Here is a 230,686-nt window from a genome sequence, read left to right as displayed (position 1 = left end):
TCTGGCAATCCACACCTGGTACTCGGCTTGTTCCCCACCAGCACCAACAATCAACCTGTTGCTCTCCTGTGCCAGGGCGAGCAACCCTATAAGCTTTCCGGCTAAGGTACACCTGATCAGGATAGGTTGGTAAACGTTGCGGTATACATGGTACCAAGTGGCAACATACGTGTAGCTTTGGAAGGCCGTACCCCAGGGACATGCATCATGTAAGGCTTCCCATGCTAACTGAAACTCTTCCTTCTGCATCAAGGATAACACATCCTCCCCTGTCAGTACATCAAGCTTAGCTATACCACTGGATACTATGTGCTTAGGTGTGGCGCCCATCGTTGTGAATTGGAACATTCTCTACTGTATTAAAAGAACTTATCAAGAAACTAAATATTAAACAGTAATATACTTAGCACACCGTAGCACTACGTGCTTAGGGCACAGGGTGCCATATCCTATCGAGAGAGATCACCGCTGCACATACTTTGCACATACACCGGTGCTTGGTTCTCCTTTTGAATACGACGGGCAACTGCAGAAAGAAAAGCAGGCAGTAGCGCCTTTGCCTCGGGCTGGCAATAGATTAGTTCCAGCATTGGTGTTTCGGCAGGTGCTGATACTTCTGAACCCACCGCCGAACCAATAAGCCAGGCGCAAGCCTTCAGCTGTCCGGCACTGCTCCAGGTATAGCAGGTATCCCCTGCTTCCAAACGGTGCATAGCTGACTCCAGAAATTCCCATCGCGACAAATCATACTTGGAAGGCTTATATACTAACAACGCTTTCAAATCGTTTTCCTGAACTTTGATTTGAGATTCATCACTCCTGTTCATCTCCGGCCTTATTTGAACCGACTCTGTTTGTTTTGTCAGAAGCTTTGAAATAGCAAGACTTGGCGAGAGCACTGATCTTAACTTTACCTTTAGAACATATGCTTCCTTCCTAAGCGCCAACTCTACACTCATAGGCCTTTTCCCGGCACGCACAAGTCTGTTAAACAAATATTTTTTAACTTGCCTTTTGGCTCTGCTGACAGCATTGCCGGGGAGTACCATCTCATAGACAAGGTCATGATCAGTAGCCAAACGCTCCTTATAGGCGTCTCCTCCTGGAGTGAGATCAAACACAGCGCCCCCACTATCCGCCAACTGTTTCCCCAGCATAATAAAATGCACAAAGCCTGGCGAGTAATATCTAGCCTTATACGGTGCATGGGTGTTTATCCCGCCTAAGTGCACCCATCCTCTGCCAGCCACTGCAACAATAGCTGCCATTATTTTTTGGTCCACCTTAAGCACAGATACATGCAACAGGTTCTTTTCGAATATGGCCAGAAGAAACCTGGTTTTAAGGGGGTTCTCTGAGAACTGATTTTTATTAAACATAGCCCCCTGCCTGAAATCATACTGTATAACAAGTTCGGGTAGGATCTCTTCAAAGCAACTCTTCTGTGTAACAACCTCAAAGCAAAACTTTCCAAGGCGCCTCAGGCGATTAGCTTTATTCTTAAACTCAGGTTTTGTAAGGAGCTTTGAAAACTGAGGCGACCCCGTCACCATTAAAGGTCTGCTCGCTGGTTGTATGACCAGCTTACTTCGCCAGTAAGCATCTGCTCTGGCCCACGCTAAGGGAACAGTCGGGGGCAGGTACCTGAAATGGATGTCACAGCCCCTGAAATTACTAACTATCTTCCTGAGCGCCTCCTTTATAAACCCCTCCCCGTGTTCCTCATCAGAAAGCCAGCATTGGTATTCTGCATCATACTGCCCGGCCCCCACAATTCTTCCCGGCTTCCGAAGTATACCATGCTCATCTACGCAGATCCTTGGCAGGGCCATCGCCAGCAAGCCCACCAGGTGCGTATCTTGAGTGGCAATAACAAGTACGGGCACGTATTCTTCTCTGTATATTTCGTACCACGTTTCCACAAACTCACGACACTGGAAAACGGTACACCACGAGCATGCCTCGTAGAGCAAGTCCCACTTACGTTTAAATGTCGGCTCTGAAAAAACAACAAATGCCTGTTCCCCTACTAGCAGTTCTGTTTTCAAAAAGGCACCTCCCTTTTTGTCCTTCAAAGGAATATCTTCTCCATCATACATTATTACCGCTGCCATCGTTTGAAAATTTTTCTTGCCCAGCGCTTCCGGGCAAGTATACCAACGTTTGCGATTTCTTTAACCCGCCGCAACAAACTCTGTTGGAAGGGGTGCCCGGCATTCATGCACAGCCCTCACAATCCTTCTCATGTCCTGTTCGGTCAGCTCCTGATGAACTGGTAAGGCCAACACCCGTTCCCGAAGAAAACGGCTGCGGGGAAAATCGTCAACAGGCAGGGAGGGGTGCGGGTTAATCCAGAAAAGTAAGCCTAGAACCCCCTTTCGGTGCAATCTCTCTAAAAACAGCCTTGCATCCTGAACTTCAAGTGGGAAAGCGAAGGGACAAGCTCCACTTGGCAGCCGAGCGAACTGACTTGGGACCATTTCGCCAAGGTGCTCCAGCAAATACCGGTAGTTCTCCCTGCGCTTTTGGGCGGTGTCTTTACTCAAGAGTCTAGGTAATAACTTTATTGTCATAACGGTGGGTGGCGTGTCAGGGTCCCCCATGTCGAACTCTGCATGGGGCTTATCATTTGTGCGCTTCCACCAGGCAAGTGTTGGTTTAACAAGAGCATGGAGAAGGCCTACTTCCCCCCTTTTTGTTGCCACCCAGTTCAGGTGTCTTTTCAGTATGCGCCAGTAGCCCACCACCGGTTGCAGGCGAGGCGGTGCAGGTGGCTTTATTGATACTACGGCCCCTCCGTCTGGTATTCCGTATGTTTTATACAGGCAAAAGACAGTCATGTGGCCATAGGAACCTACAGGTCTTTCATCCCTGGTAGATAAAAATGCCTGCGCCGCATCTTCAATCAACAGTAGGTTTCTATCGTCGCACCACTTACGCCACCAAGATCCATCTTGCGGAAAACCCAGGTAGTGTATCAGGTATAATGCCTTTACCTGATCGTCCAGAAGTGGAAGCAACGTATCTTCATCCGGCTCCAAAGCACTATCAATTTCATAGTATTTGATATTCAGACCGGCCTGCAGGAGGGCTTCAACCTCTGAGCCATGATGGTATGCTGGCACAAGTATGGTATCCCCGGCGCCGAGGCCCAGCGCCTTGCACGCACTACATATGGCCTGCCTGGCACGCGAAAAGATCCTGCAGTTTTCCTGGTTTAAAGGGAAAGGGCGCCACTCGGTTTCTGATCTGGAATGTACATCAGGGGGGAGTGTGGGCCATATGGCAAACCTGGGGGCGAACATAGCGGATAGCTTCTTCATACCTTCACAAGACCATGTTAATATTACTCTAGTCAGCGCTTCTCGAACCCTGCGCCTTACTCTATCAAGGCTACTAATTTTAACCTGCTTATACCCGCAGCTAACTTCACTTGAATGCGACCCCTGATGTGGCAAGCGGAGGGGAGGCCATACTTACCGAGTCCTCATTGTTTCTCCTGGTAGGGTACCTTAGTTTTCGCAAGGTGGCTTGCCAGACTCCCGTCATCCTGCAAATATTTTCGGCAAATGAAGCGCCCTCTCGAAAGCCCAGCCGAGGCAACATGAACTCATGTCGTAGATCATCCGAAGCGATGGGCTTAGCGTTACAAGTGAAGGCTAAGCTGTAGCCTAACTCCTCTAAAACTGTTATTTCTCGTTCGCTAAAATTTCCATTGGGATAGGTGAAGTAGATGATGCTTTGCCCTGTCCAACTCTCCAGCGTCCTCTTGGAGTGTAGCAGCTCAAAGAAAACCTGCTCGTCCGTACAATTTGTAAGTATAGGGTGGGAATGCGTATGTCCACCCAGTGTTATGTACTTCGATTTAGAAATTTTCCGTACCTGCTCCACAGTCAAGGCTTCCCGCACGAGGTTAATCTTCTTTTTGTATTCTTCCACCCTGAGCAGGCGCTCCTCATTGCGTACTTCTTTGAGTACCTGCACTGGTGGCGGGGAGAGGTTTAACTTCTTTGCTTGGGCAAGGTATGACCACCAGTATGTGCCGTCCTGCACAGGCTGCGTGGATATAAAAATCGCTACTGGAACCTTGTAAGTCTCGGCTACACTAACAATATTAGTTTCATTGCCTTGCCATCCATCATCTACCGTAATAACAGCCCCTCCCTTTGGAAAGGTATGCTGCTTTAACATGATCTGCTCTAAATCAGCGATGCTCAACAATTGTAGTCCTTGTTGTTGCAGCCATTTGATGCTCGTTTCAAATTCTTTCTTAGAAGGATTGTGAAAGTATATTGATAGCATATACTCTCCTTCCAAGGCTTTCTTCAAAGCTTTCCTTACAAACCCCAGCCTGATCAGCATGCATGCCAATAGCCATCCCAAAATGTTCCTTGCTGTAAACTTCATAATCGATGCACTAGGTATAGTTATCCCTGTCTCTAAAACTTAGAATCACCAAGTCTTAGATTTGATCTCGCAACATACTATTATAGTGGAATGCACTTAGCGGTATAGACTAAATTTATCTTCTATTTATACCATATACTAGGAGATCTAAGCAAAGGTTATGGAACTTCTATATAAAAATGACAAAGATTAAATTTAAAATCTGACGCAAGGGTCTAACGGAAAGAAAGCTCAAAATCAACGTAAAGAGAGGGAGTTAATTAGTTTCGCTTGAGCCGGGGTCTAAACTAATTAATCTCACATTATCTATGAAATATACTCTTCTATCGGTATCGGTAGTCCGACTGTGGTTCCAGTCATCTTTATATATCCCCACTTTCCAGCGCGGGTACCCAAATCCTGAGTACATGGTGGGGCCGATGTAACTTAATACTTTGTCTTCGTTCAACCACACCTCGACAAGACCGTCATTGCCGGAGGAATGAACGATATGGATAGCAAACGTGTGCCACATGTCTTTCCGGACCCTTCCCAGTACATACCGCTGATGCTTTTGCTCTTTCCCCTTTAAAAACATGATAAACTGATCATCTTCCGTAATCAGCATCAGGGCCGGACTACCTGACCCTTTGCCTTGGTGCCACTGGTTTATATGATCCATGCTTGAGTCCTTTTTAAAAGATTTCGATGGAAAGTAGGCGGCGAACGTATAGAATCCTTCCCTCACTTTTGTCTCTTCCGGGAACAGAAACTCCGCTCTTGTTCCGCCACTAGCCTGCGCATCCGTATCCCTCAGCTCAAAGCGGCCTGATTTGGCCCCCTTGTAAACGGGCTGATCAGCTACACGGAACCCATAGGAAGTAGCAGCCTGTAGCTTAGCGCCTTTAAAGTATGACTCCCCCTCAAATGTTTCCTCCACCAGAAGCCCCATAAAGCTTCGCGGTGTAGAAGCCGGGAAAAAGCTCAGCAGCCCATAAATAAGGAATAGATAAATGTATAGTTGAAGCTTAACCGCCATACGCTTAGGGCTTTATACGCTGTTCTGTCTTTCAATAGTACGAATGACCGCACCGACAGTTAGCCTAGTAATACATTACTTCAGGTATAATAAAAAAGGGCTCAGGTATAACCTGAGCCCTTTTTTATTTATGGCTTATTGTAGGTATTCCCTACCTTAAGCCGTTAATTCTTTAAACGCACTACTTTTTGATCGTGAAGGTGATTGACACTGGCGTTCCAGCTTGACCATTCTTGTACGGGGTAGCCTTCAGGGTGTAAGTGCCGGCAGCAGGCGGATTCCAGTTGCCGTAGTAGAAGTTGCCGTTGCCGTCGTCGCCGTGCAGGGCGAATGGAGCCGCCTTGTCGGTGTAGGTCTTGCTCTGGGCACCGCTCAACTCAAACTTCACGTTCTCCACTGAGGAAGAGGCGTTGGCCTGGATGTTCAGCTTGGTGTAGGCCAGAGAGCTGAGGGTAATTACAGAGCCGTCAGTAATTGTCTGCACACCTTTTTCATAATGAGAGTCAATCAAGGTGAAGCCAGTTATATCTGAGCTAGCTGATGGCTGGGCAGTTTCTGTGCTTCCGCTTGAAGCACTCTCGTTTTCCTGCGGGATAATAGTCTCACCAGAATTTACAATCGTGAAGGTGATAGACACCGGCGTTCCGGCTTGACCGTTCGTGTACGGGGTGGCCTTCAGGGTGTAAGTGCCGGCAGCAGGCGGGTTCCAATTGCCGTAGTAGAAGTTGCCGTTGCCGTCGTCGCCGTGCAGGGCGAATGGAGCCGCCTTGTCGGTGTAGGTCTTGCTCTGGGCACCGCTCAACTCAAACTTCACGTTCTCCACTGAGGAAGAGGCGTTGGCCTGGATGTTCAGCTTGGTGTAAGCCAGAGAGCTAAGGCTTATTTGTGCCCCGTTCGTGATAGACATCACTCCCTTCTCAGTGTGCGAATCAACTAGGGTGAAGCCTGAAATATCGGCACTAGATGATGGCCCTGTAGTACCGGCATCCGGAGAGGTTGGCTCAGATGGGCTTGTGGCTGGAGTTTGATCAGAAACTGATCCTGATCCTGATCCTGAGGTCATCTCGCTCAGGGACGCTTTGCTGTTGCCCAGCTTCACGTTATCGATGTACCACACTCTCTTCTTAGTGTTGGTTGTCTCGCTGCCGTTCCAGTCCCACTTGTAGATACCTACCTTCCAGCGAGGAAGCTCAAACCCTGCCTTGATAGTGGCACCTGATCTGGAAGCAACTTTCTTATCGTTCAACCATACTTCTATCAGACCATCAGACCCTCCAGAGTGTACCATGTGGATCACAAAGTTGTGCCACACGTTCTTAGTCATTTTACCGAGTGGCAAGCGGGCTTCCCCAACGTGCATAATAAACTCGCCATTCTCTACTACCAGTACGGTGTGCGGTGAACCGGATCCACCACCCTGGTGCCACTGGGTGATAATATCTCTGCTCTTCTCGTCGGCATAATCCGACGAAGGAAAGTAACCGGCAAAGGAGTACCAGCCTTCTTTTGCTCTTGTGCTCTCCGGGAACAGGAACTCGCTTCTTGTTCCGCCGCTGGCCTCCGCGTCCGAATCTCTCAGCTCGAAACGGCCTGCTTTAGAACCCTCAAAGGCGGGGCTGGAAACTACACCGAAGCCATAGTTCGTACTTGCTTGATGCTTTATGCCGTCAAAGCCTTTTCCATCTTCGAAGGTCTCGTTAAACAGTAAGTTGGCAGAGGTTGCTAAATCAGTAGCTTCTGTGCCAAGTTCGGCAGTTGGTGTCATGTCTTCCAGGTCTTCTTTCTCGCATGACATAGTGATTGTACCCACAAGTAGGGGCATAAGGATATACTTGAATCTTGAATTCATTTTTTTTGGCTAAAAGTGTTTGGCTAAAAGGTGAAATTTACTACCAGGCTATAAAATCAATACTTCAATTATCATATTTCTCCTCTTTTTTATAGTGCTGGCGTATTTGACTAATTCTACAGTTTAAGTATTAAACAAATTGAATATAAACAAATCTAAAGCTTTCTTCATAGGCAACTCAACTCCCTAAAATTCAACATTATACCTACTATCATCTTTAAATAACCCGTCTGGTCATTATTGGATATTTTATCCATTCGACTGCGACAAAGATATGTTGACCCGTTTCAGATTAAAAAACCGTTTACCAATTTTTTACCTAAAAACTTTATAAATAACCACAACTTCTTTATTATATTACACTTTCTACAACTTGTGGAATAAGATAAATTATATATACTCAACAATACTTTCAATTATTGATTATTAAATTTCTAAGGATATCTTTACATTACATTGATTTATATAGCACTAAGGGATTTTTATTAAAAGCAATACTTCTCTCCCTTGCATGTAGAACGGTATCTCATCTAGAGCCCTTTAAGCAAAACAGTATTATTCAGGTTTATCAAAAGAATACAACACTAAAACATACACAAATTTCATAAAAACCTAATAATCAACATATTAATAATTTCAATATAATGGAACAGAGGAGGGCATTTCTTCAGTAAAACTGAGTAAATGGAAATGCTGTAAGACACAGAGCGGCTTTAGCAAAGAAGGCAAGTCCTGGATGGATGGCTAGAGATGCGATCAGTACAGCCGCTGACAGCTGTAGAACAGGAGAGGCAGGTGCGGTATAAAAAGCAGTTAATTCGAAAAGTAGCATCGTTTGGAACAACAGAAAGCTGCTCTTCGAATTAATAATCTCTCTTTTGATTACACCCCACGTATTATTATTAAATTTTATAATCTAATAGTTAAATAAATTTCTTTTCTTCCGTATAAGTCTCCATGAAAAGGGACTCAGGTGAAAAGCGATAGAGTACCTGCGCCCAAGCAAGCATCTTTGCCTTAAACATAACCTCATATGTAGCTGCTTTATGAAAAAATCATTTACTCCAGTACTCCTATCCCTTTTACTTATTTTTCTGATCCACGCACCCACTGTTGCAGAGGGTAATCAAAGCACCCTTGTCTCTTTTAACTCAGGCTGGGAATTCCTGGACAGCGACACAGACATCGAAGGCAAGGCCGGAAATCCTACAGATTCAGGCCATACTTTTTCCGGGGAAACCTACGTGGCACAGCCTATGCTAGAGGGGAGTGCGGAAGGCTTTGTCTCCGTTACCCCACTAAGCCCTTTGCCTATACACACCAGCCTGGGAGATCAGCCTCAATCTAAAGTATGGAAGTATGCAGGTAAATGGTGGGCCGTGCTGCCTACCACAGACGAAGGCACACACATCTGGAGGTTAGATGGAACAACTTGGACAAAGACGCTATTACTATCAGACAGCGATTTCACGAGAGCAGATTGCAAGGTACATGGTGAAAACGTCCACATCTTATTATTCAGGGGCGCAAACCTCCCCTCTCAACTGATTTCTGTAGAGTATGAGTCGACTGCAGGCGAGTATACCCACTGGTCCCAGAGAAGCTCTAGCGTTAGCATTCCACTGGACCCAGGCGTTGAGACCGCCACCATCGATATTGACGGGACGGGCAGAATGTGGCTTGCCTCAAATGGAAAAAACAACGCCATGGTAAGGTGGAGCGATACCCCGTACAGCACCTGGAGTGCCCCCATAGCAGTAGCTAGCGGACTTACGGACGATGATATCTGCGCAGTGGTGTATATGCCGGCTTTAAATAAAATTGGCTTGCTATGGTCTAACCAGAATACCAAGCGGTTTGGCTTCATGACCCACTCTGATGGAGACTCCCCTACCACCTGGTCTACTGATGAGGTACCTGCCTCCCAGTCGGCTGTAGAAAGCGGGGACGGAATGGCCGACGACCACTTGAACATGGCCGTAGCCGCTGACGGAACTTTATACTGCGCGGTTAAAACAGGATACAAGACAGGGTTGCCAAGAATCGCTCTGCTTGTCAGACGCCCTACCGGAACCTGGGATAACCTGTATGAGGTTGCCAAAGCGGGCAACCGCCCTATCGTGATTCTGAATGAGCATGTCGGCAAGGTAAAGGTCATATATGCTGCTCCAAGTGCCGGAGGGATATATTACAAAGAGGCATCCACCTCTGACATTCAATTTGGCTCTGAGCTCTCCCTCATCAATGAATCCAGCGACTATGCCACCAGCAGCAAAAACAACTACACGGGTGAAATCGTACTGTTTGCCTCTACCGGAAAGCAAGGTTACTCCGTGCTCGCATCCGATGACACTTCGATTGTCACCTCGCACCCAGAGGAGACGGAATTAAACAAAGATAGTTTAAGGCTAATGGTATACCCAAATCCCTTTCAGGGCAAGGCAAACCTCAGCTTCGCTTTACCTAACAGGGGTTCTTACTCTCTACACATTTATGATGCAAAAGGTAACATGGTCGAGAAAATGAAGGATGGCACTAGCAACCCGGATGGGAAGGTAAACCTGGAGTTGAACTGGGCAAACCGGGCCAAAGGTCTTTATTTGATAAAATTGATCACACCTGCCGGATTTAGTACGCATAAAGTGCTTCTAACTAAATAAAGCTGTTTTAAGGAATGCCGGCTGGGCATTTGTCATACTTGTCTTCGACCATGGTTAGTTCTACGCACCCTACGTAATATTTCTTATGTATGAGTACAGGCATAAGCCTTATTGTTTGCACCTATAATGGGGCTGCGCGCCTACCGGATACTATCCGGCACATCGCCGTGCAGCAGGTGCGCCCGGAAGTTCTCTGGGAGGTTCTGGTGGTGGATAATGCCTCCTCGGACCGGTCTGCCGCGACCGCAGCCGCCGCTTGGCGTCAATTCCGTTGCCCTGCCCCGTTCAGGGTCTTATACCAACCCCGGAAAGGCCTTGCGTATGCCCGGGAACTTGCCCTACAGGAAGCGGCGTATGACTTCGTGTTATTCTGCGATGATGACAATTGGCTATCGCCCGGCTACGTTAACCTTGCCTATGACCTTATGAAGGAAAATCCTACGGCAGGTGTGTTAGGGGGGTACGGCGAGCTGGTGTTTGAAAAGGACCCGCCTGCCTGGATGCGCAACCTTACCGCGTTGGCCAGCGGCCCGCAAGCCGCAGCCTCTGGTAAAGCAACCTATAACGCGGTGTACGGTGCTGGTTGTGTCATCCGCAAATCAGTCTTTCGAAAATTAGCAGCGGCTGGGTTCAAGCCCCTCTTGTCCGATAGGAAAGGCAAACAGTTAAGCGCGGGAGGGGACTACGAACTATGTTATGCCATTGCCTTGGCAGGTTATGACATTTGGTATGACGAAAGGCTCAGGTTTAAGCATTTCATCCCTCAGCATCGCATTTCATCGGACTATTACAGGCAGCTTCTAAAGGAGGGGGCCGAGAGCCTCGCCGTACTCATTCCCTACCGGCTTAGGGTTAATCAGAATTGCAAGGGGATGGTGTACTTTAACATAAACCTCCTCAAGGTCTTCGTCTTTTACTTTAGAAGACTTTTATGGGTGTTGCTTGGGAAGGTAGTTTCAAGGAGCCGAAATAAGGGAACTGTGCATCAAAGGCTTATGCTCTTATCACTCTTTTATAAATTATACGCCCTGAGGAATTATACTTCTATGAAACATAATTTCAAGAAAGTATTGGAGCTTGAAAAAAGGCTATATCAATTTAGATCCTGATTGAAGCCTGCCGATCTGGAGCAAAAAAATAGCTAGGCAAGCTGTAGTATTACACGATTTCCTTGGTCAACACCTCAGCGTTCCACAAGCTCCTATGTCCGTACTCACGTTGGCAATAGCAAACACCGCTTCAACAGCTGCCTTACAATTAATATGAATATAAAACGATTTATTTAAAACATTTTTTCTTTTAAAGCATATAGTACTAGTAAGGTAAAAGATCATCCCTAAACTACGAATGCATCTCCTGCAGCTATGACGCATAGCTTATACAATGACTCTTTTAGTTGAACCAGCATTTAAAGTGGTTTAAAAATCTGGCAGTAAATAAACCCTTATTCCTATGATCAGAATATTTACCATCATAAGCCTTCTGTTCCTTTCATACACTTCTACAACAGCTCAGGACCCGGCTGGATTTCTTTCGGTCAGGGAGCTTACAGCCCTACCCGTTACCAAGGACACCGGAGAAACACCGCAATCCAAGGCTTGGGCATATGGTGGCCATTACTGGGCTGTGCTACCGGATGCCACCGGCACGCATCTTTGGCGGCTTGAGGGGGATGGTTGGGTAAAGCACCTTAAGCTTTCGGATATACTTTTCAAAGCCGATTGTAAGGTAGACGGCAACCTGGCGCATATATTACTTTTCAGGGGGCGGGATATTATCAGCATGGCCTCACTGGAATACGTCTCAGGGGCCGGCACCTATAAGTTCTGGTCGAAAAGATCGGAGAACGTAGACATTAACATTGGCAAAGAGGCCTACACGGCGACGATTGAGGTTGACAGTAAGGGCAGGATGTGGCTTGCCTCAGATGCAGAGACAAGCATTGATATACGCTGGAGCGATATACCTTATACCACCTGGAGCGAACCTGTTAGCCTGGCAAGTGGTGTAACCAATGATGACCAATCTGCCATCGTCAAGATCCGGGACAAGATAGGCGTGATGTGGACAGATCTTAACAAAAAACGGTACGGATTCAAAACACATGCTGACGGCGCCGACCCCACTGCCTGGTCAGAAGAGGAAATCCCTTCTTCCCAATCAGCGCTTGACTTAGGGGGCGGCATGGTGAGCAACTCCATAAACCTGGCTTCCACCAGCGATGGCACCTTGTATGCCGCTATCAAAACAAGCTTTAACACACCAGGCCACCCAAGGCTGGCTTTACTCGTCAGGCGGCCGTCCGGCAACTGGGATGATCTCTACAGTGTCTCCGGCTCAGGCGACCGGCCAGTTGTTATCCTAAATGAGGAGGCCCAGCTAATCCGGGTGGTGTACAATACCTCCCGGGCAAATAACAATGATATCGTCTATAAGCAATCTCCTATGAGCGGGGTTACCTTTACGCCAGAGCAGCTTTTGCTCAAAGGCCCCTATACAGACATTTCGAGCACAAAAGATACCTTCACCGAAGGAGTCGTGATCCTGGCTTCGAATGAAACCCATACGGCTGGCGTGATCGCCTTTGATAAGTTACCGGAAGAGGACTGCTGTGACTGGACCTTGTATCCCAACCCCTTCAACGACATCACCTCGCTCTACTTTAAGACTACGGCAACCGAGAAGTATAACCTGACCATTTATAGCAGCACCGGCGAACAACTGACATCTTTATCAGGCGATACAAAAGCCGGAGAAGTAAACAGAATTGAAATCGATGGGGAAAAGTTTGCCTCAGGGCTTTATATGGTCAGGTTGCAGACCAAAGCGCAAAACAGAGTTTTTAAGGTGATCATAAGTAAATAAATAATAACCACCTCAGCCCTATCGAACTAAAAAATGCTTCTCAGTAATTTAGAAGCCTCTCCCGCCGGCCTTGGCGCGAGAGGCTTCTTTATGGCCCTTCTGCTCAACTTTACACCGCCACCGCATGGTCGCGCAGCACGTCGTTTAGCGATGTTTTCAGGTCTGTACTCGCCTTGCGTTGCCCGATGATGAGAGCGCAGGGCACCTGGAACTCTCCTGCAGGGAACTTCTTTGTGTAAGAACCCGGAATCACCACGGAGCGCGGCGGCACATAGCCCTTATACTCTTTCGGCTCGCTGCCCGTCACGTCGATGATCTTAGAGCTGCCTGTGATGGTAACGCCGGCCCCGATCACGGCCTCCTTACCGATACGGCAACCTTCCACCAGTATACTTCTGGATCCGATAAAAGCACCATCCTCTATGATAACAGGGGCGGCCTGCACCGGCTCCAGCACACCGCCAAGGCCCACGCCACCGCTCAGGTGCACGTTCTTACCCACCTGTGCACAGCTTCCTACCGTAGCCCAGGTATCTACCATCGTACCGGAGTCTACGTAGGCGCCGATGTTCACGTAGGACGGCATCATCACCACACCCCTTGCCAGAAAGGCTCCGTAACGCGCCACCGCATGCGGCACCACGCGCACGCCCAACTGCTCATAGTTGCGCTTCAGCGAGATCTTATCGTGAAACTCGAACGGACCAACCTCAATAGTCTTCATCTGCTGGATCGGGAAGTATAAAAGCACCGCTTTCTTCACCCACTCATTCACCGTCCACTCGTCGCCACTCGGCTCGGCCACGCGCAGTACACCTTTATCTAAATCCTCAATCACAGCACGGATAGCCTCCACCGTGGCAGATTCTTTCAGCAGTTCACGGTTATCCCATGCCTGCTCTATTATTTTTCTTAGCTCCATTTTCAGAATATGCTTATTACTCAATATTGCGTAAAAGTAAGTATTTTTGGTGGATGTCCGAAACCAGAATCCTGCTAGCCTCCCTGTTAAAGCCCATCAACGATACACGCATGTACGAGAAACTGGGCGTATCGGCAAGCAAATTAACAGGAACCGAAATTCATATAGCTGGGTTCCAGGCACCCATTCCCGCAACGGCACCAGCCAATGTATACTTCCACCCCATCTTCGATTTTAAACGGCTGAGCTTGGGCCGGCTCCTGGCACAGCGAAAGTATAAGCAGCTGCTCCATCAGCTAAAGCCAGACCTGATCATTGCCTGCACGCACGAGCTGTTAGGGGCAAGCAGGCACTACTGCAAGAAGTATGGCGCCAGGCTGATGTACGACGTACAGGAGAACTACACTTTGAACCTGACTTCGCAGCAGAACTACCCGCCCCTGCTCCGGCAACTGCTCGCCTTGGGGGTAGCCAGGTCCGAGAAAAACGCCGCGCCAGGTATAACGCACTTCCTGCTGGCTGAGGAAAGTTACGCACTCGAATTGCCGTTCCTGCCGGAGGGAAAGTATACCGTGATCGGCAACAAGTATAAACCGGCACCCGGTTATACATTACCCGCCACGCCGGTGCAGTTAAAGCAACAGCCGCTGCGGCTGCTCTACTCCGGCACCATCGCAGAGGTATACGGTGTTTTCGAGGCGGTAAGCCTGGCCGAGGCGCTGCATCAGCTGGAGCCCTCCACCACCCTCACCATCATCGGCTACAGCTCGCGCAGCCAGACTCTAAATCAGCTGCAGGAGCGTATCAAAGGCAAAAGTTTCATCACCCTTATCGGTGGAGATAGGCTGGTGCCGCACCAGCAGATCCTGCAAAGTATAAAGGAGAGCAACCTGGGACTGTTGCCGTACCAGCCGCACCCCAGCACCAAACATTGTATCCCTACAAAGCTTTACGAGTATATGGCCTATGCCCTGCCCGTGCTGGTGCAGCAAAATCCGCTCTGGCAAAGTATAACAGAGGCATACCAGGCGGGCATCTCCATCGATTTCAGGCAAGCGCGCCCGCAGGAGTTACTGCCACGTATATGGCAAGGGCTCTTCTATACTTCCGGAATTCCAGCTGACATCTTTTGGGAAGCGGAAGAGGCAAAGCTGCTCCAAATAGTTAAGGATGCCTTAAGCAGCAACCCCAAAGTATAAATTTTATTTTTAGATGAATCTAAAATTCAGATAAAGCAGTATATTTGAAACTAAACGAGACGAAAAGATGCGTAATTCTAGAATTGGTGGCGTTGGCCACTACGTACCGGAGAACGTGGTAACGAACAAAGACCTGGAGAAGATCATGGACACCTCGGATGAGTGGATCCGGGAGCGCACGGGTATTGTGGAGCGGCGCTATTTTCAGGAGGGTGTGGACACCACAGCCAACATGGGGGCTGCCGCTGCCCGCAAAGCCATACAGATGGCCGGTCTGGAGCCAACGGATATCGATATGATCGTGTTTGCTACCCTGAGCCCGGACTATGTTTTCCCAGGTTCCGGCGTGCTGTTGCAGCGTGAGCTTGGCTTAAAGGAGATACCGGCCCTGGATGTGCGTAACCAATGCTCCGGTTTTATATACGCCCTCTCGGTGGCCGATCAGTTCATCAAGACCGGCATGTATAACAACGTGCTGGTGGTCGGTTCCGAGATCCACTCCACCGGACTGGATTTCTCTACCCGTGGCCGTGGCGTTTCGGTGATCTTTGGCGATGGCGCAGGGGCTGTGGTGCTGGTGCCTTCCGAGAGCAACGACCGAGGCATACTTTCTACGCACCTGCACGCCGACGGGGAGTTTGCCGAGGAGCTGGCCGTTATTAACCCGGGCAGCAACAAAAAAGAACGCCTGACGCATGAAATGATCGAGGATGGCAGCATTTACCCCTACATGAACGGCAACATGGTGTTTAAACACGCCGTTACCCGTTTCCCGGAGGTTATTGAGGAGGCTCTGAGCAAGAACGGCTATAAACCGGGAGATATTGACCTGCTGGTGCCGCACCAGGCCAACCTGCGCATTACCTCCTACATCCAGCAGAAGATGGGCCTGCCTGCCGAAAAGGTGATGAGCAACATCCAGAAGTATGGCAACACCACGGCCGCCTCTGTGCCTATTGCCCTGAGCGAGGCTTTTGAAGAAGGTCGTATCAAGGAGGGCGACCTGGTATGCCTGGCGGCCTTCGGTAGCGGCTTTACCTGGGCTTCTGCGTTGATTCGCTGGTAAGTATAAATTTTGAATTTTGAATGAGTGGATGAGTGGATGAGTGAATAATAGAAAAAGTTCGGTTACAATAAAAGCAGGTATGAGCGCAACTTACTTCTACATTTTACCCAACACGAACAACTACACACTCACCCACTCATTCACTCAATCGCTCATTCACCCTTTGTTAATATGTCCCACAGTTATACCGAAGAGAACTACATTAAGGCAATCTATAAGCTGTCGGCTAACGGCGCGCAGGAGGTGAACACCAACGCCATTGCGGAGGTGCTCGAGACCAAAGCGGCTTCGGTGACGGACATGCTCCGCAAGCTGAGCGCCAAGAACATCGTCAACTATAAAAAGTATAAAGGCGTGTCGCTGACCCCGCAGGGGGAGCACGTGGCACTGCAGATCATTCGCAAGCACCGGCTGTGGGAGACGTTTCTGGTGGAGAAGCTGCGGTTTAACTGGGATGAGGTGCATGAGGTGGCGGAGGAACTGGAGCATATCTCCTCTACCCTGCTCACCAACCGCCTCGACGAGTTTTTGGGCTTCCCCAAATTCGACCCGCACGGCGACCCCATCCCTTCCGAAACCGGCGAGATGAAGCAGAAGAAGCAGCGGCTGCTATCGGAGATGGAGGTGGACGACGCCGGCGTGGTGGTAGGCGTAAACGACTCGCAGCCACTCTTCCTGCAGTACCTCGACAAAATGGGCATCTCGCTGGGCTCAAGTATAAAAGTCATCGACCGCATACCTTATGACAACTCCCTGGAGATACACCTGGAGGACAGTAAAAGCCTGCTCATCTCCAGCGAAGTGTCCAGGAATATTTTTATATCGGCCTAAAGGCTCCGCACAAACTATGAGATCGATCTACTTACTGGCCATACTTTGCCTCACCCTACTTGCCGGCGCCTGTACGCAAACAGAAACCAAAGGCGCCATGGCAGCGGGCAAGCGTATGAAAATACTCACCACCACCAGCATCCTCAAAGACGCCGTGGCCAACATCGTGGGCGACGCCGCCGAAGTGGAGTCGGTGATGGGCAGCGGCGTAGACCCGCACCTCTACAAGGCCACCCAAGGCGACCTGCAGAAGCTGATGGAGGCAGACGTAATTATCTACAACGGCCTGTACCTGGAGGGCAAAATGGGCGAGGTGATGGAAAAGCTGAGCCGCCAGAAAACGGTTGTAACCGCCACGGCAAGTATACCGAAAGAAAAACTCCGCGCCTCTGAACAGTACGCCGATAGCCAGGACCCGCATGTATGGTTCGATGTGACGCTGTGGCAGGAGGTAGTGAGGCACCTGAGCCAGGAACTGCAACAGAAAGATCCTGCCAACGCCGAAGTATACATGCAGAACACCCAAGCCTACCTGCAGGAGCTCGACACGCTTCACCAGTGGGTAACACAACAAATACAGACTATACCGGAGCAGCAGCGCATCCTCATCACGGCGCACGATGCCTTTGGGTACTTCGGTGATGCCTATAATATAAAGGTGCGCGGGCTTCAGGGTATTTCCACGGTATCGGAGTTTGGCTTACAGGATGTGTCGTCGCTGGTAAAGTATATCGCTGAAAACAAGATCAAAGCCGTATTTGTGGAGTCATCGGTCTCGCCGAAGGCCATTGAGGCCGTGGTGGTTGGAAGCAGGGAACGGGGGCATGAGGTAATAATCGGCGGCACCTTATACTCAGATGCCTTGGGAGAGGAAGGAACAGCAGAGGGCACTTACATTGGTATGGTGCGGCATAACGTGAGCAGCATGGTGTCAGCTTTAAAATAAAAGTACAAACAGATGATACTTCAAGTAGAGAACCCGGTGGTAGAGGTGCACGACCTGACGGTGAGTTACGACCGGAAGCCCGTGCTGTGGGGCATCGACCTGACCTTACCGGCCGGTGCGCTGGTAGGCGTGATCGGGCCGAACGGAGCGGGCAAGTCTACGCTGATCAAAGCGATGATGGATTTGCTGCCGGCAGGCAGTGGCTACGTCAGGATTTTTGATAAACCTATAAATGAGGTGCGCGGCCGCATCAGTTACGTGCCGCAGCGCGAGTCGGTGGACTGGGATTTCCCGGCCTCGGTTTTTGATGTGGTGCTGATGGGCCGCTACGGCAAGCTGGGGCTCTTTAAACGGCCGCGCAAGGCGGATAAGGACGCTGCCATGGACGCGCTGCAGAAAGTAGGTATGCAGGGCTATGCCAACCGCCAGATCTCGCAACTGTCCGGGGGGCAACAGCAGCGCGTGTTCCTGGCCCGTGCGCTGGCGCAGAACGCCGATATTTACTTTATGGATGAGCCCTTTGCCGGGGTAGACATCGCCACCGAAACGGCCATTATCGAATTGCTGCGCACCATGCGGGAGCAAGGAAAAACCGTCATCGTGGTGCACCACGACCTGCAATCCGCCACAGAGTATTTTGACTGGGTAGTGCTGCTGAACCTGCGCCTGGTAGCCTCCGGCCCTACCGAGCAGATACTCACGCAGCAACTGCTGGAGCAAACCTACGGCGGCAAGCTTACCGTGCTCACCAAAGTAGGCGAGTTGCTCAAAAAACAGGAGTTTCCGTCAAGAGAGAGATAAGGAGTTTAGGAGTTAGAGAATTAGAGAGTATGAATTCATCCTTTCAATCACATAACAACCCAGCAGTCATCAATTAAAGACCGGCATGAACGAGTTTTTTGAGTTCTTTTCTTTTGCTGATGCCAACGTACGGTATGTCACGCTGGGCTCGGTGCTGCTGGCGGGCAGCTCGGCGGTGGTGGGCTGTTTTACGCTCCTCCGCAAACGGGCGCTCGTGGGCGATGCCGTGGCGCACGCCGTACTGCCCGGCGTTTGCCTGGCATTTATACTTTCCGGCACCAAGAACCCATTCATACTTCTGTTAGGGGCTTTTATCACCGGATGGATCTCCCTGCTCACCATAGATTTTATCACCTCCCGCTCCCGCATTAAGGAAGACACGGCCATTGGCCTGGTGCTTTCCGTGTTCTTCGGCATCGGTATACTGCTGCTGACGGCCATACAGCACTCCGGCAACGCCGCCCAAAGCGGCCTCGACAAGTTCCTGTTCGGCAAGGCCGCCTCTCTGGTGGGCGAGGATCTGATCGCCTTCAGCCTGGTGGCTGTGCTGCTGCTGGTGGCTACGCTCCTGTTTTACAAAGAACTCACCCTCCTTTGCTTCGACCAGGCGTATGCCAAAACCATAGGTTACCCGGTGCGGGCGCTGGAGCTGTTGCTAACCACACTCACCGTTTTTGCCGTGGTGGTGGGCATACAGGCGGTGGGCGTTGTGCTGATGGCGGCCATGCTCATCACTCCGGCTGCTGCGGCACGCTTCTGGACCGACAGACTCAGTCTGATGCTGGTGCTGGCCGCCCTGATCGGGGCCTTTTCGGGAGTGGCGGGTGCCTACGTCTCTTATACAGCCCCAGCCATGCCAACCGGCCCTTGGATCGTGCTGATCGTGTCAATGATCGCCATACTTTCTTTTGCCTTCGCGCCGGGCAAAGGGTGGGTATCGCGCCTGCTGCGCCAGCGCCGCAACAAGACGCTGATCCTGGAGGAAAACCTGCTGAAGCTGCTCTACCAGTTAGGAGAGCAAAGGCAGGGCACGCTGGCACCACATACCTTCCAGGAGATACTGGAGAGAAGGGCTATCCCCAAAAAGCAGGCCGCCGCGGGCTTAAGAAAACTGAAAAACCAGGGATACCTAATGAAGACGCCGGAGGGCTGGTTGCTCACCGGCCAGGGCCAGCGCCGGGGCGAACGTGTGGTACGGCTGCACCGTCTTTGGGAGCTATACCTAACCCAGTACCTGCACCTGGCCTCGGACCACGTGCACGAGGATGCCGAGACCATCGAGCACATTATCACTCCTGAACTGGAGCAGAAACTGATGGAGGAACTTGGCTTCCCCGTTCTAGACCCGCACAGCGCCCGAATTCCATAGGGGAGTTTGGGAGTTAAAGAGTTAGAGAGTTTGGGAGGTAAGAGTTAGAAAGTTGAAGACTATAGAATCCAAGATAAGAAGATAATAACTAAACAACCATGTAGCTATCAAACATTTAACCATACAACCATTTAACAATCAGCAATTAACAGTTAAAACCTTTGAACGCCTTTTGGATCATACTTACCGGATCGTTGGTAGCTACCTGCTGTAGTCTGCTGGGTTGTTACCTCATCCTGCGGCGCATGGCCATGGTGGGCGATGCTATCTCGCATGCTGTGTTGCCGGGCATTGTCATTGCTTTCCTGTTCACTGGCTCGCGGGAATCGGTGCCGATGCTGATCGGGGCCGGTTTACTGGGCGTGCTGACTACGTTCCTCATTGAGTTCTTCCACCGCTATGCCCGCGTACAGGCCGATGCCGCGATCGGTGTCACGTTTACCTGGCTGTTTGCCATCGGTATCATCCTTATCTCGGTATTTGCCGGCCAGGTGGACCTAGACCAGGACTGCGTGCTCTACGGTGAGATTGCTTACGTGCCGCTGGATCTATGGATTACAGAGGGAGGCCTAAGCCTCGGCCCCCGCACCGTCTGGACCTTGGCTGTGGTAACTATGTTGATCATACTTTTCATCATACTAGGGTATAAGGAGCTTTTTCTCACCACCTTCGACCCAGCCTATGCAGCGGCCATAGGCATCTCCACCACGGTCTGGTATTACTCCCTCATGACGGCCGTCTCTATCACCACCGTGGCCTCCTTTGAGTCGGTGGGTGCCATATTGGTGGTGGCGCTCCTGGTAGCCCCTCCGGCTACAGCCTACCTGCTTACCGACAATTTTAAGCATATGCTCCTGCTGTCGGTGCTGGCAGGTATACTTGCCTCCGCAGCCGGCTATTACCTGGCCGTCTGGATTGACGGTTCCATTGCCGGGGCCATTGCCACTGTTACAGGTATGGAATTTATGTTGGCATTCCTCTTCTCCCCAACCCGGGGTATACTTGTCAAAAGGAAGCAACTACAGCCTGTGCAGCATTAAGCTGGAATTTATACTTGGCCGATCCTGTTAAACCCTTATTCATGATGCTACACCACCTCCATTAAGTATGATTAGAAGAGCAGCTATACTTTCGGCCTTTGCCCTGGCCCTCTTTGCCGGTTGCAACAACCGCAATACCTCAGCCTCCCTACAGGCCTCAACCACTGAAGCCACACCAGTTCAGTTAACCGCGCTGGAAGGCGCTGCTAAAAAAGCAGAGAAAATTCAATGGATGACGATCGAACAGGCTGCCGCACGCATGGAGAAGGAGCCGCGTAAGATCGTGATAGATGTTTATACCGACTGGTGCGGCTGGTGCAAGAAAATGGACAAAAGCACATTCACGGACCCGAAGGTAGTAGAGCTGGTGAACAAGCATTTCTACCCCGTAAAGCTGAACGCCGAAGGCAAAGACGCCATCACCCTCAGGGGCCAAACCTTTACGTATAAGGACGAGTACAGGTCGCATGAACTGGCAGTGGCACTACTGCAGGGCCAGATGAGCTACCCTACCACCGTGTACCTGGACGAAAAAATGAACATGCTGGCCCCTGTGCCCGGCTACCTCGACGCCAAGACCTTCTCCAAGATCCTGCGCTATTTCGGCGAGAACCACCACAAGTCGATGAACTTCCAGGAGTACGAGAAACAGAATTAGCACGTCCTACTCGTGGCTTATAGGGCTGCTAAAGTATGAGTCTTCGCAACCTGGCAAGTATAAATTATACTTCCGGATAACAGCTGGACAAAGCCTGTAGCCGGAAAATCTCCTGAAACTCGGGCCGCCTCCCTTGCCTCCTGATTCTGTTAATAAATCCGTAAATTTGCAGCGCAAATAATCTAGACCTGAATTGATCCAGCATATTAATACCGATACCATTGTAGCCGTAGCTACCGCCCCGGGCGTAGGCGCCATTGCCGTCATTCGCCTGTCGGGTCCGGAAGCTATCCATATTACCAACTCCGTTTTCAAAGGAAAAGATCTTTCCACACAAGCCAGCCACACCATTCATTTCGGTACTATCCGCGATGAGGGGAAGGTGCTGGACGAAGTGCTGGTTTCTTTGTTTGTGGCACCGCACTCCTACACGAAAGAGAATGTAGTAGAGATCTCCTGCCACGGCTCCGATTTCATCGTGCAGCAGATCGTGAAGCTGCTGCTGAAGCATGGCGCTCGTCTGGCGAATGCCGGAGAGTTTACCAAGCGTGCTTTCCTGAACGGGCAGTTCGACCTGGCCCAGGCCGAGGCCGTCGCTGACCTGATTTCTTCCGACTCCGCCCTCTCCCATGAGGTGGCCATGAAACAGATGCGGGGCGGCTTCTCACAAGAAATAAAGCGCCTGCGTGCCGAGCTGGTGCATTTTGCTTCCATGATTGAGCTGGAGCTGGATTTTGGCGAGGAGGATGTGGAGTTTGCAGACCGCCAGCAGTTGCGCTCTCTTATACTGAATATTCAAGGCATCATCCGGGAACTGCTCAAGTCTTTCGAGCTGGGCAACGTGATCAAAAACGGTGTGCCTACCGTGATCGTGGGCAAACCAAATGCCGGCAAATCTACCCTGCTCAACAAACTGCTGAACGAGGAAAAAGCTATTGTTTCGGATGTACCCGGCACCACCCGCGACTTTATTGAGGATGAGATCAACATTGAAGGTATCACCTTCCGCTTCATCGATACGGCCGGCCTCCGCGAAACAACCGATAAAGTAGAGGCCATCGGCGTGGAGCGTACCATGCAGAAACTCAGCCAATCATCGCTGATCATTTACCTTTTCGATATTACCGAGGTTTCGGCAGAGGAAGTACAGGCCGAGCTGGAAAGGCTGAACCCAAAGAAGCTACCGATGGTAGCCGTGGCCAACAAAATTGACCGTGCCCCTGCCGATAAGGTCAAGGCCTTCGAAAGTATAGAAAACCTGGTGACTATATCCGCGGCCGAGGGGGCCAACCTGGACGACCTGAAGCAGGCGCTGGTGGAGAAAGTAAACCTGGGCAAGCTTAATACTCAAAGCCAAACCATTGTAACGAACCTGCGCCACGTGGACAGCCTGAACAAAACCTACGCTGCCCTGGATGATGTACTCAATGGCCTTGGCTTAGGGATGAGCGGAGATCTGGTAGCGGCTGATATCCGCAGATCACTCTACAGCCTGGGCGAGATCACCGGTGAAATCACAACAGATGATTTGCTGGACAATATCTTCACCAAGTTCTGCATCGGCAAATAGCATCTTAAAATTAGCCAATAGTATAATTATCTAAGGCCTGCCCCTATATACACAACAAAGACCAATGCCCCTACTTTCGCCAACCTGAACAGGTCCTCCGGCAAAAGTAGGGGCATTAACGGGCAAGTCTGTAGAAACTAAACACCTAATAGTAGATCACTTTACACCTGAAGAAGGATTTCTTCAACAGACGATGCCTTCGACTAAAATATGTGCAAAGCAATCTATTACAGTAGAAACCTTTTGCCTTGCCAAATGCAGGGTGTAGGGTTCCTTAGGTTAGCATAGGATTCCTAAATCAGGGTACTCATGCCAACCTGAACATTTTCTTTATGCAGGCCTTCCAAAACACCGCCCAGCACACAGGACACGATGAAGGCTCCTACCTGCTCCGTCGAATAGGCCAAAGTCGGGGCTATCAGATCCTGTGTCAGAATCTTTTTGTCCAACGCCTCTTGTACCGCATAATGCACCAGGCTTGCCTCCTGGTACAAACCAAAGTGTTCCAGCATCATCGCCCCGGAAAGAATCATAGCAATAGGGTTGGCTATGTTCTTGCCCTTGGCCTGCGGGTAGGAACCATGGATTGGCTCAAACAGTGCAGCCTCTTCTCCAACAGAGGAAGAAGGCAGCATACCCAGCGAGCCTGCGATCACAGAGGCCTCGTCAGATAAAATATCCCCGAACATGTTCTCAGTCAGGATTACATCGAATTGGCTGGGCTTAAGAATTAGCTGCATGGCCGCATTGTCGACAAACAGATAATCAACGGCTACGTCAGGGTAGGAAGCACTAACCTCCTGCACTACCTCCCGCCATAGCCTGGAGGTTTCCAGCACATTAGCCTTATCCACCAGGGTAAGCTTACGGCGGCGGTTCTGAGCGGCCTGGAAGGCAAGATGGGCTACGCGTGCTATCTCATACCTGCTGTACGTGCAGTGGTCGTAAGCACTGTCAGCCAGGCGGCCTTTCTCCCCGAAGTATATGCCACCGGTAAGTTCCCGGAAGAACAGCATATCGGCACCCTTGATGCGCTCTTCCTTCAGGGGAGATTGCGGCAGCAGTGCCTCATAGGCTTTTACAGGACGAATGTTGGCGTAAAGGCCAAGCGATTTTCTAAGCTTTAGCAGGCCTTGCTCCGGCCGTACCTTGGCGGCGGGGTTGTTGTCATACTTGGGGTCTCCGATCGCTCCTAAAAGTATAGCATCCGACTGAAAGCAAGCCTCCAGCGTCTTGTCAGGTAGCGGCTCTCCGGTAGCGTCAATGGCGCAGGCACCCATCAGCTGCATGTCGAACGAGAATTCATGCCCGAACCGCTCTCCTACTGCTTTCAGAACCCTGATGGCTTCCTGGCATACTTCCGGCCCTATACCATCCCCGGCCAGCACTACAATCTTTTTATTTAATATACCCATACTCTGTTTTTTTCGAAGGCTTCAATCGCCTCCTTCTGACTTACTAAATAATCAATGTCATCATAACCGTTCAGCAGGCACTCTTTTTTATAAGAGTCGATCTCAAACGGAATGCGCTGCTCCCATGCCGGCACATACAGTTGCTCAGCGGGCAGGTCGATGATAAACTCTGTCCCGGGGTCTTCTTCGATCTGCTTCAGGAGCCGCTCCAGTACCGAATCCTCCACCTGTAGCGGCAGAAGCCCGTTATTCAATGCGTTGCCCCGGAAGATGTCAGCAAAATAACTGGAGATGACCACCTTAAAGCCAGCATCGAACAAGGCCCACGCAGCATGCTCCCTGCTGGAGCCACAACCAAAGTTCTTCCCTGCCACCAGGACCTGTCCCTGGAACCGTGAATCATTCAGCACGAATTTCTTATTAGGTTGCCCGCTACTGTCGTAGCGCCAGTCCCGGAACAGGTTCTCTCCAAAGCCCTCCCGGGAGGTGGCTTTCAGGAAGCGGGCAGGTATGATTTGGTCTGTATCGATGTTCTCTATCGGTAACGGCACGGCCGTCGAATGGAGCACGTTAAACTTTTCCATTAGCTCAAGTATTGAGATATGTCCGTAATCTTTCCTTCCACCGCTGATACCGCTGCTACCAGTGGGCTGGCGAGCAAGGTTCTGGACCCTGGCCCCTGACGCCCCTCGAAATTGCGGTTAGAGGTGGAGACACAGTAAGCCCCTGCAGGGATCTTGTCTTCGTTCATCGCCAGGCAGGCACTGCACCCGGGCTCCCGCAACTCAAAACCGGCCTCTGCCAGAATTTTGTCCAGCCCCTCGGCTTTCGCCTGCTCCTCCACCTGCTTGGAGCCAGGAACGACGATGGCCTCCACGTGGCTGGCTTTCTTCTTGCCCTGCACGTAGTTTGCCACCAGCCGAAGATCCTCGATCCGGGAGTTGGTACAGCTGCCAATAAATACATAATCCACAGGCTTTCCTAAAAGGGACTCTCCGGGCGCGAAGCCCATGTACTGCAGCGACTTCTCGAAGCTTGCCTGCTCACTGGCTTTCACCTTTTGAGGAACACTTGCGTTCAAGGAAATACCCATACCCGGATTGGTGCCATAGGTGATCATGGGGGTGACGGAGGCAGCATTGAAATGGTACTCCACTTCGAATTGCGCGTCTTCATCAGAGTATAGCGTTTCCCAATAGGCTACAGCCTTTTCCCATTGCTCCCCTTGCGGGGCAAAAGGGCGGTCCTTCAGGTAAGAAAAGGTTGTCTCGTCCGGGGCTATCATACCGCCACGCGCGCCCATCTCAATGCTCATGTTGCAGACCGTCATACGTCCTTCCATGCTGAGAGAGCGGATGGCACTTCCCGCATACTCTACGAAATAGCCTGTGGCTCCGCCTGTTCCGAGCGATGCGATAATGAAGAGGATCAGATCTTTGGCCGTTACGCCGGGCCTGAGGTCACCCTCCACGGTAATGCGCATGCGCTTTGGCCGTGATAGGAGCAGGCACTGCGAGGCCATCACCTGCGCTACCTGGCTCGTACCAATTCCGAAGGCAATCGCCCCAAAGGCACCATGGGTAGAAGTATGGCTGTCGCCGCAGACCATGGTCATACCCGGCTGGGTAATGCCAAGCTCAGGTCCGATCACGTGCACAATGCCCTGATACGGGTGGCCCAGGCCATAGAGCGATACTCCATGCTTCTCGCAGTTTTCCGTCAGCCTGTCAACCTGAGAGCGTGAGAGCGGCTCCTGGATCGGGAGGTGCTGGTTCCTGGTCGGTACGTTATGGTCAGCGGTGGCCACTATCTGGTTTCGGCGGAACAGGGAAAGGCCCCGGTTCTCCAGCTCCTCAAAGGCTTGCGGGCTGGTCACCTCATGGATCAGGTGCTTGTCGATATAGAACACGTCCTGCCCCCCCGGTAAGGATCGCACCACATGGGCGTCCCATACTTTATCGAATAAGGTCTTTTTTTTCATCTCAGCCTGCTGTCACTAGATTTTGCTTCTCTACCAACACATGAAGGTCTGTGTCCCGCACCTCCTTCTTTTCATCGGCCACTTTCAGAAACGAGCCATAGGCTTTATCCAGCGTCTCTTTATCGAAATTATAGCCTAGCTTCTGCAGTCGGTAAGCCAGGGCGGCGCGGCCTGAGCGGGCGGTCAATACAATCGAGGAGCTGTCTACCCCCACATCCCGCGGGTCGATGATCTCATACGTTTCGCGGTGCTTGATCACACCGTCTTGATGTATGCCGCTGGAGTGCGAGAAGGCATTGGCGCCCACAATAGCCTTGTTAGGCTGTACCGGCATCCGCATCATGTGCGAGACGAGCGTAGATGTCTCCGTGAGCAACTTGCTATTTACGCCGGTGGTCAGGTTCAGGTACGGATGCTGGCGCAGGATCATCACAACCTCTTCAAGGGCAGTATTCCCGGCACGCTCCCCTACTCCGTTTATGGTGCACTCTATCTGTCTGGCACCGTTTACCACGCCGGCAATGGAGTTGGCCGTGGCCAGCCCCAGGTCGTTGTGGCAGTGTGTGGAGAGGCAAACATTTTCAATGCCCTTCACATGCTCGTAAAGGTACTTTATCTTGGCACCGTACTCCTCCGGCAGGCAATAGCCGGTGGTATCCGGGATGTTGAGCACCGTTGCGCCCGCCTTCACCGCCAGTTCACATACCCTGGCCAGAAACTCGTTATCCGTTCTTCCGGCATCCTCGGCATAAAACTCTACATCTTCCACAAAACTCTTTGCCAGTTTTACCGCCTCCACAGCTCTGGACATGACTTCTTCCTGGGTAGTGCGTAACTTGTAGCGCACATGCAGGTCGGAAGTGCCGATACCCGTGTGGATTCTGGGCCGGCGCGCCCCCTTGAGTGCTTCGGCAGCCGTGCGAATGTCATTCTCCACAGCCCTGGATAAACCACAGACGGTAGACTCCTTTGTCTGTTTTGCGATAGCCTTCACAGCTTCAAAGTCGCCGGGGCTGGATATAGGAAAACCAGCCTCGATAACGTCCACACCCAAAAGCTCCAGTTGTCTGGCAATGACTAGCTTTTCCTGCGTGTTGAGTTTACAGCCCGGCACCTGCTCCCCGTCCCGTAAGGTGGTATCAAATATTTGTATTTTCTGAACAGACATCCTTTATTTGGTCTTTAACAGTTAGAGTATTGTTTTAAAGGTCTTACTTGATTAGTGGCAACAAAAACAAATTTCGATGTTTAGCTACCATTTCTACAGGCCATTTTTTAACAAGTAACTCACTGTAAGCCATTATTTTACAAAAGAACAACCTACTATGTCCAACCTGAGCCCCGATCCTGTATTTCAGCTGATAAAGTCTCTGACCCGTTCCGAGAAAAGGCACTTCCGTCTGTTTACCAAGCGGCAGGGAGCAACGCAGGGGCTAAAGTTTCTGCAACTTTTCGACGCCCTCGACAGCTTGGAGCAATATGACGACGAGAAAATCCTGGAACAGGTAACGAGCATCAAGAAAGTACAGCTGCCGAACCTTAAAGCGAACCTGTACCGGCAGCTGCTTGCCAGCCTGAGGATCTACCACACAGGTCAGAACCTGGACATTCAGTTGCAGGAACAGCTAGGCTATGCCCGGGTTCTCTACAACAAAGGGCTTTACCAGCAATGCCTGAAGATGCTGGATAAGGTAAAGGCTGCCGCCCGGCATGCCCAACTGCAGCACATCGCCTTAACCGCCATCGACTTTGAGAAACAGATCGAGTCGCAGTATATCACCAGGAGCCTCAGGGGCAGGGCAGACCAGCTTTCTGATGAAGCCGTAGAACTGGCCCTGCATGTTTCGCAGGCGCATACCCTTTCTAATCTGGCACTGCGGCTGTACGGGCTGTACCTGCAGGCGGGGCACGCCAAAACGCAGGAAGACGCTACCCGTTTCAGCGCCTTCTTCCGGGACAACCTTCCTGTGGTCGATCTCACCGCCGCCAGTTTTATGGAAAAGCTCTATTACTACCAGGCACACGTGTGGTACCATTACCTGGTGCAGGATTTTAAGTCCTGTTACCGCTATGCCCAAAAGTGGGTGGATCTTTTTGAGGATAGCCCGGAAATGAAGTATAGCCAGCCTTCCCTCTACCTCAAAGGGATGCATAACCTGCTGGCCGCCCTGTTTAACCTGCAGTACTATACCAAGTTTGAGCAGGTGCTGCAAGATATGGAGCGCTTTGCCGCCGATACCAACCGGCGCGACACCCCGAACACCGAGGTGCTGCTTTTTCTCTATATCTACACCAACAAAATCAATTTATACTTTATGCGTGGTGAGTTCTCCGAGGGCGTGAACTTGGTACCAGACCTGCTGCGGAACCTGGAACAATACGAGCTGCAGCTGGACCCGCACCGCAGACTCATCTTTTACTTTAAGATTGCCAGTTTATACTTTGGGAGCGGCGATAACCACACAGCGATAAAATACCTGAACAAGATCATCAATTACACCGATACGAACCTGCGGGAGGATATCCAGTGCTTTGCCCGTATTCTCAGGCTGATTGCTTACTATGAGGAGGGGGATGATTATGCGCTGGAACTGCAGGTTAGATCGGTTTACCGCTTCCTGGGGAAAATGAACGATCAGCAGCAGATGCAGGTAGAGATCTTCCGTTTCCTGCGCAACCTGGGGAAGGTAACGCCGCAGGAGCTTCGGCCTGCCTTTATGACTCTGAAAGAAAAACTGACTTCCATTGCAGAAAACCCCGCTGAGCGCCGGCCCTTCCTCTACCTGGACATTATCTCCTGGCTGGAAAGCAAGATAGAGCGCATCCCGGTTCAGGAAGTGATCAGACGAAAATTCCGGCAGCTAAAGTAGGCAATTATTGCAGACACGGAGGAGCAACCATTGCTTACTGTCACAACTCCGGAAGCAAAAGAGGGGGCAAGTATAATTTTATACTTTGAAGACAATTGCTTTCATTTGTATACACGCTTTGCTATACTTCATGAAACACGTTCTCCAGAAATTCTTCAGTTCCCTTCTCCTCTTCTTCTTAGTTGCGGTAAGTACTTATGGTCAGGTGCAGAAAGCCGAAGAGGCAATACAGGCCATCATGCAGAAGCACGATGTGGTGGGCCTTTCCGTTGCCGTCGTGAAAAAAGGAGAATTAGCCTACGTAAACGCTTTTGGGTTGAAGGACGTGGAGACGGGCACGAAGCTTTCCCCGGACGACATCTTTCGGATAGCCTCCATCTCCAAATCTTTCTCTGCCACCGCTATCATGCAATTGGTGGAGGCCGGCAAGCTTTCGCTGGAAGATGACATGAGTAAACTGGTGGGATTCAAGGTAAGAAACCCGAAGTATCCCGAGACGCCCATCACGCTAAAAATGGTGCTGTCTCATACCTCCAGCATAAACGACAGCCAGGGCTACTTTACGCTGGATGCTATTAACCCCGCCAAAAACCCGGACTGGGCCCAGTGCTATAATGCCTATGAGCCCGGCAAAGGCTACGAGTACTGCAACCTGAATTTCAACATGGTGGGCACCATCATCGAGAAGATGTCGGGAGAGCGTTTCGACCAGTATGTAAAGCAGCACATTCTGGACCCTTTGGGCTTGTACGGCGGCTATGCGGTTGATTCGCTGGATGCTTCCCTTTTTACCACCCTGTACGCCTATGATCCCCTCACGGGCCAGTTCACTCCGTCGCCCTCTGCTTATGCTCCGCGTAGGGAGGAGATCCGGAACTATGTCATGGGCTACAGTACGCCTGTATTCTCCCCGACAGGGGGCATGAAGCTCTCCGCTCCGGACCTGGCCAGGTACATGACGATGCACATGCAGCAAGGCAAGTATAAGGGAACTCGCATCATCTCAAAGAAGAGCGCCAGGGCAATGCAGCAACAGATTGCCCAAAACGGTTACGGGCTGGCGCTTATGACGGAAAGCAACCTAATCCCCGGCAAAACCCTAAAGGGGCACACAGGCTCTGCCTATGGCCTCTACAGTGCTATGTTCTTTCACCCGAAGGAGAAATTCGGGATCGTTGTCATCACAAACGGTTGCAGCGCCCCGGAGTCTGATGAGCTCAACAAAGTAATTGTAGAAACAGTCAACAGCCTGTATCAAACTATAGTTAAGTAAGGGGCTCGATTCGAAGTATTATTAATGCGTTTCTAATCCAGGATGATCAGAAATAAAGTATAAATATCCCACCGGCGTACTTGCCTGATTTATACTTTAAAACTCAAGTTGCAATTAACCTACCCCTGCCACTCCGAGGAGGGGAATTTTGCAAAAGAGCAGGTGATTCACCTCCTCTAGGTAGGGCCGTTCCATTCTCTCTTTTTTGTCATCCTGCAAGGATCTTGTGGGCCAGTAGCAATGGCCTAACCTCTCTTCTACCAAGTTTCTTAACAGAATGACAGTAATTTTTGAGCCTATTTTGTTAGGATGAAAGGATCCTGCTCCTCTGAGGGGTTAGGGGTGTATACCTGCACTGCATGAGTAAATCGCAACTTGGGTTTTATACTTTATACTTTACTCCCGCCGGTAAATCTCCAGTACTTCCAGGCCGGTAACTTCCCTCCAGCCAACATTACGGCGTTTCCGCTACTTCACGCCGCAATGGCAGAAGCAGCACTGGAACCCGTCTTTTTCGCACCCGGGCCAGGGAAAAATCCAGCGGAGCTATACTTTGAAAAAGTGGGCTGCGGCCTGCTTTCCTCTATACTTTCTTTCTACGCCTTTGCCATCAGCCTTTCGTTACCTGAGAAAGGGCTTTACAGGAGCAGAAGCCAAGGCCAAGCAACATTCATTGAAATAAAGCCACAAAAAGATGGATTACTTGTATGAATAATCGTATAATGCTATGTTTAATAGGATCAGAAACAAACCCTTAACCACTTGTGTCTATGCATAGTAACTATGAAAAAGTAAGAACCCGGAAATACCGGCTGTTGCCGCTGGTGTTTGGCATGGGGCTGGTGCTGGCTTCGTGTAGCCAGAAAACCACGGCTCCGACAGCAGAAACCACCGCCGCCACGCAAACCACCGAGGCCGTGGAAGCTACTGCGCCCCCTGCGTTTGAGGTGCCGGTAGAATACTACACGCTGGACAATGGCCTGAAAGTGGTGCTCTCGCCCGACAAGACGGCGCCCATCGTTACCGTAGCCGTGTACTACAATATCGGCTTCAGGATTGAGCCCAAGGACCGCACCGGATTTGCTCACCTGTTCGAGCACATGATGTTCCAGGGATCGGAGAACCTGGGCAAGATGGAGTTTATTCAACTGGTGCAGAAAAACGGCGGCATCCTGAACGGCAGCACGCGCTTCGACTATACCAACTACTTCGAGATCGTGCCGGCGCACAAGCTGGAGACCATGCTCTGGGCCGAGGCCGACCGCATGAAAGGCCTGAACATCACGCAGGAAAACCTGACAAACCAACAGGGCGTGGTAAAAAACGAGGTGAAGGTGAACGTGCTCAACCAGCCTTACGGCGGTTTCCCGTGGCTCGATATGCCGCAGTACGCCAACAAGAACTGGTATAATGCCCACAACTTCTACGGTGATCTGGAGGACCTCGACGCTGCCAGCCTGGAAGATGTGCAATCGTTCTTCAAGACGTACTATTCTCCGAACAACGCAGCCCTGGTGGTAGTCGGTGATTTTGAGCAGGCCCAGGCAAAGCAGTGGATAGAACAATATTTTGGCGGCATTGCCTCCGCGAACCTACCCGAACCGGCCAACCTGACCGAGCCGCGCCAGGAGAGAGAGCAGCGCTTTACCAAGGACGACAAACTAGCTAACAAACCGGCACTGGCCTTTGCTTACCACATGCCCGAGCGCAACACGCCTGCCTACTATGCCATGGGCCTGCTGGACCAGATACTGCTGCAGGGCGACGATAGCCGCCTGCACCAGGCACTGGTGCAGGACCGGGGCTACACCGGCTCTGTGAGTGGCGGCATTAACGCCTATCTGGGCAATATGTACAACTACAACGGCCCGATGCTGTGGATGGGCGACCTGGTCTATGACAAAGACGTGGCCGCTGACTCCATCATCAACGTGCTGGACCATGAGATCGCTAGGCTACAGCAAAACGGCATTACGCAGGAGCAACTTGACCTGGCCCTGGTTAAAATACGCTCCTCCCTCTACGACCAGGTAAGCCAGCTCTACGGCTTCGGCAAGGCTGACCTGCTGGCGAGCTTCGCGCTGTTCGATGATAATCCAGCACGCATAAACGAGCTGGAGGAAGAGTTCAGGAAGGTGACACCGGAGCTGATGCAGCAAACTATTCAAGAGTACCTGCGACCTACAAACCGCACCATTCTAGTTATAAACCCACAGGCACAGATATAAAGCATCATGAAAAAGCTACTGACACTATCGCTGAGCGTGCTCCTGGCCATGAGCGCAAGTATGGCCCAGGCGCAAAAGCAAACGCCCCCGGAAGGCGGGTCGCCTCAGAACTTTAACCTGCCTGCCAAGCAGGAGTTCACCTTACCAAATGGCCTGGAGGCAACCCTGGTGCCCTACGGTGAGATCCCGAAGGTAACCATAAGTATGATTGTGCAGGCCGGCAACGTGCACGAGCAGGCAAACGAGAACGGCCTGGCCGACATAACCGGTAAGCTGATGGAGGAAGGGACCGCCACCAAAAATGCCAAACAGATTGCCGAAGAAGTGGCAAGTATGGGTGGCTCGCTGAGCATCAGCATCGGCCCTAATCAGACCTACATCAGCGGAGATGCACTCTCTGAGTTCGGCCCGGAACTGGTACGGCTAATGGCTGACCTCCTGAAGGAGCCGGCCTTCCCGGAATCGGAGCTGGAGCGGGTAAAGAATGACTTCAAGCGGCAGATGAACCTGTCCAGGGCGCAGCCGGGCACGCAGGCGTACATGAAGTATAACAAGGCCCTTTACGGCGACCACCCCTATGGCCGCGACCTGCCCACCGACAAGGAGATAGACTCCTATACCTTGGAGCAGGTAAAGGATTTTTACCAGAAGCAGTTCGGAGCCAGGCGCACCGATGTATACGTGGCCGGAAAGTTTGACGAGGCTTCTATGAAAGAGGCGATCACCGCATCGCTGAGCGACTGGACAGAAGGCCCTGCCCCCGCCATACCTGTAGCCAAGCCCGTTACTAAAAGCGATATGATCGTGGTGGACCGCCCGGGAGCCCCGCAGTCCACCATCATCATTGGGTTGCCGGTAGTAGACCCCTCGCACCCGGATTACATGGCCCTGCGCGTTACCAACTCCCTGCTGGGTGGCTCCTTCGGCTCCCGCATCACCCGCAACATCCGCGAAGACAAAGGCTATACTTACTCTCCCTCCAGCTCGTTAGCTGCCAAGTATAAAGTCGGCGACTGGTCGGAGCAGGCCGATGTGACGACCGAGCACACGGGCAACTCCCTCAAAGAGATCGTTTACGAGATCGAAAAGCTCCGGAGTGAGCCGCCATCTGAGGAGGAGCTGAAGGGGATCAAGAACTATGAGGCCGGGCTTTTCGTGCTTCGCAACTCTACCCCCGGCGGCATTATCGGCCAGCTCAGCTTCCTGGACCTGCATGATTTGCCGGAGACCTTCCTGACCAACCAGGTTCAAGCCATACATGCTGTCACACCGCAGAAAGTGCAGCAAACGGCCAACACCTACCTCCGCCCCAAGGACATGACGCTTGTGGTGGTGGGGGATAAAAAACAGATTGACAAGCAGCTGAAGAAGTTTCAGGAAGACCTGAAAAAGGCACCCGTCACGCAATAACTGTTTTCAGACTTCCCGAAAAAGATCAGGCCCGGAGCTAGTTCCAGGGCCTGATCTTTTTATTTGATTGATACTTAATAAGTGCCGGCAGCGCATCCTGTAGCTACTGACAATGGAGTTTTGACAATGGACTATTGGACAATAGACAAAAGAGAAGTTAGAGTATAAGCCTACCCCGGCGCGCTCCCGAAAGAACAGGTAAGGGAGCTTTGCCGGATTTAACTGCCCCTATCACCCCACCCCTCTCCTAAGAACATGAGAGGGTGCTTACCTTTATAAGGTCCAACCACCCCTACCCCTCCTTAACCAAGGAGGGGAGCCTGTAACGGCTTTAGCTGAAGTATAAGTTTCATATTTGCTGTTCTCGCACGGACAGGTCGCGACCTGTCCCTACAAGTATAAACCCACCCCTAGAGAGCTACGCTCGCTAGCTCAAAACTCACGTTTTGGCTAGTCCAGAGGAGGGGAATTATACTTGCCCCTTTCTCTGTCCTCTCGAGTAGGGCGAGAGATCTATCCGAAATTCTAAAGAGATTTCTCCCATAGGTCGAGATGACAAATAGCGGTGGCTATCGAATCTGATCCCAGTCCTTGGGTGGAGCGCCTTGTAGATTTACGGTTTCGCTTTAGCGAAATTGCGGAGACCGCAGGTCAAGCAAAGGAAATGTACACCGCGCGATGCCAAAGGACGAGCCCTCTCGGGCTGGAGCGCACCAAAGCCGGAAATGAAACGAGCCGCATGTAAGTCTGGAGGTTCAGCAGCAGCTAGCAAGGATATCTTGTGTCAGGTTGTAGGAAGCGGCGGCTGTGGAAGTATAGCCAAAGTTGAAGTATGACTCTCCGAGCCAGTCGAGTTACAAACCCAACGAATAGGAAGGCACGAGTTACAAACTCGCGCCAGCGGAGGCTACTAGAGGCACAAGCGGACGCTTGCACCAGGGAAAGTATAAAATCTGCCAGTTTCTACAGCCAAACAGCCGGGTTAGGCGATTTTTCCGTTCCGGAAAGCAGAAGGTGCGGCGGCAGCTCATTGCATACTTGCGATAACCTCCGCCGCACCTTCGGGCTAACGACTTATACTTTGAAATCCAGAGTTATACCCTCTCCAGGATAACAGCATAGCCCTGCCCTACGCCCACGCACATGGTAGCCAGGGCATAGCGTTTCTGCAGGCGCTGCAGCGATAAGGCGGCGCTGTACGCAATGCGCGTGCCGGACATGCCCAGCGGATGGCCAAGGGCAACAGCGCCCCCGTTCATGTTAACCCGCGCGTCATCGTCTGCCAGCCCCAATGCTCGGGTGCAGGCCAGGCTTTGCGCCGCAAATGCCTCATTCAGCTCTATCACACTGATGTCTGAAAGGCTCAGGCCCGCTCTCTCCAGCGCTTTCTCGGTAGCCGGTACCGGCCCGATACCCATGATGCGCGGCTCCACTCCCACCACCGCAGAACTCACGATTCTGGCCAGCGGCTTCAGGTTAAACTTCTCTACCGCCTCCCCCGACACCACATAAGTAGCGGCCGCGCCGTCGTTGAGCCCGGAGGCATTGCCTGCCGTCACCGTTCCGTCTTTCTTAAAGGCCGGGCGCAGCTTCGCCAGCGTTTCCACGGTGGTGTTCGGGCGCACAAACTCATCCTTGCTCACCACCACCGGCTCTCCCTTGCGCTGCGGTATACGCACCGGCATGATCTCCTCCGCCAAGGTGCCGTTCTCCTGCGCCATCGCTGCCTTGCTCTGGGAATGGTAGGCAAACAGGTCCTGGTCCTCGCGCGTAATCTCGTACTTCTCCGCCAGGTTCTCGGCCGTGATGCCCATCGGGTCCACACCGTACATTTCCTCCATCTTCGGGTTCACGAAGCGCCAGCCAAAACTGGAGTCCTCCATCTTCGAATCAGTGCCAAAGGCTTTGGAAGGCTTTGAGACAACCAGTGGGCCGCGCGTCATATGCTCCACGCCCCCGGCAACGAATACGTCGCCATCTCCGGCCTTTATGGCGCGGGCCGCATGTATTATCGCCGACATGCCCGAGGCGCATAAGCGGTTCACGGTCTCGCCAGGCACTGTAACCGGCAGGCCGGCCAGCAACGCCGCCATGCGCGCCACATTGCGGTTGTCCTCCCCTGCCTGGTTGTGGCAGCCAAGTATAACATCGTCTATCACTTCCTTCGGAATGTTGGGGTTGCGGTCAATGAGTTCTTTGATCACCATTGCCGCCAGGTCGTCGGTGCGGACGGCCGAAAGGGCGCCGCCAAAGTTCCCGATCGGGGTCCTGATGCCGTCTATGATATAGGCTTCTTTGCTCATACTTCCATTTTTAAACTTTCAAACTGCGGACAGGTCGTCTCCTGCCTATCCTAACTTCTCTACAAACCGGGCTGTGGTTTTAGCCCTCACGTCCTCCAGCGTTGCCCCTGGCATCAGTTCTATCAGTGTCAGCTCCCCCTCTACGAACCTGAACACGGCCAGGTCAGTGATGATCAGATCCACGGCCTGCAATGCGGTCAGGGGCAGGTTGCAGCTCGGAACGATCTTAGAGGTGCCGTTTTTGTTCGTGTGCGTCATGGTGATGATGAGCGTCTTGGCCCCCGATGCCAGGTCCATGGCACCGCCAACGCCCAACAGCGGCTGACCCGGTACAGCCCAGTTAGCCAGGTTTGCTTTCTCATCTACCTCCAGTCCTCCCATCACCGCCACGTCCACATGCCGGCCGCGGATCATGGCAAAGGAGTCGGTGGAGTCGAAGTAACTGGCCCCCGGCAGCGCGGTTACCGGAATCTTGCCGGCGTTCACGGGGTAATCCATGGCGCCTCCGCCGTCTGTCGGGGCAGGGCCAACGCCCAGCATGCCGTTCTCGGTGTGCATCACAATACCATCTTCGGGTGTGATCAGGTCTGCCACCAGCGTCGGAATACCGATGCCCAGATTCACCACGTCGCCTCTTTTGAGCTCCTGTAAGGCACGTCTGGCCATGTTCATGCGCGTCTCGTCCACTTTCCTCGACGAGGCCACGGAGGCAGAAGAGCCCAGGTCCTCCTTGGTTAGCTTTGCTTCCACGAGGTAGTCGACATAGGAGCCTGGCGTGTGCACGTGCTCCGGCGCGATCTCCCCTACCGGCACGATCTCTTCCACTTCCGCTATCACGATATCTGCGGCGGTAGCCATGGCGCGGTTAAAGTTCTGCTCCGTCATGCGGTAGGTCAGGTTACCAGCGGTATCCGCCTTCCAGGCCCGCACGAAGGCCACGTTCCCGCGGATGCCTTCCACAAAGACCTGCTCCTTCCCCTGAATCATTTTTGTCTCGCGGCCCTTGGCCAGTTCTGTTCCGGCCGATGTGGGGGTGAAGAAACCACCAATGCCTGCCCCGCCGGCCCGTATGGCCTCGGCAAGGGTGCCCTGCGGCAGCAGCTCGTACGCCACCTTCCCCTCCTGGGCCGCTTTCACGGCCTCCGGGTTACTGGTAAAGAAAGAGCCGATCATCTTTTTGATCTGCCCGTTGCGTAGCAGTTTGCCGCCGCCAATGCCTGCCTCGCCAACATTGTTGCCGATAAAGGTCAGGTCCTTGGTTTTGGTTTCGGCCAGCGCGTGCATCAGGTGTACGGGGTTACCCGTCATCCCGAAGCCGCCCTGCAGTAGTATATCGCCATCCTTTACCAAAGCAACGGCTTCTTCAAGGCTTATCTGTGGTACCGATTTCATATTTTTATCTTGAGATTGATTATCGATTAAATGCCGCCTTCGTTCATGGTGGCAGACAGCAGGCTCTCCGCAAATGCTTCGGGCAATTCCACGCTGGACAGATGGTTGGCGGGAAGCTGCACGTGCCGTGACCGGGGTATGCTGTTAGCTAAAAAGTCGCCGTCTGCAGGTGTGGTCACTTCATCCTGGGTGCCGCTGATGACCAGGGTCGGGACGCTCAGTTTTGGAAGCTCTTCCCGGAAGTCTGCATCGCGCACGGCGGCGCAGTTGGCCGTGTAGCCTTGCAGGGAAGTTTGTTTGAACTTCTGCAAAATCGCGCTCACTTTCTCCGGGTACTTATCCCTGAACTCGGGGGTAAACCAGCGCTGCGCCGTACCGTCCAGTATACTTTGCAGGCCGTTCATCACGACTTGGTCTATGCGCGCATTCCAGCCTTCGGCAGTACCGATTTTAGCCGCGGTATTGGCAAGGATGATTTTCCTGAACCGCTCCGGACGGTGAATGCCCAGCCACTGGCCAATAAGTCCGCCCATCGAGAGGCCGGAGAAGTATACTTTATCCAGCTTTAAATGGTCCAGCAGCTCGATCACATCCTGGCCCAGCTCGGCTATACTTACCACATCCGCATGGATGGTGCTTTGCCCATGCCCGCGCGTATCGTAACGCAGTACGTTGAGGTGCTGCTTGATTATTTGCGCCACCTCGTCCCACATGGTCAGGTCTGTGCCTAGCGAATTCGAGAACACAATGGTATCCTCATGCCCCAGGTCTTCATAGGTATAAAAACAGGTGTTAAGGGCGATCTTTATAGTTGGCATGCGTTGTTGTTTCTATGCTTGTACCTTAGCTCTTCTCCGTTACTTGCCCAAGTATGACTGAACGACTCCAAGGCGCGGAGGAAAAATGCGAGATGGATCTAGAAAGTATAAACCCATCTCATCCAGCGATTCTCCTTATCTCGGACCGTGGGTTCTTTCAATTTCTGCATCGAACACGCCTTCTTTCTCCCTGTGTATCTCAAAATCGAAATCGATAGAGGCAAACGGCTCATCAATACCGAACTTCTCCCTGGCCTCCGCCTCCGAGTAGCGCGTAATGTGAGGTACCAATTCTTCGCGGGTGGCAAAGGCAAAGTCATCCCAGATAAGCGGGTCGCCTTCTATGTTGATCTGTGTAGTTAGCTTTCGGTATCCCCGCGCTGTTACAAAGAAGTGAATGTGTGCCGGACGGCTGCCGTGGCGGCCAATGGCTTTGAGGAACTGGTCTGTAGCACCGCCAGGAGGACAGCTGTAGCCCACCGGGAGAATGCTCTTGAACCTGTAGCGGCCATTCTCGTCGGTGATGATCGCTCTGCGCAGGTTGTAGGGCGGCTGCGACGAATCAAAAATGGAGTACATGCCTTTCAGGTTGCAATGCCATACTTCCACTTTTGCGTGCGGTACCGGCTTGCCATCTTCATCACGCACCTGGCCTTGCATGTATAGTCGCTCGGCGCCGACCTCGGGCACAGTTTCCAGCTCGGCATAGCCTACCGATTCCGGTGAGCCTGGCACGTAGAGCGGTCCTTCTATCGTTCTCGGGGTGCCTCCGGTTATACCGGCTTTGGCCTCGGCCTCGTCCATGCGCAGGTCCAGGAAGTGCTCCAGGCCAATACCGGCAACGACCAGTCCCCATTCGTTGTTTTTACCAGTTAACGTGAGCCAGTCCACCGCCTTCCAGATCTCTTCCGGCTGTATGTCCAGGTCCTCGATAGCGTAGAACAGGTCGCGGGTGAGGCGGTTTACGATCTCTTTGATGCGCTCAGAGCCCCGGCCCTGTGCTTCTGTAGATTCAATTTTCTCGATAACGGCATCTATCTGACTTCTTTCCATGGTGGTATCGGATTTAAGGTTGTTAGTTAATTTGCTTTAAGATGATAGTAATGATGAGGTATAATCGGATTCGTTAGTGGGCTTCCTCTTCGTCTTTAACAGATGAATAGTGCTGGCACAGGGCAGTTACCTCTACTTCCATAAAAGGGTAAAGCGGCAGCGACATCAGGATGTCGTGCAGCTCGCCGGCGCTGGCTACGTTAAAAATGCTGATGTTGGCATACTTGCCGGCAATACGCCAGATGTGCGTCCATTTGCCCTGCCGCTGCAGTTCCTGCGAGAGTGCCTTCTCTTTTGATTTCAGCTCATCCACGTAGGTTTTATCTAGATCCAGGGGGATGTTCACTGTCATGTGCACGTGAAATATCATAGTTTATCGTCTTTTATACTTTTCTACTTGGTTCATATCCAGCTCAATGCCCAGCCCCGGTCCCTGCGGGATTTCTAGTTTGCCGTTTCCATAGGTGATGCGGGATTTAACAATATCGTCGGTGAGCAGGAGCGGGCCGAAGAGCTCGGTGCCCCAGTCGAGGTTCGGGAGGGTGCTGAAAACGTGCGCCGAGGCGACGGTGCCGACCGTGCCTTCGAGCATGGTGCCGCCGTACAGGCTAATGCCCGCGCCCTGCGCAATGGCCGCCTGTTTCCGGATATTGGTTAAGCCGCCAGCTTTTGAAATCTTAAGGGCAAACACGCTGCCGCCCCCGATCCTGGCCAGTTTAAAGGCATCGGAAACCGTGGCAACCGCCTCATCGGCCATAATCGGCACGCGAAAGTATTGGGTAAGCCGGGCCAGCCCCTCAAAATTTGTCTTGACAATGGGTTGTTCGATCAGGTCGATGCCGGCGTCCTGTAGCCGGGCGATTCCCTGCTTGGCCATACTCTCTGTCCAGGCCTGGTTCACGTCCACGGTTACCTTCACATCCGGCCCAACGGCTTCTTTTATGGCGGCTACGTGAGCTACATCTACTTTCCAGTCATTTCTGCCGATCTTTAGCTTAAAGGTATTGTGCCGGCCATTGGCCAGTAGCTCCTGCGCCTCCTTAATGTCTTTGGCGGTATCACCGCTAGCCAGGGTCCAGAGCACAGGCAACGTAGGGGTAACAGCACCGCCAAGCAGCTCCGAAACCGGCACCCCCAGGCGCTTGCCCTGTGCATCCAGCAGGGCGGTTTCGATGGCCGATTTTGCAAAGTTGTTACTCTGCACCTGATGTTCCAGCTCCGCCATCACCGCATTTATACTTGTAGCGGCTTTGCCCAGCAGCAAGGGAGCGATGTAGGTATCGATGGTGAACTTCATCCCCTCCGGAAACTCATCCCCGTAGCTCAGGCCGCCAATCGTGGTGGCTTCGCCTATCCCCTCTATACCATCGCTGCAAAACAGCCGCACCAGCACCATCGTCTGGTTGCGCATCACGGCCATCGACAGGTGATGCGGCCTGATGGTGGGCAGGTCTACAATAACGGTTTCTATGCGCTCTATCCTCGCTTCTCTCATATATAACAATACGGCCTAAACGTTTAATTGTGAGCTGATTAACCAAATAAGGAAGTAACCACTCACTGGTATAAACAAATTTAGCCAATCTTGCTCCTGAGGAGTAGGACTATACGTCTAATAGTATGATAAATCGAACATTTTGGAGGGAGTCGGTCCTTAAGCGCTCTTCACCCCGATCTTCTTCCGGAAGGCCATGGGGGCCAGGCCCGTCCTTTTTTTGAAGAGCCTGGTAAAATAGGCGGGGTCGTCGAAGCCCAGCTCAAAGCATACTTCGGACACGGATTTCTCCACGTCAGACAGGGCCAGCTGCGCCTCGGTAATAAAGTAGCTGATGATGATGTCTTTGGGGGATTTACCGGCGACACTTCTGCACACCCGGCTCAGGTGGCCGGTAGAGATACTAAGGTGGCGGGCATACTCCTCCACACTTATTTTATAGGAGTTCTCCTCTTTCATAAGCTGCTGAAACCTGCGGAAGTATATCTTGCTCACATTGTCGGCGCCCACCGCCTGCTCCTGCTCTGAAAGGGAAAGGCGGTAAAGCTGCACCAGCAGCTGCCCCACCAGGTACTGCAGCATCAGCAGCCTGCCCGGGAACTGCAGGTTATACTCTTGCACACACTTTTGCCCGGTATCGAATACCTGCACCGCGCCGGCATTTTCCTCCGTCACCCGGAAAATGCGGATGGCTTCCATGGCATACACCACCTCCGCCTCGCGCTGCAGCATGTGCTCCAGCACGGTGTCCGACAGGCTGATGATCCAGCCGGAGACCTCTCCCTGGTGCAGAAAGCCATGCTCATGGTTTTTAGAAACGGTGATGATGGCTGGGGCTTGTATGGTGGTTTTGGTGGCGGCATGGTGCAGCTCGGTGGTACCGGACTCCACCATAAACACCTGGAAAAGGTTATTATGCGCGTGCCGCTTCACCTGCCCCTCATGCTGCCGCCCTATTTCACCGAAGGGGTGCACGTTCACCAGTCCTTTCGCAAACTCGATGGAATCGGTGCCATAAAGGCCTTTGTAGAAACGTTTGTAGGGCATGTTTCAGGTTGATCTGTGGCTTATTCCTGCTGTGAAGTGGTGGAGCTGCCATGAAAGTATAGCGGCTTCAATGATACTTTAAATTTTTCGCTGGCGTAAGGTATAACGTCGGCACTCGAGCGCCGGATGATGCACTCCGACGCTACTCGCTCCCTTGATTGGCTGCTTCCCTAAACTACCTCCGCTTCCGGTACGTGCGCACCGGGTAGAGGCGGTAGTCATCCATGCTTAATACGTAGGGGCAGCCGTGCCAATGTATAACCGGGACCATTTCTGCAGGATGGGTGCTGGCGTGGGTAGGCACATAGACCATGGCGTTGCCGGCATACGTAATATGGTGCAGCCCCAGCCTGGCCGAGATATAAGCTACAAACGCCTCCTTCTCCTCCTGTGTAGAGGTAAAACCGATCTCACTGGTGGTCAGCCCATCCGACACATCCTCACGCAGGTACACGATTTTGGAGTAGGTGTTAATGGAAATCTCCGGCAGGTTCAGCCGCGGCACTTCGGTGCTCGATTCGGCTATGTCCTGAAAGGCGCGCTGGTTGGTTTCGTGGTTTAGGGTGCGGGCGGCTTTCACCTCTTTCCGGTCGCTGCGAAACGGCCCGAACACCACCGTTCTGCCCAGCACGTCGGGCCTGCCGGCTGGTAGCGGCTGCGGAATGCGCTGAGGCGGCAGCGGCACCTCCGCCTGCGGCTCCTGGCGGGCGTCTATAATAGCGGTGAAGGTGCTCAGGAAATGATCCGTGTGCTGCACATGAAACAGCTCCAGCTCGTGCCCCCGCCCGCGGGCAATCAGGTAGGTGTGGACGCGCCTTGTCTTCTCATATGCCGCCTGCAGTTGCTGGGCGTAGGGCGTGTTTTTATACCTGGCATACAGCTCCTGCAGTGCCACCAGCCGCTGGTTCGACTCCCGGATGAAAGGCACTTCCTTTGCCTCTATACTTTCAGGACCGCCTACCACCTTTCTGTTGCCGGTAACCCCGTTCAGCCCGAATAGGGAGCGCAAAAGCTTTATCATGTATGAAGTATCTTTTTAAGATGCTGCGTTTCTATCTCCACCTGGATGGCATCAGAGGCTTTCAGCTCTTCGAAATACGAGTCGAGCTTCTGCAGGTATAACGCCAGCAGTGCCTCCTGCTCCTGTGTCAGGAGCCTTTCAGGTGCTTGCTTCTGCTCTTTTCCTGCTGCCATTATTCCGTTTCGATTTTCTTCGACTTACCAAACGAGCCGATGATCTTACTGTTGAGTTCCTCCTGCACCGTGGCCAGTTCTTTCACGGCATCCGCGCGTTTCTTACTTCCCTCCTCCGCAACCTTCACCACGGCATCCAGTGTCTCCACCATATCGCGGTTTACTTTTTTGAGCGTTTCCACATCCACAATGCCGCGCTCGTTCTCTTTAGCTGCGTTCACCACATTGGTCTTCAGGAGCTGCGAGTTCTTCAGGAGCATTTCGTTGGTGGTGTCGGTTACTTTCTTCTGTATCTCCAGTGCCTTGCGCTGCTTCTCCAACCCCAGGGCAATGGCTACCTGCTGGCGCCACACCGGAATTACGGTCACGATGGAGTTCTGTATTTTCTGGGCCAGCACATCGTTGGTCGTCTGGATCATGCGTATCTGCGGCATCGACTGCGTGGCGATGGTATGGGAGAGGGTGAGGTCGTGCACCTTCTTCTCGAGTCTGTCCTTAAAGGCGATGAGGTCGCTGAGGCGCTGTACCACCAGCTCGTCCTGGTTGCTGGTCTCCACCTCCTCCTGCAATTTCGGGATCAGCTCGTTCTCGATCTGCTCGATCTTCAGCTTGCCGGCAGCGATCACGGCGCGCACCTCGTGTATGTACTCTACGGCCTGCTTAAACATCACCTCCAGGCTGGTAGAGTCCTTGAGCACGCTCTGGCGCGTCTTCTCCAGCTTGATCACCACATCGTCCACGTTATCCGAGATGGAATTATACTGTATGGCCAGCTTCTTGGAGCGGTCCTGCAGCTTCTTGCCAAATGGAAGCCGCGACAGCAGACTACGCTTCTCCTCCTCGTCAATCTTGATCATGTTGATCTGGGCCAGCAGCTCGTTTATGGCCTCGCCGGCATCACCGGAGTCCTTTGCCTTCACCTTTGCCAGCAGCTCGTTGGAGTACTGCCCCAGCTTCCGCTGCGTCTCCACCCCAAAGTTGGTGAGGCTCTCCGGTTTCTCCGGGTCTATGGACCTGGAGAGGTCCTGGGCTTTCTGCTGTAGCAGCTCTTTGTTCTCGGTGATGGTGATGTTGGTGTTTTCCATGGTTTTAGGCTCCATAATGGTGTTTGTCTAGGGTGTCTAACGATTGAAGGCTTTTGCGGGCCTGTTCCTGGCGCGCAGCGTTTTCGTACCATTCAATATCGGATAAAGGCAGGTAATCTCCTAATAATTCGCGCACTTCCCGCATCAGGGCCTCTCCCTTTTTGGTACGGAAATCCGGGTTCCTGTAAAAGGCGCTCAGGTACTCCACCTTCACCTGCCCGGCCTGCGTGACGGCCAGCTCCTTTACCTCCACCACCAGTTCCGATTGCTGGTTATGGTCTGTCACCACGGTACGGTATACCCCCTGCCGGCCTTGCTCCAGCACCGCCATACTTGCCTGCCGGGCCTGCTCTATGGCTTTCTGCAGCCGCTGGTTAGGTTTTATGTAGTAGCCAAACATATACCCGAGCACCGCGCCTATAACTAACGTCCAAAAGATTAACATATTTGATTGTGCTATTTATCTGACATGAGAGCATTTATACTTCCCTATACGGGGAACGGGGGTGGGTAGATGAACCGGTTTTACCTCCCCTTGTCACCTCCTAAGAACAGGAGGTGGTGTTTAAAGTTTTTATAGCTGTTCCGGTTTTTCTGATCCGTGCGATCCACCACTGGGCTCAACGGCCCTTGCTCTTCGAAGGTGTTACCCCGTCCCCAAAACAGGAGGGAGTTTCCCGTTACCGGTTCCAACCACCCCTGCCCCTCTGCTTCACCCCACCCCAGCCCTCCCCTAAGAACAGGGGAGGGAGCTATACTTACTCCTTCCCTGTCATCTCGAGCAGGGCGAGAGATCTATCGGGAATTCTAAAGAGATCTCTCCCATAGGTCGAGATGACAGCAAGGGCAGCGGCTATCGAATCTGTTCCCAGTCCTTGGGTTGAGCGCCTTGTAGATTTACGGTTTCGCTTTAGCGAAATTGCGGAGACCGCAGGTCAAGCAAAGAAAATGTACACAGCGCGATGCCCTTATCGAGGGCCCCTACCCCCGAAGACGAGCCCTCTCGGGCTTGAGAGCAGAAAGTATACTATGGAACAAGTTGGTCGTAAAGCCATGGATGAACAGCAGCTAGCAAGTATAGCTTAGTTCCTGTTGCAGGAAGCAGGGGCTAAGGAAGTATAGCTGTAGCAAGTATGGCTTTTCAAGCCACTCGGATTACAAATCCGAGATTGTAGAAAGACACGGGTTGCAAACCCGCGCCAGCGGAGGGCTGGAGGATAAACGGGAGCCAGCAAGGAATAAAAGTGTGGCCTGTGTCAAGCTACAGGAAGCAACGGCTAAAGTATAAAAAGGCACGGGCTGCAAGCCCGCGCCAGCGATAGGTATGATCAAAGTATAAAGTATAGCCAGCGCAAGTATGGCTTTTCAAGCCGACCAAGCTACAAACGCGACATTATAATAACGACACAAGTCTGGAGACTTACGCCAGAAAACGGCATAAAAAAGCCAGCCCCACCCAAAGGGCGAGGCTGGCAGTTTCCATAGTTTATACTTTATACTTAGTTGCCCGACGGGAAACGAAGACCCAGTGTGAGCATGAACACCGAGTGGCGGGCGTTTGTCAGGTCTCCTTCAAAGTTCACGTCCTCTTTCACGAAGTCGGAGAAGGCGCCGTTATAGCGAATGCCCAGGCTAACGCCGTTGCTGGCTTTAAAGCCCAAACCGGCCGCGTAGCCCACTTCAAACTCCGACAGCCCGTCTTTGCTCTTCGCATCTTTCTCGCTGGAGAGGCGGGTGCCGTCACCGTCGTACAGCTCTGTTTTGTTGTTCACGCTCAGCAGGTAGCTCAGCTGCGGACCAAACTCAAAGTATACCGGGCCGGCGTTGAAATGACCCAGCACCGGCAGCTCCAGGTAATTGTAGTCTACGCTGCCTTCGCGTCTTCTTTTCTGCAGCAGCAGGTTCGTATACTCCTCGCTGTTGTTCTTGAAGCCTTTTCTGGAGTAGAGCAGCTCCGGTTGGATGGAGAAGAAATCCTCTACCACCGGAAAGTTCAGGGTAACACCTCCATGAAAGGACACTTTGTTCTCGAACCTGTCTTCGTTCTGAAGATCGCCGGACAGGTTCGTCAGGTTTGCTCCTCCCCTAACGCCAAATGTTGCCTGCGCCTGCGCAGCTGTAAATGTGCCAAAGGCCAGGGCAACTGCAAAGAAAAACTTCTTCATCATAAATGGTAAGTATGTTAGTTTAGTTGTAAACGGCCTATATACGTGTCATCTTATATAGTTGGTTACGATGCAATATTTCTGGCCTGCAGCGCGCCTTTTAAAAGGTTCTGGTATATAATTGTTCTTCAACCAAATACAATTCCATTTTTATAACCACCTTGTTTTAGTACCAAAAATATTCTTTTGTTAGGGTAAGATTATCCCCAAAAAGTGAAGTGGTTTTTAAACAGCCATACTTGGTCAGCGCCTCAGGTTGCCGGCTATCCTGTGGAATGGTTGTGGGCATTATTCGCTAAATTGCGCCATGGATTTCATCTCAATAGACTTCGAGACAGCTACGCCACAACGTGACAGCCCCTGTGAAATTGGTGTGACGGTGGTACGGGGCAGGCAGATCGTAGAAACGCGCTCCTGGCTGATCAAGCCGCTATACTACCCGCACTTCAATTCCTTTAACGTAGCGGTGCATGGCATCAGGCCAGCCGATGTGAAAGACCAGCCGGATTTCCGGGAGCTGTGGCCGGTGCTGCAGCCCTATCTGGAGGGGCAGTTCCTGATCGCGCACAATGCCAGCTTCGATGTGAGCGTGTTGAGGAAAACACTGTCCACCTATAAAATTCCGCTGCCCGAGGCCCGCTATGCCTGCAGCCTTAAATTCTCCAAAAACATCTGGAAAGGCATGCACAAGTATGACTTGAAAACGCTCTGCAACATGCACCGCATCGATTTCCTGCATCACCGGGCCGCCTCCGATGCCGATGCCTGCGCCCGGTTATCGTTAAAGGCGATGGAACTGACCGGCACTACCACCGAGGCTGAGTTTGCCGGTAGGATGGGCAGCAAGATCAGCCGTATCTGACGGCTTTTCCTTTTCAGCGCAGGCACGGTACATAATAGCAGAGATGCCTATACATTGGCGCTCTCCTTAAGATAATTTGTCTCCCGCTTTCTACACCCGGTCCGCTTAGCTATTCATACTTATTTTGATGGCTGCTGATCATAAGGGATATAGTTTTCCCAATACCAAGGCGTGTAGGTGTCTGCAATAGCCGTTTCGAGCAGCTCCTTAAAAATGCTCTCGGCATTGTCGCTGTTGCTCAGGAGGAGGATGCCGATGCCCGCTTTCGGGAAGATGATGGAGTAATGCTGAAAACCGTCGCCGTGCCCTTCCTTGAAAGCCCCTACACCCAGCGGTGATTGCAGCAGTCCCCAGCCAAGGCCGTAGCTCAGGTTTATGGCATCGTTGGCGGTAGTGTCGCGCTGGCTTAGAGGACCGAACTGTTTTACGGACCGGATCCTGATCTGAGGACTGAACATTTCGCGGGTGGTAGCAGGCTTCAGGAGCTTGTGCTGCAGCACCGCCTGCGTAAATAGAGTATAATCATCCAGTGTGGTTTCAAGGGTGCTGGCCGAGCGGGCCTCGTTGTCCTTATCTTTGGGGTAAAGCTCCCCGTTTGCCTGATGGCCCAGCGCATAATCCTGCTCAAAACGCGGTTGCCAGGTATACGACGAGTGCTTCATGCCTGCAGGCTTAAACACCTTTTCCTGCATCAGCTCTTCCAGCGTTTTGCCGGTTAATTTCTCCAACACCACCTGCAGGTACACCAGCCCCTCGCCGGAGTAGCTATACTTTGTGCCGGGTTTATACTTTACCCGTAGCTGCTGGTCCTCTTCCACCCAACGCCAATTCGGGAAGCCGGAGGTATGAGCCAGGCACATGCGGGCTGTGATGTAATGGTAGAGGCTGTCGTTCTTCAACGCTGAGTAATCATCGTGCCATTTGGTTTGGGAGGCATAGGTATAAATCGGTTTTGGCAAGTACTCCTGCAGCGGCTTGTCCAGCTCCAGCCGCCCCTCCTCCACCAGCTTCATCACGAGCACCGCAAAAACCGCCTTACTCAGGGAGGCACCATACAAGTTGGTGCTGGTTTTCAGCGGTTCCTTTGTCTGATAATTCTTGTACCCAAAGGCTTTCTTGTAGACCGGTTGGTTTTGGTTGAAAATGGTGACCGCCAGCCCCTGCACCTGGGCAGCGTCCATTAGCTGCTGTATCTTCTGGTCTAAGGCCGCCGCGGTTATGTTGCTGCCGTCGAGCCGGGTGATGGTTTGGGCGTGGGTGGTGAGGGGAAGTAGGGCGAGGAAGAGGAGGTAGAGGTTTTTCATGGCGGTGGAGGTTAGCCTTATCAAATATAGTATAAAAACCGGATAAAATTAAGACTTTTTAGATACAGGCTAGCCCAAGATCAGGCCCCTATACTTTAAAGTATATCCCAGGCAGGTACAGGCAAGAACAGCACAGGTGCGGACAGGCCTGCACCAGCGGAGGAGTTTACAGTAGCTTCCATTTTAGGACACATAAAACAGCAGGAAGACCGGAAACCCAAAGCGATCCATTCCATTTTATTTTGCCGCAAACCACCCCACTTTTGTCATTTTTGCACCTCATCGGATTAGGATAGTCATGGTAAATTTGTAATATTAAATAACAATTCACTTAGCCAGTTAACTATGGAAAACACAGCAGAAAAAAACGTTATTACAGTAAGCACCACCATCCAGGCGCCGGTAGAGAAAGTATGGAAGTTCTGGACAGAACCCCGCCACATTACCCAATGGAACAATGCCTCCCCCGACTGGCATACACCACGGGCAGAAAACGACCTGCGCGAGGGCGGCAAGTTCATGTCCCGTATGGAAGCCAAAGACGGCAGCATGGGGTTTGACTTTACCGGCACCTACACCACCGTGAAAGAGCACGAGCGCATCGAGTATACCATGGAGGACGGAAGGAAAGTGCAGATAGTATTTGCGCCCAACGGCAATGAAACCCGTGTGACCGAAAGCTTTGATGCCGATAACAGCCATCCGGCTGAGATGCAGCAGGCGGGCTGGCAGGCCATCCTGGATAATTTCAAAAACTACGTGGAGGCTTCCTAGATACTCCGCTGGGGGTGACGTTTGAGCTGGGCGGGCAGTATTTCATGCGTCTGAACATAGGCCCAAGGTTTACTCCCAATCCTTCCTTTTCCTGTTATGTGGTCTGCGAAACGGCAAGCGAACTGGAGTACCTGGTTTCCCTTTAGAAAACTGCCCTGCTTGCTTACGAGGTATAGCAAAAGAGCCGCACAAGTCTGTGCGGCTCTTTTGCTTTTAAACTCTCAGGGAGCCACGGAAGCCTCTGGCAGCATAGTAGGAATCGGCTCCGTTGTGGTATACAAAAACAGTGTCGTAGCGACGGTCACAAAAGAGAGCCCCGCCCAGCTTCCGGATAGGATCAGGCGTTTTCACCCAGCTGGATGTTTTCGTATCAAAGCTCCCCAATTGCTGCAGTTCCCGGTATTGTTCTTCCGTTAACAGTTCAACACCCATCGCCCCAGCCATATCCACCGCGGAGTTTTCCGGTTTGTGTTGTTTCCTTGCCTCCAGGGCTTTGCGGTCGTAACAAACACTTCTGCGGCCTTTGGGGCTTTCCGCTGAGCAATCATAAAAGATGTATTCGCCCGTCGCATTATCATAGCCTACCACATCCGGCTCCCCGCCAGTACTTTCCATTTCATCCAGCGACCACAGCTTCTCCGGATTAGCTTCCAGCTTTGCCTGTACTTCAGCCCATTCAAGCCCCTGATGGCGGTTTATGTTTTTCTCAAAACGGGCTTTCAATGTGCTGAGTAATTCTTCGCGCTGCTCTGGTGCTAAAGCTGTTCTATTTTCCATAGTTATAATATGTGCGTTTGGTTGGCTCATAGCCTTCACTGCCAGAATTGACAGTTAATCCTGAATAATTAACTAATTTACTATATATTCTAAACTAGATAAAGCAGATAAGAATAATTTACCCTGTGTGCTTTGGCAGGTATAGCCCTCACAACAAAAGCTTCAAGGTACAGGAGTATAGAGGCTGCGGAAACAAATCTATCAGGAGCCTGGGCTGATGCACTGACAAGTTTGAGGAATTTGCGGATAGAATTGTGCAAAAGAGTCAAAAGGTTACGACCTATAAAATATTTTAAAAAAACTATATACCCCTCTATCATTTTTGTACCTTGGATCATTGATATATCACTTAGCTAGGATTACTAAGCTAGAGACAATCCGTCATGCAACCAACAATAACGTGCTATGATCTAAACAATAGATGATATTGTGCTGCATAATCTACATCTACCACATGAATTAGAGAAAGTAAGGTGCTACATTTCTGGTAGAGCAAAAAGTTGCAAGCACATTCAAAACTTCAAACATGAAATCGATTAGGTATATGAGGATAGATTGGGGAATGGATATTTCTATAATAGTAAGTCAAAGTGCTAGTGCTAAAATAAATCAAACTACGGAAGTTGAGGAAGTAAGCTCTTAACATACTGTAGTCTCTATTGATTGTTCAGCAAACTCCTTATTACAAATCTTATAAAACAAACTTTTCATGTATCTATCTAGACTCCGAATAAAAAATTACCGCTCAATTAATGAGTTAGACTTAGCATTTAAGAAGGGGAAGAATGTAATTGTGGGGAAGAATAATGCAGGGAAAAGCAATATTATTCAAGCTATTGATATACTTCTTGGTGAAGGTTCCCCTACCTACCAAAAAAGTGAAAACATTAGTGAAAATGATTTTCACAAAGGAAATAAAGATCAGCATATAACTTTATTCTGTGTTTTAGAGCGAGAAAGTGATGAGTCAATAGATTTTGATGAAATCTATAAAAACTGTTATGGCTTTAAAGTTCACTCCACAAATAGGAATCCAGAAAGACACAGGCTTTCAAGAAACTCCTTAGTAGAATTTTGGGAAGACTTAGATACTGCCTTAGATATTGAGGAAGAAGATAATAACTCATATTATGTAAGTAGAAAGAGAAGAGAAAATAGGCCATTTGAGATTGCTCTTGATGATAAATACATCTTCGCTTATGCTTTCAGAGCTTCATTTCAGAACGGCAAGATTCACAAGCAATGTAGATTGTTCTATAAGGAATCAAAAACGAATGAATGGATAATGACTTTTTCTGCCAGTATCAGAACAGAATTCTTACAGAGTGCAATTATTCCATCTTTCAGAGATCCTCAAAGCGAATTAAGGATAAACCAATGGTCTTGGTATGGTAAGTTGTTGAGAAACCATATCAATGCGGAAGATCCAGAATTAACAGAAGCATTTAATAATTTAAAAAATGTATCAGACTCAATTTTTGGAGGCTTAAAAAACAGAATCAATGATAGCCAAGTTAAAGTAGCCTTTCCAGATACTTCTATTTCTTTTCAGTTTAATCCAGACACAAAAGTTGATGTTTATAAAAGTGCATTAATTTATGTGAATGATGGTTTTAACAGCTTACTTCAAGATAAAGGCTCAGGTATTCAAAGTGCAGTAATCATTGGCCTTTTTCACTACTACACCCGAAATCATAATCATACTAATTGTTCATTATTAGCTATTGAGGAACCAGAACTTTACTTACATCCCCAAGCAAGAAGAGTTATTTCAAATCGAATTGATGAATTTTTAGAAGGGAATCGTAACCAAGTTATTCTCACTACGCACTCTACAGAGTTCATTACCTCCGCTCATGACAATTTTAATATAATCTCGATTAGAAAAGATAAAACTTTAGGTACTATAGGCAAAAACACAACTTTTGACGATTCAAAGGAGAAACAGATTCTTATTAAATCTCAAAATTCCGAGATGTTCTTTGCTGATAAAGTTATACTTGTTGAAGGTGGTGAAAAATACATCTTAGAAGCAGCTTCAAAGTATTATGGTAAAGTCAAAGAGAAGTCATTAGGAGAAAATTGGCTAAATGATAAAAACTGTTCTGTGATTGCAGTTGGTGGTAAGACTGAATTCAGTAAATATTATAATAAGCTTACTGAATTAGGTATAGACTGCTACATACTTGCTGATTTTGATTTCCTGTTAAGGCAGTTTTCTAGCTTCTTAACAAATGTTAGATCTCTCTCATCTATAAAAGACAGTTATAATGCATTTAACAGTCAGATTTCAGCTAATAGGAGTCTCGCAGTAAAAATTATAGAAAAAATAAATGAGTTTAAAAGCTACCTCGAAAGTGAAGGCTTAAAAATCGATTCTAAAGAAATTCAGAATCGAATAAAAGAGCCTTTAAGAATAAAAAAGTTTGAGCAAATTAAGGAAGAGCATAAGGTTAAAGTTCAAGAGTTTATGCACCTGCTTCGAACTCATAATATTTTTATATTAAGAGGGGAATTAGAAAATTACTTTTCCGATGAGTGTAAAGAAAAAACAAGATCAATTCAGGGCAAAGAAGAAAAGCCAATTTTTATCGTGTCTCAATTAGTAAATGAGGCAGAAGATATAATTGGCTTAATTAATTGTGAAGAATATTTCGATCTCTTAGATTTAATAACAACAGATTACCGTCTCTCGGAAGAAATTGAATCTATAAGCCAGATTGAAGTTACAAACGAAATAAGCTCTATTTCTGGTAAAGCTGAAAACATTAATGACCAATTGGAAGGCATGTAGATTGATTGAAGTTTTAGAGTTAGAGAAATTTGCTCTGTCAACGCCTCGTGCTCCCATCCTTCAGAAACGAAACCCCTTAAGAAATGTAATACGAGCTGCAAGCTCGCACTAGCAATACAGAAAGCCTCCCCATTCCTGGAGAGGCTTTCTGTATTGCTACGAGTCTACAACCATTGCTCTACAACTGCTCGGCATTAAACGTATCGCCCTGTGACACATCGCCTGTCTCAAAGCCTTTTCTAAACCAGCGGACTCTTTGGGCGGAGGTGCCGTGTGTGAAGGAGTCTGGCACTACCCTGCCGGTGGCTTGTTTTTGAAGACGGTCATCGCCGATGGCGCTGGCTGCATTCAGGGCTTCTTCCAGGTCGCCGGGCTCCAGAAAACCTGTTGACCGTTGCGTATGATGCGCCCACACGCCGGCATAGAAATCAGCCTGAAGCTCTAACCTTACCATGAGTTTGTTAAACTCCGCTTCGGATAGTCTGCCCCGCATGGCGTTTACCTGCTCCATAGTACCCGTGAGCTTCTGTATGTGGTGCCCCACTTCATGGCCCACCACATAGGCCTGCGCAAAGTCTCCCGGAGCACCCAGCTTCCGATCCATTTCGCCAAAAAAGCTAAGATCGATGTACAGCTTCTCATCGCCGGGACAATAGAATGGGCCTGTGGCGGAAGAAGCAAGCCCGCAGGCAGAGTTTACCTGCTCCGAAAACAGCACCAGCGTGGGCTCCCGGTACCCTTGCAGGAGATTATTCCAGACATCTTCGGTATCTGCCAGCACAACAGCCGTCTGGTCGGCCAGCGCCTGCTCTTCCGGGCTTGGCTGGTATTCGGTTTGCTGTGCATACTGCGGCTCGCCGCCCACAAACTGCTGCAGGAGCGCTATCGGGTTGGTTCCTGTCAAAAACATCAGCAGCAACAGTACCCCCACAATAACCAGCCCCACTTTCGAGAAAAGGAGCCGGAACAAAGGGATAAGCAGCATGGGACTGATGCCTCTGCCACCACCTGCTGATTGTCCTCTACGGTCTTCTATATTGCTGCTTTTTCTTCTGCCTTGCCATTTCATAAAGCCCTTTTAATTAAAGAGAGTGATAGGAGATTTACCTGGTTTCCACCTTGCAACTATACGTCTGTTCCTGTATACGAGCAGTATAACGGGGAGCAGCTTCTCTAGGATGCCCGCAATATGTCCGAATGCTTCTGCTTATACTTGAATACATAGAAAAATTATGGGATAGCGATAGTTCTGGCTACTGATGCTGCTTCGTGCCGCTACTTCCCGTACATTAGCATTATGCTTCAAGAGTTGAGACAATTTATCAAGAGTACCGACTTTGTAAAGGCACTGGTAATTACGTTTGGCGCTGCTGTGCCTCTTGCACTGGGAGTATGGCTCGGGCAGGTGACCTACTTCCTGAGCATTACCATTGGGGTTATGCTGGCTTCGGGGAGCGATGTGGCGGGCAGCAGACAGCATAAGACCATAGGTATACTCGTTTCTGCTGCCATTGCCATGTTAGCCAGTATGGCCATTCACCTGGTATCGGGCAGTCTGTATCTGCTGCTTCCGGTGCTGGCGGTGCTGGTTTTTTCCATTTCCTTTATCTCGGTCTATGGCTTTCGGGCTTCCCTGGTGTCTTTTGCGGGGCTGATGGCCATTGTACTCAGCTTCGTACACGCCCAAACCGGTGCCGACATTCTTATACATGGCTTGCTGATTGGAGCAGGCGGCCTGTGGGCCCTGCTGCTTTCGCTTCTATTCCATTCACTGCTGCAAAGGCGGCAAACCGAAAACCTCATCATCGACTGTCTGCGGCAGACAGCCCGCTACATACAGTTGCGCGGCAAACTGGCTACCGAGAGCCAGGAGCAGGAGGCCCTGCAGAAAGAGCTCTACAACCTGCAAGTGAAGCTAAACGAGACACACGAGGCCTTGCGCGAGGTGCTCCTGCACGAAAGGCAAAGAACCGGCACGTCTAACTACCACCGCAAGCAACTCCTGATCTTTATTGAGCTGATCGACATACTGGAACTATCGCTTGCCAACCCGGCTAACTACGAGCGCGCCAGACAACTTTTCGGGCAATCAGCCAGGATATTGCTGCCGTTCCTTAAACTGGTTTTTGAGCTGTCAGACAAGCTGGATAACGTGGCCGACAGCATGCAACTGGGGCGTGCTCTTTCAGCGGAGAAAGACCTGGAGCCCTTGCTGGAAAAGTGCCGCCAAAGCATCAGGCAGTATGTGGAAGAACTGAAGCTGCCCCAGGCCCGGGAGGGGGCGCTCCTGCTCCACAACCTGCAGGATTATGAAGAAAAGCTGCTGCAAAAGATAACGGCTATCGAGCGGGTATACCAGGACCTGGAGGGCCAGCAAAGTATAGGCCTGCAAAGCAGGGAGAGCAAGCGGTTTATTACCCAGCAGGATTATGATGTGCAGATCTTAAGGGAGAACTTCACGCCTGAGTCGCCCATTTTTAAACATGCCGCCCGGCTCACGATAGCCATGCTGCTGGGTTACGTGCTGGGCATCATCTTCCCGATACAGAACGCTTACTGGATACTGCTCACGATTATGGTGATTATGCGGCCCGGCTTTACCCTTACCAAGGAGCGGTCGAAGCACAGGCTCTACGGCACCCTGTTAGGTGCGGCCATAGCGGGCATGGTGGTACTGCTGGTGCAGAACGTATACCTGTATGGCGCGCTTGCCCTGGTATCGCTGGTACTTTCCTTAAGCTTTATGCAGAAAAACTACCGCACCTCCTCTGTCTTCGTTACCACCGGTATCATTTTTATCTATGCCCTTATCAAACCAGATGCCTTCGACGTGATCCAGTACAGGGTGATCGATACGCTGGCAGGGGCAGCCATTGCCATGGGGGCGATCTCCTTTTTGTGGCCATCGTGGGAAGCGTTAAGTATAAAAGGCAACATTGTGAAGGCTCTGAACGCCAACCGTACCTACCTGGCCGAGATTGACAGGTATAACCAGCACAAAACGCAGAACACCACGGTCTATAAGCTCGCCCGGAAAGAAGCTTTCCTGCAGATGGGCAACCTGAACGCTGCTTTCCAGCGGATGAGCCAGGAGCCGAAATCCACGCAGCAGAACCTGATGAAGATCTACGAGATCGTTGGCCTGAACCATACCTTTCTAGCTGCTGCGGCCGCGCTGGGCACTTTTATCCGGGACAACAACGCGGAGGCCGCCTCAGACTACTTCAACCTGATCATAAAATCAATAGACGACAACCTGGCGCAGGCGCTGCAAGCACTGCAGCAGGAGGCACAGGCAGCGGAAGTAACGAAAGAAGAGTTGGTAGAAGCATACGGACACCTGGAGGGCAGGTATAACGAGCTTGTTGCCATACGCACCCGCCAGTTGGACGGAGCAAGCTATAAGCCGATCGACCCCGCCTTTCTAAAAAACCTGAAGGAGGCCCGCCTTATTTCCGAACAGCTAAAATGGCTGCACACCATTTCCGGTAACCTGAAGCAGGCGGTAGCGGAACTGGCGTAGTGCAGCTCACCTGGTAGCCACGGGAAAAGCAACACAACAAGTACACTGACCAAAATATACTTATTTTCTTTAATTTCTCTCAGCAACTCTTACCCATACATGAAGATCATCGACAAGCTGGCCTGGATCGAGATCCGGGACGGCAGGATACTCAGCACCCGCAGCAAGGGCAGAAGCAAGTACTACATACCGGGCGGCAAGCGCGAGGCAGGCGAAACAGACTTTCAGGCGCTACAACGCGAGATACAGGAAGAGTTAAGTGTAAACCTGGTGGAAGAAAGTATGACGTTTACCGGCATTTTCCAGGCCCAAGCCGACAGTCACCCGGAGGGGGTGCAGGTAAAGATGACCTGCTTCGAGGGCAGGTATACTGGCACCATCGCGGCCTCTGCTGAAATTGAAGAGGTGGTGTGGCTATCTTATGCCGACAGGGCGCTTATTTCTCCGGTGGATCAGCTTATCTTTGACTGGCTGAAGGAGCAAAAGCGCATTTGGTAACAAATCACGTACAAACGTTAAAGTCAATACCCCTATGACCAAACAACCAAACTACACCGCCATCGCCAGCGAGGTTTTTAACGCATACCTCGATAACCAATTTGACCTGGATAACCTGGTTGCACGGCTTCGGGAGATTGAGCTACAGGTAATGCATGACGACGATGCCGAAGAGGAAGAAGATGATGAAACCGATAAAAAACTGTGGTTCCGCTTTTTCCGTGAAGATCCTTTCCAAACCACCATCCATGACATAGAAAAAGACCTGAGCGATGCGGCGCACCCCAACTACCGTATCCTGTTGCAGGGCATTGCTATGGGCCTCGAGGCCGGTGAACTGGAGGTGCATTATTCCTACATAGCCGGATGAGCATAAATATTTTCAGATAATGCGGTTGCCACGGCCATAAAGCAAAAAATAGCGTACCTTTAGCTAAACCATAAAATCCTACAAACCATGGCAAAGTCTAAAGACGCTAAAAAAGACGTAAAAAAGAAGCCGGCCAAAACTGAAAAGGAAAAGAAGGCCGCTAAGCTGGAAAAGAAAAAGAACAGTTACGACTAAGGAACCGCAAGAGCGATACAGCTAAAGTATAGCATCGGTATAAACAGAACAGCAGCAGCAAATGAGTTTTGCTGCTGCTGTTTTTTTGTAGCCACCGATCGCTGCCCAACCTATAATTTATACTTTAATGTTTGATGCGGACATCCGTGTCCGTGTTTCTGCAGCACCGGGTCCAACCACCCCTGCCCATCTCCCGAAACAAGTCCGGGATCTGAGACTTGTCTTTTTCGAGCGCCCCTACCCCCAGGAAGGGAGCCTGTGATTACTGTGGCTCAAGTATGAGCTCCGTTTCTGCTGGTATCGCGCGGACAGGTCCCGACCTGTCCCTACACAAGTATAAACCCACCCCGGAAGGGAATCCTGCTCTTTCGGATTTGCAATCCGGAAGTATAATAGCCGTGGATTTGTAATCTGCCATAGCAAAGGCAGTAGCTACGGACAGAAAAGCGGATTGCAAATCCGCAGGTAACAGCGTCCCGGATTGCAAATCCGGAACAGCAGGACTACAAAGTATTAACCCACCCCTAACCCCTCCGAGGAGGGGAATTCACCCCTCCCCAGCCCTCCTCTAAGAACAGGGGAGGGAGCTATACTTGCTCCTTTCCCTGTCATCTTGAGTACTCTTGAGGCGGGAGCCGAAGAGAGCCAGCGTAGCTGTGAGAGATCTATCTGGAATTTCGGACGAAAGACTATGTGACTAAGGATAAAAGAGACAAAGTATAAAATCACTTCCACTTATACTTGCTCTGTCGCTAAAGCCGTGGCTATCGAATCTGATCCCAGTCTTTCCGTGGGGGTAGGGGCCCTCGAGAAAGAGCGCCTTGTGAGATTCCGGTGCCCTGCAAGGGCATTTCGACCGAAGGGTAGCGAAGGAAGGGAACACAGCGCGATGCGGGAAGACGAGCCCTCCCGGGCTGGAGGGAGCCAAAGCCAGAAATGAAACAAGCTGGTTGTAAAGCCTAGGATGAACTGCAGTTAGGAAGGATAGCTTGATTCCAGTTGCAGCTAGCAGAGGCAAAGAGAGGCACAAGCGAACACTTGCGCCAGAGAAGCATAAAGTATAGCAGCAAGCATAAAAGGCACGGGCTACAAGCCCGCGCCAGCGGTAGAGAGGTTATCGGTGCTGCTCATACTTGCTGACCGGCAGCACCGCCTGTAGCTGCTGCACTTCCGCCTGGTGCAGCGGCTCTGCATTGGCAGCCAGTAATGCATCTTCTAACTGCTCCTTTGTCCGGATGCCCAGAACGGTAGAGGTTGTAGCCGGGTGATGCAACACAAACTGTATGGCCGTTTCAGAGGCCTTTCGAGCGTTTCCCGCCACGGCCTCCACCGCGTCGGCGGCCTGCTGCACCTCCTTTAAAGTATAAGTTAGGTATGGTTTGGACGGTTTTCCAGCCAACAGGCCCTGCGCCAGGCTACCGCGTGCCAACACGCCGATGTTGTTTTGCTGCAGCAACTCCAGTACCTCCTCTTCGGGCCGGCGGTCCAGCAAACTATACTGCAGCATCACGCTGGTAATATTGGAGCGGCGCACATACTCCCGAATCACATTTGGGCGGATGGACGAGATGCCGTACTGCCGGATCTTGCCCTGTTGCTTCAGCTGCTCAAAAGCCTCGATGGTTTCGTCTATGGAATCATCGATGGTGCCGCCGTGCAGCTGGTAGAGGTCGATGTAGTCGGTTTGCAGCCGGCGCAGGCTCTCCTCCACCGCCTGCAGGATGTAAGCCTTGGTCGGATTCCAGTCCCAGCCGCTACCATCGGGGCGCCACTGGTTGCCTACCTTCGTGCCGATGATCACCCGCTCGCGCATTCCCTTAAAAGCCTTGCCCACCGTTTCCTCGTTCTGCCCTTTGTCGTACAGATCGGCGGTATCAAAGTAATTTATGCCCTTGTCCAGTGCCTGGTGCAGCAACTGTACATTTGTCTTCTCATCTCCCAGCAGCGACATGCAGCCAAAGCTGATTTCACTTATGTTCAGGTCTGATTTTTCGAGCTGTTTATACTTCATGCGTTAGGTTTGATGGTCTGCTAAAGTATAGATAACCCCTGAAAGTATAGATGGTTGCAAAAAAATGTCTGCAGTGATGCCCGAGGCTGCTTGGATAAATATGAATTTGGGTGCCACAGATCCCGTTTATAGGGAAGCTTCCTACAAAGAACAGGTAACCGTAACAGTACAGGTATGAACGTAAGTTTGCCTCCCTCGGAGGCTCGGGGTGGATTTGCCGGCTTCTCTGACACGTATGCAAATAAGTCCGCCGCAGATCAGGTTCTGAATATAGTTGGCCGGAACAGCACAGGCATTCATAAATCTTTACCCCCTCCTGTTATGAGGAGGGGGCAGGGGGAGGTCACTTCACCTCAAAAGTAGTCTCGTTAATCCCCAACTTATTTTTGGAGTGCAGTTCCACCGGAAAGCCCCACAGGTAGCGGATGTGGTCTAAGGTGTCCTTGGCGCTATTGGCGTCCAGGCGGCGGTCTTTCTGGATGTAGTGCGTCAGGTGCAGTTTGCTGGTTCTGTGTAGATCTACTTTGGTAACCTGTATGTTGGGTACCAGTGTGGCGCGGTCGTACTGGTTGCTCAGGTGTTCCCGCACCTTACGGTAGCCGCGCTCGTTGTGGATAGCCCCGATCTCATACTCGTCCTCATACTCACAGTCCACGATGGTAAACAACCGCATGTCGCGGATCACCTTCGGGGAGAGGTACTGCAGTATGAAACTGTCGTCGCGGAAGTTCTCCATCACGTAATGCACCTGCTGCAGCCAATCCTTGCCGATCAGGTCGGGGAACCACTGTTTATCTTCGGCGGTCGGTTCCTGGCAGATGCGCTTGATGTCCATAAAAATATTGAAACCCAGCGTGTAGGGGTTCAGACCCGAGTAGAACTTGCTTTTATACTCCGGCTGGTACAGCACACTGCTGTGGCTCTTGAGAAACTCCAGCATAAAGCCGTCGTTCACATAGCCCTCGTCAAACATTTTGTTGATGATGTGGTAATGCGTGAAGGTGGCAAAGCCCTCGTTCATCACCTTAGTGGCACCCTGCGGGTAAAAGTACTGCGCCACCTTCCGAACAATCCGGATGATCTCGCGTTTCCAGGGCGGCAGCGCCGGCGCATACTTCTCTATAAAGTATAAAATGTTCTCCTCCGGCTCCTTCGGAAACCTGTGATCGTCGCTGTTGCTGGTTTCCTGTACATCGGGCATGGAGGGCAGCGTGCGCCAGAGTTCGTTATAGTTTTCCCTTTTGATAAGGGTGAGCTTTTTCAGGCGCTCGGTTTCCTCTTTTGCCGATACTTTAGACGGCTTTTTATACTTGTCTACCCCGTGGTGCATCAGGGCATGGGCGGCGTCCAGCACCCGCTCCACCTCCTCCTCGCCATACTCCTCTTCGCACTTCAGGATGTACTCCCGTGCAAAGGCCATATAGTCCACTATGGAGTCTGCCGAGGTCCAGTCCAGGAACATGTAGTTATTGGCGAAGAAGGCATTGTGGCCCTGGCAGGCGTGGGCGATCACCAGCAGCATCATACAGGTGGAGTTGTTCTCCATGTTATAGCTGATGCAGGGGTTGGAGTTAATCACCAGCTCATACGAAAGGCCCATGCGGCCCTTGGTGTAGTTGTTCTGGTTCAGCACGAAATCCTTCCCGAACTTCCAGTGCGGGTACGATGTGGGCAAACCGGTGAGGGCGTAGGCATCCAGCATCTGCTCCGAGGTCACCACCTCGATCTGGTTCGGGTAGGTCTTCAGCCTGAGGTACTCCTTCCCTATCCTGCTGATCACCTCATCCGCCGCCTCCAGCGTCTCGTAATCCCAGTTAGGGTTACAGAACATGGCCTTATAGTTATCTTTATCTGTCATTTTCTGGGTGTTTTTTGCGTATCAGGTAGCATGTATTAAGTATCACGACGTCTGCAGGGTTTTATTAGACAAAGGATTATTTGACAAAGGACAAAGGATTTTAATCAGACAATGCAAGCGTTCTTTTGTCATAAATTCAGTTGTCTAACAGGCAAGAAACGACCTTACTGCCTTTCGGATTGCAAATCCGAAAGAGCGGTAGTTTGGTACTGCAGTACGAGCTAAAAGCTCGCACAAGCGAGTGTTCAGGCCTTCGTCACAAAGTCCTTTGTCTTACAGTCAAGAAACTACCTCACTCCGCTTCCTAAACAGCCCCTGGAACACAGGCCATATCTCGTAGGGCTCGTACACATGCCGGATGGCAAAGTCATCGTCGTTGCTGATGCGCTTGTAGGCCTGCCACAGGTCGCTTTCCCTTTCTTTGCTGTTGATCTCGAGGTAAGCCATGTATTGAATGTTCGGAAGAATGGTCTCCAGCACCAGGTTTTTGCACTCCAGCGCATCCTGCTTCGACCACACATCGCCATCGGAAGCCTGGCAGCAGTATATGTTCCAGCTCTCATCATACCGCTCGCGCATGATCTTGTCCATCAGCTTCAGCGATGGGGCCACCACCGTACCACCGCTCTCGCGCGAGTTAAAGAACTCCTCCTCGCTCACCTCCTTGGCTTCGGTGTGGTGGCGGATAAACACCAGTTCCACGTTCTTGTACTGCCGCGTCAGGAAGATGTACAGGAGCGTGAAGAAGCGCTTGGCGATGTCCTTCTCGTGCTGGCCCATAGAGGCCGACACGTCCATGATGCAGAACATCACCGCGGAGGTAACCGGTATGGGCACCCGCTCAAAGTTGTTATACCGCAGGTCGATGTCCTCGAAGAACGGAATGGTGTTGGCCTGCCTTCTGACTTTCTCCATCTCCAGTTCCAGCGCCTCCCGCTCCTCCTTTTTCTTTGTCTTCTCCAGTTGCTCCTCCAACCCCTTCAGCTTTTTGTCAAACACGCCTTTCAGGGCCAGTTGCCGCCCCAGCGACTGCTGGTAACTTGTCTTGATGTTGAGCCGGGAGGGAACGCTATCGCGGGTATAGCCGGCGCGGCGAAACGAGAAGCTTTCGGTGCTCTCCATCAGCTTCTTCACCATGTTGGGCAGTGCCAGGTCATCAAAGAAGTATTTCAGGAACTCCTCCCTGGAGAGCACCACCGTAAATTCATCCTCTGTTACCTGCGGGCTGTTGGAGCCCTTGCCCCTGCCGCTGCCCTCGCCGCTCTGGGGTTTGGGCACACGGTCGCCTTCGCTGAACCTGTCATTGCCGGGCTGCACAATGTACTTCTTGCCGGTTTTGGGGTCGTGCCGGAAATGAGGTTCTTCCAGGCCGCGCACGGGCACTTTCACGCTACCACCGGACTTCGTATCCTTGATGCTCTCCTGACTGATGATGTCCGGAATAGCCCGCTTTATCTGGTGCTCCACCCGCTTCAGGAACTTCTGCCGGTTACCGGTAGATTTTCCTTTATCATTCTTGCGTCTGTCGATGATGTGGGACATGGAAGTTTGGGAGTTAGAGAGTTAAAGAGTTTGGGAGTTAGAGAATGAGAATATTAGAAGTGTTAAGCTTTAACTCTTCACTCCTAAATTCCCAAACTCTCTAACTTATTTAGGCCATCGTTTTGCGTACGCGCATGAACCAGTCTACCAGGATACGGATCTGCTTGTCGGTGTAGCCGCGGTCGCGCATGCGGCGGGTAAAGTCGCGGTGCTTCTTCTCGTCCTCCTCGTTGGTTTTCACCGTGAAGGACACCACCGGCAGCAGGTCTTCGGTATTGGTGAAGATCTTCTTCTCGATCACGTTTTTGATCTTCTCATAGGAATCCCAACGAGGGCTTTTGCCGCCGTGGTTGGCTTTGAAGCGCAGGAAGAAGTTCGTTACCTCAGAGCGGAAATCCTTCGGATTAGCAATGCCGGCAGGCTTCTCGATCTTCTCCAGCTCCTCGTTAAGTATACTTCTGTCGAAGATCTCGCCGGAGTCCGGATCGCGGTAATCGTTGTTCTGAATCCAGTGGTCGGCAAAGATCACATACTTCTCAAAGATATTCTGGCCATAGGAACTGTACGACTCGATGTACGCCTTCTGTATTTCATCGGAGATAAACTCGGCATACTTGCTGGCCAGCACCGACTTGATCAGGTGCAGGTACTTTGTCTCCGCTTCAGGCGGCAGCATCATCTTGATCACCTCCTGCTCCAGCACATACAGCAGGTGCACCGGGTTGGCGGCAATCTCCTCGCTGTCGAAGTTGAAGACCTTGGAAAGGATTTTGAAGGCAAAGCGGGTAGAGATACCCTGCATGCCCTCGTTAATGCCCGCATCATCGCGGTACTCCTGTATGGATTTGGCGTTCGGGTCTGTCTCGCGCAGCGTTTCGCCATTGTACACCCGCATCTTAGAGTAAATGCTGGAATTCTCCGGCTCCTTCAGCCGCGACATCACCGAAAACTCGGCCAGCAGCTCGATGGTTTTCGGGGCACAAGGCGCTTCGCGCAGCGAACTTTCCCTAATCAACTTCTCATAGATCTTGATCTCCTCGCTCACGCGCAGGCAGTAAGGCACCTGTACTTTGTAGATACGGTCCAGAAAGGCCTCGTTCTTTTTATCGTTCAGGAACTTGGCCCACTCCGACTCATTGGAGTGCGCCAGGATGATGCCGTCGAAGGGGATCGCGCCGATTGGTTCGGTGCCTTTATAGTTCTTCTCCTGGGTAGCGGTCAGCAGCGGGTTCAGGACCTTGATCGGGGCTTTGAACATCTCCACGAATTCCAACAGTCCCTGGTTGGCCAGACAAAGGCCACCGGTATAGGAGTAGGCGTCCGGGTCACTCTGCTGGTACTCGGCCAGCTTTCGGATGTCCACCTTACCCACCAGCGTAGAGATATCCTGGTTGTTCTCGTCGCCCGGTTCCGTCTTGGAAATGGCGATCTGCTCCTGGATAGAAGGGAAAAGCCGGATCACCTTAAAGCGGTTGATGTCGCCGTCGAACTCGCGCAGGCGCTTGGAGGCCCAGGGGCTCATGCAGCTGGGCACGTAGCGCGCGGGAATATTATACTCCTCTTCCAGTTCATCGGTATAATCGGCAAACAGCCCCAGCGGGCTCTCGAACACAGGGCTCACCTCGTCGCCAGCCTTCAGCACATAAATGGGGTGCTGCTGCATCAGGTGCTTCAGCTTCTCGGCCAACGAGCTTTTACCCCCGCCCACCGGCCCCATCAGGTACAGGATCTGCTTCTTCTCCTCCAGCCCCTGGGCCGAATGCCGGAAGTAGGACACGATCTGCTCGATGGTGCTCTCCATGCCGTAAAAATCCTTGAAGGCAGGGTAGATCTTGATCTTCTTGTTAGAGAAGATGCGGCTTAGCATCGGGTCCTGCCGCGTGTCCAGGATCTCCGGCTCCCCAATGGCGTCCAATATCCGCTCGGCGGGCTTGGCATACATTTTCGAGTCCTTTTTACACTCCTCGAGATAGGCAGCTACTGTCATCTCGTTCATGGAGGCGCTGTAATTTGTCTTGATCTTTTCTAAAATGTTCATATCGGGTGTTCCTTAACATGGTCAGAATCATTTTTAAGAGCTTTTCAAGCAGTATCTCAAACAGCGACTGGAGTCCGGGGTACTGCTAAGCCGTTAATCTGATCATAGAAATTAGGGTTTTAGGTGATCTATTATTTTAGAACCGGCAGTCCCCTGCCTGATTATCTATCTGAATTCCTGTTGATGTTGTCCCGGCTCCTCGTCTGCGCTTTGTCTCAAAAGTCGTAGACTCCGAGTGCCTGCAAGTATAAATCCGCTCATTGCAAAGGCCTTTTCTAAAGCGCCCTGTCTTCTAAGCCCGGGTTGTTGGCTATCCCGGGCCACCTTATCCTGTAACCTGTGTTACATTAGGCTGCAGAACCATCTCTCCACCGCTTCCGGATTTCCTTGGCAGGATCCTGTACGTTTACCTGCTGCAGGCAATGGTGGCTATCTTGGAAACATTGCTTTTGATTTTTAGATTCAAAAACATTTATATTTTATACTATCAGGATTATAAAAAGTATACTTTTTATGCTATAAATATGGTAGATGCAGCAAAAAAAGCGCCGGAAATGGCTGTCTCATACTATAAACAGACCATACTTTGGAGGCGATCACAGTATTTATTAATTCAACTAAGTATTGAAGTTTCGTATATTAGGCCTCGCACCAGCGCGTGCCTGCTGTATACTTCTGTTTGATTCGGGTTGATGGATAGAGCAGGTATAACGTAGAAGCGCTGCCACACAAACACATACAACCTTACCTTATGAGCCAGTTAGTAATTAGCACCCTTGAAGAACTTACCAGGTATGAAGGCACCGAAATGGGGGTTTCGGATTACCATACCATCACGCAGGAGCAGATAAACAAGTTTGCCGATGCTACCCTGGACCACCAATGGATACACCTGGACGCGGAACGCGCCAAGCAGGAAACACCCTTTGGGGCCACCATCGCTCATGGCTACCTCACCGTATCGCTGCTGCCCTACCTGTGGTCGCAGATCACCTCCATCCGGAACCTGAAGATGCAGGTGAACTATGAGATCGAGACTCTCCGCTTTAACCAGGCCGTAACCGTGAACAGCCGCGTGCGCCTGCGTGCCAAACTGCTGTCGGTAAAGAACCTGCGCGGCATTGCCAAGGCCCGCCTCGAGGTAACGCTGGAGATCGAGAACAGCAAAAAGCCGGCTTTCACAGGCATCATCACGTTCCTGTACCACTTTAACGAATAACCTGCTGCTGCAGCGCACCTTACTAAACCAGGCCCCATGCACAAACACGACCAACTCCCAATCTTCCGGAAAGGGGAAGAGATTTACCAGCTTACCTCCTATATCGTGGACCTGGTGCCGGAGGACAACGCGCTGCTGCAGCACCTGCGGGAACGCATGCTAACCGATGCTGCCCTGCTGACGGTTAAGGTAGCAGGGGCCGTAGGTGCCGACCTCTACGACATACAGATGGAGAATGCCGTGCTGATACGCAAGGCCGCCCGCGACCTGCTCACCAACTGCACCGCCCTGGAGATGTATGGCTTTAAGGATACCACCTACCTGCCCCTGCTGCGCAAGGCCATTGAGGAGTACAGGCTGCTTTTCGTGGACTGGGTTTCCGGTTTCGACCCATGGAATTATGTATGGGATGAGTGGGGCCTGTTCAACCCGCCCGGTGCGAGCCGGCAGGATGACTTTTAGCAGCCAGCCTTTTAAGAACCCACTTTCCCCACGCTTCTGCCTCTAAGCGTGCTTACCTTACGATGCGTAGCTATGCTGCCGGTGCGGGCTGTGACCGATGCTATCCATTGATTTCATACTTGTACAGAAAGTAAGTCAGCGACACTGCAAACAAAAACAAGCTTTAGGAACCGCTACTCCTTACCTTTGTTGCTTCTGTTGTAGCAGATAGCAAAGTATGATCCGTTTACCTTATCATGACGCCTTCCCATACCCCAGCCGCTGATCCGCAACTTACCCGCTCCACCCTCTGGCTCATGACCATTGCCTCAGGCATGGTGGTGGCAAACAACTACTACAACCAGCCCCTGCTGGTAAAGATTGCGGATACTTTTCAGGTGTCAGAGTCCAGCGCAGGCATGGTGGCGATGCTGGCGCAGGTGGGTTATGCCATCGGGCTGCTGTTCATCATCCCACTCGGCGACATGCTGCGGCGCAAGCGCCTGATCCTGGTTGACTTTGTGCTCATCATACTTTCGCTGCTGCTGGCGGCCTTCTCCCCCAACATTTATACTTTGATGGCAGCCAGCCTGCTGATTGGAGCCACATGTGTGGTGCCCCAGCTTTTTGTGCCTATGGCGGCGCACCTGGCCAGGCCGGAGGAGCGCGGCAAGGCGGTAGGCACGGTGATGAGCGGCCTGCTGGTAGGTATACTTTTCTCGCGTACGCTCAGTGGCTTTGTGGGCGAGCACCTGGGTTGGCGGGCCATGTTCCTGATCGCCGCCGGGCTCATGCTGCTGTTGTGGGTGGCCCTATACTTCCTGCTCCCGGAGATACACCCGCAGTTTAAAGGGAGCTATAAAAGCCTGATGAAGTCGCTGGTGCACCTGTTCCGGACCGAGCCGGTACTGCGCCTGGCTTCGATACGCGGGGCCCTTTCGTTTGCCTGCTTCGGCGGCTTCTGGACTACGCTTGTTTTTCTGCTGGAGGGCCCGCCTTTTTTTGCCGGCAGTGATGTGGCAGGCGCTTTCGGGCTGGTTGGCGCCGGAGGAGCCATCATGGCCTCGGTTATGGGCAGGCTTAGCGACAGGTTCGACACGCGCAACATCCAGCTCGCCACCCTGGCCATGATCCTCGTTTCCTACATCGTGTTCGGTTTTTTCAGTTACAGCATCATGGGCCTGGTGGTAGGCGTCATTCTCCTGGACCTCGGCCTGCAGGGCTCCCATATTTCCAACCAAACGCTTATCTTCTCGCTGCACCCCGAGGCACGGAACCGCCTCAACACAGTGTACATGTTCACTTACTTTATGGGTGGCGCCACCGGTACCATACTTGCCAGCCAGGCATGGCAGCTATGGCAATGGAACGGGGTGGTGCTGGTAGGGCTGGTGTTTTCGGTTTTGGCGCTGGCGGTGCATGTGTTGTTTTCGAGTAAGCGTGGCAGGGCTGCCTAGCTTTGCTTGCGACTCAGGCTATATCAATCGAAGCTGGAGTTTTACCTCTCCCTACAAGTATAAACCCACCCTTGGCCCCTCCAAGGAGGGGAGTTTCTGTGGCTGCCATTTCAGAAGTATAAGCTTCATAGCATGGGCTATTCAGGGTCATCCCCCTGCCCCCTTCAAAGGGGGACTTGGTTCAAGCCCTGTCAGCAGCAGCTATCGAACTGATACCCAGTCCTTGGGTTGAGCGCCTTCTATTGTTGCGGTGCTGAGCTTGCTCAGCAGCCCGGAGCGACAGCGAGGAGCAGCTTCAATAGACAGCGCGATGCCAAAGGACGAGGCCTCCTGGCCTGGAGGGAGCCAAAGTATGAAATGAAACGAGTAGGTTGTAAAGCCGTGGATGAACTGGAGCTAGCAGGTATAGCTTGTGTCCAGTTGCCGGAAACATCGGCTAGGAAAGTACAGCCCAAGTATGAAGCATGGATCTGCGAGCCAGTCGGGTTGCAAACTCGACCTCAAAGTAGGACACGAGTTGCAAACTAGCGCCAGCGGAGAGATAAGTTGCAGCTAGTAAGGATAGCTTGGCTCAGGTTGCGGAAAGCAGTAGCTCTAATCGAGGCACAAGCGGACGCTTGCGCCAAGTAAGTATAAAAGTATGGCCGAAGTATAAGGATGGCTCTCGCGGATTACAAATCCGCTGCTTCATACTTTCGGATTGCAAATCCGAAAGAGCGGGGCTTTTTAAGCCAGCCGAGTCACAGACCCGACGCCATCACTAGGATACAAGTCTGAAGAGTTGCGCCAGGAAAATTGGCAAATATAAAATACGGCTTACGTGGGCTTGGAAGTCCGCATCAGAAAAGTTGCGGACAAAGATATCCGGAGAAGCGAGTCAAGAAATCTACATAACTTGCCGCCCCATTCGGGGTATACTAAACGAGAGGCTTTTAACATAAGTATGATGGAAAACCCGAACCTGGAGAACTGGGACGAGGCGCGCTACAAGGAGCTGAACACCTACTTCCGCATTAAGATAGAACTCATGCTGCGCACCAACCCGCACCTGGTGGCACAGCAGCAGGAAAGTAGCAACATGCACCTGCAGGAGCTGCTAAACGAGTTCGATGCCGATGACAGGGAGCGTTGGGAGGAGTTTATACAACTGGATAAGCTGAAGCTGGAGGCCGATATGTGGGACCACCTGCATGGCAGAGGCACCCGCTTCCGCCCGGGCCTCGGATTCACCAACCCCGATGATGACACGACCTGGTAACCAGCCTCCTATCCTCCGAAGCTATACTTTGCGTTGCTCCAGAACTCATCCAATGCAATAATACGGGGCTTCAGGAAAGAGATCAGGGCCGGCCAGTCGTCTTTGTTGAACACGTTTACCGGGGCGATCTCCTTATAGATCCTGCTCACCACCCGCCCCGACTCGTCGGAGGTATGCAGCAGCCACTCCCACTCCTCGCCCAGCGCCTCCTGCAGCATGGTTCTGTGCTCCAGAAACTGATCGTACACTAGTTCCTGCATCTCCGTATCGGGATGCGCCAGCTCGATGGCAATGTACCCGCGCTTGTTGTCGGCGTTCATCCGGAAGTATACATCCTTCACACCGGTTTTATAGTTTAGCCAGTTCACTTTCCAGCCATCGGCGGAGAGCTGCGGCGAAAGGTACTGGCCAAAAGTGGTCCAGAACTGCTGCCTGATCTGAGATGCCTGTTCGCGGGTATACATACTGCAAAAATAGCCAATTTACGGGTTCAAAGCTATTGGTTCATATAGGTGCGAGACGGGCAAACCGGCAAAAGAACATGACCTGTCCTTTGAAAAGAGCGCGTCTTTCTCACCAAACAAATGGAGTTTACATGCTTCAGGGGCTTTCCTTCGTACAAGTATAAACCCTTTTAATTTCATCTACCCACATGACCATTTTGTTAAATGATTTCGGAAAAAGTGAAACATTTTACGGGATTTCCGCTTTAAGAGGTGGGGAAGATAAGGTGGCTTGCTAATACATTGTAGAAGTAAGATATTATGCAAGCAGCACGTTTCTTTTTAGAACTATTTTACCTAATTTCGCTTCATTAAGAGACACAACTACGCAAAAAAACTAATACACATGTCAGAATTTGCTGAAATAATTTTAGATGGTAAATCTTACCAGATGCCTGTTGTTGAGGGTACTGAGAACGAAAAAGCGATAGACATTTCTTCTCTGCGTGCTCAGTCCGGCTATGTCACCCTGGACTCAGGCTATAAGAACACGGGGGCCACTACCAGCGCCATCACTTTCCTGGATGGTGAGCAGGGTATTCTGCACTACAGGGGCTATCCTATTGAGCAACTGGCAGAGAAGTCGAACTTTATCGAGGTGGCTTACCTGCTGATCTATGGTTCGTTGCCAACAGCACAGGAGCTGGACGATTTCAGCAACAAGATAAGACTGCACACGCTGGTGAACGAGGACATGCGCAAGATCCTGGACGGTTTCCCTTCTGCGGCGCACCCGATGGGGATCCTTTCTGCCCTAATCAGCTCGCTAACGGCTTTCTACCCTGAATCGCTTAACCCGAACCAGACGAAAGATGAGGTAGACCTTTCTATCATCCGTCTGATGGCCAAGCTACCAACTATTGCTGCCTGGTCTTACAAAAACTCTATCGGGCATCCGGTGAACTACCCAAAAAACAAGCTGGACTACTGCTCGAACTTCCTGCACATGATGTTCGCCTACCCAACCGAGGAGTATGAGCTAAACCCGGTGGTAGTAGACGCCCTGAACAAGCTGCTGATCCTGCACGCCGATCACGAGCAGAACTGCTCTACCTCTACGGTGCGTTTGGTAGGCTCTGCCAACGCCAGCCTGTACTCCTCTGTTTCTGCCGGTATCGGCGCGTTGTGGGGCCCGCTGCACGGTGGTGCCAACCAGGCCGTTATCGAGATGCTGGAGCAGATCAAGGCAGACGGTGGTGATTCCAAGAAATTCATCGCGAAAGCAAAAGACAAGGACGATCCGTTCCGCCTGATGGGCTTTGGCCACCGCGTGTACAAGAACTTCGACCCTCGCGCCAGAATCATTAAGAAGGCTGCAGACGAAGTACTCACCGCTCTTGGCATTAACGATCCGATCCTCGACATCGCCAAGGAGCTGGAAGAAGCTGCCCTGAATGACTCATACTTCGTGGAGCGCAAACTCTACCCGAACGTAGACTTCTACTCCGGCATCATCTACCGCGCCATCGGTATCCCAACCGATATGTTTACGGTGATGTTCGCCCTGGGCCGTCTGCCAGGCTGGATCGCGCAGTGGAAAGAGATGCGTGAGAACAAAGAGCCTATCGGCCGTCCTCGCCAGATCTACACCGGCGAGACCAAACGCGACTACGTTCCGGTGGAGAAGCGTTAGTCTCTTTAAAATATAATGCAGGAAAGGCTAGCCTATGGGCTGGCCTTTTTCTTTTGCCCCTGCCCCACCCGCACAATGACCTGTGTCATTTTATACGTCCTACTGCCGGCCTACCTTGCGCGTATAATCACTTATACTTTTATCCTTACGCTTTATACTTGATGACGAAGATCAGGCTCACCAGGCTTTTCACCTTTGAGACGGCACACGCACTGCTTAACTACGACGGCCCCTGCCGCCATATCCACGGCCACTCCTACAAACTGGAGGTAACCATAATCGGTACGCCGCTCGTGGAGGAAGAACACCCCAAAAACGGCATGGTGATGGACTTCGGCGACCTGAAGCAACTGGTCCAGGAGCACATCGTGCAACCCTTCGACCATGCGCTGGTGCTGCCGCAGGGCTCGCCACAGGACCTGCTCGAGCCGTTGCGCAAGTATGAGCATAAGCTGGTACTTACCCCCTACCAGCCTACTTGCGAGAACATGCTGATCGATTTCCAGCACCGGCTGCAGAAGCATCTGCCGGAGTACGTAAACCTGCACCACCTGAAGCTCTGGGAAACACAGAACTCCTTTGCCGAGTGGTACGCGGAGGATAACCGGTAAAACGCAGGATTTATACTTTGGCAGCGGCCTTTATACTTTCAAAGTGTAAGGGCCGCTGTTTTTGTTTGCCGCTATACTTTCAGCTTCTGCTTTTAAGTATCCTTTAGCTTCGATAACAGCTCCTGTAAGAGCTATATATTCAAGTCAAAATGTATACCTTTAGGCCCTGTAACTGAACACTCTATACTTACTTGATTGACGATTCACTTTTAGCCTATGAGAACAGCTTTACTCCTGATTCTGCTCACTTTTATTTTTACCCCTTCCAGCCGGGCTCAGGCAAACCTGCAACAAGAATATACCAGAACCAAGCTAAAGGGGCTTACTTTACAGAACCCCTTGGATTTTGATATTGGCCCAGACCGAAAGCTATATGTCTTAGACCATTCCAACGTAAAGGTATTTAGCCCGGAAGGCGAACTCCTGAAGGAGCTTTTCCTGGATGATGATACCTTTGCCGGCTTTGGTATTGCTACAGATAAACAGGGGCATTTCTTTGTGTCCAGGAGGGGAGGTAAAGTATGCAAGTATACCACAGAAGGCGAGCTGGTGATGTGCTTTGGCAGCGAAGGTAATGCGCCAGGGCAATTCAAGTTACCTCGGGGCCTAGATATCGATAACGAGGGCAACATCTACGTGGCGGATCCGGACAATTACCGTGTCCAGAAGTTCGATAGCCAGGGGAACGTACTGCAAGTATACGACAGCCTGGAAACATCCCCAGGTCATTACATGGAACCCTACCAGGTTAAGATCGATGCTAATAATAGCTTAAACATTGTGGGCGTGCACTGGATGAAGCGCGTCAAACAAGATGGCACACCAGAACTGCTCATTTCTGGGGGGTTTATAGAGGATGTGGCCTTCGATGCTGCAAACAATTTCTACCTGACGGCAGCACCCATACCCGATGGGCAATACATCACCAAGCATAGCTACAATGGCGACACGCTGGCAACCTATCTGGACGAAGGAACGGAAGAAGGTAAACTCTCCGGCTTACAAACGCGATTGGCTACTGATCCTGACAACAACCTTTGGGTGATGGAGTTTACCTCATGGAGCCTGAAAGGCAAAATTCATAAACTTTCACCTGATTTCGATTTTGTACTTACATTCGGTAACGCAGGGGCTGACAACAAGAGTAGTGTTTCCCTTAATTATCCAATGCGGTTCGATGGTGCGGGAAACTATTACACCCATGAAGAGGGCAAGATCAGCTTCTTTGACAGCAACGGTAACCACATTCGTACCTTCGGGGGAACCGGTGAATTAGATTATTTCATCTACAAGGTCAGGGATTTTGCATTTGACAGCCAGGGAGCCGTTTATGTCTTAGCAGACGATGAAAAAGGAGTAGTCCATAAATTTTCGCCCCAGGGAAAGTATGTTACCAGCTTATTGAAGCAGTCCTCGCTTCCAGAGGGTGGGCGCTTTTACCCGAGCACTATCCTGTTCGACCACGCTGATAACATGTACCTTATAAAAGAAAAGCGCTGCCTCAAGTATAGTCCTTCGGGAGATCTAATTAGTGATTTCGTCTTCGACCTGCAAGACGCTATCTATCCCGGAATGAATATTAGATTCGATACCTTTGGCTTTTTCTATTTCGTTCGGGACCATCAGGTAAAGAAGCATGACCAAACAGGTGCTCTGGTGGCACAGTTTGAAGCTTTTACACCTAGCACAAATTATCAATCAGGTTCTGCTTTAATAACAATTGATGGGCTGGGTTTTATTTATGTAGCGGGCAGGGTAAATGACAAGGTAGTAATAAAGAAATACAGCCAATCCGGAGAGTTAATAGCCTTGATTCATAATAGATACAGGCTTGAAGGAAATCCAGGCTATTATGACTTGAAGGTAAGCAAAGACGGGAGTACTATTTGGTTTGCCTTAAAGGGTTTTAGCCATTTTGACAACATCCTGGTGTACCAGAACGATGACGCACCTTCAACGCCCAGCCGCATAACCGGCACTATCTACGCCGACGGCAATTTGAATTGTGTACAGGATGAAGGAGACACAGGCATAGAAAATGTCCTGGTAATGGCTACGCCGGGCCCCTATTATGGGCGAACCAACAGCTATGGACAGTTCAATATAGAGGTTAGGCCTGGAACATATACTGTAAGCCAGATTACAACAGAGCAGTATGGCAAACATATTCGACAAGTCTGCCCCCCAGATACAGGAAACTATACTGTAGACTTATCAGCAACAGAAGATGCCGTGGCTACAGTAAACTTCGCCAACCAAGTCACCCTCTCCCCCCACCTCTCTGTCAGCGTTTCCTCTACCCGCCGCCGGCGCTGTTTCGAAAGTACCACCACTGTGCGGTATGTAAACTCCGGTTTTGCCACGGCACCCGATGCCAAAGTATACGTGCAACTGCCGGCCGAGGTGGAACTGCTCTCCGCAGATAAAGCGTATACCCGCCTGCCCAATGGGACCTATGAATTTGCCGTGGGCGATCTGGCGGCAGGGCAGCAAGGCGCTATCACCATACAAGACATCGTAACCTGCGGAGACGAGTCGGTGCGCGGCCGCACTGTCTGCACTCGTACCTGGATCACGCCTTCAAATAACGCGACAGCCAAACCGGTTCCTACTGTTACCATCACGGGCCGCTGCGACGCAGAGTCGGGCAGGATTCGTTTCGTGATCAGGAACTCTGGCACGGCCGACATGGAGCAGCACGAGCTGTTCCGCAAGTTTGCCGATGGCAGGCTGGCCTCCAAAGAGCAGTTCCGCCTGGCTGCCGGCGATAGCATGGTGCTCTGGGTGCCCACCATGGGCTATACCTGGCGCTTGGAGGCAGACCAGCCGGAAGGCAACGGCGACAACAAACTAGCCAGCGTAACGGTGGAGGCCTGTACCGATGCCAACGCCGGAACCACCGTGAGCTCCGGCCTGGTGAACCTGATGCCGACAGATGACGAGGAAGCTGAGGTGTCAGAAGAGTGCGTGCTGATTACGGACTCTTTCGACCCGAACGACAAGCTGGTGACGCCGGTGGGCAGAACGGAAGAAAACTATACCCCCACCAACACCGCGCTCAAGTATAAGATCCGCTTCCAGAACACCGGCACCGACGTGGCCTACCGGGTGGTGGTAGTAGACACGCTCTCTGAGCATCTGGACCTGAGCACGCTGCAGGTCGGGGCCGCCTCGCATACCCACCGCCTGGAAGTAAGCGGCAAGGGCCTGCCCGTGCTCACCTGGACCTTCGACAACATCATGCTGCCCGACAGCAACGCCAACGAGCCAGGCAGCCACGGCTACATCCAGTTCAGCATCAAGCCGAAGGCCGACCTGCCGGAGAAAACCACCGTGGAGAACTTTGCCGACATCTTCTTCGATTATAACTCCCCTGTGCGCACCAACGTCACCGTCAACCGCATCTACGACATGCCGCCGGTGGTGGACGAGGCGGTGCGGGTAAACCTGGAGGATGTGCTGGCAACACCAGCCATCGCGGCTTTTGAACCTGCTGCGGGCAAGTATGGTACGGAAGTAACGATTCGTGGGGATCGATTCGCAGGCATCGCGGCGGACAACAAAGTATACCTGAGCGGGAAAGCCGCGTCCGTTGTCAGTGCTACCAACTCTGAGCTGCGCGTGCGGGTGCCGGAAGGCGCGGCTACGGGTGCCCTGAAAGTCATTACTCCGGATGGAGGCGTTACGGCAACAGAAACCTTTGAAGTATACCAGCCGCCGGTGCTCAGCTCCTTCAGCCCGGCAGAGGGTATGGTAGGCAATATCGTAAACCTGCACGGGCAGCACCTGCAACCGGAGCTGATTGAAACTGTAAAACTGGGCAACCTCAACTGCGAGATCGTCCACCACACTGGCAACCTGGTGTCAGTAAAGGTACCTGCCGGAGCCGCGACAAGCGCCTTCACCATCCTTACCAAAGGGGGTAATGTAGAAAGCACCTCCTCCTATACTGTCTGGTACAGGCCCGTTATCAGCAGCCTGAGCGAAGAGCGCGGGATAGTGGGGAGCACCTTCACCATCGCAGGCGAGAACTTTACAGCGGATAAGGCCCGGATCAACGTGCTTTTTGGGTTAGTGAAGGCCCAGGTTCTGGAGGCAAGCCCGCAACACTTGGTGGTGCGGGTGCCGGAGCAGGCCGAATCTAACATTCTCATCGTGGAGACACCTGGTGGCCCAGCATTCGCTCAGTTTGAGGTGATTCCGGGGCCAAGGTTCACGGCCATGCAGCCGGCACAGGGAAGCGTGGGCACGGTGGTGGAGATCAGCGGTCAGCACTTCGGTATAATGGGGCTGCAGGACAAGATCGCGTTCAACGGACAGGAAGCGCTGGTACTGGAAGCCACCGGTGACAGGTATAAGGTAAAGGTACCGCGCGGCGCCACCACCGGCAAGGTACAAATAACAGGATACGGCGGGAAAGCCTATAGCACTGCTAATTTTGTGGTGGAAGATCTTACCCTGCCTGAGTCTGTCGTTATCTCCCCTAACCCCAGCAGCGGCAGCTTTAAGCTAGACCTGCACCGGGCCGATTTTGAGGTGCAGCAACTGCAGGTATACAGCAGCCTGGGCCAACTGGTACTGGAGCAACGTATAACTACGCCGCGGCCGGATCTGCTACAGGTACAGCTGCGCAAATCTCAAAGTGGCATTTACCTGGTCCACCTGCACACGGATCGTGGCTTGCTCACGTTTAAGCTTTATGTGCACTAACTGGTGCAGCAAGTATAAAATCAGGAAGGGCCGGCATTGATTGCCGGCCCTTCTGCTATAAGTATTACCCCTAATGCTGCAACAGCCCCTGTTCCTTCCAGCGCAGGCGGTAAGCATTCATGGCCGTCTCGCCCAGCCTGCTAATAAGGCGGTAGTTTACCACTGCTCCGATCGGCGCCCCGATAATGGGAATCATCTGCGCCATTTTTGCCAGGTCGATGTAGTCGCGGTACTCCTGCTGCAGGCTGCGCCAATCAAAGGCATTGATATCCTCGGGCAGCAGCAGCTTCTGCGATTCCCAGTCGGCCAGGTACAGGTAAACATTCCGGCGGTGCTCCTGCGAGCTAAAGGCCAACTCAAAAACGTGCAGCAGGTATACACGTTCGCGGTAGTCCTTTATATCATAGCCATACAGCGCGGCAACATCATAGAGCAGCTTCAGCTTCAGCCCTAGCAACAGCGGAAAATCTACCAGACCGAGCAGAATACCGCCTGCCCCTGTCACGCCACCCTCGGCCGCGGCGGCCTGCTGGTAATACTTTATCTGCCCCCGCACCTGCCCCTCCCGCACCTCCAGCGGCACCTGCTCCAGGGGTTTTTGCGAAACGTACCCAGCCCCAAACAGTACCCCCCGGATCATCTGTTTCATGGCCGTGGTGATGGCCCGGTGCACCTTCTCCGGTATGAAACTGTTGAGCTTCACCTGCGCCCTGCGGGCAAGCGCATTAAACATACTTGGGTCGCGCAGCATTTCGTGCTGCCACCGCTGTAGTTCATACATGGCCTGAGCTTCGTAGGGAGACATAGGGAGTTTGGGAGTTAGAGAGTTTGGGAGTTAGAGAGTTAGAGAGTTAGAGAGTTGAATAGTGTTTCGTCTATTCTGGTATTTAAGTATAAAAGCCAGCAAATGCCGGCTTTTATACGTGCTATTTCTATTCTTTAACAGGCTGCTGCTCGGTTTGCTGCTGCTGCTCCTGCTCAGCTTGCTGTTCCTGCGCCTCCTCTTCTGCTTTGCGCTGCTCTTTATCCTTCTTCCGGAAATAGCCTCTGAGCAGGAAATTGCTCTGCAGAGCCTCCATATTGGCATCCAGTTTCTCGGTGCTGGTCTCCAGGTTCTGCATCGTACTCTGCAATTGGCGGGCGAATTTCGGGTCGTTGAGCAGCACCCCCACGGCGCTGTTATCGTTGTTAAACTTGCCACTGGCCTGCTCCAGGTTCTGCGCCATCTGCGTGGCCGACTGCGTGGCCTTTTCCAGCTCCGCCATTGCGCTCTCCAGCCTGCCAAAAACAGTGGTATCCGTCAGTAGCTCGTTTGCAAGGCTGCCTTGGGTGTTTAGTTTGCTGGTGAAGCGGCTCAGGTCGCGGGAGGCGCGCACGGCATTCTGGGAGGTATTCTCCAGGCTGGCCACCATACTCTTAAAATCTTCTGCCAGCGTAGTGTCGTTAAGGAGCGTGCCCACAGTGCCCTCGCCCCGCACCAGCTTGTCGCTGATCACACTGAAGTTGCTGGTAATATTTGCCAGGTTCTTGTTATTCTCCTGCAGCGTCTTCATGATGTCGTCGGTGTTCAGGTTCGCTTCGGATGCCAGCACATCGCCGTCCTGTACCGGCCCCGCGGCCGGTGTGCCGCCAAAGATCTCGATGATCTTGTTGCCAATGAGACTCTCGGAGCTGATACGGGCCTTTGAGTTCTGGCGGATGTACTTCTGCGCCGACTGCTCGAGGTTCATCAGCACCTGCACCTGCGACTCGCCATACAACCTGATCTCCTTTACCGTACCGATCTTCACGCCCGAGAACCAGACATTGTTGCCCACCTTCAGGCCCTCCACATCATCAAAGAAAGTACTTACTGAGATGCTCTCGATAAACCTTTTCTGCTGGCCGCCCAGCGTCAGGATACCTATCACAAAGATCACGATGGCAATCAGGACAAAGATCCCGACCATGATGGATCGCTTATTTTCTGCCGAATTCATACGTTAGTATACAAAGTTGTAATCGTAAAACATCTTAACCCGCTCATCATCCGTGTTAAACACCTCCTCGAACGTACCCTGCCGCTGGAACTGCCCCTCTAGCAGCATCACCATGCGGTCGCCAACGGATCGGGCGCAGGTCAGGTCGTGGGTAATAATGATGGCCGAGGTATTGAACCTCTCCTGCACGTCGTTAATCAGCGCATTGATCTCTATGCAGGTAATAGGGTCCAGGCCGGCTGTAGGCTCATCGTAAAGCATTATCTCCGGCTTGAGTATAAGTGTGCGCGCGATGCCGATGCGCTTGCGCTGACCGCCGGAAAGCTCTGAGGGCATCTGGTTGATGGTCTGCAGCAGGCCCACACCGTCGAGTATGAACTGTATCCGCTTGTCGCGCTCGCTCTTGCCCATGTCTTTTGCATGGCGTATGAGCGGAAACTCCAGATTCTCATACACCGTCATGCTGTCATACAAGGCACTGTTCTGGAACGAGAAGCCGACCTTGAGGCGCAGCTGATCCAGGTCTTTGGGCTTTAAGGTGTTCACCTCCTGGCCCAGCACCCTTACCATCCCCTCGTCGGGGTTCAGCAACCCGGAGATGATCTTGATCAGCACGGACTTACCGGTGCCCGAGCGCCCCAGCACCACCAGGTTCTCGCCCTGGTAGAGGTCCAGGTCCACGCCTTTCAGCACTTCAAAATCATCGAAAGCTTTCCTCAGCCCGCTGATCTCGATTACCTTGTTCTCCCGGTTTATGTTAGGATTTATCTTCTTCATACGTTCTGCTTACATAGCCCTGAACAGGTTGATGATCTGCAGGGACAACAGTTCTTCAATAAATACCAAGAACATGGCCGTTACCACCGACGAGTTGGCCGCTTTACCCACTCCCTCCGTTCCCTTGGAGGAGTAATATCCCTTGTAGCAGCCCACCATGCCGATCGTGAACCCGAAAATAAAGGTCTTGATGATGGAGGAGAAGATATCAAGGAACGTAATTGCCTCAAACACCTGCGTGATGTAGGTCGTAAAGCTGGTGAGCTCGTTCTGGTTTACGTTGAGGTAGGCCCCCATCAGGGAAACAAAAACAGTGTAAATCATCAGAGCCGGCACCATGAGGGTGGTAGCCAACACGCGCGTCACCACCAGGTAGTTAAACGGGTTGGTGGCGGATACCTCCATGGCGTCGATCTGCTCGGTTACGCGCATCGACCCGAGCTCTGCTCCAATGGCCGAACCCACCCGGCCGGCGGCAATAATGGCCGTTACCAGCGGTGCCAGCGCCCGCACAATGGCGATGGATACCAGCGAAGGCAGCCACGAAGTAGCCCCGAACTCCGATAACGAGGGCCGCGACTGGTTGGTGAATACGATACCGATGATAAAACCTGTGAGCGAGATGAGCGGAAGCGATCTTACTCCCACCTCGTAACACTGCCGCACCACTTCCCTAAACTCGTAAGGCGGCACAAAGACTTCTTTGAAAAAGCGGACGTGGAAGGCGTAAACTTTGTAAAGCTCCAGGAAGATCCGGTCTACCCTGCGCGACACAAAATACCTCCGCTTTCTTTCCGTATCTACCTTATTATCCTTTAAACCCATTAAAAGTTCTGATTCAGAATTAAACGCGTACTCACTACGTGTAGGTAACGAATAGCGAAATTAAGTATTTTTAATATAGACTGAGATGAATAATTCATATTCCTTCCGTTATAGCTATACCTATACGCCTATTGCATCAAACTGTGTTTACCCTAGGCTTGTTTAAAATTAATTATACCCCAATGTACGGCCCGTGTAACCCTTTTGGTAAGAGTGAACGATACTTCTGAAAATCTGAGAGCCACAACATAGCCTGCTTCCCCGCTGCCCCGTACATGTAGGGAAACAAAAAAGACCTCTGCATGAAAACGGTATTCTATAAAGCATTGGCCATGGGTGCTTTGGCGGGTATGAGAAGCTTATCAGCCCCGGCGCTCCTGAGCAGGGCCCTGCAGGAAAAGCATGATGGCAGGTTAAACGGCACTCCTTTCGAATTCCTGCAAAATAAATGTGTGGCTTACACGCTAACTGGCCTGGCTGCCACAGAACTGCTCGGCGATAAATTACCCGTAGCGCCCGACCGTATTGTTTTATCTTCCTTGCTGATGCGGGCGGGATCCGGGGCAATGGTAGGGGCCGCGGTTTTTCAAGGCAACCGCAACAGTCTGGCCAAAGGGGCCCTGGTAGGTGCGGCCGCTGCAGTGGCAGCTACCTATGCCAGTTTTTACCTGCGCAAAATGCTGCGCGATAAAACCGTTATTGCCGATCCTGTGCTAGGTATGCTGGAAGATGCGCTTGTGCTGGGCGCCGGTCTAAAAGCCGCCAGGGCATAAGTGCTGGCGTATACTTTGCGAAAGCCGGACCTGCGGGTATCCCATGTCACAGCTCCTGGCCGATAATAAATCGCACAATAGCTCACCGAGTTAGCCTCTACTAGCGTAAAAGTGCAGCAACCGCCTTGACAAGGGGCCGCGAATTAGCTATACTTAACGAGACAACCAACATAAAACTATGCCCAAAATTCTGATCATCGACGACGAAAGGGCCATCCGGAGCACCCTGAAGGAGATCCTAGAGTTCGAGAACTATAACGTGGATGAGGCCGAGGACGGCGAGAGAGGCCTGCAACTGCTTGGCAAATCCAAGTATGACGTGGTGCTCTGCGACATTAAAATGCCCGGCATGGATGGCATCGAGGTGTTGGAGAAAGCAATGGAGATCACGCCCGACACTCCCTTTATCATGATATCCGCCCATGGCACCATTGACACTGCCGTGGAAGCCACCAAAAAAGGCGCCTACGATTTTCTGCAGAAGCCACCGGACCTCAACCGCCTGCTGGTTACCGTGCGCAACGCCCTGGATAAATCGAACCTGGTGACGGAGACGAAGATACTGAAGAAGAAAATCTCCAAAACATACGAGATGGTAGGCTCCTCCCCTGCCCTCGGCCGCGTGAAGCAGGCCATTGAGAAAGTAGCTCCGACTGATGCCCGCGTGCTGATAACCGGCCCGAACGGATCGGGCAAGGAGCTGGTGGCGCGCGCCATCCATGAGCACAGCAACCGCTCCGGCGGACCGCTGGTGGAGGTAAACTGCGCCGCCATCCCGAGCGAGCTGATCGAGAGTGAGCTGTTCGGCCATGAGAAGGGCTCGTTTACCTCGGCGGTGAAACAGCGCATCGGGAAGTTTGAACAGGCCAACGGTGGCACCCTGTTCCTGGATGAGGTGGGCGATATGAGCCTGTCGGCGCAGGCCAAGGTGCTGCGCGCGCTGCAGGAACACAAAATCACCCGCGTGGGCGGCGACAAGGATATTCAGGTGGATGTACGCGTAGTGGCGGCCACGAATAAGAACCTGCTGGAGGAGATCGAGCAAAAGAACTTTCGCGAGGACTTGTACCACCGCCTGGGTGTTATACTTATCCATGTGCCGCCGCTGAACGATCGCCGGGATGATATTCCGGATCTGGTGCAGAAGTTCCTCAACGATATAGCAAACGATTACGGCAACAAGCCCAAAACCATTACACCCGAGGCGCTGGAGTACCTGAAGGGGCTTGACTGGCGCGGCAATGTGCGCGAGTTGCGTAACGTGGTGGAGCGCCTCGTGATCATGAGCGGAACGGAAATTACTGCGGAAGATGCGGAGGCTTATGCCAGGCCTGTAGTGGCGTAGCGCTAAAGAAGTAGAATGATTAGTTGAAGAGGCCCCGGCAACATGTTGCCGGGGCTTTTTTATACTTGCCCGTGAAGCTGTATACTTGGGGGAAGCCTTCTTACTTGAAGTACAAGCTTCGGCACCCTGGCTCGTCAGAGTCTTTCCCCTGCCCCTCATCACCCCACACCAGTCCTCTCCTTTTCTTGAGGGCCTCTACCCTAAAACTGGAGGGGAGCGGTGTGATTGCTCCTGCTGAAGTATAAGCTTTATAGCCTCTGCCGTTGCGCGGTCAGGTCGCGTGTCCCTATAAGTATAAACCCACCCCTGGCTCCTCAAGGAGGGGAATTTCACCCCACCCCAGCCCTCCCCTAAAAACAGGGGAGGGAGTTATAATTGCCGCTATACTTAATTGTCATCTCGAGCAGAGCGAGAGATCTATCGGGAATCCTAAAGAGATCTCTCCCAAAGGTCGAGATGACAAATAGCCAAGGCTATCGAATCTGATCCCAGTCCTTGGGTTGAGCGCCTTGTGCATGTTGCGGTGCTGAGCTTGCTCAGCAGCCCGGAGCGGCAGCGAGGAGCAGCTTCAGGCACACAGCGCGATGCCCTTATCGAGGGCCCCTACCCCCAGGACGAGGCCTGCCGGCCTGGAGGGAGCCAAAGTATGAACTGAAACTATAGACTCGTAAGTCTGGAGGATCAGCAGCAGCTACAAAGTATAGCTTGTGTCAAAATGCAGGAAGCAGCGGCTAAGAAAGTATAAGCCAGCAAGTATAAGCAAAGCTTAACGTTGGCTCGTGCGGATTACAAATCCGCGGCTATTATACTTCCGGGTTGCAAATCCGAAAGAGCGGAAGCGTATGGCCAAAGCAAGTATGGCTCTGTGGGCCAGTCGGGTTGAAATCCCAACGAATAAAAAGACACGGGCTGTAAGCCCGCGCCAGCGGAAGGAAAGAAATTTGGGAAATATAAAAGTATAGAAGCAGTATAAAATCCTGCTCATCCCGGGGGTAGGGGCCCTCTTTTAAATCCTGAAAATCCTGATTCAGACAAGTATAAGTATGTATAAAGTGTGGCTTTTCAAGCCAGTTAAGTCAGAGCCCCAGTTCCATGGCAGGATACAAGATTGAGGACCTGCACTATAAGACCTCTTCAACTACTTCCGTTTCAACATACAGCAGTGTTTATACTTCTTGCCGCTGCCACAGGGGCAAGGCTCGTTGCGGCCCAGGCGCTTGCCGTAGGGGTTCAGCAGTTCCCGGAAGTTAAGGCTGAAGCGGCGCTTGGGGTTCTGGTCAAAAATTTGCGTGAGCAGTTCGTAAAGCCTGGGGTGTTTCTCGGCCAGTTGGTCCGGCTTTTCGAAAAAGTATTCCGTAACCACGGCAAAGAACTCCGCCTCGCTGGTGGCACCGTAGCTATCAATATCTGACTTTCCCTGCTCTATTTTCCGGATCTTGCGGTACATCAGTTCCTGCCAGGGCTGCACCAGTTCTTCGGGCAAGTATGCGGCGGGCGTTCCGTCTATCTCACCATCGGCCTGGTCCAGCATATGGGCGAACTCGTGTATGCCCACGTTCTTGCGGTCAGCCATGTCGTTAAAGCCTTGTTCCAGGGCAGGTTTGGAGAGGGTAACGTAATGGTCGTTCTGAAACGGGTTCACGCGCCCCAGCACTTCGCTTACGGCCTCGCTTTTCTCATCTTTATACTTCTGTATACTTCCCGGAAACACCAGCACCTCGCCCAGGTTGCGGTACTCCCAATCGCGGAAGCCGAAGATGGGGATGATGGCGCTGGAAGCGACCAGTACTTTGGTCGTGTCATCAATCTCCACATCGATGCCTGTGATGCGCTTTTCGGACAGGAACAGTTGCAGCATTTTCTCGAAGCGCTGCCTTTCCTCCTCCGTTTTCAAAGTATGGTAAAAGCCTACGCGGTCCTGCAGGACCTTGCGCCACTCCGCCGGAAACTCCGAGGCCAGCACTTGCATGCGGCGGCGCTTGTGCCGGGTGGCCCAGCGGTAAAACACAAAGCTGATAAAGGCTACAAAAAGTATAAAGGCAAGGTATCCCATGGGCTTGTTAAACGGTGTTTATACTTTGGAGATGTTAGCTCACCAGCAGGTTACAGCCCCGGATATCGGAGTTATCGAAGCGGCCCAGCACCTCAAAGCTGCCATCCGGGTGCAGGCGCCCGATGTCTTTGGTCTCGATAAAGGCGCAGGAATCCACGTTAGCCAGGTCGATGACGTTAATGCCGCCGCTGCTGCGGGCGCTGTTGCTCATATCGAAAGGGTCGTTCAGGTCGCGGAGCAGGATGCGCATAGTATAGCCGGGCCAGAAAATGCCCTCGCCCTGGGAGTAGCCCTGCGAGAGCAGCTCCGTCATGCCATACTCGGAGTGAATGGCTGGCACGCCGAGTTCCTGCTTCAGCTGCGCGTGCAGCTCCTCGCGTATCATCTCCCGGCGGCGCCCTTTCATACCTCCCGTTTCCATCACGGTTACACCGGTAAAGTCCTCCTGTCCCCGTAGTTCCCCGCCCAGGTCCAGCAGCGCGTAAGACACGCCGATAAGCAGCACTTTTTTACCACGGCCCCTGGCCTGCCGCAGCGCCTGCAGCAGCTGGGCATGGTTGCGCAGGTAAAAGCCTTCCTCCTGCTGCCCTGTCTGCTTCACAAAGTGATCCACCATGGCTACGAGCGAGGAGCCGCCCTGCTCCAGATAAGAAGGCAGCTGTGCCAGCACCACGTAGTCTTGCAGCGGACCATAAAAACGCTCAAAAATGCGCTCCGACACCTGGTGGTAAAGCCTAAGGCTGGAAACGAGGTGGCGGCTGCGGGCCTGCTTGGTGGTGCCGCTGCTGTAGAAAACAGCCTCGGGTTTAAATTCTCCTGTCACCACCTGCTGCTCTTTGAAGAACTCTATCGGCAGAAAAGGAATCTGCTCCAGCGCCTGTACCTGCGCCGGGTTAACGTGCAGGTGCTGCAGATAATCGGCATAGACGGGATTATGCTGTGCCTGGAAACGGAACAGCGCCAAAGCCGTAGAATTAAAGTCGAAAGGCTCCTGCTGACACAGTATGCTGGCGTGCTGGGTTTTAAAATCCATTGAATACAACAATTGCTATATTTCCTGCGTTTGATTTAGTAAATTTAGCTTCATTTTCTGATACTCCACATGAAATACATGCTAAAGTATAGCCCCCTGCTGCTGGTACTGGTAATTGCCCTGAGCAGTTGCCGCGAAGAGCCCAACTACAGCGACATACCTGCCATTACGTTTGACAGGGTAGAACAGTATACTTATACCAAGAATCAAATCGTTTTTGATTCGCTGGTCATTGCAGTGGACTACCAGGATGGAGACGGCGACCTGGGACTGAGCCGTGGCGAAGGTGGCTCCCAAACCGGGCCAGACTTTGAGCCCCCGTTTGAGCCGGGCTCCCCATACTTCGACAACTTTATCGTGAATATGCAGGTGAAGCGGGGCAATACCTATGAGCCAACCTTCGTCAACTTCAACGGCCGCTTCCCCAGGCTCTCCAGCGACGACAAGGCCGAAGCCCTGGAGGGCGAGATCCGCTACACCATCACCAGTTTCACCACCGAGAGCTACCCTTTCCGCGACACCGTGCGCTTTGAAGTATACATCTACGACCGCGCCCTGCACCAGAGCAACGTGATTTATACCGATGATGTGATCCTGTACCAGGGGCAGTAACTTCAACGGCAGCTACTCCACAAGCTGTCTGCAAATTGTAATAAAAGAGATCTTCGTTGCTTATTGAAAAACAATGATAGGTAAGCCGGTGCAGCAAGTATAGAACCCTTCTTGAGTATAGCGGATTAAGTGCACCCCTCCTTCGGAATTACTACTGCAATTACATACAGCTTCCACTGAGAAGTTATAAAAGCATCGAAAGCCATGGTTTCTTTTGATTACACCGGAAAAGAGGTTTTGATAACCGGGGGCAGCTCAGGTATAGGACTGGCTACTGCAAAGGCGTTTCATGCTGCCGGGGCGCACGTGATCATCATGTCGAGGAGTCCGGAAAGTATAAAAAGCGAGTTTGAGTCCTACGAACGGTTAACTTTGCTTTCCGTTGACCTGAACAGTCCTATAGCCATTAATAAGGCCTTTGAGCAGCTAACAGCGCAGTCCAAAATCATTGATATTGCCATTAACAGCGCCGCTGCAGAAACCGGTATAGGCAAACCGATACAGGAGTTCACGGAGGAGGAATATGATTACACGTTTGGAGTTAATCTGAAGGGTTTGTGGCTGTGCATGAAACACCAGATCCGGCTGATGCTATCCAATTCTTCCTCCAAATGCAGCATTCTTAATATATCCTCTGTAAACGGGCTCGGCGGTGTAGAGTATGGCTCCTTGTATGCCGCCACCAAGGCTGGTGTGCTGGCCCTATCCAAATCCGCAGCCCTTGAGCTGGCAACCTCCCATATTACGGTAAACGCCATTGTACCAGGTGCTTTTGACACGCCCTTACTCCGGAAAGCCTTGCTAAGCCAGTGCGGCGGAGATGAAAGCAAGTTGCCGGAGGTACGCGAGAAGTATGAGCAGGTTATTCCCCGGAACCGTATTGGAAACCCTGCTGAGGTAGCTTCCCTTATACTTTGGCTTGCTTCCGGAGAGGCTGATTATCTAACAGGGCACTCTGTAGTGGTAGATGGCGGTACGAGCGCTAGGTTCAGGTGAACAGATCAGTGAATCAGGAAAGTATGGCTTAAGTATAAATTAGAAAAAACTAATAATGATCGCTAGACATAAATTTGGCTACCAAGCTTATGCTTTACAGCTGAAAAACTTGCTTTCCTAGAAGATTGATTACAGAGAATGCCTGCTTTTAGGCTTGTTATAACTGCAAAGTATAAACTCTGTATTTTATTAACCTTGTGGTTAATCAGTCAAATCGCCGAGAGACTACTTCCGTAAGCAAGAAACAGGAGTGAATTCACGCATAAAATCCAAAACATGAATAATTCATTGAAACTAAGGAAAGACCTCTGGAAAGTATTGCCCTATATCTATTTCATTGGATTGGCCTCTTTTTGGCTACTGATGGATTTATTTGCCATTCAGAATTTTAGCTATGTCGCCTTCGGGCTTTTGATTGGTCTTATCGTGCAAGCGGTCATTCAAAACAGAATTATCGGAACAGGCATAGGTGTACTTGCGGCCTTGGTTGGTTTTTATGCTTTTCTTGCTGTCTTATCGGAGTTCAATGACTTTGAAGTCCTCAACAATAGCGCCATGCAGTTAATCGCTGTTGGTTCAGCACTGTCTTTAAGCGGACTTGCAATGGGAGTTACAATGACTGTAACTAACCTAAGAAAGGTAACAATTTAAAGATTTATACTTGCTAACCCGTGACTCAGCCACGCCTCACCCCAACGGCTGCGCCGCCCTTTAATAGTTCGTTTACATAAAAGCACTATAGCCCAACCACCAGCAGCCATACGTTCTTTCGCAACCATACTGGAGAGACTACTGTAGATGTTGTTCAACCTGACACCATCTAGAAGACATGGAACTGCTGAAGATAGATTTTACAAAGCTGTTTTACATAGAATCCCCTGTTTCAGAACTTATCATAAGGGGCTCGGTGCTATACCTGGGAATTTTGCTCCTGATGCGCCTTTTGCCACGTAGAACCGGAGGAGAATTGGCGACGATGGACCTGCTCTTTGTGGTTTTGATTGCAGAGGCTGCTACACACTCTTTGGGAGGCTACTCCTCTATTGCGGATGGCTTCATTGTGATTGCTACCCTCATGGCATGGAACTATACAATCAACCTCCTCAGCTATCACATACCTTTTATAGAAAAGCTTGTATCAGCGCCCGCGCTGCAGATTATAAAGGATGGCAAACTGCTTCGGCGAAACATGCGCCGTGAACTCCTCACCGAGGAAGAACTGGTGGACCATCTGCGGATAAAAGGTATAGAAGATGTAAAGGACATCAAATCAGCTTACATTGAAGGAGACGGGGAAATCAGTTTTATTAGTAAGAAGAAAAAGGAATAATCGTGACGTTTAAGCCAAAATATGCATTAAAAGCAAATCCCCGGTTAGCAGGAGCTACCGGGGATTTGTCTTATTAAAGTATGATTATACTTGCTACTTAGTAAATGCTTGGGAAGGCTTTCGGGTCCGCCTCGTGCAGGATCTCGTAAACCGTTTCGAATACATCTTCTGTGTTCGGCTTAGAGAAGTAGTCACCGTCTGAGCCGTACGGCGGGCGGTGGGCCTGGGCCGACAGGCACTGCGGCTTGGAATCGAGCCAACGCCAGGCGCCCTGCTCGTCCACCACCTGCTGCATCATGTAGGCCGATGCTCCGCCCGGCACGTCTTCGTCCGCGAACAGCACGCGGCTTGTTTTGCGGATGGAGTCGGCGATCATGTGGTCCACGTCGAAAGGCAGCAGCGTCTGCACGTCCACAACCTCAGCCGAAATCCCGAATTCCTCCAGTTGGCGGGCAGCCTCCATTACAATGCGGCACATGGAACCATATGTCACGATGGTGATGTCGGTACCCTCCTTCAGTACCTCCGGCTTGCCAAGCGGCACGGTAAACTCTCCGATGTTGTTCGGAATACGCTCCTTCAGGCGATACCCGTTCAGGCACTCAATAACCAGCGCCGGCTCATCGGTTTTTAATAGCGTATTGTAGAAACCCGCCGCCTGCGTCATGTTGCGCGGCACCAGCACGTGCATGCCCCGGATGCTGTGCAGGATCATACCGATAGGCGACCCGGAGTGCCAGATCCCTTCCAGGCGGTGGCCACGCGTGCGCACGATCAGCGGTGCCTTTTGGCCTCCCTTGGTGCGGTATTGCAGCGGAGCCACGTCATCCGACAGGATCTGTATGGCATACAGCAGATAATCCAGGTACTGGATTTCGGTGATCGGGCGCAGGCCACGCAGGGCGGCGCCTATCCCCTGCCCGATGATCGTACACTCACGTATGCCGGTATCTGTTACGCGCAGCTCGCCGTACTTTTCCTGCAGGCCGGCAAAGGCTTGGTTCACGTCGCCGATAAAGCCTACGTCCTCGCCTATAGCGAACACGCGCGGGTCACGGGAAAGTATAGCATCAAAGCAGGCCTGCAGCACCTCGCGGCCGTCCACTACCGGGGAGTTCTCGTCAAACTCCGGCTTTACTTCCTCTACCAATAACGCCGCTTCCTCAGACTGGCTGTATAAATAGGAGTTGTAGCGGTCGGAATTCTCACCCAGCGTCTGCTCCAGCCAGCCCACCAGCTCGCGCTTGGCTGGGTTGTTCTCGTCTCGCACATAGCGCAGGGCTTTGCGCACGGCCCTAACGGCATCACTGCGGATCGGGTTCAGGGTTTTGCGCAGCTCCTCGGTGATGGTGGCAATTTCCGTGATGTGCTCACTTGCCTCAGCCAGGCCATCCAGTAGGCGCAGCGCCTCCTCATGGTCTACCTTGATATCGTCGGCGAACGCACTCCAGGCATTGCTGCGGGCCACTTTTACGGCATCTTTTGCCGCTGCCTCCAGCTGTTCGAGCTGCTCTACGGTGGCAATCTCGCTTTCCAGTATCCACTCCCGCATTTTCTTCAGGCAGTCATATTCGGCTTCCCACTCCAGGCGCTCCTTAGACTTGTAGCGTTCGTGCGAGCCCGAGGTGGAATGCCCCTGCGGCTGCGTGAGTTCCTCTACATGCACCAGCACCGGCACATGCTGCTCGCGGCACACGCGCACGGCCGCCTCATACGTTTCGCAAAGGGCGGCGTAATCCCAGCCTTTTACTTTAAATAGCTCATAGCCCTGCTCCCCTTCGGCGTTGCGCTGGAAACCGGCCAGTATTTCAGAAATGCTGCCTTTAGTGGTCTGGTATTCGGCAGGAACCGATATGCCGTATGCATCATCCCAAACGGACACCAGCATAGGCACCTGCAGCACACCGCCTGCATTAATGGCCTCAAAGAACATCCCCTCGGAAGTGGAGGCGTTGCCGATCGTCCCGAAGGCCACCTCGTTTCCGTTCACCGAAAAGTTGCTCATCCCCTGCAGGGCCGGGTTCTGGCGGTACAGTTTGGAGGCGTAGGCCAGGCCCAGGAGGCGCGGCATCTGAGCGGCAGTCGGGGAAATATCGGAGCTAGAGTTCTTTTGCTTCATCAGGTTCTTCCACTGGCCGTCCTCATTCAGAGAGCGGGTGCCAAAGTGGCCGTTCATGGCGCGGCCGGCGGTCGAAGGTTCAGCCTCTATATCGGTGTGGGCATATAGCTGGGCAAAGTACTGCTGCAGCGTCAGCTCCCCAATGGCAAACATAAAGGTCTGGTCGCGGTAATAGCCGGAGCGGAAATCGCCGTTCCGGAAGAACTTCGCCATAGCCAGCTGCGCCACCTCTTTACCATCCCCGAAAATGCCGAACTTGGCTTTACCCATGAACACTTCCTTGCGCCCTGTAAGGCTAGCCTGCCGGCTCTCCCAGGCAATGCGGTAGTCATTTAATATTTCTTCGGAAGTTAATCTCTGAGTTATAGATGCTTCAGCAGTTTGCATGTCGTCTCGATTAAACCAATTGCGTTTTTTCCTATCAAAAGTACGTAAGATTCCCCTAAAATCAAATTTGGGCCTGCTTCAGGGCACCCTCCACGCGGGTGAAACTATATGTTTGAAAAAAGAAATATGTATATTTGTTTTGCACGAAAATTAACCGAATTTGGGTGCAAAATCCTGGTTCCCTTGTTTTATGAGAAGTAAGCTATTTCTATTAACGCTGTTGTGTTTTATATTTGTGTGCTATACAGCTAAGGCACAAGGGAAACTGATTTTTGAAACCGAAATCCATGACTTCGGCACCATAGCGGAGGGCACGCAGGCCACACACGTTTTTAAAGTGAGAAACGAGGGAAACGAGCCGGTGGTTATACCAAGTGTACAGGCCTCCTGCGGCTGCACCACCCCCACCTGGACAAAAAAACCGATCATGCCGGGCGATACTGGCACGATTACAGCTGTATACAACTCAGCGGGCCGGCCGGGCCCGTTCCATAAAAGCATCACGGTACTCTCCAACAATTCGGAACGGCCGCAGCATGTTTTGTACATAAAAGGTGAGGTTGGCCCAAAAGAGTCAAATTCTGAGCTTACACCGGAACGAAAGGCCCTTTCGCCGCGTTTGGCAGTCGGAAGCACTAACTACAGCTTCGGAAAACTTGAAAAAGGACAAAAAGCTGTAGCCAAATTCCTGATCAGAAATACTGGCCGTCAGCCACTTGTGATACAGGGCGTAAAAAGTGCCTGCAACTGCGTGATCTACCGCACCTCCAAATCGGAAATAAAACCTGGCGAGGTGGCAACTTTGGAACTAAGGTATAATGCGACGATGTTAGGGGAGCAAAACGAGGTAGTAACCGTTCTTTCGAATGATTTAATTATGCCAAACCTCAGGCTAACGCTGAAGGCAAAAGTAGTAGAGGGCAAGGCATCTAAAGATATGTTAAGGGAAGGCGCAGAGCCGACACCTTTCAGATAGTTTTTTTCATAGTTTTATTTTGTACTAATGGCAGTGATTTTATCGCTGCCTTTTTTCATTTTATACCTCCCCGTTTTGCTCTCCCGAAGCCGCCGCCATTGTACCTTTTTTATACTTTTACAGGCTCTGAATCATGCCTTTACACTGCGTAGGCGCAGAAGTATTTTATTTCTGTAAACTAATGGTATCTTTGCGCAGCTAAACTAAAAACTTGTTACTTTTTAAACTGATCGCGACATGATAATTGGTGTTCCTAAGGAGATCAAGAATAATGAAAACCGCGTGGGAACGATTCCTGCAGGTGTGAACGAACTGGTGCGTAATGGCCATACGGTTTATGTACAGGCCTCAGCCGGAGAAGGCAGCGGGTTCTCCGACGAAGATTATACGAAGGCTGGCGCCACGATCCTTCCAACGATAGAGGATGTATACGCCATCGCTGAAATGATCATTAAGGTTAAAGAGCCGATCGAGTCTGAGTATAACCTGATCAAGGACAACCAGTTACTCTTTACTTACTTCCACTTTGCCTCGCATGAGCCCCTGACACGTGCCATGATTGCGCGCAATGCCGTTTGCCTTGCCTACGAAACCGTTGAGCGTGCCGACAGAAGCCTACCCCTGCTGATTCCTATGTCGGAGGTTGCCGGCCGTATGTCGATTCAGGAAGGTGCCAAGTACCTGGAGAAGCCCCTGAAAGGCCGCGGTATACTTTTAGGTGGCGTACCAGGCGTGCGCCCTGCCAAAGTGCTGATCCTGGGTGGTGGCGTGGTAGGTACAAACGCTGCTAAAATGGCTGCCGGTATGGGCGCCGATGTAACTATTCTGGACACTAACCTGGCAAGACTGCGTTACCTGGACGACATCATGCCGGCCAACGTGAACACGTTCATGTCGAATGAGTATAACATCCGCGAGCTGCTGCCAACGCACGACCTGATCATCGGAGCTGTGCTGATCCCAGGCGCCAAAGCGCCACACCTTATTAAGCGGGAGATGCTGAAGGAAATGCGTCCGGGTACTGTACTGGTAGACGTTGCCGTTGACCAGGGCGGTTGCATCGAGACGGCCAAACCAACTACGCACGAAAACCCTACCTTCATCATTGATGATGTGGTGCATTACTGCGTGGCGAACATGCCGGGTGCCGTGCCTTATACTTCTACGCTTGCGTTGAACAACGCAACGTTGCCATACGCTATTCAGGTAGCGAACAAGGGCTGGAAAAAAGCCTGCGCCGACAGCGAGGAGCTGAAAAAAGGCCTGAACATTGTCAATGGCAAAGTGGTATACCGTGGCGTTGCAGAGGCATTTAACCTGGAGTATACCCCGGTTGAAGAGGTCCTGTAGTTACAGAAAATAGCATAAACCGGGGCGCCTTTTTGACATTGTCAGAAAGGCGCCCTTATTTTTGCCCGACAAATGCCGTGGTTCACTGTCGTACCGGGCATACGTATACTTTCCCTTTTAGAGAACTGAGATGTTCGATACCGCCTTTATACTGATGCTGCGTCGACTGGGGCTTTTGCTGGTGCTCTACACGCTGCTGCGTCTGCTTTTCTTTGTGTTTAACTACCCGGCCTTTGCCGAGGCTGGCGCGGGAGAACTGCTGTTTGCCTTTGCGCACGGCCTGCGCTTCGACCTGGCGGCTATACTTGCGATAAACGGCTTATTTATCCTGCTCTCGCTGCTGCCAGTAGGCAACACGCTGCACCCTACTTACCAGCTTGTGCTCAAGTGGATATTTATACTTGGCAACGCCCCGTTTATTGCCCTGGCCATCGTGGATGTGGAGTTCTTTAAGTTTATAGGCCGCCGCACCAGCAATGAGCTGCTCTCCATTACCAGCGATATTGCCAGCCAGTTGGTGCAGCTATTGGGTTATTACTGGTACCTGGCCCTGGGATTTATACTTTTGGTGATCGGTTTGGCCAAAGCTTTCCCCAAGGCCCCTGCCCTGCCGGAGACGGCACCTAAGGTATGGCTGCGCAGTTTGCGCCTGCTGCTGGTGGCGGGACTCGTGGTGCTGGGCATCCGGGGAGGCCTGCAGCTGAAGCCACTCCGCCCCAGCCATGCCTTTATACTGGAGCCGGCAGCGCTGGGCCACCTCACCCTCAACAGCCCCTTCACCTTTATAAAAGGGATAGGCAAAACCACGCTGGAGGAGAAGCACTACTTTCAATCAGACGAGGCGTTGCTGGCGGCGCTTGCGTTCAACCCGCAAAAGTATACCCAGCCGGATGGGGCGCCTCTGAAAGAGAATGTGGTGATCATCATACTAGAGAGCTTTGCCGCAGAGTATGTGGGGGCACTGAACAATGGCCAGGGCTACACCCCGTTTCTGGACTCGCTGGCAAGTGAGGGAGTCATGTTCCGGCACGCCTTTGCCAACGGGCGTAAATCCATCGAGTCGCTTCCCTCCATACTTGCCGGAGTGCCTTCCCTGATGCCGGAGCCCTTTATTACCTCCCCTTATCAAGCCAACAGGCTCTATGGATTGGGTACGCTGCTGCAGGAGGCCAGCTACCAAACGGCTATGTTCCATGGAGCGGCCAATGGCTCGATGGGCTTCAACAACTTTGCCGCCCGCGTAGGGGTGCAGGCATACTATGGGTTGGATGAGTACCCGCGCGAGCTGCGCAAGCAGCATTTCGACGGGCAGTGGGGCATTTTCGACGAGCCCTACCTACAGTACGTTGCCTGGGAGCTGACAACTTTTCAGCAGCCGTTTATGGCTACGCTCTTCACCCTGAGCTCCCACCAACCCTACACCATCCCCGACAAGTATAAAGGACGGTTCCCGAAGGGGGAGTTGGAGATTCACGAATCGATTGGCTATGCGGACCATGCGCTGCGGCAGTTCTTTAAGTCGGCCTCGAAGCAGCCCTGGTACGAAAACACACTGTTCATACTTACTGCCGACCACACCCAGAAAAGTATAAACCCGGCTTATCAGAACGAGCTGGGCCATTTCCGGGTGCCGCTGCTGCTGTTCCATCCGGGCAAAGGCCTTAAAAGTATAAACCCTGCTAAAGTTGCGCAACATGCCGATATTCCGGCCACGGTGATCGATTACCTGAACCTGCCAACCAATAAGCTGCTGCCTTTCGGCCACTCGCTGCTGGACACGGCAAGTACGGGGCAAGCTATCCTTTTCAACGGCTCGGCTTACCTGCTGGTGGAGCCGGAGGCAGTGAGTGAATTGAACCAGCAGGATGAGCTCAGGTTTTATACTTTCCCCGACCTCGCTCCCACAGCCTCCCCTGCCCCACAAGCCGGCCAACAGCTAAAGGCACAGGTGCAGTATTTCAGGAATGGCATGGTGGACAACAAGCTATACTTCTGGAAGGAGGAAGGGAGTTTTGAATGAGTGATTGAGTAGATGAGCGAATGTTTTTTCCCTTTTGTTTTTCTGATCAGCGGGAGAAAACTCTTTAAAATTCGAGGTAAATTTTACCCCCACTTGCCATCCCTGGTGACTTCAGATAGAGCATTTCTGCATTCATACTTTATAAAGGTATAAAGTGGCCAGAGACCATCCCATGACGCACACTCGCCAGAGGCGAGCGAGGGTAGGGCACTTCAGTACCCCTATTCACTCATCCACTCAATCACTCATTCAAAATTATAACCCGGCACCTCTGCCAGCGGCTCATACCTGCGGGTCTCGAAATCTACTTGCCAGCAGTAGTGCTGCAAGCCATTGGAAATAACGACATACTTGGCCTGGATTGTTTGGTTGTAGGTGGATACCTGCTTAACCACTTCCTGCGTAATAGGAACATGGGCGGCTTTGCATTCGAGCAGCAGGTGCGGTTTACCTTCCTGGTTGTAAATACACAGGTCCGTGCGCTTCTGCAATTTGTTATAAGTAGTGCCGCGCTCAATGCTGATCAGACTCTTGGGGTAGCCCAGCGAATGGATGAGATAATGCACGAAATGTTGGCGCACCCACTCCTCCGGCGTCAGCACCACGTTTTTGCGGCGAAGTATATCAAAAATCAGGTAATTAGCGCCTGATTTCGTAACTTTGTAATCAAAAGGAGGTAAATTGAGGGCATCCATGCTGCAATTTAGCCATTTTTCCCACGCTATCCGCCCCAGTAGCCCCAGCTGCCAAGGCGGTTTTTTTGTACCTAACTAATCAACAAAACCTATGAAGTCTAAAGAGGAAATTGTAAGTGACTGGCTCCCCCGCTACACCGGTGTGCCGCTCGACGAGTTTGGGGAGTACATTCTACTCACCAACTTTATAAACTACGTACGCATGTTCGCCGATCGCTTCGGCGCAGAAATAAAAGGTCAGGACAAGCCGATGCAAACGGCCACCGCCAACAACATCACCATCATCAACTTCGGGATGGGCAGTGCCATGGCCGCCACCGTAATGGACCTTCTGTCTGCCATTAAGCCCAAAGCTGCCCTGTTCCTGGGCAAGTGCGGTGGGCTGAAAAGAAAGACGCAGATCGGTGACCTGATACTCCCGATCGCGGCCATCCGCGGCGAGGGTACATCTGATGATTACCTTCCACCGGAAATACCCGCCCTGCCTTCTTTCCGCCTGCAGCGCGCGGTATCTTCTATGATCAAGAAGCACGAGATGGATTACTGGACCGGTACCGTGTATACCACCAACCGCCGTGTGTGGGAGCACGACGATGACTTTAAGGATTACTTGCGCCAGATCCGCGCCATGGGCATCGACATGGAAACAGCCACGATCTTTACCGTTGGCTTTATCAATGAGATTCCGCACGGTGCGCTATTGCTCGTTTCGGATAACCCGATGATTCCGGAGGGGGTGAAGACATCCGAAAGCGATAAACTGGTTACCACCAACTATGTGGAGAAGCACCTGAGCATCGGGATAGACTCGCTCCTGGAACTCATTAACTCCGGGGAATCTGTTAAACACATGCGGTTCGAATAAACTATACTATGACAAAACACCTACGCACCCTTTCTGCCGCCCTGCTACTGGGTGGCGCCCTGTTGGGCAGTTGCACCAGCACCCAGACAGGCTCCGAAGCAGCCGACCTGGTCGTATACAACGGCAATGTGTATACGGTGAACGAGAGCTTCGATAAAGCCGAAGCCTTTGCGGTGAAAGACGGCAAGATCCTGGCTGTCGGCACCTCTGAGGAAATCCGAGGCATGTATAATGCCAGCGAAGAGCTTGATGCCGAGGGCAAAACCATTTACCCGGGCTTTATCGACGCCCACGCCCACTTTTACAACTATGGCCTGTCGCTGCAATCGGCTGACCTGGTGGACACGGAGTCGTTCGAGGAAGTGGTGCAGAAGGTGACCGAGCAGCGCGAGAAGTTTCCTGCTGCAGAGTGGATCATCGGCCGCGGCTGGGACCAGAACGACTGGCCTGTGAAGGAGTTCCCGACCAAGGACACGCTGGACCTGCTCTTCCCGGACACCCCTGTGCTGCTTACCCGCATCGACGGACACGCGGCCCTGGCGAACCAGAAAGCACTGGATTTGGCTGGCGTTACGCCACAAACTAAAATGGTAGGCGGCCTGGTGGAGGTTGAAAACGGCAAGATGACCGGCATCCTGGTGGATAACGCCATCGACCGGGTAGCCAGCAAGATTCCTGCTCCAACAGAAGAAGAAAGCCGAGAGGCCCTGAAGATCGCGGAGGCCAACACCTTTGCCATGGGCCTAACCACGGTGGATGATGCTGGCCTGGACAAAGCAACGGTGGACCTGATGGACGACATGCACCGAAAAGGCGAGCTGCAGATGCGCGTGTACGCCATGCTGAATCCATCCCAGGAAAACCAGGATCATTACTTTAAGAACGGCCCTTACAAAACCGACCGGCTGAACGTGCGCTCCTTCAAGATCTACTCTGACGGTGCGCTGGGTTCGAGGGGTGCCAGCCTACTGAAGCCTTACGCCGATAAGCATAACCATTATGGCTTTTTGCTGGCCTCGGAGCAGGAGTTCCGTGACATCGCTGCGAAGTTGTACGAACATGGTTTCCAGATGAACACACATGCCATCGGCGACTCTGCCAACCGTTTGCTGCTGGATATCTATGGTGAAGTGCTGGGTGGAGAGAACGATAAACGCTGGCGCATTGAGCACTCGCAGATCATCAATCCTGCCGACATGGCCAAGTTTGGCCAGTATAACATCATCCCATCGGTGCAGCCCACGCACGCCACCTCGGATATGTACTGGGCCGGCGACAGGCTGGGCAAGGAGCGCATCAAACATGCTTATCCATTTAAGGAGCTGATGCAGCAAAACGGATACCTGGCACTGGGCACTGACTTCCCGGTTGAAAGTATAAACCCGTTTTATACTTTCCACTCGGCCGTAGCCAGGCAGGATGCCAAAAGCTGGCCGGAAGGAGGCTTTCAGATGGAGAACGCCCTAAGCCGTGAGGAAGCCCTGCGCGGCATGACGATCTGGGCAGCCAAGTCTAACTTTGAGGAACACGAGAAAGGAAGTATAGAGCCCGGCAAGTTTGCCGATTTTATACTGGTAGACCGCGACCTGATGACGGTGGAGCCAACGCAAATGCGCGACACGCAGGTGCTGCGCACCTACCTAAACGGCAAGCTGGTTTTTAAGAAATAGGCCTGTAGAGTTAGAGAGTTAGAGAGTTTGGGGGTTGAAGCATACCCGCTCTTTAGAAGCAAAAAGTCCGCTGGGGTTTATACTTCAGCGGACTTTCTGTTTGGTGGAGCAAGTATAAGTATGGCTTAAGTACAAGTCCATCTCAAGTATAAACGGCAAGTATAGCTAAGGAATAGAAGTATAAACAGAGAAACAGTTTCAAGCCACTACCTGAACTATGACGGTTTATACTTTAAAGTCTTTTGTCCTTTGTCTAAAGTTCCTTTGTCTGGCTACTAAAGAATAAGTATAACTACTGATTGCCGCTGATGGCGTGGGCGCTTTCCGGCTGCGCCTCCACAAGCCTTTTACTACGCATCAGGAACAGGAAGAGTAACCCCAGCGCAAAGAAGGTAATCAGCGCCAGGATGCTGTTGCGCATGGAGCCGGTCAGCTGCGTGATCAGGCCGTATGCCAACGTGCCCAGCACAATGGAAACCTTCTCGGTTACATCGTAAAAGCTAAAGTAGGAAGCGTGGTCTTTGGTGCTAGCCGGTATCAGCTTAGAGTAGGTAGAGCGCGACAGCGACTGTATGCCACCCATCACAGAACCTACCACAGCCGCCAGCGCATAGAACTGGAGTTGCCCGTGCGTAAAGTATGCGCCGATGCAAATGCCGATCCAGATGATTACCGCCACAATCAGCGCCCGCACGTTTCCATACTTCTCCGACAGCCTGGCAAAGGCGTGGGCCCCGGCAATGGCCACCAGTTGTATAATCAGGATGGTGATGATGAGCACATCACTCGGCAGCCGCAGCTCCACCTCCCCGAAAATAGCCGCCAGGTACATCACCGTCTGCACGCCCATGTTGTAGAAAAAATACGCGAGCAGGAAGCGTTTGAGCAGCGGCAGGCCTTTTACCTGGTCCAACACCTTTTTCAGCTCCTTAAAGCCGTTCAGTATCCAGCTTCCCTTTGGCTTGCGCTGATAAACGTTCCCTGGCAGGTGGTAGAAAGTATACTGTGCGAATCCCAGCCACCAGATACCCGTGCTCAGAAAGGCAATGCGCGGCGGCAACGAGCTATTTTCAGCCGCAATACCAAACCATTGCGGCTGCATGATCATGGCCAGGTTAAAGATCAGCAGGATCACGCTGCCGATATACCCCATCGAAAAGCCGCGCGCACTCAGGCGGTCGTACTGGTCTTCAGTGGCAATCTCGGGCAAGTATGCATTATAGAACACAATGCTGCCGCTAAAGCCAATGGTGGCCAGTACGAAAAGTATAACTGAGAGGGTGAATGTCTCGGCAGTGAAAAAGTATAGACCCGCGCAGGAAAGCGAGCCCAGGTAGCAAAACAGCTGCAGGAACATTTTCTTGCGGCCGCTGTAATCGGCAATAGCCGTAAGGAAAGGGCTGAGAAAGGCAATGATAAGAAAAGCCGCCGATATAGCGTAGGTGAACAGCACCGAACTATCCAACTCGAAACCCAGAAAATTAACCACGGATGTTCCGTCCGGCCTCCTGGCCACCGCACTAAAGTAGATGGGAAAAATGGTGGAGGTAATGACAAGCGAGTAAACGGAATTCGCCCAGTCGTAGAAGCACCAGGCCCGGGTAACGGTGGGATTATTCTTTTCCATCCCGAAAAGTACTAAAAATAACCTTAGCCAGTACAGTCCCCTGCCAGCAAGGTTGACAGCACTGGCTTACAGCTGCCCCTGCTGCCGCTCCAGCAACTGCAGCGCGTGCTCCCACAGGTGTTCGTAGGGCACGATCTCCACCTCCGTGAAGGCGTCACCGGGCAGGGGTTCGGCCTGCAGCCTCTCCAGTAGCTGCTGCCCCTGCTCCCTGGCCTCCCGGGCGTTCTGCCTGGTCAGGGCCAGCAGCAGCAGGCGCATGAACAGGCGCGGGCGCTCGGCTTTCTCCCCCCGCAGGTACTTCTGCGTGTATTTGCGCACCCGCTCGGCCTGCACCTCCAGCTCGTCCAGATCCCCCTCCGAGAGCCTCTCCAGCACATCCAGCACCAGTAACGCCAGGTTAAAGCCAGCTTTATCATTAGGAAGTATGAGAAGCTTGGCGGTAATCTCAGATGACAAGGCCTGCTGGCGCTCCCCCACCACGTGCTCCACAAGAAATACAAAGTACCGCCTGTACAGCTCCCAACGTTCAACACTAGCATCACTCAACTTTCTTATATGCTCATTTTCAATAACGTCTTTGAGCAGGTTTTCAGCCAATTGGTATTGTCTACTATGTATAGCCAGTAAGACATAGTTCTCCATGAAGGCAAACCAGTTAGACGCGTACTTTTCAAAGAGCTTGACATTTTTAGCAGCTAATTCAAGCCCTCTTTCATACTGACGGCTTTGCAATAAGGCGTATACTTCGGTATAGGCGTTATACTTTGTATTATACCAACTGTTGTTAACCTGATTAGCGGATACCAACTCCCCTGCATGAGCAATAGCTTGCACTATCTCTGAGTATCTCCCTGACTGCTCTAGGTAAGCAATTTGTAGTATGTGGCGATGATAAAAGATAAGGGATGAGTTAGACTTTTCATAAAGCAGCCACATTTTCTCTAGACTATCTGGTAAGCTCTCTACAACACCACGTCTGGGATTAGTATGCCCTCTAAGGGCTATCATAGTATGATCATATATCGCCAGCGCCTCCCGTTCAAAACACTGAATATCATAGCATCGTTTTAGGTCTGCATCACAAAGGTGAAACATTTTTGCCTCTGACGTATATAAGAATATTCTTTTTTTACCCTCAAGCGCTTTGATTAGCATCTCGTTAACCTCATGTTCTTCGGCAACTTCTATTACTTGATCAAATAACTTTAATGCTAGCTTTAACTCAGAATTTACCATTAAAGCATAGGCCTCTGTTAGCAGTGAAAGACATTTATAATTTACTATATTGGAACTCCTTTGTTCACCATGAGATATCTCTAAGAAATGTAAATGATTATAAAGCTTCTTACGAAATCGTGATTTCAAAGTCCTAAAACTTCCAGTCAGCTTTTCATCCCCGTATAGTTCCTTGGCAACAGCCTCATCTGAAAGGACTACACTTTCTCTGAGGAAATTGAAAAGCTTCGTTTCCAGTTTAGAATCATCCTGAATGTGTATCAGCGGGGCAAGCTTTGGACTATATTTATCTATCAGCCTTACTAACCTCTGCAATTCTTTCATTTCAACACCTCTCCTTACTTATAATGAATTTCCAATCTATCGAGTATGTGCTCCCAAAGATGTTCATAAGGCACAATCTCAATTTCAGCATAGGCATCTCCTGGGATGGGCGTCTCAATAAGCTTCTGATACAACTTCTGACCCTTCTTCTTACAGGCAACCACATCATAATCCTCAGTTACGATTAGTATCAGCAATTTGAGAAAAGTCTTGCTACGGAGGCTAAAGGTGTCTCTAAGATGGGTTAAAATATATTTTTTAAGACTCTCAATTCTATACAGTAGAGCTTCTGTTTCCTTCTTTTGAAGAAAATAAATAAATTGAAGTATTAGAATGGCTACATTGTAACCTTGTTTATCCTTGCTATATACAGGAAGAGATAAAAAGAAAGGATTAACTGTATCTTCATGGTTGAAAAACTCCCCAACCAAATTATAGTATGCTTGAAAAAGCGTCCATCTCTCCCTGGCAAACGCTGGCCGTCTCTTAAGGTGGGGATTTGAAAATACTTTATGTAGGAGGTGACCAGCTAGCTCATATTCTTTTGCATGCAGAGCTATCAGGAAATAATTTTCTGTATAAGCAAACCAATTAGGAGTGTTCTCTTCAAAATCGCTGTGGAACTTTGAGGCATATTGCAATCCCTCTAGTAGCTGTTTCGCCCGAAAGTGAGCGTAAACAAGTATGAATTTATTATAATTCGAATCAAACCTTAAGCTATTCACTTCTCCTGAGGCCAGTTTATCTTCAGAAGACACTGTTAAATCGATTATGGCAGAAAAATCTCCCACCATTTCGTGGAAAATAATGCTGGCCTTGTAATAGGCATTGAACGCCTCAAATGATTTTGCAGCCTTCCAGAGCCTGTACATATTATCAACGTCGTCTGTGATACTTGATAGATAAGCCCTCCTATGTTTAATAGATTTACTATACTTTACTTTTAGGAGCTGAAGAAAGGTAACAGCCTCCCGTTCGTACTTTTTTATATTTAAAAATTTTTCAAGCTCTTGTTTTGCCTGCAAGAAGCTGTTAATGCTACCAGTTTTTGAGTAGCAATCCATCTCTAATTCTAAAGCTGCAATAACAAAATTGATGTATTCATATTGAATAGCAATTTTCTTGACTTTAGCTGCTATACTTAAGACTAATACAGGTTCTTTTAACCTGAGTAATAAGTGTGCGTGGTGAAGTAAATGAAGACATTCCTGTTCCTTCTGATGGGCTTTCTTTAATTTATGCTTATCATAGAAGAATAGTGAGTTATACAGCTTTTTCTTGAGCCTAACTTTTAGCATTTTGTATTTTACATCATTGGGGCTTGAGCCATACAGATCCATTGATGCTACAGCATCATCTATATAATTATCTTGCATAAGATTATTATAAAACATCCCCTCTTTGCTGCTTTTATTAAAGTTGGGTAACATCTGTTTAGAATTGTTACTTTCAACAGCAATTTTTGCTAACGATTTTAACTCATCCATTTTAAAGCTTCTCAAGCCCTTCCCCAAGGCAGATCAAATAATAAAATTTATAGTGGTCAAAAATATTGTTCAAGTTACATTAATAAGGGTTTATTGACTGTATATACATACCTTTTTTATTAACATTGTAAAATGTACATGCCATACAGTAAGATGCATTTAGTTACCTTAACAGGATCAGTAGGCATTTTAAAAATAGTTAAATAGCTCAATCTAATCAACTGAAACTTACCAAATAGAATAAAATATAATACAACAAAAAGATTTCCTAGTTACTTTTATACATGAACATTCCTTTAATCCCCAACATCTTATACTCAACTTTGCCCTGTAATCATCAAAGAACATAAACCCTTTTAAAAATGGTATCTATAATCATCTCCCTAATTCTTAATTTGCTGACTTTAGGAAACACAGGAAATACAGCTCAGACCAACCAGCAAACTAAAACTACTTCAACGGCTGAAAGCGACCAGCAAATCTCAGCATTTGGAGGCACTGCGACCTGGGAAGAAGATTAATCCCTTTCTTTTCCCTAACTTGCCCTTACAATCTTTAGCCAAAGGGTAAGTACATGAGGAAAATCAACACAGCATTAACCTGCTTTCTCTTATTACTTTTTACATACTGTAGCCAGCCAGAGCGCGCACCTGAAGAGGTGCGGGTTAGGTTATCAACTGAACCGGAAACGCTGAGCCCTGTGAGCTACAGCCACGCCGGTGCACTACAGATTATCAACCTGCTGTTTCAGAGTTTGCTGAGCGCCGACCTGGGGACCAATGAAATTAAGCCATACCTGGCTAAGGACATGCCCTCGGTTGAGCGACAGGACTCCACCACGCTTTTCACCTATGAAATAAGGGAGGCGGCGGAATGGACGAATGGCAGCCCTGTAACAGCTGAGGATGTGGCTTTCACGCTGAAGGTGGCAAAAGCTCCGCTGTTGAACAACGAGAGTCTTAAACCGCAGTTGGAGTTCATTCAGGATATCAGGATAGATGCAGATAACCCGCGCCGCTTCACGTTTGTGTGCAGCGGGTATGCGCCTGAGATGGAGTTGCTCACCGGCGATTTCTTTATACTGCCGGCCTATCTGTACGATCCTGAGAACCTGCTGCGGCACATAGAAGTGGCTACCCTGAGCGGAAATCCCTCCGAACTGGAAAACGATGAGAAACTAAAAGCATTCGCAGTCAAGTTTAACTCGCCTGATTTTGGGCGGGACCCAGCACTGCTGCAAGGCAGTGGCGGCTATACCTTGGAGAACTGGGAAAACGGACAATACCTGACGCTGACGCGCAAAAAAGACTGGTGGGGGAACAACACATCTAACACACAACATCTGACAGCCATTCCACAGCGCGTCAGCTTTCAGGTTATTCCGGACATGACAACAGCCGTTCTTGCCCTTAAGAACCGGCAGCTGGATGTGCTGGAGGGTATACCGGTGGCTGAGTTTGAGCAGCTACAGCGGCAGGAGCCCTTTCTGAAAGACTATGCCCTGCACACACCGGATGCGTACGAGTTTACGTATGCGGGCATCAATACCCGCCGGCCAAAGTTCGCTGACAAGCGCACGCGGCAAGCTATTGCCCATCTCCTGGGTATCGAAAGCGTGATCAGAGTATCGCAGCAGGACTACGCCACACCTACGGTTGGCCCCATTCCACCGTCTGTTGCCGACTTCTATAACACAAGCCTGAAACATTATACTTCTGATCCCGCCAAAGTGACGGATCTGTTAAAAGCATCCGGATGGAAAAAGGAAAAAGGAGGCTGGTACAAGAACATCAACGGAAAGAAAGAGCAGCTCACAATTGAGGTGATCTTCCGTGCAGGGAACACCAGCTATGAAAATGCAGCTGTTATACTCCAGCAGAATGCCGCGCAGATTGGGATACCGGTACACGTGCAGGGGGTGGAGAGCAGTCTGCTGGCGAGTAAGTCCAAGCAACACGACTTCGATCTATACTTTCGCTCGCTGGGCGGCAACCCTTTTGCCTTCAACTTTAAGCCGCTGCTTCACTCCGACTATGCCAAGGAAGGCGGGCTGAACTACACCGGCTTCGGCACACCGGAAAGCGACGAGATTCTAGACAGAATCAGCGGCACCGTTACCTCCCGCCAGGAACAGGCAAGCCTGCTGAAACGCCTGCAGGAAATCATGCACGAGGAGGCCGCCTTCATTTCGATGTACTACACAAAGGAGCGCATCGCCATTCACCAGCGTTTCACAAATACAAAGATCTCAGGCCTAAAACCTAACTACGACGTTAGTGCCTTCACCTTAAAAGAGGACGAGTAAGCGCTATGCTTGTGTACCTGCTCAGGAGAATTCTGCTGGCTATCCCCACCATCTGGCTGCTGGGAACGCTGGTATTTCTACTGAGCAGGATGCTTCCGGGCTCGTTCGGGGAGGAGCGCTTCCTGAACCCGGAGGCCAGCTTCTACAATCAAAGCAGCCAAAGCAGCCGGGAAGCGGCCTTCCGGGAGTATCAGCAAAGAACCGGGCAGCACCTACCTCTTTTCTACTTCAGCCTCTCCTCTTACGAACAGCCCCAAGCGCCGCCAAACCTGCAGCCGGAAGCCACACAAGAGCAACTCGAGCTATCTTACTCCTACCTGCTGCCACAGTTTAACTGGAACGGCACTTCCAACCAGTATCATCACTGGCTCTCAGGTATACTCACTGGTGATTTCAGCACCTCGTACCGCACGGGTCAGCCTGTGCTGGAAATGATCCGGAACAGTATCGGCAACACATTCTGGCTACTGTTAACAGGCATGGCGGTTACCCTCGCCCTGGCCCTTGAGCTAAGTATACTGATAGCCCGGAAACGGATGCAGCGCCTGCGGCGCCTGTTGCTGCCATCCCTATTTGTTGTAGATAGTATACCGATGCTGGTGCTGGCCCTGCTGCTGCTGGTGCTACTCGCTAACCCCGATTTCCTGCAGCTTTTCCCGGTGTATGGAATGGGGTATTATGCACCTGACAACCTTGACTTTTGGCAAGAACTGGGGCAGCAGATGCAGTTCATGGCACTGCCGCTCCTGGCGCTGGTACTCGTGAACCTGCCCTACATTACCAACCAGGTCTATAACTCGCTGCAGGCGTCGCTGCAGGCCAACTTTACGCGCACGGCCAGGGCAAAAGGGTTGCCGGAACACCTGGTCATCCGCCGGCACGCGCTGCGCAACGCCTTGCTGCCACTCATCACCATCGTATCAGACTTTATTCCAGCGCTGGTGAGCGGCTCCATACTTGTGGAAACCATTTATGCCATACCCGGTATAGGCCGTTTGCTGATTGAATCGGTGATGGCGCGGGACTACCCGGTGCTGGTAGCGATCATACTGGTGGTGCTGGTGGTGCGCATGATTTCCTACGCGCTAGCCGACACGGCCTATGTCTGGGCCGACCCACGCATAAAGCAGAAGCTGGCATGAGGCGCATCTGGCAAAGTATAAAAAGCCTTTGGAAGGGCAAATGGGGGTTCAGAATCGCCCTGCTGTACCTGGCGCTGCTGCTGTTGCTGGCGCTGGTGCTTCCTTTGCTGCATTTGCCGTACGCTCCAAATTACCTCGACCTGCAGCACCCCTTCCTGGCGCCCTTCACCGCAACGGCTATGGAGTCGGGCCACCCACTTGGCACCGATGGCCTGGGCCGTGATCTACTGGCGAACGTGCTCTTTGGCGCCCGCACCGCCTTCCTGATTAGCTTACCTGTTATGCTATGCGCTGCCCTAGTGGGTATGGTGCTCGGAACTACGGCAGGATATTTCGGCAACAGGGGCCTGCAACAGCCATTGCACAGGATACTGCGCTGGGTCCTGAGCACGCCTCTGCTGCTGTACTATGGCCTGTACTTACCGTTGAAATTGTATAGCTGGGAGTCGGGATACAGGCACGTACTACTCTCTTTCGGCCTGCTGCTGGGCCTGCTCATACTTTTATGGCTCCTCTCAGAAGGTTTACAGCGCTGGTTCCCCTACTGGCGAAAAGCGGTAGCCATACCAGTAGACAAAGGAGTGATGCGGCTGACCGAGGCGCTCACGAGCATCCCGCGCTTTGTGCTTATCCTGGTGCTGGCTTCTTTTATCCCCCCTTCCCTGCCCCTGCTCTCACTGCTGCTGGTTTTTACACTTTGGCCCGCCATTGCCCGCTTGTCACGCGCCGAAATGCTGCGTATCAGGCAACTGCCGTACTTCGAGGCGGCCCAAAGTATAGGCAACCGGCCGGCGCGGCTTATCTGGCGGCATGCGCTGCCAAACCTGGCCGGCCCGGTTCTGGTAGCCTTTACGTTCGGATTGGGTGGGTTGCTGGCGCTGGAGTCCTCGCTCTCTTTCCTGAATATCGGGGTGCCTACCACGCTGGTTAGCTGGGGACGCACTATCTCCAGTATCCGAAGCAATACCTCTGCCTGGTGGCTGGTACTCTTTCCCGGAGGCCTGCTGAGCCTTACGGTTCTCGCACTTTATACTTGCAGCTATTATTTTAATCAGGCCTTTAGCTCAAAAAGCAGCCAGTAGAACGTTACTTTTTGAAGCAATTTACCAATTTTCTTGCTACTTCTTCAATAGCTATGGCGTTCATCCAGCACCGTTCCTACAAGTACACCTGCTTATCAATATGCTTTATTTCAAATACTTACAACAAGAAAACATTATAACCCAAGCACAAACTCAGGAATAAACAGACCTGAACGCATTGATAATTATAGGAAACATCGCATAAATAAACCAAAATATTCATGTTACTCTTGCCGATTAATATTCCTGTTTCTGGAGAGGGGGCATGCTTATACTTGTAGCGTGTTAGAACCCAAAACCCCATCGTCACATGAACTCGACATTAAACCCTTCACCCAAACGACTGGTTGAGCCCTGCCTGGTAAAGGCTGCGCTATTACCAAGCAGTACAGGCCCAAAGGCTGCCTTGCTACACGAGGAGCCTGCTGGCTTTGCAACCATAGATGGCAACATGATTACCTTTCATGCCGGCTCCAGCGCAGTTAGCAGCGGCTCGGGAATCTTCATCGGAGATTACTTTGTAGGGCTTGCGGACAACTTCGACTCGGTAAGCGTAACACCATTCGTACGATACTAAAAGGCATTCTTATTTGTGTAACCCCTGATTCCCTTTAATTTAATAGATTTTGTTGGTTGTTTGTGTTTAGATTAGGCAAGCCCTGTAGTCTCCCCCACTACAGGGCTTTTGCTCGTTTAAGGGGGCTTAAGTTAAGCCGTCGTTCCCAGAATTCCAACTCCCTGGTTCCTAGCCACCCTACGCCGACTTCAGCTTGGCACCGAATACCTTCCTGAACTTATCCACCTTTGGCCGGATGACAAAGCTGCAGTAAGGCTCGTGCCCGTGGGTGTTGAAATAATTCAGGTGGTAGTCCTCGGCCGGGTAGAACTTACCCAAGGGCTCAATCTCCGTTACAATAGGGGCATCGAAGGCCCCGGAGGCATCCAGTTCCTGCTTGTACCTTTCGGCCAGTTCCTTTTGCTCCGAGTTGTGGTAGAAGATCACAGAGCGGTACTGCGTCCCGATGTCGTTGCCCTGGCGGTTGAGGGTGGTGGGGTCGTGGGTGCTCCAGAACACCTCCAGCAGCTCCTGATAGCTGACCTGCTCCGGGTCATACGTTACCTGGAGCACCTCGGCGTGGCCGGTGGTGCCTGCGCATACCTGCTTGTAGGTTGGGTTGTCAACATGGCCGCCGGCATAGCCGGATAGCACTTTCTCCACGCCTTTTAACTCCTGAAAGATAGCCTCTGTGCACCAAAAGCACCCATTGCCAAACGTTGCTGTTTCCATATATCCTGATTTTATATACTCCTATTGCCGGCAAAAATAAACCATAGCTAAAGCCCTGCTTTTGCCCGCAGCTAAACTAACCTCTTCTACTTATACTTTCATTTAAGGGTAAAGAAGTTAAAGCATCTTTTTGTTTATGAAAATAATAGATGCAATACAGATCTTGGACATCCTCCTGACAGTCAGCGCCTGCTCTTCTTGCAATTAAGAGCGAGCCCGGCAAGGGCACCACGTTTAAGGTGTACTTCAAAAAGCAGGCATCCCCTACCTGAGAAGTATGAGCTCAAGCCCCACCGGAATTGCACCGATCTCCCGGAAACTGCTCCTGCTGTAGCCTCCGGGAAAGTATAAAACTACCGTTTCGGATTCTAGCACAAGTATACTCATTATCCCCGCTTAAAAGCCGGCAGTGGCATGGCACAAAAGTATAACTATTTGGCAACCTCACCCCAACCGCTTCCCTTCCCTGCCGTACAATCCTCAGCACCCGCCCAAACCCAATACCTTTAATTTTACAGGATGAGAAAGTATGCTATCGCCCTACATGCCGGTGCGGAAACCGTGAAGCGTGAAGAGGTAACCAAGGAGCAAGAGAAATTATACCGGGAGGGGCTGGAGGAGGCGCTGCAGGCCGGGAGCACCGTGCTGGAGAAAGGCGGTAGCGCCCTGGATGCCGTAGCAGCCGCCATCGAACGTATGGAAAACAACCCGCTGTTTAACGCCGGCAGGGGCGGCAGCCTGAACATACACGGGGAAACGGATTTTGATGCCGCCATTATGGACGGCCGGAACCTCAATTCGGGTTCTGCGGGCAACGTGCGCTACGTTAAAAATCCCATCAGGCTGGCCAAAGAAATCATGCGCAACTGCAAGCACAGTTTCCTGGCGGGCACCGGTGCAGAAGAGTTCGCGCTGGCGCAGGGCCTGGAACTGGAGAAACCATCCTATTTTGTAACGGAGGAGAAACTGAAGGCCTGGCATAAAAGCGTTCTGGACGAGCAGCAGCGAAAAGGCCACGATACCGTGGGGGCCGTGGCCCTGGACCAGGACGGTAACCTGGCAGCGGGCACCTCCACCGGCGGCCTTGCCAACCGCCTGAAGGGCCGCATCTCCGACAGCCCGGTGATTGGCGGCGGCACCTATGCCAACAACCCTTACTGCGCTGTGAGCTGCACCGGAGAGGGCGAGGTGATCATGCGCGGTGCTATTGCACACGAAGTATACGCCCAGATAAAATATGCCGACGAGCGCCTGCAGCAAGCCGCAGATCAAGCCATTACTATGCACAGGGAGTTCCTGAAAGGAGACATAGGGCTGATAGCACTGAACCAGCAGGCGGAGGTTGCCTTTGCCTTCAACACCAACCTGATGAAGCGCGGCTATAGTATAGGCGGCGAAAAACCAAAGATAGCCCTATGGAATAGTGAGAAGCTTTAACAGCATCCTCGTCTGTAGCGACCAAGGAAGCGTACAATGACCAAGTTCACCACTTCATCTTACAGAGAGCAGGCATCTCTCACCAGCAGCATCGCCTTTCTGCCGTCTATCATCTCCGTGGGCTTCTTCATGCTGGCCATCGGGATGCTGTACTTCGAGACGCTGCCTATCAGCACGGCGCTGGAAGAGCGGCTGCCATTCGAGCTGGTGCGCGACGAGGAAAATGCCCGGCTTATACTCAGCACGGTGGCGGCTGGCATCATTTCCCTTACCGTCTTCAGCTTTTCGATGGTGATGATCGTGCTGAGCCAGGCAACGAGTAACCTTTCCCCGAGGGTTATTCCCGGCCTTACCACCGTCCGGTCGCACCAGGTGGTGCTGGGTTTCTACATCGGCACCATCATCTACGTGCTGCTCCTGCTGCTGAGTTATAAGACGGATAAGGAAAGTGCGCATACGCCGGCCATCGCGGTACTGCTGGGGCTGGCCTTTGGCATCATCTGCTTGGTGTTGTTTGTGTACTTTATTCACTCTATCTCCCAGGCCATTCAGCTCGACAATATTGTAAACAGCGTGTTCCAGAAAGCGGCGCAGGCCCTGGAGGTGGAGAAGCAGGTAGTGAGCAACACCCATGCACCGGACAAGTCCAGCAACAACGACTTTAAGTATACCTTATACAACAACACCAACGGCTACCTCCGGCAGGTAGACCTGGAAGGGTTGCGGCAGCTGGCAAGGCAGCACCAGCTGCAAGTGAAGATACTGGTAGAGGTGGGCACATTTACCGTGGAGGGCACCCCGTTGATGCAGCTCACCAGTGACCCCAGAACCCCGGAGCTGGAGGGAAGCTGCAGAAGTGCTTTGTGATGAGTGTGGAGGAGGTTGTGATGAAGGATTTTGAGCAGGGCCTGAAGCAGCTCTCCGAAATAGCGGTGAAGGCCCTTAGTCCGGGCATTAATGACCCAGGCACGGCCATGAAAGCTATTGACTTTATGACTTTGCTGTTTATCCGCCGCATGAAAAATGAGGACCTCAACTGCCTGCTCGACGAGGAGAAGAAGGTGCGCGTGATCGATTATACCCTTACGTTGGACGAGCTGATGCACCGTTACCTGAGCCCCATCCGCACCTACGGGAAAGCAGATGTGCAGATAGACCTGCGGCTGCTCAGATGCCTGCAGGGCTTGTTGCACCAGAAGCCAGACGCGCAGAGGTTAGACGTCATCTACACCCATGCTGCTGCCGTCGTAAATGACGCTGACCTTTCGCTCCATAACAAAATGGACAGGGAACGGCTGAATACTTTCTTAAAGGAGATGAACCAGTTGTTTCCCGGTGCCCGGCACCTTCCCCTGCTGCAAGTATAACCCGCTACCCCTTTGCCTCTTCTCTCTCCACGTACTTCTTGATGCAGTGCACCGAGCCGGCAAACGCGGCAAAGGGATGGAAGTCGCCGAGGAGGATGACTCTGAAGCCGAGCTGCTCCCAGATGGCCTTGTTCTCCTCGTCTGTGCGTTGCAGCTCCGGCCAATTGCCGTGTCCATAGCTGGGCAGCCACACGGTTCGCTCCTGCGCGCTTCTGACCTCCACCAGCGCATTGTTGTAGGTGGCATAGTACCACTTCCGTACCCTCCTCTGCTCGTCATCCACGTACACGAGCGGCAGCGGGTTCCGGATCACCTCAAACTTCAGACGCGTTAACAAAGCCGCTATCTCATCGAAGGCCTCCGGTGTGGCAAGGGCTGCATACTTATTATGCAGCAGGTCCGAGGCCATGCGCGGGTCCCCCACCAGCACCCGATACTTGCCATTCTCGTTGCGGCCGGCCAGCGTCAGGAACATGTCGATGTGGAAGACAGGCTGCACCGAGCCTTCCTTGTTCCTCATGTACAGCAGCTCCTCCCATTCCTCACCGTTGCGGGTAAACCGCCTTTTTTGCTCGGCTGGCAGCTGCAGCGTGGAGCCGACAAGGTATAGGATCCTGTCTTTATCGAGGTACTGCTGGTATAGTTCGGTGATGGCTTTCTTCAGCTTCAGGCCTTTGTCCGAGAGCAACTGTTCACTAAGGTGAAGGCAGGTGTCCACCGCATAGTTGGCACCCAGCAGAAAGAAATCATCGCCCACCAGCACGTTGCCCCCCTCAAAGTACACGGGCACCTTTACCCGCTGCCAGCCAAACCGCTCCGCGGCGTAATAGCTGGCCAGCTCGTCGCCGGCCCTGCGGTTGGAGTGCGGCTGCAGCCACTCCTGCAGGGGGTACTCAATAGATTCGTGGGTGAGGATGTAGATGGTGGTATAAGCGGGAAGCTTCAGCATCAGGACGGCGTATACGCTCCAGTAAGGGTTGTTGTCGCCGGCGAGGGCGTAGGCAGGTATGGTCAGATGGCTTTCAGGGCACCGTCGGCGCTGGGCACCAGGCGGGGCTCCAGGGGCAGTGTCTGGTATTCCTGCAGCAGGCTGGCGGCGATGCTGCGCCGGCGCATGGCGCCGACGCTCAGCACCTGCTCCTCCTCTTTTTCCAGCTCCTGCACAAGCGGGTAATGCCTTGCCCGAAGCGGGGTGTTGTCTGGCTGCTGCATAAATGTGTTTTCGTAGCTATTCTATACTTTTCAGGCCTTTGCCACCGGCCCACAGCCAAAGTATGATCAGGGTCGCTTCGGCCACGGCATCCAGCAGGTATACGTCCCGTATCACATCGTTCAGGGCGTAGTATACGTCTATGCCGATCAGCCCCGCGGCGGCGCCCACCCCCAGCCACTTTATCTCGGCGGTTACCTGCTTCCGGATGCCGGCAGCCAGTAGCGTGGCCCCTATTACGCTTATCAGCAAGCCCACAGTATACAGGAGCCAGTAATCCTGCTTGGGCCCGGTTACCCACACAAAGCTCTCTAAGTGCACGAAGGGCCAGACGCCCGTGACCAGCCAAAATGCCCCCTGCAACGTAGCAACTAAGCTAGCTTCAGGTTTAGGGATAGTGGCGGCCATGTTGGAGGGGGCTACAGGTGCAGCTGATCGAACGTTGGGATGGTATACTGCTCGCCCGGCGACAACAGGTGCACGCACAGGTTGTGCGCCGAGAAGGGCTCGCCCGTACCGATTTCGTAAATGTTGGTTTTAGCCAGCCTCATGCCATCCACAATCGTGATCAGGCCGCTGCCCACCACCTCCAACTCGCGCCCCTCCGTAATGTAGGCAGCCGTGTCCTCTTCCAAGCCGATGCCGATACAGCCGGGGTTGGTAACAATGCACTGCGCCATGCGCACCAGGCGCCCCCGCTCAATAAAGTGCGTGTCTATGGCCACGTTCTTGAGGAATTCCAGGCCGGTGGTGATCCGCACATCGCCCTTCAGGAAACCTCCCTTGGTATCAGCCTCGTAGATCATGGGCGTGGACAGGGCCATGGCCCCGGCAGAGGTGCCGGCGATGAGGATGTCATCGTAGGTGAAGCGCTCCTTCATCAGTTGCAGCACCCTGGTGCCCCCCAGAATAGAGGTGAGCCGGAGTTGGTCGCCGCCGGTAAAGTAAATAGCGGAGGCTTTCTCGATCACCTCACAGTGATGCGGGTCCCGCGCGTCTTCCCGGTTGCGAATGTCCAGCACCTCCACGTTATTTATCCCCAGCTCCTTAAATATTCTGGTATATTCGCGGCCTACCTCCTGCGGGATATCGGAGGCTGTCGGGATGACGGCAATGGTGGGGTTGCTGCCTTTCAGCTCCTGTACCAGGAACTTCAGGATCTCCTCGCTCTCAAAGTCTGTGTTGTTTGCCTGCTCGGGCTTCAGTTTTTCCTGTTTACCCTTGTCCTCACTGCCACCTACTGCCAGTAGCCTGCCTTTTGGCACCGGCGCTTCCTTTTTATTTTTATGATGATCAGATACCTTGTGTTTAGCCATAGTGTTTGTACCTATCTATACTTCTCGCGGGGTGTAGCAAAGAAAGTTTAATCTATTAGGTATAGTTGATGTCTTTATTTGTGTTTATCGAGGTTCTTGCCCAGGTCCTTTACCTGCCTCATGTAGTTTTCCACTATCTCGTCGCCATAGGTGCCATACGCATCCGACAGGGTACCCTTTGCGCCGCTGGCAGTCTCCAGCACATAAAGTATGGCCATGTCTCCGGGATAGCTCTCCCCCTCAAAGCGATAAAAATTCACGATCTGCACCTGATCCGGCACGAACTCCTGCTTGCCGTCCAGGGTGCATAGCTTGCCGTCTTCCGTCACCCTGAAATCCTCCGTATACCCCTCTTTCCGTAGCCGTGCCAGCACATGAACCATCGAGGTCAGTTCAACTTTATCTTCCATAACACATCATATGTTTATTTTGCTGATATACTTCTACGCCTAAATACTATATGCTGGCTCAAATTTGTTGCAGCGAGTAGTAGAAAGTACAGGCCTTTAAAGCATACAGCGCCAGTAAATGTTACTGGCGCTGTACAAGTGTCAATTTTATACAGAAGTCTATGAGAGCTACTCAGAGCCCTTAGTAAGTCAGGCCTGCAAGTATGAAAAGCCTTGAGGTAGGTAGCCTATTTGTGTAGGCATCAGCGCTCTGCTGGGTGGCCGCAGTGCCGCTGCGACTGTGCCCCGTAGTTAAAGTTCATGAAGTCGCTGTAAGACTGCTCCCTCACTGGCTTCTCTTCTGGCTCTGGGATGATGCCTACCGAGGCGCTTCCATTTTTGCCATAGCTGTCGTTGCCCCGCATGCAGCCGCTGTCTACGGCAGCCGCACCTGCCTTCCGGTGCAGGTAAATGCTGCTGCTGACCGCCCTAGCTTTTAGCACTGCCACTTTCCGTGGATATCTTTTTGCCGCCATAACATATCGAGTTTATACCTACCCTTAGGTTGAGCTACCGGAAAGGGAGGCATAAAAAAGGGAGGGCTACCCTCAGCACCCAAATAGGTATAGCCACTCCCTGTTTTCAATGCTTGGTTAGTACGCTAAAGATAGCGCCCTTTCACCGTTCCTAAGCAGGCATGTGCTCCGCTATACGCACCTAACATACCCATGTCTGAACTTGATTCGCTATTTAAGTCTTTATCGCTGGCATTTACCGCCTTGCCGCAAATACTACGTATTTAACGCAGCAACAGGATTGGCTTCATGCAGACCAGGAGTTAAATACTGTATACCAGTCTTCTCCTCAATCGTAGTATAGCTGCTGACGCCATGTGTTATGCTGCTCCTACAGTGCGCGCAGGCCAAGGTCTTACTATTATTTGCCGGGTACAAGGAAAATATAAAGAACCCGTAAGAAGGCTCCTTTATACTTTCAGAACCTGTGCCCAGGCCATTAAGAGTCCAGGTCGATAAGGTTATGCTGGATGGCGTACTTGATCAGGTTAGGCGTGTTCTTGGCCTGCGTCTTCTCCAGGATGTTCTGGCGGTGTGTTTCGATGGTGCGCTTGCTGGTGAAGAGCTTCTCTGCGATCTCAACGTTGGTGTACCCCTCAGCGATTAGCGCCAGCACTTCCCGCTCCCGCTTCGACAGCATCCTGCTATCCGCCGGTGTGCCGCCCGCCTCTGCAGGCTGCATCGCTTTCTGAACGATTTTCATAGACATACCCGAGCTGATGAAGGGGGTGCCTTTGGATGCCAATTTTATAGCCGTGCAAAGCTCGTCGGCGCCTGTGTCTTTTAGGAGGTAACCGATGGCGCCGCTTTCCATCAGCCGGTGCAGGGTGGCGGGGCTGTCCAGCATGGTCAGCACGATCACCCCTAGGTCAGGGTATAGCTTCTTTAGGTGCTGCAATGCCTCAAAGCCGTCCATTACAGGCATGCACACATCCATCAGCACCACATCTGCTGCTGTGTGCTTCAGTAACTGCAGGAGTTCCTGGCCATTGCCAGCCTCCCCTACCACTTCTATCTCACCGTCGCGCTCCAATAAAGAGCGCAGCCCTTCTCTTATTATCCTATGGTCGTCGGTGATGATTGTTCTGATGGTGCTGTTTTCAGTCATTATTAAGTGTGGAGAATTAATTTGAGAGGAGTCGGGTTCTAAGCGCTGGCTATGTTTAGTTCTGAGTGCACAATATACCTATATTTTTACGCAGGAAGGTATAGTTCAAACTATATTCTCACTAAGATTAAAGCCGTATTTGCCATACTTTCTCTTCTCATACACAGAAAGTTACACCTGCTTTTTAAGTAATTAGCGCAGTGCAAAATCAGTGTTAGCCACATAGCCGGACATATCGGAATTTGTACATTTGGCCTATGTTACAGCAAAGAGAGAACGTTTGATGAGAGAGGAGCTGGTGGTACGGCGAATGGGAGACCTGGTGGTAATGAGTCTTCATGGCGCGTGTGGCAGCAGTGTGCTAGGGCAGTTGGAAGTAAAATGTCGCGAGGAGATCCTCCGCCGTACAAAGCATATCCTCCTGGATTGCCAGTATGTCACCTCCCTTCACCCGACCGCACTGAAGACTTTACTCAGCAAAACGTCCGAGGCCGAAAAGGCAGGCATCAACCTGGTGCTCTACCAGGTACACCCGGACCAGGCCAGAGAAATACAGGACTCTGGCCTGGACGCCGTACTGCACATCAAGAAGGATTTTCAGGACGCCTACCTACACTGTAAGGCCAAAGAGGCCGCCGGCAGGGCTGTCCTTTAGCTCATTTATGAGCGCTTCTTTGTGCAGACGGTGAGACAGGATGAGAACTTCAGCTTATTTTACACGAAGGGGTAAGCCACCTCAGGCTGAGTTCCGCTCCGCATTAATGATCCCAAAAGAGCAGCGTACCACCAGCTTCTCGTATACCTTTTTTCCCTGGTGCTGCGGGTCCTGCTCTTCCAGACTCCGTATCCTGGCCAAGCCATACTGCTGAATCGTGATCAGGGGCAACTCTATGCGCTGCCGCAAGTGGATGGAAAGCTCATCCAGTGGCTTGTCTGCCATCAATGTCTCGGCGCCGGCCAGCAGGAGCACATACTTTTTGGTGCGCTCAAACTCCTCATAGATCTGCCTCCACAGCGGGCCATACTTCGTATGGTCGGCCAGGTATGCCGTCACCGGGAAAAAGCACTTCTTCATCGCCATCTCGCAGTTATCCAACAGGGTCTTGAAGTATAGCGAGCTCTTGTAGAGGCGCTGCAACCGTTCCCAGTCCCCTTTCCGGTGGAGCGCCTCCAGGGCCTTCCCCACGCCATAGTACCCCGGCAGGTTCTGTTTCAGCTGACTCCAGGCACCTACATAGGGCACGGCACGCAGGTCGTCCAGGTTCAGCTTTCCGGCCTTGCGCTTGGAGGGACGGCTGCCGATGTTGGCCTCTCCGTAATAGCGTAACGGGCTCACGAAGTTCAGGTACTCCAGGAATTCTGGGTGGTTCTTGAGCTCGGAATAGGCCCCGTAACTCACCTCGGCGAGCTCCTGCAGCAACTGATCATCTTCCTGGGTTAAGTCAGACCCGCTGCGGCTGAACAGTGTGTTGCTGATGCCGGCGTACAGAAGCTGCTCCAGGTTGAACTGGGCGGCATCTACGGAGCCGAAGTTAGAGCTTACCGTTTGCCCCTGAATGGTGAGTTGGATTTCCTTGTTGGCAATGTTGTTGCCCATGGAAGCGTAAAACTGCTGCGTTTTGCCTCCCCCGCGCGCTGGCGGTCCTCCCCTGCCATCGAAGAAGATCACCTCCACGCCATACTGCCGGCTCACCTGTGTGAGGGCCTCCTTCGCTTTATAGATGCTCCAGTTGGCCATAAGGTAGCCGCCGTCTTTCGTGCCATCGGAAAAGCCGAGCATAATGGTCTGGGTATCGCCTCGCCGGGCCAGGTGGCTTCTGTATACTTCATCTTCGTAGAGCTGCCGCATCACACCGGCTGCTTGGCGCAGGTCCGTTATTGTCTCGAAAAGAGGCACGATGTCGACGCTGATCTCCTCCGGCTGGCAGCCTCCCAGCCCGAACAACGTATAGACCTCCACCACATTCAGAGCGCTGGTGCAGTGGCTGATAATGTAGCGGTGGCATCCCTCCTCGCCGTTGCGCTCCTGAATTGTCTGTATGGCTGAAACCGTACGCAGCGTATCCTGCAGCAGTTCATCATCTTCCAGCAGATCAGGGGAAATCATACTTCCGCCTATACCTTGCAACGCGGCCAGCTTCTCCTCCTCCGGCAGTTGCGCATAGTCCTTCGGCAGGAGAGTAGTACGCACCGACAACTCCTCGTAAAGGGCGGCGTGCACGGAGGAGTCCTGGCGGATGTCCAGGGAGGCGAAAAACAGGCCGAAGAGCTCCACCTTGGTGATCAACTCCTCCACCAGACTCAGAAATAAACTGTTGTGCTCCTCCAGCAGCAGCCTCCTGATTTCCTGCAACGAGCTTAGAATGTCCTCCTGTTTGATGTCCAGCTTGTAATCGGGAACAAACAGGTTATTGTACAGCCTGGCCTCCAGGTCTTTTACCAAATCCTCCACTCCCCGGAACGTTAAACGCCGCCGGAGCTGGCGCACATCTGCGTAATATGCCCTGATGATGGCACCCCGCAGGGCATCGGCTACCTGCAGCGTCGTATCGGCCTTCACAAAGGGGTTTCCGTCCCGGTCTCCACCCGGCCAGAAACCCATCCGCAGCATTTTAGAGCCTGCGCGGACCGCATCCGGAAACTGGGAGCTTAGGTAGGAGATGATGTTACCGGCAGCACGGTAAAAGACGTTTTCCAGAAACCAGATCAGGCTAATGGCCTCCTCGTAGGGAGTGGGCTTCTCTTTTTTGAAGAAGGGTGTTTTGCCCAGTTGCCGCAGGTAAGAGTGCGCCAGGGAAGTATTGTCTGTTGCCAGCGCCTGCGAGAGGTCGTTGATGATACCCAGCACATTGCTCGGGTAGAACTGCGTGGGGTGCGCGGTCAGCACCGTCCGCACGGCAAAGTCCTGCAGTTTTTGGGTAAGCTGCTCCTGCGCCTTCTGGTGCAGCACCGCTGCACTGAGCTGCTTTAGGGTGCCCATGCCGTGCATGTCGTGGGTATCGCGGAAAGCGGCTTCCTCCAGGGCATCAAACAACACTACCTGGCGCTCCGCGTACTGCACAAAGCGGAACAAGAGGTCGTTCTGCTCCTGCTCGGTGCGGTAATGGGTATACTGCTCAAAGAAGCTGTGGATGATCTGCTGCGGGCTGAGCTGGCGCTGGTAGCCTTCTTCGCAATGCAGCACCAGCAACGAGAGCAGCACGCCTGTTTTCTCGACCCGGTGGAAAGGCAGGGACGAGAACAGGCTGTTATACATTTCATAGCGTGTGCCAACCAGGTTGCTAAAAACCTCGGAGGCAGTATTTATTCGCTTGGTTTCAGAGGGTGTCATAGGCGCAAATTTTACTTAAGATAGCGATAAATATAGAAGTTTACCAATCTGATTCCGCTCCTGGCTCTCCCAGCGCCCTCAAAAATATACTTCTTACAGCGGTGCGGCCACTACCGCTGTCACCTAAAATTTATACTTCAGCAGGCCCCTGGATGGTCATGCTGGCTGCGCGAGAGGAGGGTATCTCAGGCAATGGGATACGCGGGAAAATCAGCAGAAAGTTGGGTGAGAGAGGCTTGTTCATACTTTCAGCGCGCTTGGCGGAACCTCAACATAGAACCTCCGAACGCATCAGAAGTACCAGGAGGGGTGCCTGCGAAAAGTATAAGCCCGCAGGTGCCGGTAACATTTGCGGGCTTCCACCCTTCCCTTACCACATATCTTTATACTTTTTTAGCCTGAGCGACAGGAAAACCTGAAAAACACCAATGGAAATCAAGGCCACGCCGGTGTAGATGACGATGGTAAGACCGCCAAACAATGGGTTCCACAGCATGACAAGGGCAAACAGCACCCCGAGTAAACCCACAGCCAAAAACCACCCCCAGTTGGGTACCTCCCTCCGTTTCAGTTCAAAGGCCCACCCAATTGCCAGGGTGGCACGGAACAGGACGCCAAAGCCAACATAAAGCGGCAGGACTACCATGGATATGGCAGGCGTAGAAACCAGAATGATACCGATGATCAGATCCACTATACCGACCGCCAGGGACCATCCCCATTTGTTGAGACTACGCCGGTTCGAGATGGCGTATACGATCTCCAGTATTCCTGAGATAAGAAAGGTAACGGCAAAAAATATAGCCAAAGCCAGGAACGACTCCAGGGGAGTGAAAAGAACCCAGATCCCTAAGGCAATAAACAGGATCCCCAGCAGCAGCGGGAGGTACCAGTAACTGCCAATTCTTGCACCGGAGGGATTCATACTTTCAGACATAGCACTTGGTTTAAAAAATTTTCGATCGTTCCAAACACGAGTTTCGCCGCACCCTGCTTCGGGAGCCTCTTGTGCCGGCTAGCTATACTTCTGTAGCTCATACCTGGCATTTTAGATTAGCACTTTTAGTATACGGCTTATTTTTAGTATGGAATACAACAACTCCTGATAGCAAGTGAGTTAAGCACGTAATACACGGCCAGGAAATTTAATACCTGTAAATGAGTGGGTATGAGAAACAGGCAGGAGCACCTCTTCAGGTATAAACCAGTTTCTCTTTTGTCTCAGCCAGGACCAGTTGAGTACCTGCGGCAACAATGCCATCCTTAATCAAGTACTACAGTTAACCGAAAGCTATACTTTGTTTCTTTGCTTAACAGAAACCATAGCAGGTTCTTATATAAACCATATCAGAGATGAGCACCACAGACAGGTTAAAAATAGCTGTAATTATTGGAAGTACGCGTCCCGGCCGGAACGGTGAGGCGGTAGGAAAATGGGTATACGAGATCGCCTCGAAGCGCTCCGACGCTACCTTCGAATTGATAGATCTGCTGGAGGTAAACCTGCCATTCCTGGATGAGCCCAACTCGCCCGCTATGCAAAAATACACCAAGCAGCACACCAAAGACTGGTCTGCCCGGATTGACCCATTCGATGCCTTTGTGCTTGTTACGCCGGAGTATAACCATGGTGTGCCGGCATCGCTCAAAAACGCCCTGGACTTTCTCTACAAGGAGTGGAACAACAAAGCAGTTGGCTTTGTGGCCTACGGCAACGCCGGCGGTGCCCGGTCCGTGGAGCACCTGCGCAACATTGTGGCAGAGCTGCAGATGGCCGACGTGCGGGAACAGGTGGCGCTCTCGCTTTTCACCGATTTCGAGAACTACACTGACTTTAAGCCTGCTTCCTTCCAGGAGAAGAAGCTCAACACCTTGTTGGACCAGCTAATTAGCTGGGGAACGGCCTTAAAACAGGTACGCACGCAGAAAAAAGAGGCTTAAGTCAGGTGACACTGGGCGGAGACGCTGCCTGGCTGAAGGCATACGGCTTGCCAATCAGCTTTACCTCGTAGGGATTGCTCACGCCCTTCAGGGTCAGGTAGGCGCAGCCGGCGGAGTAGGGCGGGTTCTTCAGCAACCGGTAGGCACGCTCCGAAATCACGAAGCTGTTGTTGAGTTCTTTCGTGGCTGCCTGGAGTCGGGCGGCCACATTCACGGGATAGCCCATCACGGTCAGATTATCGCTCAGCCCAATCCCCACGTTACCCACGATCACCTTCCCTACATGCACCCCGATGCCCACCTCGAAAGAGTGGTTGAAGTATGGGCGCAGGTACGTGTTGTTGAATATCTTGATGTCTTCCAGGATCTTCAGCCCGGCCAGTACAGCCGACTCTGCCGCCTTCTTGATCCCGTCGTTCAAACCGAAGACCGCATAGAGGCCATCCCCGGCTGTGTCTATGATTTTGCCTTCGTACTGGCTGATGGCATTACGCATGAGCGCAAATACCCGGCGCATAATGTGGATGACATCGAAGGGCAGGTGTGCCTCAATAAAAGGAGTAAAGTTTCGGATATCGATGAAGAAAAGCGCCAGCTTGCGTCGCTCCCCCATCACCCGGGTCATATTGTCCTCCTTGCCGTTTATGAAGATATAGCGGTCGGTCTCATCCCGGATCAGGCGCTGTACTTCTACGCCTTCCCCCCTTACGTAAGACTGGCAAGCCAGCCGCACGTTGTCCGGAAACTTCTTTACGTTTTTAATGGCCCGTTCAGAGGTGGTGGGCGGGGTTAGCAGCTCCTGCCCCTCCAGCACCAGGATGCGGCAGGTCGTGCACTGCCCCTTTCCGCCGCAGGCATGGTAATGGGGTATACCGGCAGCCAGCGATGCCTGCAGCACCGTCTGTCCCTCTTCTACAGGAACCACTTTCTCGCCTTTAAATTTTACAGGGAAGGGCATGTTGCTTGACGTATACCTTAAACACGGTCAGCTTTAGACTTTTATCTATACGCTTTCATTGGCCTTATCTTTCACCAGGTACGCGTACTCCGGGTGCTTTTTTAGATATGCCTGCATGTAAGGGCACAGCGGAACCAGCTGCAGGTTATTGGCCGCCATGTGCTCCAGCGCAAACTTCGTCATGGCGCCGGCTATTCCACGACCCTCCAGTTCTTTTGGCACTTCGGTGTGTAGCACCGTCATTACGCCAGGCCGCAGCTTATAGTCTATAAAGGCGGTGCGCCCTTCTGTTGTTGCCTCGAACCGGTGCCTGGCCGGGTTGTCCTTCACTTCGATCTCCATAGCCTTAGTCTGTTTTAGGTGATTTGAGTATGCGGTTAGCAAGATCCAGTTCTTGCTGCCCAATGGTGTGCGGGCGCCCCGGGTATACCTTTTTGGTAACGGCAGCCCCAAGCTTCTCCATTACTTCCACCGTCTCCTCCACCCGGCTAACGGGCACGTGCGGGTCCGGGTCGCCGGTGGTGATGAGTACGGGGGTGCCGGCAAAATCGCCCTTATACTTGCTGCTATCCAGTTGCTGCCCGATAAGCCCGCCGGTGAAGAGGAGCACCCCGCCATACTTCCGGGCGTTTCGGGAAGTATATTCGGACGCAAGACAGGCCCCTTGCGAGAAGCCTGCAAAGTATAAACCCTCGCTCTTTACGCCCTGGTCCAGGATACTTTCCACCAGCTCGTCCAGCCGCTCCAGGGCAGAGTCCAGGGCCGGCTGGTTTTGCGCTTGCGGGGCCATAAAACTGTACGGGTACCAGCTGTGTTGGGTAGCCTGTGGGGCGAACAGCGTATAATCCTGCACCGGCAATTGCTGGGCCAGCCCAAGTATACTTTCGGCGGTGGCCCCCCGGCCATGCACCATGATCAGCGCTTTACCGGTTTCAGACAGGGGCTTGCCCTTTGTAATCACTTCTGTACTATGGGTATACATAATAGCTTTTCAGTTTTATAAAGTATAGCGCATCGCCTTCAGCTCTTTTCCTTCAGCGTCACGAAAACGGAACTGCGGACTTCAGGCTGCAGGTTGCGCGTCTTATGCCCCTTGCCGGTAGTGTCCTCCAGGAGCAGGACCTGCCCCGTCTCGAAGCGCCGCTTCTCGCCCAGCGAAGTCTCTATCTCTATCCCGCCATCCAACAGAAAAAGGTACTGCCGGTCTGGCGCCGTGTGGAAATCATAGTCATAGGTAGACACCACCTTCCGGAAAATGATGCTTTCCACAGCCTCGGGCTCCGACAAAAACCCGATCTCCCCTTCCGGGTCCAATGGCCTTTCGATATCCTCAAAGCGGCTGTCGCCATTCTCATCGGCGTACAAGCGGGTAACGGCAAATGCTTTCATACTTTGTTTTTGATGCTTTACTTAAGTTTACGGATCCAATCTCCTTCCGGTGCTTAATCAAGCTTAGGCAACACGGCCTCCAACTCGGCTCTGCGGGGCTCGTATTGCGGCGGCAACAGCAGGCTTTCCCCCAGCTTATCCCAGGGCTCGTCGATGCCGAAACCCGGGTTATCGGTGGCAATCTCGAACAGCACGCCACCCGGCTCCCGAAAGTATAGCGAGTAGAAATAGTTGCGGTCTATTTTGTTCGTGATGCTATAACCCAGGCCCGCAATTTTGTCGTGGAAGTGCATCAATACCTCCTCGTCCTTCACCCGGAAGGCGATGTGGTGGTTTGTACCCGCGCCCCCAATGCCGCGGGCCTCGTTCGGCAGCTCTACCAGGTCAATGATGTTGGCCGTCTCCACCGCATCGGTGGCAAAGCGGAAACGGTTACCGCTCTGCTCCTGAAACGTATACCCGAGAATATCAGTCAGTACCTCAGCTGTTTTCCCCTTGTTCTGCAGCGTCAGCGTTACCCCATGAAAGCCTTTGGTCGCCACATCGGCCTTTACTTCGTCTGTTTCCCAGGCTATGCGGTTATCGCCGTTTTTGGGGATAACCAGTTCCAGCTTCAGCCCGTCCGGATCCAGGAAGGTCAGGTACTGCTCCCCAAACTTTTCAGAGGGTTTGTTGTAGATGACGTTGTGCTTCTCAAAGCGGTCTATCCAGTAATTGAAGCTGCCCTCCGGTACGGCATAGGCAATATTGGTGGCCATACCCGTTCCGACACTCCCCCTCCGGGCCCCTTCGTAGGGGAAGAAGGTGAGGATGTTACCTGCGCTTCCTTTCTCGTCTCCATAGTAGAAGTGGTAAGTGCCCGGGTCGTCGAAGTTCACTGTCTTCTTGAGCAGGCGCAGGCCCAGTACTTTCGTGTAAAAATCAAGGTTCCGTTTGGCCATACCGGCAATCGCCGTAATGTGATGCAGGCCTAATATTCTGTTTTCCATGATGTTCAATTATTTGTGGCAGTATATCCCTGGTTATAAAGTATACGGCCCTGTTGCATATTTAATTAATTCCAAGCAGGATAGGGTACCTGCTTCACCAGCTGAACCTCAGCGTGCAGCTTTATCTCATTGCTCACTACCACGCTGCCCGCCTCGGTCACGGCATTCCAGGTTAGTCCGAACTCTTTGCGGCTTAGCTTGCCGTGCACCGAAAAGCCAGCTTTTGTCTGCCCGTAAGGGTCTACGACAGTGCCGCCATAGGCCACATCCAGCGCCACAGGCCTGGTTATTCCCCGGATGGATAGCTCGCCTAGCAGTTTATACTTCTCACCAGATACCTGCTCATACTCGGTGGCCACAAAGCGAACCTGGCTATGCTGCGCGGCATCGAAAAAGTCCGCTGACTTTAGGTGGGTGTCGCGCTGCGCGTTGTTGGTGCTGATGGAGTCTACTTCGGCAGTGAACACCAGGCTCTCCACACCAGTAAACGCAGCATCAGGCGTAAGCGCCTCTACATCAAAACTCCTAAAATAGCCGCTTACAGTGGTGAGCATCAGGTGCTTTACCTTAAACTTTACTTCGCTATGCGTCAGGTCTGCTACCCATTTGATACTTGCCATGCCTTTAAGTTCTTGTGTGGGTTTCTGCTCTTTATCATTCTAACAATGTATACACATTTAATGTATATACATGTGTTTAGTCAAAATGTTTCCTTTGCCTGCTTTTTTTAGTAAAGCCAGCTCAAACAACCGTAAGAAAAGGATTTACGCCCCAAGGCAAGCACAAAAGGTAGCGGCTAGCCTTCGTCTCGGGGCAAATTTTGCTGGCCCGCACCTTCAGCCACAGGGCCTGCTGCTAGAAGCAGGGGCTGGGCCTTGCCGTTCCAAATAGGTAGTGGGCCGGACTCCAGGGGCTGCCAGGGCTGCGTGAACCGTTGTGACAAGGCAGCTTCGGAATGACCGCAGCTACTCGGAGCAGGACAGTCTCGACGGGAAAAACGGGGCTGCTAAAAAGTGTAGCCCATGGAAAGTATAAAGTTGCGGGGAGCCCCCGGGAAGGCCCTTTGGTAATCGTAGCCCCCTACGAAGTAGTACTCATCAAAAACGTTGTTGACGTTTAGGCTCAGTTTGAACTTGTTCACCCTATAGAAAGCCGCGGCATTCACCACGGTATATGAGGGCCAGTATTCCCAAACCCAATCCCCCGTTCGGACGTCCTGCACCTGCAGCTCCATCCGCCGGTCTCCCACGTAATTGCCGCCTATGGCCAGCCCAAAGCCCTCCAGACCGGCTTCGGAGAAAGTATACTTGGCCCACAGGCCGGCCGAATGCCGGGGGGCGTTGGGCGTCTGCAGCCCCTCCTCCCCCTCCAGGTCCGAAGCCAGTACCTCCGTGTGGTTGAAAGCGTAGTTCACGCTCAGGTTCAGGCCGGGCGTTATACTTCCGGTGGCTTCCACCTCCACCCCCTGCGATTTGACGCGCCCGTTCTGCCGGTAGATGGGGTTGCCCGCTTCCGTGAGCTGGCCGGTGTTCACCAGCATGTTGCGCTTCTCGATGTGGAAGAACGACAGCGTGGAGAACAGACGCTTACCGAGAAACTCCCCTTTCAGCCCCGACTCTACCTGGTAGCTGCTCTCGCTATCGAAAGGCTCGGTGCCGCCATAGTTTTCCGGGTTGCGGACAAAAGCTGGGTCAATGGGCTTGAAGCCCTGGCTGTAGCTGGCAAAGTAATTCAGGTTATCCCGCACCTGGTAGTTCAGCCCCAGCCGGGGGAGCCACACGTTCTGGTGTACCTTTTCTTCCCCGCTGCCATACTCGCGCTGGTCCCGGAACATCTCATAGCGCAGGCCCATGAGTAGCTTTAGCCTGTCCGATATGCCAACCTGGTCCTGCACATACAGGCCGGTGGTGCTATAGCTGGCGTTGAGGTAATCCAGAAAGAAGGAAGCCAGGGGCCGGCGGATGTACTTGCTCGGGTCCCGCAGCTCGTAGGTGGGGTTGTTGAGGTCGAAGGTCAGGGGTACCCGCTGCCCGTCCACCTCCATCTCACGGGCCTCCCACTGGTGCCCGCGCTTGTCGGTCTGGAAGCTGATGTAGTCGAGCCCTAGTATGAGGTTGTGCTGCAGGCTGCCGGTATGGCCACTGGCCGAAAAGTAGGTGGAGAGGTTATCGGTATACTCGTTCACCTTCTTTTCCAGGTAGCGCAGGTTCATGATAGTGTTGGCCGGGGCATCGGCAAAGGTATTGAGCGTGCGGTGCTCGCTCAGCTCCTCGTGGTAGACAAACTTCATGTAGGCCGCGTTGAAGGAGAGCCGGTCGGTGAGCCGGTGGTTGAGGGAGGCGTTGAGCGACACATCGTTAACGCGGTAGTAATCGCTGGGCTGGCTCAGGGTGAAGGACCTCGGCAGCGCGTATAAGTCACCGCCCCGGATGCCCATGCCGCGGTCCAGGTAACCGTCGAATTTGCTGTAGATCAGCTCGGCGTTGACGGTGGTCTTGTCGGTGGGGCGGAAGGTGACGGTGGGCGCTATCATCAGGGAGCTGCGGTCGTTCACCTCCCGGAAGGTTTTGGTGTCTTCAAAGCCGATGTTGAGCCGGTATAGCAGGGATTTGTCTTTGTTGAGCGGGCCTGTCATGTCCAGCGTGCTGCGCATGGCCTGGAAGCTGCCCACCGAGAAGCTCACCGCTTTCCGGTCTTCCTCCAGCGGCTTTTTGGTCACCAGGTTCACCGTCCCGCCCGGGTTGATGTCGCCGAAGAGGGCAGCTCCCGGCCCCTTAAGCACCTCCACGCTCTCCAGGTTTACCGTAAGCGGCACCCGGAAAAAGCTCGTGCCATACCCGTAGCCGGAGCGAAGCCCGTTCACCAGCCTGTACCCTGTTTCATAGCCGTTGCGGAAGCCCCGGATGGTCAGGTCATCATAAGCGGAGTACTGGTTCACACCGGCCAGATTCTGCACCACGTCTGTCACCAGAAAGGCCTGCTGGTCCTCTATCAGCTCCTTCGTGACCGAGGTGATGGTCTGCGGCACATCCATCACGCGGCTTTGGAGCTTGGTGCCGACAAAGCTGTATTCATTCACATAGTCAGTTTCCTTGCGGCCCGTCACCAGCACTTCCTGCATGGCGTGAGCCACGCGATTGAGCCGTACCTCCAACTGCACGTGCTCGGCGTGTTCGCTCAGAGTCAGAGAAACTCTCTTTTCCTCTAGCCCCAGCCCCTTCACGAGCAGCACATAGTTACCATAGGGTATCTGCGAAATGCGAAAGTGGCCATCCAGGTTCGTGACATCCCCTTTTCCTATACTTTCAATGCTTGCCGAAACGCCCACCAGGGCATTGCCTTCCCTATCCAACACCTTGCCGCTAACACTTCCCAAACCGTTTCCTAACACGGAAAACCGGACTAGGAACAGTGCCATCAGCACACCGATCCACTTCAACGTTACGTACATGTCGCTCAATACTTCTTATAGTCCTATTGTGACTTCCTTTTCAATTTCAGCCGCGTCTGCAGCGCCCAACATGGCGAGGTCCATGTGTATCGTGCGGAAAACCTCAGTATCGTCCTGACATACCACCCGGAAGCCTTGCTTTGTCCAGAATTCCAGTGCGCCCGACAAGAAAGGGTGGGTGTGCAGGTAGAGCGTTTCAATGCCCCGCTGCCAGGCCTCCGACTTCAGGGCGTTGACCAGGGCCTTGCCAAGTCCTTTTTTCCTGTAAGCCGGCTCAACGTATAGCTTGAGCACCTCGTTTACAACCTGGCCGGTATAGTTTAAGTGAGCGAAACGGTGGTCATACCTCCTCATGCCGATGGTTCCGATGATGGTATCTGACGCGTCTGTGGCGACCAGGAACACCGCATTATCATCGGCCACATAGCAGGACTCAAAATTAGCCAGGTCCTCGGGTATCGCGCGGTGGTCAACCATGGGGAAGAGCTCCTTCCGGAAGTCCACCACGTAGGCCACGAGTTCTGCAATTCTCTTCTTCTCTATCTCTCTGATTTGAATGTCCATAGGTGCTTACATAGTGGGTACCACGATCGTTTTTTCTTTCACCTGCACGGCTGTGAAGTTCACGTTATATACGTATTGCAACAGCTGGCTGTCATGGTTGGCCAGGTCTGTTTTCACGACCGTTTTGTTCTTCATGAAGAAGCAGTGGTCGGCATAAAGGAAGGCCAGGTTCGGGTCGTGCATGATGGCGATGACCGTGAAGTTATTCTGGGACAGCTTTCGAAGTTTTTCCAGCACAAAGGTTTGGTAGTACACATCCAAGTGGTTGGTGGGCTCATCCAGAAGTATGATACCAGGGTTCTGCACTAGCACCCGCGCAATCATCACCAACTGCTGCTCTCCGCCCGACAGCTCCGTATAGGGTCTATCAATCAGGTGGGAAATCTCCAGCTCGGCGATAGCCTGCTCTACTTTCTCCAGGTCTGCTTTCTTGGGGCTGAAGGAAGAGAAGGCGGCACGCCCCGTCAGCACCACATCGCGCACCTTGAAGGGGAAAATGGATTTGTGAAACTGCGGCAGAAAGCCCAGGATAGTAGCACAGTCGGCAAAGGACATTTCTTTTCGTTCACGGCCCATCAGCTTGACCGAGCCCTGGCGGTAGTCGGCCATGCCGGACAAGATGTTGAAGAGCGTGGATTTTCCGCTGCCATTCCGCCCCAACACCACCGAGAACTTCCCCTCCGGAAAAGCAACGTTCACATCCTCCAGGATGGGTGTGCTGCCGTAACTGAAACTCAGGTTGCTTACCTCAATTGCCTGCTTCGTCATACCCAGTTTATTTTGTTCTTCTTCATTAAAAAGATAAAGAAAGGCGCCCCCAGCAGCATGGTGAAAATGCCAATCGGAATCTCGAACTCCATCAGCGAGCGGGAGAAGTTATCGATGATTAACAGAAAGGAACCGCCAAAAAGAATGTTGGCCGGCATGGACTTCCGGTTATCCGGCCCGACCATCATGCGTGTCAGGTGCGGTACAAACAAGCCATACAGGCTGATGATACCCGCTGCCGCTACTGAAGACGAAGTCGTTAACGTAGCCAGCACGACGAGGATGATCTTATCCCGGTTTGGGTTTACCCCGACGGCCTTGGCCTCCTGATCGCCGAGGGCCAACAGGTTCAGCCTCCAGCGCAGCAGGTACATGCCCCCCACACCCACCGCTATGGGTAGAGCGGCGCTGTTGATCTTGTCCCAGGAAGCATGGTGCAGGTTGCCCATGGTCCACTGAATAATGGCCTGCAACTTGTAAGGGTCGCTGATGTACTGCACAATGGTCAGCATGGCTGTGAAGATGCCCGACACGATCATGCCCGAAAGTATGACCGCTACAATGGAGGCGCTTTTATTGGAGAAAGCAAAAGAGTACGTCAGAATCACGGAAACCACTCCCAACGCAAAAGCCGACAGGTTGATATTGATAAGCGGGAACGCGATGGCCAGCGCCGCCCCGAAGGCCGAGCCCGAGGAAATGCCCAGCACATAGGGGTCTACCAGCGGGTTCCGGAAAATGCCCTGCAGCGTGCCCCCCGAGGCGGCAAGCCCGGCCCCGATGATAAAGGTGAGTATTACCCGGGGGAGCCGCACATTCTCAATGATGTTGTTGATCATGTAAAGGTCACCGGCACTGTCAGTTATACCTCCGGAAAGCACTGTCTTGGCCCACTCCCAGTAATCCGATAGGTGCAGGCCCTGCGATGGGCCTACTGTAAGCGAATACAACAGCAGTGGCAAGGGCAAGCCATAGATCAGGAACCCGATAAGGTACTTTCTCATTCGAACAACGCGCTTGCTTTCGCCTCTCCATACAGGCTGGCCATGATCTCCCTCCGGTTCTCTTCCAGGTCGAAACTGCCGCTCTCCCCGTAACTCAAGTTATGCAACTCCAGAGCGGCAACCATGATTTTGAGGGTATGCGGGTCGTAAAAGAAAGGCGGGTCGAGGACATATACTTCTTTGTTTTTAACGGCTTTCAGCACTGATAATTCTTTCTTGTTATAGACATCCTGCGGGTCTGTGCTCCACAGCAGAATCAGGTCCGGGTCCCAGGAGATAAGAGTCTCTGGATTGATGTTGGGTTGGTCTAACTCAAAGGTGCAGGCATTTCTTACCCCTGCCAGCTCAAAGCACTCGTTCATGCGGCTGTTCTGGCCCGAAGTAGAATAGATACGGCCCCCTGACCAGGCGTAGTAAACGGACTTCTTTGGCATGATATCTTCTGTCTTCTGCTGGATCTCCTCCAACTTCCGGCGGGTATAGGCTAGCAACTCTAATGCCCTTTCGTGTGTCCCTGTCAGCTTACCGATGGCCTCCAACTCGTCGTACAGCTGCTGATTGGTTTGGGCTTCCACCGCGAACACCTTGATGCCCAGGTTTTCGAGTAAGCCTATCGCGTCGGTTTGATTCGAGGCCATGATCACCAGATCCGGCTTGAGCGCCACCACACTCTCGATGTTGGTAGAAGTCTCCCAGTTGCCCGGGGCAGGAAGCTCTTTTCTGGCAATACGTGGATCGAGCTTGCTGAAGTATTTTAACGTGCTGGGATTCGTGTAAATGTTGTTCTGTATGCCTACCAACGTATGCTCGGCGTGCAGCATGTACATGCCGTCCAGCGCACCCTGGTAGAGCACCACGACTCGCTGGGCAGGCTCCTTCAGCCGCACTTCCTTTCCCCGGATGTCTGTCACGACGATGCCATTTTCCGTAGCCTCGTGCTCCGGCTCATAGCCTGTGCACGAACTGAGAAAAGCAAGACAAAGGCTCACTAAAAACAATATTCTGGTCATAGCTCTTTCACTCAATTATACTACTCTTTCCCTCCACGCTATACCTGCGCGGGCTTTCCGCAACTGCAGGTATAATTGAAAGAACAGCCATGTCCGTAGTACCGGCTCAGGCTGCCTTCCAACCCTCTCACCTTGAATCCAACAAGCCATTAATTATATGGGGTATGACTCAGACCACATTTCCATAAGCCTTTACCATTTGGTAAGGGCATAGCACTCTTTCCTCTATGGCGGGCGCAAAACCATTGCTTAGCAACATCTGGTACAAATACCCGTCGTATGCCACGCAAACCTCTTCCTGTTCGGTCATAAAAATGGGCACATGCTTGTTGCCGATCTCAAAGCAGACGGTGCCCACCTCCTGCAAGGTGGTTGGGCGAAGCACAATGCAGTCGCAAGGCCTGATGCGAAGTATAACTACCAGTTCGTCTGACAAGTATAGCGTATCGCCGTCCTGAAAGGTGCCTCTGTCCCTTCTGTTGATGAGCACCTCCCGCCCCGCTTTGGTCTTGCGCCGCATGCGCGACTTAGGGGTTTCATGCCACTCCACTTCCAGCACATCCACCGTCCGCTGGCCTACATCGAGGCCATTACCCAGCGCATGTGTCACTTCTATCTGTTTATTCAGCATGATCAGGAAGGTATGCGCCTATACCTTAGGCTGTCTCCAAACTGGCTTTCTTTTCCTGCACCTTTGCCAATAGCCAGTTGCACCACTCGTCCATGCCGTCGCCTTTCAGGCTGCTGATGGCCATCACGTCTATTGCCGGATTTACTTCTCTGGCATCCTGCGCAGCGGCCTCTACCGAGAATGGCACGTAGGGCAGCAGGTCAGCTTTTGAAACGACGAGCAACTCACTGGTCAGGAACATGCGCGGGTACTTTTTGGGCTTGTCATCGCCTTCCGTAGCCGCCAGCACCGTTACGCGGATGTCCTCGCCTAAATCAAAGGCAGCGGGACACACCAGGTTACCCACGTTTTCGATGAAGAGCAGGTCCACGCCGGTCAAATCGATGTGGTCGAGCGCCTGCAGGATCATCTGCGCCTCGATATGGCACATGCCGCCGGTCACGATCTGCAGGGCATTGATGCCCACCTCTTTCATGCGGATGGCGTCGCGGTCTGTTTCCGGGTCTCCTACCAGCACGGCCAGGTTGAGCTTTTCGCTCAGGCGCTTGCCCGTCTCCTGCATCAGGGTGGTCTTGCCGCTTCCCGGCGAGGAGCACACGTTGATCACCAGCACGTCCGACAGCTTCTCACGGATGGCCTTGGCTACGAAATCGTTTGCCTTCAGCAGGTTCAGGGTTGTGTTGTCGCACTGCACGGAACCTACCGGCATTTGGTTACTTTTTGGATATTTTGGCGTACTCATATCTTTCTGTTTTATCTGTTTAATTCCCGAAGAATTCTACTTTACTTATCTGTAATTCCTCTCCCTGCACAATCTTTCTGGAGGGAGTGCCACAGGCGCACACGAACTTGTGGCGCACCACCTCAAAGCCTTTCTCACAAGTCTCGCAGTGGGCGATGATCGGAAGCTGCACCACTTCCAGCTCAATATCTGCCAAGCCTGGCTCTTCCATGATCAGGGCCTCAAAGGCGTTCTGTATCAGGATCGGCTGTATGTTGCTCAGCAAACCGGCCTCCATTTGCACCTTGCTGATTCTCCCGAACTTTTCCGGGTAGGTTTCCTGCAAGGTGTCAAACACATTCCTCACAATGGATATCTCGTGCATATGCCCTCCTTCTTTGCTGGTGAATCTGTTTTAACTTTTGTTAGCTACCGTCGCCGCTACTGCACCTCAGATGCCGGTGCTGGCTCAGTGATTGCTTCGCCGCCAGTAGCCGCCAGCTGTACCTGATTTGATTGCGTGTCAAGCAGTTGCTGCTCTTCTGATTCCGGTTGGCTTTTGTGCATGGTAAACTCCCAGCACAGCTGCCCCATGGTACTTAGCCAGTCATGCAACACGCCACCGTCTTTCCCCATGCCGCGAAGCATCACGGCATTCGGCGCGCACTGCGTGAAGCCAAAGTCGATCTCTTCGAACTTCTCTACCAGGATCTCGTCCAGCTCGGCTTTCAGTTCTTCGGCAAAGGGAGACACATAGAGCAGCGTGGCCTGGTGGGTATAGCCCTCATAAAAAAGGATAGAATCCATCGGCTGCCTGGCCGGCTCCAGTAGCTGATTGTCCAGCAAGACAAGCTTTTTGTCGCAGGTCACCTTTGTGATGCTGTGAAATCTTTTAAACGCAAACGACTCCCCTGAATACACACGGCCGGAGGCAATGATGTCGCCCCAGATCAGCGTGGAACTTCCCGTCATCTGAATCTCGTTGAGGGTTTTAAAGATGGACCCTGCAAACGGGGTGACCGGATGCGGAATGTACTTGAAGACCCCTCCCTTCTTGATGGTCACGTTCGTTTGCTGCACCGCTCCCTTTTTCATGGGATGCAACTTGCTGAAAGATTGTGTGGACAGCTTCAGGTGCGCCTCTTCGTGCACATCCACCTTTATCGTAACCTCATCCTCATCCATGATACCCGGCGAGGAGCTCATCAGGATAAGCTCCAGGTGCTTTTGCAAATGGCGGGAGCCATAATGCACCACCTTATAGGGTGCATTATGGTAGCTGTCTTTTAACAAGGTTCGCTCTCCCTCCCTCTCCGCATTTATGCCGATTCTACTAAGCATGTTCCTCCTCTTTTTCTAGCAAAGCATAGGTCTTGATCCACTGGATCACCTCATCAAGGCCCTCCAGCTTCATCAGGTTGGTGAAGATGAACGGGCGCTCGCCCCGCATCTTCTTCGAATCCCGCTCCATCATGGCCAGGTCTGCGTTCACGTAAGGAGCCAGGTCTGTCTTGTTGATGATCAGCAGATCGGAGCGCGTGATGCCCGGGCCGCCCTTGCGGGGCATCTTGTCGCCCTCGGCCACATCGATCACGAAGATGGTTACGTCAGCCAAATCCGGGCTGAAAGTAGCTGATATATTGTCGCCGCCGCTCTCCACAAATACGATCTCGGTGTCCGGGTGGCGCTCCACCAACTCCTCCACCGCCTCTATGTTCATCGAAGCATCTTCCCGGATCGCGGTGTGCGGGCAGCCGCCCGTCTCCACCCCAATGATGCGGTCGGCTGGCAGGCTGGAGTTCTTGATCAGGAAATCAGCATCCTCCCGGGTATAAATGTCGTTGGTCACCACGCAGATGCTGTACTCCTCTCCCATCTTTCGGGTCAGCCTTTCTATCAAAGCCGTCTTACCAGAGCCTACCGGCCCTGCCACCCCTATTCTCACGTGTGTTCTTGGCATAAAGTGTCTGTTTAAATTATGTCTTTAGGAAATGTACAGTCTTGAGTATTGCTTCTCGTGCTGCATGCAGCGGATCTCCTGCCCGATACAACACAGCCCCACCAGCGACTCGTCCAGATCCTCCTGCTGCTCGACCAGCTGGCTGATGGTGGCCTGCAGATTGAAGAGTATCTTCTGCGCGTCGTTCTGGCTAATGGGTACCAGCTTGGCGCAGTTGGTCACGATGCCATTCAGCGTGTTGTAGTAAAAAGCCATCAGCGCCTCCTTGAGCGTAATACCATGAGCATGTGCATACATGGCAAAGGCCACGGCGTAATGCCCGTGCAGCTTGCCCTCCTGAACTTTGACCAAGTAGTTACTGCAGCGCTTGACCGGGTGCAGCGTCTGAGTCAGCTTCAGGAAGCGGATCGCCAGTTTCTTGCTGGCCATCCGGATCTCAGACGGAGCCTTGAGCGCGGTGATCAACTCATCCAGCTTCTGGAACTCCCGCGCCGGCTTTTTAGCTTCCAGCAGCCTCCAGGCCATCTGCAAAAAGGCGGCGTCGTTGTAGTAGATGCTATGCGCCAGCATGTCTCGGGCATAGACTGTCGCAGAGGGTGTGTCTTTTACAATTCCCTGGCTCACATAAGATTCCAGACCGTAAGACTGGGTAAAGCCCCCAATCGGGAACATGGAATCGTTGATTTGGAGCAGGGTTAACAATGGCTGCATAAGCGTACCTTATTTGATGGTGATTTTTCTGTTGTAGCTGCTTTCATGCTTGCGCACGCGCAGCGCATGTGTTTTTAACAGCTTTCTTACCTCCCGCCGCGGCTCATACCCGGAGCGCTCCAGCAACCGGTACAGCGGCTGCTCAAACTCCACCAGCACCTCTGCCTCCTCATTGATAAAGATGGGGATGTGCTTGTTTCCGATCTCAAAGCAGATGGTGCCCATCTCCCGAAAATTCCGGGGCTTGAACACAATGCACTCGCAAGGCAGGATATGGACCACAATGGCGCGCTCCTCGTCCAGGTACAGAATATCGCCGTCTTCCAACGGAGTAGTGTCCTTACGGATGCCTACTTCCTGACCGGCACGCGTTCGCTTCCTGAGCGTGGTCTTGCCCGTGTCGAACCAATCAAGATCCAGCAAATCCACTTTTCTGCCATTCATCGCAGTGCCTGCCAGGCTACCTATTACCTTTTCTACCAGAATCATACTTAGGTAAATGTGTTGCCAGCTTAAGCCGGTTTGGGCTAGGCTGGCAACACGTTAAAAACTAGAACAGGAAGTAGCGCTGCGCCATGGGCACCACACTCAGCGGCTCGCAGGTCAACACTTCGCCATCCGCTGTTACGGTGTAGGTTTCCGGATCCACCTCAATCTTCGGCATGGCGTTGTTGTGCACCATGTCCCTCTTCGATACTTTCCGGCAGCCCTTTACCGCCAGTGAGTTTTTGGACAGGCCCAGGCGATTGATGTTCCCGTTCTCAAGGGAGACACCTGACACGAAATTGAAGCCGGCACGCCCTATGGATTTGCCTAGTGTACCGAACATCGGACGGTAGATTACTGGCTGTGGCAACGAGATGGAGCCGTTTGGATCACCCATCTTAGCACCTACAATGAATCCGTTCTTCAGGATCATGTCCGGTTTTACACCAAACAGGCTCGTTTCCCACAGCACCAGGTCGGCATACTTACCTACCTCTACTGAACCTATGCAGTAATCGATTCCCTGCGCCTTAGCTGCATTGATGGTATACTTGGACACATAGCGCTTCACGCGGTAGTTATCGTTGTCTTTGCCTTTATCCTGCGCCAAAGGACCTCTCTGGATTTTCATCTTGTGGGCCGTCTGCCAGGTACGGGAGATTACCTCGCCCACGCGGCCCATGGCCTGGCTGTCGGACGACATGATGCTGAACACGCCCATGTCCTGCAGGATATCCTCGGCCGCGATGGTTGCCGGGCGGATGCGGGAGTCGGCAAAGGCCACGTCCTCGGGGATGCTCTTGTCGAGGTGGTGCACCGACATGAGCATGTCCAGGTGCTCATCCACGGTGTTGATCGTATAAGGCTTGGTCGGGTTGGTGGAGGCTGGCAGCACGTTCGGGTACATGGCGATCTTGATGATGTCCGGCGCGTGGCCGCCACCGGCACCCTCCGTGTGGAACGTGTGGATTGTCCGGCCATTGATAGCCCTCACCGTATCTTCCAGGAAACCCGCCTCGTTCAGTGTATCGGTGTGGATAGCTATCTGCACGTCATACTTGTCTGCTACTGTCAGGGCATTGTCGATGGTGGAAGGAGTAGCCCCCCAGTCCTCGTGAATTTTAAGGCCCAATGCACCCGCTTCAATCTGCTCGGCCGCCGTCTTGAAGGAAGAGGTGTTGCCTTTACCAAAGAAGCCCAGGTTCAATGGGGTGCTTTCCGAAGCCTCCAGCATACTTTCCAGCCACCATTTTCCTGGGGTTACGGTAGTAGCCAACGTTCCGTCCGCCGGGCCAGTGCCGCCGCCCACCAGGGTTGTTGTACCACTATAGAGCGCTACATCAAACTGCTGTGGGGCAATAAAGTGGATGTGGGTGTCGATGGCGCCTGCCGTCACAATCTTACCGGCGCAACTATGTACTTCCGTGGCGGCACCTATGATCATGCCTTTGGTGACCCCCTCCTGGGTATCCGGGTTACCGGCCTTGCCGATGCCGACGATCTTGCCGTTCTTGATGCCGATATCTGCCTTCACGATGCCCCAGTGATCGATGATGATAGCGTTGGTCAGCACCAAATCCAGCACTTCGTCTTGTGTGGCCGAGGTGGACTGGCCCATGCCGTCGCGGATGGTTTTACCGCCCCCGAACTTGTTTTCCTCCCCGTAAACGTTGAAATCCTTCTCAATTTCGATGAAGAGCTCTGTATCTGCCAGACGCACCTTATCCCCCGTGGTAGGCCCGAAGAGAGCAGCATAGCGATCTCTAGGAATGTAGAGTTCACCGTCTATATATTTCACGGAAGACTTGTCACTTCCCAGTGCATCAAGCCCTAGAAGCGAAAGCCCGGCAGTAGAAAGCCCTACTACTTTAATCCATTCGCGTCTGTTCCAATTTCCCATGGTTCCTTAGTTAGTTGATGATTACCTTATTTCTTCTTGGTAGTTTTGGTAGTGGTAGCTCCCTTGTACCCTTCTTTTTGCGCCTTTTTGAGAGCATTTTCCCGGACGCTCTTCTTCGACACATCGCCTTCCGTCAGGTTATTGAAGCCGTGAATGAGCTTTTTACCGCCTATCTCTACCAAGACCACGGTCTTCTTTTCCCCGGGCTCAAACCTCACTGCCGTGCTGGCCGGAATGTTCAGGCGCATGCCTAGTGTTGCTGCCCGGTCAAATTCCAGCGCCTTATTCGTTTCGAAGAAGTGATAATGAGAACCTACCTGAATAGGGCGGTCTCCGGTGTTGGCAACCTTGACGCGTACGGTCTTTCCCTTCTGATTGGCTTTTATCTCCCCCTTCTTGAGTATGTATTCACCTGGTATCATAGTTGTAAATAATAATGTTTTGCGTTGGATTAGTGTTAGCGGATTGGATGGTCCACCGTGATGAGCTTCACGCCGTCCGGGAAGGTTACCTCTATCTGGACGAAATGTATCATCTCCGGTACCCCTTCCATCACCTGGTTCTTCTTCAGGAGCTGTGCACCGTATTTCATAAGCTCTGCCACCGTTTTTTTACCGTCACGGGCCTCTTCCATCAGGATACCACAGATATAAGCAATGGACTCAGGGTAATTGAGCTTCACACCTCTTTTTAACCTTTTGGCGGCAAGCTCTCCCGCCAAATGCAGCATTAGTTTTTCTTGTTCTACTGGGTTTAAGTGCATAGTTATTTATTGTTTATGAAAAGGAATACTTTACAGGAAAGTCTGGAATTGAACTATAAACTCGCCCCTGTTACCATCAATGTGATCGGTTGCTATGTAATTGGGTCTAAGTGAGTACTGAAAGGACACCTTGGCATTGTGCTGCTGAATGAGCACATTGCTACCAAAGTCCCAGTAGTCGCCGCCCTTCTCCAGCGCGTCCAGGTTCTTTCGTGTATAGGCCACAAAAGGCTGGAGCCGTACCTTGTCCTGCTCACCTAAGCGGGGCAGCAGAAGACCCGCCTGGCTATAGTAAATATCACCGGTGCCCAGCATCGGCCTGGCGTTGCCGGAACCTGAGATAGACCTGGGCCCATCGTAATTCGAGTCGTTAGTGCCCAGGTTCATGGTGCCCGAGTGGCGCAGGTAGTTCGGGCCGTAGTCGTAGCGGTACGCAACCGTGTAGGAAGTCAGGGACATGTCTTTCGAACCGACGCTGAAGGGCAGGTCTATGAACATATCTCCCGCCAGCAAGGCGATGTTATGGGATTTATACTGGCCGTTCTGCAGGCTCATGGTTCCGTCTTGCTGGGCGTTGAAACCGACGCCGATGTTAAACACGCGCTTCTGCCCCAGGTAAGTGCCCACCTTGAAAGGCAGCGTGTTCGACTCCTGGTCCAGGAACTGGTATTCAAAGTAACCGGCTACATAGGGCTTGCTGCTGCCGTTGTTGTCGACGGCCACATTCTCCTGCTCCGGCACCAGGTTAGTGGCGAAGGGCTTGTTCACGCTTACCCTGTACTCTAATTTGTCGACCTTGCCCTTGGCAAATATCCCGAACATGCGCACAAACTGGTCGCTCTGGTCAACGTTTGGAAAATTGAAGCCAGGAGAATCCAGGGTGAGGAAGTTGGTGGTGCTGGCCATGGTCATGCGTGACAATCCCATCCAATAATGGATGCCTGCTCCCAGGGTCATCGAAAACTTGTGCTTCTGCCCGGTATAGGAATCAACCGCCGGGAAAAGGGTATACTCACTTGTAAAGTCATGGAAGAACATCCCCGGCTTTTTACCGGCTCCATAGCTCCCGGTGCCACCGCTGCCTGCGGCCCCTCCCCCCACAAAGGTCTGGCTGTTGATGCCAAAGTGGGTCATAATCATGAACCGCGGAGACAGCTGCGCCATGGCCAGCATGCGCAAGCGACGCGCCCCGATATCAAAAGACTTCTCCTGTGGGGTACCGTTTACCAGTGTGCCGGGATTCTGCTCCGTAGCCCGTGCCCATATCTGGTTCCAGAGCATAAACCGGATGTAATAATCATCCTTGTCATTCAGATTTATTTTGAGGCCCTCGTTATACTCAGGGGCATACTGCGCCTTAACTGGTTGTGTAGAAAAGAGACATACACCTAAACTGAACAAGGACACTCCTATAAATCTTCTAAACATGCTTTAATCGCCTTTAACTTGTGTTACCTAATTGGACAGCCTCAAAACATGGCACTTATGCCGGGCTGCTTACAAAATGAAAGTACTATTAGTCACGAAGGTACACCGGGGGTATTAAGCTCATTTAAGAATGAGATTAGAATGAGATTAGAATCTGTTTTTAGGGAGTCTTTTTGCGTCAGGTAGGCTTCCCTGAGCTATTCTGCTCAGAAAGAGGGAGATAAAAAAGTCCTCTCTAACTATTAGAGAGGACTTTTAGTGAGGCAGTGCGCCTGCTTAACTTTTTACTTAAAAAGTACTATGTGTTGCCAAGCAAGGCTTTTATACTTCATGACATGAACAGCTATACTTCCTGCCCCTGCATTTCGGGCTGCTGCGGTTTGGCGACAGGCAGAATTACCTGCACAGTAGTCCCTTTCCCTTCTCTGGAGTTCACTCGTATGTCGCCGTTGTGCATCCGCATAATCTCGAGGGCTAGCGGGAGGCCAATGCCAAATCCTTCGAAGCCTTCGGTGTTGGAGGCCCGGAAGTACGGCGTAAAGATTAGTTGCTGCTCTTCTTCCGGAATGCCGATGCCAAAGTCTGTCACCTCCACTCGGATGGTGTCCTTTTCGGGGATTAGCTTCACCTTAACCTCCTTGTTACCGGAGTACTTAAACCCGTTCAGGATGATATTGGACAGCGCCAGATCCAGCAGGTGCTCATTTGCGCTAACACAGAGCAGAGAATCATTATCCGGCAGGTCGCTGTAGTCTATCCTCATCTTGAAGCTCTCATCCATTTTGCTTATTGTATGGGTCACGCTGTTAAGCACCTCATCCAGCCTGGTCACTTTCCAGGTGTCTTTCCTACCGCTTCCAATCACTTTCACAAGCTCCAGTAGGGTGTTTACTGTATGCTTCAGCTTCTCTGCTTCCTGCATGATCATTTGAAGCGAGTACTCGGCCTTGTGGCCCTTCTCAATGCTGCGCAAGGCCAGTTCTGCCTCTCCCGCAATAATGGTGAGCGGGGTGCGGAGCGAGTGGGAGGTGTTGCTCACATAGTCCTGCTGCGCTTTGAAAGCCGCCTCGATTCGGTTCAGCATTTCATTCAACGTGTCCTGCAACTTGCTGATCTCTTCCAGACTGGGCTCTTTCTCCAGCCTGTCATTCAGGTTAAAGACATTGATGCTGTTCACCTTCTGGATGATTTTAACCATCTGCCCAAAAAGCTTTCTGGAAAAGAACAGGCTGGTGAGGCCCATGGTTAAAACAGCGCCCAGGTAGGTAACGGCAAGCGTTGTTCTCAGCCTTTTGCGGTAGGCATCCCCCTCCACGTCCCGGGCAGTCGAGACTACCAGAATGTCATCCTCCCCTTCGTTGTTGTTCGTATAAAGCGCAACATAGTAGATGCCATCTTCATAGTGACGTGCTCGGCCGTTAGTAATCGCTTGCCGATAAAACGACTCATCCAGAGGCAACGAAGTCGGGAAGTCAATGTCTTTGCTCCCCGGTTTGATGCGCAAGATATACTCCTCCTCATCTTCTAGGTGCTGCAAGATATTATTCCTGATGGCATAAAAGTCATCTGCCTTCTCCTGCTGCAGCACTGCACTGGCAACAATGGTAGCACTGTTTTCCATACTATTGTAAAACCCGTGTTCCCTGTAACCTGAAGACATCGAATACATCACCAGGTTGATCCCCAATAGTATCAGGGCCATCAAGCCAGTAAATATCAGAATAAGAGAATATTGAAGTTTCATCTTACTGAGCCCGCATCACATATCCTACCCCCACTACCGTATGAATTAGCTTAGGGCTAAAATCCTTATCTATCTTTTTTCTCAGGTAGTTTATATAGACGTCCACCACATTTGTTCCCATGTCAAAATCTGCCCCCCACACGTTCTCAAGGATGTCGAGGCGTGGTAAAACCTTTCTCTTATTTTTGAGAAGGTACTCCAGCAAGCGAAACTCTGTTCCGGTCAGTGAGATTAGCTTATTGTTTCGCGTCACTTCCATCGTGTCAAAGTCAACTCTCAGGTCAGCCAAGGTAATAAAGTTGTGCTTTGTTAAATCCCTATTAGACCTCCTGATCAGGCTTTGCATACGGACACGCAGCTCCGCCAAGTTAAAAGGCTTGACCATGTAATCATCGGCCACGGAGTTGAAGCCGGCCACAATATGCTCCGTGGAGCCAAGGGCCGACAGAATGAGAATCGGTGTGCTATGATCTGCCTCTCTGATGTGTTTACATACTTCTAAACCATTCATACCGGGCACCATAATGTCCAGAATTATAATATCGTAGTGGTTCAGCCCTACCATTTTCAGCGCCGTGAACCCGTCCATTGCCACTGAAATCTCATAACCTTCACCCTCTAACCCTCTTTTAATGAGGGAAACGACCTTTGGCTCATCCTCTAACAATAATACTTTCATATATTATAATTCATACTTGCACATCCAACTTACCACGTGTTATCCACAGAAGCCTCTACTTGCTATAAATTTATAGTTGTGATATAAGGCACTCACTCGGGTGAAACATCTATAAGAGGGAACGGAAACTACTCTATCCAAAGCCTGTCTAGGTGGTGTAGCGTTTTTGTAAACAGCCTGGCAGCCTCAAGGTTTGCCGAAAATGGCGGGAGGAAGTATAGAACTGCGCAGACAAAGATACAAATACAGCCTTTTGCGCTAAACGATAGCGCAACATAAATTTTATTTTTTAGAAGCCGACCGATTTATAAGATCATTGCTTAGCCGTGTGCAGATCTATTCTCAGCGCCGCCTGCACCAAAAGGTGACGCGTGCAGATCATGTCTTTCAGTATTCCGCTAGTATAGTAACCTTGCCACGACCCGCCCGACAGTCAGCAACACATGCTGCGCTTATACTTTTAACGATGACCGCTTTACAAATAGAGGCAGTAATAGAACAGGATTTCACACCTTAAGAGCTTAGGCTGAGCCTGCAGGAATGGGGTTCGGTTCCAGGAAGGGAGTGATTTTTGTTAAAGGGGCCAACCTTAGCTGTTGTAAGTGGCTCTTTGCGTATTCTTCCACAAGCGGAAGGACGCTTTATAAGGTTGGGAAAAACAGCACTGTGGTCAGCTAAAAGGGCGTGCGCCAAGTATAGTCAACCTTCACCTGTTGCCGGTTATGTTTGCAGCTTCCATTCTCCATCCATACTTCGATATCCATCAACTACCCTCGCACAGCTGCCACGCGACAAGCACTCCGCTGAAGGCCAGGACGTAAAGTATGGTTAGAGACTGCTACAGGATTAAGCCGGTAGAATACTTTTACCTAATCTAATATGGATATAAAAGAGGTACTAAGGCTCTACTTTCTTCGGCAGCTCGCTGCAGGGCCCTTCATACCTGATGAAAATGTTAATCCAGAGTACCCTTGATAACCTGAAAATGATCGGCAGGAGCCCAATTACGATAACGCCCACCACACCTAACATCATAGCCATGGTCACCTCGCCCAAAAACCGGTAAAGTATAAAGAGCGACACCAGGAAAATACCCACGTTAAAAGCAAAGCTCACATACATGGCGCCATAGTAATAGCCCGGCTCGGGTTCCAAAGCCAGTCCGCAGCATGGGCAGTTCTTATGCATGTCTGCAAACTTTGTCGTATACAAGGTGCCCTCCGGAAACATGTTTCCCTCACGGCATCGCGGGCATTTAACTGTTGCCACGCTATATAAAAGTGAATGTCTCTGGCTCATTTGTTCAGTTCATCTACTAACACAACAAAAATACGACAGCAATAGGATAGTATCTCGGCACAAACTCGACGAATTACTGTACTTTTATACTATAGCAGGAGTAGGCCGGCCCACAGGATAATCCTTTAGTGACTTGGGCTGCGTAAACAATATATATGCAGAAGGAACATTTACCCATTTACCAAATACAGGATTTCGAAGCCCTGACGCATAAAGACCGATACTTCTATTTTAGCTCCTTCGCAAGCCACCTGCAGGAGCATCTTTTCATCCGTGAGCCTCACAAGCACAACTTCTATATAATTCTTTTTGTGACGCAAGGCTCAGGAACACATACCATTGATTTTAAGGAGTATGAAGTAAAGCCGGGAACAGTGTTTTTTATGACGCCCGGGCAGGTGCACAGCTGGCAACTTTCCACGGATGCCGATGGCTATATTATCTTCTTCACGCAGGAGTTTTATGCCAGGGAGTACCCTAATAAGTTATTGTTTGAGTTTCCATTTTTTAATGCCCTGCTTTACAACCCAGTCCTCAGTATCACAGAAGAGCATGAAGCTGCGCTGATGCCGATTCTGCTACTGCTCCGGGAGGAGCACAGCCAGACCAGGCCGATGCGGGAGGTCATGCTGAGCAGGTACCTGGATATTCTCTTGATTCAACTCTACCGCCTGTACCAGCCAAATGAGGCACAAACAGGATTTAGAGGGAAAGAGCAAACACTCCTGCAAAACCTGGAGAAACTCATTGATTTGCATTATAAGGAACACCAGCCCGTGGCTTTTTATGCAGAACGTCTGCACGTAACTCCCAAGTACTTAAACGAAACCTGTAAAAACTCCTTGGGCAACACAACAAAGGAACTTATACAGTACCGAACCCTGCTGGAAGCACAAAGGCTGTTGGTACATGCCGAATTGACGAGTTCACAGATAGCCGCTGAGCTCGGGTATTTCGACAACACCTATTTTTTCCGCTTTTTTAAAAAGCATACAGGCCTTACCCCGGAGCAGTTCAGGACAAAAAACAAGTGAGCACCCCCACGTATCTGACTATACTTGCAGATATTCAATACCGAAATATATACAACCCCCACGCTTCAGTTGAAAAGGCTTCCCTGCAGCTACTTCTTTGGCTGCCATTTTCAGCAGAGTTAATCTAGCCAGGTCTCAGTAAAAGCTCCATGCGCTAAGAGCGCGTTATCCTAGTACCTTCCATCCCGACCGCGCTATATACTATACTTTCATTGGTTCAGATGCGCAAGGCAGGGCAACCTCAGATACGAGGCACCGTTACAAGTCGGGGAAACAGTCGAGCTCCGGGCTAAGATACCTAGAGCACCTGCTCTTCCTGTTTAGCGTTACGAACGTAAGCCTGCTTACCAAAATATGCCACACGAGATAACTACACCATACCCAAGGATAGGCAACCTCCGCTTCCTGCTTCTGCTCCTGGGAATCCTGATACACCTCTTTGCCTTCCCCACGCCCTCCCTAGCACAGGAAATAGCCAGCGACACAACTGAAAATCTCCAGGAAGCGCTGGAGCCAACCTGGCCCGATGACTCGCTAGGGCGGCGCACGCCCCGGGGAACAGTGGACGGATTCATTGACGCGGTGGCAGACGAAGATTATGCAAGGGCGGCTTTATACTTAAACCTCGACACCACCCAGCAGGAAAACCAGGATGGGGCCATGCTGGCACGGGCGCTGCAACGCATGTTAGACCAGCGTGGTAGGATTCTGCCCTTGTCCTGGCTGAGTGACGACCCCAACGGCTACCAGGAAGATCGCATCGGCCCGAACCTGGACCGTGTGGGCACCGCCACTGTCGAGGGGGAATCCTTCGACGTTTTCGTTGAGAAGACGGAAGGACCAGAGGGCGGGCCCATCTGGCTTTTCTCCTCACAGACAGTTCAGCGGACCCCACCCTTGGAGGAGGAGGTCGCAGCCCCTATCACCGACAAGGTGCTGCCTTCGGTGCTGGAGGAGAATAAATGGGGAGGCGTACCGATTGGGCACTGGCTGGCCATGCTGGCCTGTGCGGTGGTGGCCTACCTGATTGCCTGGTGCATTACCGCTGTCGTCACCTACCTCATCCGCTTAGGCTGGCGAAAAGCCAGGGAAGAGCCCACCCTCGGCATTATTAAGGCATTTGCCTTACCCATACGGCTATACTTATCGGTATGGATTCTGGTGGTCTTGGGCCAGCAGGTCGGCATCTCTATTATTGTACGGCAGCGGTTCAGCGAAATGACCGTTATTGTAGGATTGGTGGCAGTGCTGCTACTGCTCTGGCGGCTCGTGGATGCCATTACTAATTTCAGTGAAAGAAGGCTCATCCGCCGCGGCAACATGGCAGGTATATCCGTTGCCCTGTTCCTGCGTCGCGGCGCCAAGATTGCGCTGATTGTGCTGGGCACCATTGCCATATTGGACACGCTGGGGTTTGATGTAACTACCGGCCTCGCCGCGCTGGGTATTGGCGGTATCGCGCTGGCCCTGGGGGCACAGAAAACAGTAGAAAACTTCGTGGGGAGCGTAACGCTCATTGCAGACCAGTCCATACGCGTGGGAGATTTCTGCAAAGTAGGTGAAACGGTGGGGACAGTAGAGCAGATAGGTATGCGTTCCACCCGCATCCGCACTAACGAGCGCACCATCGTGACCATCCCCAACGGTGACTTCTCCTCCCAAAGGATTGAGAATTACGCCCATCGGGACCGCTTCCTGTTTAACCCCGTTCTCCGGCTGCGGTATGACACCACACCCGATCAGATTCGCTCTCTCCTCGTTACGCTCCGGTCTATCCTGGCGTCGCAACCCAAGGTAGCCCAGGACCCACGCGTGCGTTTCACAGAGATAGGCAATGATTCCCTGAACCTGGAGATTTTCACCTATCTGCTAACCAGTGATATTAATGAGTTTCTACAGCTGAAGGAAGAACTGAATTTACAGATGATGGAGGCGGTGAAAGTGGGCGGAAAAGGCTTTGCCCTGCCCACGCAGGCACTCTACCTGGCTGGAGACAAGGGCAACAACGAAGAAAAAGCTCCCCCTAAGGAGTAGGGCCGTTAAGTTCTGAAGCTACGGAGCACAAAGTCTTCTGTCATTCTGTTAAGAAACCTGGTAGAAACAGAGGCCCCTTCCCAGAAAAGTTAAGTATTACGACTGGCCCACAAGATCCTCCGAAACAGGTGCGGGATCTTCAACTTCCAGGATAACAAAAATGGTTAAACGTAAAACCCCTGTCCCTGAAGAGGGAGAATGATGCCTTTGTCCGTGCCTCGAATCAGACGATACCCTGCAATCCGAACAACAGAAGGCTGTAGCTAGAATCTCTTTTGCCTCACTCCTCTGGGGTTCAAACTACAGCACAGGCATGCAGCGCACCAGCTTGTTACCTCAATGGTGGTGAACGAGCACACCACTGCCTTCCGCTCCTGGAAAGCGTAAATGCGTTATAGGCTTCATACTACCGCCATAGCATGCCAGGCTAGTGCATTTCCTGGTGGGCCTCCTCCCTATCGGGAAGCAGAAGGTACAAAGAAAACGCTCCAATGGCCATCACCAAATCCCGAACGGCCACATCAAAATACTGGCCCGACAGCAGCAGGTTAAGGGCAATACCTACCAACCATAAGCTTACCACCAGTGCCCCAATCTTCGGTCTCAGCAGCACCAGTACGCCTGCTATGATCTCAATTATACCAACTATACTCATAAAAGTACTGACACTAAAGGGCAGTATATCGGCTATCACCGGTGCCAGGTACTTGTCCCAGTCAGTAAGCAGGTGCGTGAACTTGTCGAGCCCCGCCACAATCGGAACAATGGCATACGTATACTTTAACAGGGTTGTGGTAGTAGCCAGGCGGTTATACGCAGGGCGCGCAGCATTATGCGCACTAGCTGTTGTTGATGCATAAGTTTCCATAATAAGGTCCTCCTATTTTTGATTGTGATTATTAGATGCGGATGAGATAAAAACGTTACAGAATAATGTAACTATTTGACAGGCAACGCATCTAACAATAAAACAGTAGGCAATGGAAGCAATCAAACAAATAAGAGCATCCGGAGAAGCAGCGCTTACCGATGAAGCAATTGTTTCCCGGGTACTTGCCCGGGAAACCTCGTTGTATGAACTCCTGATGCGGCGGCACAACCAGAAACTCTACCGCGCCATCAGAAGCTACCTGAAGGAAGAGCAGGAAGTGGAGGATGCCATGCAGGACACGTACCTGAAGGCTTTCGAAAAGCTGCACCAGTTCCGTTGCGACGCCCAGTTCTCCACCTGGCTCATCCGGATCGGCATAAACACGGCCCTTGCAAAGCTACGGGAACGCAAAAGAATCTTTCCCTTTTCGCTTCTGGTGGACCAGCCGGAAGATATTTCGAATTTGATAACACAAATAAATTTTATGAATCCCGAGCATATCGCCATCCAGCAGGAGGTGAAGCAACTACTGGAAAAAGCCATCGACAGCATTCCCGAGAAGTACAGAATCATTTACACCCTCCGCGAAGTGGAAGGCATGCCCCTAAGCGAGATCACCGAATGCCTGGACCTGTCGGAAAGCAATGTAAAAGTAAGGCTGCACCGGGCGAAAGCGATGCTTAAAGAGAGCCTGTTTAAGCTATCTGAAAACTGCAATGTGTTTGAATTTGGCAACAAGCGATGCGATGGCATTGTGGAGCGGGTGATGAAAGCATTACCCGACAGCAAGAAACGATAAACCCTCAACACCAGAATGACTACCAGGCTATCAGACTATGCCCTGATCGGAAACGCGCGTGCGGCTGCCCTGGTCAATACAGCAGGGGCAATAGACTGGTGCTGCCTTCCTGATTTTGATTCCCCGGGCATTTTCTCCGCTATTCTGGACAAGGAGCGCGGAGGCCACTTTGCCATTAGCCCTGCAGGTAAGTATAGTTCAGCGCAACGCTATCTGCCGGATACGAACGTGGTGGAAACAATATTTGAAACCACAGAAGGCGATGCCCGCTTGCTGGATGCCTTCATAGCCCAGACCGAAGAAGATAAAAAGCGCAACCTGTTCCCCGACCATGAACTGCTGCGCGTAGTGGAAGGCATTTCCGGAACATTAGATTTTAAGCTGGAATATGCCCCCAAAACCTACTACGGCAAAAACACGCCGCACCTGGAAGACCGGCAAAAGCTTGGCATTCATTTCGTCTGGAAAGAGCATATTTATACTTTGCTGAGCACCCTGCCGCCGGAGCAGCTAACAGTTGAGGCTGAGGCTCCCGGGAAAGCAACTGCTACCTTTAGCATAAGTCCGGGAGAGCGGATTCTGTTTTCTTTCAGCTACTCGAATCAAAGCCCAGCTATACTTCCTGAGCTTAATACCACAGGTTGGGCACGCCTGCAGCGAACTATCAACTTCTGGAAAAACTGGATCGGCAAATGCACTTACTCGGGCCTGTACAAAGAAGAAGTAAGGCGGAGCGCGCTTGCGCTTAAACTGTTAACCTATGCGCCTTCGGGTGCCATTATTGCCGCTCCCACCACCTCCCTGCCCGAGAAACCGGGCGGAGAAAGAAACTGGGATTACCGTTACTGCTGGTTGCGTGACGCGTCCTTTGCCATCCGGGCACTACTTAAACTGGGCTACGAAGAAGAAGCGCATGCCTATATGAACTGGATCCTGCATGCCACACGGCTTACGCGGCCCAAACTGCAGGTAGCATATTCCGTCTTTGGTCATGCATCTTTACCCGAGCAAAGCCTTGATTGGCTAACGGGCTACGCTGACTCCAGTCCGGTGCGAGTCGGAAACGGAGCGGATAAACAGTTCCAGCTAGACGTGTATGGAGAAGTGCTGGATGCAGTATATGCTTATTCCCCCTTCATGAAAGAATTCGACCGTGACTCAAGGAAGTTTGTTATCGGGCTGGGCAAGATCATCTGCGAGACCTGGGATAAACAGGATAATGGCATCTGGGAAATCCGCTCGTCCGTCATACACCACACGCACTCCAAGGTGATGGCCTGGGTCGGCCTGGACCGGCTCATCAGGCTTACAGAAATGTATAAATGGCACGATGTTCCGCTTGAAAAGTTCAGAAAAACCGCTGCAAGTATAAAGGATACAGTAGAGCAGTCGGGTTATAACAAAGCGTTGGATTCTTATACCCATGAGCTGGATGGCGATACACTGGATGCCAGCCTGCTGACGTTCTCTCTGGTTGGGTATTGCGAGCCCTCGTCCCCCAGAATGGTTTCTACCACAAAGCTGATCCAGGAACGCCTGACAGAGAATAACTTGCTTTACCGCTACCTAAACCTGGATGATGGACTCGAAGGAAAAGAAGGCGCGTTCGGCATCTGCAATTTTTGGCTGATCGAGAACCTGGCCAGGTCCGGAAGACTGGAAGAAGCCATGACACTCTTTGAAAGTATAATTAAATGCGCCAGCCCCACCGGGCTGTTAGCTGAAGAGATCGACCCTGCCTCGAATGCCCTCTGGGGAAATTACCCGCAAGGCTTCACCCATATCGGCCTGATCAACGCTGCCTACGCCCTTAACGAAGTTTACCAGAAATCTCCCGCACCTTATGCATATTCCTGACTTACTTCTCTGGGGTTTTGCCGCCACGTTAATCCTGACCGTTTTGCTGTCGGTATCCAGGCCGCTCGGCTTTACGCGTATGGACCTGCCTTTTATGCTAGGCACTTTTTTTACCTCCGACCGCAACCATGCACCCTGGCTGGGCTTTGCAGCGCACCTAACCATGGGGTGGCTGTTTGCCTTGATTTACGGTGCCGCTCTTGAAAGCTCCGGCCTGCCTACCTGGTGGTTTGGAGCGGCAATTGGTTTGGTACACGGGGCTTTTGTGCTCACTGTGGGGCTGGAGATCCTGAATTATATCCATCCGAGAATGGCCCGGCCATACCAGGGCCCCACCCCCACCAGGCAACTGGAGCCTCCTGGTTTTCTGGCGCTAAACTATGGCAAAGGCACTCCGCTTGTCACATTGCTGGGCCATATGGTATACGGCTGTATACTTGGAGCTTTTTACTTCTGAAAAGTTAAGATAGAGTAACCTGCCGCTTAAATTCAATCAACTCAGGAACCATGAAGTATAAAAATAGCCCAGGTAGCAATCCTTTTTTCAAAGGTGTTCTTCTTGTAACCATACTTCTCTTTTATCATCTAATGATAAATCATAAACTCTAGAACTATGAAAATACTAAAATCGATCAGCGCAAGTGCCATCGGGCTACTAGTTGGTTTAACCTTGTTACTTACGCCTGCTCTAGGCCAGGACAATCCGACACTATCTGATGCAGAAGTGGCTCATACTGCCGTAACTGCCAACCAGATAGATATTGACTATGCCAAGCTGGCCCAAGAGCGGTCGAACAATGCAGAGGTACTTAAATTTGCTGAAACCATGGCAAATGACCACAAAGCCGTGATCGACCAGGCCGTAGCGCTTGTTACTAAACTGGGCGTTACACCAGAAGATAATGCCGTAAGCAAGCAATTGCTAGCAAACGCTGAAGAAACAAAGGAAATGCTGCGTACCAAGTCGGGTGCTGCCTTCAACAAAGCGTATATCGATAATGAAGTAGCTTACCACAAAGCAGTGATAGAAGCTGTGGAAGGACTTCTTATTCCGGAATCAGAGAACGCAGAGTTGAAATCGTTGCTGCAAAGTATAGTTCCGGCTCTTCAGGCACACCTGGAACACGCCCAGATGGTACAGGCAGAACTCAACGGCAAATGAAAAACCTGAAACTGGGGCTATTGCCAACAAGTTTATACTTCCTCTGCCTATTCCTGTTTGGGGCTACCTTTTCACCGGCGCCACCCAAAGTACACACGGTAGAGATCAGCCAGATGCGGTTTAATCCGGATACATTGGTGGTGAGTAAAGGAGATACCATTGTCTTTGTAAATAAAGATTTGGTAACGCACGATGTGACAGAAGTCTCCGGCAAATCATGGAAATCGCCCGCCCTGACTTCCGGAGATACATGGCGCATGGTGGCCCTGAAAACCACGGATTACTTCTGCAGCTATCATCCCGTGATGAAAGGAAAGATCGAAGTAAAGTAAGTATATGCAAGCTGCCAAAGGAAGAATAGTGGCCATAGGGGGCAATGAAGATAAAGGCACATTACCCACCACAGAGGCAGATGAGCTAAAAAAGCCTTCGAATTTCTTTGATCAGGGGATTCTCAAACGCATCCATGACGAGCTTCATGGCCTTGGAACCCGAATTGAAGTGATAACAACAGCCACCCGCTTCCCTGAAGAGGTAGGGAATGTTTACCTTGCAGCCTTCCTTAAACTTGGCTGTGACAATGTAGGCATTCTTCCAATTCAACAGCCGGAGGATACCAGCAGAGTCGAATACCTGGAGCGGGTCAGAAAAGCAGACGCCATCATGTTTTCAGGTGGGGATCAAAATCGACTTTCACAAATTCTTCTTGGCTCTGAGATACTACATATCATTAAAAGCAGGTATAAGCAGGAAGAAAAATTCCTGGTATCCGGGACAAGCGCCGGCGCTATGGCCCTGTCGCACATCATGATAAACGGGTCCTTGGAAAGAGACCCGCTTTTGAAAGGGACAGTCGAGTTAACAGAAGGATTGGGACTACTGGAGCAGATCATCATTGATACCCATTTTGTTAACCGGCGCCGTATACCGCGCCTGATCGAAGCCGTTGCCGCCATGCCCTCGCACATTGGAATTGGGCTGGGCGAAGACACCGGCATTCTGATGAAACAGAATTTCTGTATTGAAACCATAGGCTCAGGGCTGGTCATCATCATAGACGGTCGTAAAGCTCATAAGAATAACTATCCGCTGATAAAAACAGGTGAGGCGCTCTGTGTCGAGAATCTGATCCTGCACGTACTCCCGAAAGGACAGGCTTACAACATACTTACGGGCGGGTTTATGTTGGAAGGGCTCCTGCATTCCCAGTTTCTCTTATAGTTAGTTCGGGGACTAGTAAACCGGCAATATAAGGTGGACCGAATTCCTGGTCTACTATCGGAAATAGATCAGGTTTGCTTCTGTGCACTGGCTGGCTGTTAGAAAGGGGATTGCATTCCGCCCTCCAATGCGCCTCAGCCCTATTCTGCTCTCCCCGGCATATACCCTAGCCCTTCCCCGAACGTGAACAGGGCATACCCTTCGCCTTCCTTGTATCCGGGCAGATCCTCCATATTTTTCTCTACTACCTGCTGGTTTACCGGCGTTGTAAAGGGCATTTTACCTGTGGGGTTAAACTTTCCAGACACGACATCCAGCAGTGCTTCGGGCTCCAGCCCAAAGGTCGCCATTACGCCAATAAAACGGTTGCTTGTCTGATCATTGTAAACTTCATTGATGGCAAAGGGGTTGGCGTAGTTGATGACCAGTACGGTAGGCTTTTTAGCTGTGAGCGCATTTACATATTGCACATCCACCGCGCAGTTCGATAGGTTTACCCGCAAGGGAGAAGCATCAGAGGGAAAGAGTGGGCGGATGGTAGGTTTAACCCACAGCAGGATCACGTCCGCTTCTTCGGGAGTGGAGACAAAGGTAAGCCCTTCATACTGCTGCGTATGGACTTTGCCCGGACCGGGTGTCATCTTGCCATAATTCTTAGCATATTCCTCGAAGTATACTTTCGTATCCCTGGCCAGCGGCAAGGCGTTTTTTTCGTTGCGCAGCAGCACGACTGACTTGCGCTGCGCTTCTTTACCAGCATCTACGAATTCCTGCCTGCCCACCACTTCTCCAGCCTTTTCCTCGTCTACATACGGGTTCTCAAAAAGCCCAAGTTGGAACAGCTCCACGAGCAGCAGCAAGACCGACTCATCCACGAACTGCATGGCCTCCGGATGCGCTTTCAGCGTTTCAAGGAGCGGGGTAGGATCGGCATTGCCGGCAAACATGTTGGTTCCTGCATCCAGCGCCTTGACGTACCGCTGTTCAATGCTAAGTTCTTCCACACCCCATGGCATGGATTCGATGGGGCCGGTATCGGAATTGATGATTCCCTTGAAGCCCAGTTGGCCGCGCAGCACGTCCCGTAAGAGGCCTTTGTTATAGGCATAGGCCACTTCTTCAAACCTGGTGTCTTTTGGCAGCGAATAATAAGGCATGATGGAGGACGTGCCAGCCTGAATGGCTGCTTTGAACGGGAGCATGTTTTCCTCCAGCTGCCCTCCCGGAAATACGGCAAAGCGGCCATAACGATAGTGCGGATCAAAGCCCTCATTAGTTGATCCTCCTCCCGGATAGTGCTTGGTGGTCATCGCAACCGATTCGTGGTTCAACCTCGGCCCCTGAAAGCCCAGTGTAATGGCTGCGATGGATTGAGCGACATGGGCGGGGTCTTCCCCGAAAGTGCCCTCAACGCGCTGCCAGCGGGGCTCGGTCGCCAGGTCAGCCATGTACATATACCCTTTGCGTATCCCTACCGCCAGCCATTCCTGCCGTGCCATATCCCCGAATCGGTGAATCATCGCTGAATCGGCCATGGCGCCCAAGCCAATTTCAGCGGGCCATTTGGAGAAGCCGATCGTGGTAGAACCCGTGGCGCCCAACGCCCCGGAAGTGATATGGTTGCGGGGATTGGACGCGAACAACACTGGTATCCCCAGGCTATCGCTTTCTGCCAGTGCCTGTACCTTGTTGGCCCAACGCGCCATCGTATCAGCCGGAGCCGTGGTAGTACGCCAGATAAAGTGCCGCATTTTATGCTTCACGATTCCTTTGGTAGTGCCTACTGCGCTCATCACCTTAATGGGAAGCGGCTCGCCGGTAAACTGGTTTTTGCCTGAAACTACGTCCTCCTCGTTAAACCCGCTGGTGATGGGTTTGGACTGCCCTGAAGATTCGAGCATGAACGATTCGTTCTGCATGCGCATGTCGGCGATCAGCATCATCCCTACTTTCTCCTCCACCGACATCCTGCCTAGCAGGTCCTTGCTTCTTTCTGCCGGCGTTAAGCGCCAGTCCTCATACTTGTCTAACTGGCCGTTGCGGTTGAGGTTTTTGAATCGCAAACCGTTTACCTCCACAAGCTTGGCGGAGCGGTAACCCAGCCTGGGCTGCGTTGTTTTTTCTGTTCCGGTTTCAGGATCAGTACTGGATTGACCGCAGGCATGCAACATGGCAAATAATACAATTAAAAAAAGGGCCGTATGAAAATTTTTATTGACCATCAGACATTGTCGTGTTTTTAGTCTTGTTATTCAGGTAATCCAGGATGATCTGTACCTGAGCTTTCACCCCGTTTGCCAAGGCGCTTTCATCCACCTTAAATTCGGGGTTGTGGTTAGCTGCCCCTTCCCCAATGCCGAGTATCATATAACTCACGGGGGCAATTTTTTCGAAGTAGGAAAAATCTTCACTGGCAGTTGTTAAGGGGGCGTCAAACACCTGGTCTTTTCCCAAGATGGCGATAGCACTGTTCTTGGACAGGGAATTAAGGGCAGCATTGTTTGTTACGGCCGGGTAGGCATGGATGTAATCCAGTTTGTAGGTAGCTCCATAGGCCTTTGTGATGTGTTCGACTATTTCCTTTACCCTGGTCTCCACCATTTTCCTGGTATCTTCTGAGGTGGTGCGAACGGTGGCAGCCAGTTTCGCTTCTGGCGGTATCACGTTTGCCGAATTGCCTGCCTGAAATAGACCGACGGAGACCACTGTCAAATCTCCCGGCGGAACATTTCGGGATACGATCGTTTGCAAGGCACCGACAATGGCAGACCCTACCACGATCGGATCAATTGATAAATGGGGACTGGAGCCATGTGATCCTTCCCCGATAATGGTCAGGTTGAAGATGTCCTGAGCGGTCGTAGCATCTCCTTCAGGCAAAATACCCACATGGCCTACAGGGTAATTGGGTATAACATGCATCCCGAAAAAGGCTTCCACACCTTTCAAAGCCCCTGATTCGACAATATCTATCGCTCCGCCGGGTGGGGTTTCTTCTGCGTGCTGAAAAACAAAGTAGACAGTTCCATTTACCTGGTCCCGCATCTTGGAAAGGGTTGATGCAGTTCCTAGCAGCATAGCCGTATGCGCATCGTGGCCACAGGTGTGGGCCACACCTTCTACTTTTGAGCTATAAGGCAAGCCAGTATCTTCCTCCATAGGCAAGGCATCCATGTCTGCCCGGAAGGCCACGGTCTTACCGGGCTTGGCGCCCTTCAGAACCCCAATAACGCTTGTTTTAGCGGGTCTCATAACTTCAATACCGGGAAAAGACTTCAGAATTTCTTCCACATACTTGCCTGTTTTATCCTCCTTGAAAGACAATTCGGGGTTTTGGTGGATGTGGCGGAACCATTTGACAACATCTTCTGCCGGTACATTCTTTGCCCAGGAAGCATTCGAAGTAGTATTAGCTGTTTTTTTACTTTGTTTAGTTTGATTGCCCGTATCTTTATTTGTTTGCGCACTGAGTACTCCACTCAGTAACACGGCGAGTATAAGCGGTATTATTTTTTTCATGATAGTTAATATGTCAGGTACAGATCTTCTGTTTTTTGGGGAAATAAGCTTTTACTTAAGAATTAGCTGCTATCAGGCTCCTAAAGAGTCAACGGAGAGGGGCTTTTGACCGGGATATGGCCAATTTTGAATGAATTAAATGCTGTTACTTAAGGTGATAGTAACAGTAGTATCAGTTAAACAAATCAGACCTTTTTGGCAGCCCGTGCAAATGAAGGTAGTGTAGGTTCGCGGAACGCAATGAAAGCTTCTAGTAAAAGCTTCTAGTAGTTGTACGTCATGGAGTCGCAATGGTGACGAGAGTGCAGAAAAAAGCCTATTAAGGTGAACAGAGAGGCTATCTAAATAAATCACAATACGAATCTCATATTTTTACAAAAAGTCTAGAGATTACAGCCTTTACTACAACAAGCCTGTGGAATTGCAACAGTTTGCGGGAGGCCTTTCTTGAGCAATTATACTTCTTGTTGTTGGAAATTGTACAGGGAAGTGTGTAAAGGAGGATCGGGCTTGTGTCTGAGAACTTGTTACACACTGATTAAGGATATCACCACCATCATTTGGGCAAACATATTCTTATCCAATTTAAAAACCATTGGAAGTCTTTAAACTCAAACAGGTGTATTCTTTTCATTTTCAATATTGGCTACAGCTACCGGGTAGCACCATCATTTTGTCATTCACCTGCACCATGGTAAAGCGAACATCATACACGTACTCCAGAAATGCCCCTGTGGAGTAGTCAAAAGCCTCGCCCGGCGTTACCACTGTTCTATCTTTCATAAAATAGCAATGGTCTGCATACAGGAAAGCCATATTCGGGTCGTGCATGATGGCAATGACCGTCAGGTTGTTTTCCGTCAGTTTCTGGAGTTTCTCCAGCACGTAGGTCTGGTAGTAGATGTCGAGGTGGTTGGTGGGCTCGTCCAGAAGTATGATGCGTGGGTTCTGCACCAACACCCGCGCGATCATAACCAACTGCTGCTCTCCGCCCGACAGCTCCGTATAGGGCCTCTCGGCTAGGTGGCTGATGCCTAGTTCCTCGATGGCCTGCCCTACCTTATCCATGTCACTTTTTCTGGGGCTGAAGGCGGAGAAAGCGGCTCTCCCGGTCAGGACCACGTCTTTTACCTTAAACGGGAACACCGACTTATGGAACTGGGGCAGGAAACCAAGCACACGGGCGCAGTCCGAGAAAGACATTTTGCTTCGCTCCTTCCCCATCAGTTTCACGGAGCCTTGCTGGTACTTCTGCAGGCCTGCCATGATGTTGAAGAGCGTAGACTTGCCACTACCGTTCCGGCCAAGCAGCACCGAAAAGCTGTTGGCCGGGAAGGCCACCCGTACTTGCTCCAGTATGGGCGTGTTCCCATATCCAAAGCTGAGGTTGTTTACTTCTATCGCCGCTTCTGTCATACCCAGTTGATTTTATTTTTCTTCATTAGAAAGAGAAAGAAAGGCGCCCCCAGCAGCATGGTGAAGATGCCGATCGGGATCTCGAACTCCATGAGAGAGCGGGAGAAATTGTCGATGATGACCAGGAATGACCCACCGAAGAGAATATTGGCGGGCATGGCCTTGCGGTTATCCGGTCCGACCATCATGCGGGTGAGGTGCGGTATAAACAGGCCATACATGCTAATGACACCAGCCGCCGCCACCGATGTGGAAGTAGTTAGGGTAGCCAGGCTTACTAATACCGCCTTGTCGGCTGTGGGGTTCACGCCAACGGCCTTTGCCTCCTCTTCTCCCAAGGCCAGCAGGTTCAGGCGCCAGCGCATGAGGTACATGCCCACGATCCCTACCCCCACCGGCAGGGCGGCCGTGTTGAGTTTGTCCCAGGAGGCGTGGTGCAGGTTGCCCATGGTCCATTGCACAATGGCCTGCAGTTTGTAAGGGTCGCTGATGTACTGCACCACCGTTAGAGAGGCTGTAAAGATACCCGACACAATCATGCCCGAAAGTATAACCGCTACAATAGAAGACCTGCTGTTACTGAAGGCGAAGGAGTAGGTCATAATTACAGAGACGATGCCCAGCACAAAAGCCATCACGTTGATGTGAAACAGCGGGAAAGCAATCGCCAGCGCGGCCCCGAACGCCGAGCCCGAGGAAATGCCCAGCACATAGGGGTCAACCAGCGGGTTCCGGAAAATGCCCTGCAGGGCTCCTCCGGATGAGGCCAGCCCCGCCCCTATGATAAAGGTGAGCATCACCCTCGGAAGGCGCACATTCTCGATGATGTTGTTGAGCATGTATAACCTGGGGGAGCCTTCCTCAATATCGCCGGTCAGCGCAGCCTTGCCCCAATCCCAATAGTCAGCCAGTACCAGCCCCTGCGACGGGCCCACCGTCAGCGAATACAGCAGCAGCGGGATGGGCAAGCCGTAAATCAGAAAGGCGGTCAGGGCTTTCCTCATTCGAGTAGCGCAGTAGCTTTGGCTCCATACAGATTCGTCATGATCTCCCTTCGGTTCTCTACCAGATCGAAGTTCTCATTTTCGCCATAGCAGACATTATGCAGTTCTATAGCGGCATACATAATTTTGAGGGTATGCGGGTCGTAGAAAAATGGCGGCTCCAGCACGTGCACATTTTTGTTCTTGACAGCTTTCAGCACCGACAATTCCTTTTTGTTATAAAGCTCCTGCGGGTTTGTGCTCCAAAGCAGAATCAGGTCAGGGTCCCACGAAATCAGGGTTTCCGGGTTGATATTGGGCTGGTCTATGGCAAAGGTGCAGGCGTTTCGTACCCCTGCCAGTTCAAAGCACTCGTTCATGCGGCTGTTCTGCCCCGAAGTGGCGTATATTCGCCCCCCCGACCAGGCATAGTACACCGACTTCTTGTGCTCTATGTGCTTTGTTGCCTCCCGGATCTCGTCCAGCTTTGCACGGGTATAGGCCAGCAATTCCTTTGCCCGCTCCGAGGTGCCGGTCAGCTTGCCGATGCTTTCTATTTCCTCAAACAATTGCGCGTTATTCTGGGGCGACACCGCAAATACCTGAATTCCTAAATCTTCAAGCAAGCGAATGGCATCCGTCTGCCCGGAGGCGATGATCACCAGATCCGGTTTGAGCGCCAGTATGCTTTCAATGTTGGTGGAGGTTTCCCAGTTGCCCGGAGCCGGAAGCTCTTTTCTGGCGATGCGCGGGTCCAGTTTGCTGAAATACTTGAAGGACACAGGGTTTGTGTAAATGTTATTTTGAATGCCTACCACGGTATGCTCCGCATGCAGCATGTACATGCCATCCAGGGCGCCTTGATACAGCACAATCACCCGATCGGCCGGTTCACTCAGCCGCACCTCCTTCCCCCGAATATCCGTTACCACGATAGCGCCATCCGCTACCATACTTTCACCGTTTCCGCTATTGCACGCACTCAGGAGGAGCAGGCAGGCACTTAGAACTACAGCCAAATGGGAGGCCATTTTTCCGTTCAAAAGCGATATGCGCCTTTCGCAAAATAACTGTGTGCTTCCTCTTGAGACCATCGTACGGAGCTATCGTTTAAGTTCAAAATATAAAATAACTCAAGTTGCGCTTCACCCACCCCTGCCCCTCACAGGAGGGGAATCACGTGTTTTGCTCAAAGTTCCCCTCTTGGGAGGGGTTAGGGATGGGTAAAAGCTTTTCAGTTTATGTACTTATCGAAACTCGGGTTAAATGTTAAAAGGCAGACTGCTCCTGCCGAAACAAAAGGGACAGCCTGCTTTTCAATCTTCTAAAGTATACCTGACATCACCTTAATAAAAGGGACCGTGGTGATACAGCGCCACTGCCCTTTACTTCAGACGCTTGTTGCCATAGGCCTTGATCATCTGGGAGGGGTGCAGCACCCGCTCCTCTATTTCCACCTTGAAACGTCCGCTCAGCAACAGCTGGTACAGCAGGGCGTCGTAGGCGACACATACCTCGTTCTCGTCGGTCAAAAAAATGGGCACGTGCTTGTTGCCGATCTCGAAACAGATGGTACCTATTTCCTGCAGGCTTTGGGGCCGCAGCACCACGCAATCGCAGGGCTTTATCTTCAGTAGGATTGCGCGCTCATCCGACAAGTATAGCAAGTCCCCGTCTTCTAGGGCGCTTCTGTGCGACTTTTCGACCAGCACCTCTACGCCTTTCTGCGTCTTCTTTTTCATCCGCGACTTGGAGGCCTCGTACCACTCTATCTCAAAAAAGTCAATCGTTCGGCCACTCAAATCCTGATCTTTAGCAAGCGCCTGCGTTACAACAAGGGGCTCTGTCAGCAGCGATGAGTTAGTAGCCATGCCGTCTCAGGTCGTGGCCAGCTTGGCTTTCTTTTCTGCTACTTTTGTCAACAGCCAGTCACACCATTGGTCAATACCATCCCCTTTCAGGCTACTGATGGTCATTACCTCAATAGTGGGGTTCACTTCCCGGGCATCCTTCGTAACGGCCTCCACTGAAAAAGGCACGTAGGGCAGCAAGTCTGCTTTGGAGATAACCATCAGCTCGCTCGTGAGGAACATGCGCGGGTACTTCTTGGGCTTGTCGTCGCCCTCGGTGGCGGCCAGCACCGTCACCCGGATGTCCTCACCCAGGTCGAAGGCAGCGGGACACACCAGGTTCCCCACGTTCTCGATGAAGAGCAGGTCCACGCCCGTCAAATCAATGTGGTCGAGGGCCTGCAGGATCATCTGCGCCTCGATGTGGCACATGCCCCCGGTCACGATCTGCAGGGCGTTGATGCCCACTTCTTTCATGCGTACCGCGTCGCGGTCCGTTTCCGGGTCACCCACCAGCACGGCCAGGTTCAATTTGTCGCTCAGGCGCTTGCCTGTCTCCTGCATCAGGGTGGTCTTGCCGCTTCCCGGCGAGGAGCATACGTTGATCACCAGCACGTCCGACAGTTTCTCGCGGATGGCCTTGGCCACAAAGTCATTTGCCTTCAGCAGGTTCAGCGTGGTATTGTCGCACTGCACGGAACCTACGGGCATTCGGTTACTCTTCGGCGTGGATGGTGTACTCATATCGTTTATAGGTTATGTCTTGTAGTTACTTCTCTAAGAATTCAACCTGGCTGATCTGCAGCTCCTCCCCCTGTATAATGTTCTTGGAGGGAGTGCCGCAGGCGCACACGAACTTGTGGCGCACCACCTCAAAGTCTTTATCGCAGGCCTCGCAGTGGGCGATGATGGGCAGTAGAAGCACCTCCAGCTCGATATCGGCCAGCGCCGGCTCCTCCATGATCAGGGCTTCAAAGGCGTTTTGTATCAGGATGGGCTGGATGTTGCTGAGCAGCCCCGCCTCTATCTGCACTTTCGTGATCCGCTCGAACTTGTCCGGGTACGTTTCCTGTAGCGTTTCAAAGACGGTCCGTACGATCGAAATTTCGTGCATGGCTTCTCTTGCTCCGGCTTCTCCTTATTTCTCTATCACCGCTGCGGCTTCAGGAAGTGTTTCTTCAGCTGGTACCTCAGCAGCAGCAATGGTCTTTCTGGTTGCACCATTTGCTGTTACTACTTTTTTTATGCGTCTTGTACCGCTGCGCTTCGTCTGTTTAGTAGCAACAGGTTCTGCTTCCACCACACGTGGCAAAGTAACTTGCTCTTCCTCAGGCTCGCTTTGTTCCACCCCTTGCTTATACTTCGTAAACTGCCAGCACAACTGCCCCATGGCGCTTAGCCAGTCATGTAGCATGGCGCCTTCGTATCCCATAGCGCGCAGCATGACGGCATTTGGCGCACATTGCGTAAAGCCGAAGTCAATCTGCTCATACTTCTCAACCAGGATCTCGTCCAGTTCAGCCTTCAGTTCCTCGGCAAAGGGAGACACATAGATCAAGGTGGCCTGGTGGGTATAGCCCTCATAGAAAACGATGGAACTCATGGGCTGCCTGGCCGGCTCCAGCAACTGGTTATCCAGCAGCACGAGCTTTTTGTTGCAGTATACTTTGGTGACAACGTGCAGGCGCGTGAACTCAAACGACTCCCCCGAATGCACCCGCCCCGAGGCAAGGATGTCCCCCCAGATCAGCGTGGCGCTTTCATCCAAATGGATTTCATTGCTAGTCTTGAAGTCAGACTTTGCAAAAGGGATGATCGGGAGAGGGATAAACCTGAAGACGCCATTCTGCTTTACCTGCACATGTGTTCTTTGCACGGCGCCTTTCTCCATCGGGTGCAGCTTGTTGAACGACTGTGTGAAGAGCTTCAGATGTGCGCCCTCATGCACATTCACCCGGATATCAACCTCATCGCCATCCATAATACCCGGAGAGGAACTCATCAGGATAAGCTCTAAGTGCTCGTGCAGATGCCGGGAACCATAATGGATTACCTTATAGGGTACATTATAGCTGCTTTCTTTCAGCAGCGTCAGCTTTCCTTCCCTCTCTGCGCTAATATTGATGGTACTTTTAAGCATGTTCCTCCTCTTTTTCTAGCAAAGCATAGGTCTTAATCCACTGGATCACCTCCTCGAGGCCCTCCAGCTTCATCAGGTTGGTGAAGATGAACGGACGCTCGCCCCGCATCTTCTTCGAATCCCGCTCCATCATGGCCAGGTCTGCGTTCACGTAAGGAGCCAGGTCTGTTTTGTTGATGATCAGCAGATCGGAGCGCGTGATGCCCGGGCCGCCCTTGCGGGGCATCTTGTCGCCCTCGGCCACATCGATCACGAAGATGGTTACGTCAGCCAAATCCGGGCTGAAAGTAGCTGATATATTGTCGCCGCCGCTCTCCACAAATACGATCTCGGTGTCCGGGTGGCGCTCCACCAACTCTTCCACCGCCTCAATGTTCATCGAAGCATCTTCCCGGATCGCGGTGTGCGGGCAGCCGCCCGTCTCCACCCCAATGATGCGGTCAGCGGGCAAGCTGGAGTTCTTGATCAGGAAATCAGCATCCTCCCGGGTATAAATGTCGTTGGTCACCACGCAGATGCTGTACTCCTCTCCCATCTTTCGGGTCAGCCTTTCTATCAAAGCCGTCTTACCAGAGCCTACCGGCCCTGCCACCCCTATGCGTACATGTTTTTTTGGCATAAAGTGTCTGTTTAAATTATGTCTTTAGGAAATGTACAGTCTTGAGTATTGCTTCTCGTGCTGCATGCAGCGGATCTCCTGGCCGATACAACACAGCCCCACCAGCGACTCGTCCAGATCCTCCTGCTCCTCCACCAATTGCTTGATGATGGGCTGCAAATCGAACAGAATTTTCTGCGCGTCGTTCTGGCTGATGGGTACCAGCTTGGCGCAGTTGGTCACGATGCCGTTGAGCATGTTATAATAGAAGGCAAGCAAGGCGTCCTGCATCGTGATGCCGTGGGCGTGCGCATACATGGCAAAGGCCACCGCATAATGCCCGTGCAGCTTGCCCTCCTGAACTTTGGACAGGTAGTTACTGCAGCGCTTGACCGGGTGCAACGTCTGGGTCAGTTTCAGAAAACGGATGGCCAGTTTCTTGCTGGCCGTCCGGATCTCAGACGGAGCCTTGAGCGCGGTGATCAACTCATCCAGCTTCTGGAACTCCCGCGCCGGCTTCCTGGCTTCCAGCAGCCTCCAGGCCATCTGCAGAAAAGCGGCATCGTTGTAGTAGATATTATGGCGCAGCATGTTTTCCGCATACACGGTAGCCGAAGCCGTATCTTTCACAATGCCTTGGCTCACGTAAGACTCCAGCCCATAGGAATGGGTGAAGCTCCCGATCGGGAACATGGAATCATTGATTTGGAGCAGGGTTAACAATGGCTGCATAAGCGTACCTTATTTGATGGTGATTTTTCTGTTGTAGCTGCTTTCATGCTTGCGCACGCGCAGCGCATGTGTTTTTAACAGCTTTCTTACCTCCCGCCGCGGCTCATACCCGGAGCGCTCCAGCAACCGGTACAGCGGCTGCTCAAACTCCACCAGCACCTCTGCCTCCTCATTGATGAAGATGGGGATGTGCTTGTTGCCTATCTCAAAGCATACTGTACCCATATCTTTAAAATTGCCTGGCTTGAACACAATGCACTCGCAGGGCAGGATGTTGACCACAATCGCCTGCTCCTCGTCCAGGTACAGGATGTCGCCGTCCTCCAGCGGAGTCGTGTCTTTGCGGATGCCTACCTCCTGGCCTGCCCGGGTTCTCTTCCGCAAAGTGGTTTTGCCCGTGTCAAACCAATCAAGATCCAAGAAATCAATCAGCAGGTCACCTATGGAGGCATCTGCCAAGTTACCCCTTGTCTTCTCTACTAAAAGCATTTATTATAGCGTGCTACCGGCATAGGTATAGCCTGGCCGGTGGCACGTTTTGAAATATTAGAATAGGAAGTAGCGCTGCGCCATGGGCACAACCTTCAGGGGCTCGCAGGTCAACACCTGGCCATCAGCTCTTACCTCAAATGTCTCCGGATCCACCTCCAGTTTCGGCGTTACATTATTATGGATCATGTCTTTCTTCGTTACTTTACGACAACCTTTTACTGGCAAAGCACCTTTAGCAAGGCCCAGGCGATTGATGTTGCCATTCTCAAGCGAGATGCCGGAAACGAAGTTGAAGCTGCACTGGCTGATTGCCTTCCCACGGTAACCGAACATAGAGCGGTACATGATTGGCTGTGGCAGGGAAATGGCTCCGTTCGGATCACCTAACCGGGAGCCCACAATCATCCCATTCTTAAAGATCACCTCCGGCTTCACACCAAACAGGCCCGTTTCCCACAGCACCAGGTCTGCGTACTTGCCTACTTCTATAGAGCCCACATACTGGCTTATTCCATGGGTTATCGCTGGGTTGATGGTGTACTTGGCCACATAGCGTTTCGCGCGGTAGTTATCGTTGTCTTTACCTTTATCCTCCTGTAGCGGCCCGCGTTGCAGCTTCATCTTATGCGCCGTCTGCCAGGTTCGCAGTACTGTTTCAGCAACTCGGCCCATGGCCTGGCTGTCGGACGACATGATACTGAGCACGCCCATGTCCTGCAGGATATCCTCGGCCGCGATGGTTGAAGAACGGATGCGAGACTCGGCAAAGGCCACGTCCTCGGGGATGCTCTTGTCGAGGTGGTGAACCGCCATGAGCATGTCCAAATGCTCATCTACCGTGTTGATGGTATAAGGCTTGGTCGGGTTAGTGGAGGCCGGCAGCACGTTTGGGTACATGGCGATCTCGATGATGTCCGGCGCGTGGCCGCCACCGGCGCCCTCCGTGTGGTAAGAGTGGATAGTCCGGCCATTGATGGCCTTCACCGTATTCTCCAGGAAGCCCGCCTCGTTCAGCGTGTCTGCGTGAAGTGTTACCTGCACGTCATACTTGTCTGCCACCTGCAGGGCTATGTCGATGGCCGATGGCGTGGAACCCCAGTCTTCGTGGAGTTTCAGGCCTAGCGCGCCGGCCTCAATGGGCTCGGCAGCCGCTTTGAAAGAAGAGGTGTTGCCTTTACCCGTGAAGCCTAAATTCAAAGGAATTGACTCTGAGGCCTCCAGCATCCGCTCTACCCACCACTTGCCCGGCGTTACGGTAGTAGCCATCGTACCGTCAGTTGGGCCTGTGCCGCCACCGATCATGGTCGTAACGCCACTATAGAGCGCTACATCTATCTGCTGTGGGGCAATAAAGTGGATGTGGGTGTCGATGGCGCCTGCTGTAACTATGATGCCGGCACAGGCCTGCACCTCCGTGGCGGCACCTATGATCATGCCCTTGGTGACCCCCGGCTGCGTGTCCGGGTTACCGGCCTTGCCGATACCGACGATCTTGCCGTTCTTGATGCCGATATCTGCCTTCACGATGCCCCAGTGGTCAAGTATGATGGCGTTGGTCAAAACCAGGTCCAGCACTTCGTCCTGTGTGGCCGAGGTGGACTGGGCCATGCCGTCGCGGATGGTTTTACCGCCCCCGAACTTGTTTTCCTCGCCGTATACCGTAAAATCCTTCTCAATTTCGATGAAGAGCTCTGTATCAGCCAGACGCACCTTATCCCCCGTGGTAGGCCCGAAGAGAGCAGCATAGCGATCTCTAGGAATGTAGAGTTCACCGTCAATGTATTTTACGGAAGATGAGTCTCTTCCCAATGCATCGAAGCCCAGCAGTGAAAGCCCGGCTGTGGACAGGCCTACCACTTTTATCCATTCGCGTCTGTTCCAATTTCCCATGGTTTCCTGATTAAATGATTCTCTTGATTATTTTTTTTTCCTAGGAGATTTAGAAGATCTGCCTGCGCTCATAAATCCTTGTTCCTTTGCCCTTTCCAAGGCTTTATTCCTCACTTCCTGCTTCGATACATCTCCTTCCGTCAGATTATTAAAACCACGGATTACTTTGTTACCTCCATACTCTACAAGGAACACTGCTTTCTTCTCGCCCGGCTCAAAACGCACAGCAGTGCCTGCCGGAATGTTCAGGCGCATGCCCAAAGCAGCCGCCCGGTCAAACTCAAGCGACCTGTTAGCCTCAAAAAAATGGTAATGTGAGCCTACCTGAACAGGTCGGTCTCCGGTGTTGGCTACGTTTACTCGTACTATTTTACGATTCTCATTTGCCTTTATATCCCCTTTCTTTAGTATATATTCACCTGGTCTCATATATAATTTTTTAGTTGTTCTTGGCGTGGACTAGCGGATAGGATTGTCAACCGTGATGAGTTTCATGCCGTCCGGAAAGGTGACCTCTACCTGTACAAAGCGTATGATATCAGGCACACCTTCCATTACCTGGTTCTTATTCAAGAGCTTTGCACCATAGTCCATAAGCTCTGCCACAGTTTTCTTCCCGTCACGGGCTTCCTCCATCAAAATGCCACAGATGTAGGCAACGGACTCGGGGTAGTTGAGCTTCACACCTCTTTTAAGCCTTTTTGCAGCAACCTCCCCTGCAAGATGAAGCATTAGTTTTTCGTATTCTATTGGATTTAAGTGCATAAAACTGGTGGTAAGAATGAATGATTACAGAAACGTTTGAAATTGATAGGCACTTCCCCCTTATCCAGTTAAGAAGGCTTGTTCCTACATCAGAAGTGAGCGTGTTAGATTTCATAGTGACCTTCCCTGTTATGGCGGTTCACTTCCGGTCCTTTGTCATGTTCAGGGTTGTTTTGCGCGCAAACAGGAAGTATGCTGAGCAGGCTAATATCGAGAGTCAAACTGAGCAGGAGGGTACTTTTTAGCTTGCCGCACATACCATCAACACTTCATATAGTATACAAAATCCAACCACAGCCTATCGTAACATAATGTGTTATGCAGGATGCCTCCTGTAAGAGGAGATTCATTCAAGTGCTTCCAGGGCTAAGGCTTTCCCGAAGAGGCAAATCTCTCCGGCCAGTCGAGTGAACCCTGTCCAAGGTGGTTTCCTTTTGAGTCTAAACTTAAAAGAGGGGCTTAAAGGCTGTTCGGCCAGAAGCAGGTGCTAGCACTGCCACCCACACGCTAAACTAGATATAACTACTTCACGCTGAGTTTTTACGATATTAATAGCACTGAAGTTAGATATTTTTTGACTTTTATTCCAGCTTCCCTGTTGCTGTACTTCCGTCTCTATTCAACCTTTCAATCATGGTTGGCACTGAAACACATCCCGTTACTGTATTTTAGGCAGTGCTGTTTCTGGAGATTGATTGGCTTCCAGCAACTGAAGGGCCTGCCGAGGTGGCGAGCACAGGGAGGTATCAGAAAAGAGGGCTGTCGAACAGACAACCATACTCTCTGTTGGGCGGCTAGGCAGGAAGCAGATACATCCGAAGGTGTTCGGCCATGAGGCAGCATAGCCTGCTAACAGCTTTGCACATAAGAGTTTGTGCACCAGGCGGGAATCAGAGGAATAATCAGGGAACTTTAAAGGATCCCATACTTTGGATGCCTCCTCCTGCTTCTGCTGGTGTCCCCCCGGTGCATCCTCCCTAACACGGCTAACCAGGCAAGCCAGGTTTTGACAGAAATAACCTGGTTGAACGCATGGGAGGAGCGGTCCGGAGGGTGTTAATGAACTCCCCCACAGAAAAGAACTGCTACCTTAAAGTATAAATATTTTGCACTATTCCTGTTACAAACTTATTCAACCTGCTTAAGCCAGGCCATGACCCCGTTTTTTAACCGGGCATTGAAGTATGGCAGGAGCAACGATACTGTCACTGCCACATAGTGCTGTATCTGCTTTTCCTGGCTGAGGTGTCGGTTGTGCGGCAGCCGGGCATACCTTACCCAACTATCTGAGATAATGAACACCTGCTCGAATAGCAGCGGAAACAGGTGAGCTTCCACTTTGCCCTCAAATACGCCTTCTCTTTTATACTGCTCAAAAATGGCTAAGAACATCTCCCTCCTGCTTTGGAATAATTGCTCGTAGGCGAAGTATACTTTGGGGAATGTCTCCAGTATAGCCGTTGATTCTGTGAAGAAGAAGATATACCGGTACATGACCCTGTAAATGTTGGTCAGGGGAACCACCAAAGCCTGCGCATCTTCAAGGTAAGCGACGGTCGGGGTGGCATGAGAGGTTATTTCTTTTTCCATTTCTGAAAAAATGGATAGCACCAGTTCTTCCTTGGTCTTAAAGTAGTACCGCAGATGCCCGTCGCTGATGGTTAACTCCCGGGCAATATCCCGGAGGGTGGCCTTGCTGATACCTTTCCTGTTAAAGACTCCGACTGCCTTGCTGATGATCTTCTCCTTCATGTTAGCTCTTTGGAGCTAAACTACGAAAAAGTTGTTACCTTTGCATTGACCTGTCGAGCGAGACAACTGATTTTTTACAGTCAGGCTTAACAATACTTTGCCACCCGTTTACCACCTCAGCGAATCGCTGAAGAAGTGAGCTATACCTGAAATACCTATGAACGCCAGCAAAAAATGCCCCCAATGCGGTAAATGGTCCCGCTGGACCCAAAATGCTACGGATCGCTGCGAACACTGCCATAGCATACTTGACCCTGTCACTGTTGCCCGTCAGCAAGCGCGGGAGGAACGCAAGCTAGAGGAGGAACAGCGCTTCTCTGTGAAGTTCATCGAGATTAACCCTGATGATCCCTGGTTTACCAGGTTCTACAAGAGGATCGGGCTGGGTTTTCAGATTGCGTTTGCATCCCTTATCTCTCTTTTCCTGTGGCTCATCGCCTTGCTCGCCGGCTGAGTTGGAATACCCTCAGTCCGCTGTTCTGGGTGCTGGCAGCGGTTTACCTGGGGCATTGGGGATGGCGCTGGCTGGCCTTGCCCCGAAACTGGCTGGTGCAGCATTACCTGGATGATTTGCTTTGCCTGCCGCTGGTTCTCACCACCACCCTATTTGTGCTGCGGTTCTTTTACGGGCCTCAGGTGCGCCTTTCCTGGTACCACGTAGTTTTTACGGTGCTGTACTTCTCGCTGGCCTTTGAAGTTTTCTTTCCGAAGTTCATGCCCCGCTATACCGGCGACTGGATAGATGCGGTGCTTTACGCAGTGGGCGGCCTTATTTTCTACCGGTTCCTGAATAAGTAGCTGCGGTACTTCAGTAGTGACTTTTGTGGATGGACAAGAAAGGGAAACCGGAAAGCTTATACTTGCATTGTTTTAGGAACGCTTACTCCTCTGGTCCTGAGCTTTTCATACTTCCTTCCGAAATAAACCATAGAAAAAACAGTGAGTAAAATGCCGATCGCTGAAAGGCCTATCACACTGTTTGAAAAGAACGTTACCCAGTTTAATTGTACCCTGAAGATCTCTTTGCTGAACAGTACCCCCACGCTGCCCACATACCCGAATGAATCAGCTAGATAAATTAAAAAACCTACGTTTCCGGTATACTTAAAGGTGGAAATCAACCGGTCGAAGAATACAGCATTAAACGGGATGTATACCATGTACAAACCCAGCCCGACCAGCATCATCCACCAGAATGGCTCTATTGATTTCGTGGTAAAGAGCAAGGTTGAAGCCCCGGCGATGGTAAATCCGATCAGAATAAAAACATGTGCCGTTTGCAAAGCTTTATAATTGTTCTTGATGAGCACCATGCTGCCGATCAAAACAAGTATAATCAGGGTGATGGGGATTTCTGTTTTTGAGAATATGGACGGCTGGCTAAAATACCCCAGCTCTTTCCACATTTCGGCGCCAAAGTTATCGCGAATATCCCGGAAGATGGTCGCAAAGCAATAGATCAGCACGCAGGCTGCTATACCGGCAAAAAATTCCTTCACAAAGCGCTTACGGTCTCCTTCGGTCATGGGAGCACGCTCTGCTCTCAGCTGAATGTCTTCTTCACTAGGTGGCGGAATTTTCTCCATCAGGAAAACAAACAGCAATAACGGCAGGGCGAAGACCAAACCGGTATAAAACGGTACCCAAAATTCGGATACGCCAAACTGCACCATCAGCCAGGCACCAACGGATTTAACAAACCCGGAGGCGAAGATGAAGCTCACCGCTAAGGTTGCCCCAATGAAGTCGGTACTTCTCCTGCCCTCCACATACGAGAAAACGACTCCCCAAAGCATACCGAGCGGGAAACCATTGATGAACAGAAAAGCGATGTTGTAAGGAGGCGGCACCAGAGCAAAAAACAGCCAGCTTAACCAGGAAATTCCTGTCAGAAGGAGAATCACCTTCCCCCTGCCCGTTCGTTTAAGCTCGGAAATATACTTAATGCCATAGAACTTGGCCAACAGGTATCCCAGCACCTGGCTGACGACCAGTAGTGTTTTATAGCTATAGCCGGCAACTTCAAGTCCATCGAAAGTGGCCACTGTAAAAGACTTTCGGAAGCCGAAGATCATCGTATAAGCCAGGAACACCACAACGGCAGCATACAGCCCGATTTTGATCTGGCTACTATTCTTATCTAGTATCTTTGACATGCCGTTGACCTTAAGTATCTGGAATGAAAGTTCGTTTTGCTGTGGAATATAGTAATTAGCGCTGGAAGTTGCTTAGCAGAGATGTGAATTAGGAAAGTTTTCTTAAAAAGAATCCTTGGTTAATAAGTATACCTTTCGCTCCGGATCGGGTGAACAGTTAACCTCTATACGCTCGCGTCAAGTTCGGAACGTAACCTTAAATCCTGCTCTCTAGAAGCCAGCCCCTGCAGCCTGACACTCTGACTTGGAGCCTTCAGTCGTTGTTGTAGTTTAGGAACTGCCCCTGCCCCGTACTGGCATTCGACTTTTCTCTCTCCGGCACCGTTTACCAAGGCTGTGGCTCGTTTTCAGTCCACTCGTGATTCAATCTCTCACTCTGCCTCACGGGGCCGGAAATCGCCTGCACCCCAGATGATACCGTGCCCTCCCAGCCTGGCAAGGCAGCCCATTTAGTTGACCTGGAACCCCCTCAAAACACGTAAACAAAGTATAAAATATTTCTTTTAGCCAAGGCAACCATTCTTGGAAAAGCTCCGTGATGGGAGCGCAAACTCTGGAATAGTGAGCGTAACAGAAAGCAAAGGGTTGGAGACGTTGCTTCAGGGCTGCCTCAAAGAGGACCGTGAGGCTCAGAGAAAGCTGTACAAGCATTTCTTCGGCTATGCTATGAGTGTTTGCGCCCGCTACTCTAAGAACATGGAAGAAGCAAAGGAAGTGCTCAACGATGGTTTCATGAAAGTGTTCACCCGGCTAAAGCAGTACGATCCGCAAAAGCCCTTTAAATGGTGGCTGCGCCGGATCATGATCAATACCGCACTGGATAACTACCGGCACAATCTGAAGAATTACCACCTCCAGGACCTTGAAGCGGCAGCACCCACATCAGACCCTTATGATGTAGTGCAGCAGATCAACTACGAATACCTGATCTCACTCGTGCAAAAGCTATCTCCAGGATACCGCGCCGTGTTTAACCTCTACGTGATTGATGGCTACACACACGAGGAGATTGCCGTGATACTGGGCATTGCCGTTGGCACCTCGAAGTCGAACCTTGCCAAGGCGAGGGCAAACCTCCGGGAAGCGCTAAAGAAAAGTAGGATAGAAGAGTTTAAGCAATATGTCTGACGAAGAACTTGACGATCTGTTCCGAAAATCAGCCGAAAGGTATGATCCACCCTTCGATCCAGAGGCCTGGAGAGCTATGGACCGCAAACTGGATGGCAGGCACGGGGGATGGTCCGACGGAAGGCGCTTTCTGCCCTTGCTGCTGGCATTGCTGGGAAGCATGGTGTTGATTTGGCAACTATCAGATAAACCCGCTACCTCAACAGCAGAAAAGCCAAAAACTGAAAGTCTTGCCGCAGCGCAGGCAACAGAAGCCGCCGGGACACAGCTACAAGCTAAAACCAGAAACGGAGAGGTTGCTACTTTACCGGGGCCTCCAGTGGGGGCGACACAGCAACAGGAGAAGCGCACAGGCCCCGGTATTGTAGCTCCCGCGGAGGGTGACCATAAAACACCAACAAAACGGGATGTGGTGCCTGTAAAGCCGCTGGAAATGATCCCGATAGAGCTAAAGCAGAGCACAGCAAGTATAACGACAACCATGGAAGCCGCAGCCGTTACTGTGGTAAGCCCTGAGGCGCTTTTGCCTGACACAGCAACGCAAACGGCTTTAAAGCAAGCCGTGCAACCGAAAGTAGCTGATAGCAGCGAATCAAGCCAAAGCCAAAAGGAGCCGGTGTTCCTGAAAGGAATTAGCCTGGCCCTCGTGCTGGCTCCGGACATAACAACCGTCAGGTTCAGGAACGCAGACGCGGTCAGTATGAACGCCGGCTTATTAGTAAGCGTGCCGCTAACCGAACGCCTCAGCCTGGTAACCGGGGCAGTAGGTGCCAAAAAGATCTACAGTACAGAGGCAAGAGAGTATGAACCTTACCCGGGCTTCTGGGATAACAAGCCGCTGCCAGATGGCATTGAGGCGAAATGCCAGGTACTGGATATCCCCCTGAACCTGCAATACCATCTCCTGAAGCGGGGTAAAAACATACTTTCTGTGCAGGCTGGCGTTTCCAGTTACCTTATGCTGGAGGAAAAGTATACTTATACTTACCAGCACGCCGGGCAAAAACCTTACAGCAAGACCTGGGAGGTTGCGAACGAGAACAAGCACTGGCTTGGGGTTCAGAACCTGTCTGTCGGGTACACGCGCAGGCTATCTCCCGCTTTCTCCGTTGGTGCTGAGCCCTTCGTGAAGATCCCCCTGTCGAACATTGGCGCGGGCCGGTTAAAGCTGACGAGCGCAGGCATATTTATTATGGCAGGTTATACTTTGAGCAAGTAAATCACCCGCTTCCGGAAGCACACATACCACCTGTATAACACAGCACACCCGCTGTGTTAGGAAGAACCCTATGACTTTTTTCTTTTCTTACCTTAATTCTAGTATTATGAAAACGTACCGCATATCCTTTGGAATACTGAGCACAATGCTGCTAAGCCTGGTGCTTGGGCTGAGTAGCTGCAACGATGACGATGATGACGGCGACATGCCCACTCCGGTAGATGAAGTCGTGATGCTACGCGAGGTTACCCTCAGCGGAGCACAGGAGGTGCCGCCAAACAGTTCAGAGGCAACAGGCACCTTCAAAGGCCAATACAATAAGGATACAAAGAGGCTGTCCTATACCATCACCTTTGAGGGCATAACCCCCACCGCCATGCACTTCCATAAGGGGGCGCCAGGTATGGCCGGGCCTATCGTTATTCCGATAAACCCTGGCTCAAATCCTTATTCAGGCTCCAATCCTTTCGAAAGTCCCCTCTCAGGATCTACCTCAGCCCTGACAACGGAACAGGAGGCAGACCTCCTGGCCGGCAACTGGTTCCTGAACATACACAGTGCCGAGTTTCCTGATGGAGAGATCCGAGCGCAGATCATACAATAGCTCACTAACCTGCTGCCTGGCTGTAATGCTCACACACAGCCGGGCAGCTATACTTTACTTATTCGGTAGCTAACAAGAAGCATGTATGCGACGCACAAACATCATTTGCCACTTACTGGGCCTGCTGCTTCCGGTAGCCGCTGCCTGTACCAACGACAACGAAGAGGACCTGGCCCCGCAGCCGGACCATCAGCTCCAGTGTGATACCACCGCCATTACCTTTTCCGGTACGGTAGTGCCCATACTGGCAACAAACTGCTACAGTTGCCATGCAGCAGGTATAGCAGAGGGAGGTGTGGTACTCGACAATTACAACGGAGTGAAGGAAGAGGCCGGCCACGGGCACCTGGTGGGGGTTATCACGCATGCCCCCGGGTTCCCGCCCATGCCACAGGGAGCTGCTAAACTCTCTGACTGTGACATTGAGAAGATCCGGAAATGGGTAGACGCAGGTGCCCCTAACAACTAACTTCTGATCATGAGACAACTTACCCTACTCCTTGCAATACTCTTACTTAGCAGCGCCGACGTTCTGGCGCAAGAGCGATTCTTTACCAGGACCGGCCACATTTGGTTCTTTTCCGATGCTCCCCTGGAAGACATTGAAGCACATAACAGAAAGGTGGTGTCAATACTGGATGTAGGCACCGGGGATATGGTCTTCTCAGTGCCGATGAAGGAGTTTGAGTTCCGGAAGTCCCTGATGCAAACACACTTCAATGAAAACTATGTGGAATCCGATAAGTACCCGAAAGCTACCTTCAAGGGGAAGGTAACTAACATCCAGGCAGTTGACCTGGAAAGGGATGCAGCCTATGAAGTGCGGGTGAAAGGCGTGCTCCACATACATGGGCAGGACAAATCCATAGATACCGTCGGGATACTGGAAGTAAGAGCGGGGCGGCTGCTTGGCAAATCCACTTTCACCGTTACCCCACAGGAGTTCGGCATTAAGATCCCCCGGCTGGTGCGAAACAACATCGCCAGGCAAATCGACATCACAGTGGACGTAGTGTATGAGCCATTCACCGAAAACAGCCTTTAGCTATGGTAAAACTAAGTTTTCTTCTGGTGCTGGTTTGTCTGCCCCTGACTTTTGCGCAGGCACAGGACGAGCTACTGAAACTGGCAGAAGCCACTGACAGCGCCGCCTCCGAAGCTGTGAGTGGTAGCTTCAAAGCAACGCGGCTGGTGAACGGCCACTCGGTGGAGACGAACGGCGAAGGCGTCCTGCTCTTTTTGATCTCCCACCGCTTTGGCACCCTGAACAGTGGCGCCTATGAGTTCTTTGGCCTCGATCAGGCCACCTTACGCCTTGGCCTGGAGTATGGCCTGACCGATCGCCTGAATGTGGGCATCGGGAGAAGCTCGCTTGAAAAAACGTTCGACGGCTTTCTGAAATACAAGCTACTGCAGCAGCAAACAAAACGGGGCATGCCGGTAACACTTACGCTCTTTACCAGTACCGCTATCCGGTCTCTTAAGTGGCCGGATGAGGAAGAAAGCCTTGATCTGGAACACCGGTTTACCTACACGCACCAGTTGCTGATTGCCCGCAAGTTCACGGAGCGGCTGTCCTTGCAGCTATCCCCTACCCTGGTGCACCGCAACCTGGTGCCAGCACGCCAGGACGAAAACGACGTCTATGCACTAGGAGGCGGCGGACGTTTTAAACTCACCAAACGCACCTCCTTCAATGCAGAGTATTATTACCTGCTCTCCGACCAGACGCGCGAAGACTTCAGGAACACCCTTTCCCTGGGATTTGATATTGAGACGGGTGGGCATGTATTCCAACTGATCTTCACCAATGCGCAAGGCATGGTCGAGAAGTTTTTTGTGCCACAGAACACAGGCTACTGGTCGAAAGGAGACATCTACTTCGGTTTCAATATCTCGCGCACATTCGATTTAAAGGGGGGCGAGGAATGGTGATAAGATCAACACGCACAGAGGGCTACGTTTCCGAATCCCATGGAAGCTCCTGTACCGAGGCTTCCTATCCGGCACCAGGACCAGAAAAAATCTCCTCCACCTGCGGGGCTCGCTATCCAGCGGCCCAAAACAACACAGACTCCGGGTCTGTCACAGGACAGGATATTAGAAGCAAAAAAGCCTGCAAATCGCTGATTCACAGGCTTTTAGCAAATTTTGGTATCGCTACCGGCAGAGAGCAAGGGATTCGAACCCTTGATACCCTTTTGGGGTATACACACTTTCCAGGCGTGCTCCTTCGACCACTCGGACAGCTCTCTTTGTTTATCGAGTTGCAAATATACGCTAACAGGAAGCACATCTGCAAGTATAGTTTTTTATACTTTTAAAGACTTATCTCGCCGCGAAGGTTCTGCTGCAGCAGTCGCTCACGCTCCTGGTGGCTAAGTTCCTCGTGTGCCAGCACATACATCAGCTTAGAGATGGCCGCCTCGGTGGTAATATCGGCCCCGCCAATCACCCCCATGTTCAGCAGGTACTTGCTCGTTTCGTAACGGCCCTGGTCTACCCGCCCCTCATCGCACTGCGATACGTTCAGGATAAGTATACCCCGGCCTATGGCCTCCTGCAGCAGTTCCAAAAACCACGGCACCGTCGGCGCGTTTCCAGAGCCGAAGGTCTCCAGCACCAGCCCCTGCAGCCCCGGCGCCTGAAGTATACTTTGCACTACATGCGCCGTAATGCCCGGGAACAACTTGAGAATGGCCACTTTATCGTTTAAGGCATGATGCACCCTGAATGGCTGCTGCGGGTACGGCAGTATGCTCTCGAAACTAAAATCCAGTTCAATGCCCGTCTCAGCCAGGGGCGGGTAGTTGTCGGATTTGAAGGCATCGAAATGGCTGCTCTCTACTTTCTTGGAGCGGTTGCCGCGCAGCAGCAGGTTACGGAAGTAAATGCACACCTCCGGCACCACGCTTCTACCCTGCTCTTTGGTGGCGGCAATCTGCAGGGCGGTGATCAGGTTTTCGCGCGCATCGGTGCGGATGCGGCCAATGGGTACCTGGGCGCCGGTAAAGATCACCGACTTCTGCAGGTTCTCCAGCAGGTAACTCATCGCTGAGGCGGAGTAGGCCATCGTATCCGTGCCGTGCAGCACCACAAAGCCGTCATACTTCTCGTAGTTCTCCTCGATCAGCCGGGCCAGCATCAGCCAGTCCTGCACCGACACGTTGGAGGAGTCGATGGCAGGTTCTATACTTAGCACCGTGAGCAGGTAGTTAAACTGCCGCAGCTCCGGCACGTGCTCTGTGATCTGCGAGAAGTTGAACGGCACCAGGTGCTGCTCCTTCTCATCAAACACCATCCCTACGGTGCCGCCGGTGTAGATAATAAGGATGGAGGCCTCCGGATGCAGCGGCGCGGCAGTGTCGATGTCTACTTTTACAACCTGCATACTATAGCTTGAAGAGGTTGAGGGCATTGGCCGTGGTTTTCTCCGCCACCTCCTCTACCGGTCTCTGCATCAGTTCAGCCACACGCTGGGCAATGAGGGGCAGGTAAACGGGCTCGTTGCGCTTGCCGCGGTGCGGCGTGGGCGCCAGGTAGGGGCAATCGGTTTCCAGCACCAGGTCCTCGAGCTGCACATACGGCAGCACCTTGTCCAGGCCGCCGTTCTTAAAGGTAGCCACCCCGCCTATGCCCATCAGAAAGCCCAGCTCCTTCACCTTCTCCGCCTCCTCCACGGTGCCGCTAAAGCAATGGAAAATACCTTTCAGGCTGCCATCCTGGGCAGCAGCGATGATCTCGTAGGTTTCGTTAAAGGAGTCGCGGGTGTGCAGCACGATGGGCAGTTTATACTTTCTGGCCAGCTCTACCTGTACCTTCAGGGCCTCCTGCTGTTGCGGCAGAAAGGTTTTGTCCCAGTACAGGTCGATGCCGCACTCCCCTACTGCCGCAAAGGGGCGCTTGCCCAGCCACTCCTCCACCAGGTATAGCTCCCGCTCAAAATCCTTGTCTACCGAGGTGGGGTGCAGGCCCATCATCGGAAGGCAGGCGCCTTTATACTTCTCCTCGGCCTCCAGCATGGCGTCTATGGAAGTGTGGTCGATGTTGGGCATGTATACTTTGCTCACCCCTTGCTCCTGCGCCCGCTCCATAGCCTTGGCCCTGTCGGCATCGAATTTCTCAGAATAAATATGTGCGTGCGAATCAACTAAATTCATCATCTTTTAATACGTATCACGTAGCTCGTATCAGGTATCACGACTACGGCTTGAAGTATAAGTCAAACACTAGGCTGCAAGTTAGGGATTTTATGGCTTTTGGATGGCTGCATTGTTAAATGGTTGAATGGTTACATTATTAAGCCACCCCAGCCCGTTATGGAAGGGAATTTATACTTTCTAACTCCTCAACTCTCTAACTCTCTAACTTCTAATACTTTCTCCCCTTCCACCTGGTCTTGAGCGGCAGGAAGAAGTAAATAATGAGGATGACGGAGGAAATAACCAGGTACAGTTCGAAGAAAAAGTAGAGGTACCAGCGGACGCTGCGGCCAAGGCGGCGGAGGCAGAGGTGCAGGTAGAGGCTCTGCAGCAGCAGTTTAAAGGTAAAAATAGCCAGCATCACGCCTACCGAAGTATAGGCAAAGAACGGCAGCAGCACCGGATAGTAGGCCGAATGAAGTATAAAAATGATAGCCATGTACCAGGGCAGGTGCATGGAGCCCCGCATCCAGCGGCGACGCTGTTGCAGGTAGGCCGTAAACGTGGGCGCCGGTGTGGAGAGCGCCAGCACATGGGGGCTGTAGATGTTCCGAAAGCCCCAGCCGCGCCTGAGCACCTCGTTAAAAATGGCGATATCCTCCGTGATAGAGAAATTTATACTTTCATAGCCTCCCACCTCTTCGTAAGCCTGCCGGCGCAGCAGCATGTTGTTGCCCATGGTCGTTACCCGCAGCCCCAAATCCGACACCACCTGCATCAGGCCGAGCGCATACAGCCAGTCCATGGCCTGCAGCCGGGCGAAAAAACTGTTGCCCTCTATAGAGGTAATGCCTGTCACCACGCCCACTCCTTCCTGCATCTCCGAGAGCATGGCCTGCACCCACTCCCTGGGCACGGCAATATCGGCATCAGTGTAGAAAAAATAGTTTGTGGTGGCGATTTTGGCGAGATGGGCCAGCACGTTAGCCTTGCCTCTGGCCTTCCCTAAGGTCTGGGTGATGGTGATGCAGGTATACTGCGGCTTGCCCTGGATAAAGTTATCAATGACAGCACGGGTCTTGTCCGTGGAGGCGTCATCTCCGATCAGCACCTCTATCTTATCTTTGGGGTAATCCAGCGCCTCGATGGCGTGCAGGCAGCGCAGGATGGTGTGCTCCTCGTTTCGGGCGGCGATCAGGATGCTGATGCGCGGCTGCTCCCGCAGCTTTACAGTATAGCGCCTGCGGTTGAACACCAACAGGGCCAGCAGCACCAGGAAAAGGGAGAAGTAAAGTATAAAATAGGCTACCGATACGATCATAGGGTCTCGAAAGTATAGCCCAGCTTCGTGAAATGGTCCAGGTAGCGCGGCAGGGCATGCATCAGATTACGTTGGGCCTTCAGGCTATCGTGGAATACGATGATGCTGCCGCTCCGGGTACTTTTTATACTTTGTCGCAGGCATTCCTCCGGCGCAAGGCGCTGGTCGTAATCGTTGGTGAGCACGTCCCACATCACCAGTTCATACTTGCCGCGCAGCTGCTGCGCCTGCCTTCCGGTAATGCGCCCGTAAGGCGGACGGAAAAGACTTTCAGTTTCGGGTTGCAGCTTCTCCAGTTCCTGCTGGCAGGCTTCGGTGTTCTGCACATACTGCTGCAATGGTGTCTGCCAGCCTTTCAGGTGGTTAAAGGTATGGTTTGCCAGCTTATGCCCCTGTGCCAGCGCCTGCCGCGCCACCTCCGGGTGCTTTGCCACATTATCGCCCACGCAAAAGAAGGTAGCCTTTGCCCCATACTTTTCCAGTTGCTCCAGCACCCACGGGGTTATCTCCGGAATCGGACCGTCATCAAACGTAAGGAAAAGCACCTTGCCCTGCACCTCGCGGTGCCAGGTGTAGCGGGGCAACAGCTTCTTCAGCAACCAGGGCGTTTTGTAGAGGCGGAGCAATTTAATTGTTAGTTGTTAATTGTCGATTGTTTGGTAAAACTTGTAAAAAGTGGTAGTGATTAAAACAATCAGCAACCAACAATTAGCAATTAATTACTTAAACCGGCAGGAGAGCAGGGTGATGTCGTCGTTGAAGTTGGCCTCCTCGTTGTAGAGGTTTATTTCGCGGAGCAGCTGCAGGTGCAGCATCTTGGAACTCAGGTAGCGGTGGCGGATAAGAAAGTCTATCGTACCCTCCACCCCAAACTCCGCCTCGTCCTCATCGAAAACCTCCGTCAGGCCATCCGTGTAAGCCAGCACGATGGATTTCTCCGGCACGTGCACCTTACCCACGTTCATGAACGGCAGCACATCAAACACGCCCAGCATGGTGCAGCCATCGTTCAGGAGCGTGTGCGTGTTATTCTCATACAGGAGTATGGGCGCGTTATGGCCGGCATTCACATAGCTTAGTTCGCGGGTGCGGCGGTTATAGAGGGCCACAAAGGTGGTGATAAACTTCTCTGCGATCGCGTTGCGGTAGATCAGGTGGTTCAGCTCCGACACTACAGTGTTCAGGTCTGAAGTCTGGCGCAGGATGGTGCGCAAACCTGCCTGGAAGTTCGACATCAGCAGCGAGGCCGGCACGCCCTTACCCGACACATCCGCCACGCAGAACAGGAACTGGTCAGCATCTATCTCTATGAAATCGTAGTAGTCGCCGCCAATGGAAGAGTGCGGAATGTAGCTGGCATGTATGGTCACGTCCCTATCATTGGGCAGGCTTTTGGGGAACAGCATAGACTGCACCTCGCGGGCGATCTCTATCTCGCGGCGAATGGATTCCTGGGCCAGGCGCTGGCGTGCCATGCGAAGGTTCTCGATGGCCACAAGCATGATGTTACTGATCGTCTGAATGAAATTGAGGGCATCCAAGCTGCTGGAGTATTTATCAATCTTACCAACCATCACAAAGGCCAGCACCTTGCCATTGTGCAAAATCGGGATCACGATATCAAAGCAGCGCCACTTCTTCTCTACCGGCAGTTTCGACACTTTCGTGATCTCCTTCAACTGCAGTACCTCCTCCGGCAGCTGCGCTTTGGTAAAGTCTTGCTCGGTGCCGGCACATATCCTGCACTGCCAGTTCTCGTCGTGCACAAACAGTGTAAGGCGGGCAATCTTTAACTGAGCCAGCAGGGTAAAGCGGTATATTTTGTACAGCGAAGCCTCCGGCAGGTTGGCGTTGATGGCCTGCGTGATCTCAAGCAGCGCCGTCAACTCCAGCTTTTTCAAATTAAGTTCCTGCTGTGGATTCGGTACGGATATATCAGACATTCAATATCAGAATTTTAAATCGTACGCATCCACTAAATTTTCTGTAATCATAAGGATGAAGCAGATGCTAATGCACGGTAAACATATAAAAAAATGGTCAGCTTTAGCAGCTGTTCACGTAAAACCTCTCTACTCTCTTTTAAAGGTAATTTGGCAAGCCACATGCTACTCTATGCGTATTAAAGTTGCCGAGCCAAGTGCACCAAAATGCTGCCAGCCTGTGCCAATAACGAGGTGCATGCCCCTCTTGTTGGGCTGCAGATGCTGAAATATTGCTTTACGTATCTAAACTCTCAGTACCTGAATGGCTTCCGCTTTTTATTTTTTTCTGTTCCTTGCCTGGCCATTTCAGCCCCGGTTGCAGGTACACCTTCACCACCTGAATTATACTCCCCAAGCTAGTTCCAGCACCACCCAAACCATAGCACGTTACCTATCAGGCATTTTAGGCATTGTACCTAATACCCCACTCTAACCCGAAACCTGTTAATTCTCGAGAACGGACTTCACGTTTGCTGCAACTACGTTCCAGCCTTTTACTCTATAACAGATTATAGCTTTGGGATTCCGAAGATCAGATAGAGTTATGCACGACCAGCCCAGCCTTGGTGGCCAGGAAAAAGTAGTCCCGGCAATGCCTGCCGAAGGTGGCCTCGTCGTACGCATGCTCAGTGTCCGGGTCAGGATAAAAGATCTTGACGTACCCTTTCTGGATAAGTACCTGTAAAGCAGCGCAAAGCTCTGAATCTGTTAAAGAAAGAGTACTCTTCAGGTCAGGGAAAGAAGTAACGAAGTATAGCTCGTCCAGAATGTCAAACTCGTTGTTGGTCATAGGTTCTGATGGTTCGGCCTTTCCAGTTGTAGCGGCCCCAGAGGCCTAAAACAGCTGTAACAAGCACATATGGGATGTATACCAACTGCAGGGGCAGTATGTACCAGAGGTAGCGGCGCGCCTGCAGGAAATCTGTTATCTCTCTTAAAAATAAGAAATCAACAGCAAATTTGGTAAGATACGCCGATAAAAAGACCCAGACCGGCATGCTGCCCCACAGTGCCAGCGGTATAGCCAGGAAAAGTAGCAGGTTTACCAGGAAAACACATAGCGCCACCAGCTGCACCTGCAAGCTTTGGTAAGACTTCCATTTGCTGGCCCACCGAACCCGCTGCTGTATGAAAGAAATCAGTGATTTACGTGCCGTAGTATAAACTATCGCTTCAGCACTCCTCAGGAACTTTACCCGCCCCGGAAAGGCTTGGTGCACCTTGTGCAGCAGGAATTCATCGTCGCCGCTGGCTACGGCTTCATTGCCTGCAAAACCGCCCACCTCCTTAAAAACATCCTTGCGGTAGGCCAGGTTCGCGCCGTTGCACATGTTTGGGTGGCCCATCGCAATGGAGGCACCCCCTATTCCGATCAGGCTGGAGAACTCCACCAGTTGCATCCTCTCAAAAGGGGTATGGGTGTGATGGAAACTAACCGGTCCGCTGATAAAATATGGCCGCTCTGTTTTGTAGAGATAAGAATAGCTGCGCAGCCACTCCGGTCCCACCCGGCAGTCGCCGTCAGTAAACAGCAACAGCTCGCCCTGCGCCTGCTCCACCCCCACCTGCACGGCTGCTTTCTTGCCGCTGTACTTTACATAATTCCCCAACTGAATACACCTTACAGAAGTCCTGGAACCGAGCATAAACTGCTCTACCAGGGCAGGCGTTTCATCATCGGAGTGGTCGTCCACCACCAGCACCTCCAGCAGTTCCTTGGGGTAATGCTGGCGATCCAGGTCCTGCAGCAAGTATAGGATATTCTCAGCCTCGTTACGCACAGGAATGATAACGGTAAGGCGGGTGGAGGGTTGAAAAGCAGCAGGAGCAGTAGTGGCAGGTAGCTGCTTCCAGGCCAGCCAGCGGCTCAGAATAATCCAACTATACCAGAGCAGCGAGAGCAGGAGCAGGAGCAGCCACGTCATGCCACCACTCCTTTCCGCGCCAAACGCATCCGCAGCACAAAGTATAAACCTACCACGCTAGGCACTGCAATGTTGAGCAGCCACAGGCTGAGGCTGGCGCTGAGCACCTGCAGGCGCTCTTGCCCCAACAGCCCGAACAGGTACATGGCCGACAGCTCCCGCACCCCCAAATCAGAGATAAGGCTAACCGAGGGCACCACCGATTTGAGGAAGAACGTGCCCGACACGCCGCTCACGTACTGCAGCGGGCTAAGGCGCACCTCAAAAAGCAGGAGCAGCAGTATGAACTGCACCAGGAACACTGCATAGCGCCCCAGCGAGAGCCAGAGCAGCCGCGACATCTCTCCGGAAGTATAACTTCCCATAACTGATAGGTATGGTACGAACTTGCGCAGCGGCCGGATGGCAGCCACCACGGCCACCATGGCCCTGGCGTTATAGAGCAGCAGCAACATGGCGGCACTCAGCCCTAGCAGCAATGTAAAAACGCTCAGCGACACGCCCGGGTACTGCTGCCAGCCAAAGGCAAGTATAAAGTAGAACAGCCCCACCGAACCGGCCAGCACCGTGGCCACCAGTTGACAGAACCTGCCGATGAAGATGGCCCCGATCGCCTCCAGCCGCTGCCGGCTCTTCAGCTCCAGCACCCGGCCGGCATAATCGCCGAGGCGGTTGGGGGTGATGAAACCCAGCGTGAGCCCTACCATCACGGCGCGATAGGCGCGCCAGTACGAGATGGGTTCCAGTTTTTGCCCCAGCAACTGCCACTTTCGCGCCTCAAAGCCCCAATTTATGGGGATGAGGATAGCTGTCAGTATAACCAGGAAGCGCAGCGGGCTCTGCAGCGCTTTGCTCAACATCCCGCCCCAGCTCAGGAATGTATCGGGCGCCGTAAAGATAGCCTGGTAGAGCAGGAACAGCGTTAGCCCCACCACCAGCACCTTTGCCAGTACCAAAAGGAATTTTTTATGCGGCTTGATGTTCAAGATAATGTCTTAATTTTGCGCCCTATGGCTTACTCTACTGCACTACCACCCCATAAACTCATCCTAGGCATTGACCCCGGCACACAAGTAATGGGCTACGGCCTGATCGAAGTGACTGGCGCTAAGGTGCAGGTGCTGCAGTTCGGCGTTATCCACCTGAAAAGCTACAGTAACCACGCCATCAAGTTAAAGAAAATTTTTGACCGGATGATACAGCTCATCGACGAGTACCTCCCCGACGAGCTGGCCATCGAGTCGCCTTTCTACGGCACCAACGTGCAAAGTATGCTCAAGCTGGGCCGCGCGCAGGGCGTAGCCATCGCCGCCGCCCTCTCCCGCGACATCCCTTACGTGGAGTATGCGCCCAAGAAGATCAAGCAATCTATCACCGGTAATGGTAACGCTTCCAAGGAGCAGGTAGCGGCGATGCTGATGCAGATCCTCAAGATCCAGGAGGTGCCGAAATTGCTCGACGCCACCGATGCGCTGGGCGTGGCGCTCTGCCACCATTACCAGAAAGGCAATAATGCCAAGCAGGGCGGCAAGTCGTGGAAGAGCTTTTTGGCGGATAACCCGGATAGGCTGGCGGGGAAGTAAAGTTTATGCTTTCTTTAGTGCTTTTTCTGGCGCAAGTCTTCAGACTTGCGTCCTCAATTGCTGGCGCGGGTTTGCAATCGGCTGGCTTGCAGAGCCATCCTTATACTTCGGCTGTGTACTATACTTGAGCTATACTTTATACTTCTATACTTGTTGATTTATACTTGCTGCTCCTATAGCCTACTGACGCAAGCGTCCGTTTGTGCCTCTACTAGCCACTGCTTTGTGCAGCTGGAGGCAAGCTATTCTTTCTAACTGCTGCTGATCCTCCAGACTAATAAGCCTACAGTTGCTTCTATACTTTCTGCTCTCAAGCCCGAGAGGGCTCGTCCTTTGGCATCGCGCTGTCTATTGAAGCTGCTCCTCGCTCCGCTCCGGGCTGCTGAGCAAGCTCAGCACCGCATCAATAGAAGGCGCTCAACCCAAGGACTGGATATCAGTTCGATAGCCACGGCTATTTGTCATCTAGACCTATGGGAGAGATCTCTATAGAATTCCGGATAGAACTCTCGCCCTGCTCGAGATGACAGAAAATTATAGCAAGTGTGATTCCCCTCCTTGGAGGGGCTTGGGGTGGGTTTATACTTGTAGGGACAGGTCGCGACCTGTCCGCGCGATACCAGCGACAATGAAACTTATACTTTAGTAGAAGCAGTGACAGGCTCCCCTCCTGGGTCAAGGAGGGGCAGGGGTGGTTGGAATCGCCACTGCATAACTCTAACCAAGACATCTGAACAGCAATAAAAAGACAAAAACAAAAGAGCCGGTACTTCTGCAGCACCGGCTCTCCCAAATTTCTTTCTCCAGATGTTGTTTAAGAAGCATTGTAGGCGCTTCGTATTTTTTCGGCTACTTCTTCGAACTCCTCTTTTCTGAACTGCTTCTTATTGGCGAAATTCATGTCCTGCATGCTGTTGAGCGGGATGAGGTGAACGTGCGCGTGCGGAACTTCTATACCTACCACGGCCACGCCTATGCGCTTGCAGGGCACCACCTTCTCAACGGCCGCCGCCACCTTCTTAGCGAAGGCCATCAGGCCCAGGTATAGCTCATCGTCCAGGTCAAAGATATAGTCAATCTGCTGCTTCGGTATTACCAGGGTATGGCCCTTGGCGGTCGGGAATACATCCAGAAAGGCCAGGTAGCGGTCGTCCTCGGCCACCTTGTAGGCCGGTATCTCTCCGTTTACGATCTTAGTGAATATCGAAGCTTCCATAGCTTAGCGGCTTATTTCTAATATTTCAAACTTGATTTTTCCGGCTGGCACCGTGATCTCGGCTACATCGCCTACGGATTTGCCCAGCAGGCCCTTGCCGATCGGCGACTTTACGGAGATCTTTCCTGCTGCCAGGTCGGCCTCCTCCTCGGCTACCAAAGTATAATTAACGACCATGTTGTTCTTCAGGTTCTTGATCTTCACCTTAGAGAGGATCAGCGCCTTGCTAGCATCCAGGTTTGATTCGTCGATGAGGCGTGCGTTGCCCACGATCTCCTCCATTTTGGCGATCTTCAGCTCCAGGTGCCCCTGGGCGTCTTTGGCTGCATCATATTCCGCGTTCTCGCTCAGGTCACCCTTATCGCGTGCCTCGGCCAGTTGACGGGCCACCTCGGAGCGGCCTTTTGTCTTGAGCTCTGCTAACTCGTCTTTCAGCTTTTGCAGCCCTTCAGCAGTGTAATAATTGATCTTGCTCATAATTAGGTTTTCACGTTTTAAAACACAAAAACAAAAAGAACGGTTATGGCCTGCATAACCGTTCTTTTTGCCAAATATGTAAAATTATCTATTCTTTTCCAGTGAGGCGGCAGGTAAAATTAAGCTACCACCCCGTTTAGCATAAGCCTGACTTTTTGCTTTTCTGATCGCCGGAGAGCTCCTCCCCCACAGCGCATGTAAAGCAAAGATAAAAATATTTATGATATCCCGCTTAAAATTTTTCCTGTGCTAAGTCCGCACCTGTACCTCCTCCATCGTCGGATCAGGCATAATAAGGAAGGGCTACCCCAGCAGCAGTTGCTGCACTTTCTGCACCAACACCTCATTTATTTTTACGTAGGATTCGTGCGTCCAGCCGGCAATGTGTGGGGTCAGAATAACATTCGGCGCGGAGGCCAGGTAGTCAAAATCCTGCTGCTGTTGCTCCGTAAGTGCCTGCAGTTTCTCGTTTTCCAGCACATCCAGGGCTGCCCCTTTTATACTTCCGGACTTGAGGTGGTGCACCAGCGCCTGCTGGTCCACTACATCGCCGCGAGAGGTGTTCAGAAACCAGACCGGTTTCCTAAACCCACGGAAGAAGGCATCGTCGGCAAAAGACAGGTTTTCGGGTATGAACGGAATGTGCAGGCTCACGATATCGGCCTCCGCCTGAATCTCCTCCAGCGACACGCGCGCCACCGGCCCGCTGATCTTTTCGGGGGCGAAGCGGTCGTAGGCCAGCAGGCGGCAACCGAAGCCAGCGAGCGTGCGCGCGAAACTTTGCCCCATATTCCCAAACCCGATGATGCCCACCGTTTTACCGAAGATCTCCTCGCCGCGGTTTTCTTCGCGCAGCCACACTTTCTGCTGCACCTGGCTGTGGCTGCGCGAGATATTGCGCAGCAGCGACACAAGTATACCCACTGCAAACTCGCCCACGGCCTGGCTGTTGCCCTCGTTGGCGGCAAGTAGGGAAATTCCCCGCTCCTGCAGCGCCTGCTGGTCTATGTTGTCCACGCCAGCCCCTGCCCTTGCCACGTATTTTAGCTTAACAGCCAGTTCCAGCGTCTGTGCCGTGATGCGCATTTTGCTCCGCACCACCAGCCCCTCAAAGCCCTGCAGCGCCTCCCGCACCTCCTCCGGCTTAATATCGGGTCGGTAATTGGCCTCCACGCCTATACTTTCCAGCATCGGAAAAATGCTCGGGTGGATTTCGTCGATAATAAGTACGGTGGAAGTGTAGCGTTTCGTTGGCACGGTTAGTTGAGGTTGGGGATCAGTGTATTTGTTTAATTCTAAGGATGCAGCCAGTATAGATTCCGCCGCCAGCTGCAGGAAAGGTAAGACATCCGGCAGGCGAACATCTATATACTTTTTCTGCCCATTTTATACTTAAACCTGGCTACGCCTCTAGCGGCTGTAGACTTAGAACTCCCAATTTAGGAAGAAACTAAGCAAAAAAGCCAGTACCGCCTTTACAGATTATACAGCACATGCGCTATACCAAAGTAAATGGTCAGGCCCAGCAGGTCGTTGGCGGTGGTGATGAAGGGGCCGGCGGCCACGGCGGGGTTGATGCCAAACTTATCGAGAATCATCGGAGTGATGGTGCCCATTAGAGAGGCCAGCATCACCACCGAGAACAGCGCTACCGACACCACCACGGCTAGCCTTATATCGCTCTTAAACAGGTAAGTGGCTGAAAATACAAGGATGGAAATGATGAGCGCGTTAAGCAGGGCCACCAGAAACACCTTTAGCATACGTTGGGCAATGTTATCGAAAATCACCTCGTTGGAGGAGAGCGTCTGGATGATGATGGACGAGGACTGTATGCCCACGTTTCCGCCCGTGGCCGTAATGAGCGGCACAAACAAGGCGATGGCGGGCAGCAGGGCGATATCATCTTCGTAGAAACCCATGAAATGCGCCGCCAGCAAACCACCCACCATGCCAATGATGAGCCAGGGCAGGCGGGCACGGGAGATACGCAGCACGCTGTCGTCCTCCTCCACGCTTTCGGTTATACCGGTCATGAGCTGGCGGCTGAGTTCGGCCTGCTCCTGCATCACGTCCACCACGTCGTCGATGGTGATGCGGCCCAGCAGACGGCCCTGGATGTTTACCACAGGGATGGCTTCCAGGTCGTAGCGCTGCATCACGCTCACCACTTCGCTCTCGTCCTTGTACGACTCAATGGAGATCACATCCTCGCTGTAGATATCCTTTACGAGCGTGTCGTCCTTGGAAAGGAGCAGCCGCTTCACGCTGACACGTCCCAGCAGCTTGTCGCGGTCGTCCACCACGTACACGGTGTAGATGCGCGCCACTCGCTCCGCCTGCCGCCGCACCTCCTCAATACACTGCCGCACGCGCCAGTTCAGGTTTACCTTGATCAGTTCCTTGGCCATCAGACCGCCGGCACAGTCCTCCTCGTAGTGCAGCAGGTCCAGAATGGCGGCGGCCTGCTCGTCATTATCTATATGAGCAATAACCTCCTCCCGCGTCTGCACCGACTGATCGTTGAGGATATCCACCGCGTCATCGGAATGCATCAGGTTGACGTAACGGGCAATCTCCTCACTGGTGAACTTGTCGAGGAACTCGTTACGAATGTCTTCGTCGAGGTCGCTCAGAATCTCGGCGCCGATTTCCGGTGGCAGCAGGTCCAGGATGTAGCGCGACTCGTTGGCATCCAGTTCGTAGAGCACCGTGATGATGTCGGCAGGGTGCATCTCGTCCATGGTACTCAGGATAAACTCCCGGTCCTGGCGTGCAATGGCTTCCTCTACCTGCTCAATATACTCACGTGTGATCTCTACCTGCATACTATTGCTTTATGTTCTGCTCTATCAGTTGTGTCAGCTCCACGAAATCCTGCACCGAAAGCTGCTCGGCCCGCTTATCGAAAACAGGCAGGGCCTGCACTTCGGGCGGCAAGTTATAACTTCGGAGGGAGTTACGCAGCGTCTTACGGCGGGTTCCAAAACTTAATTTCACCACCTGGTGGAAAAGCTTCTCGTCGCAAGCCAGCCTTTCCACGTTATTGCGCACCAGGCTTATGACCGCCGATTTCACTTTCGGTGGCGGGTTAAACACATGCTCGCTCACCGTAAACTTGTAGCTGATCTTATAGAAGGCCTGCAGCAGCACGCTCAGGATGCCGTAGGCTTTGGAGCCCGGCGGCGAGGCCAGCCGCTCAGCCACCTCCTTCTGGATCATGCACACCACCTCCGGCACCACGTCGCGGTGCTCCAGCACTTTAAAGAATATCTGGCTCGATATGTTGTAGGGGAAGTTGCCTATAACGGCGAACCTGCCCGGGAACAGGGTGCTCAGGTCGGTTTTCAGGAAGTCGGCGGAGATGATGCGGTCGCCGAGCTGCGGGAAGTGCTGCTGCAGGTAGGCGATCGACTCCCGGTCGATATCCACCACCGTGGTACGGTATTCTTTGTGCTGCAACAGGTACTGCGTGAGCACGCCCATGCCCGGGCCAATCTCCAGCACATCCTGCACGCCGCCGGGCAGCGTGAGTTGCTCCACTATCTTTATCGCGATGTTCTGGTCTACCAGGAAGTGCTGGCCCAGGTGCTTCTTAGGTCTTACGTTGCTCACGTTATGTTGCTTAGGGTTTTACGGGCGCAAAGTATACTTTTGGCCCCAAAACCGTTATACTTAAATTGTATGCGATTACGGAAACTGCCGCGGCGGTGGCGTTTTTCGTATTACGTATTATACTTGCTATATTGCGCACCAAAGATACGAACGACAGATGCCAACACAACTTAAATACGATACAAGCTTCGCGAAAAACACCAACCTGGCCCTGATTGTGGAGGGTGGTGAGGTGGCGCAGCTGCCCGAACTGCAGCCCGAGGAGCAACAGTATGTGCAGCAACAGGCAGAGCAGGAAGCAAAACTCATCTCCCTGAACCGCTATACGCACCGCGTGTACGTGGTGGTGGCACCCGAGGCAAAAACGGAGAGCCTACGCAAGGAAGCCATCCGCCAGGCCGGCCACACGTTGTTAAAGCAGTTAAGATCGGATAAGGCAGAGCATATCACCTTACAGGATAAAACCGGAACCGGAGCCAGCCTATACCTGGCCGAGGGCATTTACCTGAGCAACTACACTTATATTAAGCATAAAACCAAAGACACCAAACCTGGCCCGCTGCAAAGTATAACGCTGGCCGATGCGCAGGTAACGGAGCAGCAGGTGCAGGAGCTGGCCCATGTGCTGGAGGCTGTAGTGCAGACCCGCGACCTGGTGAACGAACCGCACAGCCACCAGTCGGCCACGCAGTTTAGCGAGCAGTTGGTGGAGTTGGGAGAAGAAGCCGGCTTTAAGACCGAGGTGCTCGACGAGTTGCAGCTACAGTCGCTGAAGATGGGTGGCCTGTTGGCCGTAAACCAGGGCAGCGAGGAGCCTGCTACCTTTACTATTATGGAGTGGAAGCCGCAAAACGCCAAAAACACAAAGCCTTACGTGCTGGTGGGCAAAGGCGTGGTGTACGATACCGGCGGCCTGAGCCTGAAGCCAACTCCGAACTCCATGGACTTTATGAAATCCGACATGGCCGGAGCCGCCGCTGTAGCCGGTATACTTTACGCGGTGGCTAAAAACAAGCTGCCCCTGCACGTGATCGGCCTGGTGCCCGCCACCGACAACCGCCCCGGCGGACAGGCTGTGGCCCCCGGCGATGTGATCACGATGTTCAACGGCATGACCGTGGAGGTGATGAACACCGACGCCGAAGGGCGGCTTATATTGGCCGATGCCCTGAGCTTTGCCAAAAAGTATAACCCGGAGCTGGTGCTTGATTTCGCGACGCTGACTGGCTCGGCTATGCGTGCTATCGGCAAGGAGGCTTCTGTGGCCATGGGCACGGCGAGCGAAGAGACAATGAACGCGCTGAAAAAAGCCGGTGAAGAGGTACATGAGCGCCTGGTGGAGTTTCCGCTGTGGGACGAGTATAAAAAGCAGATCGAGTCGGACGTGGCCGACCTGAAGAACCTGGGCGGGGCTGATGCCGGGGCCATTACGGCGGGCAAGTTCCTGGAAGTTTTCACCAGCTATACTTGGGTGCACTTCGACATTGCCGGCACGGCTTACCTGCAGAGCGAGGATTCCTACCGCGGCAAAATGGGCACAGGCACCTGCGTGCGCCTTGTTTATAACTACCTTAGCGCTTTGGCACGATAACCACACATGGATAACAAGTATAAAATAAAACTAGGCATCAGCATCGGCGACACCAACGGCATTGGCCCGGAGGTGATCGCGAAGACCTTGTCTGACAACCGCATCCTCAACTACTGCACACCGGTGATATACGCTTCTGCTGGTGTCCTGAACACCGTACGCAAGGCGCTGCACTCGGAGCATTTCAACTACCAGCAGGTGGACTCGGCACAGGCCCTAGCCCCCCGTAAGGTAAACCTGATTACCTGCTGGGACCACGACCTGGAGCTGAACCCCGGCACGCCAACCCCGGAGTCGGGCAAGGCATCGCTGGACTCGCTGCTGGCTGCCTCCCGGGATCTGAAGGGCGGATTGCTGGATGGCTTGGTCACGGCTCCTATTAATAAAGACAACATACAGGCCGAGGAGTTTAAGTTTCCGGGCCACACGGAGTTCCTGACCTCTTACTTTGATGCACCCGAGAGCCTGATGCTGCTCGTGAGCGGCGACTTGCGCGTGGCTACCGTTACGGGGCATATGCCCGTGAAGGACGTGCCCGGCAAAATCACCGAGCAACTGCTGATCCGTAAGCTGACCATACTGCTGAACTCGCTTCGCAACGATTTCGGCATACTCAAGCCGCGCGTGGCCGTGCTGGGCCTCAACCCGCACGCCGGCGAGCAGGGCCTGCTGGGCACTGAGGATATGGAGATCATCCGCCCGACGATTATGCAGATGAAAGAGCGTGGCCATTTGGTATTCGGCCCCTACCCTGCCGATGGCTTCTTTGGCATGCAACAGTACCGCCAGGTAGACGCCGTGCTGGCCATGTACCACGACCAGGGACTGATTCCGTTTAAAACGCTGGCCTTTGAGAGCGGGGTAAACTATACGGCCGGCCTGCCCATTGTGCGCACCTCGCCCGACCACGGCACCGCCTATGACATTGCAGCAAAGCACGTTGCCAATGAAACCTCTTTCCGCGAAGCGCTGTTCCTTGCCTGCGACATTATCCGCAAGCGCCAGCTGGAGGCAAATCCTGTAGTATAATTAGTGCGGGGTATTTTATTTATCAGAATTATATTCTAATTTTGCAACCTTGCAATAAAGAGTCGATTGGTGTGAAGAAGCTAAGAGATTACGAAATCGGCATTGCCAAGCTTAGTAACAGGAAGCATAAGTATGAGTTTCAGCTGAACGACGACTTTTTTGAGGAGTTCGGGAAGGAGATCATACTTGGCGGCAACCTGACGGCCGATGTGGAGCTGGATAAGACAGAGTCGCTGCTTACCTTCCACTTCGACATTACAGGCCACGTGCGCCTGATCTGCGACAGAAGCCTGGAGGAGTTTGATCATCCGCTGGATATCCAGGCCACGTTCCGCATCAAGTATGGTGACGAGAACACGGAGCTGGCTGATGACCTGTGGCAGATAACGCCGAACACGCAGACGATCAACATTGCCCAGCACCTGTACGATTATATCGGGCTGGCGCTGCCGATGAAGAAGCTGCACCCACGCTTTGTGGAGGAAGAAGCGGATGAGGAAGAAGACGATCGGGATATCCTGATCTATAGCTCCCGCGCCGATTCAGACACAGACGAGGATGAGGACGACGAGGATGACACGGACCCACGCTGGGACGCCCTTCGGAACCTTAACTAAAAGAATTTCAGAAGTATAAAGTATAAACGCAAGTAAATCATTAACTAAAAATGGCACATCCAAAACGTAAGATTTCGAAGACCAGAAGAGATAAGAGAAGAACACATCAGGGTCTCTCTGAAAAAGCCATTGCAATTTGCCCTACTACAGATACGCCACACCTGTTCCACCATGCTTACGTGGTAGACGGCGACCTGTACCACAAAGGCAAACTGGCTATCAAAAATTATACAACTAACGCCCAGTAAGCATTAGTCTGCTTTAGTTTTAGCACTGTATAATTTTTAACACCCCCTTTAGATGAGAATCGCTTTAGACGCCATGGGCGGTGATTTTGCACCCGAAGCAATTGTGAAGGGTGCTATTTTGGCTGCTCAGGAGATAGACGAAGGCACAACCCTTTTGCTTGTTGGCAAGGAGGATGTGGTCCACAGTCTGCTCAAGGAATATGGTTACACAGGCAACAACATAGCCGTTGTAAACGCCAGCCAGGTAATTGAGATGGGAGAACACCCCACCAAGGCCCTGACACAGAAAACCGACTCCAGCATATCCGTAGGGTACGGCCTGCTTAAAATGCAGAAAGCGGATGCTTTCTGCAGCGCCGGCAATACCGGAGCCATGCTGGTAGGGTCCATGTTCAGCGTAAAAGCAATTGAGGGAATCCTGAGGCCTCCGATCGCCAACCTTGTTCCAAAAGTGAGCGGAGGGTACGGCATCATGCTAGATGTAGGCGCCAATGCGGACTGTAAGCCCGAGGTGCTGGAGCAGTTCGGTATGCTGGGCTATATCTACGCCAAGTATGTGCTCGAGATCCCGAACCCCAAGGTAGGTTTGATGAACCTCGGGGAGGAAGAAGGCAAGGGCACAACGGTTATACAGGCGGCTTACCAGCGCCTGAAGGCCAACCCCAACCTCAACTTTATCGGTAACATCGAGGGCCGCGATCTCTTTAACGACAAGGCCGATGTAATTGTGTGCGATGGCTACACAGGCAACATCCTCCTGAAAATGGCTGAGTCGCTCTACGAAATCCTGAACCAGAAAGGCATCAGCGATCCTTTCTTCGACAAGTTTAACTACGAGGCAGAAGGCGGCAGCCCTATCCTGGGTGTGAACGGAAACGTAGTGATCGGGCATGGTGTTTCTACCCCTACAGCGGTGAAGCATATGGTGCTGCAGGCCCAGAAAATGGCTTCTACTAAGGTTTGGGAACGCTTTAAGAAGCACTACGGCGAGTAACATAGCTGGCGCAAGTCCGCAAACGCACTTTATACTTGGCATAACCTGTTAAAAGATTCTTTTTGAAGAAACTGACAGGCTATGCCAAGTTTTTTTTATTAAATTGCCCCTCTTAATCTTTATCACCTTAACAGAATTAGCAAATGAGTAAGATTACTGCCGCCATTACCGGTGTAAGTGGCTATGTACCAGATTACGTGCTCACCAACAAGGAGCTTGAGACGATGGTGGAGACCAATGATGAGTGGATTACTTCACGAACAGGTATCAAGGAAAGGCGCATCCTGAAGGGAGAAGACAAGGGTACGTCGCACATAGCGGTGCCGGCGGTTAGAGAACTGCTCAAGAAAACGAATACAAAACCGGAGGAAGTAGACCTGCTGATCTGCGCCACCACCACCCCGGACATGGTTTTCCCGGCCACGGCCAACCTGATCACGGCTGAGGTAGGCGCGGTGAATGCTTTCGGTTACGACATCCAGGCGGCCTGCTCCGGCTTCCTGTTCGCGCTGGCCACTGCCTCTAAGTTTGTAGAGTCCGGCCAGTACAAGAAAGTAATCGTGGTGGGTGCCGATAAAATGTCCTCTATCGTGGATTATACCGACCGTACCACCTGCATTATTTTCGGGGATGGCGGCGGTGCCGTCATGCTGGAGCCTAACACGGAAGGGCTGGGTATCCAAGATTCCATCCTGAAGTCGGATGGAACAGGCGCGCAGTTCCTTTACATGAAGGCCGGAGGCAGCCGCAGGCCGGCTACGCTCGAGACCGTACAGAACCGGGAGCACTTTGCCTTCCAGGAGGGCCAGCAGGTGTTTAAATTCGCGGTGAAAGGCATGGCCGATGTATCGGCAGAGATCATGGAGCGCAACCACCTGTCGGGTGAGGACGTGGCCTGGCTCGTGCCACACCAGGCAAACAAACGCATCATCGAGGCCACGGCCAACCGCATGGGCCTGAGCAACGACAAAGTGATGCTCAACATCCACAAGTATGGCAACACCACCAGCGGCACCATTCCGCTTTGCCTGTGGGAGTATGAGAACCAGCTGAAGAAAGGCGATAATATCGTGTTGGCAGCCTTCGGCGGCGGCTTTACCTGGGGTGCCATCTACCTGAAGTGGGCGTATGATCCGAAGTAATCTTGCTTTAAAGTATAAATAAAAAGGCGAAGGCGGCTTCAGCAAGGGCTGCCTTCTCCTTTTTTGGCTGATTATGTGATGTGGCTCGATGGCTCTTCTGGTGCCAGCGTCCCTTTGTGCCTTTCTTCTTTAGCCGCTGCTTCCTGTGTCTTGACACAAGCTATCCTAGCTAGCTGCCGTTCATCCAAGGCTTTACAACCAACTTGTTTCATTTCTGGCTTTGGTACTCTCCAGCCCGAGAGGGCTCGTCCTTTGGCATCGCGCGGTGTACATTTCCTTTGCTTGACCTGCGGTCTCCGCAATTTCGCTAAAGCGAAACCGTAAATCTACAAGGCGCTCAACCCAAGGACTGGGTATCATTTCGATAGCCGCTGCTATTTGTCATCTCGACCTGTGGGAGAGATCTCTTTAGAATTCCGGATAGATCTCTCACAGCTACGCTGGCTCTCCTCGGCTCCCGCCTCAAGAGTACTCGAGATGACAGGGATAATGGTAGTATAAACTCCCTCTCCTGTTCTTAGGAGAGGGCTGGGGTGAGGTGTAATTCCCCTCCTTGGATGGGCTCAGGGGTGGGTTTATACTTGTAGGGACAGGTTGCGACCTGTTCGCTCAATAAAGCTGGCTGTAACACCTGTACATCCGAAATTTCAGCTACAGAACCCTACATGCCTCTACACTTCAGCAACAGGCTTCAAGAGCTTGATCGCAGCCGCTTATAAAAAGCAGAAGGGGAAGCTGGCTTCAACCAACTCCCCCTTCTGCAATTCCTCACAAGCCCAACTTACGGCATGTAGGAAAGCTCTACTCTGAAGCGAGGGTCTACAGCGCCGAGTTTCTGGTAAGCCTTTTTGGACAGGCGTACCACCACACGCTCGTTCTCGCCCGTCTCCGGCAGCTTTCCGATAACGCGCACGTACACCACTTGTCCGTTCATAGCGTTTTTCACCTGCATGATGGTGCCGACAGGGGCCGTCTTGTGCAGCGCCAGGTATTTATTCGTATCATTTGTTTTCGGGTCGATCATCTCGGCCATGCCTGACTCGATCATTTTGTTCATGCCGGCGGCGGCCTCCTCTTCCGGCTCCTCCTCTATTACCCTTTCTTTCGTGGTAACGACAACTGGCGTGGCGTTTACGGGCGCTGGGTTGGCCGGCCCGGCAGAGGCCACGGCGTTGGAGTCCGCACTTTTCGTCATTTCATCGTCGGGCTCCGGTACGTACAACGGTTTCTGGGTTGGCGTCGGCTCCCCCACCCCAACAATCAGTTCCTGCCCGATCTCGATGGTGTTACCTGGCAGCTTGTTCCAGAACCGTAGGTTCTCTACCGAAATGTTGTACATGCGCGATACCGAGTAAAGCGTTTGCTTGGGCTCCACGATGTGCAGCTTATTGCCGATGCTGTTCACCGTATACGTGCGGTTGCTGGCTGCCGGCGCTGTACTTTTCGGGGCGGTAGCCGCCACCGACACAAACCCTCGCGGGATCAACACGATTTCACCTATTTTAATGGCTGTTTGCACCCCCGGATTGGCTTCCACAATCTGGGGAACCGGAACGCCATACTTTCTGGAGAGGGCATAAAGCGTCTCCTTAGGCTCCACTTTGTGCTGCACAAAGAGCTTTCCGCCTTTCCGCTCCACACCCACCGAGTCGCGTACGGCTGTAAGGTCCAGAGCATTAGCCGAAAAAGAGAGTACAGGCACTGCTACAAGAGAAAGTAAAAGAGATCGTAACATAAGGGCTAGGCTAAAAGTTGGAAAACCTGTAGAATGACTTTATTCAGGATGTAATATAATTTGTGGTTAAAGATAAAAAAAGTATCTGAACCAAACCCATTTAAATCACTTCCAATTTTCATCTTTTGGTGCAATTTTCCCTCCAGGTCGAAAACAGCCAGTTCGTTCTGCAATTTACCCTCAGCGCCGGTGGTATAAAAACTCACGACCAGCCAGTTTTCTGTCTCGGCATACTCCAGGGCCTGCACAGGCCGCACCTGCAACTGCTCCTGCAAAAAAGCCTGCACCTGCTCAAAGTATACTTCTCCCTCGCGGTACAGCACCGGGTACAGGCTATTGTGGAGGCGGGTCTGGCTATGGCGCGCCACCTCCTCTGCCGCCTGCTGCTGGCTGTAGGTTATGCCTGTAGGCTTGCCTGTTTGCGGGTTCAGCGCGAGCAGCGGCAACGCGGGCTGCTGTGGGTTGTAGGCCAGCACACCGGATGCTGCGATGCCGTAAAAGGCCATTTCCTCCGCCTCCCATACTTTGCCACGGCCCGCCTCGCTGAAGGCCGCAATGCCCTTGTGCTGGCCCAGTTGCCGGTTGCCGTAACCGTGTAGGTACACCTGGCCATACTCGGCGTCCTCCAGCCCCTGCCACCAGGCCTTCGCCTGCGGCAGTTCCAGTTCCGCTAAAGTACACGTATGGGTATCCAGGGTATAGAAGCGCGTCAGCAGCAGATCGGGGTCGCGCACCTCCAGGGCCAGGCAGCCGGTGCTGCTATCGAGCCGGATGCGCCACACGGGCGCCTTAAAATCGTATGTAAAAAGTAGTGGTATGATATGCGTAGGTATTTTAGTATATTATCTGCTCAACCTGATTCTTAAACTGCTGCAAATTTATGGAAATATGCCCAAAGCTCCGGCACCTGCCCCTATACACTCTGCTGCTTTGCTTGCTGCTGCCCTTGCTTGCCGCTGCGCAGCAGGACAGTGCAGCCCCGCAGAGAAAACCCAAGGTGCTGCTGATGGAGGTGAAGTCGGAGATTGACCCGCGCACCAACCGCTACGTGGAACTGGCACTGCAGGAGGCCACGGCCCGCGAGGTAGACCATGTGCTGCTGGAGCTGGATACCTTTGGAGGCGCCCTGAACGATGCAGACGAGATCCGGACCCGCATCCTGGAGTACCCCAAGCCGGTGTATGTGTTCATCAACAAGGATGCCGCCTCGGCAGGCGCCCTCATCTCCCTGGCCTGCGACAGCATATACATGGCCCCGGGCGCTAATATTGGGGCCGCCACCGTGGTAGGTGCCGATGGGCAGTCCGCTCCGGGCAAGTACCAGAGCTACATGCGCTCCATCATGCGCTCTACGGCGGAGGCCAACGGCCGTGACCCGCACTTGGCGGAGGCTATGGTAGAGGCCAGCGTGGACAGCACCCTCTCGGCCGGCCAGGTACTCAGCCTCACCACGTCAGAGGCCATAAAGTATGGCTTTTGTGATGGCACAGCCACTTCTATAGACGGCGTGCTGGAGCAGCTCAACCTGCAGGATGCGGAGGTGATCCGCTACGAGCTTAGCACCACCGACCGCATCATCTCCTTTTTCCTAAACCCCTTTATCAGCGGCATACTTTTACTCATCATTGTAGGTGGTTTATACTTTGAGCTGCAGACGCCGGGCGTAGGCTTTCCGCTCATAGCTGCCGTTGCGGCCGGCATTCTATACCTAGTACCCTACTACCTCAACGGCCTGGCCGCCAACTGGGAGATCCTGATGTTCGTGGCCGGCATTATACTGATCCTGCTGGAGGTGCTCGTGATCCCGGGCTTTGGCATAGCCGGAATCAGCGGCATCTCGCTCACGGTAGTCTCGCTGGTGCTGATGATGGTGAACAACCACATGTTCGACTTCACCTTTGTGCCTTCCGAGAACCTGATGAAAAGTATCATGGCGGTGGTGGTCGGCATGGTGGGGGCTGCCGTGGTGATCGGCCTGACCTGGAACCATTTGCTCAACAGTCGCTCCATGCAGCATGTGGTGCTGCAAAGCACGTTCCATAGCAAGGAAGGCTACCGCTCGGCCAATACCGCTGAGCACCTGATCGGTAAGACCGGCATTGCCCATACCCGCATGACCCCCTCCGGCCGCGTGATGATAGACGACACCCTCTACGACGCCCAGGCACGCGACGGCTTTATTGAGAAAGGCGACATGGTGCAGGTGATTGACCACAGCACCTTCGCCCTGCGGGTGAAGAAGATCGAGCCCCAGGTATGAAACAGCTATATTTTATACTTGTAGCTGCAGTTATACTTGCCGGTTGCCAGCCGCAGGAGGAGGTGATCAAAAGCCACGGCATTAAGGAGGTGCACCTGGTGCAGTTCAGGTATTATTATCCTGAAGAGTATACTTATAAAGAAGGCGATATACCTGACCCGAAACCAAAAATAATCGGCTATACTTCCCTGCAGCCAAAGAGTGGCAAAATGGAAGCATGGACGGGGTTTTTCGATGATTCTGTCTTTCATCATCCATATGGATATGCTCCCAGGGCTACCGTTGCTACAGGTTTAGCCAACATTGCTGCACTGGAGGCAGATCAGTTTTACTACCATGACTGGGAAAATCCAAATGAAATGGGGCCTATGTACTCTGGCCCACAGTTATTCTTTCTGGTAGTAAAGGAGGATGGGAACGTGTATACTATAGGTTTTGATCGGTGGAAGCTACCGGAGGAACTGAAAGAGTTGTTTAATGCAATGAATTACTACACCGGCAGTCTTACGGAAGGGAAACGCATCATGGATACCTCATCAACTAAGAGCGCTACATTTCTGCATACTATCGATGAAGATATCACAGGCAAAGTACGCTTTCCTCCAACTCTCGTGAAAGTAAAGTATACGCCACCTCCGGCTGCCAGGAATTAATTAACGAAGCTTTTACGCACATCCAGCCTCCCCCTTGCAACCCTACCGGCTAAATAAGACTCTTGCTAGAAAGAGACAGAGTATGAATCAAAAGCTTCTGCCCTTGCTTCTGCTGCTGGCAAGCATGGTTTCCCTCTCCTCCGGTTGTAACAAGGAGGACGACACTTCTACAACAGTAGAAACTATAGACGCCACCCTTGTCTGGACAGGCGACTATGCCTTGGATGGCTGCGGTTATATGCTGCGTATAGGGGAAGTGGAGCATAAGCCGCTCAACGAGGATGCTATCAGCAGCTCGTACAAAGCAGGTTCTCCAACGGAGGTGGAAGCCAGGATCATTAACTACCACAAAAAGGAGAAATTTTGTATGGTTGGTGCCGAGATCAATACTATCAAAATTGTGGAATTACGCAGACGCTAACCTCAACGGCTATACCTATGAAACCGATCCTCTTGCCTGCCTTTCTCTTTCTTATCGCTTCCTGCCAGCAGGCAACGCGACAGGCCGAGTTGGCCCAGCTAAACCAAAGCACCACCGCCACCCTTTACTGGACCGGTGAGATAGCCGCCGATGGCTGCGGTTTCGAGGTGGAAATAGCCGGCAAGCGGTACCTGCCAGAGAACGAGGAGGCCATACCGCAGAAGTATAAAACGCAAGACAGCAGTAGCGTACACCTAACGTATAAAACGCTGCCCGAACCCATAGACCGCCGCTGCGGCATGCTGCCACAGCCACGTATCATGCCCGCCATCAGGGTTCTCTCGGTAGAGGCGCTATAATTATATTACAATTTCTTGCTCAGCCGTGCAACCATTTGGCAGCCCGCAGACTCTGTAAAGTATAGCCTTACAAGCCAGTTTATGAAAAAGTATCTTTTCTTCGGCCTCTACATACTTTCCAGCCTGTTGCTGTTTACCTCTCGCGACCCGCAGAACCGGGAATAGCCAGCCCCGCCAACAGGAAGGCACAGATTAGGAGCAGCTGCCGCTGGATAAATGGCCACGCTTGTGTACCTTTGAGGCTCATCCCAAACCTGACACAGTTATGGAAGTACTCGGCATTATTCCGGCCCGCTACGCCAGCACCCGTTTTCCGGGCAAACCCCTTACCGACATCAAAGGCAAAAGTATGATCCAGCGGGTGTACGAGCAGGCAAAGAAATCGAGCCTTTCAGAGGTATTGGTAGCCACAGATGATGCGCGTATTCTGGAGCATGTGCAGGGCTTTGGCGGCAATGCCGTGATGACCGGGAGCCAGCACCAGAGCGGCACCGACCGCTGCTTCGAGGCTTATAAACTGCACAACCAGCCCTATGAGTATATCATCAACATTCAGGGGGATGAGCCTTTTATACATCCGAAGCAGATAGACCTTGTAGCGCGATGTTTTGAGAGGCCACAGACGCAGCTGGCCACGCTGGTAAAAAAGGTGGAAACGGCCGAGGAACTGTTCAACGTGAATGCACCCAAGGTGGTGCTCAACCAGGCGAAGGAGGCTTTATACTTTAGCAGGCAGCCTATCCCCTACTGCCGCAACGTGCCCAACGACATCTGGCACAAGCAGCATACGTACTATAAGCACATCGGTATTTACGGCTACCGCGCCGATATCCTGGAGCAGATAACGCAGCTGCCCCCTTCCACGCTGGAGCTGGCCGAGTCGCTGGAGCAACTGCGCTGGCTGGAGCACGGCTTCCGCATCACCACGGCCCTCACCCACCACGAAACCATCGGCATCGACACACCCGAGGACCTGGAGCGAGTGATGAATAATTATTCATGATGCATTAGGAATGAGTAATTTGAAAATGAGTGGAGATGCAGTAAAGCTGACTATCGTGAGCTGCCCAAGCCTCAGGCACACACTAATTATTAGAAGCTATCTCAAAAATACCTCAGGTTAGCTAATTCTGCTTTGAGATCACCATGAAAAGTAGCTTTAAAGGCACGTACTATAGGAGTACAGTTGATCGCACTTATTGTACTTTTTATTTTTGAGATAGCTTCTACTCATTAATCATTAGTCATCAAACATTAGTATGCGGAATTATACTTTGATGCGCTTCGTGCGGCTGAACCTATACTTCTTCGCGATGTACTTCGTGCTGACGGCGATCTGGTACGGCCTGAGCGGAAAGTTTTCAGAAGGGAGCACGGGTATGTTGTTGCAAGAGATTGCGTTCAATGCGGCCGTTTTCTCGCTACTCTTTAGTATAACCATGCTGGTTTTGTACCGCCGCACCAGGCTGCGTGTGCCAGTGGGAAAGTATAGCCCCAAGCAACTGCAGCAACGCCTGGAGGAGATCGGCTTCGTTAGGACCAGCGAGTCGAAACAGCCGCTGCAGGTATACAAGCCTACCCCTCCCAAAGCCTCCGCCCTTGCCGGAAACCTTTTCGTGCAGCAATCGGCCAACTTCTATCTAGTGGAGGGACCGAAGAAATACCTGGGGAAGCTGGAAAGTTAGAGAGTTGAGGAGTTTGGGAGTTAGAGAATGGCTTTCTAAAGTTTAACGAGCGAGTTTCTCTATGCTTCGATTAGCCATTGCTAAAGTATAGCTATAGCCTTTTCCCGCCATTGTTGGTGTTATCACCAACAATTTATACTTCGACAGACTTTGTGAGCGAGCTTTGAATGCTTTTTAATCAAAGTATAAAACTCAAGTTGCGATTAACCCACCCCTGCCCCTCCGAGGAGGGGAATTATGCAAAAGAGTAGGTGATTCCCCTCCTCGGAGGGGTTAGGGGTGGGTTACACCTGCACTTCATGCGTAGATCGCAACTTGGCTTATAAAGTATAGCCAAAATCTCCGTAACCTTGCTTTTCCAAAGCAAACCTGTTTAAAACTGCTGCCATACTTTGCCACATGTTCACATGTTACGCTATTGCTAAACTTGTGGCATTCATCCACTCTCTAACTCCCAAACTCCTCAACTCTTAAACTCCCAATCATCCTCCCGCCTTCTTGGCTTTGTAGCCAGCGGATAGAAGAACTTGCAGGGCTTTGTCGCGGAAATCGCCCTGTATGAGGATTTCGCCATCTTTGGCAGAGCCGCCTACACCGCACTTGCTTTTGATCATTTTGCCCAGCTCCTTCAGGTCGTCCTCGGTGCCCACGAAGCCGGTGATCAGCGTTACCTGCTTGCCGCCGCGGGCTTTCTTGTCGAGCATGACTTTCAGGTTCTGCTGCTGCGGTGGCAGTGTCTCCTGCGCCTGGTCCTGCTCATACTCGTAGTTAAAGTCTTGGTTGGTGGAGTAAACCACCCCCTGCCGGCCTTTCTTATTTTTATCGCTCATCTGTTTTATACTTTATACTAAAGAGGAAAGCCTGTTAATCATTCCCCAATTTCCTCATCTACAAATCTTACTACGGCACCAGCACCTTCAGCGAGAGCGGCAGCATCTTTACTTCAAACTCGCTGGCCTTTCCCAGGTACTCGCCGTCGGCATGGTACATCATTTCCTCCTCGGTCTGCACGGTAACGTACTCCGTTTTAAAGTATTCGGCACTGTCGGCGTTGGCCAGTTGCTTGGTGAGCATGCAGTAACTCAGGTTCAGGGCTTTTACCAGGTCAAGGCGTCGCACCAGGCACACGTCCAGCAAGCCATCGCGTATGTCAGCAGTTGGCGCAATGTAGGCGTTGTTGCCATACTGTGCGGCATTGGCAAAGGCCATTACAAAGCAATCAGTATCCAGGGTGTTGCCGTTTATACTTGCTATTACGGGCAAATGCCTGTAATTGCGCACCTCTTTCATCACCAGTTCCACATAGGTCTGCAAGCCGCGCTTTTTGTTGCCGGCAAACACCGAACTAATGTAGGCATCGAAGCCAATGCCGGCGGTGGTGAAGAAAGGATGTCCGTTTATCTGGCCGCTGTCAATCGTGGTCATTTTCCCCTTGTTGATCACACGCAGGGCTCCTTCCAGGCCCATTGGTATCCCCAGGTGGCGCGCAAGCCCGTTACCGGAGCCCTTCGGAAGTATGGCCAGCACCGTTTCGGTGTGCAGCAGGCCGCGGGCCACCTCGTTCATGGTGCCGTCTCCGCCTACAGCCACGACTATCTCTACGCCCTCATCCGCAGCTGCACGTGCCAATTCAGGCGCATGGCCAGCCCGCTCCGTGAACACGATTCCGTGGTCATACTTTTGGCGGTCGAGGTGCTCCTGAATGCGGGCTTCCACATCCACGCGGCTGCTGGTGCCGGAGGTTGGGTTAACGATAAAGCGGATTTTGGTACGTTGACTCATAGTATGGGCGATGGCCTTGCGTACAAAATTACCTTTTTCGGGCGGTAATAAAAAAAGCCTGACGCTGTAGGGCATCAGGCTCTGGTAACTCCAGGTATACGTTTATACTTCTACTTAAGCTGAACAGTCAGCACCGGAATGCTGGTATGGTTCACCAGGTCCTCGGCTATACTTCCGCTGAGCAGGTGCGCCAGGCCGGTTCTGCCATGAGTAGCCATCATGATCATATCAGCGCGGATGTCGTTGGCAAAGTTGAGGATGCCGTCTTCCTCCATCACATCGTTGTACACATTGATGGTATAGTTCTGCAGGCCATATTTCTGGGCGGTGTACTCCAGTTTTTGCTGTATATTGGCGCTGGACTCAAAGGCGCCGGGCGTGTTAATGTACACCAGGTGGATACGTGCACCGAAAAGCTGCTGAATCTCCTTGAACCGGTCCATGGCGCCGCGGATCTCCCTTCTAAAGTCGGAGGCCAGCACAATCTCGCGCGGGTCAAAGTCCTGGAGACGGTTTTTCACTGTCAACACAGGACACTCGGAGGTGCGCACCACTTTCTCGGTGTTAGAACCGATCAGGAACTCATCCAATCCGCTGGAGCCTTTAGAGCCCATCACCACCAGGTCTACCCCATCCTCTTTTATAGTTCTCCTGATCTTGTTTATAGGACGGTCCACATCCACCTCCTGCACCACTTCCACCCCCTCATGCGCCACAGTGCGCAGCAGCTCGTTCATCTGCCGCTTGGTGGTTTCGAGCAGGCGCAGCATATATACCTGCTCCATGCCGTTAGAGCCTGTCGTTACATCGCCGGTGGCGCTGAAGCTGGAGCTGTAGTAGGGTGTTTCCACCACGTGCAGCAGCTTGATGGCGGCACCGGTGCGGCGTGCTATGGAAATGGCTACCTCGTAGGCATTGCGTGCTTCCTCCGAAAAATCAGTAGGTACTAAAATCCTTCTCATGGTTTGTGCGGTTTTGATGGATGTTTTCAGATTTCTAAAGTATAAATTCCGTATCGGTCAGCAGCCTTACTAAGCAACTGAGGCAGAACGAATCAACAAACTTCAGGCATAAAAGTATAGCGTTTACTTAATATAAACTATGATCTTCGTCATTTTATACTCTGTTGCCTGATTTGTTGTTCAACAAGGGGCAAAAAAGAAGGGCCTCCCTATAGTCGGGAGGCCCTTCTTTTATACTTTGATGAAGCGTTCTGGCTAACCGATGCGCGTGATCAGGTCAGCGGCACGGTTAGAGTAACCAGCCTCGTTGTCGTACCAGCCCACTACTTTTACAAGCGTTTCATTGGCAGAGGTCATCTCTGCGTCGAAGATGCAGGAGTGCGTGTTGCCCACGATGTCAATAGAAACGATTGGATCCTCGGTGTATTCCAGGATGCCCTTCAGTTCGTTCTCAGCGGCCTTCTTCATGGCAGCGTTGATCTCTTCTTTTGTAACCGGCTTCTTCAGGATTACCGTCAGGTCGGTCAGAGAGCCGTCCGGAATAGGCACACGCATGGCCACGCCATCCAGCTTGCCTTTCAGGTGCGGCAGCACCAGGCCTACAGCCTTAGCGGCGCCTGTAGAGGTAGGCACGATGGAGTAAGCGGCTGCACGGGCACGGCGCAGGTCTTTGTGCGGCGCATCCTGCAGGTTCTGGTCAGCTGTGTAAGCGTGTACCGTCGTGATATATCCTTTCTCGATGCCGAAAGCATCGTCCAGCACTTTCGCCATTGGTGCAAGGCAGTTAGTCGTACAAGAGGCGTTAGAAACGATTCTTTCCTCGCCTGTCAGTACATCCTCGTTCACGCCCAGCACTACGGTCTTCACCTCGCCTTTAGCAGGAGCGGAGATTACTACCTTTCTGGCGCCAGCCTCCAGGTGGCCACCGGCGCTCACATCATCCACAAAACGGCCGGTAGACTCCAGCACTACGTCCACGCCCAGCTTGCCCCACGGTAAGTTCTTCGGCTCGCGCTCTGCCGTGATCTTGATTTCTCTTCCGTTCACGATGATGCCGCCCTCAGAGGCCTCTACCGTTCCGTTAAATCTGCCGTGTACAGAGTCATACTTCAGCAGGTGTGCCAGTGTTTTAGTATCTGTCAGGTCGTTAATGGCAACTACCTCTACGTTCTCTTTTTGAAGCAGAGCCTTAAAAGTAAGTCTGCCGATTCGGCCGAAGCCGTTAATTGCAACTTTAATTTTAGACATGGTATCTAGTTATGAGAGTTATGTTAATGCTGCTAAGTTACGATTTACGACAGTGTAAAACCAACATTTTTTTCCACTCTGGGCCTTAGCATCTTACACGGAAAAGCTGAAAATATTTACCATTTGTTTTTGGATATATGGAAACACAGGCTATATTTGCACCGTCAATCAACAAGAACGACGCGTTATAGTAAACATTTGGCCCGTTCGTCTAGGGGTTAGGACGCCAGATTTTCATTCTGGTAACAGGGGTTCGATTCCCCTACGGGCTACTTAAAAGCCTCTCAGTTTACGCTGAGAGGCTTTTTTTATGCGCTTCGACCTACTACTCAAGCACTAAAGCAGCTCGCACCTCTGCTTTCATCTAACAACTAGCGTTAAATGCTCCTGATTGAAAGACCAGTTCTTAATTTATTAGCCCACAGTTAGCCACCTGATCAAGTTATCCAGAATTTCCTGCGTGTAACCAATGCCTCTGGTATACTCCAGGCACAACTTATATTCCCTTTCTTCCACTTTACCATCCTGCAGGACCATCATGATAAGGGTCTGGAGCTCGAGATGTTTATGCAGCCCTTGTTCTGGAACAATGAAAGCAAGGGTGGACAAGTTATCGGCAATAGGAAGTGTGTCATCCTGTGTCAGCCCTAGTTGTTCTCCTATAGTCAACAGGAAATCGCTTTCCGCATCATCTACATACTTATCTGCGACGGCTATTAGTACTAGGTTCTGGAAAAAGGCAAGTTTTTTCTCCTTGGTATTCAGAAAGTCATTTACTATCGGTTTTGTATTCATTTTTATTCGATTTAAGTTAATAAATTACTAATGAGGTGCTTACCCACTACTTAGGCAACCATTCTCTTACTGTGCTTCAAAATCAGGTTTATAAGATCCGACACGGTCAGATTAAGTGAGATATCCCCCTCCTCTATTTCCACGTTATACTGCCATTCCACCGTATTCAGTAGCCAGTTTACATCCTGAATTGTTATAAGGAGCTCCCTTAACGTTCTTTTGCGTACCTGCCTGAAATCCTGTGAGAGGTGCCATTCGGATTTTAGAATGTGATAAATGCCCTCTGGGGTTCTTGATAAGTTCGAGTGACGCATCATACTTTAAAACTAATTCTTTCATTATTGGCTTGTTAACTACAGATAGGCTGAAACCTATATTTTACAAGCTACAAGAGTAATACCCGCATCACTGCCTGTCAACACAACGATGGCTTCGACGAAATACCCATGTACCATTAGGAGCCCTGCAAGGCCAGTTAGCATCCATTATTGATCTTTGGCTTGTTTATTCCCAGTTTTGTAAGGGTCGTTTTTAGCTTGAGCACATCGTCGCAGGCTATCGGCTCTTCCTGCTTGCAGCCAAACTTACACTTGCTTATCCTGTGACAGCTGGGACGCCCACAATGCTGCGCCACTTCTTGCGCCAGTTGACCAAACGCCGGCGGTTCATTCTGCCAAACCGGAAAAGCACTACCACTAGCATGATCCAAAGCCCGGCCATGGCCACATAGCCCAGCATCTCCTGGGCCGTAACCAGCACGGCCTGTGGCATAGCTGCGCCATAGAGTCCCAACGTTCCGCCAGAAGTAGCAGCGCGCGCCGTCACGGCAGCATTGGTTACGTCCATGTGCTGGGCCAGTTGCTGGAGGTTCTCCACCTGTCCCTGGTACATGCCATAGGAAATAAGTGCTGCGAAAAAAGCAGGACCCAGAAAGGAGCGCACGACCACCAGTATGGCGGCAGATGACAGCATATCCATCATCTGCAAGCCGACAGCATTATACACACCCAGCCCCGCAAAGAGCACTACCATGCCAAAGCCCCGGAGAGCAGAAGCCATGTAAAAGTCATGCATGCCTGCGCCCGGGTTTACTTTGGTGTAGAGCAGCAGAAAACCTAAAACAAATGCCCCAAATCCAATCAGAATCAGCCCTTTATGGTTGTGTTCGTACTTGTTCCAGAAAAAGAGCAGCAGGCCACCAACTATCACGCCTGGTATCATCCACAGGTTAAGTTCAGCATTGACTTGAGCACTATACTTCAATATACCTGATGTAAGCGCACTCTGAATAGCGCCTGCTGAAAGAAACAACCCTGTCAGAAAGACCATGACATTACTGGCCCACACATTCCGGATCTTAAGCATTCTAAGGTCCAGGTAAGGTTGTTCAGCTGTTAGTTGCCGTCTAATGAAGAGCAACATCGTGATCACAAAACCTATGGCAGCGCCCTGTATATAGACCGAACTGAAGTAATCTTCCACGCGTGCAAAGACCAGCACATAGTTGAGCAGCATCAGCGATGTCGTCACCAAAAAGAAGCTTATCAGATCCAAACCTTTCAAGGGGGCATAAGGCATTGTCCGGTCGTTGTGGTAACAGATGACCACCAGCAGCAAACTGACCAGCAGCCCCGGCATCATAAAATAATAAGCATACTCCCAACCATAGGCAAAAGAGAGCTCAGCTGAAAAATAGGCTCCCAACTGCCCCAGTATAATACTTATAGGATAGAAGGTTGCGTAAAAACGGCCACGGTTGCCATCCGGACTGATTATCATCATGATTGGGATAATCACCTCCATCATCGCGATAATTTTCAGAGAACCTATCATCAGGTTGCTGATTATAAGCACCGCCGGAGAAGTGGTCAGCGCGCAGACCACCGACAACAGCAACATGCCGCTCAAAGATAGAAGCAGGATGGTACGTCCTTTTAAATAGGCTTTGATCTTAAGCAGAAACGGGAAGACCACCATCATGCCTATAACGGAGGCATAGTTGGCCATCATCATGTACTCGGACATAGAACCGAGGCCGCTGACCATGTCGTTGATGTTGGCTGTGTAGAGGCCGTTGGTGGTGAGCGCCGTTATCGTGAGCACCAGAATCACCAGCAGCCCCACCGGCTTTGGTACCCAATCGTTAAAAAGTCCTTTTCTTACTTCCGACATCTTATAAAATTGCTTTTACCTCTACGTTCATGCCTGCCCGCAGCTTCTCAAGGTCTTCTTTGGTGTTCGCTTCTGTAAACTCGATGCGCACCGGGATACGCTGCTGCACTTTCACGAAGTTACCCGTGGAGTTATCTACCGGAACAGCCGAGTATTTGGCACCTGTTGCCTCTGAAATGGCAGTTATCTTCCCTTTAAAGACCCTGCCTCGTATGGCATCCACGGTGATTTCAATGGGTTGGCCTACTGACAGGTTTCCTGTCTGCGTTTCTTTGTAGTTGGCCACTACCCACACCTGATCACTGCGGACAATGTTGGCCAGCGCCTGACCTGGCTGTATCAGCTGGCCTTCCTGAATCGTGCGACGACCCATCACGCCATCATAAGGGGCTGTGATAAAGGTGTATGACAGGTTCAGTTTTGCCATGTCCAGGGCAGCTTCGGCTCGCTTGATGTTGGCATCGTTCACTGCCAGCCTGGAGCTGACTTCTTTGGTGGAAAGCTGCGTGGTCTGCTTCTGGCGCTCCAGCGCAGCCAATCGGGCCCGGGCCGCATCGTACTCCGTTTTCATTTGCTCGTATTGCTGGCGCGTCACGGCTTCATCTTTCAGCAGGCTTTCGTAGCGTTTATAATTCTGCTCCACGTTCCAGAGCCGGGCTCTGGCTTCGGCGATGTTGGCCTCCGATACGGCAATGTTGTTGCTCACCGTGTTCACGCTGGAGCTGGTCACGTTTCTATTAGCCTGGGCATCAAGCAAAGCGGCTTCAGCCTGTGCCAGCTGAATGCGGATCTCATTGTCGTTGATGATCACGAGCGTATCGCCCTTCTTGACCGGCTGATGCTCAGTGAAGCGGATCTGGTCGATGTAGCCACCCACCCGGGCGTTGATCGGGTTGATGAACTGTTCTACCTGCGCATCGTTGGTCACCTCGTTCTTGCTGAAATCAAAGTATAAGCCGGCTACCCAGATCAGCCCGCCTGCGATGGCTACCAGCAGTAAAAGATTAAGTAAGATTTGCCCTGTTTTACGTTTCTTGGGCTTTGAATGCGCAGCGTGCGCGTTTGTGTCTTGTGACATATGTGTTCTGTAATTTCTATTAAAGGTTTCCGGCTAAGCGTTCTAATTGGTAATAAGTATACATGATGTTGGCATCGGCATTGGCCTTCTGCAGCTCCGCATCCAGCTTGGCATTGGTGGCGTCGAGCATATCAGCAAGCAGGGCCAGGTTGGCCAGGTATTTCTTTTCCACGATGCGGTAGTTCTCGTTGGCCAGGCGCACGCCCTGCTCAAAGCTTTTACTTCGCTCCCTGGCCTCGTTGTGCTTAATAAAGGCGCTGTTCACTTCGTTTTCGAGGTGCTGGCGTTGCAGCGTTAATAGTTCCTGCTGTTGCACCTCCTGCGCTCTGGCCACACCGATAGTGTGCCTGGCGTTATAAAGCGAGGAAATATTGAAACTGACACCCACACCGGCGTTCCAGCCCTGCGAGTACATATCCACCACAGGGTTTGAGCTGGTTATCGGCCTTACTGTAGAGTTTCCGGCCTGCAGGCTTATCGTCGGCAGTCTGTCTGCTTTGGCTATCTCCAGGTTCTTTTGGGCAATCTCAATGTTTACCTGTCCTGCTTTTATATCCGGGAAGTCGTTGAGGGCCTGGGTCAGGTACGTGTCATAGTTCTGCACCTGCGGCAGGGTTTGAATAAAGGAAGAATCAGGGACAATGAAGGTGCTGGCAGGCAGCCCCACTATCTGAGCTAACTGCTGGTTGGCAATGGCCAGGTTGTTGTTTACCTCCTGCAGGGCCATGTTCAGGTTCGTGATCTGCAGCTCGCTTCGAATCACGTCGTTGCGGGTCAGCATACCTTCCTTGTACAGGTTCTGGATGTTCTGCAGGCGCAGTTTTGCTAGGTCAATGTTGCGCTGGTAGGCTTCCCGCTGGTTCAGCAAGCGATACGTGTCCGCATAGCGGCCCACCAGCAGCAGTTTGATGTCTGCCCTGTTCTTCTCAAAAGTAAGCTGCGCCACCTCTTGGTTGAGCGCTGCGGCCTCAATACCCTTGTTGATGGCACCTCCTTTGAAAATAACCTGGCTGGCCTGCACCGCAAACGAGTTACCAAAGTGGGGCATATCTACATTGGCCACTTCTTTAAATTCTGTATCCAGGATACGGGCATTGCCAATGTAGCTTCCGGTAAGGCTGGCACTCAGGCTTGGTCTTTTCTGGGTTTTAGCTACTTCGCTGCGCTGGCTGGCTATTTCTATACCTGTCCGCGACACCTGCAGCTGCTGGCTGTTCTCCTCTGCCAGTGTAAAGAGCTCCTCTATCGTCAACACTCTCGTCTCCTGCTGCGCGAAAGCCCCAATAGCAAGAAAGAGAAATACAAGACTCAGAGCTAAGGATTTAAAATTCATAAAGCATTAAACAGTTAAACATTTAACTAATTAGGGAAAAAATTTTATTCGTAATGCTGCTCAAAATTTCGAGAGATTGCATCAAATAAAGCCAGGCCGTTGCCTAGTAACTCAGCGGGTAACCCTATACCGGCAATCTGATACATTTCCACAATCCAGGGCTGGATCAGATCCCGCATCTGCTGGCCTTCTTTCGTTAAGGTAATGATCTTGTTACGGCGGTCGTGGCTATCTTCCGTTCGCTGCACCAGCTTGCGTCGTACCAAGTTATCGATCAGGTAAGTCAGGCTGGCTTTGTCTTTAAGTATAGCATCCGCTATTTCCTGCTGGTTCACCCCATCCTTCTCCCACAGAAACCGGAGCACCTGCAGCATCTCGAAGGTGATATTGATGTCATGCTCCTTGAATTTTTGGCGCATGAACCCCTTCATAGCCGACGCAACCTTCGCTAACCCGTGCAGGAAGTTTTCAAAATTTTCGTTTTTAGTATCTGTCATATCTTCAATGATGCCACAAAGTTAAAGCTGCAATAGTTAAACAACAAACTATTTTTTAAATTTGTTTCGTCTTGCCCAGCATTCTTATGAAATTCTAACTATCCTCAAAGTGGAAAATAAGAAAGGGATTTAAAGGCAACTGGATCAAAAAAGTGTTCTCAATTCAAGTTCCATTGCCTGCAGCTGGAGACAGATGAATCAATCCTTCAGATGTATCACATAAAGCATACCTATTAGTAACGCACCTATGTTCTTTAGCTCCTGTTGCCACTTCCTGATTGAGCCAACACGGTTGACGTGCCCCATTGTCCCCCTGCCGATTTGAGCCAATAATGAGCCCATAACAAATGTTATGTAAATAACATTTGTTATGGGCTACTCCTCTCCTACCACCAAATAATCACTCACAGCCGTCAAGTCAATGTGGATAAGGTTCGATAATTCAATCCTACGGTCTACTAAAACTAAAAAGCCGCTTCACAATAAATGAAGCGGCTTTTTGTTTCCATAGTAATAGAAAAGTAACAAAAAGTTATTCTTTCTCCATTACTCACAACACTCCCCTCTCACGTAACACCTATAAGTAATTGAATTTTATGGCCAGTAATGTTTATTGGCTACTCCTTGTTAGCTCCACACAAATGTGAGATCGCTTGTTCAATTAGTTTGTTATTCGGCTTTGTCTTTCCTTCTGGTTGCCTTTTGTGCCTACCTGTTCCAAGACCCTAAACTTCTATATGCCCTCATTTATTTCCAGCATTATTTCTGCAAATAATCGTGTTGATTTTAAACGGTCTTCCAGGTTGTATATGTTAGATACAGTGATCAATTCATCCACTCCCGTTTCTTCCAGAAATTCCTGAATTTGGGTTTTCACCGTTTGCTTACTACCTACAAAGGAATACCGGAGCATTTGCTGTAAAGTTGGATGCTGCAATACTTGTTTCAACTCTTCGGTCATTTCGGTTGGTGGCTGTAATGGTTCTCTGGATCCGGTTAATACCCCCACAAACATTCTGATCAAGGAGGTGAATAGCTTTTCGGCTTCTTCATCGGTATCAGCAACCAAAGCATTCACACCGGCAATGGTATAGGGTTTCTCTAAGAACCCGGAAGGCTGAAACTCCTGCTCATAGATTCGTAAAGCGTTGTGTAAATGCGTGGATGCAAAATGGCTGGCAAATGCGTAAGGCAGTCCCTTTTCAGCCGCTATATGTGCACTATCGGTCGTAGAGCCTAATACATACAGCGGAACATCGGTGCCTTCTGCAATGGGAGCCCTTACTTTTGCCCCTTTATTTTCTAAGGAGAAATACTGCTGAATTTTTTCTATTTCCCGGGGAAAAGAATGGGCAGCCTCCATAAAGTCTGACCGGATAGCACGGGCCGTTGCCTGGTCGGTGCCAGGCGCCCTTCCGAGACCTAAATCAATGCGGCCCGGGTATAAATGGGCCAAAGTCCCAAACTGTTCTGCTATAATCAAGGGCGAATGATTGGGAAGCATCACACCACCTGAACCTACCCGGATGGTAGAAGTGTTTTCCGCCACGTATCCCATGAGCAGTGAGGTGGCGCTACTGCCAATATTGTCTGAGTTGTGATGCTCGGCAAACCATATGCGTTTGTAGTTATGTGCTTCCGCTTCTTTTGCCAATGCCAGTGAATTTTGCAGGGTCTGCTGTATGGTTTCCCCCTGGGAAACAATGGCAAGTTCTAAAATGGAATAGGCTATCTTTTTGTTATTCATGGTGTTCAATACTAATAAAATTCTTATTCGTTTCTTTTTCCGGGTATGGCTGTTTACTAACTAATTCGTTGCTTCATTATGTTTAAGTCTGTTGGGATATCTTCTATTGGGCTTGATGGTATAGTAGGCACCGTGCATACTGACTGAAACACCTACTATCAGCACAAGTGAGAGACCATGTTACGGATAGTAGTGCTTCAGTCACGTATAAAGAAGCAAAAAACCTACTTTAGATTCCCAGCGGCAGCTGAACGATTCGTAGCAACCATTTCTTCGTGAGAAGGAAAGGGCTTTGAATGAATAAGTTTGTCCATTACAAAATCCCGTACTGCAGGGGCTTTTCCCTTTTCAGCTGCAGCAAGCGCTTGTTTCAGTTCTGCTGCATTCAACTCAGTGCAATAAGCGGGGGTACCCGGTTCCTGTCTCCATGATTCGGAAAGGCTTCCACCATCCACTGTGTCAAAGCCGGTCTTGTCCACCAGTTCAGCGGCTACTTTCTTATGTGCCTCGTTATCACCAGCTATCGATATAGCTATTCTTCCTTCCTCTCCGGCAGCTTTACCTTTATACTTCAGGGTGTATTCCAAAATATTGTTAAATACCTTGAGAACGGGCCTTCCCAGCGTTTCAGAGATATATTCACTTTCCGTCTTGCCTTCCAAGACAGGAAGTTCGCCATCCCGCATGGGGTAATAATTGGAAGTATCCATGATGATGACCTCATGAGGTACATCCTGCAGTAAATTCTTCGGCAGGTCTTTATAGGCTTTGAAAGGGATGGAGAAAATGATGGCATCCACATCTTGTACCACATTTTCAAGTGTGGCCGCCTCGGCACCTAAATTGGTAGCTATTTCTCTAAGCGTGGCCATATCTCGGGTGTTGGTAACCTTTACCTGATGCCCTGCAGCAGAGAGTTTCTTGGCAAGGATGCATCCAATAGCACCTGTTCCTATGATTCCTATTTTCATATTATTTTCTTTAAAGGTCAATCAATGAAATAACGGATTCTTTATAGCCTGTTCAGGAAAGCCTGGCCGTACATGACTCCTGTCGTGGCTTTAATTAGATCTTTCTGAAATCCGGTCTGGGCAACTCCAAATGGCCTCTTAAAGTATCTGCTTCGTACTCGGTGCGGAATATGCCGCGCTCCTGCAAAATAGGCACAACCAGCTCAATGAAATCTCGCAAGCCATGGGGATGATCCTGCCTGATCATGAACATATCCATCGCGCCAGACTCATACCACTTCTGTATCTCATTGGCGACTCTCTCTGCTGAACCCATAAATAAGGGTACAGGGATATGCGAGTACGGGCCAAGGGATATAATTTCCTTATACTTCTCATAAGCTTCGGCATCGGTTCGTCCCACTATTGGATTTTGGGAAGTAGTAAGCACGTAATTTTCCGGCCTTCTCCCTTTTTCATCCAGCTTCGCTTTCAGCGCTTTCGCGGTGAATAAGGTTTCCTCCAATGTACTGCCATGGATGAATGCGCCGTCTGTGTAAGAGGTGGCTATGTCAATAAATGTGGGAGAGCTTCCGGCCATGTAAAGTACTGGCCTACCCTGCACCGAGCGGCTTAGATTCAACGGGCCATCCACGGAAAAGTACTTTCCCCGGTAATTAACCGTATGCATCTTGCGGGGGTTCAGAAAGACGCCACTCTCTTTATCACGGGGAAAAGCGTCATCCTCATAGGTATCCCAGAGGCCCAAAAGAATTTCGAGAAACTCCTTATGCATCGGATATTGGTCCGCCTTGCCCAGATGTCCGCGACTGAAGTTCACCATGCCGCCCGGATTGGAGGTAATGGCGTTCAGTGAGGCTCTCCCCTTGCTTATCTTGTCCATGGACAACACTTGGCGGGCAATGTTGTAGGGGTCCGTGTAGGAGGTGGAGGCGGTCAGGGAAAGCCCGATGCGTTCCGTCTTCATGGCAATGGCCGACATGATGGATACCCCCTCAAACATACTCAGGTAATGGGGGATATTTCCCGGGCCTACATGGCTAACGTCAAACAAAAACAGGGTTTCAAATTTTGCATCCTCCACTAGCTTTGCTTGTTGAATATAGAAATCGATGTTTTCGCCTGCGTCTGCTGGCATATCTGGATGTCGCCAAGAAGAATAGTTCCAGCCTGTCCCGTCAATAGCTGCTGCCAGCTTTAATTTTTTTCTGTTTCCCATATTAATTACTATTGATGCCCAATTTACCCATGCTGATACTTCTCTATGGTCGAGCATTGAGCTCCTCTATTTGAAAGATCGACAAGGCGCTGAATAATTTGTTGCAAAGTTACGGTTTATCACTTTCCTTTGTATAGCACTTTCCCAAAGGAAAGCGGAATGCCTTTATGTGAAGAGCTATGGCTAATAAAATGGGATACCTGTCGTGCCTAGACACGGTAAAGCCGGTGCGGGATGCGATTGATGTAATTAATGGCAAGTGGAAATTGCCTATCATCATCTCTGTGATGACGGGCAATGAACGGTTCACCGATATACAGGAGAGTATACCTGGAATCACACCAAAGGTGCTGGCCAAGGAGCTGAAGGACCTGGAGCAGCATCAACTTATCAAGCGAGTGGTGGTAGAGGATTACCCGGTGAAGATCCTGTATAAACCGGAACCCTATGCGGCTACCTTAATTCCTATCATAGATGCCCTGAAAGTGTGGGGGTTGAACCACCGGAAGAAGATTTTTGAGAAGGAGTAGGCTTTGGAAACGCCTTGTCGGTTGGTTCGATGTGGAGCCTGTAGGCCTTGAAGGTATCATACATCCCCTGGAGGAACAAATGGTCCAGGATGGTCCGTTGTGGCGTGAAATAGCCAGGCGGTACAATCTTGTAGAGCCGGATCTAAGCAGACTAGCATCACCTTGGTATACCGATCTTGACCTGGGACGCCCAATTGAGGTTATGACCGACATGTCTAAAAGTCGCAAATTGGGCTTCACCATCTATCAGCAAACAGAAGAGTCGTTCTTCGAATTGTTCAACCAACTACGCAAAGACCGCTTGATCCCATAGCATTCCATTTTTTATTTATGCGCAGGCATCAGCATCTAAAAGAAGCGTGAGGCAAGGAGGAGTTTTGAGTTGTGCATTTTCTTTGCGCCTATGGGAGTACAGCAGTAAATGGCTTTTACAGCTCTAATGTTCAGCAGGCTTTAAATTCAAATCAGACTATATTTCTCCGAATTAAATAATCATTCAAAAGTAATAAATTTCTGTGGATAAGGTTCGATAGTTCAATCCTATGGTCTACTACAGCAAAAAAGCCGCTCCATTTTCATGGAGCGGCTTTTTTGGTTCGACAAATTTGCCACCGGCTTTGATCTCAGGTCTTACTCATTGATTTTTCCTTCAAACCTGAAGATAATTTGCCTATTCATGCTTTGCGTCGGCAGTGTGGGCAGCAGTTCGTAAATTGGGCCTGGTGTAGCCGAGTCTATCTAATGATAATGTGCAGTTCCGGGTGAAGTGTGGGATGTTCTTAAGGCTGCGGCACTACAATCGTTATTTCCCGAACATGCACATTTAACATAATAGCGTTTCAGTAGAGGAGGTTCCTGATTTTCATACGCTAACTTGTTCTCTTGGCTAATTAAGATTAAAAAAGTAATAACAGGAGCGGCTACTGCTCACCAATCCTTGCCTATAGAAAGCAATTATTTTTAGATTAAAGCAGGTATTTATATCCAGCGTCTCTTTCTTTTGGGCTGCCTTTAACACTTCATCAACAACCATTCACTAACCGAAAGCAGCCTTTCACTATTAAAATCATACCTGCGCCAAAGAAAATCATGAAGTGGTCTGTATTGAACCAGTCCAACTTCGTAAGGAAGTACTAAAATATTAAAGTCCAATAATTTTCAGGTTTAGGTACCTGGAGAGGGTATAGCAGATCAACCACGAAATCAGACAAAAGCCTATGCAAAACACTACCTAACCCACTCTGCCTGATGCATTCTATTCTCCTAGCAGTTAAAAACATCAGCTAAAATTAATCTTAACAAATGTACATCATCTAAAAGCAGTGAAGCCAAAGGTTCATCTGCATGGCCTTGCTTTGCTATTACTAATTAAATATTCTTACAAAATACGCTATGAAAAAACTTTACGCCTACACAGTTCCAGAAAACACAACCTGCTCTACTTCCTCCCGGTTGTGGCGTCTATTTTCCCTTAGTCTTTTGTGCCTTTTGTTATATCCGGTTGCAGGCCTTCAAGCGAGTACGAAAGCCAACAGTAATGCTGCAGCAGATCAATTATCAGTGATCATTGAAAATTTCCGTAGCCCAGGATATATTAGTTGCGACAATAAAGAAGTAACGCTTATTGCCATGTCTTACCTGAACGGGAATGTCACCGACGAGGGTATTTCCTATAACTGGGCCGGGCCTGATGGTTTCAAATCGACTGCAGACAAAGTTGTTGCGACAGAAGCCGGTGAATACCAAGTAACCATCAGAAACGCTGCGGGCTTATCCGCTTCTACAAAGTATATGGTAAGAGGTGTTGATGGTGCTGCAGGTGAAGACAAAGTACTCAGACGTACAGACTCCTTTATAGAATTGGAAGCCAGTACTTGGGGTTTGTTTATTACACCTTCCTGGACAGCAAGCGACGGTGGCAATATAGTTTATGGTGCAGATACCTTTACCCCCCTTGTGAATGCACCAGGCACCTATACCTTAACGCTTACAAGCCAAACCAATGGCTGCACCATGCAGGATCAGGTGGTTGTAACCAGCGAGAATGTTCCAGTTGAGGATTTCGAAACCAAAATTGATAAATTAACACCAAAGGTTCTTAAATTTACCTATCCAACTGTATCACTTTGGGGAGACGCTTGGTCTGAAGGCAAAATAGTGGAAAGAGGCCTTGACTACAGGTGGTCTGGCCCTGACGAATTCACATCGAATGAAAGGGTTATTAGAGTATCCTTGGCCGGTGATTATATTCTAACCATAACAGATCAGATGAGCGGAGCAGCCGACTCCGACACAGTCACAGTAACAGGTCCTGAATATTCAACTGGCAGCGCAGGTCCCGACAAAAAGCTGACCTGCAAGAACAGTACCGTCACCTTGGAGGGTTCGGGTAGCCAACCGGTAGTATGGCTTGCCAGTGATGGGGGTAACATTGTATCCGGCGCACGAACGCTTACACCTGTTGTGGATGCCCCGGGAACCTATACGATGGTACTTACGGAAATAACAAGCGGATGCAAGTTTGAAGATGTTGTTGTGGTAACGCGGGATGAAAGCAAGCCTGCGGTGACAGCTATTGGCGGCAAGCTGGATTGTACCACTTCTTCTGTACAACTCACAGGGGCATCTTCCGCGGATGATGCCACCTACAACTGGACCGGCCCGAACGACTATACTTCCACCGAACAGAACCCTACCGTTACGGTAGCCGGTGATTATATTCTGACAGTGACCGACCCGCAGAGCGGCTGCAGCGCTTCCACGATGGTTGCCGTGACGCCATCTTCCTCGGAACTCATTGCCAAGGAGTACCTCATCGACTTCAACCGTGAGCAGAGCGGCCTGATCTCAAGTATAGAGACTAACGCGGGACCGGTAAGCATAACGGGCAGAAAGCGTAAGCCGGGAGGCACAGAGACCTATGCACCAGAGAATCATGCCGCCATCTTCAACTCTCAGGCGCCTACCGGTGATGACGCTGACCTCTACACCACTGACTGGGGGCGCGTGCTGATCATCAACACGGATCAGTCGGATGTGCCGGACGACAATCAGTGGGGCGGGGAGTTGATCCTTGACTTCTCTGCCATTGGCGCGGTTACTTTGGAGTCCATGGGCTTGCTCGACCTGGACCACTACGAGGACATGTCGTGGGTGTACATGTATGATAAGACCGGAAACGAGCTGCACAAGATACACCTGAAGACAATGGGCAACAACAGCAAACAAACAGTTGACTTGGGCAACACGAGAGGCGTAACGAAGCTGAAAGTAGTACTAGACGGCAGGGACGGCTCAGGCTACTTCGCCGGCTCAGGTGCTATAGATGACATCAAGTTCCGTGTGGAGAAAGAAGTAGCAAGCCCATGTGAGCACGCACCGCAGCAAGAGGCGCTGCAGGCGCTGGCCTACCCTACCACCTTCAGCGACAGGGCAACCGTGCAATTCACGCTGCAGGATGCCGGGGTCTATGCCGTGAACCTGTACGACACCCAGGGCAACCTTGTAAGGGAGCTGCAAAAAGGCACAGCTGTGGCGAATGAGCAAATCATAATAGAGGTTGCAGCAGGCAGCCTGAAGGAGGGCATGTACCTGGCCCGTATCGTAAGTCCTGTTGGCAACAAAACCCTTAAGTTGATACTGGAGCGTTAGCGAAAGGTACTGACAAGGGCATCGTGAAACAATGTCAGATGATGCTAATTGGCTACAAGAACTATTTGCTTACAGCTTAAACTCTAGAATTAGCCCGAAAGCCTGCAAAGCATACTTTTGCAGGCTTTCGGGTTTGAAACCAGTTCTCCCATTGGCTAGGCACTGCCCTGCAACAGATAAGGCGAAACCGTGTATAGGTTAAATTGGGCTACCTCACGAAGCTGAAGGACAGTGCCAAAAGAATAAATCATAAACTCCTTTCCCACTTCGTGTACTCCTCTAAACCACCAAATCCCTGCGGAAATGGTTCGGTAATCCCATCCCTTGGTCTACACAAAAGCCGCTCCAGGTAAACCTGGAGCGGCTTTTGTGTTTATTTCCCCCCTCAACTAAGTAGCTTGCTTAAAAGTAACCTCATTTCTGTACAGGTTGCGTACTGAAAGCAGCTTATACTTAGTACCTGCAGGTGCTTCGCATACGCATTACTTTTCTGCTTCCTTCAGCAGGTCAGACAGGTCCAAAGGCTTGGTGTACATCGTCAGCGAACCGTCTGAGAGCCTTGGCCATAGTTCCCGTGGCTTGTCCCAGTAAAGCTCTACCCCGTTGTTGTCGGGGTCCCTTAAGTATAAAGCCTCGGATACACCATGGTCGGAGGCGCCAATATGCGTATAGTTAGCTTCGCGCAGCCTTTTGTAGATCAAGGCAAGATCTTTCCGGGTAGGGTACAGAATGGCTGTATGGTAGAGCCCTACCCCCTCCCGCGAAGCAGGTGGGGCGTCTTTGCTGTGCCAGGTGTTTAGCCCGATGTGATGATGGTACCCCCCTGCCGAAATAAAGGCAGCCTCCTCCCCGTAATGCATCATGAACTCGAAGCCCAGTAGATCACAGTAAAAGGCAAGGGAACGCTTTAGATCAGCCACTTTCAGGTGAACATGGCCAATCCTTGCTGCTGCAGGTATTTTATAAGCTGTTTCCATACTTTCAGGATTTATGGTTTTTAATAAGAAAGGGTGTAGGTCTCAACGCCTATGGGCTTCTGGTTTAATAAGCGACGGTAAACCGCTGCCGAATGTGCTTCGGGTTTTCCAGCTCATCCACCACTGCCCCAGCCAGGTCCTCTACGGAGATCACACTCCGGCCATTCTCATCCAACACAGGAGTCTCCGTTCCTACTCTGTAATTTCCTTTCTTCTCGCCCGATGTGCCCGGATGCATCTCTATGGCCGGGCTCAAAAAGGTCCAGTCCAAGTCCTGCTCCTCTTTCAAGGTATTGAGGTAATCTCTTGCCCCCAGCGCTCCGGGCTTCCAGTCTGCCGGGAACTGGGGCGTGTCCACCAGTTGTACCCCTTCCGAAATAAAGAGGCTACCGGCCCCGCCCACTACAAGCAATCTCTTCAGCCCGGCTTTTTTAACGCCACGCTGGATGGCCTGCGAGCCTTTCATAAAATCATTGTACAGGTCAGGGTTACTCCAGCCGGCATTGTAAGCGCTGACAACAGCCTCATTTCCTTTTACTGCTTCGGCCACCTCATCGGCATTTAAAGCATCTGCCTTTAGAGCAGTTACGTGCTCCGCCTCTACTACTTTCTCTGGATTACGAACAATTGCCGTAACCTGGTGGCCTCTTTGCACCAACTCTTTCAATATGGCTGTTCCTACGAAGCCTGACGCTCCTATCAATGCTACTCTCATGGTTTTATACTTAGGGGCTCCCAAAGCAGTTTACCCTGGGAGCCCTTGTTTTGATACTTGCTTTACTTTACCGAGTACTCTCTGCTATACGCCGGTTTAAATACCTTTTGCAGCAACAAATAGTCCAGGGAGTATTTTCCGCTTCCCGTGAGCAACAGCACCACATAAGGTAACAGGTACAGGAGGGCCAGCTCTTTCTGGGCAAACGGGTCTGCTCCATGTACAACGAAAGCTGCCACCAGCATGGTGATGATCAAAGGGATGGCTGCTAGCCGCGTGGCCAGCCCCGCCAGCAGAAGCAATGAGCAGATCACTTCGGCAAAAACGGCCAGGGCTAGTGCCGTTGTGGCGCTCAGGCCAAAGACGGCAGGAAACTGAACCGGACCGGCAGAGAAGAGCTGCTCCAGCTTCGGCAAGCCATGTACTAGCATCAGGGCGGCAATGCCTACCCGGGCTATCAGTAGCGCTACGTCAATGCTGTTTGCGCTCTGGTACACGCTAAGTAGCTTTTTCATTGTCGATGCTTTTGTTGTGGATTCCTTCCGTTACTAATTACTGGATAAACTCGCCGTCCGCTTTGATGCGTACTTCATCGCTTACCATGGGAGCCGGGAAGCCGCTGCCCAGGTTAAAGTCAGAACGCTTGATGGTGCCCGTTACTTGGAAGCCTGCCGTCTGCTTCTTGCTCATTGGGTTCTCTACCGTGCCTTTGTACACCATGTTCATGGTAACCGGCTTAGTCACCCCGTTTAGGGTCAGGTTGCCAGTGAGCTTGTAGTTGTCTTTACCCGCTTTTTTAACTGCAGTGCTTTTAAACGTCATGGTCGGATACTTCTCTACATCAAAGAAGTCTGCGCTCTTCAGATGGGTGTCCCTGTCTTCCACTCGGGTATCGATAGAGGCTGTTTTCGCAGTCATCTCCACTACGGCATCACTGAAATCGGGCTTGGTGGAGGTGATGGTTACATCAAAGTCGTTAAAATTACCGGATATGTCCGCAATGCCCAGGTGTGAAACCGTGAAGCCTAACTGCGAATGCGCATCATCGTTCGTCCATACACTGCTGAGTGTAGTAAAGGCCGAAAGAGACAGGAAAGCGAAAAAAATAATGGATAATCTTTTCATGTTACGTGTAAGTTAAATTGTGTGTATTTATATTAATTATAGGTGATTTGCTTACTGATGTAGGATTTTCCAGCCCGCCCGCCAGTTGTAGTTATACTTTGAATTCAGCTGGATGAGCAGGAGCTGCATACGCTCCAGCGTTCTGCTCACAGTCAGCTCTCCGGCTTCGATAGGATGGAAACCGGCCGTGCTTACCAACTCGGAAACGACTTGCAAGGCATCCGCATCATTGCCTGCTATAAAGGCGTCTACCTGTTTGCCATCGATCACCGGTGTAGCGAAATCAGCAGCGAAGGTGGTATTGAATGCCTTTATAACCCTGGAGTTGGGAAGCAGCTGTTGCAGCTCTTCTGCTGCGCTGGTATCGGGTGCTGTTACCAGTCCGTTATAGGTGTCGTTTAGCGGGTTGGCGATGCTGATGACGATTTTCTGGTTGGCGACCTCCCTGATCCTCCGAGCCACTTCTTTCTCTGCCGCATAGGGAACAGCCACGATAATCATGTCCGCCTCCCAGGATGCCTCCACAGAGCAATCCGTCGCTTCTGCCGCAGCAGCAGGGTTGTTTTTTCTGATGTCTTCCGCCACTGCCCTTGCCTTGTCCAGATCATTGGCACACAGGAGCAACCTATAGTTGCCCTTAGAGAGGCTTTTAGCTAAAGCGGAGCCCATGTTTCCGGTGGCGCCGATGATGGCTATGGTTTGCGTCGTCTTCATAACTCTGATTTATTGACAATGCAAAGTTACGACGACGCAGGGCCCTGATGCCTTGCGCGCAGTCAAGAAAATGCATTGATCTGAATCAATGCATTTCGGGAATTAGGCGTCTTATTTGTTGGAGGAAATCCTTTTTCGGATGCGGCTTAGCGTTTCGGGGGTGAGGCCCATGTAGGAGGCGATCATGTGTTGGGGCACGCGCTGCGCGATATGCGGATAAAGGGAGATGAAATCCTGGTAGCGCTCCTCCACTGACGAGCCAATGATGGAGGTGAGCCTCCGCTGCATGGCCAGGTATGCACCTGTGATGTTCAGCCTGGTGAAGGTTTCATACTTGGGCATGGTCTGCAGCAGTTCCTCGTGCGCCGCTTTGCTGATAAGCACCAGCTCGGAGTCTTCTATGGCGTCGATGTTATACGTGGCAGGCTCTCCTGTCAGGAAACTGAACAGATCAGAGATGGTCCACCCTTCCAGCCCGAACTGGATGATATGCTCCGCGCTGGTATCGTCCACAGAATAAGCCCTTAGAGCCCCCTTCTCCACAAAGGCAATAAACTTACAGACATCCCCCTCCTGCAGGAGGTATTGCTTCCGGCGGAGCTTCTTATAGGTAAGGTATGTAGCGATACGGTCCTGCTCCTCTTCTGTCAGCCGGACTTTCTCATTAAACTTCTGGAAGTATAGTTGGTGCATCCCTATAGGTTTGCTGGTTTAGGTTTCCTCTTTTGTGCGCTTTGCTCACTCAGAGGGATGTTACATACATCGGCTTCAGTACCCGCACGCTGTTTATCTGTAATTTTGCGGGGTATACCTCCCCTAGATCATGCCTGCAGTAGGGCCGCTCACCCTTTCGCAAAGATAGCTTTTTTTACTGCCTTGCCAGCATTATAGTTCCCAGACGCCCGGTGCAGGCTGGTCTATAGAATAGTGCCATACAAGTATATGAAAAGATGTACAAGCCGCTCAACTTTTCATTCCGCTAAGCGTTTGCCATAGGTTCGAGGTACAAGGGTTGCCAGGCACTTTTCGGCACCAGTGGCAATGGTGTTCAGGGTGCGACAGTAGGTAGCAGGAGCTCCCCGGCATCCTATGTGGGGCTTCCTGCGTTAGACGCGAGATAAAGCCCGCTGCTTTGCCCTGACAATGAGGAGACTGTGTACTCCCGTTAGAAGAACCCATTAGAATAAATTGCTTTTATGAGCGTCAATCGTTTACTTTGGTATATATTTTTGAAATAGTCGTGCTGCCCCCAAACAGATTTTTTTGCTCATCCTCAAAGCCATTCACAGGTCTTGTCGCAGCCTCACATCACGTATCTCTGAGTGATGTGCTGAATGGCTATTGCCTTCACTTTTACACAGTTCCCAAGGACTTCATTAAGTAAGCCGGGTACCTCCGGCCCTAACCACGGACGCTGGCCAGGATATGCCTGTACCATGCAGAACTGCCGCTGAGCGTTGTTGTACTGCTCACTAAGTAGCAACAGTTTCTCATCGCAACGTATGGCTGGCATAGTTAATGCCATACAGCTATACCACTGCTTTAAACTTGCTGCTTATCTGAAGTGATATGCGGGTACCCGGGATAAAATTTCCACAGCACAAGGCAGAAGTGCGCTGCAACAAGCCCTGAGGAAGGCAGTTTATACTTGCCCGCCCGCGCCAGCAGGAAAATGCACAAGCCGGCCGGATCGTAAAGCGCTTAGCCGAACAGGCCAGGAGAAGGAATAGGAGCCGTCCACTCCTGCGGCAGGCAAGAGATAAGCTAAAAAAACAGGCTGACTAAAACCAAAAATCGATAAGACAATAAAATGAACAATACTCCAAAGCAGATGACGCATACTATTTATTTAACAGAGAAGGACTACGAGCGTTTGCACTCGCTGGTGCAGGTTCATCGTCTGGAAAATAACCGGCTCGCTGTTGAGGCCTTAGGCAGGGGGCTAAAGAGGGCGAAGGTAGTGCCCTCAGAAGAGATCCCCGAGGATGTGGTCACCATGAACTCGCTCATACGACTTAAGGAAATGAGCAGCCTGACAGAAATGGAGCTGTCTGTCGTATACCCCAAGGATGCCGATTTAAACCAGCGGAAAATATCCGTACTGGCTCCTGTTGGCACGGCCATACTTGGCTGCAGAGTTGGCGATGAAGTAGAGTGGCCTACCCCAAAAGGTGCCCGAACTTACAAAGTGATGGATATTATTTATCAGCCAGAAGCGGCTGGTGACGTTTACCTTTAATCTCAGGGGCTTAATCCGAAACCATAACAGCGCCCTAATTTTTTATATAGTATGAGCTTTTTCAACTTTCGCACACAGGGCATAGCAATCGACCTGGGCACCGCTAACTTTCTGATGATCTTTGAAGACAAGGTAGTGGTGGATGAGCCTGCGGTTATCGCTTTTAACCGCACCACGGGGAGTACCATTGCCGTAGGCAGAAAGGCGGAGCAGATGGAAGGCAAAGAGCACGAGAACATCCGCATCATCCGCCCGCTAAAGAATGGGGTAATCGCAGATTTTCATGCGGCGGAGCACATGATAAAAGGGATGCTCAAGCTGGCTAATAACGGCAAAGGCATGTTCTCACCTTCCTACAGAATGCTCATCTGCGTCCCCTCGGGTATCACGGAGGTAGAAAAGCGCGCCATCCGGGACTCGGCTATGATTGCCGGCGCCAAGGATGTATACCTGATACATGAACCTGTTGCCGCTGCTATCGGGATCGGCCTGGATGTGCAGGACGCAACCGGGCATATGGTTGTCGATATTGGCGGCGGGACAACCGAGATCGCCGTCATCGCGCTGAGCGGCATCGTCTGTGATCAGTCCATCCGGGTGGCCGGCGATAATTTTAATGCGGACATCATCCACCACGTGCGCCGCCAGCATAACATTCACATTGGCTCCTCTATGGCGGAGAAAATAAAGCTGGAAGTAGGCGCTGCGCTGCCTGAGTTGCCGGACCCGCCGCAGGATTATGCTATAAAAGGCCGCGACCTGATGAGCGGGTTGCCCAAGCAGATCATGGTTTCTTACCAGGAGGTGGCGCATTACCTCGATAAGTCTATCACTAAAATTGAGGAGGCCATCCTTAAAACCCTGGAGATCACGCCACCTGAGCTGTCATCAGACATACACCACTCGGGCATTTTCCTGACAGGCGGCGGCGCATTGCTGCGGGGGCTCGACAAACGAATTGCGGCCCGCACGAAACTTCCGGTTCATGTGGCAGAAGAGCCGCTGCTTTCCGTTGTGAAGGGAACCGCCATCGCCCTGAAGAAAATAGATGAATTCAGGTTCCTGATGCGATAGGCATCCCTGAATTTCTTATAAGTACTGCGCCTGGTATAGCCAGCAGTGCCGCCCCAGGTGTTTGGCGGTACTGCTGGCTATACCAGGCGCTTCTCCTCTGCCTGCCGCAAAAATTTCCCCCGCCACTTCCGTCGCATCAATATCCTTTATACCTTACCCGGGTGTAATAGTGCCACCCAAAACCGTGGACCGATGCGGAACCTCCTTATACTTATACTTTCTTTTATGAGTCTTTTACAAGCGCAGGCCCAGACCAAGCCTGTAACCAGGATAGCGCAGCAGGCTTTTGAGCAACACGCCAACTACCAGGAGCCGGCGTTGCAGCACCGCCGCTTCAAGCACCAGGACATCGTGCCGCTGCTGGAGCAGCTTCGCCAAAACCAGCTATTTGAGGTGCAGGTGGCGGGGCAGTCGGTAGAGCAACGGGCTATTTACCTGGTGAAGGCGGGTACCGGCAAAACCAAGGTGATGCTCTGGTCACAGATGCACGGCGATGAGCCTACCGCCACCATGGCCTTGTTCGATCTGTTCAACTTTCTGCAGCAAAGCGACGAACTGAACCCGCTTCGGCGGCAGATACTGGAGCAGGTTACGCTTTACATTGTGCCGATGCTGAACCCCGACGGGGCGGAAAAGTATAAACGCCACAATGCCCTGGAAATTGACCTGAACCGCGACGCACTACGGCTGCAGAGCCCGGAGGCCCGCCTGCTCAAGAGCCTGCGCGACAGCCTAAACCCGGAGTTCGGCTTTAACCTGCACGACCAGAGCCGCTACTACACGGCAGGCAACAGCCCGAAACCCGCCACCATCTCTTTTCTGGCCCCGGCCTTCGACCACAGCCAGACGGTGAACCATGTGCGCGACCGCGCCATGCGCACCATCGTGGGCATGAACGAGGCGCTGCAGCAGCTGGTGCCGGGCCACGTAGCCAAGTACTCTGATGAGTTTGAGCCGCGCGCCTTCGGCGACAACATTCAGAAGTGGGGCACCAGCGTGATCTTGATTGAATCGGGCGGGTACCCCAACGACCCGGAGAAGCAGCATATCCGCCGGCTGAATTTCGCCTCCATCCTCTCAGCCCTGCACCTGATCTCGGGTAACGATTATACTAAGTATGAATTAGAAGATTATTACAAGATTCCGGAGAACGAGCGCAACCTCTACGACCTGGTGCTGCGCAACGTGCGCTATACCAGGAGCGGCCATGACGTGCTGCTGGATGTGGGCATTTTCCGGGAGGAGGTGGACGCGCCTGTAGGTAAAGGCTTTTACCACAGCAGTGCCGTAGACCAGATCGGCGACCTGAGTGTTTTCCATGGCTATGAGGAGGTGGATGCGAGTGGTCTTACTCTGGTGCCTGGCAAAATATACGGGAAGCCCTTTAAAACGATAGATGACCTGAAACCCCGCCGCGCCAAAAGCCTGCTCGAGAAGGGCTACACCACCGTGCAGGTAGAACAGCTGCCCGCCAACAGGGAAAGTATAAACCCGCTGGAGCTTCCGCTCAACATCGTAGGTACCACAGCCGAGGAGGTGAACCATGAACTGAGTCTGAACAGCGGCGCCAACTTTACGCTCTACGATGCCAAAGGCAAGCTGCGCTACGCTGTTTTGAATGGATTTGTGTACGACATGCGTGGCGATAGGCCGGAGCTGTTCCATGGGTTGGTGCTATAACCGCAGGCTATACTACAGAAGCCATCAGATTTTAAAAAACCATTGATCCCGGTGTGGGGCCAATGGTTTTTCTTATAGCGGCTTTGTATCTTACAGGCTAATTCTGAACCAACCCCAACCTTTCACCAATGGTTTTAAACTACCTGTGGGCTACCTTTTTCCTGATCGCCTTTGCTATTGCGCTGTTTCAACTCATCTTTTTCAACGATACCGAAATATTCCAG

214 protein-coding genes, 2 tRNA genes and 1 pseudogene (2 of these 217 only partly in view) are annotated in these 230,686 nt (G+C 51.7%); 87 read left to right on the top strand and 130 right to left on the bottom strand.

The window, feature by feature from the left end:
* The 6 genes from OH144_RS04970 to OH144_RS04945 form a co-directional block, all read right to left on the bottom strand.
* Positions 1 to 348, bottom strand: partial view of a GNAT family N-acetyltransferase gene (locus OH144_RS04970; protein ID WP_266205199.1) — the start only. It extends 1,275 nt beyond the left edge of the window; 348 of the gene's 1,623 nt are visible here — the first part of the coding sequence; it begins with the start codon at positions 346 to 348; its stop codon lies beyond the left edge, outside the window.
* Positions 349 to 449: 101 nt separating this feature from the next.
* The gene (locus OH144_RS04965; RefSeq protein ID WP_266205198.1) at positions 450 to 2,114 is read right to left on the bottom strand and encodes a GNAT family N-acetyltransferase; all 1,665 of its coding nucleotides are present in this window, start codon (positions 2,112 to 2,114) and stop codon (positions 450 to 452) included.
* Positions 2,115 to 2,174: 60 nt separating this feature from the next.
* Positions 2,175 to 3,323, bottom strand: a complete 1,149-nt coding sequence (locus OH144_RS04960) for an aminotransferase class V-fold PLP-dependent enzyme (protein WP_266205197.1) — start codon at positions 3,321 to 3,323, stop codon at positions 2,175 to 2,177.
* 106 nt (positions 3,324 to 3,429) lie between these two features.
* On the bottom strand, positions 3,430 to 4,407 hold the full coding sequence (locus OH144_RS04955) for a polysaccharide deacetylase family protein (protein ID WP_266205196.1): 978 nt from the start codon (positions 4,405 to 4,407) through the stop codon (positions 3,430 to 3,432).
* A gap of 256 nt (positions 4,408 to 4,663) precedes the next feature.
* Positions 4,664 to 5,425, bottom strand: coding sequence for a polysaccharide lyase (locus tag OH144_RS04950; RefSeq protein ID WP_266205195.1), 762 nt, complete (start codon positions 5,423 to 5,425; stop codon positions 4,664 to 4,666).
* A 181-nt stretch (positions 5,426 to 5,606) separates the two neighbouring features.
* Positions 5,607 to 7,220, bottom strand: a complete 1,614-nt coding sequence (locus OH144_RS04945; protein ID WP_266205194.1) for a polysaccharide lyase — start codon at positions 7,218 to 7,220, stop codon at positions 5,607 to 5,609.
* A gap of 1,100 nt (positions 7,221 to 8,320) precedes the next feature.
* Here OH144_RS04945 and OH144_RS04940 point away from each other — a divergent pair.
* The 3 genes from OH144_RS04940 (at position 8,321) to OH144_RS04930 (ending at position 12,799) form a co-directional block, all read left to right on the top strand.
* Positions 8,321 to 9,934: a T9SS type A sorting domain-containing protein gene (locus OH144_RS04940; protein ID WP_266205193.1), complete on the top strand. Its 1,614-nt coding sequence runs from the start codon at positions 8,321 to 8,323 to the stop codon at positions 9,932 to 9,934.
* 89 nt (positions 9,935 to 10,023) lie between these two features.
* Positions 10,024 to 11,043, top strand: coding sequence for a glycosyltransferase (locus tag OH144_RS04935; protein ID WP_266205192.1), 1,020 nt, complete (start codon positions 10,024 to 10,026; stop codon positions 11,041 to 11,043).
* A gap of 343 nt (positions 11,044 to 11,386) precedes the next feature.
* Positions 11,387 to 12,799, top strand: a complete 1,413-nt coding sequence (locus tag OH144_RS04930) for a T9SS type A sorting domain-containing protein (RefSeq protein ID WP_266205191.1) — start codon at positions 11,387 to 11,389, stop codon at positions 12,797 to 12,799.
* Positions 12,800 to 12,908: 109 nt separating this feature from the next.
* On the opposite strand, the gene OH144_RS04925 is transcribed toward OH144_RS04930, so the two are convergent.
* Entirely contained in the window at positions 12,909 to 13,721 is an 813-nt protein-coding gene (locus OH144_RS04925) for a 2,3,4,5-tetrahydropyridine-2,6-dicarboxylate N-succinyltransferase (RefSeq protein ID WP_266205190.1), read from the bottom strand.
* A 53-nt stretch (positions 13,722 to 13,774) separates the two neighbouring features.
* Here OH144_RS04925 and OH144_RS04920 point away from each other — a divergent pair, with 53 nt between their 5' ends.
* The 9 genes from OH144_RS04920 (at position 13,775) to mnmE (ending at position 23,201) form a co-directional block, all read left to right on the top strand.
* Complete coding sequence (locus OH144_RS04920; RefSeq protein ID WP_266205189.1) at positions 13,775 to 14,920, top strand: glycosyltransferase; 1,146 nt, start codon at positions 13,775 to 13,777, stop codon at positions 14,918 to 14,920.
* 67 nt (positions 14,921 to 14,987) lie between these two features.
* Positions 14,988 to 15,986, top strand: coding sequence for a 3-oxoacyl-ACP synthase III family protein (locus OH144_RS04915; RefSeq protein ID WP_266205188.1), 999 nt, complete (start codon positions 14,988 to 14,990; stop codon positions 15,984 to 15,986).
* Positions 15,987 to 16,157: 171 nt separating this feature from the next.
* Positions 16,158 to 16,817 carry a metal-dependent transcriptional regulator gene (locus OH144_RS04910; RefSeq protein ID WP_266205187.1) on the top strand — a complete coding sequence of 220 codons (660 nt, stop codon included), beginning with the start codon at positions 16,158 to 16,160 and terminating at the stop codon, positions 16,815 to 16,817.
* A gap of 16 nt (positions 16,818 to 16,833) precedes the next feature.
* The gene (locus OH144_RS04905) at positions 16,834 to 17,763 is read left to right on the top strand and encodes a metal ABC transporter solute-binding protein, Zn/Mn family (protein WP_266205186.1); all 930 of its coding nucleotides are present in this window, start codon (positions 16,834 to 16,836) and stop codon (positions 17,761 to 17,763) included.
* A gap of 12 nt (positions 17,764 to 17,775) precedes the next feature.
* On the top strand, positions 17,776 to 18,564 hold the full coding sequence (locus OH144_RS04900) for a metal ABC transporter ATP-binding protein (protein WP_266205185.1): 789 nt from the start codon (positions 17,776 to 17,778) through the stop codon (positions 18,562 to 18,564).
* Between the two features lie 85 nt (positions 18,565 to 18,649).
* Positions 18,650 to 19,933 (top strand): metal ABC transporter permease, encoded by a 1,284-nt coding sequence (locus OH144_RS04895; protein WP_266205184.1) that lies wholly within the window; start codon positions 18,650 to 18,652, stop codon positions 19,931 to 19,933.
* A 161-nt stretch (positions 19,934 to 20,094) separates the two neighbouring features.
* Positions 20,095 to 20,973, top strand: a complete 879-nt coding sequence (locus tag OH144_RS04890; RefSeq protein ID WP_266205183.1) for a metal ABC transporter permease — start codon at positions 20,095 to 20,097, stop codon at positions 20,971 to 20,973.
* A gap of 67 nt (positions 20,974 to 21,040) precedes the next feature.
* On the top strand, positions 21,041 to 21,631 hold the full coding sequence (locus tag OH144_RS04885; protein WP_266205182.1) for a thioredoxin family protein: 591 nt from the start codon (positions 21,041 to 21,043) through the stop codon (positions 21,629 to 21,631).
* A 193-nt stretch (positions 21,632 to 21,824) separates the two neighbouring features.
* A complete protein-coding gene (gene mnmE, locus OH144_RS04880) occupies positions 21,825 to 23,201 on the top strand; it encodes a tRNA uridine-5-carboxymethylaminomethyl(34) synthesis GTPase MnmE (protein ID WP_266205181.1) in 1,377 nt (458 codons plus the stop codon).
* A 293-nt stretch (positions 23,202 to 23,494) separates the two neighbouring features.
* Here the strand turns inward: mnmE and leuB are convergent, their stop codons facing one another.
* Genes leuB through OH144_RS04860 form a run of 4 tightly spaced genes read right to left on the bottom strand, consistent with a single transcriptional unit; the run spans position 23,495 to position 27,765 of the window.
* Complete coding sequence (leuB, locus tag OH144_RS04875) at positions 23,495 to 24,616, bottom strand: 3-isopropylmalate dehydrogenase (protein WP_266205180.1); 1,122 nt, start codon at positions 24,614 to 24,616, stop codon at positions 23,495 to 23,497.
* On the bottom strand, positions 24,604 to 25,200 hold the full coding sequence (gene leuD, locus OH144_RS04870; protein ID WP_266205179.1) for a 3-isopropylmalate dehydratase small subunit: 597 nt from the start codon (positions 25,198 to 25,200) through the stop codon (positions 24,604 to 24,606). The genes leuB and leuD overlap by 13 nt, the downstream gene beginning before the upstream one ends.
* Complete coding sequence (leuC, locus tag OH144_RS04865; protein WP_266205178.1) at positions 25,200 to 26,597, bottom strand: 3-isopropylmalate dehydratase large subunit; 1,398 nt, start codon at positions 26,595 to 26,597, stop codon at positions 25,200 to 25,202. Before leuC ends, leuD begins: the two co-directional genes overlap by 1 nt.
* A gap of 1 nt (position 26,598) precedes the next feature.
* The gene (locus OH144_RS04860) at positions 26,599 to 27,765 is read right to left on the bottom strand and encodes a 2-isopropylmalate synthase (RefSeq protein ID WP_266205177.1); all 1,167 of its coding nucleotides are present in this window, start codon (positions 27,763 to 27,765) and stop codon (positions 26,599 to 26,601) included.
* Between the two features lie 157 nt (positions 27,766 to 27,922).
* On the opposite strand from OH144_RS04860, the gene OH144_RS04855 reads away from it, so the two are divergent.
* From OH144_RS04855 to OH144_RS04835, 5 genes are all read left to right on the top strand, one after another.
* Positions 27,923 to 29,467 carry a hypothetical protein gene (locus OH144_RS04855; protein WP_266205176.1) on the top strand — a complete coding sequence of 515 codons (1,545 nt, stop codon included), beginning with the start codon at positions 27,923 to 27,925 and terminating at the stop codon, positions 29,465 to 29,467.
* Between the two features lie 130 nt (positions 29,468 to 29,597).
* Entirely contained in the window at positions 29,598 to 30,740 is a 1,143-nt protein-coding gene (locus tag OH144_RS04850) for a serine hydrolase domain-containing protein (protein ID WP_266205175.1), read from the top strand.
* A 375-nt stretch (positions 30,741 to 31,115) separates the two neighbouring features.
* Positions 31,116 to 31,451 (top strand): hypothetical protein, encoded by a 336-nt coding sequence (locus tag OH144_RS04845; protein ID WP_266205174.1) that lies wholly within the window; start codon positions 31,116 to 31,118, stop codon positions 31,449 to 31,451.
* A 59-nt stretch (positions 31,452 to 31,510) separates the two neighbouring features.
* Positions 31,511 to 32,968, top strand: coding sequence for a M16 family metallopeptidase (locus tag OH144_RS04840; RefSeq protein WP_266205173.1), 1,458 nt, complete (start codon positions 31,511 to 31,513; stop codon positions 32,966 to 32,968).
* A gap of 6 nt (positions 32,969 to 32,974) precedes the next feature.
* A complete protein-coding gene (locus OH144_RS04835; RefSeq protein ID WP_266205172.1) occupies positions 32,975 to 34,378 on the top strand; it encodes a M16 family metallopeptidase in 1,404 nt (467 codons plus the stop codon).
* Between the two features lie 1,094 nt (positions 34,379 to 35,472).
* On the opposite strand, the gene pcaF is transcribed toward OH144_RS04835, so the two are convergent.
* The 12 genes from pcaF to OH144_RS04775 all read right to left on the bottom strand — a co-directional run bounded on the left by pcaF (position 35,473) and on the right by OH144_RS04775 (position 46,933).
* Positions 35,473 to 36,681: a 3-oxoadipyl-CoA thiolase gene (pcaF, locus tag OH144_RS04830; protein ID WP_266205171.1), complete on the bottom strand. Its 1,209-nt coding sequence runs from the start codon at positions 36,679 to 36,681 to the stop codon at positions 35,473 to 35,475.
* Between the two features lie 45 nt (positions 36,682 to 36,726).
* A complete protein-coding gene (locus OH144_RS04825; protein ID WP_266205170.1) occupies positions 36,727 to 38,073 on the bottom strand; it encodes a 3-oxoacid CoA-transferase in 1,347 nt (448 codons plus the stop codon).
* A gap of 26 nt (positions 38,074 to 38,099) precedes the next feature.
* A complete protein-coding gene (gene pcaD / locus OH144_RS04820) occupies positions 38,100 to 38,891 on the bottom strand; it encodes a 3-oxoadipate enol-lactonase (protein ID WP_266205169.1) in 792 nt (263 codons plus the stop codon).
* Positions 38,892 to 39,026: 135 nt separating this feature from the next.
* Positions 39,027 to 39,944, bottom strand: coding sequence for a catechol 1,2-dioxygenase (gene catA / locus OH144_RS04815; protein ID WP_266205168.1), 918 nt, complete (start codon positions 39,942 to 39,944; stop codon positions 39,027 to 39,029).
* Positions 39,945 to 40,017: 73 nt separating this feature from the next.
* Positions 40,018 to 40,314, bottom strand: coding sequence for a muconolactone Delta-isomerase (catC, locus tag OH144_RS04810; RefSeq protein WP_266205167.1), 297 nt, complete (start codon positions 40,312 to 40,314; stop codon positions 40,018 to 40,020).
* Between the two features lie 3 nt (positions 40,315 to 40,317).
* Positions 40,318 to 41,439: a muconate/chloromuconate family cycloisomerase gene (locus OH144_RS04805; RefSeq protein ID WP_266205166.1), complete on the bottom strand. Its 1,122-nt coding sequence runs from the start codon at positions 41,437 to 41,439 to the stop codon at positions 40,318 to 40,320.
* 159 nt (positions 41,440 to 41,598) lie between these two features.
* Positions 41,599 to 42,486, bottom strand: coding sequence for an AraC family transcriptional regulator (locus OH144_RS04800; protein ID WP_266205165.1), 888 nt, complete (start codon positions 42,484 to 42,486; stop codon positions 41,599 to 41,601).
* 175 nt (positions 42,487 to 42,661) lie between these two features.
* A complete protein-coding gene (locus tag OH144_RS04795) occupies positions 42,662 to 43,507 on the bottom strand; it encodes a hypothetical protein (protein WP_266205164.1) in 846 nt (281 codons plus the stop codon).
* Entirely contained in the window at positions 43,504 to 43,680 is a 177-nt protein-coding gene (locus OH144_RS04790) for a hypothetical protein (protein WP_266205163.1), read from the bottom strand. Before OH144_RS04790 ends, OH144_RS04795 begins: the two co-directional genes overlap by 4 nt.
* Positions 43,680 to 44,780 (bottom strand): toxic anion resistance protein, encoded by a 1,101-nt coding sequence (locus OH144_RS04785; RefSeq protein WP_266205161.1) that lies wholly within the window; start codon positions 44,778 to 44,780, stop codon positions 43,680 to 43,682. The genes OH144_RS04790 and OH144_RS04785 overlap by 1 nt, the downstream gene beginning before the upstream one ends.
* A complete protein-coding gene (locus OH144_RS04780; protein ID WP_266205159.1) occupies positions 44,770 to 45,210 on the bottom strand; it encodes a hypothetical protein in 441 nt (146 codons plus the stop codon). The genes OH144_RS04785 and OH144_RS04780 overlap by 11 nt, the downstream gene beginning before the upstream one ends.
* Positions 45,211 to 46,264: 1,054 nt before the next feature.
* Entirely contained in the window at positions 46,265 to 46,933 is a 669-nt protein-coding gene (locus tag OH144_RS04775; protein ID WP_266205158.1) for a porin family protein, read from the bottom strand.
* A gap of 304 nt (positions 46,934 to 47,237) precedes the next feature.
* On the opposite strand from OH144_RS04775, the gene OH144_RS04770 reads away from it, so the two are divergent.
* A complete protein-coding gene (locus OH144_RS04770) occupies positions 47,238 to 47,792 on the top strand; it encodes a 3'-5' exonuclease (RefSeq protein ID WP_266205157.1) in 555 nt (184 codons plus the stop codon).
* A gap of 119 nt (positions 47,793 to 47,911) precedes the next feature.
* On the opposite strand, the gene OH144_RS04765 is transcribed toward OH144_RS04770, so the two are convergent.
* A complete protein-coding gene (locus tag OH144_RS04765; RefSeq protein ID WP_266205156.1) occupies positions 47,912 to 49,096 on the bottom strand; it encodes a serine hydrolase domain-containing protein in 1,185 nt (394 codons plus the stop codon).
* A gap of 345 nt (positions 49,097 to 49,441) precedes the next feature.
* Between OH144_RS04765 and OH144_RS04760 the strand changes: the two genes are divergently transcribed.
* Together OH144_RS04760 and OH144_RS21615 are read left to right on the top strand one after the other, a co-directional pair.
* A complete protein-coding gene (locus tag OH144_RS04760) occupies positions 49,442 to 49,870 on the top strand; it encodes an SRPBCC family protein (protein WP_266205155.1) in 429 nt (142 codons plus the stop codon).
* Positions 49,871 to 49,884: 14 nt separating this feature from the next.
* Positions 49,885 to 50,016 carry a VOC family protein gene (locus OH144_RS21615; protein ID WP_407676621.1) on the top strand — a complete coding sequence of 44 codons (132 nt, stop codon included), beginning with the start codon at positions 49,885 to 49,887 and terminating at the stop codon, positions 50,014 to 50,016.
* Positions 50,017 to 50,083: 67 nt separating this feature from the next.
* Here the strand turns inward: OH144_RS21615 and OH144_RS04755 are convergent, their stop codons facing one another.
* On the bottom strand, positions 50,084 to 50,647 hold the full coding sequence (locus OH144_RS04755; protein WP_266205154.1) for a DUF4256 domain-containing protein: 564 nt from the start codon (positions 50,645 to 50,647) through the stop codon (positions 50,084 to 50,086).
* A 709-nt stretch (positions 50,648 to 51,356) separates the two neighbouring features.
* Between OH144_RS04755 and OH144_RS04750 the strand changes: the two genes are divergently transcribed.
* A complete protein-coding gene (locus OH144_RS04750) occupies positions 51,357 to 53,441 on the top strand; it encodes an ATP-dependent nuclease (RefSeq protein ID WP_266205153.1) in 2,085 nt (694 codons plus the stop codon).
* Positions 53,442 to 53,619: 178 nt separating this feature from the next.
* Here OH144_RS04750 and ypfJ read toward each other — a convergent pair whose 3' ends face one another.
* Positions 53,620 to 54,510, bottom strand: coding sequence for a KPN_02809 family neutral zinc metallopeptidase (gene ypfJ, locus OH144_RS04745; protein WP_266205152.1), 891 nt, complete (start codon positions 54,508 to 54,510; stop codon positions 53,620 to 53,622).
* A 228-nt stretch (positions 54,511 to 54,738) separates the two neighbouring features.
* Here ypfJ and OH144_RS04740 point away from each other — a divergent pair, with 228 nt between their 5' ends.
* From OH144_RS04740 to OH144_RS04730, 3 genes are all read left to right on the top strand, one after another.
* A complete protein-coding gene (locus OH144_RS04740; protein WP_266205151.1) occupies positions 54,739 to 56,964 on the top strand; it encodes an FUSC family protein in 2,226 nt (741 codons plus the stop codon).
* 99 nt (positions 56,965 to 57,063) lie between these two features.
* Complete coding sequence (locus OH144_RS04735) at positions 57,064 to 57,462, top strand: NUDIX hydrolase (protein WP_266205150.1); 399 nt, start codon at positions 57,064 to 57,066, stop codon at positions 57,460 to 57,462.
* 34 nt (positions 57,463 to 57,496) lie between these two features.
* Positions 57,497 to 57,832, top strand: coding sequence for a hypothetical protein (locus OH144_RS04730; protein WP_266205149.1), 336 nt, complete (start codon positions 57,497 to 57,499; stop codon positions 57,830 to 57,832).
* 1,309 nt (positions 57,833 to 59,141) lie between these two features.
* Here the strand turns inward: OH144_RS04730 and OH144_RS04725 are convergent.
* From OH144_RS04725 to OH144_RS04710, 4 genes are all read right to left on the bottom strand, one after another.
* A complete protein-coding gene (locus tag OH144_RS04725) occupies positions 59,142 to 60,038 on the bottom strand; it encodes an aldo/keto reductase (RefSeq protein ID WP_266205148.1) in 897 nt (298 codons plus the stop codon).
* A 343-nt stretch (positions 60,039 to 60,381) separates the two neighbouring features.
* Positions 60,382 to 61,896, bottom strand: coding sequence for a SpoVR family protein (locus tag OH144_RS04720; RefSeq protein ID WP_266205147.1), 1,515 nt, complete (start codon positions 61,894 to 61,896; stop codon positions 60,382 to 60,384).
* A gap of 279 nt (positions 61,897 to 62,175) precedes the next feature.
* Positions 62,176 to 63,438 carry a YeaH/YhbH family protein gene (locus tag OH144_RS04715; RefSeq protein ID WP_266205146.1) on the bottom strand — a complete coding sequence of 421 codons (1,263 nt, stop codon included), beginning with the start codon at positions 63,436 to 63,438 and terminating at the stop codon, positions 62,176 to 62,178.
* Positions 63,439 to 63,547: 109 nt separating this feature from the next.
* Positions 63,548 to 65,476: a PrkA family serine protein kinase gene (locus OH144_RS04710; protein WP_266205145.1), complete on the bottom strand. Its 1,929-nt coding sequence runs from the start codon at positions 65,474 to 65,476 to the stop codon at positions 63,548 to 63,550.
* 751 nt (positions 65,477 to 66,227) lie between these two features.
* Between OH144_RS04710 and OH144_RS04705 the strand changes: the two genes are divergently transcribed.
* From OH144_RS04705 to OH144_RS04690, 4 genes are all read left to right on the top strand, one after another.
* Positions 66,228 to 66,695 carry a MaoC family dehydratase gene (locus OH144_RS04705; protein WP_266205144.1) on the top strand — a complete coding sequence of 156 codons (468 nt, stop codon included), beginning with the start codon at positions 66,228 to 66,230 and terminating at the stop codon, positions 66,693 to 66,695.
* 36 nt (positions 66,696 to 66,731) lie between these two features.
* Positions 66,732 to 67,157 carry a hypothetical protein gene (locus tag OH144_RS04700; protein WP_266205143.1) on the top strand — a complete coding sequence of 142 codons (426 nt, stop codon included), beginning with the start codon at positions 66,732 to 66,734 and terminating at the stop codon, positions 67,155 to 67,157.
* Between the two features lie 236 nt (positions 67,158 to 67,393).
* Positions 67,394 to 68,593 (top strand): MFS transporter, encoded by a 1,200-nt coding sequence (locus tag OH144_RS04695; protein ID WP_266205142.1) that lies wholly within the window; start codon positions 67,394 to 67,396, stop codon positions 68,591 to 68,593.
* A gap of 943 nt (positions 68,594 to 69,536) precedes the next feature.
* Positions 69,537 to 69,851 carry a hypothetical protein gene (locus tag OH144_RS04690; RefSeq protein WP_266205141.1) on the top strand — a complete coding sequence of 105 codons (315 nt, stop codon included), beginning with the start codon at positions 69,537 to 69,539 and terminating at the stop codon, positions 69,849 to 69,851.
* Positions 69,852 to 69,859: 8 nt separating this feature from the next.
* Here the strand turns inward: OH144_RS04690 and OH144_RS04685 are convergent, their stop codons facing one another.
* Positions 69,860 to 70,315 carry a DUF4268 domain-containing protein gene (locus tag OH144_RS04685; protein WP_266205140.1) on the bottom strand — a complete coding sequence of 152 codons (456 nt, stop codon included), beginning with the start codon at positions 70,313 to 70,315 and terminating at the stop codon, positions 69,860 to 69,862.
* A 385-nt stretch (positions 70,316 to 70,700) separates the two neighbouring features.
* Here OH144_RS04685 and OH144_RS04680 point away from each other — a divergent pair, with 385 nt between their 5' ends.
* The 3 genes from OH144_RS04680 (at position 70,701) to OH144_RS04670 (ending at position 77,308) form a co-directional block, all read left to right on the top strand.
* Positions 70,701 to 71,987, top strand: coding sequence for a citrate synthase (locus tag OH144_RS04680; RefSeq protein ID WP_266205139.1), 1,287 nt, complete (start codon positions 70,701 to 70,703; stop codon positions 71,985 to 71,987).
* Positions 71,988 to 72,148: 161 nt separating this feature from the next.
* On the top strand, positions 72,149 to 72,598 hold the full coding sequence (locus OH144_RS04675) for a 6-pyruvoyl trahydropterin synthase family protein (protein WP_266205138.1): 450 nt from the start codon (positions 72,149 to 72,151) through the stop codon (positions 72,596 to 72,598).
* A gap of 216 nt (positions 72,599 to 72,814) precedes the next feature.
* Positions 72,815 to 77,308, top strand: a complete 4,494-nt coding sequence (locus OH144_RS04670) for a DUF7619 domain-containing protein (protein WP_266205137.1) — start codon at positions 72,815 to 72,817, stop codon at positions 77,306 to 77,308.
* Between the two features lie 70 nt (positions 77,309 to 77,378).
* Here OH144_RS04670 and OH144_RS04665 read toward each other — a convergent pair whose 3' ends face one another.
* From OH144_RS04665 to OH144_RS04650, 4 genes are all read right to left on the bottom strand, one after another.
* The gene (locus OH144_RS04665; protein ID WP_266205136.1) at positions 77,379 to 78,113 is read right to left on the bottom strand and encodes an EcsC family protein; all 735 of its coding nucleotides are present in this window, start codon (positions 78,111 to 78,113) and stop codon (positions 77,379 to 77,381) included.
* 127 nt (positions 78,114 to 78,240) lie between these two features.
* A complete protein-coding gene (locus OH144_RS04660) occupies positions 78,241 to 79,287 on the bottom strand; it encodes an MlaD family protein (RefSeq protein ID WP_266205135.1) in 1,047 nt (348 codons plus the stop codon).
* A gap of 3 nt (positions 79,288 to 79,290) precedes the next feature.
* On the bottom strand, positions 79,291 to 80,064 hold the full coding sequence (locus OH144_RS04655; RefSeq protein ID WP_266205134.1) for an ABC transporter ATP-binding protein: 774 nt from the start codon (positions 80,062 to 80,064) through the stop codon (positions 79,291 to 79,293).
* Positions 80,065 to 80,073: 9 nt separating this feature from the next.
* Complete coding sequence (locus OH144_RS04650) at positions 80,074 to 80,889, bottom strand: MlaE family ABC transporter permease (RefSeq protein ID WP_266205133.1); 816 nt, start codon at positions 80,887 to 80,889, stop codon at positions 80,074 to 80,076.
* A gap of 302 nt (positions 80,890 to 81,191) precedes the next feature.
* On the opposite strand from OH144_RS04650, the gene OH144_RS04645 reads away from it, so the two are divergent.
* On the top strand, positions 81,192 to 81,662 hold the full coding sequence (locus OH144_RS04645; RefSeq protein ID WP_266205132.1) for a DUF4126 family protein: 471 nt from the start codon (positions 81,192 to 81,194) through the stop codon (positions 81,660 to 81,662).
* Positions 81,663 to 81,840: 178 nt separating this feature from the next.
* A complete protein-coding gene (locus tag OH144_RS04640) occupies positions 81,841 to 83,007 on the top strand; it encodes a sigma-54-dependent transcriptional regulator (protein ID WP_266205131.1) in 1,167 nt (388 codons plus the stop codon).
* A gap of 1,138 nt (positions 83,008 to 84,145) precedes the next feature.
* On the opposite strand, the gene OH144_RS04635 is transcribed toward OH144_RS04640, so the two are convergent.
* Together OH144_RS04635 and OH144_RS04630 are read right to left on the bottom strand one after the other, a co-directional pair.
* Positions 84,146 to 85,060 (bottom strand): zinc-dependent peptidase, encoded by a 915-nt coding sequence (locus OH144_RS04635; protein WP_266205130.1) that lies wholly within the window; start codon positions 85,058 to 85,060, stop codon positions 84,146 to 84,148.
* Between the two features lie 34 nt (positions 85,061 to 85,094).
* A complete protein-coding gene (locus OH144_RS04630; RefSeq protein ID WP_266205129.1) occupies positions 85,095 to 86,093 on the bottom strand; it encodes an acyl-CoA synthetase family protein in 999 nt (332 codons plus the stop codon).
* Positions 86,094 to 86,162: 69 nt separating this feature from the next.
* Between OH144_RS04630 and OH144_RS04625 the strand changes: the two genes are divergently transcribed.
* The 4 genes from OH144_RS04625 (at position 86,163) to OH144_RS04610 (ending at position 89,031) form a co-directional block, all read left to right on the top strand.
* A complete protein-coding gene (locus OH144_RS04625) occupies positions 86,163 to 86,705 on the top strand; it encodes a hypothetical protein (protein ID WP_266205128.1) in 543 nt (180 codons plus the stop codon).
* Positions 86,706 to 86,909: 204 nt separating this feature from the next.
* On the top strand, positions 86,910 to 87,701 hold the full coding sequence (locus tag OH144_RS04620; RefSeq protein WP_266205127.1) for an SDR family NAD(P)-dependent oxidoreductase: 792 nt from the start codon (positions 86,910 to 86,912) through the stop codon (positions 87,699 to 87,701).
* A 276-nt stretch (positions 87,702 to 87,977) separates the two neighbouring features.
* Positions 87,978 to 88,352 (top strand): hypothetical protein, encoded by a 375-nt coding sequence (locus OH144_RS04615; RefSeq protein ID WP_266205126.1) that lies wholly within the window; start codon positions 87,978 to 87,980, stop codon positions 88,350 to 88,352.
* A 178-nt stretch (positions 88,353 to 88,530) separates the two neighbouring features.
* Positions 88,531 to 89,031: a DUF421 domain-containing protein gene (locus OH144_RS04610; RefSeq protein ID WP_266205125.1), complete on the top strand. Its 501-nt coding sequence runs from the start codon at positions 88,531 to 88,533 to the stop codon at positions 89,029 to 89,031.
* A gap of 97 nt (positions 89,032 to 89,128) precedes the next feature.
* Here the strand turns inward: OH144_RS04610 and OH144_RS04605 are convergent, their stop codons facing one another.
* A complete protein-coding gene (locus tag OH144_RS04605; protein WP_266205124.1) occupies positions 89,129 to 91,537 on the bottom strand; it encodes an alpha-ketoacid dehydrogenase subunit alpha/beta in 2,409 nt (802 codons plus the stop codon).
* Between the two features lie 160 nt (positions 91,538 to 91,697).
* Here OH144_RS04605 and OH144_RS04600 point away from each other — a divergent pair, with 160 nt between their 5' ends.
* From OH144_RS04600 to OH144_RS04590, 3 genes are all read left to right on the top strand, one after another.
* The gene (locus OH144_RS04600; protein ID WP_266205123.1) at positions 91,698 to 92,513 is read left to right on the top strand and encodes a DUF1573 domain-containing protein; all 816 of its coding nucleotides are present in this window, start codon (positions 91,698 to 91,700) and stop codon (positions 92,511 to 92,513) included.
* Between the two features lie 237 nt (positions 92,514 to 92,750).
* Entirely contained in the window at positions 92,751 to 93,863 is a 1,113-nt protein-coding gene (ald, locus tag OH144_RS04595; protein ID WP_266205122.1) for an alanine dehydrogenase, read from the top strand.
* 130 nt (positions 93,864 to 93,993) lie between these two features.
* Complete coding sequence (locus tag OH144_RS04590; protein WP_266205121.1) at positions 93,994 to 95,883, top strand: LTA synthase family protein; 1,890 nt, start codon at positions 93,994 to 93,996, stop codon at positions 95,881 to 95,883.
* 245 nt (positions 95,884 to 96,128) lie between these two features.
* Here OH144_RS04590 and OH144_RS04585 read toward each other — a convergent pair whose 3' ends face one another.
* Complete coding sequence (locus OH144_RS04585) at positions 96,129 to 96,578, bottom strand: type I restriction enzyme HsdR N-terminal domain-containing protein (RefSeq protein WP_266205120.1); 450 nt, start codon at positions 96,576 to 96,578, stop codon at positions 96,129 to 96,131.
* 91 nt (positions 96,579 to 96,669) lie between these two features.
* Here OH144_RS04585 and OH144_RS04580 point away from each other — a divergent pair, with 91 nt between their 5' ends.
* Positions 96,670 to 97,443 (top strand): AMP nucleosidase, encoded by a 774-nt coding sequence (locus OH144_RS04580; RefSeq protein WP_266205119.1) that lies wholly within the window; start codon positions 96,670 to 96,672, stop codon positions 97,441 to 97,443.
* Positions 97,444 to 97,451: 8 nt separating this feature from the next.
* Positions 97,452 to 99,113 carry an amidohydrolase gene (locus tag OH144_RS04575; RefSeq protein ID WP_266205118.1) on the top strand — a complete coding sequence of 554 codons (1,662 nt, stop codon included), beginning with the start codon at positions 97,452 to 97,454 and terminating at the stop codon, positions 99,111 to 99,113.
* A gap of 292 nt (positions 99,114 to 99,405) precedes the next feature.
* On the opposite strand, the gene OH144_RS04570 is transcribed toward OH144_RS04575, so the two are convergent.
* From OH144_RS04570 to OH144_RS04560, 3 genes are all read right to left on the bottom strand, one after another.
* Positions 99,406 to 100,740 carry an MFS transporter gene (locus OH144_RS04570; protein ID WP_266205117.1) on the bottom strand — a complete coding sequence of 445 codons (1,335 nt, stop codon included), beginning with the start codon at positions 100,738 to 100,740 and terminating at the stop codon, positions 99,406 to 99,408.
* Positions 100,741 to 100,806: 66 nt separating this feature from the next.
* Positions 100,807 to 101,337 carry a hypothetical protein gene (locus tag OH144_RS04565; RefSeq protein ID WP_266205116.1) on the bottom strand — a complete coding sequence of 177 codons (531 nt, stop codon included), beginning with the start codon at positions 101,335 to 101,337 and terminating at the stop codon, positions 100,807 to 100,809.
* 977 nt (positions 101,338 to 102,314) lie between these two features.
* Entirely contained in the window at positions 102,315 to 103,787 is a 1,473-nt protein-coding gene (locus OH144_RS04560) for a hypothetical protein (protein ID WP_266205115.1), read from the bottom strand.
* A 362-nt stretch (positions 103,788 to 104,149) separates the two neighbouring features.
* On the opposite strand from OH144_RS04560, the gene OH144_RS04555 reads away from it, so the two are divergent.
* From OH144_RS04555 to OH144_RS04535, 5 genes are all read left to right on the top strand, one after another.
* On the top strand, positions 104,150 to 104,308 hold the full coding sequence (locus OH144_RS04555) for a hypothetical protein (RefSeq protein ID WP_266205114.1): 159 nt from the start codon (positions 104,150 to 104,152) through the stop codon (positions 104,306 to 104,308).
* Positions 104,309 to 104,487: 179 nt separating this feature from the next.
* Entirely contained in the window at positions 104,488 to 106,092 is a 1,605-nt protein-coding gene (locus OH144_RS04550; RefSeq protein ID WP_266205113.1) for an ABC transporter substrate-binding protein, read from the top strand.
* Between the two features lie 5 nt (positions 106,093 to 106,097).
* Positions 106,098 to 107,234, top strand: coding sequence for an ABC transporter permease (locus tag OH144_RS04545; protein ID WP_266205112.1), 1,137 nt, complete (start codon positions 106,098 to 106,100; stop codon positions 107,232 to 107,234).
* Entirely contained in the window at positions 107,231 to 108,316 is a 1,086-nt protein-coding gene (locus OH144_RS04540; protein WP_266205111.1) for an ABC transporter permease, read from the top strand. The genes OH144_RS04545 and OH144_RS04540 overlap by 4 nt, the downstream gene beginning before the upstream one ends.
* 310 nt (positions 108,317 to 108,626) lie before the next feature.
* Positions 108,627 to 108,893, top strand: coding sequence for a hypothetical protein (locus OH144_RS04535; protein ID WP_266205110.1), 267 nt, complete (start codon positions 108,627 to 108,629; stop codon positions 108,891 to 108,893).
* A gap of 177 nt (positions 108,894 to 109,070) precedes the next feature.
* On the opposite strand, the gene msrA is transcribed toward OH144_RS04535, so the two are convergent.
* On the bottom strand, positions 109,071 to 109,604 hold the full coding sequence (gene msrA / locus OH144_RS04530; RefSeq protein ID WP_266205109.1) for a peptide-methionine (S)-S-oxide reductase MsrA: 534 nt from the start codon (positions 109,602 to 109,604) through the stop codon (positions 109,071 to 109,073).
* Between the two features lie 519 nt (positions 109,605 to 110,123).
* Here msrA and OH144_RS04525 point away from each other — a divergent pair.
* Complete coding sequence (locus tag OH144_RS04525; protein ID WP_266205108.1) at positions 110,124 to 111,041, top strand: isoaspartyl peptidase/L-asparaginase family protein; 918 nt, start codon at positions 110,124 to 110,126, stop codon at positions 111,039 to 111,041.
* Between the two features lie 36 nt (positions 111,042 to 111,077).
* A pseudogene (locus OH144_RS21610) lies at positions 111,078 to 112,408 on the top strand (DUF2254 domain-containing protein).
* Positions 112,409 to 112,412: 4 nt separating this feature from the next.
* Here the strand turns inward: OH144_RS21610 and OH144_RS04510 are convergent.
* From OH144_RS04510 to OH144_RS04480, 7 genes are all read right to left on the bottom strand, one after another.
* The gene (locus OH144_RS04510; protein ID WP_266205105.1) at positions 112,413 to 113,357 is read right to left on the bottom strand and encodes a hypothetical protein; all 945 of its coding nucleotides are present in this window, start codon (positions 113,355 to 113,357) and stop codon (positions 112,413 to 112,415) included.
* A gap of 62 nt (positions 113,358 to 113,419) precedes the next feature.
* Positions 113,420 to 113,620 (bottom strand): hypothetical protein, encoded by a 201-nt coding sequence (locus tag OH144_RS04505; protein WP_266205104.1) that lies wholly within the window; start codon positions 113,618 to 113,620, stop codon positions 113,420 to 113,422.
* A 16-nt stretch (positions 113,621 to 113,636) separates the two neighbouring features.
* Entirely contained in the window at positions 113,637 to 114,026 is a 390-nt protein-coding gene (locus tag OH144_RS04500; RefSeq protein ID WP_266205103.1) for a hypothetical protein, read from the bottom strand.
* Between the two features lie 11 nt (positions 114,027 to 114,037).
* Entirely contained in the window at positions 114,038 to 114,934 is an 897-nt protein-coding gene (locus OH144_RS04495; RefSeq protein ID WP_266205102.1) for a cyanophycinase, read from the bottom strand.
* 74 nt (positions 114,935 to 115,008) lie between these two features.
* Positions 115,009 to 115,344: a hypothetical protein gene (locus OH144_RS04490; RefSeq protein ID WP_266205101.1), complete on the bottom strand. Its 336-nt coding sequence runs from the start codon at positions 115,342 to 115,344 to the stop codon at positions 115,009 to 115,011.
* Positions 115,345 to 115,586: 242 nt separating this feature from the next.
* Positions 115,587 to 115,859, bottom strand: a complete 273-nt coding sequence (locus OH144_RS04485; protein ID WP_266205100.1) for a hypothetical protein — start codon at positions 115,857 to 115,859, stop codon at positions 115,587 to 115,589.
* A 478-nt stretch (positions 115,860 to 116,337) separates the two neighbouring features.
* Positions 116,338 to 117,006, bottom strand: a complete 669-nt coding sequence (locus OH144_RS04480; RefSeq protein WP_266205099.1) for a response regulator transcription factor — start codon at positions 117,004 to 117,006, stop codon at positions 116,338 to 116,340.
* A 283-nt stretch (positions 117,007 to 117,289) separates the two neighbouring features.
* Between OH144_RS04480 and OH144_RS04475 the strand changes: the two genes are divergently transcribed.
* Positions 117,290 to 117,661: an STAS domain-containing protein gene (locus OH144_RS04475; protein ID WP_266205098.1), complete on the top strand. Its 372-nt coding sequence runs from the start codon at positions 117,290 to 117,292 to the stop codon at positions 117,659 to 117,661.
* An 81-nt stretch (positions 117,662 to 117,742) separates the two neighbouring features.
* Here the strand turns inward: OH144_RS04475 and OH144_RS04470 are convergent, their stop codons facing one another.
* Together OH144_RS04470 and OH144_RS04465 are read right to left on the bottom strand one after the other, a co-directional pair.
* On the bottom strand, positions 117,743 to 120,337 hold the full coding sequence (locus OH144_RS04470; protein ID WP_266205097.1) for a phosphoenolpyruvate carboxylase: 2,595 nt from the start codon (positions 120,335 to 120,337) through the stop codon (positions 117,743 to 117,745).
* A 370-nt stretch (positions 120,338 to 120,707) separates the two neighbouring features.
* Positions 120,708 to 121,274: an HdeD family acid-resistance protein gene (locus tag OH144_RS04465; RefSeq protein WP_266205096.1), complete on the bottom strand. Its 567-nt coding sequence runs from the start codon at positions 121,272 to 121,274 to the stop codon at positions 120,708 to 120,710.
* A gap of 416 nt (positions 121,275 to 121,690) precedes the next feature.
* On the opposite strand from OH144_RS04465, the gene OH144_RS04460 reads away from it, so the two are divergent.
* Positions 121,691 to 122,278, top strand: coding sequence for an NADPH-dependent FMN reductase (locus OH144_RS04460; RefSeq protein ID WP_266205095.1), 588 nt, complete (start codon positions 121,691 to 121,693; stop codon positions 122,276 to 122,278).
* Between the two features lies 1 nt (position 122,279).
* Here OH144_RS04460 and OH144_RS04455 read toward each other — a convergent pair whose 3' ends face one another.
* The 25 genes from OH144_RS04455 to OH144_RS04335 form a co-directional block, all read right to left on the bottom strand.
* Positions 122,280 to 123,236 (bottom strand): adenylate/guanylate cyclase domain-containing protein, encoded by a 957-nt coding sequence (locus OH144_RS04455; RefSeq protein ID WP_266205094.1) that lies wholly within the window; start codon positions 123,234 to 123,236, stop codon positions 122,280 to 122,282.
* A gap of 45 nt (positions 123,237 to 123,281) precedes the next feature.
* Positions 123,282 to 123,578, bottom strand: a complete 297-nt coding sequence (locus OH144_RS04450) for a GNAT family N-acetyltransferase (protein WP_266205093.1) — start codon at positions 123,576 to 123,578, stop codon at positions 123,282 to 123,284.
* Between the two features lie 4 nt (positions 123,579 to 123,582).
* Complete coding sequence (locus tag OH144_RS04445) at positions 123,583 to 124,218, bottom strand: alpha/beta hydrolase (RefSeq protein ID WP_266205092.1); 636 nt, start codon at positions 124,216 to 124,218, stop codon at positions 123,583 to 123,585.
* Between the two features lie 38 nt (positions 124,219 to 124,256).
* Complete coding sequence (locus tag OH144_RS04440) at positions 124,257 to 124,625, bottom strand: cupin domain-containing protein (protein WP_266205091.1); 369 nt, start codon at positions 124,623 to 124,625, stop codon at positions 124,257 to 124,259.
* Positions 124,626 to 124,678: 53 nt separating this feature from the next.
* Positions 124,679 to 125,614, bottom strand: a complete 936-nt coding sequence (locus tag OH144_RS04435) for a ring-cleaving dioxygenase (protein WP_266205090.1) — start codon at positions 125,612 to 125,614, stop codon at positions 124,679 to 124,681.
* Between the two features lie 65 nt (positions 125,615 to 125,679).
* Positions 125,680 to 126,234, bottom strand: coding sequence for a YceI family protein (locus OH144_RS04430; RefSeq protein ID WP_266205089.1), 555 nt, complete (start codon positions 126,232 to 126,234; stop codon positions 125,680 to 125,682).
* A 386-nt stretch (positions 126,235 to 126,620) separates the two neighbouring features.
* Positions 126,621 to 129,065, bottom strand: a complete 2,445-nt coding sequence (locus OH144_RS04425; RefSeq protein WP_266205088.1) for a TonB-dependent receptor — start codon at positions 129,063 to 129,065, stop codon at positions 126,621 to 126,623.
* A 15-nt stretch (positions 129,066 to 129,080) separates the two neighbouring features.
* Positions 129,081 to 129,581, bottom strand: coding sequence for a GNAT family N-acetyltransferase (locus OH144_RS04420; protein ID WP_266205087.1), 501 nt, complete (start codon positions 129,579 to 129,581; stop codon positions 129,081 to 129,083).
* Positions 129,582 to 129,635: 54 nt separating this feature from the next.
* A complete protein-coding gene (locus OH144_RS04415) occupies positions 129,636 to 130,397 on the bottom strand; it encodes an ABC transporter ATP-binding protein (RefSeq protein WP_266205086.1) in 762 nt (253 codons plus the stop codon).
* Positions 130,394 to 131,401, bottom strand: a complete 1,008-nt coding sequence (locus tag OH144_RS04410) for a FecCD family ABC transporter permease (RefSeq protein ID WP_266205085.1) — start codon at positions 131,399 to 131,401, stop codon at positions 130,394 to 130,396. Before OH144_RS04410 ends, OH144_RS04415 begins: the two co-directional genes overlap by 4 nt.
* Complete coding sequence (locus OH144_RS04405) at positions 131,398 to 132,411, bottom strand: ABC transporter substrate-binding protein (protein WP_266205084.1); 1,014 nt, start codon at positions 132,409 to 132,411, stop codon at positions 131,398 to 131,400. Before OH144_RS04405 ends, OH144_RS04410 begins: the two co-directional genes overlap by 4 nt.
* 169 nt (positions 132,412 to 132,580) lie before the next feature.
* A complete protein-coding gene (locus OH144_RS04400; RefSeq protein WP_266205083.1) occupies positions 132,581 to 133,042 on the bottom strand; it encodes an urease accessory protein UreE in 462 nt (153 codons plus the stop codon).
* Between the two features lie 25 nt (positions 133,043 to 133,067).
* Complete coding sequence (gene hypB, locus OH144_RS04395; protein ID WP_266205082.1) at positions 133,068 to 133,784, bottom strand: hydrogenase nickel incorporation protein HypB; 717 nt, start codon at positions 133,782 to 133,784, stop codon at positions 133,068 to 133,070.
* A gap of 19 nt (positions 133,785 to 133,803) precedes the next feature.
* The gene (locus OH144_RS04390; RefSeq protein WP_266205081.1) at positions 133,804 to 134,148 is read right to left on the bottom strand and encodes a hydrogenase maturation nickel metallochaperone HypA/HybF; all 345 of its coding nucleotides are present in this window, start codon (positions 134,146 to 134,148) and stop codon (positions 133,804 to 133,806) included.
* Positions 134,149 to 134,204: 56 nt separating this feature from the next.
* Positions 134,205 to 135,104, bottom strand: a complete 900-nt coding sequence (locus OH144_RS04385) for an urease accessory protein UreD (RefSeq protein WP_266205080.1) — start codon at positions 135,102 to 135,104, stop codon at positions 134,205 to 134,207.
* Entirely contained in the window at positions 135,097 to 135,723 is a 627-nt protein-coding gene (ureG, locus tag OH144_RS04380; RefSeq protein ID WP_266205079.1) for an urease accessory protein UreG, read from the bottom strand. Before ureG (OH144_RS04380) ends, OH144_RS04385 begins: the two co-directional genes overlap by 8 nt.
* A 24-nt stretch (positions 135,724 to 135,747) precedes the next feature.
* Complete coding sequence (locus tag OH144_RS04375; protein WP_266205078.1) at positions 135,748 to 136,434, bottom strand: urease accessory protein UreF; 687 nt, start codon at positions 136,432 to 136,434, stop codon at positions 135,748 to 135,750.
* A 9-nt stretch (positions 136,435 to 136,443) separates the two neighbouring features.
* Entirely contained in the window at positions 136,444 to 136,923 is a 480-nt protein-coding gene (locus OH144_RS04370) for an urease accessory protein UreE (protein WP_266205077.1), read from the bottom strand.
* Positions 136,924 to 136,984: 61 nt separating this feature from the next.
* Positions 136,985 to 138,820, bottom strand: coding sequence for an urease subunit alpha (gene ureC / locus OH144_RS04365; RefSeq protein ID WP_266205076.1), 1,836 nt, complete (start codon positions 138,818 to 138,820; stop codon positions 136,985 to 136,987).
* A 26-nt stretch (positions 138,821 to 138,846) separates the two neighbouring features.
* Positions 138,847 to 139,242, bottom strand: coding sequence for an urease subunit beta (locus tag OH144_RS04360; protein WP_266205075.1), 396 nt, complete (start codon positions 139,240 to 139,242; stop codon positions 138,847 to 138,849).
* 35 nt (positions 139,243 to 139,277) lie between these two features.
* Positions 139,278 to 139,583, bottom strand: coding sequence for an urease subunit gamma (ureA, locus tag OH144_RS04355; RefSeq protein ID WP_266205074.1), 306 nt, complete (start codon positions 139,581 to 139,583; stop codon positions 139,278 to 139,280).
* Between the two features lie 30 nt (positions 139,584 to 139,613).
* The gene (locus OH144_RS04350) at positions 139,614 to 141,011 is read right to left on the bottom strand and encodes a porin (RefSeq protein WP_266205073.1); all 1,398 of its coding nucleotides are present in this window, start codon (positions 141,009 to 141,011) and stop codon (positions 139,614 to 139,616) included.
* Positions 141,012 to 141,354: 343 nt separating this feature from the next.
* Positions 141,355 to 142,632: a sensor histidine kinase gene (locus OH144_RS04345; protein WP_266205072.1), complete on the bottom strand. Its 1,278-nt coding sequence runs from the start codon at positions 142,630 to 142,632 to the stop codon at positions 141,355 to 141,357.
* Positions 142,633 to 142,756: 124 nt separating this feature from the next.
* Entirely contained in the window at positions 142,757 to 143,434 is a 678-nt protein-coding gene (locus tag OH144_RS04340) for a response regulator transcription factor (RefSeq protein ID WP_266205071.1), read from the bottom strand.
* Between the two features lie 897 nt (positions 143,435 to 144,331).
* Positions 144,332 to 144,622: a DUF983 domain-containing protein gene (locus tag OH144_RS04335; protein ID WP_266205070.1), complete on the bottom strand. Its 291-nt coding sequence runs from the start codon at positions 144,620 to 144,622 to the stop codon at positions 144,332 to 144,334.
* 266 nt (positions 144,623 to 144,888) lie between these two features.
* Here OH144_RS04335 and OH144_RS04330 point away from each other — a divergent pair, with 266 nt between their 5' ends.
* Both OH144_RS04330 and OH144_RS04325 read left to right on the top strand, forming a co-directional pair.
* Positions 144,889 to 145,767 (top strand): AraC family transcriptional regulator, encoded by an 879-nt coding sequence (locus tag OH144_RS04330; RefSeq protein ID WP_266205069.1) that lies wholly within the window; start codon positions 144,889 to 144,891, stop codon positions 145,765 to 145,767.
* 354 nt (positions 145,768 to 146,121) lie between these two features.
* The gene (locus tag OH144_RS04325) at positions 146,122 to 147,801 is read left to right on the top strand and encodes a mechanosensitive ion channel family protein (protein WP_266205068.1); all 1,680 of its coding nucleotides are present in this window, start codon (positions 146,122 to 146,124) and stop codon (positions 147,799 to 147,801) included.
* A 427-nt stretch (positions 147,802 to 148,228) separates the two neighbouring features.
* Here OH144_RS04325 and OH144_RS04320 read toward each other — a convergent pair whose 3' ends face one another.
* Entirely contained in the window at positions 148,229 to 148,669 is a 441-nt protein-coding gene (locus OH144_RS04320; RefSeq protein ID WP_266205067.1) for a tRNA (5-methylaminomethyl-2-thiouridylate)-methyltransferase, read from the bottom strand.
* 112 nt (positions 148,670 to 148,781) lie between these two features.
* Between OH144_RS04320 and OH144_RS04315 the strand changes: the two genes are divergently transcribed.
* From OH144_RS04315 to OH144_RS04290, 6 genes are all read left to right on the top strand, one after another.
* Positions 148,782 to 149,471 (top strand): RNA polymerase sigma factor, encoded by a 690-nt coding sequence (locus OH144_RS04315; RefSeq protein WP_266205066.1) that lies wholly within the window; start codon positions 148,782 to 148,784, stop codon positions 149,469 to 149,471.
* Positions 149,472 to 149,486: 15 nt separating this feature from the next.
* On the top strand, positions 149,487 to 151,328 hold the full coding sequence (locus OH144_RS04310) for a glycoside hydrolase family 15 protein (protein ID WP_266205065.1): 1,842 nt from the start codon (positions 149,487 to 149,489) through the stop codon (positions 151,326 to 151,328).
* Complete coding sequence (locus tag OH144_RS04305) at positions 151,315 to 151,785, top strand: hypothetical protein (RefSeq protein WP_266205064.1); 471 nt, start codon at positions 151,315 to 151,317, stop codon at positions 151,783 to 151,785. Before OH144_RS04310 ends, OH144_RS04305 begins: the two co-directional genes overlap by 14 nt.
* A gap of 156 nt (positions 151,786 to 151,941) precedes the next feature.
* Positions 151,942 to 152,490 carry a DUF4142 domain-containing protein gene (locus OH144_RS04300; protein ID WP_266205063.1) on the top strand — a complete coding sequence of 183 codons (549 nt, stop codon included), beginning with the start codon at positions 151,942 to 151,944 and terminating at the stop codon, positions 152,488 to 152,490.
* On the top strand, positions 152,487 to 152,822 hold the full coding sequence (locus OH144_RS04295; RefSeq protein WP_266205062.1) for a plastocyanin/azurin family copper-binding protein: 336 nt from the start codon (positions 152,487 to 152,489) through the stop codon (positions 152,820 to 152,822). Before OH144_RS04300 ends, OH144_RS04295 begins: the two co-directional genes overlap by 4 nt.
* A gap of 4 nt (positions 152,823 to 152,826) precedes the next feature.
* Positions 152,827 to 153,711, top strand: a complete 885-nt coding sequence (locus OH144_RS04290; protein ID WP_266205061.1) for a cyanophycinase — start codon at positions 152,827 to 152,829, stop codon at positions 153,709 to 153,711.
* 140 nt (positions 153,712 to 153,851) lie between these two features.
* Here OH144_RS04290 and OH144_RS04285 read toward each other — a convergent pair whose 3' ends face one another.
* The 16 genes from OH144_RS04285 to OH144_RS04210 form a co-directional block, all read right to left on the bottom strand.
* Positions 153,852 to 155,882, bottom strand: a complete 2,031-nt coding sequence (locus OH144_RS04285) for a glycoside hydrolase family 3 protein (RefSeq protein ID WP_266205060.1) — start codon at positions 155,880 to 155,882, stop codon at positions 153,852 to 153,854.
* A 40-nt stretch (positions 155,883 to 155,922) separates the two neighbouring features.
* On the bottom strand, positions 155,923 to 157,230 hold the full coding sequence (locus OH144_RS04280; protein WP_266205059.1) for a M20 metallopeptidase family protein: 1,308 nt from the start codon (positions 157,228 to 157,230) through the stop codon (positions 155,923 to 155,925).
* 636 nt (positions 157,231 to 157,866) lie between these two features.
* The gene (locus OH144_RS04275) at positions 157,867 to 158,646 is read right to left on the bottom strand and encodes an ABC transporter ATP-binding protein (RefSeq protein ID WP_266205058.1); all 780 of its coding nucleotides are present in this window, start codon (positions 158,644 to 158,646) and stop codon (positions 157,867 to 157,869) included.
* On the bottom strand, positions 158,643 to 159,650 hold the full coding sequence (locus tag OH144_RS04270) for a FecCD family ABC transporter permease (protein WP_266205057.1): 1,008 nt from the start codon (positions 159,648 to 159,650) through the stop codon (positions 158,643 to 158,645). Before OH144_RS04270 ends, OH144_RS04275 begins: the two co-directional genes overlap by 4 nt.
* Entirely contained in the window at positions 159,647 to 160,648 is a 1,002-nt protein-coding gene (locus OH144_RS04265) for an ABC transporter substrate-binding protein (protein WP_266205056.1), read from the bottom strand. The genes OH144_RS04270 and OH144_RS04265 overlap by 4 nt, the downstream gene beginning before the upstream one ends.
* A gap of 366 nt (positions 160,649 to 161,014) precedes the next feature.
* On the bottom strand, positions 161,015 to 161,500 hold the full coding sequence (locus tag OH144_RS04260; RefSeq protein ID WP_266205055.1) for an urease accessory protein UreE: 486 nt from the start codon (positions 161,498 to 161,500) through the stop codon (positions 161,015 to 161,017).
* Positions 161,501 to 161,506: 6 nt separating this feature from the next.
* On the bottom strand, positions 161,507 to 162,223 hold the full coding sequence (gene hypB, locus OH144_RS04255; RefSeq protein WP_266205054.1) for a hydrogenase nickel incorporation protein HypB: 717 nt from the start codon (positions 162,221 to 162,223) through the stop codon (positions 161,507 to 161,509).
* A gap of 25 nt (positions 162,224 to 162,248) precedes the next feature.
* Positions 162,249 to 162,593, bottom strand: a complete 345-nt coding sequence (locus OH144_RS04250; RefSeq protein ID WP_266205053.1) for a hydrogenase maturation nickel metallochaperone HypA/HybF — start codon at positions 162,591 to 162,593, stop codon at positions 162,249 to 162,251.
* Between the two features lie 24 nt (positions 162,594 to 162,617).
* Entirely contained in the window at positions 162,618 to 163,619 is a 1,002-nt protein-coding gene (locus OH144_RS04245) for an urease accessory protein UreD (RefSeq protein WP_266205052.1), read from the bottom strand.
* Positions 163,612 to 164,238 carry an urease accessory protein UreG gene (gene ureG / locus OH144_RS04240; RefSeq protein WP_266205051.1) on the bottom strand — a complete coding sequence of 209 codons (627 nt, stop codon included), beginning with the start codon at positions 164,236 to 164,238 and terminating at the stop codon, positions 163,612 to 163,614. The genes OH144_RS04245 and ureG (OH144_RS04240) overlap by 8 nt, the downstream gene beginning before the upstream one ends.
* A gap of 24 nt (positions 164,239 to 164,262) precedes the next feature.
* On the bottom strand, positions 164,263 to 164,949 hold the full coding sequence (locus OH144_RS04235) for an urease accessory protein UreF (protein ID WP_266205050.1): 687 nt from the start codon (positions 164,947 to 164,949) through the stop codon (positions 164,263 to 164,265).
* A 9-nt stretch (positions 164,950 to 164,958) separates the two neighbouring features.
* Positions 164,959 to 165,438 (bottom strand): urease accessory protein UreE, encoded by a 480-nt coding sequence (locus OH144_RS04230; protein WP_266205049.1) that lies wholly within the window; start codon positions 165,436 to 165,438, stop codon positions 164,959 to 164,961.
* A gap of 57 nt (positions 165,439 to 165,495) precedes the next feature.
* A complete protein-coding gene (gene ureC / locus OH144_RS04225; protein ID WP_266205048.1) occupies positions 165,496 to 167,331 on the bottom strand; it encodes an urease subunit alpha in 1,836 nt (611 codons plus the stop codon).
* Between the two features lie 27 nt (positions 167,332 to 167,358).
* Positions 167,359 to 167,760 carry an urease subunit beta gene (gene ureB / locus OH144_RS04220; protein ID WP_266205047.1) on the bottom strand — a complete coding sequence of 134 codons (402 nt, stop codon included), beginning with the start codon at positions 167,758 to 167,760 and terminating at the stop codon, positions 167,359 to 167,361.
* Between the two features lie 30 nt (positions 167,761 to 167,790).
* Entirely contained in the window at positions 167,791 to 168,096 is a 306-nt protein-coding gene (gene ureA / locus OH144_RS04215) for an urease subunit gamma (RefSeq protein WP_266205046.1), read from the bottom strand.
* Between the two features lie 1,128 nt (positions 168,097 to 169,224).
* On the bottom strand, positions 169,225 to 169,848 hold the full coding sequence (locus OH144_RS04210; RefSeq protein WP_266205045.1) for a TetR/AcrR family transcriptional regulator: 624 nt from the start codon (positions 169,846 to 169,848) through the stop codon (positions 169,225 to 169,227).
* A gap of 157 nt (positions 169,849 to 170,005) precedes the next feature.
* On the opposite strand from OH144_RS04210, the gene OH144_RS04205 reads away from it, so the two are divergent.
* Together OH144_RS04205 and OH144_RS04200 are read left to right on the top strand one after the other, a co-directional pair.
* The gene (locus OH144_RS04205) at positions 170,006 to 170,302 is read left to right on the top strand and encodes a hypothetical protein (protein WP_266205044.1); all 297 of its coding nucleotides are present in this window, start codon (positions 170,006 to 170,008) and stop codon (positions 170,300 to 170,302) included.
* Positions 170,275 to 170,646 carry a hypothetical protein gene (locus OH144_RS04200; RefSeq protein ID WP_266205043.1) on the top strand — a complete coding sequence of 124 codons (372 nt, stop codon included), beginning with the start codon at positions 170,275 to 170,277 and terminating at the stop codon, positions 170,644 to 170,646. The genes OH144_RS04205 and OH144_RS04200 overlap by 28 nt, the downstream gene beginning before the upstream one ends.
* Before the next feature lie 56 nt (positions 170,647 to 170,702).
* Here the strand turns inward: OH144_RS04200 and OH144_RS04195 are convergent, their stop codons facing one another.
* The gene (locus OH144_RS04195; protein ID WP_266205042.1) at positions 170,703 to 171,923 is read right to left on the bottom strand and encodes a DUF5690 family protein; all 1,221 of its coding nucleotides are present in this window, start codon (positions 171,921 to 171,923) and stop codon (positions 170,703 to 170,705) included.
* 642 nt (positions 171,924 to 172,565) lie between these two features.
* On the opposite strand from OH144_RS04195, the gene OH144_RS04190 reads away from it, so the two are divergent.
* The 6 genes from OH144_RS04190 (at position 172,566) to OH144_RS04165 (ending at position 176,890) form a co-directional block, all read left to right on the top strand.
* A complete protein-coding gene (locus OH144_RS04190) occupies positions 172,566 to 173,132 on the top strand; it encodes an RNA polymerase sigma factor (protein ID WP_266205041.1) in 567 nt (188 codons plus the stop codon).
* Complete coding sequence (locus tag OH144_RS04185) at positions 173,125 to 174,351, top strand: hypothetical protein (RefSeq protein ID WP_266205040.1); 1,227 nt, start codon at positions 173,125 to 173,127, stop codon at positions 174,349 to 174,351. The genes OH144_RS04190 and OH144_RS04185 overlap by 8 nt, the downstream gene beginning before the upstream one ends.
* A gap of 106 nt (positions 174,352 to 174,457) precedes the next feature.
* Entirely contained in the window at positions 174,458 to 174,955 is a 498-nt protein-coding gene (locus OH144_RS04180; RefSeq protein ID WP_266205039.1) for a CHRD domain-containing protein, read from the top strand.
* A gap of 85 nt (positions 174,956 to 175,040) precedes the next feature.
* Positions 175,041 to 175,424, top strand: coding sequence for a hypothetical protein (locus OH144_RS04175; RefSeq protein ID WP_266205038.1), 384 nt, complete (start codon positions 175,041 to 175,043; stop codon positions 175,422 to 175,424).
* A gap of 9 nt (positions 175,425 to 175,433) precedes the next feature.
* Positions 175,434 to 176,000 carry a YceI family protein gene (locus OH144_RS04170; protein WP_266205037.1) on the top strand — a complete coding sequence of 189 codons (567 nt, stop codon included), beginning with the start codon at positions 175,434 to 175,436 and terminating at the stop codon, positions 175,998 to 176,000.
* 2 nt (positions 176,001 to 176,002) lie between these two features.
* A complete protein-coding gene (locus tag OH144_RS04165; protein WP_266205036.1) occupies positions 176,003 to 176,890 on the top strand; it encodes a DUF5777 family beta-barrel protein in 888 nt (295 codons plus the stop codon).
* Between the two features lie 232 nt (positions 176,891 to 177,122).
* Here the strand turns inward: OH144_RS04165 and OH144_RS04160 are convergent.
* The 9 genes from OH144_RS04160 to OH144_RS04120 all read right to left on the bottom strand — a co-directional run bounded on the left by OH144_RS04160 (position 177,123) and on the right by OH144_RS04120 (position 185,314).
* A tRNA-Ser gene (locus OH144_RS04160) sits at positions 177,123 to 177,210 on the bottom strand.
* A gap of 65 nt (positions 177,211 to 177,275) precedes the next feature.
* Complete coding sequence (locus OH144_RS04155; RefSeq protein ID WP_266205035.1) at positions 177,276 to 178,346, bottom strand: asparaginase; 1,071 nt, start codon at positions 178,344 to 178,346, stop codon at positions 177,276 to 177,278.
* A 1-nt stretch (position 178,347) separates the two neighbouring features.
* A complete protein-coding gene (locus tag OH144_RS04150; protein WP_266206307.1) occupies positions 178,348 to 179,115 on the bottom strand; it encodes a TatD family hydrolase in 768 nt (255 codons plus the stop codon).
* A gap of 211 nt (positions 179,116 to 179,326) precedes the next feature.
* Positions 179,327 to 180,418 (bottom strand): glycosyltransferase, encoded by a 1,092-nt coding sequence (locus tag OH144_RS04145; protein WP_266205034.1) that lies wholly within the window; start codon positions 180,416 to 180,418, stop codon positions 179,327 to 179,329.
* Complete coding sequence (locus OH144_RS04140; protein WP_266205033.1) at positions 180,415 to 181,044, bottom strand: polysaccharide deacetylase family protein; 630 nt, start codon at positions 181,042 to 181,044, stop codon at positions 180,415 to 180,417. The genes OH144_RS04145 and OH144_RS04140 overlap by 4 nt, the downstream gene beginning before the upstream one ends.
* 93 nt (positions 181,045 to 181,137) lie before the next feature.
* On the bottom strand, positions 181,138 to 182,361 hold the full coding sequence (locus OH144_RS04135; RefSeq protein ID WP_266205032.1) for a PP2C family protein-serine/threonine phosphatase: 1,224 nt from the start codon (positions 182,359 to 182,361) through the stop codon (positions 181,138 to 181,140).
* Positions 182,362 to 182,935: 574 nt separating this feature from the next.
* The gene (locus OH144_RS04130; RefSeq protein ID WP_266205031.1) at positions 182,936 to 183,193 is read right to left on the bottom strand and encodes a helix-turn-helix domain-containing protein; all 258 of its coding nucleotides are present in this window, start codon (positions 183,191 to 183,193) and stop codon (positions 182,936 to 182,938) included.
* Entirely contained in the window at positions 183,174 to 184,328 is a 1,155-nt protein-coding gene (locus OH144_RS04125; RefSeq protein ID WP_266205030.1) for a glycosyltransferase, read from the bottom strand. The genes OH144_RS04130 and OH144_RS04125 overlap by 20 nt, the downstream gene beginning before the upstream one ends.
* On the bottom strand, positions 184,325 to 185,314 hold the full coding sequence (locus OH144_RS04120; protein WP_266205029.1) for a lysylphosphatidylglycerol synthase domain-containing protein: 990 nt from the start codon (positions 185,312 to 185,314) through the stop codon (positions 184,325 to 184,327). The genes OH144_RS04125 and OH144_RS04120 overlap by 4 nt, the downstream gene beginning before the upstream one ends.
* A gap of 24 nt (positions 185,315 to 185,338) precedes the next feature.
* Between OH144_RS04120 and ruvC the strand changes: the two genes are divergently transcribed.
* Positions 185,339 to 185,911 (top strand): crossover junction endodeoxyribonuclease RuvC, encoded by a 573-nt coding sequence (gene ruvC, locus OH144_RS04115; protein ID WP_266205028.1) that lies wholly within the window; start codon positions 185,339 to 185,341, stop codon positions 185,909 to 185,911.
* A gap of 814 nt (positions 185,912 to 186,725) precedes the next feature.
* Here ruvC and OH144_RS04110 read toward each other — a convergent pair.
* The 5 genes from OH144_RS04110 to rsmA all read right to left on the bottom strand — a co-directional run bounded on the left by OH144_RS04110 (position 186,726) and on the right by rsmA (position 191,219).
* Complete coding sequence (locus OH144_RS04110) at positions 186,726 to 187,127, bottom strand: HIT family protein (RefSeq protein WP_266205027.1); 402 nt, start codon at positions 187,125 to 187,127, stop codon at positions 186,726 to 186,728.
* A gap of 3 nt (positions 187,128 to 187,130) precedes the next feature.
* On the bottom strand, positions 187,131 to 187,604 hold the full coding sequence (gene greA, locus OH144_RS04105) for a transcription elongation factor GreA (RefSeq protein WP_266205026.1): 474 nt from the start codon (positions 187,602 to 187,604) through the stop codon (positions 187,131 to 187,133).
* Between the two features lie 303 nt (positions 187,605 to 187,907).
* A complete protein-coding gene (locus OH144_RS04100) occupies positions 187,908 to 188,861 on the bottom strand; it encodes an NAD(P)-dependent oxidoreductase (RefSeq protein ID WP_266205025.1) in 954 nt (317 codons plus the stop codon).
* Between the two features lie 218 nt (positions 188,862 to 189,079).
* Positions 189,080 to 190,432 carry a magnesium transporter gene (gene mgtE / locus OH144_RS04095; protein ID WP_266205024.1) on the bottom strand — a complete coding sequence of 451 codons (1,353 nt, stop codon included), beginning with the start codon at positions 190,430 to 190,432 and terminating at the stop codon, positions 189,080 to 189,082.
* A gap of 1 nt (position 190,433) precedes the next feature.
* Positions 190,434 to 191,219: a 16S rRNA (adenine(1518)-N(6)/adenine(1519)-N(6))-dimethyltransferase RsmA gene (gene rsmA / locus OH144_RS04090; RefSeq protein ID WP_266205023.1), complete on the bottom strand. Its 786-nt coding sequence runs from the start codon at positions 191,217 to 191,219 to the stop codon at positions 190,434 to 190,436.
* A gap of 157 nt (positions 191,220 to 191,376) precedes the next feature.
* Between rsmA and OH144_RS04085 the strand changes: the two genes are divergently transcribed.
* From OH144_RS04085 to OH144_RS04060, 6 genes are all read left to right on the top strand, one after another.
* The gene (locus tag OH144_RS04085) at positions 191,377 to 192,810 is read left to right on the top strand and encodes a leucyl aminopeptidase family protein (RefSeq protein ID WP_266205022.1); all 1,434 of its coding nucleotides are present in this window, start codon (positions 191,377 to 191,379) and stop codon (positions 192,808 to 192,810) included.
* Positions 192,811 to 192,816: 6 nt separating this feature from the next.
* On the top strand, positions 192,817 to 193,839 hold the full coding sequence (pdxA, locus tag OH144_RS04080; RefSeq protein WP_266205021.1) for a 4-hydroxythreonine-4-phosphate dehydrogenase PdxA: 1,023 nt from the start codon (positions 192,817 to 192,819) through the stop codon (positions 193,837 to 193,839).
* Between the two features lie 71 nt (positions 193,840 to 193,910).
* Positions 193,911 to 194,456, top strand: coding sequence for a YceD family protein (locus tag OH144_RS04075; protein WP_266205020.1), 546 nt, complete (start codon positions 193,911 to 193,913; stop codon positions 194,454 to 194,456).
* A gap of 50 nt (positions 194,457 to 194,506) precedes the next feature.
* Positions 194,507 to 194,704 carry a 50S ribosomal protein L32 gene (gene rpmF, locus OH144_RS04070; protein WP_073854612.1) on the top strand — a complete coding sequence of 66 codons (198 nt, stop codon included), beginning with the start codon at positions 194,507 to 194,509 and terminating at the stop codon, positions 194,702 to 194,704.
* A 52-nt stretch (positions 194,705 to 194,756) separates the two neighbouring features.
* A complete protein-coding gene (plsX, locus tag OH144_RS04065) occupies positions 194,757 to 195,698 on the top strand; it encodes a phosphate acyltransferase PlsX (RefSeq protein WP_266205019.1) in 942 nt (313 codons plus the stop codon).
* A 143-nt stretch (positions 195,699 to 195,841) separates the two neighbouring features.
* Entirely contained in the window at positions 195,842 to 196,840 is a 999-nt protein-coding gene (locus tag OH144_RS04060; RefSeq protein WP_266205018.1) for a beta-ketoacyl-ACP synthase III, read from the top strand.
* A gap of 781 nt (positions 196,841 to 197,621) precedes the next feature.
* Here the strand turns inward: OH144_RS04060 and OH144_RS04055 are convergent.
* Both OH144_RS04055 and OH144_RS04050 read right to left on the bottom strand, forming a co-directional pair.
* Positions 197,622 to 198,575 carry a DPBB and LysM peptidoglycan-binding domain-containing protein gene (locus OH144_RS04055; RefSeq protein ID WP_266205017.1) on the bottom strand — a complete coding sequence of 318 codons (954 nt, stop codon included), beginning with the start codon at positions 198,573 to 198,575 and terminating at the stop codon, positions 197,622 to 197,624.
* A gap of 5 nt (positions 198,576 to 198,580) precedes the next feature.
* On the bottom strand, positions 198,581 to 199,357 hold the full coding sequence (locus tag OH144_RS04050) for a DUF4905 domain-containing protein (RefSeq protein WP_266205016.1): 777 nt from the start codon (positions 199,355 to 199,357) through the stop codon (positions 198,581 to 198,583).
* A gap of 98 nt (positions 199,358 to 199,455) precedes the next feature.
* Here OH144_RS04050 and OH144_RS04045 point away from each other — a divergent pair, with 98 nt between their 5' ends.
* The 6 genes from OH144_RS04045 (at position 199,456) to OH144_RS04020 (ending at position 203,953) form a co-directional block, all read left to right on the top strand.
* On the top strand, positions 199,456 to 200,835 hold the full coding sequence (locus tag OH144_RS04045) for an NfeD family protein (RefSeq protein WP_266205015.1): 1,380 nt from the start codon (positions 199,456 to 199,458) through the stop codon (positions 200,833 to 200,835).
* The gene (locus OH144_RS04040) at positions 200,832 to 201,488 is read left to right on the top strand and encodes a hypothetical protein (protein ID WP_266205014.1); all 657 of its coding nucleotides are present in this window, start codon (positions 200,832 to 200,834) and stop codon (positions 201,486 to 201,488) included. The genes OH144_RS04045 and OH144_RS04040 overlap by 4 nt, the downstream gene beginning before the upstream one ends.
* Before the next feature lie 82 nt (positions 201,489 to 201,570).
* On the top strand, positions 201,571 to 201,909 hold the full coding sequence (locus tag OH144_RS04035; protein ID WP_266205013.1) for a hypothetical protein: 339 nt from the start codon (positions 201,571 to 201,573) through the stop codon (positions 201,907 to 201,909).
* A gap of 17 nt (positions 201,910 to 201,926) precedes the next feature.
* Complete coding sequence (locus OH144_RS04030) at positions 201,927 to 202,268, top strand: hypothetical protein (RefSeq protein ID WP_266205012.1); 342 nt, start codon at positions 201,927 to 201,929, stop codon at positions 202,266 to 202,268.
* Between the two features lie 265 nt (positions 202,269 to 202,533).
* Positions 202,534 to 203,271 carry a 3-deoxy-manno-octulosonate cytidylyltransferase gene (gene kdsB, locus OH144_RS04025; protein WP_266205011.1) on the top strand — a complete coding sequence of 246 codons (738 nt, stop codon included), beginning with the start codon at positions 202,534 to 202,536 and terminating at the stop codon, positions 203,269 to 203,271.
* A gap of 256 nt (positions 203,272 to 203,527) precedes the next feature.
* Complete coding sequence (locus tag OH144_RS04020; RefSeq protein WP_266205010.1) at positions 203,528 to 203,953, top strand: hypothetical protein; 426 nt, start codon at positions 203,528 to 203,530, stop codon at positions 203,951 to 203,953.
* A 482-nt stretch (positions 203,954 to 204,435) separates the two neighbouring features.
* Here the strand turns inward: OH144_RS04020 and OH144_RS04015 are convergent, their stop codons facing one another.
* The 4 genes from OH144_RS04015 to gap all read right to left on the bottom strand — a co-directional run bounded on the left by OH144_RS04015 (position 204,436) and on the right by gap (position 207,945).
* A complete protein-coding gene (locus tag OH144_RS04015) occupies positions 204,436 to 204,783 on the bottom strand; it encodes a translation initiation factor (RefSeq protein WP_266205009.1) in 348 nt (115 codons plus the stop codon).
* A gap of 70 nt (positions 204,784 to 204,853) precedes the next feature.
* Positions 204,854 to 205,735 (bottom strand): diacylglycerol/lipid kinase family protein, encoded by an 882-nt coding sequence (locus tag OH144_RS04010; RefSeq protein WP_266205008.1) that lies wholly within the window; start codon positions 205,733 to 205,735, stop codon positions 204,854 to 204,856.
* Positions 205,736 to 205,845: 110 nt separating this feature from the next.
* Positions 205,846 to 206,697, bottom strand: coding sequence for a universal stress protein (locus tag OH144_RS04005; protein WP_266205007.1), 852 nt, complete (start codon positions 206,695 to 206,697; stop codon positions 205,846 to 205,848).
* Between the two features lie 255 nt (positions 206,698 to 206,952).
* A complete protein-coding gene (gene gap, locus OH144_RS04000) occupies positions 206,953 to 207,945 on the bottom strand; it encodes a type I glyceraldehyde-3-phosphate dehydrogenase (protein ID WP_266205006.1) in 993 nt (330 codons plus the stop codon).
* Positions 207,946 to 208,145: 200 nt separating this feature from the next.
* Here gap and OH144_RS03995 point away from each other — a divergent pair.
* A tRNA-Glu gene (locus OH144_RS03995) sits at positions 208,146 to 208,217 on the top strand.
* A gap of 142 nt (positions 208,218 to 208,359) precedes the next feature.
* On the opposite strand, the gene OH144_RS03990 is transcribed toward OH144_RS03995, so the two are convergent.
* From OH144_RS03990 to OH144_RS03950, 9 genes are all read right to left on the bottom strand, one after another.
* Positions 208,360 to 208,740 (bottom strand): hypothetical protein, encoded by a 381-nt coding sequence (locus tag OH144_RS03990; protein ID WP_266205005.1) that lies wholly within the window; start codon positions 208,738 to 208,740, stop codon positions 208,360 to 208,362.
* 144 nt (positions 208,741 to 208,884) lie between these two features.
* On the bottom strand, positions 208,885 to 209,079 hold the full coding sequence (locus tag OH144_RS03985) for a hypothetical protein (protein ID WP_266205004.1): 195 nt from the start codon (positions 209,077 to 209,079) through the stop codon (positions 208,885 to 208,887).
* A 255-nt stretch (positions 209,080 to 209,334) separates the two neighbouring features.
* Complete coding sequence (locus OH144_RS03980; protein ID WP_266205003.1) at positions 209,335 to 210,912, bottom strand: efflux MFS transporter permease; 1,578 nt, start codon at positions 210,910 to 210,912, stop codon at positions 209,335 to 209,337.
* Position 210,913: 1 nt separating this feature from the next.
* Entirely contained in the window at positions 210,914 to 211,990 is a 1,077-nt protein-coding gene (locus OH144_RS03975; RefSeq protein ID WP_266205002.1) for an HlyD family secretion protein, read from the bottom strand.
* Positions 211,991 to 212,009: 19 nt separating this feature from the next.
* Positions 212,010 to 213,323 (bottom strand): TolC family protein, encoded by a 1,314-nt coding sequence (locus OH144_RS03970; RefSeq protein WP_266205001.1) that lies wholly within the window; start codon positions 213,321 to 213,323, stop codon positions 212,010 to 212,012.
* Between the two features lie 44 nt (positions 213,324 to 213,367).
* Entirely contained in the window at positions 213,368 to 213,820 is a 453-nt protein-coding gene (locus OH144_RS03965; RefSeq protein ID WP_266205000.1) for a MarR family winged helix-turn-helix transcriptional regulator, read from the bottom strand.
* Between the two features lie 733 nt (positions 213,821 to 214,553).
* On the bottom strand, positions 214,554 to 215,567 hold the full coding sequence (locus tag OH144_RS03960) for an LLM class flavin-dependent oxidoreductase (protein WP_266204999.1): 1,014 nt from the start codon (positions 215,565 to 215,567) through the stop codon (positions 214,554 to 214,556).
* Between the two features lie 224 nt (positions 215,568 to 215,791).
* Positions 215,792 to 216,538, bottom strand: a complete 747-nt coding sequence (locus OH144_RS03955) for an NADPH-dependent F420 reductase (RefSeq protein WP_266204998.1) — start codon at positions 216,536 to 216,538, stop codon at positions 215,792 to 215,794.
* Positions 216,539 to 216,632: 94 nt separating this feature from the next.
* Complete coding sequence (locus tag OH144_RS03950) at positions 216,633 to 217,757, bottom strand: LLM class flavin-dependent oxidoreductase (RefSeq protein ID WP_266204997.1); 1,125 nt, start codon at positions 217,755 to 217,757, stop codon at positions 216,633 to 216,635.
* Positions 217,758 to 217,936: 179 nt separating this feature from the next.
* Here OH144_RS03950 and OH144_RS03945 point away from each other — a divergent pair, with 179 nt between their 5' ends.
* Both OH144_RS03945 and OH144_RS03940 read left to right on the top strand, forming a co-directional pair.
* Positions 217,937 to 218,287, top strand: a complete 351-nt coding sequence (locus OH144_RS03945) for a winged helix-turn-helix transcriptional regulator (RefSeq protein WP_266204996.1) — start codon at positions 217,937 to 217,939, stop codon at positions 218,285 to 218,287.
* Between the two features lie 2,268 nt (positions 218,288 to 220,555).
* Positions 220,556 to 221,938 (top strand): T9SS type A sorting domain-containing protein, encoded by a 1,383-nt coding sequence (locus tag OH144_RS03940; RefSeq protein WP_266204995.1) that lies wholly within the window; start codon positions 220,556 to 220,558, stop codon positions 221,936 to 221,938.
* 482 nt (positions 221,939 to 222,420) lie between these two features.
* Here OH144_RS03940 and OH144_RS03935 read toward each other — a convergent pair whose 3' ends face one another.
* From OH144_RS03935 to OH144_RS03910, 6 genes are all read right to left on the bottom strand, one after another.
* Entirely contained in the window at positions 222,421 to 222,915 is a 495-nt protein-coding gene (locus OH144_RS03935) for a VOC family protein (RefSeq protein ID WP_266204994.1), read from the bottom strand.
* Between the two features lie 64 nt (positions 222,916 to 222,979).
* Positions 222,980 to 223,630 carry an NAD(P)-dependent oxidoreductase gene (locus tag OH144_RS03930; RefSeq protein ID WP_266204993.1) on the bottom strand — a complete coding sequence of 217 codons (651 nt, stop codon included), beginning with the start codon at positions 223,628 to 223,630 and terminating at the stop codon, positions 222,980 to 222,982.
* 62 nt (positions 223,631 to 223,692) lie between these two features.
* Positions 223,693 to 224,145: a DoxX family protein gene (locus tag OH144_RS03925; protein WP_266204992.1), complete on the bottom strand. Its 453-nt coding sequence runs from the start codon at positions 224,143 to 224,145 to the stop codon at positions 223,693 to 223,695.
* A 37-nt stretch (positions 224,146 to 224,182) separates the two neighbouring features.
* Positions 224,183 to 224,755: a YceI family protein gene (locus tag OH144_RS03920; RefSeq protein WP_266204991.1), complete on the bottom strand. Its 573-nt coding sequence runs from the start codon at positions 224,753 to 224,755 to the stop codon at positions 224,183 to 224,185.
* 51 nt (positions 224,756 to 224,806) lie between these two features.
* A complete protein-coding gene (locus OH144_RS03915) occupies positions 224,807 to 225,469 on the bottom strand; it encodes an NADPH-dependent F420 reductase (protein ID WP_266204990.1) in 663 nt (220 codons plus the stop codon).
* Positions 225,470 to 225,580: 111 nt separating this feature from the next.
* Entirely contained in the window at positions 225,581 to 226,162 is a 582-nt protein-coding gene (locus OH144_RS03910; RefSeq protein WP_266204989.1) for a Crp/Fnr family transcriptional regulator, read from the bottom strand.
* A gap of 1,117 nt (positions 226,163 to 227,279) precedes the next feature.
* Between OH144_RS03910 and rnk the strand changes: the two genes are divergently transcribed.
* The 4 genes from rnk to OH144_RS03890 all read left to right on the top strand — a co-directional run.
* A complete protein-coding gene (gene rnk / locus OH144_RS03905; protein ID WP_266204988.1) occupies positions 227,280 to 227,708 on the top strand; it encodes a nucleoside diphosphate kinase regulator in 429 nt (142 codons plus the stop codon).
* Between the two features lie 51 nt (positions 227,709 to 227,759).
* A complete protein-coding gene (locus OH144_RS03900; protein ID WP_266204987.1) occupies positions 227,760 to 228,782 on the top strand; it encodes a rod shape-determining protein in 1,023 nt (340 codons plus the stop codon).
* Positions 228,783 to 229,007: 225 nt separating this feature from the next.
* The gene (locus tag OH144_RS03895) at positions 229,008 to 230,462 is read left to right on the top strand and encodes a M14 family metallopeptidase (protein ID WP_266204986.1); all 1,455 of its coding nucleotides are present in this window, start codon (positions 229,008 to 229,010) and stop codon (positions 230,460 to 230,462) included.
* 128 nt (positions 230,463 to 230,590) lie between these two features.
* Positions 230,591 to 230,686, top strand: the start of a protein-coding gene (locus OH144_RS03890; protein ID WP_266204985.1) for a nucleoside recognition domain-containing protein. 1,137 nt of this gene lie beyond the right edge of the window; 96 of the gene's 1,233 nt are visible here — the first part of the coding sequence; its start codon is at positions 230,591 to 230,593; its stop codon lies off the right edge, out of view.

Source organism: Pontibacter kalidii (assembly GCF_026278245.1).
GTDB lineage: Bacteria > Bacteroidota > Bacteroidia > Cytophagales > Hymenobacteraceae > Pontibacter > Pontibacter kalidii.
The sequence above is the reverse complement of the archived record's forward strand: the minus strand, read 5'-3'. Positions and strand labels throughout refer to the sequence as shown.

What these genes read in the sequence shown, in the direction of transcription:
- OH144_RS04965 (WP_266205198.1), bottom strand. Translation starts at nt 2,114, where the DNA reads ATGGCAGCGGTAATAATGTATGATGGAGAAGATATTCCTTTGAAGGAC.
- OH144_RS04960 (WP_266205197.1), bottom strand. Translation starts at nt 3,323, where the DNA reads ATGAAGAAGCTATCCGCTATGTTCGCCCCCAGGTTTGCCATATGGCCC.
- OH144_RS04955 (WP_266205196.1), bottom strand. Translation starts at nt 4,407, where the DNA reads ATGAAGTTTACAGCAAGGAACATTTTGGGATGGCTATTGGCATGCATG.
- OH144_RS04950 (WP_266205195.1), bottom strand. Translation starts at nt 5,425, where the DNA reads ATGGCGGTTAAGCTTCAACTATACATTTATCTATTCCTTATTTATGGG.
- OH144_RS04945 (WP_266205194.1), bottom strand. Translation starts at nt 7,220, where the DNA reads ATGTCATGCGAGAAAGAAGACCTGGAAGACATGACACCAACTGCCGAA.
- OH144_RS04940 (WP_266205193.1), top strand. Translation starts at nt 8,321, where the DNA reads ATGAAAAAATCATTTACTCCAGTACTCCTATCCCTTTTACTTATTTTT.
- OH144_RS04935 (WP_266205192.1), top strand. Translation starts at nt 10,024, where the DNA reads ATGAGTACAGGCATAAGCCTTATTGTTTGCACCTATAATGGGGCTGCG.
- OH144_RS04930 (WP_266205191.1), top strand. Translation starts at nt 11,387, where the DNA reads ATGATCAGAATATTTACCATCATAAGCCTTCTGTTCCTTTCATACACT.
- OH144_RS04925 (WP_266205190.1), bottom strand. Translation starts at nt 13,721, where the DNA reads ATGGAGCTAAGAAAAATAATAGAGCAGGCATGGGATAACCGTGAACTG.
- OH144_RS04920 (WP_266205189.1), top strand. Translation starts at nt 13,775, where the DNA reads ATGTCCGAAACCAGAATCCTGCTAGCCTCCCTGTTAAAGCCCATCAAC.
- OH144_RS04915 (WP_266205188.1), top strand. Translation starts at nt 14,988, where the DNA reads ATGCGTAATTCTAGAATTGGTGGCGTTGGCCACTACGTACCGGAGAAC.
- OH144_RS04910 (WP_266205187.1), top strand. Translation starts at nt 16,158, where the DNA reads ATGTCCCACAGTTATACCGAAGAGAACTACATTAAGGCAATCTATAAG.
- OH144_RS04905 (WP_266205186.1), top strand. Translation starts at nt 16,834, where the DNA reads ATGAGATCGATCTACTTACTGGCCATACTTTGCCTCACCCTACTTGCC.
- OH144_RS04900 (WP_266205185.1), top strand. Translation starts at nt 17,776, where the DNA reads ATGATACTTCAAGTAGAGAACCCGGTGGTAGAGGTGCACGACCTGACG.
- OH144_RS04895 (WP_266205184.1), top strand. Translation starts at nt 18,650, where the DNA reads ATGAACGAGTTTTTTGAGTTCTTTTCTTTTGCTGATGCCAACGTACGG.
- OH144_RS04885 (WP_266205182.1), top strand. Translation starts at nt 21,041, where the DNA reads ATGATTAGAAGAGCAGCTATACTTTCGGCCTTTGCCCTGGCCCTCTTT.
- leuB (WP_266205180.1), bottom strand. Translation starts at nt 24,616, where the DNA reads ATGGGTATATTAAATAAAAAGATTGTAGTGCTGGCCGGGGATGGTATA.
- leuD (WP_266205179.1), bottom strand. Translation starts at nt 25,200, where the DNA reads ATGGAAAAGTTTAACGTGCTCCATTCGACGGCCGTGCCGTTACCGATA.
- leuC (WP_266205178.1), bottom strand. Translation starts at nt 26,597, where the DNA reads ATGAAAAAAAAGACCTTATTCGATAAAGTATGGGACGCCCATGTGGTG.
- OH144_RS04860 (WP_266205177.1), bottom strand. Translation starts at nt 27,765, where the DNA reads ATGTCTGTTCAGAAAATACAAATATTTGATACCACCTTACGGGACGGG.
- OH144_RS04855 (WP_266205176.1), top strand. Translation starts at nt 27,923, where the DNA reads ATGTCCAACCTGAGCCCCGATCCTGTATTTCAGCTGATAAAGTCTCTG.
- OH144_RS04850 (WP_266205175.1), top strand. Translation starts at nt 29,598, where the DNA reads ATGAAACACGTTCTCCAGAAATTCTTCAGTTCCCTTCTCCTCTTCTTC.
- OH144_RS04840 (WP_266205173.1), top strand. Translation starts at nt 31,511, where the DNA reads ATGCATAGTAACTATGAAAAAGTAAGAACCCGGAAATACCGGCTGTTG.
- OH144_RS04835 (WP_266205172.1), top strand. Translation starts at nt 32,975, where the DNA reads ATGAAAAAGCTACTGACACTATCGCTGAGCGTGCTCCTGGCCATGAGC.
- pcaF (WP_266205171.1), bottom strand. Translation starts at nt 36,681, where the DNA reads ATGAGCAAAGAAGCCTATATCATAGACGGCATCAGGACCCCGATCGGG.
- OH144_RS04825 (WP_266205170.1), bottom strand. Translation starts at nt 38,073, where the DNA reads ATGAAATCGGTACCACAGATAAGCCTTGAAGAAGCCGTTGCTTTGGTA.
- pcaD (WP_266205169.1), bottom strand. Translation starts at nt 38,891, where the DNA reads ATGCCAACTATAAAGATCGCCCTTAACACCTGTTTTTATACCTATGAA.
- catA (WP_266205168.1), bottom strand. Translation starts at nt 39,944, where the DNA reads ATGGAAAGAAGTCAGATAGATGCCGTTATCGAGAAAATTGAATCTACA.
- catC (WP_266205167.1), bottom strand. Translation starts at nt 40,314, where the DNA reads ATGATATTTCACGTGCACATGACAGTGAACATCCCCCTGGATCTAGAT.
- OH144_RS04805 (WP_266205166.1), bottom strand. Translation starts at nt 41,439, where the DNA reads ATGAGAGAAGCGAGGATAGAGCGCATAGAAACCGTTATTGTAGACCTG.
- OH144_RS04800 (WP_266205165.1), bottom strand. Translation starts at nt 42,486, where the DNA reads ATGCCCTACAAACGTTTCTACAAAGGCCTTTATGGCACCGATTCCATC.
- OH144_RS04795 (WP_266205164.1), bottom strand. Translation starts at nt 43,507, where the DNA reads ATGATAAAGCTTTTGCGCTCCCTATTCGGGCTGAACGGGGTTACCGGC.
- OH144_RS04790 (WP_266205163.1), bottom strand. Translation starts at nt 43,680, where the DNA reads ATGGCAGCAGGAAAAGAGCAGAAGCAAGCACCTGAAAGGCTCCTGACA.
- OH144_RS04785 (WP_266205161.1), bottom strand. Translation starts at nt 44,780, where the DNA reads ATGGAGCCTAAAACCATGGAAAACACCAACATCACCATCACCGAGAAC.
- OH144_RS04780 (WP_266205159.1), bottom strand. Translation starts at nt 45,210, where the DNA reads ATGTTAATCTTTTGGACGTTAGTTATAGGCGCGGTGCTCGGGTATATG.
- OH144_RS04775 (WP_266205158.1), bottom strand. Translation starts at nt 46,933, where the DNA reads ATGATGAAGAAGTTTTTCTTTGCAGTTGCCCTGGCCTTTGGCACATTT.
- OH144_RS04770 (WP_266205157.1), top strand. Translation starts at nt 47,238, where the DNA reads ATGGATTTCATCTCAATAGACTTCGAGACAGCTACGCCACAACGTGAC.
- OH144_RS04765 (WP_266205156.1), bottom strand. Translation starts at nt 49,096, where the DNA reads ATGAAAAACCTCTACCTCCTCTTCCTCGCCCTACTTCCCCTCACCACC.
- OH144_RS04760 (WP_266205155.1), top strand. Translation starts at nt 49,442, where the DNA reads ATGGAAAACACAGCAGAAAAAAACGTTATTACAGTAAGCACCACCATC.
- OH144_RS04755 (WP_266205154.1), bottom strand. Translation starts at nt 50,647, where the DNA reads ATGGAAAATAGAACAGCTTTAGCACCAGAGCAGCGCGAAGAATTACTC.
- OH144_RS04750 (WP_266205153.1), top strand. Translation starts at nt 51,357, where the DNA reads ATGTATCTATCTAGACTCCGAATAAAAAATTACCGCTCAATTAATGAG.
- ypfJ (WP_266205152.1), bottom strand. Translation starts at nt 54,510, where the DNA reads ATGAAATGGCAAGGCAGAAGAAAAAGCAGCAATATAGAAGACCGTAGA.
- OH144_RS04740 (WP_266205151.1), top strand. Translation starts at nt 54,739, where the DNA reads ATGCTTCAAGAGTTGAGACAATTTATCAAGAGTACCGACTTTGTAAAG.
- OH144_RS04735 (WP_266205150.1), top strand. Translation starts at nt 57,064, where the DNA reads ATGAAGATCATCGACAAGCTGGCCTGGATCGAGATCCGGGACGGCAGG.
- OH144_RS04730 (WP_266205149.1), top strand. Translation starts at nt 57,497, where the DNA reads ATGACCAAACAACCAAACTACACCGCCATCGCCAGCGAGGTTTTTAAC.
- OH144_RS04725 (WP_266205148.1), bottom strand. Translation starts at nt 60,038, where the DNA reads ATGAAGTATAAACAGCTCGAAAAATCAGACCTGAACATAAGTGAAATC.
- OH144_RS04720 (WP_266205147.1), bottom strand. Translation starts at nt 61,896, where the DNA reads ATGACAGATAAAGATAACTATAAGGCCATGTTCTGTAACCCTAACTGG.
- OH144_RS04715 (WP_266205146.1), bottom strand. Translation starts at nt 63,438, where the DNA reads ATGTCCCACATCATCGACAGACGCAAGAATGATAAAGGAAAATCTACC.
- OH144_RS04710 (WP_266205145.1), bottom strand. Translation starts at nt 65,476, where the DNA reads ATGAACATTTTAGAAAAGATCAAGACAAATTACAGCGCCTCCATGAAC.
- OH144_RS04705 (WP_266205144.1), top strand. Translation starts at nt 66,228, where the DNA reads ATGAGCCAGTTAGTAATTAGCACCCTTGAAGAACTTACCAGGTATGAA.
- OH144_RS04700 (WP_266205143.1), top strand. Translation starts at nt 66,732, where the DNA reads ATGCACAAACACGACCAACTCCCAATCTTCCGGAAAGGGGAAGAGATT.
- OH144_RS04695 (WP_266205142.1), top strand. Translation starts at nt 67,394, where the DNA reads ATGACGCCTTCCCATACCCCAGCCGCTGATCCGCAACTTACCCGCTCC.
- OH144_RS04690 (WP_266205141.1), top strand. Translation starts at nt 69,537, where the DNA reads ATGATGGAAAACCCGAACCTGGAGAACTGGGACGAGGCGCGCTACAAG.
- OH144_RS04685 (WP_266205140.1), bottom strand. Translation starts at nt 70,315, where the DNA reads ATGTATACCCGCGAACAGGCATCTCAGATCAGGCAGCAGTTCTGGACC.
- OH144_RS04680 (WP_266205139.1), top strand. Translation starts at nt 70,701, where the DNA reads ATGTCAGAATTTGCTGAAATAATTTTAGATGGTAAATCTTACCAGATG.
- OH144_RS04675 (WP_266205138.1), top strand. Translation starts at nt 72,149, where the DNA reads ATGACGAAGATCAGGCTCACCAGGCTTTTCACCTTTGAGACGGCACAC.
- OH144_RS04670 (WP_266205137.1), top strand. Translation starts at nt 72,815, where the DNA reads ATGAGAACAGCTTTACTCCTGATTCTGCTCACTTTTATTTTTACCCCT.
- OH144_RS04665 (WP_266205136.1), bottom strand. Translation starts at nt 78,113, where the DNA reads ATGTCTCCCTACGAAGCTCAGGCCATGTATGAACTACAGCGGTGGCAG.
- OH144_RS04660 (WP_266205135.1), bottom strand. Translation starts at nt 79,287, where the DNA reads ATGAATTCGGCAGAAAATAAGCGATCCATCATGGTCGGGATCTTTGTC.
- OH144_RS04655 (WP_266205134.1), bottom strand. Translation starts at nt 80,064, where the DNA reads ATGAAGAAGATAAATCCTAACATAAACCGGGAGAACAAGGTAATCGAG.
- OH144_RS04650 (WP_266205133.1), bottom strand. Translation starts at nt 80,889, where the DNA reads ATGGGTTTAAAGGATAATAAGGTAGATACGGAAAGAAAGCGGAGGTAT.
- OH144_RS04645 (WP_266205132.1), top strand. Translation starts at nt 81,192, where the DNA reads ATGAAAACGGTATTCTATAAAGCATTGGCCATGGGTGCTTTGGCGGGT.
- OH144_RS04640 (WP_266205131.1), top strand. Translation starts at nt 81,841, where the DNA reads ATGCCCAAAATTCTGATCATCGACGACGAAAGGGCCATCCGGAGCACC.
- OH144_RS04635 (WP_266205130.1), bottom strand. Translation starts at nt 85,060, where the DNA reads ATGGGATACCTTGCCTTTATACTTTTTGTAGCCTTTATCAGCTTTGTG.
- OH144_RS04630 (WP_266205129.1), bottom strand. Translation starts at nt 86,093, where the DNA reads ATGGATTTTAAAACCCAGCACGCCAGCATACTGTGTCAGCAGGAGCCT.
- OH144_RS04625 (WP_266205128.1), top strand. Translation starts at nt 86,163, where the DNA reads ATGAAATACATGCTAAAGTATAGCCCCCTGCTGCTGGTACTGGTAATT.
- OH144_RS04620 (WP_266205127.1), top strand. Translation starts at nt 86,910, where the DNA reads ATGGTTTCTTTTGATTACACCGGAAAAGAGGTTTTGATAACCGGGGGC.
- OH144_RS04615 (WP_266205126.1), top strand. Translation starts at nt 87,978, where the DNA reads ATGAATAATTCATTGAAACTAAGGAAAGACCTCTGGAAAGTATTGCCC.
- OH144_RS04610 (WP_266205125.1), top strand. Translation starts at nt 88,531, where the DNA reads ATGGAACTGCTGAAGATAGATTTTACAAAGCTGTTTTACATAGAATCC.
- OH144_RS04605 (WP_266205124.1), bottom strand. Translation starts at nt 91,537, where the DNA reads ATGCAAACTGCTGAAGCATCTATAACTCAGAGATTAACTTCCGAAGAA.
- ald (WP_266205122.1), top strand. Translation starts at nt 92,751, where the DNA reads ATGATAATTGGTGTTCCTAAGGAGATCAAGAATAATGAAAACCGCGTG.
- OH144_RS04590 (WP_266205121.1), top strand. Translation starts at nt 93,994, where the DNA reads ATGTTCGATACCGCCTTTATACTGATGCTGCGTCGACTGGGGCTTTTG.
- OH144_RS04585 (WP_266205120.1), bottom strand. Translation starts at nt 96,578, where the DNA reads ATGGATGCCCTCAATTTACCTCCTTTTGATTACAAAGTTACGAAATCA.
- OH144_RS04580 (WP_266205119.1), top strand. Translation starts at nt 96,670, where the DNA reads ATGAAGTCTAAAGAGGAAATTGTAAGTGACTGGCTCCCCCGCTACACC.
- OH144_RS04575 (WP_266205118.1), top strand. Translation starts at nt 97,452, where the DNA reads ATGACAAAACACCTACGCACCCTTTCTGCCGCCCTGCTACTGGGTGGC.
- OH144_RS04570 (WP_266205117.1), bottom strand. Translation starts at nt 100,740, where the DNA reads ATGGAAAAGAATAATCCCACCGTTACCCGGGCCTGGTGCTTCTACGAC.
- OH144_RS04560 (WP_266205115.1), bottom strand. Translation starts at nt 103,787, where the DNA reads ATGGATGAGTTAAAATCGTTAGCAAAAATTGCTGTTGAAAGTAACAAT.
- OH144_RS04555 (WP_266205114.1), top strand. Translation starts at nt 104,150, where the DNA reads ATGGTATCTATAATCATCTCCCTAATTCTTAATTTGCTGACTTTAGGA.
- OH144_RS04545 (WP_266205112.1), top strand. Translation starts at nt 106,098, where the DNA reads ATGCTTGTGTACCTGCTCAGGAGAATTCTGCTGGCTATCCCCACCATC.
- OH144_RS04540 (WP_266205111.1), top strand. Translation starts at nt 107,231, where the DNA reads ATGAGGCGCATCTGGCAAAGTATAAAAAGCCTTTGGAAGGGCAAATGG.
- OH144_RS04535 (WP_266205110.1), top strand. Translation starts at nt 108,627, where the DNA reads ATGAACTCGACATTAAACCCTTCACCCAAACGACTGGTTGAGCCCTGC.
- msrA (WP_266205109.1), bottom strand. Translation starts at nt 109,604, where the DNA reads ATGGAAACAGCAACGTTTGGCAATGGGTGCTTTTGGTGCACAGAGGCT.
- OH144_RS04525 (WP_266205108.1), top strand. Translation starts at nt 110,124, where the DNA reads ATGAGAAAGTATGCTATCGCCCTACATGCCGGTGCGGAAACCGTGAAG.
- OH144_RS04510 (WP_266205105.1), bottom strand. Translation starts at nt 113,357, where the DNA reads ATGCTGAAGCTTCCCGCTTATACCACCATCTACATCCTCACCCACGAA.
- OH144_RS04505 (WP_266205104.1), bottom strand. Translation starts at nt 113,620, where the DNA reads ATGCAGCAGCCAGACAACACCCCGCTTCGGGCAAGGCATTACCCGCTT.
- OH144_RS04500 (WP_266205103.1), bottom strand. Translation starts at nt 114,026, where the DNA reads ATGGCCGCCACTATCCCTAAACCTGAAGCTAGCTTAGTTGCTACGTTG.
- OH144_RS04495 (WP_266205102.1), bottom strand. Translation starts at nt 114,934, where the DNA reads ATGGCTAAACACAAGGTATCTGATCATCATAAAAATAAAAAGGAAGCG.
- OH144_RS04490 (WP_266205101.1), bottom strand. Translation starts at nt 115,344, where the DNA reads ATGGAAGATAAAGTTGAACTGACCTCGATGGTTCATGTGCTGGCACGG.
- OH144_RS04485 (WP_266205100.1), bottom strand. Translation starts at nt 115,859, where the DNA reads ATGGCGGCAAAAAGATATCCACGGAAAGTGGCAGTGCTAAAAGCTAGG.
- OH144_RS04480 (WP_266205099.1), bottom strand. Translation starts at nt 117,006, where the DNA reads ATGACTGAAAACAGCACCATCAGAACAATCATCACCGACGACCATAGG.
- OH144_RS04475 (WP_266205098.1), top strand. Translation starts at nt 117,290, where the DNA reads ATGAGAGAGGAGCTGGTGGTACGGCGAATGGGAGACCTGGTGGTAATG.
- OH144_RS04470 (WP_266205097.1), bottom strand. Translation starts at nt 120,337, where the DNA reads ATGACACCCTCTGAAACCAAGCGAATAAATACTGCCTCCGAGGTTTTT.
- OH144_RS04465 (WP_266205096.1), bottom strand. Translation starts at nt 121,274, where the DNA reads ATGTCTGAAAGTATGAATCCCTCCGGTGCAAGAATTGGCAGTTACTGG.
- OH144_RS04460 (WP_266205095.1), top strand. Translation starts at nt 121,691, where the DNA reads ATGAGCACCACAGACAGGTTAAAAATAGCTGTAATTATTGGAAGTACG.
- OH144_RS04455 (WP_266205094.1), bottom strand. Translation starts at nt 123,236, where the DNA reads ATGCCCTTCCCTGTAAAATTTAAAGGCGAGAAAGTGGTTCCTGTAGAA.
- OH144_RS04450 (WP_266205093.1), bottom strand. Translation starts at nt 123,578, where the DNA reads ATGGAGATCGAAGTGAAGGACAACCCGGCCAGGCACCGGTTCGAGGCA.
- OH144_RS04445 (WP_266205092.1), bottom strand. Translation starts at nt 124,218, where the DNA reads ATGTATACCCATAGTACAGAAGTGATTACAAAGGGCAAGCCCCTGTCT.
- OH144_RS04440 (WP_266205091.1), bottom strand. Translation starts at nt 124,625, where the DNA reads ATGAAAGCATTTGCCGTTACCCGCTTGTACGCCGATGAGAATGGCGAC.
- OH144_RS04435 (WP_266205090.1), bottom strand. Translation starts at nt 125,614, where the DNA reads ATGGAAAACAGAATATTAGGCCTGCATCACATTACGGCGATTGCCGGT.
- OH144_RS04430 (WP_266205089.1), bottom strand. Translation starts at nt 126,234, where the DNA reads ATGGCAAGTATCAAATGGGTAGCAGACCTGACGCATAGCGAAGTAAAG.
- OH144_RS04425 (WP_266205088.1), bottom strand. Translation starts at nt 129,065, where the DNA reads ATGTACGTAACGTTGAAGTGGATCGGTGTGCTGATGGCACTGTTCCTA.
- OH144_RS04415 (WP_266205086.1), bottom strand. Translation starts at nt 130,397, where the DNA reads ATGACGAAGCAGGCAATTGAGGTAAGCAACCTGAGTTTCAGTTACGGC.
- OH144_RS04410 (WP_266205085.1), bottom strand. Translation starts at nt 131,401, where the DNA reads ATGAGAAAGTACCTTATCGGGTTCCTGATCTATGGCTTGCCCTTGCCA.
- OH144_RS04405 (WP_266205084.1), bottom strand. Translation starts at nt 132,411, where the DNA reads ATGACCAGAATATTGTTTTTAGTGAGCCTTTGTCTTGCTTTTCTCAGT.
- OH144_RS04400 (WP_266205083.1), bottom strand. Translation starts at nt 133,042, where the DNA reads ATGCTGAATAAACAGATAGAAGTGACACATGCGCTGGGTAATGGCCTC.
- hypB (WP_266205082.1), bottom strand. Translation starts at nt 133,784, where the DNA reads ATGAGTACGCCAAAATATCCAAAAAGTAACCAAATGCCGGTAGGTTCC.
- OH144_RS04390 (WP_266205081.1), bottom strand. Translation starts at nt 134,148, where the DNA reads ATGCACGAGATATCCATTGTGAGGAATGTGTTTGACACCTTGCAGGAA.
- OH144_RS04385 (WP_266205080.1), bottom strand. Translation starts at nt 135,104, where the DNA reads ATGCTTAGTAGAATCGGCATAAATGCGGAGAGGGAGGGAGAGCGAACC.
- ureG (WP_266205079.1), bottom strand. Translation starts at nt 135,723, where the DNA reads ATGCCAAGAACACACGTGAGAATAGGGGTGGCAGGGCCGGTAGGCTCT.
- OH144_RS04375 (WP_266205078.1), bottom strand. Translation starts at nt 136,434, where the DNA reads ATGCAGCCATTGTTAACCCTGCTCCAAATCAACGATTCCATGTTCCCG.
- OH144_RS04370 (WP_266205077.1), bottom strand. Translation starts at nt 136,923, where the DNA reads ATGATTCTGGTAGAAAAGGTAATAGGTAGCCTGGCAGGCACTGCGATG.
- ureC (WP_266205076.1), bottom strand. Translation starts at nt 138,820, where the DNA reads ATGGGAAATTGGAACAGACGCGAATGGATTAAAGTAGTAGGGCTTTCT.
- OH144_RS04360 (WP_266205075.1), bottom strand. Translation starts at nt 139,242, where the DNA reads ATGATACCAGGTGAATACATACTCAAGAAGGGGGAGATAAAAGCCAAT.
- ureA (WP_266205074.1), bottom strand. Translation starts at nt 139,583, where the DNA reads ATGCACTTAAACCCAGTAGAACAAGAAAAACTAATGCTGCATTTGGCG.
- OH144_RS04350 (WP_266205073.1), bottom strand. Translation starts at nt 141,011, where the DNA reads ATGTTTAGAAGATTTATAGGAGTGTCCTTGTTCAGTTTAGGTGTATGT.
- OH144_RS04345 (WP_266205072.1), bottom strand. Translation starts at nt 142,632, where the DNA reads ATGGAAAACAGTGCTACCATTGTTGCCAGTGCAGTGCTGCAGCAGGAG.
- OH144_RS04340 (WP_266205071.1), bottom strand. Translation starts at nt 143,434, where the DNA reads ATGAAAGTATTATTGTTAGAGGATGAGCCAAAGGTCGTTTCCCTCATT.
- OH144_RS04335 (WP_266205070.1), bottom strand. Translation starts at nt 144,622, where the DNA reads ATGCATAAGAACTGCCCATGCTGCGGACTGGCTTTGGAACCCGAGCCG.
- OH144_RS04330 (WP_266205069.1), top strand. Translation starts at nt 144,889, where the DNA reads ATGCAGAAGGAACATTTACCCATTTACCAAATACAGGATTTCGAAGCC.
- OH144_RS04325 (WP_266205068.1), top strand. Translation starts at nt 146,122, where the DNA reads ATGCCACACGAGATAACTACACCATACCCAAGGATAGGCAACCTCCGC.
- OH144_RS04320 (WP_266205067.1), bottom strand. Translation starts at nt 148,669, where the DNA reads ATGGAAACTTATGCATCAACAACAGCTAGTGCGCATAATGCTGCGCGC.
- OH144_RS04315 (WP_266205066.1), top strand. Translation starts at nt 148,782, where the DNA reads ATGGAAGCAATCAAACAAATAAGAGCATCCGGAGAAGCAGCGCTTACC.
- OH144_RS04310 (WP_266205065.1), top strand. Translation starts at nt 149,487, where the DNA reads ATGACTACCAGGCTATCAGACTATGCCCTGATCGGAAACGCGCGTGCG.
- OH144_RS04305 (WP_266205064.1), top strand. Translation starts at nt 151,315, where the DNA reads ATGCATATTCCTGACTTACTTCTCTGGGGTTTTGCCGCCACGTTAATC.
- OH144_RS04300 (WP_266205063.1), top strand. Translation starts at nt 151,942, where the DNA reads ATGAAAATACTAAAATCGATCAGCGCAAGTGCCATCGGGCTACTAGTT.
- OH144_RS04295 (WP_266205062.1), top strand. Translation starts at nt 152,487, where the DNA reads ATGAAAAACCTGAAACTGGGGCTATTGCCAACAAGTTTATACTTCCTC.
- OH144_RS04290 (WP_266205061.1), top strand. Translation starts at nt 152,827, where the DNA reads ATGCAAGCTGCCAAAGGAAGAATAGTGGCCATAGGGGGCAATGAAGAT.
- OH144_RS04285 (WP_266205060.1), bottom strand. Translation starts at nt 155,882, where the DNA reads ATGTTGCATGCCTGCGGTCAATCCAGTACTGATCCTGAAACCGGAACA.
- OH144_RS04280 (WP_266205059.1), bottom strand. Translation starts at nt 157,230, where the DNA reads ATGAAAAAAATAATACCGCTTATACTCGCCGTGTTACTGAGTGGAGTA.
- OH144_RS04275 (WP_266205058.1), bottom strand. Translation starts at nt 158,646, where the DNA reads ATGACAGAAGCGGCGATAGAAGTAAACAACCTCAGCTTTGGATATGGG.
- OH144_RS04270 (WP_266205057.1), bottom strand. Translation starts at nt 159,650, where the DNA reads ATGAGGAAAGCCCTGACCGCCTTTCTGATTTACGGCTTGCCCATCCCG.
- OH144_RS04260 (WP_266205055.1), bottom strand. Translation starts at nt 161,500, where the DNA reads ATGGCTACTAACTCATCGCTGCTGACAGAGCCCCTTGTTGTAACGCAG.
- hypB (WP_266205054.1), bottom strand. Translation starts at nt 162,223, where the DNA reads ATGAGTACACCATCCACGCCGAAGAGTAACCGAATGCCCGTAGGTTCC.
- OH144_RS04250 (WP_266205053.1), bottom strand. Translation starts at nt 162,593, where the DNA reads ATGCACGAAATTTCGATCGTACGGACCGTCTTTGAAACGCTACAGGAA.
- OH144_RS04245 (WP_266205052.1), bottom strand. Translation starts at nt 163,619, where the DNA reads ATGCTTAAAAGTACCATCAATATTAGCGCAGAGAGGGAAGGAAAGCTG.
- ureG (WP_266205051.1), bottom strand. Translation starts at nt 164,238, where the DNA reads ATGCCAAAAAAACATGTACGCATAGGGGTGGCAGGGCCGGTAGGCTCT.
- OH144_RS04235 (WP_266205050.1), bottom strand. Translation starts at nt 164,949, where the DNA reads ATGCAGCCATTGTTAACCCTGCTCCAAATCAATGATTCCATGTTCCCG.
- OH144_RS04230 (WP_266205049.1), bottom strand. Translation starts at nt 165,438, where the DNA reads ATGCTTTTAGTAGAGAAGACAAGGGGTAACTTGGCAGATGCCTCCATA.
- ureC (WP_266205048.1), bottom strand. Translation starts at nt 167,331, where the DNA reads ATGGGAAATTGGAACAGACGCGAATGGATAAAAGTGGTAGGCCTGTCC.
- ureB (WP_266205047.1), bottom strand. Translation starts at nt 167,760, where the DNA reads ATGAGACCAGGTGAATATATACTAAAGAAAGGGGATATAAAGGCAAAT.
- ureA (WP_266205046.1), bottom strand. Translation starts at nt 168,096, where the DNA reads ATGCACTTAAATCCAATAGAATACGAAAAACTAATGCTTCATCTTGCA.
- OH144_RS04210 (WP_266205045.1), bottom strand. Translation starts at nt 169,848, where the DNA reads ATGAAGGAGAAGATCATCAGCAAGGCAGTCGGAGTCTTTAACAGGAAA.
- OH144_RS04205 (WP_266205044.1), top strand. Translation starts at nt 170,006, where the DNA reads ATGAACGCCAGCAAAAAATGCCCCCAATGCGGTAAATGGTCCCGCTGG.
- OH144_RS04195 (WP_266205042.1), bottom strand. Translation starts at nt 171,923, where the DNA reads ATGATCTTCGGCTTCCGAAAGTCTTTTACAGTGGCCACTTTCGATGGA.
- OH144_RS04185 (WP_266205040.1), top strand. Translation starts at nt 173,125, where the DNA reads ATGTCTGACGAAGAACTTGACGATCTGTTCCGAAAATCAGCCGAAAGG.
- OH144_RS04180 (WP_266205039.1), top strand. Translation starts at nt 174,458, where the DNA reads ATGAAAACGTACCGCATATCCTTTGGAATACTGAGCACAATGCTGCTA.
- OH144_RS04175 (WP_266205038.1), top strand. Translation starts at nt 175,041, where the DNA reads ATGCGACGCACAAACATCATTTGCCACTTACTGGGCCTGCTGCTTCCG.
- OH144_RS04170 (WP_266205037.1), top strand. Translation starts at nt 175,434, where the DNA reads ATGAGACAACTTACCCTACTCCTTGCAATACTCTTACTTAGCAGCGCC.
- OH144_RS04165 (WP_266205036.1), top strand. Translation starts at nt 176,003, where the DNA reads ATGGTAAAACTAAGTTTTCTTCTGGTGCTGGTTTGTCTGCCCCTGACT.
- OH144_RS04155 (WP_266205035.1), bottom strand. Translation starts at nt 178,346, where the DNA reads ATGCAGGTTGTAAAAGTAGACATCGACACTGCCGCGCCGCTGCATCCG.
- OH144_RS04150 (WP_266206307.1), bottom strand. Translation starts at nt 179,115, where the DNA reads ATGAATTTAGTTGATTCGCACGCACATATTTATTCTGAGAAATTCGAT.
- OH144_RS04145 (WP_266205034.1), bottom strand. Translation starts at nt 180,418, where the DNA reads ATGATCGTATCGGTAGCCTATTTTATACTTTACTTCTCCCTTTTCCTG.
- OH144_RS04135 (WP_266205032.1), bottom strand. Translation starts at nt 182,361, where the DNA reads ATGTCTGATATATCCGTACCGAATCCACAGCAGGAACTTAATTTGAAA.
- OH144_RS04130 (WP_266205031.1), bottom strand. Translation starts at nt 183,193, where the DNA reads ATGACCAACAACGAGTTTGACATTCTGGACGAGCTATACTTCGTTACT.
- OH144_RS04125 (WP_266205030.1), bottom strand. Translation starts at nt 184,328, where the DNA reads ATGACGTGGCTGCTCCTGCTCCTGCTCTCGCTGCTCTGGTATAGTTGG.
- ruvC (WP_266205028.1), top strand. Translation starts at nt 185,339, where the DNA reads ATGGCTTACTCTACTGCACTACCACCCCATAAACTCATCCTAGGCATT.
- OH144_RS04110 (WP_266205027.1), bottom strand. Translation starts at nt 187,127, where the DNA reads ATGGAAGCTTCGATATTCACTAAGATCGTAAACGGAGAGATACCGGCC.
- greA (WP_266205026.1), bottom strand. Translation starts at nt 187,604, where the DNA reads ATGAGCAAGATCAATTATTACACTGCTGAAGGGCTGCAAAAGCTGAAA.
- mgtE (WP_266205024.1), bottom strand. Translation starts at nt 190,432, where the DNA reads ATGCAGGTAGAGATCACACGTGAGTATATTGAGCAGGTAGAGGAAGCC.
- OH144_RS04085 (WP_266205022.1), top strand. Translation starts at nt 191,377, where the DNA reads ATGCCAACACAACTTAAATACGATACAAGCTTCGCGAAAAACACCAAC.
- pdxA (WP_266205021.1), top strand. Translation starts at nt 192,817, where the DNA reads ATGGATAACAAGTATAAAATAAAACTAGGCATCAGCATCGGCGACACC.
- rpmF (WP_073854612.1), top strand. Translation starts at nt 194,507, where the DNA reads ATGGCACATCCAAAACGTAAGATTTCGAAGACCAGAAGAGATAAGAGA.
- plsX (WP_266205019.1), top strand. Translation starts at nt 194,757, where the DNA reads ATGAGAATCGCTTTAGACGCCATGGGCGGTGATTTTGCACCCGAAGCA.
- OH144_RS04060 (WP_266205018.1), top strand. Translation starts at nt 195,842, where the DNA reads ATGAGTAAGATTACTGCCGCCATTACCGGTGTAAGTGGCTATGTACCA.
- OH144_RS04055 (WP_266205017.1), bottom strand. Translation starts at nt 198,575, where the DNA reads ATGTTACGATCTCTTTTACTTTCTCTTGTAGCAGTGCCTGTACTCTCT.
- OH144_RS04045 (WP_266205015.1), top strand. Translation starts at nt 199,456, where the DNA reads ATGGAAATATGCCCAAAGCTCCGGCACCTGCCCCTATACACTCTGCTG.
- OH144_RS04040 (WP_266205014.1), top strand. Translation starts at nt 200,832, where the DNA reads ATGAAACAGCTATATTTTATACTTGTAGCTGCAGTTATACTTGCCGGT.
- OH144_RS04035 (WP_266205013.1), top strand. Translation starts at nt 201,571, where the DNA reads ATGAATCAAAAGCTTCTGCCCTTGCTTCTGCTGCTGGCAAGCATGGTT.
- OH144_RS04030 (WP_266205012.1), top strand. Translation starts at nt 201,927, where the DNA reads ATGAAACCGATCCTCTTGCCTGCCTTTCTCTTTCTTATCGCTTCCTGC.
- kdsB (WP_266205011.1), top strand. Translation starts at nt 202,534, where the DNA reads ATGGAAGTACTCGGCATTATTCCGGCCCGCTACGCCAGCACCCGTTTT.
- OH144_RS04020 (WP_266205010.1), top strand. Translation starts at nt 203,528, where the DNA reads ATGCGGAATTATACTTTGATGCGCTTCGTGCGGCTGAACCTATACTTC.
- OH144_RS04015 (WP_266205009.1), bottom strand. Translation starts at nt 204,783, where the DNA reads ATGAGCGATAAAAATAAGAAAGGCCGGCAGGGGGTGGTTTACTCCACC.
- OH144_RS04010 (WP_266205008.1), bottom strand. Translation starts at nt 205,735, where the DNA reads ATGAGTCAACGTACCAAAATCCGCTTTATCGTTAACCCAACCTCCGGC.
- OH144_RS04005 (WP_266205007.1), bottom strand. Translation starts at nt 206,697, where the DNA reads ATGAGAAGGATTTTAGTACCTACTGATTTTTCGGAGGAAGCACGCAAT.
- gap (WP_266205006.1), bottom strand. Translation starts at nt 207,945, where the DNA reads ATGTCTAAAATTAAAGTTGCAATTAACGGCTTCGGCCGAATCGGCAGA.
- OH144_RS03990 (WP_266205005.1), bottom strand. Translation starts at nt 208,740, where the DNA reads ATGAATACAAAACCGATAGTAAATGACTTTCTGAATACCAAGGAGAAA.
- OH144_RS03985 (WP_266205004.1), bottom strand. Translation starts at nt 209,079, where the DNA reads ATGAAAGAATTAGTTTTAAAGTATGATGCGTCACTCGAACTTATCAAG.
- OH144_RS03980 (WP_266205003.1), bottom strand. Translation starts at nt 210,912, where the DNA reads ATGTCGGAAGTAAGAAAAGGACTTTTTAACGATTGGGTACCAAAGCCG.
- OH144_RS03975 (WP_266205002.1), bottom strand. Translation starts at nt 211,990, where the DNA reads ATGTCACAAGACACAAACGCGCACGCTGCGCATTCAAAGCCCAAGAAA.
- OH144_RS03970 (WP_266205001.1), bottom strand. Translation starts at nt 213,323, where the DNA reads ATGAATTTTAAATCCTTAGCTCTGAGTCTTGTATTTCTCTTTCTTGCT.
- OH144_RS03965 (WP_266205000.1), bottom strand. Translation starts at nt 213,820, where the DNA reads ATGACAGATACTAAAAACGAAAATTTTGAAAACTTCCTGCACGGGTTA.
- OH144_RS03960 (WP_266204999.1), bottom strand. Translation starts at nt 215,567, where the DNA reads ATGAATAACAAAAAGATAGCCTATTCCATTTTAGAACTTGCCATTGTT.
- OH144_RS03955 (WP_266204998.1), bottom strand. Translation starts at nt 216,538, where the DNA reads ATGAAAATAGGAATCATAGGAACAGGTGCTATTGGATGCATCCTTGCC.
- OH144_RS03950 (WP_266204997.1), bottom strand. Translation starts at nt 217,757, where the DNA reads ATGGGAAACAGAAAAAAATTAAAGCTGGCAGCAGCTATTGACGGGACA.
- OH144_RS03945 (WP_266204996.1), top strand. Translation starts at nt 217,937, where the DNA reads ATGGCTAATAAAATGGGATACCTGTCGTGCCTAGACACGGTAAAGCCG.
- OH144_RS03940 (WP_266204995.1), top strand. Translation starts at nt 220,556, where the DNA reads ATGAGCGGAGCAGCCGACTCCGACACAGTCACAGTAACAGGTCCTGAA.
- OH144_RS03935 (WP_266204994.1), bottom strand. Translation starts at nt 222,915, where the DNA reads ATGGAAACAGCTTATAAAATACCTGCAGCAGCAAGGATTGGCCATGTT.
- OH144_RS03930 (WP_266204993.1), bottom strand. Translation starts at nt 223,630, where the DNA reads ATGAGAGTAGCATTGATAGGAGCGTCAGGCTTCGTAGGAACAGCCATA.
- OH144_RS03925 (WP_266204992.1), bottom strand. Translation starts at nt 224,145, where the DNA reads ATGAAAAAGCTACTTAGCGTGTACCAGAGCGCAAACAGCATTGACGTA.
- OH144_RS03920 (WP_266204991.1), bottom strand. Translation starts at nt 224,755, where the DNA reads ATGAAAAGATTATCCATTATTTTTTTCGCTTTCCTGTCTCTTTCGGCC.
- OH144_RS03915 (WP_266204990.1), bottom strand. Translation starts at nt 225,469, where the DNA reads ATGAAGACGACGCAAACCATAGCCATCATCGGCGCCACCGGAAACATG.
- OH144_RS03910 (WP_266204989.1), bottom strand. Translation starts at nt 226,162, where the DNA reads ATGCACCAACTATACTTCCAGAAGTTTAATGAGAAAGTCCGGCTGACA.
- rnk (WP_266204988.1), top strand. Translation starts at nt 227,280, where the DNA reads ATGAACAATACTCCAAAGCAGATGACGCATACTATTTATTTAACAGAG.
- OH144_RS03900 (WP_266204987.1), top strand. Translation starts at nt 227,760, where the DNA reads ATGAGCTTTTTCAACTTTCGCACACAGGGCATAGCAATCGACCTGGGC.
- OH144_RS03895 (WP_266204986.1), top strand. Translation starts at nt 229,008, where the DNA reads ATGAGTCTTTTACAAGCGCAGGCCCAGACCAAGCCTGTAACCAGGATA.